Source organism: Actinomycetospora sp. ABD4_176 (assembly GCF_056311855.1).
Genome location: NZ_CM149974.1, coordinates 1,182,963 through 1,411,734, shown reverse-complemented (window position 1 = coordinate 1,411,734; position 228,772 = coordinate 1,182,963). Strand labels below are relative to the sequence as shown.

Genomic DNA, 228,772 nt, shown 5'->3' with positions numbered 1-228,772 from the left:
GGACGCACAGGGCCGTCGAGAACGCCCCGAGGTCCCACCCGCCCAGGAGCCCCCAGGCGAGCGCCGTCCCCGCCGCGAGGACGAGCACGGCGGGCACGAACACCGCGCAGATCCGGTCGGCGACGCGCTGGGCACCCGCGCGCTCGCTGCGCGTGCGCTCGACCAGCGCGACCAGGCGGGCGAGCCGTGTCTCCGGCCCCGCCCGCGCCACCCGGACCACGAGGGTCCCGGCCACCAGCCGGGTGCCCGCGTGCACCCTCCCGCCCGGCGTCACGTCCCGGGGGACGGGCTCGCCGGTGAGCGAGCTGGTGTCGACGGCCCCGGATCCCTCGACCACCTCGCCGTCGGCCGCCACGACGCCCCCGGCCGTGCCCCGCACCACGATCTCGTCGCCCGGCGCCAGCGCCGTGACCGCCACCTCGCGCTCGGCGCCGCCGCGCCGCAGGACCGCACGGCGCGGCCGCAGGCCGGCCAGCGCCGTAACCGTGCGGCCCGCGCGACGTCGGGCAGTGGCCTCGAAGAGCCGTCCCCCCAGCAGGAACACCACGACGACGAGGGCCACGTCGAGGTAGAGGGGACCGTCCACGAACGATCCGGCGACCGCGGCGACGACGCCGAGCGAGACCAGGGTGTCCATCGAGGCGGTGCCGTGGCGCGCCCCGGCGAGCGCCGCGCGGTGGAACGGCCACGCGCACCAGACCACCACGGGTGCGGCGAGCACGAGCAGCACGGCCGTCGAGCCCGGGAACCGCAAGTGGGGGTCGATCGCCAGGCTCATGGCGACGTGGGCCACCGGGACACCGACGAGCAGGGCGACGACGACGCGGCGGCGCAGGTCGCGCACGCCGCGATCGTCGGGGTCGGGAGGCCCGGGGGCGGCAGGGTCTTCGGCGGGGTCGTCGGCGGGGTCGTCGGCCCGCCGGGCCCGGAAGCCGAGGCGCTCGACCTCGGCCACGAGCTCGCCGGCGCGCTCCGGACCGGCCCCCTGGACGCGCGCCCGACCGGCCACGAGGTCGACGCGCGCGACGACCCCGTCGAGACGGTCGAGGCGGCGCTCGAGGCGCGCCGCGCAGGCCGCGCAGGTCATGCCCTCGACGACGAGCTCGATCTCGGCGTCCCGCACCGCGGCGTCGGACGCGGTCGTGCGGGCGACGCTCATCGGTCAGTGGCTCCCCTGGAGGCAGTGCTCGACGAGCTGGATGAGGGCGTCGAGCGAGGAACGGCGGTCGCGGGCGTCGACGCGGAGGAGCGGGCAGCCGGGGCGCAGCACCAGGGCGTCGCGGACCGTCTCGTCGTCGTACTCGTCGGCCGTCGGGAAGCCGTTGACCGCCACGACGAACGGGAGACCCCGGTTCTCGAAGTAGTCGATCGCGGCGAAGCAGTCGTCGACGCGGCGGAGGTCGACGAGGACCACGGCGCCGACGGCGCCCTGGGCGAGCTCGTCCCACATGAACCAGAACCGCGACTGACCGGGTGTCCCGAACAGGTAGAGGATCATGCCGTCGTCGACGGTGAGACGTCCGAAGTCCATGGCGACCGTGGTGGTCTGTTTGTCCGGGACGGCGGCGAGGTCGTCGACGCCGTCGGACAGGCTCGTCATCTCCTGCTCGGTCGACAGCGGGGGGATCTCGGACAGGGCGTGCACCAGCGTCGTCTTGCCGACCCCGAAGCCGCCGGCGATCAGGATCTTCACGGGCATGAGGCCCGTCGTGCTGCGCGTCGGGCCCTCAGCGGGCTCGGAGTCCATCGAGGAGTCTCTCCAGGAGTTCGCGTCGGGGACGGCCGTCCGCGCCGACGAGGGGCAGGTGCACGGCGAGGTGGTCGGCGTTCGCCAGATCGCTCACGAGGACACGCGCGACACCGACGGGGACGCCGAGGAGGCTCCCGATCTCGACCAGGGAGCGCGGCTCGCCGCAGGCCTCGACGATCGAGCGGTACTCGGGCTGGAGGGCGCCGAGCTGGGCCAGGCCGTGATCGGTGGCGGTCACCAGCGCCTCGACGGGCAGCTCCCGGCCCACCGCCCGGGTCCGGCCGCGGGTGACGGCGTAGTTGGGCACGACGCGTCCCGCGTCCGTCGGCGGTGCGGCGCGCTCGTCCACGGTCACCGCGGGGTGCCGGTCCGGTCGGACCGGATCGTCGGGGTCAGGACGTGCCCGAGCCGGGACGCCAGCATGGTCATCTCGTAGCCCACCAGACCCATGTCGGCGGTGCGCTCGGTGTGGACCGCGAGCAGGGACCCCTGGCTGACCGAGGTGAGGAAGAGGTAGCCCCCCGCCATCTCGAGGATCGTCTGGCTCACGGGGAGAGCCCCGAGCAGGGTGGCGGTCCCCCGGGCGAGGCTCACGAGACCGCTGGCCGCGGCGGACAGCTGGTCGCCGAGCACCTGGTCCACCTCCGGGGTCGCCGCGAGGCGCAGCCCGTCGGACGAGACCACGAGCGCGTGGACGACCCCGGGTGTCGACCGGGCGAAGTCGGTGAGCACCCAGTCGAGGCGGCCGTCGTCGTGCGCGGTCACGAGAGCGCCCCCCGGTCACGGCCGTCGCGGTGCTCGTCGCCGGACCCGCGGTTCCCGGTGTGCGGGGCGTCCCACCCGTCGTCGATCTCGAGGTGGGCCATCCGTCGGCTGGCCTGGTAGCGGGAGAGTGCGCTCATCGGGCCCCCGCTTTCGGGATCGGCCTCCGTCGGGGGGCGCTGGTTTGGCGCTGCCGGTCGCGCCGGGGACGCGGGTGGGGACGTGCCGCCCTGGTGGGCGAGCTCGGGCGCGAGGTGGCTCTGCGGGACCCGCTTCTTCAGCGTGCGGCGCGGGGAGCCGGCGTCGGACTGACCGGCTCCGCCCCGGGTGCCTGCCGGGCTGCCTGCTGAGCTGCCGTTCGAGCTGCCGTTCGAGCTGCCGTTCGAGCTGCGCTGCTCAGGGGAGCGACGGGGCGGGGGCGCGCCGAGAGCGCGTGGCGTGTCCGGCCCGACGGACTCCTGCGGGGGAGGGGGCACCTCGACGGGGTGGATCAGCCGGGTCCGACGGACGGCCGAGCCCGCGCCTTCCGGACCGGCCGCGCCGTCGGGACCCGTGAGTCCGGTGCCGTGGTCGCGGCCGTGGTCGAAGCCGTGATCGAAGCCGTGATCGAAGCCGTGATCGAAGCCGTGGTCGAAGCCGTGGCCGACGCCGTGGCCGGGCCCGTGACCGTTGGTGGTCGTCGCCCCGGGCACGACGGCGGGCCAGGAGTGGCGGCCGTTCGCGGCGGCGAGTGACGGCGTCGCGTCGACGGGGATGCGCGCGACGTGTTCCACCGGGGCGACGGTCGGACGGACCAGGGCCGAGGCCTCGGCCGGACCGCCCCGCGACGCGGCCGTGGTGGACGGGAAGAGGGTCGCGGGCAGCACCAGCACGGCGGTGAGCCCGCACCCCGGGGTCGGGGTGAGGGTGGCGGTGATGCCGTGACGCTCGGCGAGGCGCGAGACGACGTGGAAGCCGAGACGGCGGGACGCCGAGACGTCGACCTCCTGCGGTGCGGCCAGCAGCTCGTTGGCCCGCGCGAGCTCGGCGGCCGGCATCCCGACCCCGGTGTCCTCGACGACCAGCAGGTGCGAGCCGGGGGCCGGGTGGTACGGGCGGTTGGTGACCGTGACCGTGCTGGTCGGCGGCGAGTACCGCACGGCGTTCTCGAGGAGCTCGGCCAGCAGGTGGGTCAGGTCGGCCACCGAGCTGCCGACCACCGCGAGGCCTTCGTCGACGGTGAAGGAGATGCGGTCGAGGTCCTCGGTCTCGGCGATGGCGGCGCGCACGACGTCGCGCAGGGCCACCGGGGCCGACCACACGCGGGGCGTCTGCTCCCCGGAGAGGACGAGGAGGCTCTCGGCGTTGCGCCGGACGCGGGTCGCGAGGTGGTCGAGCCGGAAGAGCTCCGCGAGGACGTCGGGGTCCCGTTCCTTCTCCTCCAGGTCGTTGATGATGTCGAGCTGCCGGTGGTACATGCTCTGGTTGCGCCGAGCCAGGTTCAGCAAGAGGTCCGAGGTGAACTCCTTCTTGCTGAGCTCGCTCCTCGCGAGCTCCTGCGCGAGCTCGGCCTTCTGGTCCTGGAGGTCCTCGGTGTACCGCCAGAACAGCAACACGCCGGCGCAGGCGGCGAGGACGCTCAGCCCGTGGACCAGCGACCACAACCAGGGGTTCCCCTGCCCGGAGAGGTGGTTGAAGATCAGGTCGGGCACGAACGCGGAACCGATCCCGTGGCTGAGCACGGTGAAAGCGATGTTCCAGAGGAACGGGATCCAGTCCTGGTAAAGGGCGAGGAAGCCGACGATGACGAAGAAGTGGAAGTGCGCCTCGATCGACCCGTTCGACAGGACGACCAGTTCGATCGAACAGGACGTCAGACCGAGCGTGACCAGGAACGACGCGACGCGCCGCTGCTTCGTGAGGGCCCCGAGCAGGGTGAGGAGCGCCGTCCACCCGACGAAGATCCCCACCCAGCTGATCGGCCACCCGGTCTGCGCCCCGACCGCGATCAGCAGGGGGATCTGGAGGCCGAGCACCACGAGCAGCAGTCGGTGACGGCGCGTCCACTCGGCGTCACCGAGCAAGTTGCCCCGGGGCAGGAAGTCGGTCATCCGGGCCAGAACGGAACGGGGGAGCGCGACGGGAACGGATGTCACGGACAAGCGGGGCACCTCGCGGAGCGGAACGGTCGTACCCGGTTGGAGGCGGACGAGTGCGGACCGTACATTGAAGAGCGCGCTCGAGAAACGGTCGGGTGACAATTCTGTTCTCCCGGGCTCGCGAGGGGTCCGGGTGGAGTAACAGGAACTGCGTCGAACGGTCATCGTCACGGTTCGGATCAATTCTCGGTCGTCCAGGAGACGAGAAAGCAGTTCGTCTGCGGGATACATCACCCGGACGTGGGACGGCAGCCGACACGGTCGTCGGCAGGGGGAACGGATGCAGAGGTCTCGGGTCGGCGTGTACAGCTGGCAGCCGCGGACGGACCGGTGGACGTGGAACACGGCGATGTTCCACCTGCACGGCTACCGGCCCGACGCCGTCACCCCGACCCGCGCGCTGTGGGTCGCGCACAAGCACCCCGCCGGACGTGAGCACGCGGCGGAGATCGTGGAGTCGGCCCGCCGGGCGCACACCACCTACGTGTGCCGGCACCGCATCGTCGCCTTCGACGGCGGCGAGCACGACGTCGTCGCGATCGGCTATCCCACCCCGGACACCCCGCGCTGCTCCGCCGGGCGACGCGGTTACCTCATCGACGTCACCCCCGGTCCGGAGAGCGTCGACCCTGCGCACGCACGCCGGTCGTCGCTGCGGCCGATCCACGACGAGGTCCTCGCGCGCGACGCCCTCGCCGTGCTCGAGGAGCACCTCCACCTGCTGCCGGAGGCCGGCCTGGCCCTGCTCGAGTGGCTGGCCGTCGCCCGTGCGCGCTCGGTCGACGCGGTCGCCCGGGACCTGCTCGGGGCCGTGACCGGGCCCGTGGGACGTGGGTCGCCCCAGCGGGCACTGCTCGCCGCCGTCGATCCGGACGTGCTGCCCCCGGCCGACAGGTCCTGACCGCGCCGGGGCCCGGGTTCAGCGCAGTGCCGACGCAGGCCGGACCTCCCACAGCGTCCACAGCGGCCGGTAGCCGTGGCGGGGCCAGAACACCGAGGAGACCGGGTTCGGCGGGTTGTAGTAGAGGTAGGTCCCGCGGACCCCGGGCGGTTGGAGCGCCGGCAAGGCGGCGGCGACGAGCGCGTGCCCGACGCCCCGGCCGCGCTGGCCCGGCAGCACCGAGGCGCAGTTGACGTAGCCCCAGCGCCCGATGGGCAGCAGGCCCGCGAGCCAGCTGCCCGGCGTCGCGTCGGTGAGCCCGCACTCGAGCAGGCCGACCATCCGCCCGTCGCGCTCGGCGAGGAAGATCGGCTCGCCGCGCGCCCACCGCTCGCGCAGCGCCGTCCGCTTCACCGCCTCGGCGTCGGGGCGCAGCACGCTGCCGCCGACCATGCTCGAGTACGCGATCTCGTGCATCGCCAGCTCGACGCACCCCTCGAGGTCGTCCTCGCCGGCGGGGCGCACCTCGAGCCCAGGGTCGCGGTCGAGCACGCCGTCGAGCGGGCCCGCCCGGCGCACGGCGAGGACCGCGAGCGGCACGAGGCCGTGGTCGAGGAAGGCGCGGGCCGCGGCGACGTCGCGGCTGGGCCAGGTGACGACGGCGGCGGAGTCGGCGGCGGCGCGCACGCGCGCCGGCACGCGGCCCGGCCACTGTCCGAGCAGCCGGTCGGCACCGCGGCGGCCGCTGTGGCCGAGGACGGGGTGCAGCTCGGTGACCTCGGCGGCCGACCACAGCAGGGGAGCGCTGCCCGCCGGCCAGCTGTGCTGGGTGACGACGCCCGCGGCCTCGCCGCCCGGGCCGTCGCCCACGACGACGACGTCGCCGGGCGGGGGCAGGACCGCCGGCGGCAGCCCGGTGTCGAGCTCGGCGAAGCGCGCCTGCTGGTCGCGCAGCAGCTCGGTGAGCACGACCTCGGGGGACCGGCCCGACGGCGTCGCCCGCGACCGGCCCATCACGACGCGGTCCCCGGCCGACGGCAGCAGAAGATCGCCGTCCCGGGGAACAGGCGCCCGCGCAGCGGCGACCACTGGCCCCACACCTCGTCGAGGTCGTCGGGCCATTCGGGTTCGACCAGCCGCTCGAGCACGAGCCCGGCGGCGACGACGTCGGCCACCCGGTCGCCGAGGGTGCGGTGGTGCTCGACGTAGACCACGCGCCCGTCGTCGTCGACCTCGGCGTAGGGCGTGCGGTCGAAGTAGGACTGCGAGACGGTCAGCCCGTCCGGGCCCGGGTCGTCGGGGAACATCCAGCGCATGGGGTGGTTCACCGCGAACACCCAGGGCGCACCGGGCCGCAGCACGCGGGCGACCTCCCGCATCACCGCGCCGGGGTCGGCCACGAACGGCACCGCGCCGAAGGCCGAGAACGCCGCGTCGACCGTGGCGTCGCCCAGCGGGACGGCGCCGGCGTCGGCCTGCACGAGCGGGACGGCGACCCCGGTGCGGGCGTCGGCCGCCCGGGCCTGGGCGAGCATGCCCGCCGACAGGTCGACCCCGACGACCCGCGCGCCGGCCCCGGCGAGCCACCGCGAGCACGACGCCGCCCCGCAGCCCACCTCGAGCACCCGCGCGCCGCGCAGGGCCGCGGGGTCGCCGAGCAGGCGGGCGTCCTCCTCGCGCAGGCGCTCGGGGCACCAGACGAAGTCGTCGTCGCCGAGGAAGGCGCCGTGCTCGGCCTGGTAGTCGTCGGCGTCGGCGTCCCACCAGGCGCGGCTGGCCGCGCTCGACTCCGCCGCCCCGACCGCCCGGCGGGCGATCCCGGCCGCGCCGACGAGCTCCTCGGCCGGCACGCGCCCGCCCTCGCGGGAGGGCGGGGGAGGCGTCGGCACCGGGGCATCCTGACACGCCCGGGCGCGGGGGCGACCTCCCCCGACCGGGCTCGCACCGGCCACGACACGCCGTGCCCGTGCGCTGCGACACGCCGGGGCGGAGCAGGGGGTGCCCCGATTGCCGGTCCGTGTCGGACGCGGTTACGATGAAGGTCCACGTCAGTGGTCTCGCCCTGTCCGCGTGCTCCTCGCCTGCGGGTGGGCGGACACCTCGTCTCCGGTCTCGTTCGCGGGCTCGCCGGTGCACGCAGTCAGGACGACGGCTCACTTCCGTGGTGTCCCTGCACGCTCGATCTGACCATGTTCCCGGAGCCGTCCACCGTATGTCCATCGACACCCACACCGCCCCGACGACGACCAGCCCCCAGGTGGCTGTGAACGACATCGGGTCGGAAGAGGACTTCCTCGCCGCCATCGACCAGACGATCAAGTACTTCAACGATGGCGACATCGTCGAAGGCACCATCGTGAAGGTCGACCGGGACGAGGTCCTCCTCGACATCGGCTACAAGACCGAGGGCGTCATCCCCTCGCGTGAGCTCTCGATCAAGCACGATGTCGATCCCAACGAGGTCGTCGCCGTCGGCGACGAGGTCGAAGCCCTCGTCCTCCAGAAGGAGGACAAGGAGGGTCGGCTGATCCTGTCCAAGAAGCGCGCCCAGTACGAGCGCGCCTGGGGCACGATCGAGCAGCTCAAGGACAACGACGAGCCCGTCAAGGGCACCGTCATCGAGGTCGTCAAGGGCGGCCTCATCCTCGACATCGGCCTGCGCGGCTTCCTCCCGGCCTCGCTGGTCGAGATGCGTCGCGTCCGCGACCTCCAGCCCTACGTGGGCAAGGAGATCGAGGCCAAGATCATCGAGCTGGACAAGAACCGCAACAACGTCGTCCTCTCCCGCCGCGCGTGGCTGGAGCAGACCCAGTCGGCGGTGCGCAGCGAGTTCCTCAACCAGCTCGCCAAGGGCCAGATCCGGTCCGGCCAGGTCTCGTCGATCGTCAACTTCGGTGCGTTCGTCGACCTCGGCGGTGTCGACGGTCTGGTCCACGTCTCCGAGCTGTCCTGGAAGCACATCGACCACCCGTCCGAGGTCGTCGAGGTGGGCCAGGAGGTCAAGGTCGAGGTCCTCGACGTCGACCTCGACCGCGAGCGGGTCTCGCTGTCGCTCAAGGCGACGCAGGAGGACCCCTGGCGCCAGTTCGCCCGCACCCACCAGATCGGCCAGATCGTGCCCGGCAAGGTCACGAAGCTGGTGCCGTTCGGTGCGTTCGTCCGCGTGGACGAGGGCATCGAGGGCCTGGTCCACATCTCGGAGCTGGCCGAGCGCCACGTCGAGGTGCCGGAGCAGGTCGTCCAGGTCGGCAACGACGTCATGGTCAAGGTCATCGACATCGATCTCGACCGTCGCCGCATCTCGCTCTCGCTCAAGCAGGCCAACGAGGGCATGACGCCGGAGACCGAGTTCGACCCGGCGCTCTACGGCATGGCGGCCGAGTACGACGACGCGGGCAACTACATCTACCCCGAGGGCTTCGACCCGGACACCGGCGAGTGGCGCGAGGGGTACGAGTCGCAGCGCGAGGAGTGGGAGCGGCAGTACCAGGCGGCCTACGCCCGGTACGAGCAGCACATCGCCCAGCTCCAGCGCACCCAGGAGCAGGAGGCCGAGGCGGCCGAGGCCGCGCCGGCGAACTACTCCTCGGGCGGCCCGTCGTCCGACGACGAGCGCGGTGACGACGCCGACACCGCGGACCCGGGACAGGGCCCGCCGTCCCAGAGCGGCGGCGGCGCGCTGGCCAGCGACGCCCAGCTCGCGGCCCTGCGCGAGAAGCTGTCGGGCGGCTGATCACCCGGTAGCGAGGCTCGACCGACGGGCCCCTACCCCTCGCGGGGTGGGGGCCCGTCGTCGTGTGCGCAGGCGCGCGTGCGGGGCGCGCGTGGGGCAGCGAGGGACGCCCCGGGTGCGTGGGAGGCAGCGAGGGACGCCCTCGCTGCGCGAACGCCGGCGAGCCTCAGGCCGCGGCGGGCACCGCGGGCGCGGGCTCGAAGGCCGGGCGCAGGTGCCGGGAGCCGGCGAGGAAGCGCTCGACCAGCCCGCGGCGGGCGATGTGCGGCACGGCCAGCGCGGCCTCGACCTGCGGCAGCGTGCGGCACCAGACGAGCCCGGGGGCGCCGAGGCGGTGACGTCCGGCGGTGCGGCGCGAACGGAACACGCGCGTCTCCCTCGAATCGTGTGGTGCGGGTGAGGCAGCACCGGAGCGTTGTGACTCGTGGGACGCGAGTGACTCGCCGTGCGACTCTCGACCCCGGGTCGAGTGAACCCGGCGACCGGTGGGCAGACTGCGGGCGTGCTGAGGCTCGGGCTCACCGGCGGAATCGGGGCGGGGAAGTCGACGGTGGCGGAGACGCTCACCGAACTGGGCGCGGTGGTGATCGACGCCGACCGGATCGCCCGCGAGGTCGTCGAACCCGGTACCGAGGGCCTGGCCGCGGTCGTCGAGGCGTTCGGCGAGGACGTGCTCGACGAGAGCGGCGCCCTCGACCGGCCCGCGCTCGGGCAGGTCGTGTTCGCCGACGACGCGAAGCGCCAGCAGCTCAACGGCATCCTGCACCCGCGCATCGGCGCCCGGACCGCGGAGATGGTCGCCGAGGCCCCCGACGACGCCGTGGTCGTCCACGACGTCCCCCTGCTGGTCGAGAACGGGATGGGCGCGGCGTTCGCGCTGGTCGTGGTGGTGGACGCGCCGATCGACGTCCGGGTCGCGCGCCTGCAGGAGAACCGCGGGATGAGCGTGGAGGACGCCCGCGCCCGCATCTCCGCCCAGGCCGACGACGAGGCCCGGCGCGCGGCCGCCGACGTGTGGCTGGAGAACGCAGGGGCCGCCGGGGCGCTGCGCGAGCAGGTCGAGCGGCTCTGGCACGAGCGCCTCGTGCCGTTCGCCCGCAACATCGAGCGCGGCGAGGCGACACCCGTACCGAGCGAGGTCGTGGCCCCGGCCGACGACCGCGACGTCGTCGCCCGGCGCCTGGCCGCCCGGCTGGCCGTCGTCGGTGGCGAGCAGGTGCGCCGGGTCGAGCACGTCGGGCCGGGCGCGGTCCCGGGCCTGCCCGCCCCGGACGTCGTCGACCTGCTCGTCGAGGCCGTCCGCCCCGGCGACGAGCTCGCCGAGGCCTTCCTCGCGGCCGGGTTCCCGCGCACCGGCCCCGGCCGCCACGGCTGCGCCGACCCCGCCCGCCCGGCGCGCGTCCTGGTGCTCGACGGGAAGAGCCGTCGCGAGGCGAAGCGCGTGAAGGCGATCGTCGAGGCGCGCGACCGGGCCCGTCGGGACCCCGACCGCGTGGCCGCCGACCCCGTCGCCGTGCGCGCCGAGGTCGCGCTGCCCTGATCAGGTCCGGACGACGGGCAGCACCGAGACGCCGACCCCGAGCAGCACCAGCAGCAGCGGCGCCGCGACGCCCACCCGGTCGGCGAGCACCCGGACCGAGGCGACGGCCAGGAGGCCGAGGACGACGACCAGCAGGCTGTCCATGCGCCGTCCCTACACCCGCCGCGGGAGGGACGGGGGGATCAGGCCCGGTCCAGCGAGCCGAGCCCGAGGGAGTCGGTCCACGTGCCGAGGTCGTGGCGGGCGTCGACGAGCTCGCCGAGGACGCGGTGCACGGTGCTCATGGCCTCGTCGGCGTCCACGGGGGCGAGGACGCCCCCCGCGACGGCGGCGGCGAAGTCGGCGTCGTGGACGACGCGGGCGGGGCGCCCGGGGACGACCTCGAGGCCGAGCAGGAGGTCGGTGCAGCGCCACTGCGCGCCGTCGACGGCGATGCGCACCGCGCCGATCTCGGTGGTCGCGCCGGCCGCCCCGTCCTCCCGGCTGCCCTCGCGGGGGAGCCGCCGGCGCAGGCGCAGGCCGTGGTCGGCGACGTACCAGCACGTCTCGGCCAGGACGAACGGGTCCTCGGGACTGAGCACCGTCGTCCGCAGGCCCCACGGTGCGACGCGCCACCGGTCGAGGGCCTGTTCCAGGACCTGGTCGGGCGCGAGGAGGTGGGTGCGGGTCGCCGTCTGTGTGTCGACGACCTCGACCAGCTGGGGGGAGACGACCGGGCTCACGGCGGAGGACCCTAGGACACCCGTCAGGGGGTATCGGCGGCGACCCCTACCCGAATGCCAACCCTGTCATTCACGCCGTGACGCGCGTCACGTCCACGTGAGGGTGACGTCCTGCGGGGCCAGCCATCGCTCCAGGTCGTGGCCGTGCTCGGCGAGGCCCGCGAGGGTGCGGTGGCTCGTCGTGAGCGCCCGCTCGGCGCGCTCGGGGTCGAGCAGCCCGGCGGCGACGGCCTCGGCGAGCTCGTCGAGGTCGAGCACCTCGGTGTGCTGCCCGGTGTGGACGACGAGGTCGACGTAGTGGTCCTCGGTCCGCCACGTCGACCCGTCGCGGGTGACGTCGACGACGTCGATGTAGTGGTCCTGCCTCCGCTCGGACCCGGGCCTCCAGGAGAAGTCGGTGACGCGGATGCCGAGCGCGGGCAGCAGCCACGAGCGCAGGTGCGTCAGCGTGGGGTGGTCGGGCATCGGGCGGCTGAGATAGAGGCCGAACGCCTCCTCGCGGTAGACGTCGACCGCCCGCACGAACCCCTTGGGGTCGGTGTTGGTGCGGGCCGCGACGTCGAAGGTCTCGGTCTTCGGCGGGTGGATGCCCACGGGCCGTGACCCTAGTGCGCCCACCGCGGCACCCGCCCCGTTGTCGGGGGGCGCGGTTAACCTCGATCCCATGGCGTTCGCGACAGAGGTTCCGGGGTCGGCCCGCGAGGGGGAGAACCCCGAAGGGCTGCCCGACGAGGCCCTCGCGCACTCGGAGTTCCGCCCGGTCGGCGAGATCGAGCGCACCGGGGTCCCGTTCGAGGTCGTCAGCCCCTACGAGCCGGCGGGCGACCAGCCGACGGCCATCGAGGAGCTCGAGAAGCGGGTGAAGGCCGGCGAGCACGACATCGTGCTGCTCGGCGCCACCGGCACGGGCAAGTCGGCCACCACGGCCTGGCTCATCGAGCGGGTGCAGCGCCCGACGCTGGTGATGGCGCCCAACAAGACGCTGGCGGCCCAGCTGGCCAACGAGCTGCGGGAGCTGCTGCCCAACAACTCGGTCGAGTACTTCGTCTCGTACTACGACTACTACCAGCCCGAGGCGTACATCGCGCAGACCGACACCTACATCGAGAAGGACTCCTCGATCAACGAGGACGTCGAGCGGCTGCGCCACTCGGCGACGTCCAACCTGCTCTCGCGCCGCGACGTCGTCGTGGTCGCGTCGGTGTCCTGCATCTACGGCCTCGGGACGCCGCAGTCGTACCTCGACCGGTCGGTGGCGCTCGCGGTGGGCGAGGAGCTCGACCGCGACCAGCTGCTCCGGGCCCTGGTCGACGTGCAGTACACCCGCAACGACATGGCCTTCGCCCGTGGCACGTTCCGGGTCCGCGGCGACACGGTGGAGATCATCCCGGCGTACGAGGAGCTCGCGGTCCGCATCGAGTTCTTCGGCGACGAGATCGAGTCGCTCTACTACCTCAACCCGCTGACCGGCGACGTGGTCAAGCAGGTCGACGACGTGCGCATCTTCCCGGCCACCCACTACGTGGCCGGTCCCGAGCGCATGGAGAAGGCGGTCAAGGCCATCGAGGCCGAGCTCGAGGAGCGCCTGGCCGAGCTGGAGCGCCAGGGCAAGCTGCTCGAGGCCCAGCGGCTGCGCATGCGCACCACCTACGACATCGAGATGATCCGCCAGGTCGGCTTCTGCTCGGGCATCGAGAACTACTCGCGCCACATCGACGGCCGCGGGCCGGGCACGGCGCCGGCAACGCTGATCGACTACTTCCCGCAGGACTTCCTGCTGGTCATCGACGAGTCGCACGTGACGGTGCCGCAGATCGGCGGCATGTACGAGGGCGACATGTCGCGCAAGCGCAACCTCGTCGAGTACGGGTTCCGCCTGCCGAGCGCCACCGACAACCGCCCGCTGACGTGGGAGGAGTTCGCCGACCGCATCGGCCAGACGGTCTACCTGTCCGCGACCCCCGGCGACTACGAGATGCGGATGGCGGGCGGCGAGTTCGTCGAGCAGGTCATCCGCCCCACCGGCCTGATCGACCCGGAGGTGGTCGTCAAGCCGACGAAGGGGCAGATCGACGACCTGGTCGGCGAGATCCGCACGCGGGTCGAGAAGGACGAGCGGGTCCTGGTCACGACGCTGACCAAGAAGATGGCCGAGGACCTCACCGACTACCTGCTCGAGCTCGGCATCAAGGTCCGCTACCTGCACTCCGAGGTCGACACGCTGCGCCGGGTCGAGCTGCTGCGCCAGCTGCGGTCGGGGGAGTACGACGTCCTGGTCGGCATCAACCTGCTCCGCGAGGGCCTCGACCTGCCCGAGGTGTCGCTCGTGGCCATCCTCGACGCCGACAAGGAAGGGTTCCTGCGCAGCGAGCGCTCGCTGATCCAGACGATCGGTCGCGCGGCCCGCAACGTGTCCGGTCAGGTGCACATGTACGCGGACACGGTCACCGAGTCGATGCAGTACGCCATCGACGAGACCAACCGGCGCCGCGAGAAGCAGATCGCCTACAACACCGAGCGGGGCGTCGACCCCCAGCCGCTGCGCAAGAACATCGCCGACATCCTCGACCGCGTCTACCGCGAGGCCGAGGACACCGAGGAGTCGGTGGAGATCGGCGGCTCGGCGCGCAACAGCTCGCGCGGGCGCCGCGCGGCGGGGGAGGCCGGCGGCGGCCGCGGTCACTCCGGCGTCGTCGAGCACCGCGACACGTCGGGCATGGCGCGCGCGGAGCTCGCGGACCTCATCCAGCAGCTCACCGACCAGATGATGGCCGCGGCCCGCGACCTGCAGTTCGAGCTCGCCGGGCGGCTGCGCGACGAGATCGCCGACCTCAAGAAGGAGATGAGGGGCATGGACGCGGCCGGCGTGAGCTGAGCCCCGCTCGCGTCGATCTCAGCCCAGCAGGCCGCCGGCCACCTTCAGGTCCGCGACGAAGCCGGCCAGCATCTCGTCGCGGTCCTGCCCGCGGTCGGGGTCCGCGCGCAGGATCGCCGACGGGTGGATGGTCGGGACGAGGGTCATGTCGTTCCACGGGCGGGGCTCGCCGCGCTCGGCCGTGATCCGGAACTTCGGCCCGAGCAGGGCCTTGCCGGCGGTGGCGCCCAGGGTGAGCAGCACCTGCGGCTTCACCAGCGCGAGCTCCGCGTCCAGCCACGGCCGGCAGGCGCGGATGTGGCCGGCCTTCGGCGTCTCGTGGATGCGCCGCTTGCCCTGGTAGCGGAAGTTGAAGTGCTTGACGGCGTTGGTGACGTAGGCGTCGTCGCGGGCGATCCCCGCCTCGTCGAGGGCCTCGTCGAGCAGTCGCCCGGCCGGCCCGACGAACGGCGCGCCCTGCCGGTCCTCCTGGTCGCCGGGCTGCTCGCCGACCATCACCAGGCGCGCCGCCGTCGGGCCGGAGCCGAACACGGTGCCGGTGGTGTCGTGGTGGAGCTCGCAGCGGGTGCAGTCCGCCGCCTGCGCGCGCAGCGTGTCGAGGTCCGGCGGCAGGTTCGTGGTGGCGTCCGTGGTGGCGTCCGTGGTGGCGTCGGCGGTGGTGTCGCCGAACAGGTCGAGCGGCTCGGTCACCGAGCGGGGGTGCCCACTGCCCGCCACCAGGAACACGACCCACGACCGCGGCCCGGCCGCGGCACTGGTGTGTCAGCCCGGCGTCCAGGCCGGCGCTCACCGTGCGGAGAGCCCCCACGATCACCGAGCGCGGCGTCGACGTGCCGGACGCGAACTGTCCGCCACTCCGGCCAGACTGCCCGCCATGGCCCTGGGAGTGCAGATCACGTTCGACGCCCACGACCCGCGCCGGCAGGCCGAGTTCTGGGCGCTCGCGCTCGACTACGTCCGCCAGCCCCCGCCGCCCGGCTTCGACACGTGGGAGGAGTTCGCCGCGAGGATCGGCATGCCGGAGGACCAGTGGGACCGGCTGGACGCGGTGATCGACCCCGCCGGCGCCGGCCCGCGTCTGCTCTTCCAGAAGGTGCCCGAGGACAAGACGGTGAAGAACCGCGTGCACCTCGACGTCGACGTGGGGGAGGGCGCGGACGACCGGAAGGCCGCGGCCCGGACCCACCGCGAGAAGCTCGAGGCCGCCGGGGCGCGGTTCCTGCGCGAGGTCGACGAGCCGGCGGGCTGGTGCCTGGTCATGGCCGACCCGGAGGGCAACGAGTTCTGCCTCCAGTAGGCGGGCCCGCCGCCGCGCACCCTCCAGCCTGGTCTATGGCGCCGGTCACCACCGCTGCCTAGGCTGCGGCCAGGGTCGTCGTCGACGTCGGGAGGGTCGCCGTGCCGCACCCCGACGACGGCGTCTGCGCCGTCACCCGCAGCACCGACCTGCGCCAGCACGCCCGGCTGCTCCACCAGGCCCACGACGCGCGGCTCTCGGGGAGCCGGCCGTCGACGCCGCTGCGCCGGGTCGTCAGCCGCTCCTGGGACCGGGTCCTGTCGTACGGCGTCGCTCCCGACGGGCGGTCGCTGGACGACCCCGCGCCGCCGGAGGTCGTCGAGCGCCGCCGCGCCGAGTCGCCGATCAGCGGGGTGCTGCCGCAGCTGCGGGCGAGCCTCACCGCGGTGGCCGAGGACGCCGAGCACGTCATGGTGATCACCGCCGCCGACGGGTTCGTGCTGTGGCGCGAGGGCGCGGTGCGCGTCGGGCGGCTCGCCGACGATCTCGGCTTCCTGCCCGGCGCCGACTGGACCGAGGCGTCCGTCGGCACCAACGCCATCGGCACCGCGCTCGCCGAGCACGCCTCGGTGCAGCTGTTCTCCGCCGAGCACTTCGTCCGCGCCCAGCACCCCTGGACCTGCACCGCGAGCCCGATCCACGACCCGCGCACCGGCGAGATGCTCGGCGTCGTCGACCTCTCCGGGCCCGCGCCGACGGTGCACCCGACCACCGTGGCGCTCGTGCACACGGCGGTCCGGCTCGCCGAGACCGGCCTGTGGGCCGCGCACGAGACGCGCCTGGAGAGCCTGCGCGCCGTCGCGGCCCCGGTGCTCGCACGCCAGACCGGGCCGGCGCTCGTCGTCGACGACCACGGGTGGGTCGCCGCCGCCACCGGCCTGGCGCCCCGCGACCGTGTCGGCGTCCCCCGGGCCGGCGAGGCGATGCTGGTCCACGGGCTCGGCGCGTGCCTGCCCGACCGCGTCCCGGGCGGCTGGCTGCTGCGGCCGGACGCCGCGGGGCCGAGCCGGACACGGCTGCGCCTCGACCTCGACGCCGACCCGCCGGCGGTGCTCGTCGAGGGCCACGAGGTCTGGCGCCACACCCTCGGGCGGCGCCACCTGCAGATCGTCGCCCTGCTGATGGCGGCCGGGAGCGCGGGGCTCGACGCGGCCGCGATCAGCCGGGCGCTCTACGACGACGCCGACCACCTCGTGACCGTGCGCGCCGAGCTCTCGCGCCTGCGCCGCGTCCTCGGGGGTCTGCTCGCCGCGCGGCCGTACCGGATCGCCCCCGGGGTGGAGGTCGTCCCGCCCTCGGCGGCGGACGTGGCGCGGCTGTTCGGGCCCGGGCGGGGTGCAACACCGCTGCAACCCTGGCCGTGACCCCGGTCACCCCCGTGGGATGTCCTCGAGGCAACCCCGGGAGGACCCATGAAGGCTGCTCGCTTCCACGGTCGTGAGGACGTCCGGGTGGAGGACGTGCCGGAACCGCACCCCGGTCCGGGGCAGGTGCAGGTCGCCGTCGAGTGGTGCGGCATCTGCGGCACCGACCTCCACGAGTTCCTCGACGGCCCGATCTTCACCCCGACCCCGCAGGCGCCGCACCCGCTGACCGGCGGGGCCGTCCCGGTGACGCTCGGGCACGAGTTCGCGGGCGTCGTCGCCGAGGTCGGTGAGGGCGTGACGGGCATGTCGGAGGGCGACCGGGTCGTCGTCGAGCCCTACGACGTGTGCGGGACGTGCGTGGCGTGCCGGTCCGGGCGCTACAACATCTGCCGGCAGCTGGGCTTCATCGGCCTCGACGGCGACCAGGGCGGGTTCGCCGAGAAGATGGTGGTCGACCAGCGCTGGGTGCACCCGATCGGCGGGCTCACCCCCGAGCAGGGCGCGCTCGTCGAGCCGCTCGCCGTCGGCTACCACGCGACGAAGCTCTCGGGGCTGCAGCCGGGGCAGTCGGCGGCGGTGTTCGGGTCCGGGCCCATCGGGCTGGTGACGGCCGCGGCGCTCAAGGCGTGCGGGGCCGGGCAGGTGGTGGTCGTCGAGCCCGCCGACGCCCGCAAGGCCAAGGCGCCCGGGGCCGGCGCCGACCACGTCCTCGACCCCACCGAGGTCGACGTGCCCGAGGCGATCCGCGAGCTCACCGACGGCGCCGGGGCGGACGTGACGTTCGAGTGCGCGGGCCTCGACCCCGTCCTCGCGCAGGCCGTCGCGTCGACCCGGCCCGGCGGGACCTGCGTCAACGTCTCGATCTGGGGCCACCCGGCCACCTTCGACGTCAACTCGCTGGTGTTCTCCGAGATCCGGCTCATCGGCTCGCTGGCCTACGCGGGCCGCCACCGCGAGGTCATCGACCTCATCCGCGACGGCGTCGTCGACGTCGAGCAGTTCATCACCGGCCGGATCGCCCTCGACGACATCGTCGACCGGGGCTTCCGGGAGCTCATCGACCACAAGGAGACCAACGTGAAGATCCTGGTGCACCCGTGACGGCGGCGCAGACGCGCGTCGCGGTGGTGACCGGCGCCGGACGGGGGATCGGGGCCGCCATCGCGCGGCGGCTGGCGTCGGACGGGCTGGCGGTGATGGTGTCCGACATCGACCTGTCGACGGCGCAGGAGGTGGCGCGGGAGATCACCGACGCCGGCGGGCAGGCGGCCTCGACCGCCACCGACGTCGCCGACCGCGACGCCTGCTTCGCCCTGGTCGCCGCGACGCGCGAGCGGTTCGGGTCGATCGACGTCATGGTCGCCAACGCCGGGATCGCGCAGGTCAAGACGCTGCGCGAGGTGACGCCCGAGGACCTCCAGCGGATGCTCGGCGTCAACGTCGGCGGCGTGCTGTGGTGTCTGCAGGCGGCGTCCGAGGCGATGATCGAGCAGGGCCGCGGGGGGAAGGTCATCAACGCGGCGTCGATCGCCGGGCACCAGGGCTTCGACCACCTCGGGCACTACTCGGCCTCGAAGTTCGCGGTGCGGGCCCTGACCCAGGCGGCGGCCAAGGAGCTCGCGGGTCACCAGATCACCGTCAACGCCTACTGCCCCGGGATCGTCGGCACCACGATGTGGGACGAGATCGACCAGGGCCTCGGTGGCTACCTCGGCACCGGCAGGGGCGAGGCGCTGGCGCAGTACTCGCAGCTCATCGCCCTGGGGCGGGTGCAGACGCCGGAGGACGTGGCGTCGTTCGTCTCGTACCTGGCCAGCAGGGACGCCGACTACATGACCGGCCAGGCGGTGATGATCGACGGTGGGATCGTCATGGTGTAGCCGCCGCCGGGGGTGTCGAGTTGACCACCGGAGTGGTGTGGGTAACATCATCGACATGCAGGCAGCGCGACGTCGAGAGGTAGTACTTCGGCGCGCCGGGTGAGCCAGGGCCCCGGCGCGCACCACCGCTCGCCCCGTCAGGGGCTCGCAGCGGACCGCCGAGACCTGGCTCGGATCCATCTCCCTCACGGATCCCCAGGAGCCCTGTCGTGACCACGCTCGAGCCGGCCCCCACCCGCCGTCTGTCCCGCCTGCCCCGCCCGTTCACGATCCTCACCACGGGCGGCATGCCCGGCGTCATGGACCTCGCGTCGGCGCTGTGCTCGTTCGGCTACCGGGTCCCGGACTTCTCGGTCGACGTCCACGAGGGCGTCAGCTGCAGCTGCATCCAGTGCACCGTGGCCCTGACCAGCGCCGAGTGCACGGAGTTCGCCGACCGCGTCCGCACGCTGCCCGGTGTGCTCTCCGTCGAGCCGTCCTGCTGAGGGTCGGTCGGCGCATGATGGTCGGGTGAGCGACGACGCCCGACGTGACCGCGGCCCCGACGACCGCGACGGCCCCGACGACTGGTCGAACCCCCTCGAGCAGCTGATCGGCCGGCTCGTCGAGGGGTTCGGCGACCTCGGCAACGCCGGCGGCGGGGGCTTCGGTGGCGCGGGTGGCTCGGCCGGCTTCGGCGGCCGGACCGACACGCGCACGCCCGTGCTCGACCGCTTCGGGCGCGACCTCACCGCGATGGCGCGGGCGGGCAAGCTCGACCCGGTCGTGGGCCGGGAGCGCGAGGTCGCCGCGGTTCTCGAGATCCTGGGGCGGCGCACCAAGAACAACCCGGTGCTGGTGGGCGACCCCGGCGTCGGGAAGACCGCGATCGTCGAGGGGATTGCGGCGCGGATCGCCGAGGGCTCGGTGCCGGGCGCGTCGGGGCAGCGGGTGGTGGCGCTCGACCTCGCCGGGCTGGTCGCGGGGACGAAGTACCGCGGGGAGTTCGAGGAGCGTCTGCGGCGCCTGGTGGAGGAGGTCACCGCGACCGACCGGGGGGTCGTGCTGTTCCTCGACGAGCTGCACACCGTCGTCGGGGCCGGCGCCGGCGTCGAGGGGACGATGGACGCCGCCGACATCCTCAAGCCGGCGCTGGCGCGCGGGGAGCTGCAGGTCGTCGGGGCCACGACGATGGAGGAGTACCGCCGCCACGTCGAGTCGGACCCGGCGCTCGAGCGGCGCTTCGCTCCGATCACCGTCGACGAGCCGACCGTGGAGCAGACCATCGCGATCCTCGACGGGCTGCGCGAGCGCTACGAGCAGCACCACGGCGTGCGGCTGCCCGAGGACGTCCGCCGCGCCGCCGTCGAGCTGACCGCCCGCCACGTCCGTGACCGCTTCCTGCCCGACAAGGCGATCGACGCCCTCGACACCGCCGCCGCGCGGGTCCGGCTGCGCCGCGGCGAGGACCCGGCGGCGTCGCGGACGGTGGCGGTCGCCGACGTCGCGCAGGTCGTGGCCGACCGCACCGGCCTGCCCGTCGCGCACCTCACCGACTCCGAGCGCACCCGGCTGCTCGAGCTGGCCGACCGGCTGCGGCGCCGCGTCGTCGGCCAGGACCACGCGCTGGAGGCGGTCACCGACGCGGTGCTCGCGGGGCGGGCCGGGATGGGCCAGCCGGGCCGGCCGGTCGCGTCGTTCCTGTTCGCCGGGCCGACCGGGGTGGGCAAGACCGAGCTGGCGCGCGCGCTGGCCGAGGCGCTGCACGGGTCCGACGAGCGGCTCGTGCGCCTGGACCTCGGCGAGTTCCGCGAGGCGCACACCGTCAGCCGCCTCACCGGCGCGCCGCCCGGCTACGTCGGGCACGACCGGCCCGGCGAGCTCACCGAGGCGATCCGCCGGACGCCGTCGTGCGTGGTGCTGCTCGACGAGATCGAGAAGGCGCACCCCGACGTGCTCGCGCTCCTGCTCGGGGTGCTCGACGCCGGGCGGCTGACCGACGGGCGCGGGCGCACGGTGTCGTTCGCCGACGCCGTCGTGATCATGACGAGCAACCTCGGCGCGGCGTCGCTGACCGAGGGCAAGGACCCCGACGACGCGCGCGGGACCGTCCTGACCGCGCTGGCCCGCGCGCTGCGCCCGGAGTTCCTCGGCCGCGTCGACGAGGTCGTGCTGTTCACACCGCTCGACCAGGAGGCCCGGCGCGCGGTGGTGGAGCTGCTGCTCGAGGGCACCCGCGAGCGCCTCGCCGCGCAGGAGGTCGGGCTGACGGTCACGCCGGCGGCGGTCGACGCCATCGTCGTGCGCGGCCACGACCCGGCGCTGGGCGCGCGCCCGATGCGCCGGGTGGTGACGCGCGAGGTCGACCGGGCGCTGTCGCGCCGGATCGTGGCCGGCGCGCTGCGTCCGGGCGGGCACGCGACCGTCGACGCCCCCGACCCGAACGGCCCGCTGACCATCGAGGTGGGCCTCCGGCCCACGTGAGCACTTTCCGCCCCTATCGAGGCGGAAAGTGCTCACAGGGCTACTCCACGGTGACGCTCTTGGCGAGGTTGCGGGGCTTGTCGATGTCGCGGCCCAGCACCGCGGCGCAGTGGTAGGCGAGCAGCTGGAGCGGGACACCGAGGATGATCGGGTCGAGCTCGGGCTCGAGGCGCGGGACGCGCAGGACGGCGTCGGCGAGCCCCTCGGGGAGCTCGGCGTTGGTCACCGCGATCACCGGGCCGCCGCGGGCGCGGATCTGCTCGATGGTGCTGATGTTCTTCGCGAGCAGCTCGTCGTCGGGGACGACCACCACGCACGGCATCTGCGCGTCGACCAGCGCGAGCGGGCCGTGCTTGAGCTCGGCGGCCGCGTACGCCTCGGCGTGCACGTAGGAGATCTCCTTGAGCTTCTGCGCGCCCTCGCGGGCGACCGCCGCCCCGCGCACGCGGCCCAGGTAGAACATCGATCGCGCGTCGGCGTAGCGCCGCGCCACCTCGGCGACCGCGTCGCTCGACTGCAGCGCGGTCTCCACGGCGTCGGGGAGGCGCCGCAGGCCCTCGACGAGCCGCGACCCGTGCGCGGCGGAGAGGTCGCGCACCCGCCCGAGCAGCAGCGCGAGCAGCGTGAACGACGTCGCCATCGAGCTGAACGCCTTGGTCGACGCGACCGACACCTCGGGCCCGGCGTGCAGGAACATGCCGGCACCGCACTGGCGGGCGATGGCCGAGCCGATGACGTTGACGACGCCGACGACCCGCCCGCCCTTGCGCTGGAGCTCCTCGACGGCGGCGAGGGTGTCGATGGTCTCGCCGGACTGGCTGACCGCGACGTAGAGGGTCTCGGGGTCGACGAGCGGGTTGCGGTAGCGGAACTCGCTGGCCTGCTCCGCGTCGGCGGGGATGCGCGCGAGCTCCTCGACCAGCCCCGCGCCGATCTGCCCGGCGTAGAGCGCGGACCCGCAGCCGAGGAAGGTCACCCGGCGGATCCCGCGCAGCTCGCGCGGGTCGAGGCGCAGGCCGTCGAGGCGGGCCGTGGCGAAGCGGGTGTCGAGCCGCCCGGCCAGCACGCGGCGCAGGGCCGCCGGCTGCTCGTGGATCTCCTTGGAGAGGAAGTCGGCGTGGCCGTCGAGCTCGTAGTCGGCGTCGTCGATGTCCACGGTGGTGGGCGGCCCGAGGCGCGAGCCCTCGTAGCCGCCGGCGGTGAGCGTCGCCAGCTCCCCGTCGGCGAGGAAGACGACCTGGCGGGTGTGGCGCACGAGCGCGGCGACGTCGGAGGCCACGAACATCTCGCCGTCGCCGAGGCCCAGGACGATCGGGCTGCCGTTGCGGGCGACGACGAGCTCGTCGGGGTGGCGGGCGTCGAGCACGACGAGCCCGTAGGTGCCCTCGACGACGCGCAGCGCCTCGCGGACCGCGTCCTCCAGCGTGCTCGCGCCGCCGTCGAGGGCGCGGGCGACGAGGTGGGGGAGGACCTCGGTGTCGGTGTCCGACGCCAGCGTCACGCCGTCGGCGACGAGCTTGGCCCGCAGCTCGTCGGCGTTCTCGAGGATGCCGTTGTGCACGACGGCGATGCGTCCGGCCGCGTCGGTGTGCGGGTGGGCGTTGCGCTCGCTGGGCTCGCCGTGGGTGGCCCAGCGGGTGTGGGCGATCCCGGTGCGCCCGGGCGACTCGTCCTCGCCGACCGCGGCGCGCAGGTCGTCGACCCGGCCCGCCGACCGCGTCGTTCGCAGCGCCTTGCGGTGCGCGACGGCCAGGCCCGCCGAGTCGTACCCGCGGTACTCGAGGCGGGCGAGCCCGTCGACTAGGATCTTCGTCGCCGGACGCGGTCCGACGTACCCCACGATGCCGCACATGATCGCTTCCCCCTCTAGCCGTAGACGATGCGTCGCAGGCGCCGCTCGCTGACCGGGCCGGGCGCCACCGGGCGGCGCGCCAGCTCGTCGGCGATCACCGTCCAGATCTCGGCGTTGCGGCGGTCGCGGGCCTGCAGCTCCCGGTGCCGGCGGCGCACGAACTCCTCGGTGGTCTCGGAGTAGTACGCGACGACGTCGGCCACCACGCGCGCGGCGACCTCCCCGGGCAGACCCGTCGACGCGGCCACGTGGCGCACGAGCTCGGGGTCCACATCGATACAGAATGCCCACGGAGGGACGTGAAGGCCAGTTCCCTGCCCGATATCGGGCAGGAAGTGCGCGGATGGTCGGTGGCGCCGCCGGGTGCCCCTCCCATGAACGGGAGTGCCACGGTACGACAGCTCTCCATGTCGATCTCCCGAGAGTGTCGGGAGCGTCGCGGCGGCGAGGGGCGCGGTGGGCAGGTGGACTGCATTCGGTGCCGGAGTCGCGACACGCCCGGACGCGAGCCGTCCGAACGAGGATGTGGCGATCCTGGCGTCAGACGCCAGCGATGCCGCATCGCTCGCACCGGGGATGCGCCGTCCGGGCTAGCTGGTGATGTCCTTGCGGCGGAAGTACCAGACGGCGGTGGCGCCGAAGGCGATGCACCAGACCAGGGCCGACAGGACGCCGCCCGCGAGGTCGGAGCCGTCGACGTCCAGGGTCAGCAGGTCGGCGAAGGCGAAGACCTCGTGGGTCGGCAGGAGATTGCGGATCGAACCCAGCGCGTCGACCGTGTCGAGGATCTGGGACAGGATCGACACCAGCACCGCGCCGCCCACGGCGCCGAGCGGGGCGTCGGTGACCACCGAGAGCAGGGTGGCGACGCCCGCCACCCACAGCAGGTGGATCGCCAGGTAGGCGACGGCGAGCAGGATGCGCACGAGCGCCGTGCCGTAGGGCAACGACTCGCCGGTGGGGGAGAGGTAGTCGCCGGCCCCGTAGACCAGCGTGCCGAGCACGACGGCCACCACCGGCAGCACGACCAGCGTGGCCAGCGAGAGGAGCCCGGCGACGATCGCCTTCTGGCGCAGCAGGCGCACCCGCGGCACGGGGATCGCGAGCAGGTAGCGCAGCGACGACCACGACGCCTCGCTCGCCACCGTGTCGCCGAAGAACAGCGCCACGACCACGACGAACAGGAAGCTCGCCGACGAGAACAGCGCGAACACCGCGAAGTTGACCCCGGACGCCTGCGCGAGGTCGGTGAGGCTGGTGGCCGCGGCGCCCGGGGAGGGGTCGTCGCCGACGGAGAACGCAATCCACAGGATCACCGGGAGCAGCGCGAACAGCCCGAGCGTCACCTGCGTGCGCCGGCGCCGCCACTGGCGCGCGAGCTCCACGCGCACCGGCAGCGTCCGCGCCTCGTCCGTCGCGGTGCTCACGACGAGCCCTCCTCACCGATCAGCGCGAGGAACGCGTCCTCGAGGCGGCGCCGCGGCCCGACGCCGCGCACCGAGAAGCCGGCCTCGACCAGGGTGCGGACGACCTCGGCGCGGTCGACGCCGCCGAGGTCGACGAGCACGACGTCGGTGTCGGCGGGGTCGGGCTCGACGTCGCGGACCCCGTTGCGCCCGCGCAGCACCGAGACCGCCTCGTCGCGGCGCCCGGCCACGGTGACCGCGACCTGCCCGCCGGCGACGAGCTCGGCGACCTCCCCGGTGGCGACGACCCGCCCGCGGTGCATGACGACCACGTGGTCGCAGGTCTGCTCGACCTCGGCGAGCAGGTGGCTCGACACGAGCACCGTCCGGCCGCCGGTCCGGGCGTAGGAGACGAGCACCTCGCGCATCGCGTGGATCTGCGGCGGGTCGAGGCCGTTGGTCGGCTCGTCGAGCACGAGCAGGTCGGGCAGTCCGAGCATCGCCTGGGCGATGGCGAGGCGCTGGCGCATGCCCTGCGAGTAGGTGCGCACGGCCCGGTCGACGGCGGTGCCGAGCCCGGCGATCTCCAGCGCCTCGGGGAGCCGCGCCTCCGCACGGGGGCGGCCGGTCGCGGCCCAGTAGAGCTCGAGGTTGTCGCGGCCGGTGAGGTGCGGCAGGAAGCCCGCGCCCTCGACGAACGCGCCGACCCGGCCCAGCACGGGCGCGCCGGCGACGACCCGCCGCCCGAAGATCCGCAGCTCGCCGGCCGTCGGGGCGATGAGCCCGAGGAGCATGCGCAGCGTCGTCGTCTTCCCGGCGCCGTTCGGGCCGAGCAGGCCGAGGACCTGGCCGCGCTCGACGGTGAAGGAGACGTCGTCGACGGCGCGGAGCCCGCTGGGCCAGGCCTTGGAGAGCCCGCGCACGACGAGCGGTGTGTCGGCGAGTCCCTCCTCGAGCGCGAGCGCGCCGCCCGGCTCGAGGTCACGGCGACGGCGCCGGGCCGCGAGCACCCGCGCCACCAGCCACGCGACGAGCACCCCGAGCAGCAGCACACCCGCGGCCACGAGCGGGGCAAGGGGCACCGAGGTCCCGCTGCGGACGTCGCCGGGCACGGTCGGCACGGCGAGGGTGGCGTCCCCCGCGAGGCCGACCCGGTACACCGCGGGCGGCACCGCTGCGGCGTAGGCCTGGTCGGTGGTGGACAGGACGACCTCGAGCCGGTGGCCGGCGGCGAGCGTCGCGACCACGGCGGGGAGGCTGACCGTCACCTCGGTCGGCGTCGGGCCCGGCGGCGGCAGCCGCAGCGGGGAGACCGCGTTGCCCAGCAGCGTCCGGCCGCCGGGCGCACCCCCACCGGCGTCACCGCCGGCGGCCACGTCGTAGACCTTCGCGAAGAGCACCGGCTCGCCCGACGGCCGTCCCGGAACCGACGCCACCGTCACGCGGACCTGCGGGGACCCGGCGACCACGGTCCGGGCCGGCAGCGGGTCGGTCGAGAAGCGGGCCGCCTGGCCCGGCAGGTCCGTCGCGAGCCGGCCGAGCAGGGCCGCGGCACCACCGCTCGAGCCACCGCCCCCGGAGCCGCCCCCGGGGCCACCGCCCCCCGAGCCGCCGTCCTCGTCGTCGTCCCCGCCGGCCCCGGACGCACCCCCGGTCACACCCGCGAGCCCCGGCACCGACGAGATCGCCGCCGGCGCGCCGCCGGCCGGGGCGACGACGTCCTGGGCGTCACCACGCAGGGGCAGGGCCGTGCGCGGCGCGCCCGCGCCGCCGTCGACGCCCGGGTAGGTGCTCGCGGTGATCGTGCGCTGGGTCGGGGCGCTGCGCGCCTGCACCCCGGAGGGCACCACGTAGGTGAAGGCCGTGCCGGGGTCCGGGGCGGTGCCGGCGAGGTGGTGGTCGAACCACGCCCGCATGCGCTCGGTGGTGCGCCGGTCCGGGCCGCCGCCGTCGTGCCCGCCCGCGAACCAGCTCACGGCGACCGTGCCCCTGCCCGCGGCGATCTGGCGCGCCGTGGCGTCGGCCTGCTCCAGCCCGAAGAGCGTGTCGCGCTCGCCCTGGACCAGCAGCGTCGGCGCGGTGATCCGGCCGGCGACGCTCGCGGGCGAGGCCCGGGTGAAGAAGTCCGCGAGCTCGGCGGGCTCGCGCCCGGAGGTGACCGCCGCGACGTACCCGGCGCACACCTCGGGCAGGAACCGGCCGCAGACCTGCGGCGCCTGCTGCTCCTGGCCCGGGCCGGGCCGCGTGCCGCTGCCGAAGAACAGCGCCGCCCACGACCGCTTGAACACCCCGTCGGGCCCGGCGGCGCTGGCGGCGGGCGTCGCGGCCGGCGGGGCACCGGCGCGGTCGGGGAAGAGCGCCTGGCCGAGGTCGTTCCAGGTGATGACGGGGATGGTGGCGTCGACGCGGCGGTCGTAGCCCGCGAGCAGCAGCGACAGGGCGCCGCCGTACGACGCGCCGGTGGCACCGACGCGCGGGTCGCCGGGCGCGTCCTGGCGCACCTCCGGGCGGCCCGCCAGCCAGTCGACGAGCTGGACCGCGTCGGCGACCTCGTAGTCCGGGGAGTTCAGCGCGATCTGCCCGGTGCTCGCGCCGAACCCGCGCGCCGACCAGGCGAGCGCCACGTAGCCCCGCTCCGCCCAGGTGCGCGCCTCGGCGGCCACCGACTGCTTGCTGCCGCCGAACCCGTGGGCGACCAGCACCGCGGGCGCCGGGCCCGTCGTCGCCGGGAGCCAGAGCGTCGCGTCGAGGCTCTGCGGCTGGTCGCGGGCCGGGCCGTCGCGCACCTCGATCCGGAGGTCCTCGCTGCGCACGGTGCCGGCGCCACCGGCTGTGCCGGCGCTGCCACCGGGCGCGGCGGCGAGCGTCGAGAGCCCGAGCAGTCCGACGGCGAGCACGACCCCGAGGACCCGGAGCGGGCGTTGGATCACCCGCGCACGCTATCCCGCCTCGCCTGAGCCGGTCGTGAGCAACCGGTGTGAGCGGGCCGCCCGGGCGGGTGCGCAACGCCACGGCGGGGTCCCCGGGCTCCGGCCTCACACGGCTGCCACACTGGCCCGCGGAGGGGAGTATCCCCACGCGTCGGCCTCGTCAGCACGGCCGCCGGACCGGTCGACGTGATCGGTGCCGGTGCCCGGGGCCCCCGGTCGCCCGCGAGGGCGGCGGGAGAGACCTCCGGTGTCCACGTCTGCCCTGACGTCGCCGGAGATCGGAGTCCCCGCCGCATGTACGTGCCGTTCTGGGTCTGGGCCCTGACCATCGTGGGCCTGCTCGCGGTGCTCGCCCTCGACCTCGCCATCGTCGGTCGCCGCCCCCACGAGGTGGGCGTCCGGGAGGCCGCACGCTGGGTCGGCGTCTACGTCGGGCTCGCCGCGCTCTTCGCCGTCGGCCTGTTCCTCGTGGCCGGCCGGGACCCGGCGACGGCCTTCGTGGCGGGCTACGTCACCGAGTACTCGCTCTCGGTCGACAACCTGTTCGTCTTCCTGCTGATCATGAGCGCGTTCGCGGTGCCGAAGGTCCACCAGCACCGCGTGCTGCTCTTCGGCATCCTCATCGCGCTCGTGCTGCGCGGCGCGTTCATCCTCGCCGGCGCCGCCGTCGTCGAGCGGTTCAGCTGGGTCTTCTACCTGTTCGGCGCGTTCCTCGTGCTGACCGCGGTCAAGGTCGTGCTCGGCGACGACGAGGAGGAGTTCGAGGAGAACGCCCTGCTGCGCCTCGTGCGCCGCGTCGTGCCGGTGACCGACGACTACGTCGGCACCCGCTCGGTGGTCCGCCGCCGCGACGCGCGGGGCCGGCTGCGGCTCATGGCCACGCCGATGCTCATGGTGATGATCGCGATCGGCATGACCGACCTGCTGTTCGCGCTCGACTCGATCCCGGCGATCTTCGGGCTGACCACCGACCCGTACATCGTCTTCACCGCGAACATGTTCGCGCTCATGGGGCTGCGGCAGCTCTACTTCCTGCTCGGCGGCCTGCTGGACAAGCTCGTGTACCTGTCCTACGGGCTCGGCGTGATCCTCGCGTTCATCGGCGTCAAGCTCGTGCTCGAGGCGCTGCACACGAACACGCTGCCGTTCCTCAACGGCGGCGAGCCCGTGCCGGTCCCGACGATCGGCATCGAGCTCTCCCTCGGCGTCATCGTCGGTGTGCTGCTGCTCACCACCGTCGCGAGCCTGGTCAAGGTCCGGTTCTTCCCGGGTGGGTCCCCCGCGGAGCCCCCCGTCGAGCCGCCTGCCGGGCACGACGGGGACGACCCGGAGACGGCGGCGACGGGCGCCGACCGGGCCCCGGGCACCTGATCGCCTCGCCGTCCTCACCGTGCGGCCACCGCCCGTCCGTTTCGGTGGCACCCTCGATCGTGGACACGGTCGCGTGAGGGGAGTCGGGACGCCGGTGGCGGCACGGTCGGGGTGGGCATCGGGGCGGGTGCCGGGATGGGCACTGTGGCGGTGGGCGGTGGTGGCGACCGTGGCGGCGCTCCTCGTGGGGGTGCCCGCGGCGATCGCGGCCCGGCCGGGCGACGCCCGCGCCGACCCGGAGCAGCTGCGCGACCTCGTCGCCGCGTCGGCCGACCGGCCCTGGAGCGGGTACGCCGAGGCCCGCGCCGCGCTCGGACTGCCGCGGATCGCGCAGCTCTCGGACGTCACCACCCTGCTCTCGGGCGTGACGCGGATGCGCGGCTGGTACGCCGCCCCGGACCGCTCGCGCGTCGACGTGCTGTCGGCCGTGGGGGAGCGTGACCGCTACACGACCCCGCGCGGGCAGGCCGTGTGGGACTACGGCGCGGAGCTGCTGACGATCGTCGCCCGCGACCCGCAGGTGCGCCTGCCCCGCCCCGAGGACCTGCTCCCGCCGGAGCTCGCCCGCCGGCTCCTCGCGGGCACGACGTCGGCCGACCCGGCCACCGAGCTGCCGTCGCGCCGGGTCGCCGGGGTGGACGCCGCGGGGATGCGGGTCACCGTCGCCGACCCGGAGACGACCGTGGGGGCCCTCGACGTCTGGGCCGACCCGGCCACCGGCCTGCCCGTCGCCGTCGAGGTGCGCGCCACGGGGGTGGCCGAGCCCCTCATCACCACCGCGTTCGACGAGCTCACCCAGGGCCCGCCCGACCCGGCAGCCCTCGAGCCGCGGCGCGGTCCGGGCGCCGGGGTCACCCGCAGCCCGACCTCCGACCTGTTCGGCGTCCTGGGCCGCGGGGACGGCTCGTCGCTGCCCGCGAGTCTCGCGGGCCGGGAACGGGTCCGGCCCGAGCGCGGCTTCCCGGCGCTCGGGCGCTACGGCACCACGCTGGGCCAGCTGATCGCCGTGCCGCTGCCCCCCGACCTCGCCGGCACCCTGCTCTCCGGGATCGACCGCGCCGGCGCCGGCCGCACCCTGTCCGTCGAGGGCCAGGGGGCGGCGCTGGAGACCCCGCTGCTCACCCTCGCCGTCGTCCGCAGCGAGGACGGCGCGCGGGCGTGGGTGCTCGCGGGCCTCGTCCCGCCCGCCGCGATCGACAGCGGCGCCACCGACCTGCTCGCGGGGGGCCGCTCGTGAGCGGACCGAACGGGACCACCCAGCGGATCGGCGCCCGCCGCGACCCCGAGCGGCTGGTCATCGAGACCCGGGGGCTGACCAAGCGCTACGGCGCGCACACCGCCGTCGACGGCGTGGACCTGCACGTCGCGCAGGGCGCCCGCTACGGCTTCCTCGGCCCCAACGGCTCGGGCAAGACGACGATGGTGCGGATGCTCCTGGGCCTGGTCTACGCCACGCGCGGCGAGATCACGGTGCTCGGGCGGCCGGTGCCGTCACGGGTGGCCGAGGTGCTGCCCGAGATCGGGGCGATGGTCGAGGGACCCGCGGCCTATCCGCACCTGTCCGGGCGCACCAACCTCGCGCTGCTCGACGCCGCCGGCCCCCGCCGCGACCGGGACGGCCGGCGCCGCCGCGCCCGCGTCGAGGAGGTCCTCGAGCGCGTCGGGCTCGGCGCGATCGACCGGCGCCCGGTGCGGGCGTACTCGCTGGGCATGCGCCAGCGCCTCGGGCTCGCCGGCGCGCTGCTCAACCGCCCGCGCCTGCTCGTGCTCGACGAGCCCACCAACGGCCTCGACCCGCACGGCATCCGCGAGGTCCGCGACCTGCTCCTCGAGCTCAACGCCGCGGGCACCACGGTCTTCCTCTCGAGCCACCTGCTCGCCGAGATCGAGGCGCTCTGCACCACCGTCGGCGTCGTCGACCGGGGCCGGCTGGTGCTCGAGGACGACCTCGACGCGGTGCGGGGCCCGACGGGCCGCCTCGTCGTCCGCACGCCCGACCCGGACGCGGCGGCGCGCGTGCTCGGGGGTGCGGTGGCCGAGCGGCACGACCACACGCTCGTCGTCGAGGCCGCGCCCGGCGGCCCGCCCGCCCTGGCGCGTCACCTCGTCGAGCACGGCGTGCCGCTCGACGGGCTCGCCGAGCAGCGCCGGAGCCTGGAGGACGTGGTGGTGTCGTTGACGGGACCCGGATCGGACACGTCGCGCGCGGCGCGGCGGAACGGGGCGCGCCCGTGATCGGTGTCGAGCTCGTCAAGCTCGTCCGCCGCCCCCGGACCTGGGTGGCCGTGGGCCTGCTGTGCCTGCTGCCCACGGTGGTCGCGGTCTTCCTCGCCACGACGCGCATCTCCCCGCCGCCGGGGCAGGGCGCGGCGTTCCTGTCCGCCGTGCTGCAGTCCGGCTCGCTCTACCCGGCGGCCGCGCTGGCACTGGTGCTGCCGCTCTTCCTGCCGATCGCGGTGGCGGTGGTCGCGGGCGACGCGGTGGCGGGGGAGTCGTCGCAGGGCACGCTGCGCTACCTGCTCGTGCGCCCCGTGCGCCGCACGTCGTTGTTGCTGGCGAAGCTGGCCACGGTCGTGGTGTTCGTCGTCGGTTCCGTCGTGGCGGTCGTCGGGAGCTCCTACGTCGTCGGGGTCTCGCTGTTCGGGGCGGGCGACCCGGTGGCGGTGGTGCGGGCGCTGCCCGAGGTCACGGGCAGCAGCGACGACGCCGTCGCGGGCACCGGTCCCGCCGCGCCGGCGGGCGGCGGGGGCCAGGTCGGCAGCTCGGACGCGGCGTCGGGCGGGCAGGCCGGCGCCACCCGACCGGGCGCCGGGGCGGGCGACGGGACGGTCGCCGCCGACGACCAGGCGGCCCGCGAGCGCGCGCAGGCGTCGGTGTCGTCGCTGTCGGGGGAGGCGCTCTCGCCCGCCGACCTCGCGGCCCGCCTGCTCTGGGCGATGGGCTACGTCACGGTGTCGATGCTCGGGGTGGCGGCCATCGCGCTGTTCCTCTCGACGGTCACCGCGTCCTCGCTCGGCGCGACGCTCGGCGCGCTGGCCGCGCTCGTGACCAGCCAGGTGCTGGTCAGCCTCGACGCCGCCGCGGCCGTCACGCCGTACCTGCCCACCCGCTACTGGCTCGCCTGGGTCGACTTCTTCCGCGACCCGATCTTCCTGACCGACATCACCGCGGGCCTCTGGCTCCAGGCGGGCTACGTGCTGGTGCTCATGCTCGCCGCCTGGGCCAACTTCGCCACGAAGGACGTCACCAGCTAGCGCGGACGACCCTGGGCCGGCGCGGCCGGACACCGTCGCACCAGGGACGTTCGTCGGGGGCGCGGGGGCCGGTCGGCGGATGGAGAAGGGCGGAACGCCTGGCTACGTTGGCCTGCGGACGCACCACCGAGCACACAGCGAGGACCGTCGACGTGTCACACACCGACCCGCACCCCGTGGTCGGCGTGGACGTCCCGGCCGACGCGTTCCCGACCATGGTCGCGCGCTGGGGCGCGGACGAGGTGAACCGCTACGCCAACGACGCCTACGCCCGGTGGTTCGGCAAGGAGCCCGACGACCTGCGCGGGATCACGCTGGCCGACCTCCTCGGTCCGCGCCTCTACGAGATGGAGCGCGCCGCGGTGGCGGAGGCGCTCGTGGGGCGGGCGCGCGTCGTCGTGCGGACGATCGTCGACGAGCGGGGCGAGCCGCGCGACGCCCAGGTGTCGTACCTCCCGGACGTCGAGGGGAAGCGCGTCGTCGGGTTCTTCGTCGTCGCGACCGACCTCACGACCGGCGTCGGGATCGACGGGGTCGAGCACGACCGTCTCGCGCGGCTCGCGCTCGCGGAGGAGCGGCAGCGGATCGCCGCCGACCTCCACGACACGGTCCTCCAGCGTCTCTTCGCGACGGGGCTGGGTCTGACGCTGGCGCTGCACCGCGCCGACGGCGACGCCGGTCCGCTGCTGGCCGCGCTGGAGGGTATCGACGACGCGGTCGTGGAGCTCCGGGCCGCGATCGTGACGATGACGGGCGAGCTGCAGCCCGCCGAGCTCGCGTCGTCGATCTCGCGGATCGTGGGGCACGCCGCCCGCGGGCTCCGCCACGAGCCGGAGGTCACCTACCGCGGGCCGCTCGCCGACGTCCGGCCCGGCATCGCGCGGCAGTTGCTGGCCGTGCTCAGCGAAGCGCTCTCCAACGCGGTGCGGCACGCCGACGCGGAGCACGTCGCGATCACCATCACCACGACCCCGGACGAGGTGCGGCTGGAGGTCAGCGACGACGGGGACGGGACACCGGAACCGGCGAGCACCGGCGGCCTGGGCAACATGGCGCGGCGTGCCGCGGCGCTCGGGGGGACCTTCGGGTGGCGCCCCCGGTCTCCCCGGGGCACCGTTCTCGAGTGGGTGGTGCCGCAGAACGACGGCCCGAAAGACGGGGCGTGACCGGCGGATGGGCGCGCTCGTGCTGCTGGTCGAGGACTCTCCGCAGGACGTCGAGGCGGTCCGCCGGACGCTGGCCCGGGCGCACCCCGAGGCCCGGCTGGAGTGTGTCGGCGACGGCACGTCGGCCCTCGAGCGCCTGGCCGACGAGGAGGGCGAGCGGCCCGCCCTCGTCCTGCTCGACCTCCACGTCCCGGGTCTGGACGGCCACGGGGTGCTGTCGACGGTGCGCCGACGGTCCCGGCTCGAGGAGCTCCCCGTGGTGGTGCTGACGTCGTCGACCCATCCGCGGGACATCGAGGCCTGCTACCGGGCGGGCGCCAACAGCTACGTGTTCAAGCCGGTGGACCTGGCCATGTTCCAGGTCGTGCTGCGGGGGATCTTCTCCTGCTGGCTCGGCAGCTCGACGGACGGCACGGTGAACCAGAACGAGCTGCCCTGACCCGGGGTGCTCTCGACGCCCATCCGCCCGCCGTGACGCTCGACGATCCGGCGGGAGATGGCGAGCCCCATGCCGAGACCGCGGGCCCGTCCGGGATGCAGGCGCTGGAAGGGCGCGAAGACGTCCTCGCGTCGCCCGGGCGGGATCCCGACGCCGTTGTCGCGGACGTACACCGCGCAGTCGGTCGCGGCCGACCCATCGGGCAGGGGCCCGGGGCCGATCGCCACCCACCGGGGCTCGTCGTCCGCGTACTTGATCGCGTTGACGACGAGGTTCGTCAGCACCTCGCCGAGCTGGACGCGGTCGCCCCGCACCACCGGCAGGCGGCCCGTTCGCCGCAGCTCGACCCCCGCCTCGCGGCAGCGTTCGGCGAGCAGCGCGGCGACCTCGTCGAGCACCCCGTCCAGGTCCACCGTCACGGGTTCGAGCTCGCCGCGCCCGACCTGTGAGTAGCGCAGCAGCGAGTCGAGCAGCTCGTCCATGCGGATCGCGAGCAGGCCGATCGACCGCAGGCGATGGGTCGACTCGTCGTCGAGGTCGCCCGCGTCCTCCAGGACGAAGCCCGCGGTCTGGGCGATCGCCCGCAGCGGCTCGCGCAGGTCGTGGGAGGCGGCGTACGCGAACATGTCGAGCTCGGCGTTGCTCCGTTCCAGCTCCGCGTTCCAGGCCGCGAGGTCGGCGCTGCGGCGCGCGGCGACCTCGGCCGCGACCTTCGCGCGGACCTGCTCGTCGACCTGGACGGCGAGGAGCAGCACCGCGAGGAGCAGCACCGCGAGCAGCATCTGCAGGTAGACGTGGCTGACCCCCGGGGGCACGCCGAGCGTCATGGAGAACCCGAGGCCCGCGGCCTCGCCCTGCGCGGCGGTCAGCGCGGTCCCCAGGCCGACCACCGCGACCGCGCCGACGCCGAGCCGCAGCGCGACCCACATCAGCAGCAGCGTCGGCAGGAAGACCAGGACCAGGGTCTGCGACCAGAACAGGACGGCCGTGACGGCGACGGCGGCGACGGCCGCGGCCGCGGTCGCCAGCACGACCCGGCGGCTCCAGGGCAGGGTCAGGACGGCGACGACCGCGGTGCCGACGACGAGCACGGCCAGCCCGTCGCCGAGCCACCACCGCGCCACGAACGCGTGCCACGGCCGGCCCGCGCCGACGAGGCCGTCGACGAGGGCGCCGATCAGCGCGCCGGCCAGCGGTGCCACCACGGCGGCGCCGACCACGAAACCGGCCAGGTCGCGCTGGCGGCTGAGGTCCGGGCGGCCGCCGGCGCGGAGGCGGGTGAGCGTCGCCCCGAGCGCCGGCTCCACGGTGTTGGCCACCGCGAACCCCACCGCGGCGGCCACCGACAGCCCCGCGACCAGGTTGACGGTGACCTCGGCGGCCGCGGCGCCGGCCAGCACCGCGGGCCACCACCGGCGGCCGAACACGCACAGCAGCGCCACGGTCCACCCGGCGGCGGGGAAGAACGAGGGACCGATGCCGTTGGGGTTGAACCACGACAGCGCGAGGAGCGCCCCCGCCGCGTACCCCGCGCCCGCCACCAGGAACACCAGTCCGTGGCGCAGCGCGAGCGGGGCGCGGGGGAGGGCCCGCGCGAGGACGGCCTGGAGCGGCATCCGCCCATCGTCGGTCGGCGTCCGCCGCCCTCCCAGCCGCCGTTCGGAAGCTGACCCACCGGTAACCGGCCCGGATGCTCAGGTGCCGGAACGGCCCTCGGCGCGCAGGTCGTCGCACTGCTCCTCGTCGGCCGTGGGCAGGGGACCGGTGCCCAGCGCGCGCAGGACCAGGCCCACCGACAGCGGATCGGTGGGCAGGCGGGAGTGGGTGACGACGGCGTCGGAGCACACGTCCTGGAGGCGCACGGCGTCGGTGCCGGGCAGCTCGGCCGAGTCGGGCGGCGTGACGGTCTCGTCGTCGGCGCTCCACAGCGAGAGCCAGGGCACGCCGGCCGGCGCGGTGGCGAGGCCCGTGAGCAGGGCGCTGCCCGGGGCGAGCTGCTGGCAGGCACGGGGGCACGCGCCGGGCACGAGCGCCCCGCCGGCCGCCGCGAGCTCGGCGCCCCGCAGCGGCGACCCGAGCGTCACCACCCGGCGGACGGCGGGGGCGGTGCGGCCGCGGTCGAGGTAGACCCGCGTCGCGACCCCGCCCGCCGAGTAGCCGACGACGTCGACGGACGGGGCGCCGTCGTCGAGGAGCTCGCGCACGGTGTCGTCGATCGCGGCGCCCTGGGAGACGAGGTCGCCGGTGCCGCCGGAGGGCAGCTCGACGATCACCGCCCGCCGGCCCTCGGCCCGCAGACGCTCGGTGAGCCCGAGGAACGCCGCCCGGTTGCCGCCGTAGCCGGGCACGAGCACCACGGCGCCGGGCACGTCCGGGTCGGCGGGCGGCGGGACGCGGAACTCGCGCGCCACCCCGACCCCGATCAGCACCGCGACCACGGCCAGGAGCGCGAGCAGGGCGAGCACGAAGGCGCGCCGGCGCGGGGCCAGCCCACCGAGCGGAGCCCGCGCGGGCCAGGACGCCATGGCTCCCAGTGTGCCCGGGACGGGGTGGCCCCCGCCGTGAGACGGTGATCGCGTGGCCGCTCCCAGCACCCCCGACCCGACCACTGCCCCCGCCGACGCCGCCGCGCTCGCGCAGCGCCTCGAACCCCTCCACTCGATGATCTACTTCGTGCCCGAGGTGGGCGAGGAGCTCGCCGAGCTGGGCCTCACCCGCGGCGCGGACCAGTACTTCGCGCAACGCGCGGCGCCGATGGGCCCGGTCGGGCCGGGCGTCGTCACCGCGACGTTCTTCAACTTCAACCCCGCGCGCGTGGCGCGGTCGGTGCCCGGCGTGTGGTCGCTCGCCGCGCCCGCCGACATCGTCAACGCCCGGCTGCGGGCCGCCGACCGCGCCCTGCGCCGGCTGCTCGGCGACGCCGTCTCCTCGCCGGCCGTCACCCGCGCGTCGGAGCTCCTGCGGAAGGCCTGCGAGGGCGCGACCCCGGAGGACCGCCCGCTGCACGCCGCGCACGCCGACCTGCCCTGGCCCGAGGAGCCCCACCTCGCGCTGTGGCACGGGGTGACGCTGCTGCGCGAGCACCGGGGCGACGCCCACCTGCACGCGCTGGTCTCCGCGGGCCTCTCCGGCCTCGAGGCCCTCATCACCCACGTCGCCACGGGGCGCGGCTTCACCGTCGAGTTCGCGCAGCGCAACCGCGGCTGGTCGCCCGAGCAGTGGGCCGACGCGAGCGCCGGCCTCGCCGAGCGCGGCCTGCTCGACGGCGACGGCGCGCTCACCGAGGCCGGGACGGCGCTGCGCGCGGAGGTCGAGGACCACACCACGCGCATGTCCCTCGGCCCCTGGCGCCACCTCGGCCCCGAGGGGACGGCGGAGCTCGCCGAGACCTCCCGGCCGCTGTCGAAGGCCGTGCTGCCGGCCTTCGCCGTCGAGGGCGTCTTCGCCCCGGGCTCGCCCCGCGCCCCGAAGGGCTGACGCCGCGCCGGTTCACATGATCAGCAGGTCGAAAGGCACCGCCGTGAGGGTCCACGAGGTGCGTTTCGGCCTGCTGATCACCACGAAGCCTCCGGACGGCGGCGCCGCGGATCGAGGTGCACCCTGATGCCGGTCTCGGGGTCGGGAGGGGTGCCGGTGCGGGTCACGGTGGTCGGGGCGGGGATCGTCGGGCTGGCGACGGCGTACACCCTCGTCGGGGCGGGCGCCACGGTGCGCTGCCTCGACGTGGGCGCGCCGATGGGGGCGCGCTCCGCCGGCGACACGAGGATCTTCCGGGTGGCGCACGGCGACCCGGACCTCGTCGCGCAGGCCCGGCGCGCCTCCGAGCTGTGGGACGACTGGTCGACGACGGCCGGCCGCACGTTCGTCGGCGGCGACCGCGTGATCGTCAGCGGGCCGCGCGTGCCGGCGTGGTCGGCGGCCATGACCGCGGCGGGGGCGGTCCACCGGGTGGTGGACGGCGTGCTGCACGACCCCGCGGGCGGGGTGCTCGACCTCGCCGCGGCCGGGGCGTTCCTCGTCGCCGCGGTCGGGCCGGAGCGGGCCGGGGTCGACGGGGTCGACGCCGACGCCACGGTGCACACCGCCGACGGCCCGATCGACGCCGACGCCGTCGTCGTGGCCGCCGGGACCGGCACGCCCGCCCTCGTCGGACCGCTCGGGATCGACGTGCCGGCCGGGCTGGAGCACCACACCCGCTTCACCTTCGCCGGGCCCGCAGACCGCCCGTGCCACCTCGACGGCCGGGAGGACGGGCCGCTCGCGAGCACCTACCAGCACCGCACCCGGGCCGGGCACTGGGCGGTCGGCGGGCACCTGCCCGACGCCGACACCGCCTGGGAGCTCGGCGCGCACGAGGTCGCCCGCCGCTCGCGCGCCGCCGTCGTCGACCACGTCCGGCGCCACCTCCCGCAGCTCGACCCGACCCCGGTCGAGGAGCTGCGCTGCACCCCGATGCGGGGCGCCGGCGACGGTGTGCACCGGGCGCGCGAGGGCGCCGTGCACGTCGTGTGGGGCGACAACCTGGCGAAGCTCGCGCCCCGCATCGGCGAGCTCGTCGCGGCCGACGTGGTGGGGGACACCCCGGTACCCGCCGGTGAAGGGGATCACGCCCCGTAACCTGGAGGGGACGTCAACCCCCTCCGGCTGGAGTTCCTGCGTGTCCGTCACCGCCCCCGAGCGTCCCGAGCCCACCACCGGGCGCGTCGACCTGCGCAACGTGGCCATCGTCGCGCACGTCGACCACGGCAAGACGACGCTGGTGGACGCCATGCTGCGCCAGTCCGGCGCCTTCTCCGCGCGCGCCGAGCTGGTCGACCGGGTCATGGACTCCGGCGACCTCGAGCGCGAGAAGGGCATCACGATCCTCGCCAAGAACACGGCGGTCCGCCGCGACGGCGTGACGATCAACGTGATCGACACCCCCGGGCACGCCGACTTCGGCGGCGAGGTCGAGCGCGGGCTGTCGATGGTCGACGGCGTGGTGCTGCTCGTGGACGCCAGCGAGGGCCCGCTGCCCCAGACGCGCTTCGTGCTGCGCAAGGCGCTCGCGGCCCACCTGCCGGTGATCCTGGTCGTCAACAAGACCGACCGGGCCGACGCGCGGTGCGCCGAGGTCGTCGACGAGTCCCTCGAGCTGCTCCTCGAGCTGGCCACCGACCTCGGCCTCGACGACGAGGTCGTCGCGAACCTCCTCGACCTGCCCGTGGTCTACGCCAGTGCCCGCGCGGGCAAGGCGTCGACCGAGCGTCCCGCCGACGGCACCGTGCCGGACTCGCCGGACCTCCAGCCGCTGTTCGACATCCTCATGGACCAGGTCCCGGCCCCCACCGACGACCCGGACGGCCCGCTGCAGGCCCACGTCACCAACCTCGACGCCTCGTCGTACCTCGGCCGCATCGCGCTCTGCCGCGTGCGCTCGGGGCGCATCCGCCGCGGCCAGCAGGTCGGCTGGTGCCGTGCCGACGGGTCGGTCACCCGCGTCAAGGTCACCGAGCTGCTGCGCACCGAGGCCCTCGAGCGGGTGTCCACCGAGTACGCCGACGCGGGCGACATCGTCGCCGTCGCCGGGATCGCCGAGGTCACGATCGGCGACACGCTCGCCGACCCCGAGGACCCGCGCCCGCTGCCGCGCATCACCGTCGACGAGCCGGCGATCGCCATGACCATCGGCATCAACACCTCGCCGCTGGCCGGGCGGGATCCGAAGCCGGGCACGAAGCTCACCGCCCGACTGGTGAAGAACCGCCTCGACGCCGAGCTCGTCGGCAACGTCTCGATGCGCGTCCTGCCCACCGAGCGCCCCGACGCCTGGGAGGTCCAGGGCCGCGGGGAGCTCGCGCTGGCGATCCTCGTCGAGCAGATGCGCCGGGAGGGCTTCGAGCTCACCGTCGGCAAGCCCGAGGTCGTCACCAGGCGGGTCGACGGCAAGATCCACGAGCCGTTCGAGCGCCTGTCGGTGGACGTGCCCGACGAGCACCTCGGCGCGGTCACCCAGCTCCTCGCCGCCCGCAAGGGCGAGATGCTCGAGATGGCGCACTCGGCGTCCGGCCAGGTCCGGATGGAGTTCCGGGTGCCCTCGCGCGGGCTCATCGGCTTCCGCACGGAGTTCCTCACCGAGACCCGCGGCACCGGCATCGCCAACCAGCTCTTCGACGGCTACGGCCCCTGGGTCGGCGAGCTGCGCGCCCGCATCTCCGGCTCGCTCATCGCCGACCGCGCCGGAGCGGTGACCGGCCACGCCGTCGGGCTGCTCGCCGACCGCGGCGACCTCTTCGTCGGTCCCACCACGCCGGTCTACGCCGGCATGGTCGTCGGGGAGAACAACCGCTCGGAGGACATGGAGGTCAACATCGTCCGCGAGAAGAAGCTGACCAACATGCGCCAGTCCTCGCAGGACGTCCTCGAGCGCCTCACCCCGCCGCGCATCCTGTCGCTCGAGCAATCGCTGGAGTTCTGCTCCGAGGACGAGTGCGTCGAGGTCACGCCGGGCGCGGTCCGCATCCGCAAGGTCATCCTCGACGCCCAGGAGCGGCACAAGGCGCGCAACCGCGCCAAGCAGCCGAGCTGATCGGACCCGACGGCGTGACCGCGCGGTGGACGATGATGCAGGGGGTGCCCGCCGCCCCCGGTGGAGGCGGGCTCGCCGGGTGGGCCACCGATCTCCTGTCCACGTTCGGGGCGCCCGGGGCCGGGCTCCTCGTCGCGCTGGAGAACGTCTTCCCGCCGATCCCGAGCGAGGTGATCCTCCCGCTCGCCGGGTTCGCCGCTGGCCGCGGTGAGTTCTCGGTGCTCTCGGCGATCGCGTGGACCACCGGCGGCTCCGTGGTCGGGGCGGTCGCGCTCTACCTCGTCGGCATGCTCGCGCCGGAGCACCGGGTGCGCCAGGCGCTGTCGAGGATCCCGATGGTGCACGTCGAGGACGTCCGGCGGGCCGAGGGCTGGTTCGACCGGCACGGCCGGTGGGCGGTGTTCCTGGGGCGCATGGTGCCCGGCGTCCGCAGCCTGGTGTCGCTGCCCGCCGGCGCCCGGCGGATGCGGTGGTGGGAGTTCGGGCTGCTCACGGCCCTGGGCAGCCTGATCTGGAACAGCGTGTTCGTGTACGGGGGCTACGCCCTGGGCACGCGCTGGTACCTCGTGGAGCGGTACTCGGGCGTGTTCCAGGTGGTCGTGCTGGTGCTGCTCGCCGCGCTCGTCGTGTTCATGCTGGTCAAGCGCTACCGGCGCCACCGCCGGAAGGTGAAGGCGATGAACGCCCCCACCGAGCTGATCGACCGCCCGGACCGCTGAGCCGCGCCCCGGGCGGTCGATCACGCGGTCAGCGCTCCTCCTGCGGGCGGCCCTCCTCGGCCCAGCGGGTGTGGAAGGTGCCCTCGCGGTCGGTGCGCCGGTAGGTGTGCGCGCCGAAGAAGTCGCGCTGCCCCTGGATGAGGGCGGCGGGCAGGCGCGAGGCGCGCAGGGCGTCGTAGTAGGCCAGCGCCGTCGAGAACCCGGGCGCCGGGATCGCGAGCTGTGCGGCGACGGCCACGACCCGCCGCCAGGCGTCCTGCGCGCCCGCGAGGGCCTCGGAGAACGAGGTGTCGGTCAGCAGCGTGGGCAGGGCGGGGTCGCGGCGGTAGGCCGCGGTGATCTCGTCGAGGAACCGCGCGCGGATGATGCAGCCGCCGCGCCAGATGGAGGCCACGGCGCCGAGGTCGATCGTCCAGTCGTACTCCTCGGCACCCGCCTGGATCTGGTTGAACCCCTGGGCGTAGGCGACGATCTTCGAGGCGTAGAGCGCCTGCTCGATGTCCTCGGCGAAGCCCTCGGCGCCGGCGCCCTCGAGGACCCCGCCGGGTCCCGGGAGGTCGCGGGCGGCCTCGCGCAGGTCGCGGTGCCCGGACAGCGAGCGCGCGAACACGGCCTCGCCGATGCCCGTCACCGGCACGCCGAGCTCCAGCGCGCCCTGCACCGTCCAGCGCCCGGTGCCCTTCTGCTCGGCCTCGTCGGCGACGACGTCGACGAACGGCTTGCCGGTGTCGGCGTCGACGTGGTCGAGCACCTCGGAGGAGATCTCCATGAGGTAGGAGTCGAGACGTCCGGAGTTCCACTGCCGGAACACGTCGGCGATCGCCGACGGCTCCATCCCGAGCCCCTTGCGCAGCAGGTCGTAGGCCTCGGCGATGAGCTGCATGTCGGCGTACTCGATGCCGTTGTGCACCATCTTCACGAAGTGGCCCGCGCCGTCGGCCCCGATGTGCGTGCAGCAGGGCTCGCCGTCCACCTTGGCCGAGATGTCCTCGAGCAGCGGCCCGAGCGCGTCGTAGGCCTCCTTCGGCCCGCCCGGCATGATCGAGGGGCCGTTGAGGGCGCCCTCCTCGCCGCCGGACACGCCCATCCCGACGAAGTTCAGGCCCTTCTCCGACAGGGCCTTCTCGCGGCGGCGGGTGTCGAGGAAGTGGGCGTTGCCGGCGTCGATGACGACGTCGCCCTGCTCGAGCAGCGGGACGAACTCGTCGATCACCGCGTCGGTCGCCGCGCCCGCCGGGACCATGAGCACGATCCGGCGCGGGCGCTCCAGGGCGTCGACGAACTCCTGCGCCGACTCCGCGCCGACGAAGGTGCCCTCGTCGGAGAAGTTCTCGACGAGGTCCCGCATGCGCTGCGCGCTGCGGTTGTGCACCGCCACCACGTGCCCGTGCCGGGCGAGGTTGCGGGCGAGGTTGCGCCCCATCGTGGCCAGGCCGCTGACGCCGATCTCGGCTTTCGCACTCACGCGGTGCAGAGTGCCCACCCGACCGTCCGTCACACCAGGGCCTGTCCCGATCGACGACGTGGGCTGTCGCGGGAGTTCACCGGACCGTCATCCGGCCGTCCGCGCAGCCCCGGCGGGTGCTGTGGCCGGGCCGCTCTGATGGCGGGCGTGACGGAGCCCCCGGGCGCGCAGGCGCGCTTCCGCCGGACCTGCGCCGGCCTCGTCGCGGTCCTGCCGGGACCGCTGGGCCGCCTCGTCGCGCCGAGCATGGTCGGGTTCTGCCTGGTCAACGGCTTCACCTTCGCCGTCGACCTCCTGCTGCTGACGCTGCTCGTCGACCTCCTGCGCCTGCCCCTGTGGCTCGCCGTCACGATCGCGTACGGCACGGCCTTCACGCTGAGCTTCCTGCTCAACCGGTGGCTCACCTTCGACCCGGAGCGGCCCGTCGGCGTCCAGGTCGTGTTCTTCGTCGCCGTCGTGGTCGTCAACTACGCGGCGATCGTGCTGGGCGTGACCCAGGTGCTCACCGCCGCCGGCACGCCCTACCAGCTCGCCCGCCTCGCGGCCGGGATGTGCGAGGCGGTGTTCATGTACTCCGCGATGCGGTGGGTGGTGTTCGGGCGGCCGGGCTCCCCGGCCCGCACCTGAACGGGGGCATCGGCGGTCCTGGCTACGCTGGGGTCGTGCTGTCCCGGATCGACCTGCGCGCCGCCGTCCCCGCCCCCGCCGAGCTGCGGTCGATGCTGCCGCGGGCCGCGGTCGACGTGGACGCCGTGGTCGAGCGGGTGCGCCCGGTGATCGACGCCGTGCGCGAGCGCGGGGCCGACGCGGCGCTGGAGTACGCCGAGCGGTTCGATCGGGTGCGCCCGGGGTCGGTGCGCGTGCCGGCGGCGGCGCTGCGCGAGGCCCTCGACGGCGTCGACCCCGAGGTCCGCGCGGCGCTGGAGACGTCGATCGAGCGCGCGCGGACGGTCCACGCCGACCAGCGGCGTACCGACAGCACCACGCAGGTGGTGCCCGGGGGCACGGTCACCGAGCGCTGGGTGCCGGTGGCCCGGGTCGGGCTGTACGCGCCGGGCGGGCTCGCGGTCTACCCCTCGAGCGTCGTCATGAACGTGGTGCCGGCCCAGGAGGCGGGCGTCGAGGGGCTGGTCGTGTGCTCGCCGCCCCAGGCCGAGTTCGGCGGACGCCCGCACCCGCTCGTCCTCGCCGCGGCGGCGCTGCTCGGCGTCGACGAGGTGTGGGCGGTCGGCGGCGCCCAGGCGGTGGCGCTGCTCGCGTACGGCGGGGTCGACACCGACGGTGGCGCGCTCGAACCCGTCGACATGGTGACCGGCCCGGGCAACGTCTACGTCACCGCCGCCAAGCGGGTGCTGCGCGGGCGCATCGGGATCGACTCGGAGGCGGGCACCACCGAGATCGCGGTCCTCGCCGACCACACCGCCGACCCGGTCCACGTCGCCGCCGACCTCGTCAGCCAGGCCGAGCACGACCCGGCGGCCGCGTCGGTGCTGGTCACGACCTCGCCGGAGCTCGCCGAAGCCGTGGACGCCGAGCTCGCCGCCCAGGTGGCCACCACCAAGCACAGCGAGCGGATCACCACGGCGCTGTCGGGCCCGCAGTCGGGGACGATCCTCGTGGCGTCGGTCGAGGACGGGCTGCGGGTGGTCGACGCCTACGCCGCCGAGCACCTCGAGATCCAGACCGACGACGCCCGCGCGGTGGCCGCACGGGTGCGCAACGCCGGCGCGGTGTTCGTCGGCCCGCACAGCCCGGTCTCGCTCGGCGACTACTGCGCGGGCTCCAACCACGTGCTGCCCACCGGCGGCTGCGCCCGGCACTCCAGCGGCCTGTCGGTGCAGACGTTCCTGCGCGGCATCCACGTCGTCGACTACTCCGCGGACGCGCTCGCCGAGGTCGCCGACCGCGTCGTCGCCCTCGCCGACGCCGAGGACCTGCCCGCACACGGCCAGGCCGTCACCGCCCGGTTCGGCCGCCGGAAGGACCGCTGAGGATGTCCGACGTCATCGGCGACGGGGTCGTGCTCGACGACCTCCCGCTGCGCGACGACCTGCGCGGCCGCAGCCCCTACGGCGCTCCGCAGCTGCAGGTCCCGGTCGCGCTCAACACCAACGAGAACCCGTTCCCGCCGCCGCCCGCCCTCGTCGACAGGGTGGCCGCGGCGACCCGCGAGGCGGCCGCGACGCTGCACCGCTACCCCGACCGCGACCACGTCGCCCTGCGCTCGGCGCTCGCCGCCTACCTGACGCGGGCGACGGGCGTGCGCCTCGCCACCGAGAACCTGTGGGCCGCGAACGGGTCGAACGAGGTGCTCCAGCAGCTGCTGCAGGCCTTCGGCGGGCCCGGGCGCCTCGCGCTGGGCTTCGAGCCGTCGTACTCGATGCACCCCGTCCTCGCGGCGGGCACGCGCACGGAGTGGCTGCCGGCCCCGCGCCGCGACGACTTCTCCCTCGACGCGGCCCAGGCCGTCGACGTCGTGCGGGAGAAGCGGCCCGATGTCCTGTTCGTGACCACGCCGAACAACCCCACCGGCCAGTCGACCCCGCTCGACGAGCTGCGCGCGATCGCCGAGGCGGCGCCGGGTCTCGTGGTGGTCGACGAGGCGTACGTCGAGTTCTCGTCGGGGCCCTCGGCGGTCGAGCTGCTCGAGCCGCTGGGGCACAAGCTCGTCGTCAGCCGCACGATGTCCAAGGCATTCGCGTTCGCCGGCGGGCGGCTGGGCTACCTCGCGGCGGCGCCGGCGGTGATCGAGGCGCTGATGCTCGTGCGCCTGCCCTACCACCTCTCGGCGCTCACCCAGGCCGCCGCGCTCGCCGCCCTCGAGCACGCCGACGAGACCCTGGCGCTGGTGGCGACCCTGTCCCGGGAGCGCGACCGCGTCGCCGCGGCCCTGGCCGACCTCGGCGCCCACGTCGTGGAGAGCACCGCGAACTTCCTGCTCTACGGCGGGTTCCCGGCGCGGCACGCGGACGCCCATGCGGCGTGGCAGGCCTACCTCGACGCCGGCGTCCTGGTCCGTGACGTCGGCATCCCCGGGATGCTGCGCGTGACGGTCGGGACGCCGGGGGAGAACGACCGCTTCCTCGAGGTCAGCGCGGACGTCATGCGGGGCTGAGGGGTCCGGCCGATCCCTGCGCCCTTCGGGGTCGGCGACTGTGCTCTCAAGAGCTATGCACAAAATCGCGTCGAGAACACGGCCCGCAGCCCCGATGAGCGTGTCGGCGGCCGTGGTTGGCGCCGCCGCCGTGGTAGCCGGCGGCCCTCGCGGCCCTCGCGGCCCTCGCGGCCCTCGCGGCCCTCGCGGCCCTTCTCGGCCCTCGTCGGCCGTCGCGGCTGGCGTCGGCGTCGGCGTCGGGCGACCCGATCGGTCGCCCCGGTCAGCTCAGTCACCCTCGGCGGAGCTATGCCCAAGATCGCGTTGAGACCGCCGCTGGCTGCTCCGGAGGGTGTGTCGGTCTCGACGCGATCATGGGCATAGCTTCCGCGACGCCGTGGTCGTCGTCCGCCGCGATGGCCGCTGAGGCCGCGTCAGCGTCGGCGTAGGGCGACTCGACCGATCTCCAGGGTCAGCCCGGTCGCCCTCCGCGGAGCTGTGCGCCTGATTGCGTCGAGACCTCGCTCCCCGGGCCTCGTGGTGACCCCGGTCGTGCCGCTGGGCGGCGAGGTCGACGCCGTCGTCCTCGACGCGATCTTGGCCAGAGCTCCCGGGCGGCGTACTCGGGCCGAGCGAGGGTCAGCTCGCCGCCGCGTCCCGGGCCGCCTCGCGCGCGGCCCGGAGGCGCTCGACCACCGGCTCGCGGGGGTGGGGCGGGGCCGGCGCGCCGAGGTGGGTCACGCGCAGCTCGGCCATGAAGTCCTCCCACATCGCGGGCCCGCCGGCCTCGAGCAGCTCGGCGCGCACGGCGAGCTCCTCGGTGGTCTCGCGGTGGCGCAGGCCCCAGGACCCGAGGGCGACGAAGACCGGGATCAGCTGGATGGAGGCCTCGGTGAGGCTGTAGGTCGCGCGGCGGCCGCGGCCCGGGTCGTCGCGGGTGAGCATCCCGTCGTCGACGAGGCGGTGGAGCCGGTCGGCGAGGATGTTCGAGGCGATGCCCTCCTCGGAGCCCGCGAGGATCTCGCGGAAGTGCCGCTTGCCGCCGAAGGTGATGTCGCGCAGCACGAGGAGCGTCCAGTGGTCGCCGAGCGCCTCGACCGCTCGGTTGATCGGGCAGCCCGACCGTCCGTCCTGCCGCATAGCGACCTCCGAAGTGAGAAGTGGTTGCACTTTACCACTGCACTCCATTAGCTTCTCGGCCACCGATTGCAAACTGCAATCACTATCCCGAGGAGAACACCATGGCCCGACTGCGCGTGCACGCGTTCACGATCACCCTCGACGGCTTCGGCACGGGGACCGACCAGCGGCTCGACGCCCCGTTCGGCGACGGCGTCGAGGGGCTGCACGACTGGATGATGCCGAGCTTCCGCGGCGAGGGGACCGGCGTCGACGGCGCCGCGTTCCGGGCGGGGGACGAGAACATCGGGGCGACGATCATGGGGCGGAACATGTTCGGCCCGGTGCGCGGGGAGTGGCCCGACGAGAGCTGGCGCGGCTGGTGGGGCGAGGACCCGCCGTATCACCACGACGTGTTCGTCCTGACCCACCACGTGCGGCCGTCGCTGCCGATGGACGGCGGCACCACGTTCCACTTCCTGGAGGCCACGCCGAGGGAGGTCCTGGACCGCGCGACCGAGGCCGCCGGCGGGAAGGACGTCCGCCTCGGCGGCGGCGTCGCGACCGTGCGGGCGTTCCTCGCCGAGGGCCTCGTCGACGAGCTGAACCTCGTCGTCGCACCGATCCTCGCCGGCGCGGGGGAGCGGCTCTTCGAGGGCCTGCACGAGCTGCCTGCCGGCTACCGGGTCGACGCGCTGGTCCCGGGCGAGAGCGGCGCGGTCCACGCCCGGGTGGTGCGGCGGTAGCACGGCGGGCCGATCCGTACCCTGGAACCCGTGAGTCGCACGGGACGCGTGGAGCGCGTGACCAAGGAGTCGAGCGTGCTCGTCGAGGTCGACCTCGACGGCACGGGCCGCACCGAGGTCGCCACCGGGGTGCCGTTCTTCGACCACATGCTCGACGCGCTGGGCAAGCACGGCGCGCTCGACCTCGTGGTCCGGGCCTCCGGCGACGTCGAGGTCGACGCCCACCACACCGTCGAGGACGTCGCGATCGTGCTGGGCCAGGCGCTCAAGCAGGCCCTCGGCGACAAGTCGGGCATCCGCCGCTTCGGCGACGCCTGGATCCCGATGGACGAGGCGCTCGCGCAGGCCGTCGTCGACGTCTCCGGTCGGCCCTACTGCGTGCACACCGGGGAGCCCGAGTCGATGGCCGGGTTCGTCGTCGGCGGGAACTACCCGACGGTGCTCAACCGGCACGTCTTCGAGTCGATCGCCTTCCACGCCGGCATCGCCCTGCACGTGCGGGTCACCGGCGGGCGCGACCCCCACCACATCACCGAGGCCGAGTACAAGGCCGTCGCCCGTGCGCTGCGCGCGGCCGGCGAGCCCGACGCGCGCCTCGAGGGCCCGGCGTCGACCAAGGGCGTCCTGGAGTCGTGAGCTCGGGCAGCGTGCTCGTCGTCGGGCTGCTCGCCCTGAGCGGGTTCCTCATCGGCGGCGTCGTCAGCTTCTGGCCGCGCAACCGGGTCGCGGCGGTGATCCTCGGGGTGCTCGCGGCCCTGGCCCTCGGCGCGGCGGTCCTGCGCCTGCTCCCGGCCTGACACGATCCCCGAGCCACGCCCCGGATTCCGGGGGGTGGCGACGGCCGGCAACGGGGACAATCCTCGCGCAGTCAGCATCTCAGGAGGCGCCGTGGACGCTCGGGGGCACGGTTCACCCCCGGTCCCGCCCCCGTCGCCCGCCACCGCGGCGCGGATCGCCGAGCTCGCGGCCCTCGACGACGAGGCCGACGCCGCCACCGTCCGCCGGATCTACGACGACTGGGCCCCGACCTACGACGACGAGGACGTCGCGGCCCTCCTCGGCTACCCGTCGCCCGAGCGGGTCGCGGAGCGGGTCGCATCGCTCGTGCGTCCCGAGACCGACGTCCTCGACGCGGCGTGCGGCACCGGGCTCGTCGGGGCGGCGCTCGCGGCGCGCGGCTTCCGGTCGGTCGACGGGCTCGACCTGTCCCCGGCGATGATCCGGCGGGCCCGCCGGCGCCGCGTCTACCACGATCTCGGGCCCGCCGACCTGCGGCGCGAGGTGCCGGGCGCCGCCGCCAAGTTCGGCGTCGTCACCTGCGTCGGTGCGCTCGGACCCGGCCACCTCGGCCCGCCCGCGCTCGGCGGCCTCGTGCGCGTGCTGCGTCCCGGGGGGCTGCTCGTGATCGCGGCCGCCGAGGAGGTCTGGGCCGCGGGGCCGTACGAGGCGGCGGTGCGGCGGCTCGTCGACGGCGGTCACGTCCGGCCCGCCGACGACACCGACCTCGCCGACCTCGCCGACCTCGACACCACCGACGACGCCACCGGTCCCGGGCGGCTCGTGGTGCTCACCGCGCGCGAGGTCCCCGGCCCGGGACGCTCGGTAGCCTGGCGAGCGTGAGCTCGCCCGCCACCACCGTCCCCCGCCCGCCCTCGCGCACCCCGCGCGTTGTCGTCCTCGACTACGGGTCGGGCAACCTGCGCTCCGCCGAGCGGGCGCTCGAGCACGTGGGCGCCGAGGTGGAGGTCACCGCGGACGGGCGCGCGGCCCTGGCGGCCGACGGGCTGGTCGTCCCCGGCGTCGGGGCGTTCGCGGCGTGCGCGGCGGGTCTGCGCTCGGTCCACGGCGAGCGGCTGATCGAGCAGCGCCTGGCCGGGGGACGTCCGGTGCTCGGCATCTGCGTGGGCATGCAGGTGCTCTTCGAGCGCGGCGTCGAGTTCGGCGAGGAGGCCGCCGGCGCCGGCCAGTGGCCCGGCACCGTCGAGAAGATCCGCGCCGACGTGCTGCCCCACATGGGGTGGAACACCGTCAGCGCCCCCGAGGGCAGTGTCCTCTTCGACGGCATGACGCCCGACACCCGCTTCTACTTCGTGCACTCCTTCGGCGTGCGCCGCTGGGAGCAGGAGGCGCCGGAGCACTTCCGCCCGGCGATGGTGACCTGGGCCCACCACGGCGAGGACTTCGTCGCGGCCGTCGAGAACGGGCCGCTGTCGGCCACCCAGTTCCACCCCGAGAAGTCCGGGGAGGCCGGGGCGCAGCTGCTCTCGAACTGGCTGGGCGCGCTGCGGTAGACGCCTGCGGTAGACGTCTGCGGTAGAAATTCCCGCGGCCGGTGTCGAAGGCGGTCCGCCCCGTTCGACGCCCGGGTGAGCGGCGGGGGAGAGCCTCGCCGACGATCCGCGAGGAGAGCCCGATGCGCTACATGCTGATCATGTCGGCCCCGGAGTCCATGGCGTTGGGCGGTCCCGACGCCCCGCCGGCCGAGGAGGCCTTCGAGGCCATGGGCCGGTACAACACCGACCTCGTCGACGCGGGCGTCCTGCTCGCGGCCGAGGGCCTCGCGCCCAGCGCCGACGGGTTCGTCGTCACCCACGACGGCGAGGCCCCGTCCGTCACCGACGGCCCGTTCACCGAGGCCAAGGAGCTCGTCGCGGGATTTTGGATCCTCGAGGTCGCCTCGCGCGAGGAGGCCGTCCAGTGGGCCCGGCGCTGCCCGATCGGGCCGGGCGTGCGTCTCGAGGTCCGGCGGATCGCCGAGCTGGCCGACCTCTCCGACATCGCCCCCGCCGAGGTGCTCGACGCCGAGGCCACACTGCGCCGGCGCCTGTCCGAGCGCGAGCAGGTCTGACCCCCGCCCACCCGAGCTCTCCGACGACACCCAGGAGGACCGAGATGCGCTTCATGCTGCTGCTCAAGTACGACGAGGCCGCGCAGGCGGAGACGCCGCCCGACCCCGCCGTGTTCGAGGAGATGGGCACCTTCAACACCGCGATGGTCGACGCCGGCGTGCTCGTCGCCGGCGAGGGCCTGCTGCCCAGCGCCAGGGGTGCGCTCGTCGCGTTCGACGGCGAGGAGCCCACCGTCACCGACGGCCCGTTCGCCGAGGCCAAGGAGCTGGTCGGCGGCTTCTGGATCCTGCAGGTCGACTCGCTCGAGGACGCCGTGTCGTGGGCGCGCCGGGCGCCGTTCCGCCAGGGCGAGCGCATCGAGGTGCGCAAGGTCGCCGAGGCCGAGGACTTCGAGGGCATCGCCCCGCAGGAGGTCCTCGACGCCGAGGAGGAGCTGCGCGCCCGGCAGGCCCAGCAGCACGGGTGACCACCTCCGCGACCGTGGACCCCGCCCGTCCCGATCCCTTCGGCGTCCTGGAGACGGTGTGGCGGATGGAGTCGGCGCGCATCGTGGCCGGCGTCGCGCGCGTGGTGCGCGACGTCGGCCGCGCGGAGGAGCTCGCCCACGACGCCCTCGTCGCGGCCATGGAGCAGTGGCCCGCCGGGGGCGTGCCCGACAACCCGGGCGCGTGGCTCGCGGCCACGGCCCGGCGGCGGGCGATCGACGCGATCCGCCGGGAGCAGACGCTCGCCCGCAAGACGGGGATCCTCGAGGCGGGGGAGTCGGGCGTGGCGCCGGGGGCGGACGCGGCGGTCGGCGACGGGGCGGCGGCCGTCGGTGACGAGGTCCTCGCGCTGCTGTTCGCCACCTGCCACCCGGCGGTGGCGCGCGAGTCCCGGGTGGCGCTGACCCTGCGGCTGTTCGGCGGCCTGACCACCGACGAGATCGCCCACGCGTTCCTCGTCCCGTCGCCGACGATCGGGCAGCGCATCTCCCGCGCGAAGAAGCGCCTGGCCGGCGTGGGTCCCGAGGCCCTCGAGGTGCCGGTCGGCGACGAGCTGAGCGCCCGCCTCGGCGCCGTGCTCGAGGTGATCTACCTGGTGTTCAACGAGGGCTACGCGGCGACGACCGGCGTCGACTGGACCCGCCCCGCCCTGTGCGTGGAGGCGATGCGGCTGGGCCGGGTGCTGGCGGCGCGCAGCCCCGGCGAGCCCGAGGTGCACGGCCTCGTCGCGCTGATGGAACTGCAGGCCTCGCGGCTGCGGGCGCGCGTCGGCCCGTCGGGGGAGCCGATCCTGCTGGGCGACCAGGACCGCGCGCAGTGGGACCGGATGCTCATCGGGCGGGGGCTCGCGGCGCTCGCCCGGGCCGAGCAGACGGTGCCGCGCGGGCGGTACACGCTGCAGGCCGCGATCGCCGCCTGCCACGCCCGCGCGCGGTCCACCGACGACACCGACTGGGCCGCGATCGCCGCGCTCTACGCCGAGCTCGCCGCGCTGGCCCCCTCGCCGGTGGTCGAGTTGAACCGCGCCGTGGCGGTGGCGCGCGCGGAGGGGCCGGCGGCGGGCCTCGCGGTGCTGGCGCCGCTGGCCGACGACCCGGCCCTCGCGGGCTACCACCTGCTGCCCGCGGTGCGCGCCGACATGCTGGCCACCCTGGGCCGCGTCGACGAGGCCGTCGCCGAGCTGGACCGGGCCCTGGAGCTCGTCCGGACGGTCGCCGAGCGGGAGCTGCTGGAGCGGCGGCGGTCGGCGCTCGCCGGCACCCGAGCCACGTGAGCCACCCCCGGACCGGCCACGGCTACGATCGCGCGCCGTGACCATCGACCTGCTCCCCGCCGTGGACGTCGTGGACGGCCAGGCGGTCCGGCTCGTCCAGGGCGTGGCCGGCACCGAGACCGGCTACGGCGACCCCCTCGACGCGGCGCGCGCCTGGGCCGCCGAGGGCGCGGAGTGGCTGCACCTCGTCGACCTCGACGCCGCGTTCGGCCGCGGCTCGAACGCCGAGCTGCTGGCGTCGGTGGTCGAGCAGGTCGACATCAAGGTGGAGCTCTCCGGCGGCATCCGCGACGACGGCTCGCTGCGCCGGGCGCTCGCCACGGGTTGCGAGCGCGTGAACATCGGCACCGCGGCGCTCGAGGACCCGGCGTGGTGCGCGCAGGCGATCGCCGAGTTCGGAGACCGGGTCGCGGTCGGGCTCGACGTCAAGATCAGCGAGGGGCGGCACCGGCTCGCCGCGCGCGGGTGGGTCTCCGACGGCGGCGACCTGTGGAGCGTGCTCGCCCGCCTCGACGCCGAGGGCTGCGCGCGGTACGTCGTCACCGACGTCGGCCGCGACGGCACCCTGACCGGCCCGAACACCGAGCTGCTCGAGGCCGTGTGCGCGCGCACCGACCGACCCGTGGTGGCCTCGGGCGGCGTGTCGTCGCTCGACGACCTGCGCGCGCTCGACGCCCTGGCCCCGATCGGCGTCGAGGGCGCGATCGTCGGCAAGGCGCTCTACCACGGCAACTTCACCCTCGCCGACGCGCTGGCCCTGACCCGTACGTGAGCACTTTCCTGCCCTATAGGGCAGGAAAGTGCTCACATCGAGCGCGGTTAGGCTGGATGCCATGGGTGTTGCCGTTCGCGTGATCCCCTGCCTGGACGTGGATGCGGGCAGGGTGGTCAAGGGCGTCAACTTCGTGGACCTCCGCGACGCCGGCGACCCCGTCGAGATGGCCCGGCTCTACGACGCCGAGGGCGCCGACGAGCTCACCTTCCTCGACGTCAGCGCGTCGTCCGGCGAGCGCGAGACCACCTACGACGTCGTGCGCCGCACCGCCGAGCAGGTCTTCATCCCGCTCACCGTCGGCGGCGGGGTGCGGACGAACGACGACATCGACAAGCTGCTGCGCGCCGGCGCGGACAAGGTCGGCATCAACACCGCCGCCATCGCCCGCCCCGACTTTCTCGGCGAGGCCAGCCGGCGCTACGGCTCGCAGTGCATCGTCCTGTCCGTCGACGCCCGGCGCGTGCCCGCGGACGGTCAGCCGACGCCGTCGGGCTTCGAGGTCACCACGCACGGCGGGCGTCGCGGCACCGGGATCGACGCCCTCGAGTGGGCCCAGCGCGGCCAGGAGCTCGGCGTCGGGGAGATCCTGCTCAACTCCATGGACGCCGACGGGACGAAGGCCGGGTTCGACCTGGAGATGCTCGCGAAGGTGCGCGCGCTCGTCGACGTCCCCGTGATCGCCAGCGGCGGCGCGGGCGCGGTCGAGCACTTCGCGCCGGCGGTCGCGGCGGGGGCGGACGCGGTGCTCGCGGCGAGCGTGTTCCACTTCGGGATCATGCGGATCGGCGAGGTCAAGGACGCGCTGCGCGGCGACGGGGCGGAGGTCCGGTGACCTCGGCGCTGGACCCGGCTGTCGCCGGCCGTCTCAAGCGCACCGCCGACGGCCTGGTCTGCGCGGTGGTCCAGCAGTACGACACCCGCGAGGTCCTCATGGTCGCGTGGATGTCCGACGAGGCGCTGGCCCGCACGATCGCCACCCGCGAGGGCACCTACTGGTCGCGCTCGCGCGGCGAGCTCTGGATCAAGGGCGCGACGTCGGGGCACGTGCAGAAGGTCGTCGAGGTCCGCCTGGACTGCGACGGCGACACCGTGCTGGTGCTCGTCGACCAGTCCGGCGCGGCCTGCCACACCGGCGACCACACCTGCTTCGACGCCGACGTGCTGCTGCCCGCCGAGGCCTGAGGGCGCTCACCCCGCCGCGGCCACCGCCGCGTCCCGCTCGGCCGCGACGGCCCGGAACGCATCCACCGCGGCGCGCACGGCGGCGGTGTCGCGGTCGGTGCGCCACACCGCGTCGATGCTGCGACGCAGGCACGGGTCGGTGGCGACGACGGCGACGCTCGCCGGCAGCGGCGGTCGCGCGAGGCGGGGGACCAGCGCCGCGACGCCGATGCCCGCGACGAGCTCGATGTGCATCCCGAACCCCCGCACCCGGCACGTCACCCGCGGCTCGAGCCCGGCCGCGCGCAGCGTGTGCACCAGCCAGGCGCCGGCGCGGTTGTCGTCGCCGTCGGCCACCCAGTCGAGGTCGTCGACGTCGCCGAGGTCCACCGGCCCCCGGCCCGCCAGGCGGTGGTCCCCGGGCAGCAGCAGGTCGATGACGTCCTCGCACAGCCGCGCCCGCGAGGTGCCCGGCGGGATCGGCGCGGGCAGGCCGTCCCAGTTCTCGACGACGGCGAGGTCGAGGTCGCCCGCGAGCACCGCCGGCAGCGTCTGCTCGGCCTCCCCGTCGGCGAGGGCCACGCGCAGGTCGGGGTGCGCCGCGCGCAGCCGGGACAGAGTCGGCGGGGCGAGCGCGTGCACCGAGGTCGGGATCGCGCCGATGCGCAGCTCGCCGACCACCTCGTCGCGCAGCCGGTCGAGGTCGAGCCGGGCCGCCGCGACGCGGGCGAGGATGTCCGTGGCGTGCTCCGCGAGCATCCGCCCGGCCGGGGTCAGGCGCAGGCCGCGCCCCGCCGGCTCGGTCAGCGGCGCGCCGGCCTCACGCTCGAGCTTGGCGAGCTGCTGGGACACCGCCGACGGCGTGAGGTGCAGCGCGCCCGCGGCGCCGGCGATCGAGCCGTGGCGCGCGAGCGCGTCGAGGGCGCGGAGACGGTCGAGCGCGAACACATCAGCGAACGTAACGGGTCGGGGCCAGGAAACATCGCTGGTCCTTGACGGTCATGCCGTCGACCATCGAGGACGTGACCCGCTCCCTGGCCCGCCCGGACGCCGACGTGCATCCCGTCCCCGCCCCCCGGGTCGACGCCCGGCTGGTCGCCGTGGCCGGGAGCCTCTGCATCGCGTTCTCGCCGATCTTCATCGCGCTCGCGGGCACGAGCCCGGGCACCGCGACCTTCTTCCGCTGCGCCCTGGCCCTGCCGCTGCTCGTGCCCCTGGCGCTGCTCGAGTGGCGCCGGCGGCGGCGCACCGCGGCGTCGACGGGGAACCGCCCGTTCGTGCTGCTGCTCGGCGGCGTGCTGCTCGGGCTGGACATGACGCTGTGGGCCGAGTCGGTGCGCTCCGTCGGCGCCGGGGTGTCCACGGTCGTCGTCAACGCCCAGGTCGTGATCCTGCCGCTGCTCGCCTTCCTCGTCCTCGGCGAGCGGGTGCGGCGGACGTTCGTGCTCGCGGTCCCGGTCATGCTCGTCGGCGTCGCGCTGGCGGGCGGGCTGGTCGGCGGGAGCGAGGCGGTGGTCGGGTCGGCGCCGGTGCGCGGCACGGTCACCGCGCTCGTCGCCGCCGTCGCCTACGCGGGCTACCTGCTGTTCGTGCGGCTCGGGGCCGGCCCGGGCCAGCGGTTCACCCCGGTCGCGATCGCCACCGTCGGCGCGGGCGCCACGGCCTTCCTCATCGGCTCGTTCTGGCAGGGCGTCGACCTCGCGCCCGGCTGGCCCGCGCTCGGCTGGCTCCTCGCGCTCGCCGTCGTCGGGCAGGTGATCGGCTGGGTGCTCATCGCGTCGGCGCTGCCCCGCCTGCCGTCCTCCACCGGCGCCTCGATCCTGCTGCTCCAGCCCGTCGGCGCGGTGCTGCTCGGGGCCGTGGTCCTCGGCGAGCGTCCCGGCGTGCTGCAGCTCCTGGGCTGCGCGGTGGTGCTCGGCGCGGTGGCCGTTGCCGCCCGCACCCGGGCCGCGCCGCCGCCGGGGCGGCGCGAGCGATCAACGGGGACATTGCGCGCGTAGAAGCAGCGAACAGCGCGTTCGCCGCGTCTCGGCCCCCGACCCGGTTGCCGGGGGCTGTCGGGGGAGGGGGCCACAATGAGGGCCGTGTCCGCGTCCGCCCCCTCCGCCGCCCCTCTCGGCGTGGTCGCGCCCGACCGGGCGGGGTTCCACGCGCTGGCCGCGCACCACCGCGTCATCCCGGTGACGCGGCGGCTGCTGGCCGACGGGGAGACGCCGGTCGGGCTCTACCGCAAGCTCGCCGGGCGGCGCCCCGGCACGTTCCTGCTCGAGTCCGCGGCCCACGGCGAGTCGTGGTCGCGCTGGAGCTTCGTCGGCGCCCGCAGCGCCGCGACGCTCACCGAGACCGGCGGGCGCGCCACCTGGACCGGCCAGGTGCCGGTGGGCCTGCCCGGCGGCCCGGACGACCCGGGTGACGGCGAGCCCTGGGACGACCCGCTGGCCGTCCTGCGCGAGACGCTCCAGCGCCTGCGCACCGACCCGCTGCCCGGGCTGCCGCCGCTCACCGGGGGGCTCGTCGGCTACGTCGGCTACGACGCGGTGCGCCGCCTCGAGCGGGTGCCCGAGCACGCGGCCGACGACCTGCGCATCCCCGAGACGGTCATGCTGCTCGCCACCGACGTCGCCGCGCTCGACCACCACGAGGGCACGGTCACGCTCATCGCCAACGCGGTGAACTGGGACGACAGCCCCGAGCGCGCCGACGCCGCGTACGACGACGCGATCGCCCGGCTCGACCGCATGACCGCCGAGCTCGCCGCGCCCGCCCCGTCGACCGTGGCGACGATGTCGGCGGCCGCCCGCCCGGCCCCGGACGCCGTGCGGCGCCGCCGCTCGCCGGAGGAGCACCACGCGGCCATCGAGGTCGCCAAGGAGCGCATCCGCGCCGGCGACGCGTTCCAGGTGGTGCTCTCCCAGCGCTTCGAGGCCGACACGGCGGCCGACGCGCTGGAGGTCTACCGGGTGCTGCGGATGACCAACCCCAGCCCGTACATGTACCTGCTGCGCCTCTCCGACGCCGAGGGTCGCCCGTTCGAGATCGTCGGGTCGAGCCCCGAGGCGCTCGTGACGGTCCGGGACGGCGTGGCCACCACCCACCCGATCGCCGGGACGCGCTGGCGCGGTGCCGACGCCGAGGAGGACACCCTCCTCGAGAAGGACCTCCTCGCCGACGAGAAGGAGCGCGCCGAGCACCTCATGCTCGTCGACCTCGGGCGCAACGACCTCGGGCGGGTCTGCGTGCCGGGCACGGTGACCGTGCGGCGCTTCTTCGAGATCGAGCGCTACAGCCACGTGATGCACCTGGTCAGCACCGTCACCGGGCGGCTCGCGCCGGGACGCACGGCGTTCGACGCGGTGGCCGCCTGCTTCCCGGCCGGCACGCTGTCCGGCGCGCCCAAGCCCAAGGCGCTCGAGATCATCGACGAGCTCGAGCCCACCCGGCGCGGCCTCTACGGCGGCATCGTCGGCTACCTCGACTTCGCCGGCGACGCCGACACCGCCATCGCGATCCGCACCGGCCTGCTGCGCGACGGTGTGGCCTACGTGCAGTCCGGCGGGGGCATCGTCGCCGACTCCGACCCGGTGGCCGAGGACGCCGAGTGCGTCAACAAGGCCCGCGCGGTGCTCGCGGCCGTCGCCGCCGCCGACACCGTCGCCGCGCCCGACACCGCGGCCGCGGCGACCGCGGGGGACGACGCCGAGCGGGTCGACCGTGCCGCGAGCGCCGATCCCGGTCGCGACCCCGAGCCGGCCGTGCCGTGACCGCCGTCCCGCGCCGCCCCTCCGCCCCGCCCGGGCGCCTGCTCGGGATGCTCGCGGTGCTGCTGGCGGTGGCCGCGGCGGTGCTGTGGGGGGCGTCGCGGCTGACGTGGGTCAGCCAGGTCGTCGAGGGCGTGCCGGGGCCGCGGACCGGCACGGCCGACGGCGCGACGGCCGAGCCGATCCTCGTGCCGTGGGCGCTGCTGTGCCTCGCCGCGGTCGGTGGCCTCGTCGCGACGGCGGGCTGGGGACGCCGGGTCGTCGGCACGCTCGTGGCCGTCGCCGGGCTCTGGGCCGTGCTGCGCGCGGCCACCGGGCTGGTCGCGCCCGCCACCGAGGCCCTGCCGCTGGGGGTGCGTCCGGGCGACCGGCCGCTGCCGGCCGAGGCGGTCGTCGGCGGCCCGCTGCTCGCGCTGGCCGGGGGGCTGCTCATGCTGGCCGCCGGGCTGCTGGCGGTCCGCTGGGCCGCGGTGCTGCCGCGGATGGGCGCGCGGTACGACGCGCCCGGTGCGGCGGCCGAGCGGCCGCGTCCCGCCGACCCGGACCGCGCGCTGTGGGAGGCCCTCGACGAGGGACGCGACCCCACCGGCGAGCCGGCCCGCGGACGGGCACAGGACCTGGCGCACGATCGGGGGCGGGACGCGACCGACGATCCGGTGCCCGGACCCACGGGCCACGCCGTCGGGGAGCTCACCCCCGAGCCCATCCCCGAGCCCACCCCCGAGCCGGGACCACCGCCGCCCGACGGCACGCGATCCGGACCCTCCGACGGGGTGGGCAGGGCCGGAGGAGGGGCGGGTTAACATGGAGCGAACTCGGACGGGGGAAAGGGGCAGACCCGGCGTGAGCGTCCTGGAGCAGATCCTCGAAGGGGTCCGAGCCGACCTCGCCGCCCGGGAAGCCGCCGTCCCCTTCGACGTCATCAAGGACAAGGCGGCCTCGGCGCCGCCCGCGCGTGACGCGCTCGCCGCGCTCCAGGGCCCGGGCATCGGTGTCATCGCGGAGGTCAAGCGCGCGAGCCCGTCCAAGGGCCACATGGCCGACATCCCGGACCCGGCGTGGCTCGCCGGCCGCTACGTCGACGGCGGGGCGCGCGTGATCAGCGTGCTCACCGAGCAGCGCTTCTTCGGCGGCTCGCTCGACGACCTCGACGCGGTGCGGGCGACCGTCAACGTCCCGGTGCTGCGCAAGGACTTCGTGGTCGGCACCTACCAGGTGCACGAGGCGCGCGCCCACGGCGCGGACCTCGTCCTGCTCATGTGCTCGGTGCTCGAGCAGAACGCGCTCGACGCCCTGGTCGACCGGGTGCACTCCCTCGGCATGACCGCCCTGGTCGAGGTGCACAACGAGGAGGAGGCCGACATGGCGCTGCGGGCCGGCGCCAAGCTCGTCGGCATCAACGCGCGCGACCTCCACACCCTCGAGGTCGACCGCTCGGTGTTCAGCCGCATCGCCCCCGGCCTGCCCGGCGAGGTCATCCGCGTGGCCGAGTCCGGCGTCCGCGGCCCGGGCGACCTCATGACCTACGCCGGCCACGGCGCCGACGCGGTCCTGGTCGGCGAGTCGATGGCGACCGCCGAGGACCCCCGCGCCGCCGTGCGCCAGCTCGTCACCGCCGGGTCGCACCCGGCGTGCCCGAAGCCCGCGCGCTGATCCGGCGCCCGCAACCCCCTCGCCGGCCCTCGTAGCATCGCCGGCGTCCCCTCCGCCGCGCAGGAAGAAGCACCACGATGACGTCGGCCAGCTCGGGTCTCGCCGGGACCACGCACGAACCCGACGAGGCGGGGCACTTCGGCCCCTACGGCGGCCGGTACATGCCCGAGGCCCTCATCGCCGCGGTCGACGAGGTCGCCGCCGAGTACGAGAAGGCTCGCCGCGACCCGGAGTTCCTCGCCGAGCTCGACCGCCTGCAGCGCGACTACGCCGGCCGCCCGTCCCCGGTCACCGACGCGCGGCGCCTCGCCGAGCACGCGGGCGGCGCGCGCATCCTGCTCAAGCGCGAGGACCTCAACCACACCGGCTCGCACAAGATCAACAACGTGCTCGGCCAGGCGCTGCTGACGCGGCGCATGGGCAAGACCCGCGTCATCGCCGAGACCGGCGCGGGCCAGCACGGGGTGGCGACGGCGACCGCGGCGGCGCTCATGGGCCTGGACTGCGTGGTCTACATGGGTGAGGTCGACACCGAGCGCCAGGCCCTCAACGTCGCCCGGATGCGGCTGCTGGGCGCCGAGGTGATCCCGGTGACGACGGGGTCGCGCACCCTGAAGGACGCGCTCAACGAGGCGTACCGCGACTGGGTCGCGAGCGTCGGCCACACCCACTACATCCTGGGCACCGCCGCCGGCCCGCACCCGTTCCCGCGGATGGTGCGCGACTTCCACCGCGTCATCGGCCTCGAGGCCCGCGAGCAGGTGCTCGCGGCGTACGGCCGGCTGCCCGACGCCGTCGCCGCGTGCGTGGGCGGGGGCTCCAACGCGATCGGGATCTTCCACCCGTTCCTCGACGACGAGGGCGTCCGCCTCGTCGGCTTCGAGGCCGCGGGCGACGGCGTCGAGACCGGCCGGCACGCCGCGTCGATCACCGGCGGCTCGCCCGGCGCGCTGCACGGGGCGATGTCGTACCTGCTGCAGGACCCCGACGGGCAGACGCGCGAGACGCACTCGATCTCGGCGGGCCTCGACTACCCGGGCGTCGGCCCCGAGCACGCGTTCCTGGCCGACTCCGGCCGCGCGACCTACGAGCCGGTCACCGACGCGGAGGCGATGGACGCCTTCCGCCTGCTGTGCCGCACCGAGGGCATCATCCCGGCGATCGAGTCCGCCCACGCGATCGCGGGCGCGCTGCGGCTCGGGCCCGAGCTGGTCCGGGAGCTGGGCCCGGACGCCACGATCCTGGTCAACCTCTCCGGCCGCGGCGACAAGGACGTCGACACCGCCGCGCGGTGGTTCGGCGTCGTCGACCCGGAGTCGTTGCCGACCGAGCCCCCGCCCGGCGCGGTCGACGCCGACGGCGCCGTGGCGAGCGGGGAGCGCGAGCTGTGACGGCGTCACTGACCGGTATCGACCGCCTCGGCGAGGTCTTCACCACCGCGAAGGCCGAGGACCGCGCGGCCCTCATCGGCTATCTGCCCGCCGGCTACCCGACGGTGAAGGGCTCGCTGGGCCTGCTCACGCAGGTGCTCGACGCGGGCGCGGACCTCGTCGAGGTCGGCCTGCCGTACTCCGACCCGGTGCTCGACGGCCCCGTGGTCCAGCACGCGGTGGAGACCGCGCTGCGCGGCGGCGCCCGGGTGCGCGACACCCTCGGCGTCGTCGAGCAGCTCGCCGCCCGCGGGGGCCGCGCGGTGGTCATGACGTACTGGAACCCGGTCCTGCGCTACGGCGGCGGGCCGGAGGGCGGGGGAGGCCCGGCCGCGTTCGCCCGCGACCTCGCGAACGCCGGCGGCCTCGGCGTCATCACCCCGGACCTGGTGCCCGACGAGGCGACGGGGCCGGCGGGCTGGCTCGCCGCCGCCGACCGCGAGGGCCTCGCGCCGATCTTCCTCGTCGCCCCGTCCTCCACCGACGAGCGCATCGCCGCCACCACCGCGGCCACCCGCGGGTTCCTCTACGCCGCCTCGACGATGGGCGTCACCGGCGCCCGCGACGCGGTCTCGGACACCGCCTCCACCCTCGTCGCGCGCGCCCGCGCCCACACCGACCTCCCCGTCGGCGTCGGCCTCGGTGTGCGCAACGGTGCCCAGGCGGGCGAGGTGGCGGGCTTCGCCGACGGCGTCATCGTCGGCTCGGCGCTCGTCAGCGCGGCCGAGCACGGGCGCGCGGCCGTCGCCCGGCTGACCACCGAGCTCGCCGCCGGGGTGCGGGGCCAGCACACCGGGCGATGACCGACGGGCGATAGCGTGGCGGCCGTGCTCCCAGCGGTGCAGACAGCGGTCACAGCTCTGCCCACCTACCTGCCCACCTACCTGCCCACCTACCTGCCCAGCCCGCCCCAGGGCGTCTGGCAGCTCGGGCCGGTCCCGCTGCGGGCGTACGCGCTGTGCATCATCGCCGGGATCGTCGTGGCGATCCTCTGGACCGAGCGCCGCTTCGTCGCCCGTGGTGGCGAGCCGGGCACCGTCACCGACATCGCCGTCTTCGCGGTGCCGTTCGGGCTGGTCGGCGGGCGGCTCTACCACGTCGCCACCGACTGGCCGACCTACTTCGGCCCGGGCGGCAACCCGATCGCCGCGCTCTACATCTGGCAGGGCGGGCTGGGCATCTGGGGCGCGATCGCGCTCGGCGGCGTGGGCGCGTGGATCGGCTGCCGGCGCCGCGGGGTGCCGCTGACGGCGTTCGCCGACGCCGCCGCGCCCGGCATCGTCACCGCGCAGGCGATCGGGCGGCTGGGCAACTGGTTCAACCAGGAGCTCTACGGCGCCCCGACGACCCTGCCGTGGGGCCTCGAGCTCTACCGCCGCGTGGACCCGGTGACGGGCCTGCCGGACAACCTCACCGGCGTCGCGCTGGACTCCACCCCCGTCGCCGTCGTGCATCCGACGTTCCTCTACGAGCTGCTCTGGAACCTCGCCGTCGCCGCCCTCGTGGTGTGGGCCGACCGGCGCTTCCGGCTCTCCCACGGCCGCGCCTTCGCGGTCTACGTCGCGGGCTACACCGCGGGCCGCTTCGTCATCGAGCTGATGCGCACCGACCCGGCCACCCGCGTGTTCGGCGACGTCCGGATCAACGTCGTCGTCGCCGCGGTGGTGTTCGCCGGAGCGGTGGCCTACCTCGTGTGGATGCGGGGCCGGCCGCGGGAGGTCTTCGGGCGCGCGGCGGAGGAGACGGACGGGACCGCCGCCGGGGCCGTCGGTGACGCCGACGGCGACGCCGACGGTGGCGCCCCGCCGGACGCCGGTTCGGGCCACGACGACCCGGGTACGTCGAATCCCGTGACACGCAACGGAAGCACCGGGGACCCGGACGAGGACCAGCGCTCGGAGAACGAGGCGCAGGTGCGGCACTCCGAGCGCTCGCCGGCCTCCGCGCCGGGCGGCAAGGGCGGCGCGGCAAACCCCAGCGGCGTCGACGCCGAGCCCGACACCCCCGACACCCCGGAGGGGCAGGAGGACGCGCCGGCGGAGCCCCCGTCGGCCGCGAAGAGCTAGCCGCGTCACAGGGGCGCCGGTCGTTCACCGGCGCGCCACACGGTCGTCGACGGACTACGATCGACCGCGTACCGCGCAGGACGTCGGGGTCCCGCGCCGCTGGTCCGTGCCCGTCCCCTCCTCGACCGTCGTCGAATTCTCCGGGACCTCCACGGACCCGCCGCGCACCCGTCCTGGGCCACCGTCGTCCCCGGGTCACCCACCACCCGTCCCGTGACGACGAGGAGGCACCGATGGCTGCACCGATCGCGGCACGGCCTGGCGCATCGACACCGGGCCGGCAGGGGCTCTACGACCCCGCCTTCGAGCACGACGCCTGCGGCGTCGGCGCGGTCGCGCACGCTCGCGGGGTGGCGAGCCACGACATCGTGCGCGACGCCCTGACGGTGCTGCACAACCTCGACCACCGCGGCGCGGCCGGCAGCGAGCCGACCAGCGGCGACGGCGCCGGGATCATGATCCAGGTGCCCGACGCGCTGCTGCGGGCCTCGGTCGACTTCGGCCTGCCCGAGCCCCAGCCCTCGCCCGACGGCGGCGCCCCGGTGCTCGCCTACGCCACCGGGCTCGCGTTCCTGCCCACCGACGCGGACGACCGGGTCAAGGCGGTGTCGCTGCTCGAGCGCATCGCCGCGGAGGAGGGGCTCGACGTCCTCGGCTGGCGCGACCTGCCGGTCGACCCCGAGGGCGCCGACGTCGGGTCCGTGGCCCGCGGGGCGATGCCGCACTTCGCGCAGCTGGTCGTGGCGGCGCCCGACCGGTCGGTCAGCGGGATCGCGCTCGACCGCCTCGCCTGGATCCTGCGCAAGCGCGTCGAGCGCCAGTCGCAGGAAGAGGGCTGCGGGGTCTACATCGCGTCGCTCTCCAGCCGCACCATGACCTACAAGGGCATGCTGACCACCGACCAGCTGCCCCTGTTCTTCCCCGACCTGCGCGACGAGCGGCTGGTCAGCGCCGTCGCCGTCGTGCACAGCCGGTTCTCGACGAACACCTTCCCGAGCTGGCCGCTGGCGCACCCCTACCGCTGCATGGCACACAACGGCGAGATCAACACCATCCGCGGCAACCGCAACCGCATGCGCGCCCGGGAGGCGCTGCTCGCGACCGACCTGTTCCCCGGCGACCTGCAGCGCGCGATGCCGGTGTCGCCGGAGGACGTGTCGGACTCGGCGAGCTTCGACGAGGTGCTCGAGCTGCTCGTGCTCGGCGGCCGCCCGCTGCCGCACGCGGTGATGATGATGATCCCCGAGGCGTGGGAGAACCACGCCGAGATGCCCGCCGACCAGCGCGACTTCTACCGGTTCCACGCGACGCTCATGGAGCCGTGGGACGGCCCGGCCGCGGTGGTGTTCACCGACGGCACGCTGGTGGGCGCCACCCTCGACCGCAACGGGCTGCGCCCGGCGCGCTGGTGGCACCTCGACGACGACCGCGTGGTGCTCGCCAGCGAGTCGGGCGTCCTGGAGGTCTCACCGGAGCACGTGCTGGCCAAGGGCCGGTTGCGGCCAGGGCGGATGTTCCTCGTGGACACCCGGGCCGGGGCGAGCGCCGCGGCGGGGGAGAGCGCCGGCATCGTCGACGACGACGCGTACAAGAGCGCGCTGGCCGCCGAGGCGCCCTACGGCGAGTGGCTGCACGCGGGCCTCATCCGGCTCGACGAGCTGCCCGCGCGCGAGCACGTCGTGCACACCCACGAGTCGGTGATGCGCCGCCAGCAGACGTTCGGCTACACCGAGGAGGAGCAACGGATCCTCCTCGCGCCGATGGCGACGACCGGTGCCGAGCCGCTGGGCTCGATGGGCACCGACACGCCCACGGCGGCGCTGTCGTCGCGGGCGCGAATGCTCTACGACTACTTCGTCCAGCTGTTCGCCCAGGTCACCAACCCTCCGCTGGACGCCATCCGCGAGGAGCTCGTGACCTCGATGGCGCGGGCCATCGGCCCCGAGCAGAACCTCTTCCACCCGGGGCCGGCGTCGTGCCGCCAGGTCGTGCTGCCCGACCCCGTGATCGACAACGACGAGCTCGCGAAGCTCATCCACATCAACGACGACGGCGACATGCCCGGCTTCGCCGCCACCGTGATCAGCGGCCTCTACGAGGTCGACGGCGGCGAGGAGGCCCTGCGCGCGGCGCTGGACCGCGTGCGCCGCGAGTCGTCCGAGGCGATCGCCGCCGGCAAGCGCATCCTCGTGCTCTCCGACCGCGACTCCGACGCGCAGTGGGCGCCGATCCCCGCGTTGCTGCTGGTCTCGGCGGTGCACCACCACCTCGTCGCCACCCGGGAGCGGACCCAGGTGGCGCTGGTCGCCGAGTGCGGTGACGCCCGCGAGGTCCACCACGTCGCGCTGCTGCTCGGCTACGGCGCGGCGGCGGTCAACCCGTACCTGGCCTTCGAGTCGATCGAAGACATGATCAACAACGGGTGGCTGCAGGACGTCGGGTGCGAGGAGGCGATCCGGAACTTCATCGGCGCGCTGGTCAAGGGCGTGCGCAAGGTGATGTCCAAGATGGGCATCTCCACGGTGTCGGGCTACACCGCGGCGCAGGCGTTCGAGGCGCTCGGGCTCTCGCAGGAGTTCGTCGACGAGTTCTTCTGGGGCACGTCGTCGAAGCTCGGCGGCGGCGGGTTGGAGCTCGTCGCCCGCGAGGCCGCCGAGCGCCATCGCCGCGCGTACCCGGACAACCCGGGGGAGCGCAAGCACCGCAAGCTCGAGGTCGGCGGCGAGTACGCCTACCGCCGCGAGGGCGAGCTGCACCTGTTCAGCCCGGAGACCGTGTTTCTGCTGCAGCACTCCACGCGCACCAAGCAGTGGGACGTGTTCAAGAAGTACACGGCGGAGGTCGACCGGCTGATCTCCTCCGGCGGCGCGCTGCGCGGGATGTTCCGGCTGCGGACCGAGGAGCGGACACCGATCCCGCTCGACGAGGTCGAGCCGGCGACCGAGATCGTCAAGCGCTTCGCCACCGGCGCGATGTCCTACGGCTCGATCTCCGCCGAGGCGCACACCGACCTGGCGATCGCCATGAACAACATCGGCGGCAAGTCGAACACCGGCGAGGGCGGCGAGGACCCCGTCCGCCTCTACGACCCGTCGAAACGGTCGTCGATCAAGCAGGTCGCGTCCGGCCGGTTCGGCGTGACCAGCGAGTACCTGGTCAACGCCACCGACATCCAGATCAAGATGGCGCAGGGCGCCAAGCCGGGGGAGGGCGGCCAGCTCGCGGGCCAGAAGGTCTACCCCTGGATCGCCGAGGTGCGGTACTCGACGCCGGGCGTCGGGCTGATCTCACCGCCGCCGCACCACGACATCTACTCCATCGAGGACCTCAAGCAGCTCATCCACGACCTCAAGAACGCCAACGAGCACGCCCGGATCCACGTGAAGCTGGTGGCCTCGGTGGGTGTCGGCACCGTGGCGGCCGGGGTGGCGAAGGCGCACAGCGACGTCGTGCTGATCTCCGGCTACGAGGGTGGGACGGGCGCGGCGCCGCTGACCTCGCTCAAGCACGCCGGGGCGCCGTGGGAGATCGGCCTGGCCGACACCCAGCAGACCTTGATGCTCAACGGCCTGCGCGACCGGATCACCGTGCAGGTCGACGGCCAGATGAAGACGGGCCGCGACGTCATCATCGGCGCGCTGCTCGGGGCCGAGGAGTACGGCTTCTCGACCGCCCCGCTCGTGGTCAACGGCTGCATCATGATGCGCGTCTGCCACCTCGACACCTGCCCGGTCGGCGTCGCGACCCAGAACCCGGAGCTGCGCAAGCGCTACACCGGCAAGCCGGAGTTCGTCGAGAACTTCTTCTGGTTCGTCGCCGAGGAAGTCCGCGAGCACCTCGCCGAGCTGGGCTTCCGGTCGCTCGACGAGGCGATCGGGCACGCCGAGCTGATCGACGGTCGCGAGGCCATCGACAACTGGAAGGCCCGCGGCATCGACCTGACGCCGCTGTTCACGGTCCCCGACGTGCCCGAGGGCGCGCCGACCGACCGCATCCGCACCCGCGAGCAGGACCACGGCCTGGACCGGGCGCTGGACCGCACGCTCATGCAGCTCGCCGAGGGCGCGCTGGCCGACGCGACGCCGCTGCGCCTGGAGATGCCGGTCCGCAACGTCAACCGCACCGTCGGCACGCTGACCGGCGCCGAGGTGACCCGCCGCTGGGGCCGCGAGGGGCTCCCCGACGACACGATTCACGTCGAGCTGCACGGGTCGGCAGGGCAGTCGTTCGGCGCGTTCCTGCCGCCCGGCATGACGCTCGACCTCGTCGGCGACGCCAACGACTACCTCGCCAAGGGCCTCTCGGGCGGGCGGGTGATCGTGCGGCCCGACCACCGGGCCCCGTTCGCCGGGACCGACGAGGAGCACCACGTCATCGCGGGCAACGTCATCGCCTACGGCGCCACCGGCGGCGAGGTGTTCCTGCGCGGGCAGGTCGGCGAGCGGTTCTGCGTGCGCAACTCCGGCGCGCTCGCCGTCGTCGAGGGCACCGGCGACCACGCCTGCGAGTACATGACCGGCGGCCGCGTCGTCGTTCTCGGGGCGACCGGGCGCAACCTCGGGGCCGGCATGTCCGGCGGGATCGCCTACGTGCTCGACCTGCCCGAGGGCCGGGTGAACACCGAGATGGTCTCCCTCGACGCGGTCGACGACTCCGACGCCGACTGGCTGCACGGGGTGGTCGTCCGCCACCAGGAGCTCACCGGCTCGCCGCGCGCGGCGACCCTGCTCGCCGACTGGGACGACACCGTGCGCCGGTTCACGCGGGTCATGCCCGACGACTTCCGCCGCGTCCTCGACGCGACCCAGCGCGCCCAGGCCGAGGGGCGCGACCCCGACGAGGTGATCATGGAGGTGGCGGCCGGTGGCTGACCCGCGCGGGTTCCTCAAGTACGAGCGGCAGGACAACCCCAAGCGACCGGTCGAGCAACGCCGCACCGACTGGCACGAGCTCTACGCGCCGCTGACCGACCCGGAGGTCAAGGAGAGCACGCAGACCCAGGCCGCGCGCTGCATGGACTGCGGCATCCCGTTCTGCCACTCCGGCGGCGCGGGCTGCCCGCTCGGCAACCTCATCCCGGAGTGGAACGACCACGTCCGGCGCGGGGAGTGGGCGCGCGCCACCGAGCGGCTGCACGCCACCAACAACTTCCCGGAGTTCACCGGCGCCCTGTGCCCGGCGCCCTGCGAGGCGGCGTGCGTCCTGTCGATCACGAGCCAGCCCGGCGCCGTGGCGATCAAGCGCGTCGAGTGGTCGATCGCCGAGAACGGCTGGGCCGACGGCCACGTCACGCCGCAGCCGCCGGCGATCAGCACGGGCAAGCGGGTCGCGGTCGTCGGCTCGGGCCCCGCGGGGCTCGCCGCCGCCCAGCAGCTCACGCGCGCCGGGCACGACGTCACCGTCTACGAGCGCGACGACCGCCTCGGTGGGCTCATGCGCTACGGCATCCCCGAGTTCAAGTTCGAGAAGTGGGAGGTCGACCGGCGCCTCGACCAGATGCGCGCCGAGGGCACCCGGTTCGTGACGAACTGCGAGGTCGGGGGCACGGGGCCGACAGCCCTGCCCGTCGAGCGGCTGCGCGCCGAGCACGACGCCGTGGTGCTCGCCGTCGGGGCACTGGCCGGGCGCGACGACCGGTCGATCGAGGGCCGCGACCTCGACGGCATCCACCTCGCGATGGAGTACCTGGTCCCGTCCAACCGCGAGCGCGAGGGCGACGGTCCCTCGCCGATCAACGCTCGTGGCCAGAACGTCGTCATCATCGGCGGCGGCGACACCGGCGCCGACTGCTACGGCACCGCCACCCGGCAGGGCGCGATCGCCGTGCACCAGCTCGACCAGTACCCGCCGCCGCCGCGCACGCGCCAGGACTCCACCTCGCCGTGGCCGACCTGGCCGTACGTCTTCCGCACCCCGCCGGCTCTCGAGGAGGGCGGCGAGCGCCTGTTCGCGACGGCCGTGCGCCGGTTCGTCGGCGACGACCGCGGGCACGTGCGGGCGGTCGAGCTGTCGTCGGTGGAGGTCCGCCGCGACGCCGACGGGCGCCGCGAGGTGGTGCCGACCAGCGAGGAGGTCCACGAGATGCCGTGCGACCTCGTGCTGTTCTCCATCGGCTTCACCGGCCCCGACGACATGCCGCTCATCCCGGGCCTCGGGATCGAGCGCACGCCGAAGGGGTCGATCGGCTGCGGCTCGGACTGGCAGACCGACGCCCCCGGCGTCTTCGTCTGCGGCGACGCCCACCGCGGCGCCTCGCTGATCGTCTGGGCCATCGCCGAGGGCCGGTCGGCCGCCGCCGCGGTCGACCGCTACCTCGACCCCGACGGCGCCACCGACCTCCCCGCCCCCCTGCACCCGAACGCCGTCCCCCTCTCGCCGGCGGGGTGATGTCAGCGGAGTGGCTCCGCAGACGATGAGTGTCCGTGACGTCACTCCGTCGCGACCGGGGTGATGTGGGTCAGGGTGCAGCGCCACCGCCCGTCGGCGCCGCGGACGAAGACGTCCGTCGTCCACTCGTCGGCCGGGATGTCCTGCCCACCGAACTGCGCGGTGGACAGGACCCGCACGGTCAGCGTCGCGGTGTCGCCGTGCACCCGCACCCGGCGCTCGCCGACGCCCTCCAGGCGCGTGTGTCCGAGCGCGCCGGAGCGGACGTAGGACAGGAAGTCGTCGCGGGTCGTGATCCCCGTCCACGAGACGATGACCCAGTCGTCGTCCATGTAGTCGGCGATCCGGTCGGCGTCGTCGGAGACGATCGCCTCGCTCCACGCGTCGGCGAGGGCGATCAGCTCCCGGGCGGTCGTGTCCGTCGTCGTCATGGACCGACGGTAGGGCCGGGCGCGCCGGAGGTCTTGGACGAACCGGACCTACACCCGGACCGCCGCGACCTCGTCCACGAACGCCGCGACGACGTCGTGCACGGCGTCGCGGTCGTGCTCGTTGAGGACGTCGTGGAGGTCGCCGGGAAAGGTCACGACCCGCGCGTCGGGCAGCTGCGCGGCGGTCCGCCGGGAGTGCTCGGCCGGGACGACCGGGTCCGCCTCGCCGTGCACGAGCAGCACCGGGACGGCGGGCCGTCCGTCCTCGAGCCCCGCGGCGACCTCGGGCCAGGTGGCCACGACGGCGGCGAGCGTCTCGCGCCGGAACCCGCCGTGGTGGGTCAGGGGGTCGTGCAGCAGCGCGTCGACGTACTCGGGGTGCGTGCTGAGCCCGTCGCGGGGGTCCTCCGCCGGGGTCTCGGGTTCGCCGGTGGCGAGCCATTCGTGGATCCACTCCTGCGGCCGCAGGGGCGCGCCCGAGAGCACGAGGGCGTCGGCGATCCCGGGCGAGCGCAGCGCGAGCAGGGTGGCGGCCACCCCGCCGGCCGAGTGGCCGATGACGGTGAGCGGGACCCCGGGGTCCTCGTCACGGGCGATGTCGGCGAGTACCCGGGCGTCGCCGACGTAGACGTCCCACGACGGGATCAGCGCGCGTTCGCCCTCGCTGCGGCCGTGGCCGACCGCGTCGAGGGCGTGCACGACCTGTCCCTGCGCCGTGAGCCGGCGCGCCAGGGCGTCGTAGAGACCGAGGTGGTCGCCGTAGCCGTGGAGCAGCACCACCGTCCCGCGGGGCGTGCCGTCCGGCCGCCGGCTGTCGTGGAAGATGCGGCCGGCGGCACCGGTGAACGTGGGCATGACGGTGTCCTCTCGTCGGGACCCGTGCCGCCGCTGCGACGCGGTGTCCCGACGGTGCCGTCCCGCCCTGTCACCGCTCTGCCGGTTGGCTGCTGACCCGTGAGAGTGGCGTTGCGGACACTCAACGTCTGCGGAGCCACTCCGCTGACACGCCGGTCAGGGTGCGGGGGGTGCGGCCACCACGGCGCGCTGGATCTGCACCGGGATGGTGGGGGCGCCGCCGCCGGCCTGGTTGGAGCCGTCGTCCCCGCCCGCGCCGACGCGGTCGAGCACGGCGAGACCCTCGTTGCTGATCCGCCCGATCACCGAGTACTCCGGCGGCAGCGCCGAGTCGCCGTAGACGAGGAAGAACTGGCTGCCGGTCGAGCCGGGCTGGGAGCTCTTGGCCATGGCGACGAGGCCGCGCGCGTACGTCGAGGCCTGGCCTTCGGCGCCCGGGTAGGGCGGCAGGCCCTGCGGCGGTTCCTCGGCGTACTGGTACCCGGGCCCGCCCGCGCCCGTGCCGGTCGGGTCGCCGCACTGCAGCACCTGCAGGCCCTGGCCGGTGACGAGCCGCGGACAGGGCGTGTCGTCGTAGAAGCCCTGGGAGGCGAGGCTGACCACCGCGTTCACCGCGCACGGCGCCGACGCGCGGTCCAACGTCAGCGGGATCGCGCCCTGCGAGGTCTGCAGGTCCAGGCCGACGGTGCCGGTGGCCGGCGGGTTCGGATCCGGCGGGGTGTTGGGCTTCGCCGCGGGCTCCGACGGGTTGTACTGACACGCCGGCGCGGCGACGGGCTCGGGCTCGCTCGGCCCCGTCACCAGGAAGTACACGCCCGCGGCGACGGCGACGACGGCCACCACCGCCACCACGGAGATCAGCGTCGCGCGCTGACGACGGCGCTTGGCCCGCTCGGCCCGCCGTTCGATCTGGCGTTCCAGCTTGCGCTTGGCGGCCTTCCGGCGCTGCTCGTTCGTCGGCACGGCGGACATCGTAGGAACCGCGCCGGCCGGTCCCCGTGAGGGTCTCGACTAGGCTGGTCGGGTCGCCCGACAGCCACCCGAACGAGCCGAGGAGGACGAGGACGTGCTGGTCGAGGCCTTCGCGGCCGGGGTGTTCCAGACCAACTGCTTCGTGGTCGCGCCCGGCCCCGGGGAGTCCGCCGTGGTCGTCGACCCGGGCCAGGACGCCGAGGAGGGGCTGCGCGAGGTGCTCGCGCGCCACCGGCTGACCCCGGTCGCGGTGCTGCTGACCCACGGGCACATGGACCACATGTGGTCGGTGACGCCCGTCTGCGACGGCGACGACATCCCCGCCTGGATCCATCCCTCCGACCGGCACATGCTCGCCGACCCCCTGGGCTCGGTCGGGCCGATGGGGCAGCAGATCGCGGCGATGTACCCGGGGCTGGAGTTCCGCGAGCCGCGCTCGGTGGAGGTCCTCGCCGACGGCGCCGAGCTGGAGCTCGCCGGGCTGCGCCTCACCGTCGACCACACGCCGGGCCACACCCGCGGCTCGGTGGTGTTCCGGTCGGCGACCGAGGAGGGCCAGCCGTTCCTGCTGGCCGGCGACACGCTCTTCCAGGGCAGCATCGGACGCACCGACCTGCCCGGCGGCGACAGCGAGGAGATGATGGCGTCGCTGCGCGACAAGATCCTCTCGCTGCCGGACGAGACCGCGGTGCTGCCCGGCCACGGCCCGATGACCACCGTCGGCCAGGAGCGCACCTCCAACCCGTTCGTGCAGGGCCTGACGAGCGCCCCCGGGCGTCACCTGTGAGCGCGCAGGTCCCGCCCGGCGGCTTCGCCGCGCCCAAGGGCATCCCGGAGTACGTCGGGCCGGAGTTCACGACGGTCCGCGACACGCTGGTCCGCGAGGCCGACCGCGCCGGCTACGCCCACATCGAGCTGCCCGTCTTCGAGGACACCGCGCTCTACGCCCGCGGCGTCGGTGAGTCGACCGATGTCGTGTCCAAGGAGATGTACTCGTTCGACGACCGCGGCGGCCGCTCGGTGACCCTGCGCCCCGAGGGCACCGCGGGCGTCGTCCGGTCGGTGATCGAGCACGGACTGGACAAGGGCGGGCTGCCGGTCAAGCTGCGCTACGCCGGGCCGTTCTTCCGCTACGAGCGCCCGCAGGCCGGGCGGTTCCGTCAGCTGCAGCAGGTGGGCGTCGAGGCGATCGGCGTCGACGACCCGGCCCTCGACGCCGAGGTCCTCGCCGTCGCCGACGCCGGGTTCCGCGCGCTGGGCCTGCGCGGCTACCGCCTGGAGATCACGAGCCTCGGCGACGCGACGACCCGGCCGCAGTACCGCGCCGAGCTGACCCGCTTCCTCGAGAAGCTCGACCTCGACGAGCCGACCCGCGAGCGGGCCCGCGTCAACCCGCTGCGGGTGCTCGACGACAAGCGCCCCGAGGTGCGCGCCCAGCTCGAGGGCGCGCCGCTCATGGTCGACCACCTCTCCGACGCCGCGGCCGCGCACCACGCCGCTGTGAAGCGCCACCTCGACGACCTGGGCGTCGCCTACGTCGAGAACCCGTGGATGGTGCGCGGGCTCGACTACTACACGAAGACGACGTTCGAGTTCGTCCATGACGGCCTGGGCTCGCAGTCGGGCATCGGCGGCGGCGGGCGCTACGACGGGCTCATGGCCGAGCTCGGCGGGCCGGCGCTGTCGGGCGTCGGCTTCGGTCTCGGCGTGGACCGGGCCCTGCTCGCGTGCCGCGTCGAGGAGGCCGGCCACGACGCCGCCGGCCGGGTCGAGGTGTTCGGCGTGCCGTTGGGCGATGCCGCGAAGGAGCGCATGGTCGGCATCGTCGGCGCGCTGCGGCGGGCCGGCATCCGCGCCGACCTGGCCTACGGCAACCGCGGGCTCAAGGGCGCGATGAAGGCCGCCGACCGCTCCGGGGCCCGCTACGCGCTCGTCCTCGGCGACCGCGACCTCGAGGCGGGCGAGATCCAGCTCAAGGACCTCGCCGACGGCAGCCAGACCGCCATCGCGCTGGCCGGCGCCGCGGCCGCCGTCGACCGCGCCCTGCACGACGGCTGATCAGGCCAGGCCCAGCACCCGCGCCGCGTTGTCCTTGAGGATCGCCGGGCGCACGTCGTCCGGGATGTCCAGGCCGGCGAAGTCGCGCAGCCAGCGGTCCGGGGTGATGACCGGGAAGTCGGAGCCGAACAGCACCTTCGAGCGCAGTTGCCGCGACGCCGCGCGCACCAGCTGCGGCGGGAAGTACTTCGGCGACCAGCCCGAGAGGTCGATGTAGACGTTCGCCTTGTGCCCCGCGATCGAGATCGCCGCGTCCTGCCACGGGACCGACGGGTGCGCGAAGATCATGGTCAGCGACGGGAAGTCCGCGGCGACGTCGTCGAGCAGCATCGGGTCGGAGTAGCGCAGCTTGAGCCCCGCGCCGCCGGGCAGGCCCGCGCCGATGCCGGTCTGCCCGGTGTGGAAGAGCGCAGGCACGCCGGCCTCGGCGATCGCCTCGTAGAGCGGGTAGTGGGCGCGGTCGTGGGGCTCGAAGCCCTGCAGGGTGGGGTGGAACTTGAAGCCCCGCGCGCCACGCTCGACCAGGGAACGCACCCGCCGGACGGACGCCCGCCCGCCGTGCGGGTCGACCGAGCCGAACGGGATGAGCACGTCGGGGAACGCCGCCGCCCGCTCGACGATCTCCTCGCTCGACAGCGGCGGGTGCCCGGTCTGTGCGGGGGCCTCGACGGTGAACACGACCGCGGCCATCGACCGCTCGCGGTAGTGCGCGGCGATCGCCTCGACGGTCGGGGTGCGGTCCTGGTCGCTGCGGAAGTAGGCCGCGGACGCGTCGAGCAGCTCGTCGGTCAGGGCGAAGCAGCCGTGGGCGTCCTGCTCGACGTGGGTGTGGACGTCGATGGCGGTGAGGTCCTCGAGGTTCATCGGCTCTCCCTCGCGGTCAGGACGGCCCGGATGACGGCGTCACGCCGCGCGAGCAGGTCGTCGGTGTCCGTGCCGTCGACGGCCTCGGTCACCTGCGTGACGAGGCGGTCGGCGAGCTCGGGGGTCATGGTGGGGCTGCCGAGGTCGCCCCAGAGCGCCTCGGTGCCGGGGTGCAGGTGCTCGAGGACGTGCCCGAGCCCGCCGGGCCCGCCCGAGAGGTGCTGGCCGGTGATCGGCCCGACGGCGGCCCAGCGCAGCCCGGGGCCCTCGGTGATGGCGGTGTCCACGTCGGCCACGGTCGCCACCCCGCGCTCGACCAGCGAGTACGCCTCGCGCCACAGGGCGGCCTGGAGCCGGTTGGCGAGGTGGCCGGGGAGCTCCGCGCGCAGCCGCAACGGCGTGCGCCCCACGCTCGCGTAGAAGGCCATCGCGGCCTCGACGGCCGCCTCGGACGTCGCCTCCCCGGGCACGACCTCGACGAGCGGCACGAGGTGCGGCGGGTTGAAGGGGTGCCCGACGAGCACCCGCTCGGGGTGGCCGGGCACCCCGCGGGCGAGGTCGGTGGGCCGCAGCATCGACGAGCTGCTGGCGATGACGACCTCGGGGCGCGCGGCGGCGTCGAGCGTCGCGAGCAGCTGGTGCTTGAGCTCCAGGCGCTCGGGGCCGTTCTCCTGCACGAAGTCGGCGCCGTCGACGGCCTCGGCGGCGTCGGGGGTGAACGCCACGCCGTCGGGGAGCCGGTCCGCCGCGGCCGGCGCCGGGTCGGTGGCGACGACCTCGTGGCCGTGGGCGAGGAACAGCCGCGCCCAGCTCACGCCGATCACGCCCGTCCCGACGACCGCGACCTTCATCGGGGTCACCGCCCCAGCCCCACGAACGCGTCCAGCGCGGAGGCGTCGGCCAGCGAGTCCCGGGAGGCGACGGCGTCCGGGTCGGCGCCGAGCAGGATCCGCTTCGCGGGCACCTCGAGCTTCTTGCCGGTCCGGGTGCGCGGCACGGCGGCGATCTCGTGGATGCGGTCGGGGACGTGGCGGGGCGAGAGCGCGGACCGCAGCTCGGCGCGGACCCGGGCCTCGTCGATGTGCTGCCCGGGCGCCGCCACCACGAACAGCACCAGCTCGCCCGGCCCGCCCGCCGGGTCCTCGAGGTGCACGACGAGGCTGTCGGCGACCTCGGGCATCTCCTCGACGACGGCGTAGAACTCGGCGGTCCCGAGCCGCACGCCGCCGCGGTTGAGCGTCGCGTCGGAGCGGCCGGAGACGACGACCGAGCCCGACGGCGCGAAGCGCACCCAGTCCCCGTGGCGCCAGACACCGGGGTAGGTGTCGAAGTAGGCGGCGCGCAGCCGCGAGCCGTCGGGGTCGTTCCAGAAGGACAGGGGCATCGAGGGCATCGGCGCGCGGATGACCAGCTCGCCGCGCTGGCCGACGACCTCGTTCCCGTCCGGGTCGAAGGCGGCCGCGTCGACCCCGAGCTCCGGGCCGGAGATCTCGCCCTCGACGACCTCCTGCCACGGCCCGCCCTGCACGATGCCGGTGCAGACGTCGGTGCCGCCGCTGCCGACGAGCAGCAGGACGTCCGGGCCGAACTCCTCGGCGACCCAGCGGTACCCCTCGGGCGGCAGCGGGCTGCCGGCCACGCAGATCTGTCGCAGCGGGCCGAGGTCGTTCTCGCGCGCGGGGTGGACGCCCTGGTCGCGGCAGGCCATGAGGAAGCCGGGGGAGGCGCCGAAGTGGGTCGCGCCGGCCCGGGCGGCCAGCCGCCACTGCCACGACACGTCGGGGTGCAGGGGGTTGCCGTCGACGAGGATCAGCGTCGCGCGGTGCAGCAGGCCGCTGACCAGCGCGTTCCACATCATCCAGGCGGTCGTCGTGAACCAGAGCATCCGGTCGCCGGGCTGCACGTCCCAGGCGAGCCCGTGGTTCTTGAGGTGCTCGACGGTGATGCCGCCGTGCCCGTGCACGATCGCCTTGGGCGGCCCGGTGGTGCCGGAGGAGAAGAGCACCACGAGCGGGTGGTCGAACGGGACCGGGTCGTAGGCGGGCTCGGCGGGGGTGCCCAGGAGCTCGTCCCACGACGTCGCGTCCGGGACCGAGCCCGGGCCGTAGGGGATCTCGACGACGTGGCGGACGCTCGGCAGGGCGGCGCGGACGGCCGCGACCTCGTCGGTGCGGTCGATCGGCTTGTCGCCGTAGACGTAGCCGCCGACGGCGAGCAGCACCGCCGGCTCGATCTGCGCGAACCGGTCGACCACGCTGCGCGCCCCGAACTCCGGCGCGCACGAGGCCCACACCGCGCCGAGGCTCGCGGCGGCGAGGTGGGCGACGACCGTCTCGGGGATGTTCGGGGCGTAGGCGACGACCCGGTCGCCGCGGCGGACCCCGAGCCGCTGCAGGCCGGCGCGGGCCCGGGCGACGGCGTCGCGCAGGCCGCCCCAGGTCCAGGTCTGGTCGTCCCGGGTCTGGGAGTAGGCGAGGAGGGCGGGGGCGCCGTCGTCGAGGCCGTCGTGGGCGAGCGCCTGCTCGGCGTAGTTCAGTGTCGCGCCCGGGAACCACTGCGCGCCCGGCATCGCGCGGCGCCCGAGCACCGCCGCCGGGGCGTCGTGGAAGCGCACGCCGAAGAAGTCGGCGACCGCGGACCAGAAGCCGTCGAGGTCGGTGACCGACCAGCGGTGCAGGGCGGCGTAGTCGTCGAACCGGAGCCCGCGCTCGCGCTCGAGGTGGGCGACGAACCGGGCGGTGACCGTGCCCTCGGGTGCGGGGGTCGGGGTCGGCGGGGTCGGGGGCGCCATCAGCGGACCTTCCCGGCGCGGCCGGCGAGGAAGGCCGTCATGCGGTCCTGGGCCTCGGTGCTGCTCGAGGAGATCGCGGCCATGAGCGCCTCCATGAGGTAGCCCTCCTCGTCGCGCGCGGCGGCGATGCGGGGCAGGGCCTGCAGCACGGCGAACGTGCTGACCGGCGGGTTGGCGGCGACGCGGTGGGCGAGCTCGAGGGCCTTCGCGAAGCCGCCGCCGGGCTCGGTGCGGTAGGTGGCGACGCCGAGGGCGAGCGCCTCCTCGGCGTCGAGGACCCGGCCGGTGAGCATCATGTCGGTCATCCGCGGCACCCCGATGAGCTTCGGGATGCGCACCGACCCGCCGCCGCCGACGAACAGGCCGTGCCGGCCCTCGGGCAGCGCGAAGAACGCGCTGGGCTCGGCGACCCGGATGTGGGTCGCCGCGGCGAGCTCCAGGCCGCCGCCGACGACGGCGCCCTTGAGCACGGTGACGACGGGCAGGCGGCCGTGCTCGATGCGGTCGAAGACGCGGTGCCAGAACCGGGAGTGCTCCACGCCGGTGACGGCGTCGGTGGCACCGAGCTCGGCGAGGTCGAGGCCCGCGCAGAAGTGGTCGCCCTCGGCGTCGAGGACCACGGCCCGCACGTCGGCGGGCGGCGCGGTGAAGAACGTCTCGAGGCCGTGCACGGTGGTGTCGTCGAGCGCGTTGCGCTTGGCGGGCCGGGCGAGCCGCAGGACCGCGACCGGCCCGTCGCGGTGGAGGCTCAGGGAGCGCGGCAGCAGGGACGACACCGCGGTCTCGTCCGGTTCGGGGGCGGTGCTCATCGGACTCCTCCCGCCGCGGGGACGGCGCGCCCCCGCAGCTCCACACGGCGGATCTTGCCGGTCGCGTTGCGGGGCAGCGCGTCGACGGCGACCAGGTACTTCGGGATCTTGTAGCGCGCCAGGTGCGCCTCGAGGTGGGCGCGCAGCGCGTCCTCGTCGAGCTCCTCGCCGGGGCGCAGCTGCACGTAGGCGGCGCCGACCTCGCCCCAGCGCTCGTCGGGCACCCCGACCACGGCCGCGTCGGCGACCTCGTCGCGCCGGACGAGCACGGCCTCGACCTCGGCGGGGTAGACGTTCTCGCCGCCGGAGATGATCACGTCCTTGACGCGGTCGACGACGTCGGCCCAGCCGTCGTCGTCGACGCGCAGGACATCGCCGGTGCGGAACCAGTCGTCGTCGACGAACGCGGCCGCGGACTCGGCGGGGCGCTCCCAGTAGCCGCCGAACACGTGGGGGCCGCGGACGAGCAGCTCGGCGGGCTCGCCGGCCAGGCCCTCGCGGACGCCGTCGCGCAGCATCGCGGTGTCGGTGAAGAAGTGGGGGACGCCGACCGAGACGGGGCGGCCGGGGTCGCCCTCGCGGGGCACCATGCACACGCCCGGCGAGGCCTCGGTCATGCCGTAGCCCTGCTGCAGCCGCACCCCGCGCTCGAGCCAGGCGCGCGCGACGCGCTCCTGCACCGGCGAGCCGCCGTAGAGCACCGTGTGCAGCGTGTCGAGCTGCGCGGCCTCCCAGCCCGGGTCCTCGACCATCATCTGCAGCATCGTCGGCACCGCGGAGAAGCTCGTGACGCCGGCGGCGCCGATGCGGGCGAGCACCGCACCGGGGTCGAAGCGGGGGAGCGGCTCGACCGACCCGCCCTTGAGCAGTGTCGGCAGCGTGATCTGGCCGAGGCCCACGCAGTGGAACAGCGGCGCGATGCACAGCGCGCGGTCGGTGCTCGCGACGTCGGTGTCGGCGAGCTGGTTGACCGTGTTCCAGGTGAGGTTGCCGTGGCTGAGCACCGCGGCCTTCGGGCGCCCGGTGGTGCCCGAGGTGTAGAGGAGGATCGCGGGGCTCTCGGGGCCGACGTCGGGCGCGTCGTCGAGCGCGGGGCCGCGGGTCGCGGCATCCTCGAAGCCGGCGTCGGTCCAGGTCACCGGGCAGGACGGGCCGGCCGCGGCCACGAGCGCCGCGGCGTCCTCGCCGGCGACGAGGAGCGCGGCGCCGGAGTCGGCGAGCATGTAGGCGATCTCGGCTGGGGCGAGACGGTGGTTGAGCGGGACGACGATCGCGCCGAGGCGCCAGACCGCGAAGAAGGTCTCGAGCACGCTGACGGCGTTGACGCCGACCTGGGCGACGCGGTCGCCGGGCCGGACGCCCCGGGCGCGCAGGTCCGCCGCGAGGCGGTCGACGCGCGCCGCGAGCTCGCCGTAGGTCAGTGTCCGGTCGGGGCCGACCAGCGCCGGGCGGTGCGCGGCGGCCCGCGCCCGGCGTGCCGGCCACGTGCCCAATCCGGGCACGAGGGCAGCGCGCGGCGTCGCGCTCATGGCACACTCCTCGAAGTATCAGGAATCTTGATACTAGAGCGCGTGCCGCGGGAGCGGAAGTGGACGAGGGGGACGGCGGATGGGGGCGTCGGGCACCGAGCGGGGCGTGACGGCGTCGGAACCGTCGCTGCTCTACGCGGTCAAGCAGGTCGAGCTGGCGGTGCGGGCGCGTCTCGACGACCTGCTGCGCGCCACCGGCGTCACCGTGCCGCAGTGGACCGCGCTGACCGTCCTCGCCCGGCGTGAGGGCCAGACCGGCGCGGAGCTCGCCCGCAACGCGTTCGTGAGCCCGCAGGCGATGGGCGACCTGCTCGCCGCCCTCGAGCGCGGGCACTGGATCACCCGCACCCCCGACCCCACCCACGGGCGGCGCGTGCTCATCGGGCTCTCCGACGAGGGCCGCGCGCTGCTCGCCCGCGTCGAACCGGGGGCCACGGACGTCGAGGAGCGCATGCTCGCCGGCCTCGCCCCCGACGAGCGCGCCGCCCTGCGCACCCTGCTCAACCGCTGCCGGACCAACCTCATGTGAGTACTTTCCCGGGCTATAGCCCGGGAAAGTACTCACATAGGACGGTCGGTCGCCTCCTCGTCGGGGATGACGTCGAGGGCGGCGGCGCCGGCGCGGGCACCGGGCTCGAAGGTCGTGTACAGGTCGCGGAACAGGGCGTGCGCGGGCTCGGCGGGCCAGTCGGGCGGGAGGTGGCGCCGGGGCAGCCGGGGGTCGCGGCGGATCGCCTGCAGCCAGTCGGTCTGCAGGACCAGCTGCGCCGCGAGCGGGTCGGGCAGGTGCGGGCGCGTCGCCGGGTCGCCCCAGCGCGCCCGGAACGCCCGGTAGCGCGCGGCGAGGGCCGGCAGGTCCCAGGCGTCGCGGACCAGCGCGTCGACGTCGGTCCCGTCCAGCGCCCGGGCCCCGAACGCCCGCAGCCGCCCGTCCAGCCCGAGGCCCTCGGCCAGCGCCCGCACGTCGACGTCGCCCGGCGCGATCCACAGCCCGCCCTGCAGCGGCCCGAAGCCGGCCCACGACAGGCGCGCCCGCAGCAGGTGCCGCTCGCGGGCCCAGGCGTCGGGCAGCGAGAACGACAGCAGCGTCCACGACCCGTCCCAGTGGGTGTTGACGACGTCGGTGCGCCAGATGCGCGCGTCGCCGTCCCGCAGGACCTCGCGGGTCGCGGGCGTCGGGCCGACGTAGACCTGCCGGCCGCGGCGCACGCGGTGGATCTGGTCGCGGCGCGCCATGCGGCTGACCGTCGAGCGGGTCGCGTGCTCGGAGACCCCGGCGCGGCCGAGGACGTCGACGAGGCTGCTGGTGGCCACGTGCACGCCGCGGCCGAGCAGGTAGCCGCCGAGGAAGGTCAGCAGGATCGCCTGGGGGCGGGGCGCGTCGAGGTCCGGCTCGGCGTCCTGCGCGACGCCGGGTTCGAGCGGCACCTCGTGCTGGGCCTCGGACACGCGCCGGAGCCTAGCGCTCATGATGTTGGGCAGATTGTTGACGGTCGTCGACGAGCTGCCTACATTGTCGGCGACATCCCGTGACCCCGACCACACACGACGAGGAGGTCCGGCGTGGCCGAGGCCGACGCCCGCTCGCGGACCCAGCTCCGGCGGGCGGTGCTGTCCAGCTACCTGGGCAGCGTCATCGAGTACTACGACTTCCTGCTCTACGCCACGGCGTCGGCGGTCGTGTTCGCCAAGGTGTTCTTCTCGACCCTCGACCCGCTGGTCGGCACCGTCGCCAGCTTCGGGACGCTCGCCACCGGCTACCTGGCGCGGCCGCTCGGCGGCATCCTCTTCGGGCACTTCGGCGACCGGGTCGGGCGCAAGAAGATGCTGGTCGTGACGATGTCCCTGATGGGCGTCGTCAGCGTCCTCATCGGCGTCCTGCCGACCTACGCGCAGATCGGCGTCTGGGCGCCCGTGCTGCTCGTGCTGCTGCGCGTGCTGCAGGGCGTCGCCGTCGGCGGCGAGTGGGGCGGGGCGGTCCTCATGTCCGCCGAGCACGCCACGTCGCGGCGCGGGCTGTGGGCGAGCTTCACCAACGCCGGCGCGCCGAGCGGCATGGTGCTCTCCACCGCGGCGCTCGCCGGGGCCGCGGCGGTCGCCGGGGAGCAGGGCTTCCTGGCCTGGGGCTGGCGCGTGCCGTTCCTGCTCTCCGCCGTGCTGCTCGCGGTCGGCCTGTTCGTGCGGGCGCGGGTCGAGGAGACGCCGGTCTTCGCCCGGGCACAGACCGGAGCGCCCTCGAGGCCCCCGCTGGTCGAGGTGCTGCGCCGCCCGCGCAACCTCGTGCTCTCGATCGGCATCGGGTTCGGCGCCTTCGTCGCGCAGGGCGTGCTGACGACGTTCGTCATCGCCTACGCCGTGCAGGCCGGCTTCGCCCGCCAGACCGTGCTCAACGCGCTGACCGTGTCCTCGATCGCCGCGATCCTCGGGATCATCGGCTTCGCCGCGCTCTCCGACCGCGTGGGCCGGCGCCCCGTGGTGCTCGTCGGCGCGCTCGCGATGACGGTGTGGGCGTTCCTGCTGTTCCCGCTCGTGGACTCGGGGTCGACCGCGCTGCTCGTGCTCGCCGTGGTCGTCGGGCAGGGCGTGGTGCACGCCGCGATGTACGGGCCGCTCGCCGCGCTCTACACCGAGCTGTTCTCCACCCGCGCCCGCTACACCGGGGCCTCGCTGGGCTACCAGATCGCGGGCATCGGGGCGGGCCTCGGCCCGGTGGTGTTCGCGACCGTCCTGCAGGGCACCGGCAGCCCGTTCCTCGTGTCCGTGGTGATCGGGGCCTGCTGCCTGCTGACGGTCGGCTGCATCCTGGCCACTGGCGAGACCAGCCACCGCGACCTCGACGGCGCCGACGACGACCGGCGGGACGCCGACCGCCTCCGGGCCGACTCGACGAGCGCCTGAGCGGAGCCGGGTCGCAGCTCGTCGAGGACGCCGTCGAGCCGCTCGGTGGGCGATCGTCACCCGATCGTCACCCACGGACTTCACACCTGCCTCACGCTGTGCGCTCCGGGTGCGAGCGGAAGGGGACGCGGATGGCGGAGCAGGTCGAGTCGGCCTCCGGACTGGGCACCGGGAGCAGCGACTACCTCGCCGCCCGCCAGTTGCGGGCCGGCTCGGCGAGCTGGGTGCTGCTGGCGGGGCTCGGCGTCGCGTACGTGATCTCCGGCGACTACGCCGGCTGGCACTTCGGCCTCGCCCAGGGCGGCTGGGGCGGTCTCGCGGTCGCCGCGGTGCTCATGGCCGTGATGTACACGTGCATGGTGCTGGGCCTGGCCGAGATGTCCTCGGCGCTCCCGGCGGCCGGCGGCGGCTACACCTTCGCCCGTGTCGCCATGGGCCCCTGGGGCGGCTTCGCCACGGGCGCGGCGATCCTCCTCGAGTACGCCGTCGCCCCCGCGGCCATCGCGACCTTCATCGGCGGCTACGTCGAGTCGCTCGGCCTGTTCGGGATCACCGACGGCTGGTGGGTCTACCTGGTCTGCTACGTCGTGTTCGTCGGCATCCACCTGCTCGGCGTCGGCGAGGCCCTCAAGGCCACGTTCGTCATCGCCGCGATCGCGCTGGTCGGGCTGATCCTCTTCGCGATCGGCGGCATCCTGTCCTTCGACGCCGCGAACCTCACCGACATCCCCGTCACCGACGCCGCCGGCGCCTCGCCGCTGCTGCCGTTCGGCCTGGTCGGGGTGTGGGCGAGCTTCCCGTTCGCGATCTGGTTCTTCCTCGCCGTCGAGGGCGTGCCGCTCGCCGCCGAGGAGGCACGCGACCCGGTGCGTGCGGTGCCGCGCGGGATCATCGTCGCGATGGCGGTGCTGGTCGTCTCCGCGGCGGCGGTGCTGCTGCTCGCGCCCGGCGCGCAGGGCGCGCAGGCGCTCTCCGAGAGCGACAACCCGCTGGTCAGCGCGCTGGAGGCCGGGCTCGGCGCGGGATGGCTCTCGACCACGGTCAACTACATCGGCCTGCTCGGGCTCATCGCGAGCTTCTTCTCGATCATCTACGCCTACTCGCGCCAGACCTTCGCCCTCTCGCGCGCGGGCTACCTCCCGCGCGCGCTGTCGAGGACCAACAGCCGCAAGGCCCCGACGCTGGCGCTGGTGATCCCGGCCGCGATCGGCTTCGTCCTCGCCGCGTTCGGCAACGGCGACATCCTCATCAACCTCGCCGTGTTCGGGGCGACCCTGTCCTACGTGCTGATGATGGTGGCCCACCAGGTGCTGCGCGTCCGGAACCCCGAGCTGCCGCGGCCCTACCGGACGCCGGGCGGACGGGTCACCACCGGCGTCGCGCTCGTCCTCGCCCTCGCCGCGGTGGTGGCGACGTTCCTCGTCGACGTCGTCGCCGCGCTCTGCGCCCTCGGGGCGTTCGCCCTGCTCATGGCCTGGTTCGGCTTCTACTCTCGGCACCACCTCGTCGCGGCCGCGCCCGACGAGGAGTTCGCGGCGCTGGCGAAGGCGGAGGAGGAGCTCGAGTGAGCTGGACCACCACCCTGGGCGGGCACTCGTACGCGTTCGCCGACCTGCGCGACCTGCTCGCCAAGGCCACCCCGCTGCGCTCGGGCGACGTGCTCGCCGGGGTCGCCGCGGAGTCCGCCGCCGAGCGCGTCGCGGCCCAGACCGTGCTCGCCGACGTGCCGCTCGCGCACTTCCTCGACGAGGCCGTCGTGCCCTACGAGGACGACGACGTCACGCGGCTGATCCTGGACTCCCACGACGCCGAGGCCTTCGCCCCGGTGCGCTCGCTGACCGTCGGCGGGTTCCGGGACTGGCTGCTGAGCTGGGAGGCCGACACCGCCGCGCTCACCGCGCTCGCGCCCGGTCTCACGCCGGAGATGGTGGCGGCGACCAGCAAGCTCATGCGCGTCGGCGACCTCGTCGCCGTCGCCCGCAAGACCCGGGTCGTCACCGCGCTGCGCACCACGATCGGGCTGGAGGGACGGCTCGCGACGCGGCTGCAGCCCAACCACCCGACCGACGACGCCGTCGGCATCACCGCCTCGCTCGTCGACGGGCTGCTGCACGGCGCCGGGGACGCGGTGGTCGGCATCAACCCGGCCACCGACCGGCCCTCGACGGTCCTGGCGCTGCTCGAGCTGATCGACGACGCCCGCCGGCGCCTCGACGCCCCGATCCAGTCGTGCGTGCTCACCCACGTGACGACGACGCTCGAGCTGCTCGAGCAGGGGGCGCCGGTGGACCTGGTGTTCCAGTCGGTGGCCGGTACCCAGGCGGCCAACCGGGGCTTCGGGGTGACGCTCGACCAGCTGCGCGAGGCGCACGCCGCGGCCTCCGAGCTGCACCGCGGCACGGTCGGCGACAACGTGACCTACTTCGAGACCGGCCAGGGCTCGGCGCTCTCCGCCGACGCGCACCACGACGTCGACGAGCAGACCCTCGAGGCCCGGGCGTACGCGGTGTGCCGGGCGTTCGACCCGCTGCTGGTCAACACCGTCGTCGGGTTCATCGGGCCGGAGTACCTCTACGACGGCAAGCAGATCCTGCGCGCCGGGCTCGAGGACCACCTCTGCGGCAAGCTCCTCGGCGTCCCCATGGGCGTCGACGTCTGCTACACCAACCACGCCGAGGCCGACGCCGACGACACCGACACGCTGCTGCTGACGCTCGGGGCGGCGGGGTGCGGGTTCGTCATCACCGTGCCGGGCGGCGACGACATCATGCTCAACTACCAGTCGCTGTCGTTCCAGGACGTGCTGCAGGTCCGCCAGACGCTCGGCCTGCGCCCGGCGCCGGAGTTCGAGGCGTGGCTCGGCTCGGTGGGCCTGCTCGACGACCGCGGCCGCGTGCCCCAGCTCGTGCCCGAGCCGATCCGGGCGCTGATGGCATGAGCGTGTCGAGCGATCCCTGGGAGACCCTCCGGGCCGCCACCCGCGCACGCGTCGGGCTCGGCCGGGCGGGCGACGGGCTGTCGACCGCCGAGAACCTCCGCCTCGCCGCCGCCCACGCCCAGGCCCGCGACGCCGTGCACACGGCGCTCGACGTCGACGCCGTCCTCGCGGCGCTGGGGGAGCGGGCCGGACCGGTGGTGCGCTCGCGGGTCGCCGACCGCACGGAGTACCTGCAGCGTCCCGATCTGGGGCGGCGGTTGGCCGACGACCACGGGCTCCCGAAGGGTGACCACGACCTCGCCGTGGTGGTCGCCGACGGGCTCTCCGCGCGCGCGGTGGCCGACCACGCCGTCCCCGTCGTCGACGCCCTGCTGCCTCGGCTCGAGGGGTGGTCGGTGGCGCCGGTCGTCGTGGCGCTGCAGTCCCGCGTGGCGCTCGGGGACGAGATCGCCGCGGCGCTCGGGGCGCGGATGGCGCTGGTGCTCATCGGCGAGCGGCCCGGCATGTCGTCGCCCGACTCGCTGGGCGCGTACCTGACCTGGGAGCCCCGCGCCGGGCGCGTCGACTCCGAGCGCAACTGCGTCTCCAACATCCGCCCGCCCGACGGGCTGGGCTACGACGCCGCGGCCGAGGTGCTCGCGGCCCTGATGCAGGAGGCGTCCCGCCGGCAGCTGACGGGCGTGGAGCTCAAGGACACCGGCGCCGCCCTGCCGCCGGCGGCGGGCTGAGCGTCCCGGGCGCCGCTCCGGGGCCTCGATCTCGCTCCGGTCCGTCCTACGGCCGGTGCGCGACGTGCCATCGGCTGATCTTGATACGCCAGGCGGATGAATGATTCCGTCACTCTTCCGTGTCCTCTTCGTTACTCGGTGCGTGGTGGCCGACGGCGACCACGTCATCCAAGGGGCGGAAGGACACCACACGCATGGGTCTGCACAGGGCGAAACTCGGACGTCGGGGGATGGTCGCGCTCGCGGCCACCGGGGCTCTGGTCGTGGGCGGCGGGGCGGCCGCGATGGTCGGGACGGGCACCGCGGAGCCGCTGCTCCCGCTGGCCGTCCCGGCAGTCGGCACCACCTACGTCCTGCCGGACCTGGCCCCGTTCGCACCCGCCGACATCCGCGGGGACGGGTCGGCCGCGGTCGACGACGAGTTCGGCGCACCGGAGGACGGGGGCGAGGCCTCGCTGCGGCTGCGGACGCCCGCGAGCAGCGACAAGGCCTCGATCGGGGTGCGCGAGGAGCCGCCGTCGGCGCTCGGGCTCTGGATCCCGACGGCCGCCTACTCGGCCTACCAGGGTGCGGCGGACAACCCGGCCCAGTTCCCGAGCATGCAGCTGCAGATCGACTTCGACCCGGCCGACCCGGCGGTGGGCTTCTCGACGCTCACCTACGAGCCCGTCTACAACCCGGGCGACGACCAGACCCCGGACGCGTGGCACCGCTACCAGGCCGGCGAGGGCAACTGGTGCTCGACGCGGGCCATCCCGGGCGTCATCAGCGAGGACCAGCGGTCCTGCTCCAACGACGGCGCGAAGCCGCTCGCGGACTACGTGACCGCCCAGCCCGCTGTCGTCGTCACCGCGCTGATCATCAACCAGGGCTCCGGCAACCCGGGTCTCGACGCGGCGGTCGACCTCGTCTCGACGCCGACCACGACCTATGACTTCGAGCTGACCGAGCCGGAGGTCCCCGGCCTGCCGGGCGAGGAGCCGTGCGAGGAGCCCGGCACCCCGATGCACCCGGGTGAGGGCGACGAGGGCCACGAGGGCCACGAGGGCCACGAGGGCCACGAGGGCCACGAGGGCCACGAGGGCCACGAGGACAACGGCGGCCACGAGGACGGCGGCGGCCAGGGCCACGACGAGGGCGGCAACCAGGGCCACGACAACGAGGGCCACGACAACGAGGGCCACGAGGGCCACGAGCCGGACGGCGACGAGGGCCACGAGCCGGGCGGCGACGGCGGCCACGAGCCCCCGCAGTGCTCGGGGTCGTGATCACGGACCCTGAACCCGGCTCGTCGTCGCGGCCGCACCCGTGACGCGGAGGACGCCCTCGCTGCTCCCGGAGCGCGAGGGCGTCCTTCGTTCGCCGGACGCCCGGCCCCTCCGGAGATCAGGAGGACGCGCCCGGTGCGCGGTGCTCCCTACTCGCCCGACCGCTTGCGGCCCGGCAGCCGGTCGACGACCCGCCCGAGGCGCTCGGTCGTGCCCTGCAGCGGGGCGAGGGCGTCGGCGAGGACCCCGATCTGCTGGTCGAGGTTGTCGATGCGCCCGGCGAGGGTGCGCAGGTCCGGGCTGACCTTCTGCAGCTCGCCGGCCGCGGTGGTCAGCGAGGTGTCGAGGTGCTCGAGGCGGGGCGGCACGTCGGGGAACGTGGTGTCGGCGTGCCGGGCGAGGGCCTCGACGGACCCGATCGCCCCGGTGAGCTTGCGGATCTCGTCCACCGCGCCCGCCATCTGCTCCAGCGCGGGGGCGGCCTCGGCGAGGGCGTGGAGGTCGTCGACGGCGGCGGTGAGCGCGTGCAGGTCGTCGACCGCCCCCGCCAGCGAGGACAGCGTCGGCACCGCCTCGGCCAGGCGCGCGATCGTGGGGACGGCGTCCGCCAGGGCCGCGACGGTGGGGACCGCGTCGGCGAGCCGCCCGACCGACGGCACCCCGTGCGCGATCCGGGCGACCGAGCCGGTGGCGCCGGCGATCGTGCGTAGGTCGCCCGTGGCGCCGGCCAGCGTCCCGAGGTCGTCGACGGCACCCGCGATGTTCTGCAGCGTCGGGACGGCGCCCGCGAGGTCGGCGAGGTGCGGCACGGCGGCGCCCAGCTCCTGCAGGGCCGGCGCCACCTCCGCGAGGCGGTCGAGCACCGGCGCGGCCTCGCCCAGCTGCTGCAGCGCCGGCACGGCCCCGGCGAGCGCCGCGATGTCCCCGCGCGCCTCGCCGATCTGCTGCAGCGCCGGGACCGCGGACGCGAGGGTGGCGATGTCGGCGCGCGCCTCGCCGATCTGCTGCAGCGCCGGGACCGCGGACGCGAGGGTGGCGATGTCCCCGCGCGCGTCCCCGATCTGCTGCAGCGCCGGGACCGCGGAGGCGAGGGTGGCGATGTCGGCGCGCGCCTCGCCGATCTCCTGCAGCGCCGGCACGGCGGACGCGAGGGCGGCGATGTCCCCGCGCGCGTCCCCGATCTGCTGGAGCGCCGGCACGGCCTCGGTGAGCGCGTGGATGTCGGGGGCGGCGCCGGCGATCGCCTGGAGGGCCGGGGCGGCCTCGGCGAGGGCGTGCAGGTCGTCGGTGGCCTGGCCGAGGCGCGTGAGCGCGGGTGCGGCGTCGGCGAGCCGGTCGAGCGACGGGACCGCGCTCGCGATCCGCTCGAGGGTGGGGACGGCGCGGGCGATGGCGTGCAGGTCGTCGACGGCGCCGGCGAGCCGGTCGAGGGCGTCGGTGGCGTAGGACAGGCGGGTGAGGTCGGGGGCGAGCTCGTCGAGGGTGGTGCGCAGACCGGACGCGACGGGCAGCAGCTGCTCGAGCATCGATACGAGCCGCGGCACGGCGCGCAGGGCGTCGGCGACCAGCGGGCTGAGGTCGGCGGTGGTGCGGGCGCCGGAGGTGGCGATGTCGGCGATGCCGCGCACGATCGCCGGCCCGTGCAGCGTCAGCTCGACCGCCGTGCGGGTGGAGGCCACGACGAGGGCGCGGGCGGTGTCGAGGATGCCGCTCGGGGCGGACTCGACGGCGCGCGGCAGCGCCCGGGGCGCGGGACGGGTCATGCGGGCTCACTCCGGGGGCTGGTGCCGACGCCCGTGCTGGAACTGACGGCACGGACGACGACGGCGGCGAGGACCGTGGTGAGCGGGACCGAGGCCACCAGCCCGATGCTGCCGACCAGGGTCCGCACGACCTCCTGCGCGACGTCCTCCGCCGTGAGCAGGTCACCGAGACCCCGCCCCGCCAGCGCGAACAGCAGCAGCAGGGGCAGCGCCGCCCCGGCGTAGGCGAGCACCAGCGTGTTCACCGCGGAGGCGACGTGGTCCCGACCGACACGCATGGCGGAACCATAGAGGTCGTTCAGCCGAGCGGCCGGGTCTGCGCGGTGCAACTCCCAGACGGCGCTGGTCTGGGTGACGGTGACGTCGTCGAGCACGCCCAGCGCGCCGATGATCACGCCGGCGAGCAGCAGGCCCCGCAGGTCGAGGCCCGGTCCGAGCACCCCGGCGAGCTCCGAGGCCTCCTCGCCGAGACCGGTCAGGCGGGACAGGGCGGCGTAGAGCACGGCGAGGACGCCGATCAGTCCGAGGCTCGCCAGCGTCCCGAGGGCGGCCGTCGCCGTGCGCGCCGAGACACCGTGGGTCAGCGGGAGCACGACGCCGACGATGAGCCCCGACGCCGTGAGCGCGACCGGGACCGGCGACGACCCCGTGGCCAGCGCCGGGAGCACGAAGAGCCCGATCACCCCGAGGGTCACGCCGAGCGCCACGAGCGCCGCGAGCCCCTGCCAACGCCCCAGGAGGAGGACCGCCAGCGCGAAGGCGGCACCGAGTAGGAGCAGCGGGGTGCCGCGCTGGAAGTCGACGATCGTGTAGGTCAGCGGGTCGGCGGGGTCGCCGCCCGCCCAGCCGAGGACGACCGGGTCGCCGACCGCGAACCGCGGCGAGCCGGGAGCGGCGGGGACGAGGGTGACGATCGTGGAGCCGGGCGCCGGGCCGTCGGCGAGGCGCACCGTGACGGCCACGCAGCCCTCGCCCGGCGCGGGGGAGGGCAGGTTGGGATCGGTGCAGTCGGACTCGCCGGCGGCGCGCAGGACCTCGCCGTCGACGGGCGTCTGCGAACCGAGGCCCGGCGCGCCCTGCCCCGTCGCGGCGCGCTGCGCGACCGCGGCGTACTCACCCGGCGAGGGCGAGAGCGTCACCAGCCCGACGAGGACCGCCAGCGCGCAGGGGACGAGCAGCGCGGCGAGCAGGACGCGGACCCGCCGTGCCGAGGCCCCCTCGAGCCCCCCGCCCTCGTGCCCGTGCCCGTGCCCGTGCCCGTGCCCGTGGCCCGCGCTCTCGACAGGGCGCCGCCGCCCCGACCGGCCTGATGGGGACGTCCCCCGGGGTGTGTCAGCCTGGCGTCCACGCCGGCGCCGGACGCCGGTGTCTCCCCCATCTCGCGCGCTGTCCGCCCGTCGTCGACGGGGAACGGCGTCGGCCCTGCCGTCGGTGCCCTCGACCCGGATCGGGCCGGTGGGGGCGTCGTCGTCCCCGTCGGCGGTCGCCGAGGACGCCCGCGAGCGGCGCGCCGGTGGCCGGGGGGAGGTCACCGCGCCATCATCGCCGGGGCCGCGGCGCTGTCCGAGATGGGGGCTTTCCTCGCCCTCTCGGCGTGCAGCACGCAACGCCGGCAGGTGGACGCCGGGCCGGCAACCCTCAGGCGCCCGGGGAGGCGAGCTTGCCCCCGAGGCGCAGGACGGGCTCGGGGGCTTTGTTGGCGAGCTTCATGAACACCTCACCGGCGCGGGCGCGGGCCAGCGAGCCGTGGCCGAACTTCCGCGAGAGGCCGCCCTTGTCGCCGGGTAGGCGGTGGTGGACGGGCTCCGCGGTCGCGTCGGGGTCGGACAGCGTCCGCCCGATGACCATGCGCTGGATCTCGCTCGTGCCCTCGAAGATCGTGTAGAGCTTGGCGTCCCGGTACCACTTCTCGACCGGCAGGTCGTCGACGTAGCCCCAGCCGCCGCAGGTCTGCACGGCCTGCTCGGCCGCGCGCACGGCCACCTCGGAGGCCCTGAGCTTCGACATCGAGCCCTCGCCGACCTGGAACGGCACGCCGTTCGCAGCCATCCACGACGCCCGCCACGTGAGCAGGCGCGCGGCGTCGATGTCGGCGGCCAGGTCCGCCAGCGGGAACGACACCCCTTGGTTGGCGATGATCGGCCCGCCGAACGCCTCCCGGTCGCGGGCGTAGGCGCAGGCGTACTCGAACGCCGCGCGGGCCACGCCCAGCGCCATCGCCGCGACCATCGGCCGGGTCTGCTCGAACGTGCCCAGCGCCGCCGGCTTGCCCTCGCCTCGCCGCGCCTTCTCCAGCTTGTGCTCGAGCTTGTCCTCGCCGCCGAGGAGCTGGTCGGCGGGGATGCGGCAGTTCTCGAACTTCAGCTCGGCGGTGTGCGAGGCCCGGTGCCCGAGCTTGCGCAGCCGCCGCACCTGCTCCATGCCCGGCGTGTCCTTTCCGACGACGAACATCGCCTGCCCCTTGGTGCCCAGGTCCGGGTCCACGACGGCGTTGACGATCGTGACGTCGGCGATCCCGCCGTTGCCGATCCAGATCTTGTCGCCGTCGAGCACCCAGGAGTCCCCGTCCTTGCGGGCCCGGGTCTGGAGGTTCGCGACGTCGCTGCCGCCCTGGGGCTCGGACACGGCGAGCGCCGCGAGCTTGATGTCGCCGGGCTCGCCGAACATCTCGGGCGCCCAGCGGGCGAGCTGCTCGGGCGTGCCCGCCTGGTTGAGCGCCGAGAGGGCGAGCGCGGGCAGGACGACGGTGAGCCCGATGCCCGCGCAGCCCCAGAAGATCTCCTCGAGGAAGAGCGGCAGCGACAGGCCGGTCGGGTCGGCGATGAGGTCGGCGTAGAAGAGCGGGCTGTAGAAGCCCTCCTGCGCCGCCTTGTCGACGATCTCCCAGGGGCATTCCTCGGCGGCGTCGTACTTCGGTGCCGCCGGACGGATGACGTCCTCGGCGAAAGCGTGGGCGCGGCGCACCAGCTCGTGGTGGGCCGGCGTGAGCTCGAGGGTGAAGGCACTCATCGCCGGGCCTCCTGCTGCTTGGTGTGCACCGTCTCCACCACCGGACGCCACCTCCTGGTCCTGGAGCCGCTGCTCCACCTGTTGTTACCACCCAGTACCGCGTACCGACGGTACCGAAACGTGGCGCATCAGGGCAGGACGAGGCCCACGGGGTTGCCGGGCGGGAAGGCGTGACCGGCGACGACGGCGTCGACCAGCGGCGCGAGGAGCCCGGCGAGCCGGTCGGTGCCCTCACGGCCGAGGGCGGCCCAGGGGCGGGCGGCCAGGCGGTCGGTGGCCGCCTCGATCTCGGCGTGGCCCGCCCGGCCCGCGTCGGTGAGCCGCCCCGCGTCGTCCAGCCACCCGCGCTCACGGAGCTCCGCCGCGCCCGCGGCCCACGCGTCCTCGTCGAAGCGGCGGGCCTGCCGGGTGGTCGAGCCGTTCAGCTCCCCGGCGGCCTCCTTGAGCCGGTGCGCCGCGACCGGTCCGAGGCCGGCCGAGACGAGCACCGCGACGTGGCCGTCCCCCCGGTGCTCCCGCAGCGTCGTCGCCGCCTGCCACAGCGCGCGTACCGGCTCGACCGGGCGGGGGAGCGCCTGGTTCGCCGCGCCCAGCACGCGGCCCTCGACGTCGGCGGCGTCGGCGGCCGCACCGGCCAGCCGGGCCGCCTCGGCGATCTCCGGCCGGTGCGCCGCCTCCTCGCCGAGCAGCCGGTGCAGCGCGGCGCCCGCCCCGGCCGAGCGGGCGGTCAGGCAGCGCTCCGGGTCGGCGAGCTCCCACGCGTCCGGCAGCGCCCGCTCGAGGCGCAGGCGGTGGAAGCCGTGGAAGGCGGCGTGAGCGACCTCCGGACCGACCGCGCCCAGCGGCGCCGAGCGCTGGGCGACGTAGGCCATCCAGAACCCGCGCAGCCCCGCCGCGTCGGCGGCCGTGCGGGCCTCCACGGTGAAGTAGGTGACCGCGTGCAGCGGCTCGAGCAGGGTCCAGAGGCGTCGGGCGTCGTCCACGCGCATGATGGTCCCCGCTGTCGGTGGCTTGCCGCACCATCGAACACGTGTTCGAATGGGTCGGTGCGGTGGGACGAGCAGAAGGTCGCGGGCGGGCCCGAGGAGCTCCCGGGCATGCCCGCGCTCAAGGGGCTGGTGCGCAGCGTTCGGACGCCGGAGTTCGCCGGCATCACCTTCCACGAGGTGCGGGCGCGTTCGGTGCTCAACCGCGTGCCCGGTGCGTCGCCCATGCCCTTCTCCTGGACGGTGAACCCCTACCGAGGGTGCAGTCATGCGTGCACCTACTGCCTCGGGCCGGACACACCGGTGCTCATGGTCGACGGCACGAGCGTGCGGCTGGCCGACGTCCGCGTCGGCGACCTCGTGGTGGGCACCGCCATGCGCGGCGGGGTCCGCAGCCTCGTCCCGACGCCGGTCCACGACGCGTGGACGACGACGAAGCCGGCGTGGCGCGTGCGCCTCGTCGACGGCACCACCCTCGTGGCCAGCGCGGACCATCGCTTCCTCACGCCGCGCGGCTGGGTGCACGTGCGCCCGGAGGGATGCGCGGGCACGGAGCGGCCGCACCTGCGGGTCGGCGACGTCCTCGTCGGCGCCGAGACCCTCGCCGACGAGGCGTTCCGCCGGCCCGGCTCGCCGCCGGTCGCGCCGCCCCCGCCGAACGACGCGCCGGGCGGACGGGTCGTGGTCGCCGTGGAGGACCTCGGCGGCGAGCGCCCGCTGGCCGACCTCACCACCGGCACCGGCGACTTCGTGGCCGACGGCGTCATCAGCCACAACTGCTTCGCCCGCAACACCCACACCTACCTCGACCTCGACGCGGGCGAGGACTTCGACCGCCAGGTGGTCGTCAAGCTCAACGCCCCCGAGGTGCTGGCCCGCGAGCTCCGCTCGCCCCGCTGGGCCCGCGAGCACGTCGCGATGGGCACCAACACCGATCCCTACCAGCGCGCCGAGGGCCGCTACGCCCTCATGCCCGGCATCATCCGGGCGCTCGGCGGCAGCGGGACGCCGTTCTCGATCCTCACCAAGGGCACGCTGCTGGCCCGCGACCTGCCCGAGCTCGCCGCGGCCGCGCGCGACGTGCCCGTCGGCGTCGGCGTCTCCCTCGCGCTGCTCGACCCCGAGCTGCACCGCCGCGTCGAACCGGGCACGCCGACGCCGCGCGCGCGGCTCGACCTCGTCCGCCGCATCCGCGACGCCGGGCTGCCGTGCGGGGTGTTCGTCGCCCCGGTGCTGCCCGGGCTCACCGACGGCGACGAGCACCTCGAGGCGCTGCTCGGCGAGATCGCCGCCGCCGGCGCGAACGGGGCCAGCGTGCTCGCGCTGCACCTGCGCCCGGGCACGCGCGAGTGGTTCCATGACTGGCTGGCCCGCGAGCACCCCGAGCTGGTCGAGCGCTACGCCGCGCTCTACCGGCGCGGCGCCTACGTCGACGCCGCCTATCGCCAGGACCTCGCCGCCCGCGTCCGCCCGCTGCTCGAGCGCCACGGACTCACCGGCGGCGGGCACGCGATGGGCGGGCGGCAGGGCGGTCGTGAGGGGTACGGCGAGGGCATCGACGGCCGCGAGGGCAAGGGCGGCTGGCCCGACGGGTCGATGCCCCCGCCCGCGGTGCCGGAGGCGGTGGTGACGGCGCCCGCGGAGCAGCTCTCGTTGCTGTGAGTAGCCCTGTGTCAAGCCGCCGGTTGTTGATGTTGGGTGAGCAGGGTTTGCAGGCCACTGTGGCGGGCGGGGTCGTAGGGGGTGTTGGTCTGCCAGCAGCGCCAGATCACGTGCAGCCAGGCGCGGGCGAGGATGCGCACGGCATGGGGGTGGTCGTGGCCGCGGGCGCGGGCTCCGCGGTAGAGGTCGGCGGCCCAGAGATTGGCGTGTCGGGAGTCGCCGGCGAAGTCGCAGATCGCGTCGCGGAGCTGCTTGTCGGCGGCCCAGCGGAAGGCGACGACGGTGACCTTTGCCCGACTGGCGGGTGGTGGGCGCGACCCCGGCCAGGGCGGTGAGGGCCTCGGGGGTGGCGTAGCGGCCCCGGGCGTCGCCGATCTCGGCGAGCAGTCGGGCGGCGCGGATCTTGCCGGCGCGGGGCAGGCTGGTGAAGATCGCGGCGTCGGGGTGCAGGGCGAGCTGTTCTTCGATCCGGTCGGCCAGGGCGTGGATTTGGGTGTTAATGGCTTCGATGGCGGTGAGCAGTCCGAGGGTGATCGCGGCGCGGGCGTCGCCGTCGGGGCCGGTCAGGCCGCGGGGGGCCTCGGTCAGGCGGCGGTGCCGCACGGCGGGGTCGGTGCGCCCGCTGTAGCCGTTGGCGCCCAGCCAGGCCGCGAGGCGCTTCGGGGAGAGCCAGTCGGCGCGGGTCTGGTCGGTGCGCAGCACGTCGGCGAGCATGTAGGCGTCGAAGCGGCCGTCCTTGCGCCCGGCCGAACCGTAGCGCCCGCGCAGGTTCTTCAGCTGGGTCGGAGGATCACGAACACCGTGAACCCGCCGTCGAGCAGCGCGTCGACCACCGCGCCGTCGCCACGCTCGATGGCGACCTCCTGCACCCCGACCTTGCCCAGCTGCCGGCACAGGGTTCTCAGTCCGGCCTTGCTGTGGGTGACCCCGAACCGGTGGAGCTCGGCGCCATCAGCGCCGACGACAGCGACCACGTGGTCGGTGCTGGCCCAGTCCAGGCCCGCAGTCGGTCGCGGAGCTGCGGGCACATCGTTGACACTCATCGTTGCCTTTCCGCTGTTGCAGCAGGGGGAAGGCACCCGGTGGCTCCCGGACACGGCAGCCGGTCGCTCACTGATCGGCGCTCTGATTCGACGCTCAGCCCTGTTGCCAGTCGGCGTGTCTGGCACCACCGGGCCCCGCAGAACTCACAGCAGACCTCGAAGGTCTCGCGAGCAGGGCGACCACCCGGTGGCCACCAGTGGTGCACCCGGATCCTTTCACCGAGCCCGAGCGCAAGGAGGGTCGCCCAGTGAGCGCCGGTCGGGTGGCGCGATGGCCACACGGCTGTCGGGGGCGGGCGCTATCATCGAACACGTGTTCGACGGCGGCTTCCAGGTGGTGCCGGCGGAGCTCGAGGAGACTCGCGCCGGGGCCGCGCTGGGCGCCGTCCTCGAGCGGATCGACGCGCAGCGGGTCTCGCCGTACGACACGATGCGGCTGGTCGCCGCCCAGCGCCGCCAGCTCGCGCACCAGCAGGCGTGCTTCCACGCGTGCGCTCGTGAGGCCGCGCTGGCGGATCCCGATGCGCCGGGTGGGCGGGCCGAGCGCGACGTCGACGAGTCCGGCGACGAGCTGCGGGCGGTCCTCTCGGCGTCCCGGACGGCGGTGGCGCGGCTGCTCGACCTCGCGGATGCCGCGCAGCGCCACCCCCGCCTCGGTGCGGCGTGGCTGACCGGCGACGTCGACGAGCAGCGGGTGGCGATTCTGGTGCGGTGGACCGCGGCGCTGTCGGCGGAGCACGCGGCCGCGGTGATCGACGAGCTGGTCGACCAGGCGGGCGGGATGACCCCGTCGCGGTTGATCGACCGGATCCAGGCGCTGGCCAAGGCGCTCGACCCGGCGTGGGCGCAGAAGCTCTACCGGCAGGCCCGCCGTCAGCGTCGGGTCCGGGCGCGGTGCACCGAGGCGGGCACGGTCAACCTCTCCGCTCTGGACCTCCCGCTGCCCGGTGGGGTGCGGTCGGTGCGGCGGATTCACGCCCTCGCCGCCCGGGCACAGGCGGCCGGACGTCCGGGACTGATCGACACCATCCGCGCCGACGTCGTGCTCGCGCTGTTCCACCCCGACAACGCCGGCGCCGACGACGCCGGGATCGTGGCCGCGGTGCTCGCGATGGGCCAGGACGACGACCCGCGTTCGCGTCGTGTCCCCGATCCCGCCCTGGCCCCGCCCGACGACCCCACGCCGCCGGACGACCTCACTCCGCCGGAGGACCTCACTCCGCCGGAGGACCTCACTCCGCCGGACGACCTCACTCCGCCGGACGACCTCACTCCGCCGGATGACCTCACTCCGCCGGACGACCTCACGCGGCCGGCTGACCTCACGCGGCCGGCCGACCCGACCCCGACCGCGAGCCCGACCTCCGCTGAAGGGCAGATCGCCACCGGTGATTCGACTCCGACCGGCGACCCGACCCCGACCGGTGAGCCGGTCCCGACCGGCGACGCGGCGGCCCACCCGGCCGCCGGCACCGGCGACGCGGGCGCCTCGACGGGTGGGCGCCGACCGACCCGGCAGTCGCGGTTCGAGCTGCGGGTGGGGCTCGGCACGCTGCTCGAGCTCGACGACCGGCCGGCGCGGTTGCCCGGGTGGGGCGTGATCGCGGCGGGCGTGGCCCGGGAGCTCGCGGCCGCCCACGCCGACGCGGAGTGGCGCGTGGCGGTCACTGACGACTCCGGAGCGCTCATCGCGGCGCTGCTCGCCGCTCGCCGCCCGGCACACACGACGACCACCCCGCAGGAGCCGCCGATCGGCGGGGCTCCGCGCCCCGTGGTCGAGCTGCACGTCTCCGAGACGGACCTCGCGCGCCTGCGCCCCCACGAGCACGACGGCTGGGCGTCCGTCCTCACCGACCTGCAGCGGCAACTGAGCCGTTGGCGTGCGGCGCTCGACGAGGACCTCGCCGCCCAGGACGCCGAACGTCGGGCCGCCGAGCCCGAGCGACCGTGGGACGACGCCCTCGACGACGAGGCCCGGGCCCGCGTCGCCGCGCGGCGCCGAGCACGGGCGCGCGAGGCCGTCGCGCGCTTCCCGTCCGCGGCACTGCGTCGCTGGATCACCATGCGAGACCGATCGTGCGTGTTCCCGCCCTGTGGGACCTCCGCCCTCGCGGCCGAGGTCGACCACACGCGCGCCGTCGTCGACCACGGGCTGACGCTGCCCGGCAACCTCGGGCCGGTCTGCGGGCACGACCACGACCTCAAGGACCAGGGCTGGACCCTCACCCAAGCCCGGCCCGGCTGGTTCCGCTGGACCAGCCCCACCGGCCACACCTACGAGCGCAGGCCGCGGCCCGTGGCCGACGACCTCCCCGCCCCGCGACCACCGGCCACGCCGTCGAGCACCGAGCCACCCGTGTACGCCGACGACGGACCGGTCTGGGACAGACCGCCCCCGTCGACGCCTGCCCCACCGCTCCCACCGCCCGCCCGAGCTCCCGAGGAGGACCCGGACCCGCCGCCCTTCTGAGAGCGACCGGTGGGTGCGGGCTCGGCCCGGCGGGGAGGTCTGCCTGCCGGCACGACCGGCCCGGTGCGCTCCGCTTCCCCGACACGGCGACGGGAGGACCCACCCCCGCTGCCTCACTAGCCTGTCGCCATGGACCTGGACGAGGCGCGGCAGGTGCTCCGCGAGCAGCACCACGCGGTACTGGCCACCCGGCGGGGCGACGGCGCGCCGCAGATGTCGCCGGTGGCGGTCGGCGTCGACGACGAGGGCGCCGCGGTCGTCAGCACGCGAGAGACGGCGATCAAGACGAAGAACCTTCGCCGCGAACCCCGGGCGTGGCTCTGCGTCCTGCCCGACGGCTTCTTCGGCCGCTGGATCCAGGTGGAGGGCACCGTCGAGATCGTCGAGCAGCCCGAGGCCCTCGAGGGCCTGCGGGCGTACTACCGGCAGGTCGCGGGCGAGCACCCCGACTGGGAGGAGTACGACGAGGCCATGCGCCGGGAGCGCCGGGTGCTCCTGCGCGTGCACCTCGACCGGGCGGGCCCGACCGTGAGCGGTTGAGATCGGGGTGGAGCCGGGTCGATAGCCTCGACGGGTGCCGTGCGCCGTGCGCGACACCCGACGACGACCCGAACCAGGAGCACTCCGCAGCATGATGCGCTCGCACCCCGCCGGCACGCTGCGCGCTGAGCACGTCGGCGCCACCGTCACCCTCGCCGGCTGGGTGGCCCGCCGGCGTGACCACGGCGGCGTCGTGTTCATCGATCTGCGCGACGCCTCGGGCATCGTGCAGGTGGTGTTCCGGCTCGGCGACGTGGCCGAGGAGGCCCACCGGCTGCGCGCCGAGTTCTGCGTGCAGATCACCGGCGTCGTCGAGCAGCGACCCGCGGGCAGCGAGAACCGCGAGCTCGCCACCGGCGCGGTCGAGGTCAGCGCCACCGCGCTGACGGTGCTGAGCGAGTCGGCCCCGCTGCCCTTCCAGCTCGACGAGCACGGCTCCGAGTCGGGGAGCGTCGGCGAGGACACCCGCCTGCGCCACCGCTACCTCGACCTGCGCCGCGAGGGACCGGCGTCCGCCCTGCGGCTGCGCAGCCGGGCCAACAAGATCGCCCGCGACGTGCTGTCCGACCGCGAGTTCGTCGAGGTCGAGACCCCGACGCTGACACGCTCGACGCCCGAGGGCGCGCGCGACTTCCTCGTCCCGGCCCGCCTGCGACCGGGCAGCTGGTACGCGCTGCCGCAGTCGCCGCAGCTGTTCAAGCAGCTGCTCATGGTCGGCGGGCTCGAGCGCTACTTCCAGATCGCGCGCTGCTACCGCGACGAGGACTTCCGCGCCGACCGCCAGCCCGAGTTCACGCAGCTCGACATCGAGGCGAGCTTCGTCGACCAGGACGACGTCATCGCCCTCGGCGAGGCCGTGGTCACCGCGCTGTGGTCGGAGCTCGCCGGGTACGAGATCCCGACGCCGATCCCGCGGATGCCCTACCTCGAGGCGATGGCCCGCTTCGGCTCCGACAAGCCCGACCTGCGCTTCGACATCGAGCTCGTCGAGCTCACCGACTACTTCGCCGACACCCCGTTCCGCGTGTTCCAGAACCCGTACGTCGGCGCGGTCGTCATGCCCGGTGGTGCCTCGCAGCCCCGCCGCACGTTCGACGCCTGGCAGGACTGGGCCAAGCAGCGCGGCGCCAAGGGTCTCGCCTACGTGGTCATCGGCGACGACGGCCAGGTCGGCATGGGCGGTCCCGTCGCCAAGAACCTCACCGAGGCCGAGCGCGAGGGCCTCGCCAAGGCCACCGGCGCGAACCCCGGCGACTGCATCTTCTTCGGGGCGGGCACGCCGGCCGAGGGACGCGCCCTGCTCGGCGCCACCCGCAACGAGATCGCCCGGCGCCTCGACCTCATTCCCGAGGGCTCCTGGTCGTTCGTGTGGATCGTCGACGCGCCGCTGTTCGAGGCGGCCGGCTCGACCGACGACGTCGCGGTCGGTGAGGGGCAGTGGACGGCGGTGCACCACGCGTTCACCTCGCCCACCCCGGAGTGGATCGACCGGTTCGAGGACGACCCCGAGCACGCGCTGGCCTACGCCTACGACCTCGTCTGCAACGGCAACGAGATCGGCGGGGGGTCCATCCGTATCCACCGCCGTGACGTCCAGGAGCGGGTGTTCGCGCTCATGGGCCTGCGCCCCGAGCAGCAGCAGGAGAAGTTCGGCTTCCTGCTCGACGCCTTCGCCTACGGGCCACCGCCGCACGGCGGCATCGCGTTCGGCTGGGACCGGATCTGCGCCCTGCTCGCCGGCGTCGACTCGATCCGCGAGGTCATCGCCTTCCCGAAGACCGGCGGCGGCTACGACCCGCTGACCGCCGCGCCCGCGCCCATCACCGCGCTGCAGCGCAAGGAGGCAGGGGTGGACGCGAAGCCGGCCGCGCCGGTCAAGCCGCCGGAGCGGCCGGTCCAGTAGCCCCGTGAACCGGCTGCGGGTCCGCTGGATCCCTCCCGACGGGCCCGCGGTCCGGGTAGAGTCCCTCGGCTGATGGCTCCCCTGACGACGGACGACGCGGACACCTCCGACGGTCACGCGGCCGGCGCTCCCGGCTCGCCCGACCGGACGGCGGAGGCCGTCGCGATGGCCGAGGAGCTGCTCACCCGGCGCCACGGCGCGACGGTGCGGCTCGCCGACCCGGTCGACCTGGGCGGCAGCTCCCGCTCGCTGGTGGTCCGGGTGCGGGTGGCCGAGAACCCGTTCTCGCTGCCGCGCACGCTCGTGCTCAAGCACTACCTCGACGAGGAGGGTGCGGGCGAGCAGAGCACCGTGCGCTTCCGCTACGAGGCCGCGTCCTGCCAGCTGCTCACGGCGATGCCCAGCGAGGAGCGGGCGAGCCCGATGCTCGTCGCGAACGACCCGGTGCACCGCCTGCTCGTGCTCGAGGACCTCGGGCGCTGCTCGACGCTGGCCGACCGGCTCGAGGAGCGCGACGCGAAGGCCGCCGAGCGGGCGCTGCTCGGCTGGGCGCGGGCGCTCGGGCGCATGCAGGCGGCGACGGCGGGCCGCGAGGACGACTTCGGAGCCCTGCTGCGCCGCTTCGGTGAGCGCACGTGGCGTGACCCGCTCGCCGACGACGCCCGGGCGGCGCTCGCCGAGGTGCCCGACCAGCTCGCCCAGCTCCTGCGCGTCGAGGCCGCCCCGGCGGCGGTGGCCGAGGCCCGCGCGGCGGCCAAGCTGCTCGGCGGGTCGGGCTACCGCGCGTTCAGCCCCGCCGAGGTCCGCCCGGACAACTGCCTGCTCACCGGCAGCGGGTCGCGGTTCCTCGACTTCGAGTGGGCCTGCTTCCGCGACGTCGCCCTCACCGCGGCCTCGCTGCGCCTCCCGTTGCCCAGCGGCGGCCCGGCGCGGGCGCAGCCGCCGGGCATGGCGGAGGCGATGGTCGCGGCGTGGCAGGCGGAGATCAGCCCGGTGTGGCCCGACCTCGCCGACGCCGACCTCCTGCGCGAGCGCCTGGTGCAGGCCGAGGTGCTGTGGGTCTGGCTCTCCACCCGCGCCCTGCTGCCCGCCGTCCTCGGCACCGCCGACACCGGGCGGGCGGCGCGCGTGGTCGTCGCCGACCCGGGGGAGGACACGCCCGCGGTGCTCAGCGCGCTGTGGCGCCGCGTCGGCACCGACGCCGAGCACGCCGGCCGGGTGGCGACGGCCGAGCTGGCGGCCGCGGTCGTCGCGGCCCTCGGGCGGCACGGCGGCGAGGCGGGGCTCCCGCCGTACCCGGCGTTCGCGGGGCGCTGAGACGGCCGCCGGCCGTCAGCCGACGAGCCGGGCCCGGTGGACGAAGGCGTCGGCCGCCGTCCCGGACCACGACGCGGCGCCCGCCGCGGCGAGCGACTCGGCCCGGCGTCGCCCGGCCAGGAGGAGCAGCAGGGCGTCCGCGTCGACCTCGACCACGTCCGCGGCGTCGTCCGGTCCCGGCCCCGTGCGCCGGCCGCCGACGACGTGGAGGGTGCGCGCGAGCGCCGTCGCGTGGTCGCCCTCGGCGCCGCCGGGACGGCGCACGACCAGGCGCACGGTCGCGTCGCGCGGCCCCAGGGCGTCCACCAGGAGCCGCGGGGCGACGTCCACGATCAGCCGGCAGGCCTCGAGGGTCGCGGCCGGGTGCTCGCCGAGGTCGACGGGGTCCCCGAGCGCGGTGGTGAGGTCGTGGGCGTGCAGGCAGAGGTCGAGGCAGTGGGCGCCGAGCACGCGGTCGCCGGGGTGGCGGCCGGACAGCGCCAGCGCCGCACGGCGCCGGGCGTCGGCGAGGGAGGCCCGCTGCCGGTCGGGCCCGGCGTAGTGGGTGTCCGCGTGGACGCCGGCGAGGTGCGCCACGAGGTCGCCGACCGTCGGCTCGGCGCCGGGTGCGGGACGGGCCCAGTCGCCCGGACGGAGCCCCTCGACGGCCTCCTCGGCCACGTCCCACAGGTCGAGCACCGCTCGCGTCGCGTCGTCCATCGGCCTCGCCGCCCACCGCTCGCCATACCGCATCGCTTGTCGGACCGCTCGCTGGAGAGGACACTATGTGATCGTCACCACAGGAGCAACGGTCCCTCCACCACCGCGGGGGCCGGGGCGGGAGCCCCGATGGGCGAGTACGAACCGCGGAACTTCCTCCGCCCGTGCCTCCTCCTGCTGCTCCAGGAGAAGCCGGCCCACGGTTACGACCTCGTGGAGCGTCTGCACGACTCCTTGATCGACGACACCGACGCCGGCGGGGTGTACCGCACGTTGCGCTCCTTCGAGCGGGAGGGGCTCGTCTCCTCGTCGTGGTGCCTGTCCACGTCCGGCCCGGCCCGGCGCACCTACGCGCTCACCGCGGACGGCAAGGACGCACTGCGCCGGCAGGTGGAGACCCTGGAGGCCACGCACCACCTCGTGCGCGCCTTCCTCCAGCGCGCGGGCTCGCTGACCGCGGGGCCCTCGTGAGCGGGCCGGACCCCTGCGACGGGCCGGTGTGCGTCACCTGCTCCGACGAGGCGCTGCCGTGGACCGTGGTGGCGCTGGCCGACGGCGACCTGGCCTGGGTCGACACCGGCCACGGACGCGAGCAGATCAGTGTGGCGCTGGTGGAGGCGGCCGTGGGGGACGTCGTCCTCGTGCACGCCAGGGAGGCCATCGCCCGTCTCGGGGGTGAGCCCGGGTGACGCTCACGGCCGGCACGCGGGGCACGGCTGGCACGGCGGTGCGCGCCCGGTTCGCGGTCACCGGGATCGTGCAGGGCGTCGGGTTCCGGCCCTTCGTGCACGGGCTGTCCACGGGACTCGGGCTCGCGGGCTCCGTGGGCAACGACGCGGCCGGGGTGGTCCTCGAGGTCGAGGGCGCCCCCGCCGACGTCGACGCGTTGGAGGTCGCGCTGCGGGAACGCGCGCCGGCCCTCGCGGTGGTCGAGACGGTGACCCGTACGAACCTGCCGGCCACGGGCGGGGCCGGCTTCACCATCGCGCCGAGCAACCCCTCCGCGCCGGGGCCGCGCACGCTCGTGTCCGCCGACACCGCGCCCTGCGCCGACTGCCTCGCCGAGCTCACCGACCCCGCCGACCGCCGCTTCCGGCACCCGTTCGTCAACTGCACGAACTGCGGGCCGCGCCTGTCGATCGTCTGCGACGTCCCCTACGACCGTGCGACCACGACGATGGCCGGGTTCGCGATGTGCGCCGCGTGCGCCACCGAGTACCACGACCCGCGCGACCGCCGCTTCCACGCCCAGCCCGTGTGCTGCCCCGACTGCGGGCCCACGGTGCGCCTCGACGGCGTCGTCGAGGACGCCCTCGGCCGGGCGGTGGCACGCCTCGCGGCCGGGGAGATCCTGGCGGTGAAGGGGCTGGGCGGATACCACCTGGCGGTGCGCGCCGACCACGAGGCCGGCGTCGCCCGCCTGCGGGCGGCCAAGCACCGCGAGGACAAGCCCTTCGCGCTGCTGGCCGCGGACGTCGCCGTCGCCGACGGCCTCGTCCGGCTCGACCCGGTCGCGCGTGAGGTCCTCGCGGGACGCCGCCGTCCGGTCGTGCTGCGCCCGCGGCGGGCGGGAGCGGCCGTCGCCGCTGCGGTCGCGCCACGCACCCGCGAGCTCGGGGTGATGCTCCCGCCGACCCCGCTGCACCACCTGCTCGCCGCCGACCTCGGTCGGCCCCTCGTCCTGACCAGCGGGAACGTCTCCGACGAGCCGATCGCCCACCGCGACGACGACGCCGCCGAGCGCCTCGCGCCGCTGGCCGACGGGTTCCTCACCCACGACCGCCCGATCCGCACGCGGGTCGACGACTCGGTGGTGCGCGTCGCGCGCGGCCGGACCGTGCCGGTGCGCCGCGCCCGCGGGTACGCGCCCGAACCGGTGCCGCTGGGGTTCGCGGTGCCCCGGCCGGTGCTGGCCTGCGGGGCCGAGCAGAAGGTGACGATCACCCTCGCTGCCGGCCGGCGGGCGTTCCCGTCCTCCCACATCGGCGACCTGGAGAACCTCGCGACCCTGCGCGCCTTCACCGACGCGATCGAGCACCTCGGCCGCCTGTTCGCGATCACCCCCGAGGTCGTCGCGCACGACCTGCACCCGCAGTACCGCTCCACGTCCTACGCGCTCGGGCGCGACGACCTCGAGCCCGTCGCCGTCGCGCACCACCACGCCCACGTCGCCTCCTGCCTGGCCGAGCACGGCTGGGGCCCCGACGACGGCCCGGTGCTCGGCGTCGCCTACGACGGCACCGGCTGGGGCCCCGACGGCACGGTCTGGGGCGGCGAGCTCCTGCTCGCCTCGCTGCGCGGCGCGCACCGCGTGGGCCACCTGCAGACCGTGGGCCTGCCCGGCGGTGCCGCCGCGGTGCGCGCACCCTGGCGCATGGCCGCCGCGTGGCTCGGCGCGGAGGGCCGCGACCTCGCCGTCGCCGGGCGCCACTGCGACCGGTGGGACGCGGTGGTGTCCCTCGCCGGGGCGCCCGTCACCCTGGCCACGTCCAGCGCGGGGCGGCTGTTCGACGCCGTCGCCGCGCTCGTCGGCGTGCGCGACACCACGACCTACGAGGGCCAGGCGGCCGTCGAGCTCGAGCAGCGCGTCGACCCGGACGAGCACACCGCCTACCCCGTCGGGCCCGCCCGCGACGGCGTCCTGCCCGTGGGCGACCTGGTCGCCGCCGTGGCCGACGACGTCCGCGCCGGCGTCGACGCGGGGCGCATCGCCGCGCGCTTCCACCACGGGCTCGGCGACGCCACCGTCCGCGCGGTCGTGGCCGCCGCGGGCGCGCACGGCGTGGGCACGGCCGTGCTGTCCGGCGGGGTGTTCGTCAACCAGGTGCTCACCGAGCGGGTGCGCGGCGGGCTCGAGCACGCCGGCCTGCGCGTGCTGACCCACGAGCGGGTGCCCTGCACCGACGCGGGGATCAGCCTCGGCCAGGCGGCCGTGGCCGCCTGCACCGGTGGCCCGCCGGCACCGACGGAGGGGGAGAGGCGATGACCGGAGTGCACACACCGACGGCGCAGGACGCGCTCGACGCCGTCGCGCGGCGCCGGGCGGCGACCACGGCGCTGGCCGCGGACGCCGAGCTGATCGCGGCGACGTGCCGGGACGTCGCCGCGCGGTTCGCCCGCGGGGGGCGGTTGCTCACCTTCGGCAACGGGCCGGCCGCGGCCGACGCGGCGCACCTCGCGGTGGAGTTCGTCCACCCGGTGATCGTGGGGAAGAGCGCGCTGCCGGCGCTGTCGCTGGTGGCCGACCCCGCGGTGGTCACCGGTCTCGCGCGGCGTGCGGGCACGGCCGACACGGTGGCCGCGCAGCTGCGTGCCCACGCGCGCCCGGACGACGTCGCGATCGGGCTCTCGGCCGACGGTGACTGCGCCGACGTCGCGCAGGGCCTCGCCGAGGCCCGCGACCGCGGCCTGCTGACGGTCGCGCTGGTCGGCGGCGACGGGGGAGCGGTCGCTGCGCTGCGGGGCCTTCACCACGTGCTGCGGGTGGCCTCGCCCGACCCGGCCGTGGTCCGCGAGCTGCACGTGACGATCTACCACGTGCTCTGGGAGCTCGTGCACGTCTTCCTCGAGCGGCCGGGCGCCCTGACCCCGGCGGGTGCGCGGTGAGCGGCGTCGAGTCGCTCTACCCGTTCCTCTATCCCGGGGAGGACGACGGGGCGGGCAACGGGGCCGGTGAGGGGGCGGATGACGGGGCGCCGGCGCGCGTGCTGGCGGAGGTGGTCGCCTCGACCCGCGAGAAGGTGCACGAGATCGCGGCCCTGCGCGAGCAGGCGGTCGCCGTCCACGCCGAGGCGCTCGCGGCGTGCGCGGCCGCGATGGCACAGTCCTTCGCCGGCGGCGGGCGCCTCTTCGCGTTCGGCAACGGGGGGAGCAGCACCGACGCCCAGGCGGTGGCTGCCCTGTTCGCCCTGCCGACGGCCGACGATCCCCGCTCGTGGCCCGCGACCGCCCTGGCCGCGGACGTCGCGACCCTCACCGCCCTCGCCAACGACGTCGCGTTCGCGGTCGTGTTCGCGCGCCCCATCGCCGCCGCCGGCCGCCCGGGTGACGTCGCCGTCGCCTTGTCGACCAGCGGTGGCTCGGCGAACGTCCTGCGCGGGCTGGCCGAGGCCCGCCGGCGCGGGCTGGTCACCGTCGGGCTGGCCGGCTACGACGGCGGGGCGATGGCCGAACCGGACGTCGTCGACCACCTCTTCGTCATGCCGTCCTCGTCGGTCCACCGCATCCAGGAGGCGCAGACCACCGTCTACCAGGTGCTGGCCGAGCTCACCCGGCGGGCGCTGGGCTGACCGGAGCCGGTCCTCAGCCGCCCTGGTCCCCGGTCGGGAGGTCGGGGCTCTCCTCGGTCACGGGCGGGTTCGGGTGCACCCCGCGGGGCTCGTTGCCGCTGCCATGCCCGTAGGGACGGCCCGAGGCGCCCTGCCGGCCGGCCTCGTCCTCGGCGTGCGCGGCGACCTCCTCGCCCCGGGTGGACAGGCTCTCCCCGACCCCGAGCGGCGGCTGCGGGTCGGTCTCGGTGTCACGCATCCCGGCCTCCTCCTCCCGGGACGGCTCGCGCCCCGGACCCGGCTCGGGTGCGTGCTCCCGGGGACGGAACGCCTTCTCCGCGCCCCGCTCGGCGTCCTTCATCGTCGGTCCTCCTCGTCCCTGTCGGTGTCCTCGAGTGCGTCGACCGGTCAGCAGATGCGCGGCAGCGGGTCGCCGACGAGGAGGTCGACGATCCGGGTGCCGCCGAAGGCGGTCCGCAGGAGCACCAGCCCCGGCGGGTCGTCCGCGACGTGCCCGATCACCGCGGCGTCTGCGCCCAGCGGGTGGGCGTGCAGCGACGCGAGGGCCGCCTCGGCGCGCGCGGCGTCGACGACGGCCACCAGGCGGCCCTCGCAGGCGACGTAGAGGGGGTCGATCCCGAGCAGCTCGGAGGCGCCGAGGACCTCCTCGCGCACGGGCACCGCCGCCTCGTCGACGACGACGCCCACGCCGGCGGCGCCGGCGATCTCGTTGAGGATCGTGGCGACCCCGCCGCGGGTGGCGTCGCGGAGCACCCGTGCCCCCTCGCCGGCGGCGTCGAGCAGGTCGGCGGCGAGGCCGTGCAGCGGTGCGGTGTCGGAGACGACGTCCGCCTCGATGTCGAGCTCCCCGCGGGCGAGCATCACGGTGACCCCGTGGTCGCCGATCGGCCCGGACACGAGCACCGCGTCACCCGGCCGGACCGTCGCCGCGCCGAGCGTGACGTCCCGCTCGCGCACCCCGATCCCGGCGGTGGTCAGGAAGCAGCCGTCGGCCTGCCCGCGGCGCACGACCTTCGTGTCACCGGTGACGATCTCCACCCCGGCCGCCGCGGCGGCGCGCGCCATGGAGGCGGCGATGCGCTGCAGGTCGGCGACCGGGAAGCCCTCCTCGAGGATGACCCCGACCGAGAGGTGCCGCGGGACCGCCCCGCACATCGCCAGGTCGTTCACGGTGCCGTTGACCGCGAGGTCGCCGATGTCGCCGCCGGGGAAGAACAGCGGCGAGACGACGAAGGAGTCGGTGGTGAACGCGAGGCGGGCGCCGCCCACGGTCACCGCGGCGCCGTCCTCGAGCTGCTCGAGCACGGGGTTGCGGAAGGCGTCGACGAACACGGCCTCGACGAGCGTGCGGGTGGCCTTGCCGCCGGCGCCGTGGGCCAGGGTGATCCGCTCCTCGCGCACGCGCGGACGGCGGCGGCGCGCCCGCTCGATCCGTTCGAGGACCTGCTCCTCGGTGCGCAGGTGCTCGGCGCCGGCGTGGGTGGCGACGGCGTCCTCGGCCCAGCCCGCCCTCGTGACGTCCCCGGTCACCGCAGCACCACCGGGTCGGCGAGCGGGGTCGGTCCGGCCGTGCCGGCGCGGACGCGGGACCGGCTGAAGCGACCGAAGTTGTAGTACGCCGCGCAGGCGCCCTCGGAGGACACCATGCACGTGCCGATGGGGGTCTCGGGCGTGCAGGCGGTGCCGAACACCTTGCACTCCCAGGGTTCGAGCACGCCCTTGAGCACCTCGCCGCACTGGCAGGCCTTCGGGTCGGCGACCCGCACGCCCGGCACGGCGAAGCGGCGCTCGGCGTCGAAGGCCGCGTACGCCTCCCGCACCTGCATCGCGGACTGCGAGATGAAGCCCAGGCCGCGCCACTCGAACCAGGGGCGCAGCTCCATGACCTCCCCGATCACCTCGAGGGCCCGGCGGTTGCCCGGCCACGGCACGACCCGGCTGTACTGGTTCTCGACCTCGCACCGGCCCTCGTCGAGCTGGCGCATCAGCTGGTACACGCCCTGGAGGATGTCGAGCGGTTCGAAGCCGGCGACCACGAGCGGCTTGCCGTGCCGGCGGGCGATGAACTCGTAGGGCCGGCACCCGATCACCGTCGAGACGTGGCCGGGGCCGAGGAACCCGTCGAGACGCAGGTCGGGGGAGTCCAGGATGGCCTTGATCGCCGGGATGATCGTGACGTGGTTGCAGAAGACCGAGAAGTTCTCGAGGCCCTCCCGCGCGGCGCGCAGGACGGTCATCGCGGTCGACGGCGCCGTGGTCTCGAACCCGATCGCCATGAAGACCACGTGCTCGTCCGGGGTGTTGCGGGCGATCTTGAGGGCGTCGAGCGGGCTGTAGACCATCCGGATGTCCGCCCCGGCGGCCTTCGCGTCGAAGAAGGAGCCCCGGCCACCGGGCACCCGCATCATGTCGCCGAACGCCGTCATGATGACGCCGGGCTGCGCCGCGATGGCGATGGCGTCGTCGACGCGGCCCATCGGCAGCACGCACACCGGGCAGCCGGGCCCGTGCACGAGCCGGATCGACTCGGGCAGGTGGTCCTCGAGGCCGTGCTTGTAGATCGTGTGGGTGTGCCCGCCGCAGACCTCCATGAACGCGTAGCGCCGGCCCGGCTCGCAGAGCTCGGCGATGCGGGCGGCCAGCGCCCGGGCGGTGTCCGGGTCGCGGAACTCGTCGACGTACTTCACAGCCCCTCCCTCCCGACCGCGGAGCCGGTGAAGTCGGCCAGCTCCTGGTCGTAGGCCGGGCCCAGGCCGTGCAGCATCTCGAGAGCGGCCTGCGCCTCCGCCTCGTCGATCTTGGCCAGCGCGAAGCCCACGTGGATGAGCACCCAGTCGCCCACCGCGAGATCCTCGTCCTCGGTGATCAGGCCGACGTTGACGCGCCGGCGGACCCCGGCCACCGAGACCAGGGCGAGGTCGGTGTCGTCGGTGGCCGTCTCGATGAGCTCACCCGGGATACCGAGGCACATCAGCCCACCTCCTCCTCGGTCGGCGTCCCGGCCCGAGGGGTCCGGTCCGCGAGGGTGATCGATTCCAGGACGAGCTCGTCACCGCTGCCGAGCTCGAGGTCGTGCCCGCCGCAGCTGCCGCAGGTGGTGACCAGCTCGTCGGCGGTGGTCGTGGCGGCGCACCCGCGGCACCGCACGCCCACCGGCACCTCCACGATCTCGACCACGGCTCCGTCGGCGACGCCGCCGTCGCCGATCAGGGCGAACGCCTGGTCGAACACGGGCCGGTCGAGGCGCTGGAGCGCGCCGACGTGGACCCGCACAGCGCTGACCCGCCGACCGGCGGCGCGCGCCTCCACGGCGTCGAGCACCGCCGCGGCCACCCCGAACTCGTGCACGGCTCTCACATGTTCCGGATGCGCAGGTAGCGGCGGATGTCGTCACGGGAGTCCCAGAGGACGTACCCGGCGCCGCCGAGCAGGGCCAGGACCAGGATCTTCTTCATCATGCGGCTCCCGTGTCGGTGCGGAGCCCGCTCGTGGCGGGCGTGAAGGGGCGGTCGTCGAGGAGGTGGGCGACGATGCGCGGCACGGCCTCGACCGCGGCGTCGACCGCCGCCGCCACGGCCGGCGTCAGGCCCATGCCGGCGCCGAGCTCGGCGGGCTCGCAGCCGAGCACCAGCACCCGGCGCAGCTCGGGGGCGCCGACCGCGCGGGCCAGCGCCCCGACGAGGTCGAGCACCGCGTCGGGCTCCATCCCGTGCGGGTCGAACGCCGCGCCGTCACCGGCGCCGGCGAGGTCGTGCTCGAGCAGGTACAGCGAGCCGGGCGGTCCACCGCCCCGGGTGGTGTCGACCACGAGCAGCACCTCGTAGCCCTCCAGAACCTGGTAGGCGAGGTGCATGCCGCGCACGCCGACGTCGACGACGTCGACCGACGCGGGCAGGCCCCCGGCGCCCAGCAGGCGGCGGGCCACCGCCGACCCGAAGCCGTCGTCGGAGAGGAACACGTTGCCGGCGCCGCCGACGAGGATCCTCATGGGGCCTCCCCCATCCCGGAACCGGTCCCGAGCTCGTCGGGGCGGAAGTACCGGAAGCGGCCGTGCGTGGCCTGGAGGTCGGCGCCGGGGTCGTCGTCGAGCGTGACCGCGACGTGGACCCGGCCGTCGACGTCGTGCACCACCGCCTGCACGGTCGCGGACGCCCCGTCGAGGAACACGTCCTGCGCGTCACCGCCGGGACCGGGCCGCAGCACGACCGCGCTGCCCCGCGACACCGGTCGCCCCTGGACGAGGGTCGTGTCGGTCGCCGGGTCGACCGAGGCGTCGGCGGCGGGGTCCCACCAGGGTGTGGCAGGCGGGGGTGTGCCCGGCGTGACGAGGACGGGGACCTCGTCGGGGGCCCGGCCGTCGGGGCGGATCGTGCCGTGCAGGCGCTCGAACATCGCCGGGCCCATGGCGTCGAGCGCGTCGAGCAGCTCGGCGGCCCGGGGGTCGGTGGCCCGGGCCTCCCGCTTCTCCTCAACGGTGAGGGCGAGGGTCCGCAGGCTGAGGATCTCGTCGTTCTCGGTGCCGTCGAACAGGTCGGTCGGGCTCTCGGGGGCAAGCTGGGGGTGGTCGGCGAGGATGATCGGCGAGGCCAGCACCAGCCGGGCGGTGCCGGGCGCCCCGGCCAGCACCGGCCAGCTGTGCGCGTTGACGCATGCGGCCACCGCCGCGGCGGCCCACTCCGGCGGGTCGGTGCTGGAGAGGAACGCGCCGGCGTCCAGCCCGAGCACGCTGTGCACGGCGACCAGCGAGCGGCGCAGGGCCGCGTCCCGCGGGAGGTCCGCGGCGCACGCCGTGGTGTTGACGACGTCGAGCCGCAGGCGCCACGCCCCGTACGGGCCGGGCACGGGCGTCGCCGACAGCTCGGCGTGGCCCGCGAGCTGGTCGGTCCGCCGGAGGTAGGCGCCGTGGACGGCGCCGGCCGCGTCGACGATCGGGTCGCGGGACTCGGTGCCGGGGAGCGCGATGGGGACCGTCACCGGTCCCTCGCGCAGCTCGTCGAGCGGCACCGCGGCGTCGATCTCGCGGGGCAGGCCCTCGTCCCAGCCGAAGTACGGGGTCCCATCGACCGTCATCTCGGCCCGGACCCGGCCCTCGCGGTCGAGGAGGACCCGTTCCTGGACCTGGAGGAGCCGCACGCGCAGGCGCAGCGTGGCCCCGGCCCGCGGCTCGAGCAGCAGCTCGGTGCGGCTGCGGGACGGCTCGGCGAGGCGCGGCGCGACGGCCGGAGGCACCAGGACGCCGAATTGCCAGCGCAGCGCGTTCTTCCGTGCCGACGCCCGATAGGGGTAGAGGAGGTAGCCCTCGAACAGCACCGCGTCGGCGACGGCGGTGACCTCGGCGACCTCGGTGGCTTCGGCGACCCCGGCGACCGGGTCGGTCGTGCTCACGGCGCCCTCCCCTCGCCGTGACCCTCGCCGTGAACCTCGCCGTCCCCGTCGGCGGCGGCCAGCAGGGCGGCGACGGTCTGCTCCCAGGACGGCAGGGCACGCGCCGCGCGCCAGGCGGCCAGGTCGGCGGCGGTGCGCTCGGGCAGCCGGATCCAGACGGTGCCGCCGTGGTGCGCGGCCATCATCGTCCGCCACACCGCGACCGGGAGGCGGAACGTCGCCTCGCTGCTCCACGGCACGAGGCCGACCTGCACCCCGGCGCCGCCCTCGTAGAACACGGTGCCGCTGAACAGCAGCAGGAGGGGCACCTCGCCCTCCCGGTCCGCGGTACCGGGACGGTGGGTTCCCGGCTCGTCGGGTCCCTCGCCGGTGCCCGCGAGGCCGCGAAAGTAGCGGGTCGCGGCGAGGTCGGTGTCGGCGCTCAGGGGCACGTCGAGGGTCAGCGAGTGCTCGCGGGAGAAGCCCGGCGTCACCGACGCCACGGTGGCCAGCTGCACCGGGGTCAGCGTCCGGCCCCAGCGCTCCGGTTCGCCGAACAGCTCGACGAGCCGGCGCTGTTCCTCCGCGGTGTACCGGCGGCGGGCGGGCTCGATCCGGATCTGGGTGCGCAGCGCGAGCGCGTGGACGCGGGTGCCAGTCGTCTCGGAGACCGCGACCGCGAGGCGCAGGGTGGGCGCGAGCGCCGCGGGGTCGTGGTCGGCCCCGGTGACGGAGAACCGCAGCGCCGGGCCGGGCGCGGTGCGGGGGAACGGCAGGGTCACGGGGCCACCTCCCGCGCGCGGGAGACCGCGTCGGCGAAGAACGCGTCGACGTGCTGCCAGGTCTCGGCGCCCCCGTCGAACCCGCGCCAGTGCCGGCGGACCAGGCCGACGAGGCGGTAGCAGGCGTCGACCGGGACGAGGAGGCAGGCGGGCGGGTCCCGGCGCACCAGCAGCGCCTCGACGTCGGCCTCGAGGAGGGCCGCGAGGCGGCACGCGCCGACGCCGTCGGCCCAGGACTCGAGGTCCAGCTCGCTCTCCGTGGCCCCCGCCGGTCCCGGGTAGCAGGCGACCACGCCGGCCGACACCGTGCTGTGCAGGAAGAACACCAGCCCGACGGGGATCTGCAGGGCGTCCCACTGCGCCTCGGTGAGCACCGACGCCGGGTCCGTCAGCCAGCGGTCGGGCACCCGGCGCAGGCCGTCGGTCCTCTCGCCGAACAGCAGCGCACACGCCCGGCACGCGCAGCGCAGCGACCGCTCGCCGGTGTGCACGAGGTGCGGGTGCTCGGCGGGGAGCTCGTCTGCGCACAGGTCACAGCGCTCCACGCGCGCGGGCGGGCGCCGGTCCCGCGGGACGAGGAAGCGGCGCAGCCCGCCGACCTCGCCGAGGGCGTTCATGACCCGACCGCGGGAACGCCCGGGGGACCCAGCCCGATCTGGAGGAGCGTGGGCCCCGGTGCCTCGGCGGTGAACTCGACGCCCGCGATCTCCGGGGCGAGCTCGGCGACCGCGCTGCGCACCACGTCGCGCACGGTCTCCGACGAGCCGGAGCACCCGGCCGCGAGGCTGACGTGCACCGTGCCGGTGTGGGTGTCGACGCGGTCGAGCGTGATGCCCCCGCCGTGGGAGCCGAGGCGCCGGCGGGCGGCGTCCAGGGCGTGCCCGACACGGATCGGGAGCTCCACGGGGTGCAGGTCGTGCAGCGCCAGCAGGGCGGCGACGAGGGGGTCGGCGGCCAGCCGGTGCACGAGCGCGTCACCGCCGCCGAGCCGGGCGATGGACACCACCCGGTCGAGGCCGGCGCCGTAGAACTGCATGAGCACCCGCACGAGGTCCTCGCCCACCTCGCACGCGGCCGGCTGGTCCGCGAGCTCGTCGAGCAGCTGCGTGATCGTGGCGGCGACGGCGCCCGGGTCGGGGCCCTCCCCGCCGGCGGTCGGGGTCACCATGGCTCAGGGCAGGTTGAGCTGGGTCGGCGAGGTCTCCCGGTGCAGCTGCCGGCCGTTGCCCAGGTACATGTGCACCCCGCAGGGCAGGCACGGGTCGAAGCTGCGGACCGCGCGCATGATGTCGATGCCCTTGAAGTTCTCCGGAGGGTTCTCCTCGAAGATCGGGGTGTTCTGCACCGCGTCCTCGTAGGGACCGGGCGTGCCGAACTTGTCGCGCACGCTGCCGTTCCACGGCGTGGGCGGGTAGGGGTGGTAGTTCGCGATCTTCCCGTCCCGCACGACCATGTGGTGGGACAGCACCCCGCGGACCGCCTCGGTGAACCCGCAGCTCACGGACTCGTCGGGCACCGTGAACGACTCCCAGGTCTTCGAGTGCCCGCCGCGGACCTCGGCCAGCGCCTTCTCCAGGAAGTGCATCGCGGCCGCGGCGGCGTAGGCCTGGAAGTAGGTGCGGGCCCGGTCCCGCTCGATCGCGTTGGAGAGGGGGCGTCCCTGATCGTCCGTGGGCGGGGTCCAGGTGAAGGTGCGTTCGGGCCGGTTGACCGTGCGCGGGAGGTTGATGTCGACGCTGTGGCCGGTGGCCGTGATGTAGCCGATGTCGACCAGCCCGGCGAGCGCCGTCGCCCAGAGCCGGGCGATCGGCCCGCCGCCGGTGTCGAGCGGCAGGTGCTCGGTGCCGTCGAACCAGCGCGGCGACATCGTCCAGGAGTACTTGTCGTCGAAGTCGCGCTTCTGCGGGGCCGGGATCGTGTGCTGGTTCCACGGGTGGTCCTGCGACACGGGGTTGCCGAGGGGATCCCGTTCCACGAACAGCGGCTGGTCCTCCCAGCCGCGGTAGAAGGAACTGCCCAGCAGGATCCGGATCCCGAGGTTGATCTCGACGAGATCGGTGGTCACCAGCTTCCCGTCGACCACGACGCCCGGGGTGACGAACATCTTCCGTCCCCAGTCCGTCATGGTCCGGTAGTCGAAGTCGCAGTGCTCCGGGTCGTTGAGCGACCCCCAGCAACCGAGGAGCACGCGCCGCCGCCCGACCTCCTCGTATCCGGGAAGGGCCTCGTACATGAAGTCGAAGAGGTCGTCGTGCATGGGCACGACCCGCTTCATGAACTCGACGTACCACATGAGCCGGGTCATGTAGTCGGTGAAGAGCTGGATGGTCGCGACCGTCCCGACGCCGCCCGGGTAGAGCGTGGAGGGGTGGACGTGCCGGCCCTCCATCAGGCAGAACATCTCGCGCGTGTAGCGGCTGACCTTCAGCGTCTCGCGGTAGAACTCGCCGGTGAACGGGTTGAGCGCCCGCATGATGTCGCCGATGGTGCGGTAGCCGTGCTCGGCGGCGCCGCGGGCCTCGGTGCGGTTGGCGAGCTCGAGGACGCCCGGATTGGTCTCCGCGATCATCTTCTCGCAGAAGTCCACGCCGACGAGATTGTCCTGGTAGAGGTTGTGGTCGAACATGTACTCGGCGGCCTCGCCGAGGTTGATGATCCATTCCCCGAGGTGCGGCGGGCGCACGCCGTAGGCCATGTTCTGGTTGTAGACCGAGCAGGTCGCGTGGTTGTCCCCGCAGATGCCGCAGATGCGGCTGGTGATGAAGTGCGCGTCCCGCGGGTCCTTGCCCTTCATGAAGATCGAGTAGCCGCGGAAGATCGACGACGTGGAGTGGCACTCGGCAACCCGCTTGGCGGAGAAATCGATCTTCGTGTAGATCCCGAGGCTGCCGACGATCCGGGTGATGGGGTCCCAGGCCATCTCGACGAGGTCGGTCTTCTGACCCGTGCTCTGCTTCGGCGCGGTGGCGGTCATGGCGCGGACCTCTCTCAGCTCTCTCGGCTCAGAACGCGGTGGGCTGGTAGCCGGTGCGCAGCTGCCGGCCCGTCGCCCGCCAGCGCGGTTCCCGGTCGACCGTCTTCGCGGTGATGTCACGCAGCTTGCGCACGACCGTCCCGTAGGCCCCGCTCGCCGCCCCGGACAACTTGCTGCCGGGCGGGGCGTCCATGAACGGCATGAACTTGTCCGGGAAGCCGGGCATGGTGCAGCCGATGCAGATGCCACCGACATTGGGGCAGCCGCCGACACCGTTGATCCAGCCGCGCTTCGGGACGTTGCACTTCACGACCGGGCCCCAGCAGCCCAGCTTGACGATGCACTCCGGCGAGCCGTACTCGGTGGCGAACTGCCCCTGCTCGTAGTAGCCCGCCCGGTCACAGCCCTCGTGCACGGTCTTGCCGAACAGCCAGGTCGGGCGGCCCGCCTCGTCGAGCGGGATCATCGGGGCCGAGCCGACCGCCTGGTAGAGCAGGTAGAGGATCGTCTCGGAGAGGTTGTCGGGGTGCACCGGGCAGCCCGGGACGTTGACGATCGGCAGCCCCGCGGACGACCTCCAGTCCCAGCCGAGGTAATCGGCGACGCCCATCGCGCCGGTCGGGTTGCCCGCCATGGCGTGGATGCCGCCGTAGGTGGCGCAGGTGCCGACGGCGAGGATGCCCAGCGCCTTCGGGGCGAGCCGGTCGATCCACTCGCTCGTGGTCATCGGCTGCCCGGTCTCGGGGTTGTTGCCGAATCCGCACCAGTAACCCTCGGACTTGATCGCCTCGTTGGGGATCGAGCCCTCCACGACCAGGACGAACGGGCCGTCGAGCTCGCCGCGCTCGGCGCGGAAGAAGTTCTCGATGAACGTGTCGGCGCCCTTGTCCGGCCCCGACTCGAAGTCGATGAGCGGCCAGTGCACCGCCACCTTCGGCAGTCCCGGCAGCGCCCCGAGCGCGATCTCCTCGATGCTCGGCTGCGTCGCCGCCGTGAGCGCGACCGAGTCGCCGTCGCAGCTCAGGCCGGCGTTGATCCAGAGGATGTGGACCGTGGTGTCGTCGTGCGAGGCGAAAGTGGTCACCGCGTCCCCCGGCCGCTCCACGGCGGCGTGGCAGGTGGTGGTCCGCCGAGTCCGATCAGGCTGCCAGCGGGTCCGCCGGGGCGGTAAGTGGCCGCGGCACGTAAGGGCCGGACGCACTGTGGTTGCCCTCAGCGGCCGGTGGAGCACGCCCTCGCGGGGTACGAGGACGACCATGAGCACCGCCGAGAAGGCCCGGGAACTCCGCCGCCTGCACAGCGACCCCGAGATCCTCGTCGTCGTCAACGTCTGGGACGCGATCACGGCCACGACCGTCGCGAACACCCCCGGCACCCGGGCTCTCGCCACGGCGAGCCACGGCATCGCGGCCGCCCGCGGCTACCCCGACGGCGAGGTCATCCCGCGCGACGAGATGATCGCGGAGGTCGGGCTCATCGCCCGGCAGACCGAGCTGCCCGTCACCGCCGACCTGGAGGCCGGCTACGGCGACCCGGGCGGCACCGTCGCCCGCGCCATCGACGTCGGGATCGCCGGCGCGAACCTCGAGGACCAGCTCAGGCCGCTCGCGGAGTCGGTGCGCGCCGTCGAGGCGGCCGTCGCCGCCGCCGAGTCCGCCGGCGTGCCGTTCGCGCTCAACGCCCGCACCGACGCCTGGGTGCGCGGCGGCGACCGCGACCCGGAGGTGGTCCTCGCCGACGCGGTCGAGCGCGGGCGCGCCTACCTCGAGGCGGGCGCGACGAGCTTCTTCGTGCCCGGCCGGCTGGACGAGGAGACGATCCGGGCGCTGGTGGCCGAGCTCGGCGAGCGCACGGTCAACGTCATCGGCGTGCCCGGGATGCCCTCCACCTCCCGGCTGGCCGAGCTGGGCGTGGCCCGCTGCTCGTTCGGGCCGTGGAGCCAGAACGTGGCCCTCACCGCCCTCGCGCGGCTCGCCGAGGACGCCTACGCCGGCGGCGGCCTGCCCGAGGGCACCCGCCGGCTCAACTGACGCGCCACGCTCACGGACGGGTCGAGAGGAAGCGGCCGATGCGCTCGAGGGCCTGCTCGAGCAGGGGGAGCGCGGTGGCGTAGGAGCAGCGGACGTGACCCTCGCCCGAGGGTCCGAAGACGTCGCCGGGCACCACGGCCACCTTCTGCTCGGCGAGCAGCTGCTCGGCGAAGTCCTGCGAGCTCAGCCCGCTGCTGCGGACCGACGGGAACGCGTAGAACGCCCCGCCCGGCTCGGGGCAGGTGAGCCCGAGCTCGTCGAGGCCCTTGACGAACAGCCGCCGGCGTCGGTCGTAGTCGGCGACCATCTCGGTGACGTCCGGGTCCGCGCTCCTCAGCGCCTCGATCGCCGCGACCTGGCTGACGTGCGGCGCGCAGAGCATCGTGTACTGGTGGATGCGGTGCATGAGCGCCGCCACCGGCTCGGGCGCGCACACGTAGCCGACCCGCCAGCCGGTCATCGCGTACGACTTCGAGAACCCGTTGAGCAGCACCGTCCGCTCCCACGCGCCCTCGACGGCGGCGGTGCTGGTGTGGGCTCCGGTGTAGGTCAGGCGGTCGTAGATCTCGTCGCTGACCAGCCAGAGGTCCTCGCGCGCGGCCAGCGCGGCCAGCGCGGTGAGGTCCTCGGCGGACTGCGCGGCGCCGGTCGGGTTCGACGGCGAGCCGAACAGCACGGCCTTCGTCCGCGGGGTCACCGCCGCCGCGATCGCGTCGGCGTCGAGCCGGTAGCCCTGCGCCGGGTCGGCCGGCACGGGCACCGGCACGCCGCCCGCGAACGCCACGCACGGCTGGTAGGCCACGTACGACGGCTCGGGGACGATCACCTCGTCGCCGGGGTTGAGCAGCGCCCGCAGCGCGAGATCGAGCCCCTCGGACACCCCGGACGTCACCAGGCACTCGTCGGCCGGGCGGTAGGTCAGCCCGTGGCGGGCCTCGAGGTCCGCGCAGATCAGCTCGCGCAGCTCGAGCAGCCCGGAGTTGCCGGTGTAGGTCGTGGCGCCGCGGGTCAGCGCGTGGATCGCCGACTCGCGCACGCCCCACGGCGTCGGGAAGTCGGGCTCGCCGACGCCGAGGGTGATGACGCCGGTCATCGTCTGCGCGAGGTCGAAGAACTTCCGGATGCCCGAGGGCGGCATCGCCTCGACGACCCGCGAGAGCGGCTTCCGCGGGGCCATCAGGGCATCACCGAGAGCCGCTGGTCCGGCTCGGGGTCGGTGAGCAGCTGCCCGTCGTCCTTGTAGCGGCGCAGCAGGAAGTGGGTGCTCGTCGCCGTCACGCGGTCGACGCCCGAGAGCTTCTGGGCGACGAAGTCCGCGACCTCCTTCATCGAGGACCCCTCCACCTCGACCCGCAGGTCCTGGGCGCCGGAGACCAGGTGCACCGCCCGGATCTCCCGGAAGCGGGCGATGCGCTCGGCGACGTCGTCGAACCCGCGGCCCCGCTCGGGGGCGACGGTGACGTCGACGAACGCCGTCACCCGGGTGTCGCCCAGCCGGTCGCGGTCGACGACGGTCTTGTAGCGGCGGATGACGCCGTCGGCCTCCCAGCCGGCGATGGCCGCGCGCACCTCGTCCTCGGCGATGCCGGTGAGCGCCGCGATCCGTTCGGGCGTCGCGCGGGCGTCGGACTCGAGCACGGTGAGGATCTCGTGCATGGGGAACGACCCTAGTCGTCGTCCACCGGGGAGGCCTCTCATGCCCGTCCACCTCGTCGCCACCGGCGGCACCATCGCTAGCACCGGCTTCCCGGCGCCGCGCCGGGCCACCCGGGACGGCCGCGCGCTGCTGGCCGACGCCGGGGTCGCCGGCGACGGCCCCGCGGACATCGGTGCGGACATCACCGTCACCGACGTCGAGACCGCCGGCAGCTACGCGATGGGGTGGGACGACCTGCGCCGCCTGCACGCCGCGGTGACGGCGGCCCTCGACGCGGGCGCGGCCGGGGTCGTCGTCACCCACGGCACCGACACGATGGAGGAGAGCGCCTACGGCCTGGACCTCCTGCTCGACGACCGCCGCCCCGTCGTGCTCACCGGCGCGCAGCGGGCCGCCGACGAGCCCGGTGCCGACGGGCCCGCCAACCTGCGCGCGGCGCTGGACGTGGCCGCCGACCCCGAGGTGCGCGGCGACGGGGTGCTCCTGTGCTTCGACGGCGAGGTGTTCGCCGCCCGGGGCGTCGCCAAGCGCCACACCCTCGCGGCGGGCGCCTTCGGCGGGTCGGTGGTGCACCGCGTCGTCGACGGGCGGGTCCGGCGTGTGTCGCACCCGGTGCGGCGCCCGGCGCTGCCGCTGGTGGCCGCCGACCCGCCGCGGGTCGACGTCGTCGCCGCCCACCACGGCGCCGACGGCACCCTGCTGCGCGCGGCCGTCGCCGCCGGGGCGCGGGGTGTCGTGCTCGCCGGCGTGGGGATCGGCAACGCGGCCCCGGACGTCGTCGCGGCGGTGGGCGAGGCCGTGGCGGACGGCGTGACCGTGCTGCTCGCGAGCCGGGTGGCCGAGGGCCCGGTGTCCCCGCGCTACGCGACGGGCGGCACCGCGCTGGTCGAGGCCGGCGCGCGCCCGGTGGGGGAGATGAGCCCGTGGCAGGCGCGGATGCTGCTCGGCCTCGCCCTCGCGGCTGAGCCGGGCGACCCGCGGGCACTCCTCGACGAGCACCTGACCTGAGGGAGGACCCCGTGTCCAAGGAGATCCTCGTCGCCTTCGGCGTCGACGTGGACGCCGTCGCCGGCTGGCTCGGCTCGTACGGCGGGCAGGACTCGCCCGACGACATCTCGCGCGGGCTGTTCGCCGGGGAGGTCGGCGTCCCGCGGCTGATCGAGCTGTTCCGCCGGCGCGGGATCACCCAGACGTTCTTCTGGCCCGGGCACTCGGTCGAGACCTTCCCCGGCGAGTTCGACGCCTGCGTCGCGGCCGGCCACGAGATCGGCGTGCACGGCTACAGCCACGAGAACCCGCTGGCCATGAGCCGCGAGCAGGAGGAGACGATCCTCGACTACTGCACCGAGCTCATCGAGCGCCGCAGCGGGCGCCGACCCACCGGCTACGTCGCGCCCTGGTGGGAGTTCAGCCGCGTCACCAACGAGATCCTGCTCGACCGCGGCTTCCGGTACGACCACTCGCTCATGCACCGCGACGTCACCCCGTACTACGTGCGGGTCGGCGACCGGTGGACACCGATCGACTACGACCGGCCCGCCGAGTCGTGGATGAAACCGCTCGAGCGCGGTCAGGAGACCGACCTCGTCGAGATCCCGGCGAACTGGTACCTCGACGACCTCCCGCCGATGATGTTCATCAAGGGCAGCCCGAACAGCCACGGGTTCGTCAACCCGCGCGACATCGAGCAGATGTGGCGCGACCAGTTCGACTGGACCCACCGCGAGTGCGAGTACGCGGCCTTCACCATGACGATCCACCCCGACGTCTCCGGCCGCCCGCAGGTGCTGCTGGCCCTGGAGCGGCTGATCGACCACATCGACGGCCACGACGGGGTGCGCTGGGCGACGTTCGACGAGATCGCGCAGGACTTCGTCGCCCGGAACCCACGCTCCTGATCATGTGCGGTGCGTGCGGGTCGGGGCGGGTGCGGGCGCCGTGGGAGGACACGGTCGGCCCGCCCGACCCCGGCGCCTCCCGCCGGCTCGCCGCCGCCCTGACCCGCGCGCTCGGGCCCTGGCGCTGGCGGGTGGCGCCCTGGGCCGGGGGATACACGCTCTCCGGGTCGCAGGGCGCCCTCCCGCCGGCGCACTCCGTCGACGAGATCGTCGCCCGGGCCCGCGCCGTGCGACCGGGGACGCCGCTCGTCGACACCGCGCCTGCCGACGGCCTCGCCCTCGCCGACGCGGTCGTGCGGGTGGCCGTCACCGCCGCGCAGCGGGGCGGGCCGGTCATGCTGTCGGGGCCGGACCCCGGGCCGACGCGGCGGCTCACGACCCGCGACGGGGTCGCCGTCGACGTCGTCCCGCGCGCCGGGACCGCCTGGGCCGTCGGCTGACCTCGCTACCGTGCGGGGCATGAGCGACGACGGGCTGTTCGAGGTCGAGGCCCCGGAGCCGGCGGCGCCCGCGGGCCCGGACCCCGACCGGCCCGTCACCCGGGGCGTCGTGGAGGACCGGCCGGCGCCGACCGGTGGCGTCGCGGCGCCCCTGGCGGTGCGGATGCGGCCGGCGAGCCTCGACGAGGTCGTCGGCCAGCAGCACCTGCTGGCGCCCGGCGCGCCGCTGCGGCGCCTGGTCGAGGGGGCGGCGCCGGCGTCGGTGCTGCTCCACGGCCCGCCGGGCACGGGCAAGACGACGCTCGCGCGCCTCATCTCGCAGGCCACCGGGCGCGCGTTCGAGGCCCTGAGCGCGCTCAACGCCGGGGTGAAGGAGGTGCGCGGGGTCATCGAGGTCGCCCGCCGGCGCCTCGCCGCCACGGAGCCGCGCCGCACGGTGCTGTTCATCGACGAGATCCACCGCTTCTCGCGCACCCAGCAGGACGCGCTGCTCGCGGCCGTCGAGGACCGGGTCGTGCTGCTCGTCGGCGCCACCACCGAGAACCCGAGCTTCTCGGTCGTCGCGCCGCTGCTGTCGCGGTCGCTCGTCCTGGGCCTGCACGCCCTCGACGACGAGGCCGTCGGCACCCTGCTCGACCGCGCCGTCGCCGACCCGCGCGGCCTCGGCGGCGCGGTCACCCTGCACCCCGGGGCCCGCGCGCACCTCGTGCGCCTGGCCGCGGGCGACGGGCGGCGCTCGCTGACCGCCCTCGAGGCCGCCGCCGACGCCGTCGGGGGGACGGGCGAGATCACGCTGGCCGACGTCGAGCGGGTCGTCGACGAGGTCGCGGTGCGCTACGACCGGGCGGGCGACCAGCACTACGACGTCATCTCGGCGTTCATCAAGTCGATCCGCGGCTCCGACCCCGACGCCGCGCTGCACTACCTCGCCCGCATGATCGTGGCGGGGGAGGACCCGCGGTTCATCGCCCGGCGCCTCGTCGTGCACGCCAGCGAGGACATCGGGCTCGCCGACCCCACCGCCCTGCCCGCCGCGGTCGCCGCCGCGCAGGCCGTGGCGCTGATCGGCCTGCCCGAGGCCCGCATCAACCTCGCCCAGGTGACGATCCACCTCGCGACCGCGCCGAAGTCGAACGCCGTGATCACGGCGATCGACGAGGCCATGGCCGACGTGCGCCAGGGCGCGGCCGGCCCCGTGCCCCCGCACCTGCGCGACGGGCACTACGCGGGGGCCCAGGCGCAGGGGAACGCCGTCGGCTACGTCTACCCGCACGGCGACCGGGCCGGAGTCGTCACGCAGCAGTACCCGCCGGACGAGCTGGTCGGGCGCGACTACTACCGGCCGGGTGGGCGCGGCGACGAGCGGGACCGGGCGACGCGGCTGGCGCGGCTGCGCGAGGTCGTGCGCGGCACGCCGACCTGAGCGGAGCTGAGGGTGTCGCGGGCGCGCCCCCCGGCCGCCCGCGACACCACCCAGTCTTCGTGACCAACGGCACGAAGGTTTCGGAGGACGCGTCCTCGCCCGTCCGGTCGCGTCCCGGACAGCGTCCGGACAGCGGCTGTGCAGGGCATGCGCCCATGACGGATGATCTCGGCGGGTCCGGGGGGACACGGGGACCGGGGGGACATGACGGACGGGGAGACGGCGGCCGGGCCGACGGCCGGCCGGGCCGTGAACAGTGGCGGCAGCGGCACGGGTGGCGGGAGCGGCGACTCGCCCGCGCGGTTCTGCACGGACTTCCGCGACGTCCTGCGGGCGCGCGACGTGTCGTTGCGGCGGGCCGAGGAGCTCTCGGGCTGGGGCAAGTCGACCATCGCGACCGCGACGCGCGGGCCGGGGCTGCCGAACGCCGACCTCGTCACCGACGTGCTCGCCGCCGTCGGTCTCGACGCCGACGAGGTGGCGGCCTGGCGGGCGCGGCACGCCCGGCTGCGCGAGTCGTCGCCCGACGCCCCGACCCCGACCCCGCACCCGACCCCGCCGGCCCCGGCGACACCACCGCAGCCCGCCCGCCGGTCGACCCGGCGCCGGGTGGAGATCGCGGTCTTCGTCCTGCTCGTCGCGCTCGTGGCGGGCCTCGCCACGGCCCTCGTGCTCGTCCTCGCCGCGCCTCCCGCGCCCGAGCCGCGCACCGTCCTCGTCCAGAACCGGGTCGCGATCGGCGCCGGCGAGCTCGTCGAGGACCGCACGCCGTCGTACCTGTCGGCCCGCCCCGTCGCCTACTGCGCGCGCATGCCCGGCTGCAAGATCCCCGGCACCGACGTGTGGAGCGGCGCCACGTTCGAGGCCGTCTGCCAGCTCACCGGCGAGGTCATCACCAACGCCGACCTCACGTCCACCAGCATCGGCCAGAACCCCAACGCCGCGGTCTCCGAGCTCTGGCTCGGCGCGCTGGCCCCGGACGGGCGCATCGGCTACATCTCCGAGGTCTACCTCGCGCCGGCCTACCGCGGTGGCCTGGGCCTGCCGCACTGTTGATCTGCGCGACCCGCCGGGCAGCGAACGCGCCGCGCCCGCACGGTAGCCTGCCGCCACCTGCGCCAGGTGGCGTCCGCGGTACCCCTCACGGGGGGTGTGGCCGGACGCCGGACCGGGGACCTGCCACGCACCCAGCACCGAGGAGGAGACCGTGTCGGTCGGCCAGATCGCGGCGATCATCGCGGCGGTGGCGTTCGTGATCCTGGTGGTGCTGCTCGCCATCCCGCTGCTCAAGCTGGGGCGGACGCTGGACGAGGCGACGATCGCGATCCGCAAGGCCCACGAGGGCACCGAGCCGCTGCTCTCGGACGCGAACGTCACGCTCACCTCGGTGAACACCCAGCTCGAGCGCGTCGACGGCGTCACCGCCAGCGCCCAGGCCGTCGCGGCCAACACGAAGGCGCTCACCACGCTGTTCACCGCCACGCTCGGCGGCCCGCTGGTGAAGGTGGCGGCGCTGTCCTACGGGCTGCGCAAGGCCCAGCAGGCCCGCAAGCTCAAGAACGGGCCGCCGGCGAAGAGCAAGTCGAAGCGGAGCGTGCGCGCATGAGGCGTCTGTTCTGGGTCGGCGTCGGCGTCGCGGTCGGCGTCACGGCCACCCGCAAGGTCAACGAGATGACCCAGAAGGCCACGCCGGCGGGCATCGGCACGAGCCTCGGCGAGGGCCTGCGCGAGCTCGGCGCGGGGCTCGGTGCGTTCGGGGCGGAGGTGCGGGCCGGAATGAACGAGCGTGCCGAGGAGCTGTACGCGATGGTGGAGGACACGACCGAGATCCCCGTGCGGCCCGAGCCGCCGACGTCGGCCCGTCACGCGCGAGCGCCCCGGCGGGGAGCCTCGCACGCCCGCTGAGGGCCAGCCGCAGAGCAGACCCCGCACCTCTCGCGTCCCCTTCCGTACGAGCTCCCGAGCAGGACAGACGTGCAGACCCACGAGATCCGCCGACGTTTCCTCGCCCACTTCGAGAACGCCGGTCACACCCCCGTCCCCAGCGCCTCGCTGATCCTCGACGACCCCACGCTGCTGTTCGTCAACGCGGGGATGGTCCAGTTCAAGCCGTACTTCCTCGGCGACGCCCCGGCCCCGTACGACACGGCCACGTCGATCCAGAAGTGCGTGCGCACCGGCGACATCGAGAACGTCGGCCACACCACCCGCCACAACACGTTCTTCCAGATGGCGGGCAACTTCTCCTTCGGCGACTACTTCAAGGAAGGCGCGATCCGCCACGCCTGGTCGCTGGTCACCGGGAGCCTCGACGACGGCGGTTTCGGCTTCGACCCCGAGCGCATCTGGGTCACCGTCTACGAGAACGACGACGAGGCCGAGCGCCTGTGGCAGGAGGTCGCCGGCCTGCCGATCGAGCGCATCCAGCGCCGCGACGGCCGCGACAACTACTGGGACATGGGGGTCCCGGGCCCCGGCGGGCCGTGCTCGGAGATCTACTACGACCGCGGGCCCGAGTACGGGGTCGAGGGCGGTCCGGTCGCCGACGAGGACCGCTACCTGGAGATCTGGAACCTCGTCTTCATGCAGGACGTCCGCGGCACCGAGAGCCCCAAGTACGGGGCCTCGCCGGTGGGCGAGCTGCCGCAGAAGAACATCGACACCGGCCTCGGCGTCGAGCGCGTCGCGTTCCTGCTCCAGGGCGTCGACAACGTGTACGAGACCGACCTGCTGCGCCCGGTCATCGACCGCACCCAGGAGCGCACCGGCCGCCGCTACGGCGAGTCCGAGGCCGACGACGTGCGCTTCCGCGTCATCGCCGACCACGTGCGGACCGCCGCCATGGTCATCGGCGACGGCGTCACGCCGGGCAACGAGGGCCGCGGCTACGTGCTGCGGCGCCTGCTGCGCCGGGTGGTCCGCAACGCCCGCATCCTCGGGTGCACCGAGCCGGTGCTCGTCGACCTCGTCGGCGTCGTGCGCGACGCGATGGGCCCGTCCTACCCGGAGCTGCTCACCGCCTACGAGCGCATCGCCGCCGTCGTGCGTGCCGAGGAGGAGACCTTCCTCGCCACCCTGGCCACCGGCTCGAAGCTCTTCGACAGTGCCGTGGCCGAGACCCGCTCCGGCGGCGGCACCACCATCGCCGGCGCCAGCGCCTTCGCCCTGCACGACACCTACGGCTTCCCCATCGACCTCACCCTCGAGATGGCCGCCGAGCAGGGGCTTCAGGTCGACGAGGGTGCCTTCCGCACGCTGATGGACGAGCAGCGGGCCCGGGCCAAGGCCGACGCCGCCGCGCGCAAGCAGGGCGGGGCCGACGCCCACGCCTACCGCGAGATCCTCGAGCGCGCCGGGCTCACGCAGTTCCTCGGCTACGAGCTGCTCCACGCCGACGCCACGATCGTCGGGCTGATCGTCGACGGCGAGTCCGTGTACACCGCCGGGGAGGGCAGCCGTGTCGAGGTGCTGCTCGACCGCACCCCGTTCTACGCCGAGGGCGGCGGGCAGCAGGCCGACACCGGGCGCATCGTCGGCGACGGCTTCGTCGTCGAGGTCGACGACGTCCAGACGCCGGTGCCGGGCCTGGAGGTCCACCGGGGCCGGGTGACGCAGGGCGAGGCCGTCCGCGACGCCGCCGTGCACCCCGAGGTGGACATCGAGCGCCGGCACGCCATCTCGCGCTCGCACACCGCCACCCACCTCGTGCACGCCGGCATGCGCCGCGCGCTCGGGGACGCCGCCGCCCAGGCCGGGTCGCTCAACGCCCCGGGCCGGCTGCGGTTCGACTTCACCTCGCCCGGCGGGGCTGTCCCGGCGTCGGTGCTCACCGACGTCGAGGACGAGGTCAACTCGGTGCTGCTCGGCGACGACGAGGTGCGCCCGTACGTCACGTCGATGGACGAGGCCCGCCGGCTCGGCGCGATCGCCCTGTTCGGCGAGCGCTACGGCGACGAGGTGCGGATCGTCGACATCGGCGACTACTCCCGCGAGCTCTGCGGCGGCACCCACGTCGGGCGCACCGGGCAGCTCGGCCTGGTCAAGCTCCTCGGCGAGGGGTCGGTCGGCTCGGGCGTGCGGCGCGTCGAGGCCCTCGTCGGCATCGACGCCTTCCGGTTCCTCGCCCGCGAGCACGTGCTGGTCAACCAGCTCGCCGAGCAGTTCCGGGCCCAGCCCGACGAGCTGCCCGACCGCATCGCCGGGGTGGTCGACCGGTTGCGCGCCGCCGAGAAGGAGCTCGAGACGATCCGCGCCCGCGAGGTGCTGTCCTCGGCCGGCTCGCTCGTCGACGGGGCCGAGGACGTCGGCGGGATCGCGCTCGTCGCCGCCCGCACGCCCGAGGGCGTCGGGGGCGGGGACCTGCGCTCGCTCGCCGGCGACGTCCGCGGGCGGATGCAGGGCCGGCCGGCCGTCGTGGCCCTCTTCGCCCCCGACGGGGACAAGGTGTCGTTCGTCGTCGCCACCACCGAGGGCGCCCGCGAGCGCGGCCTCGCCGCCGGAGACCTGGTCAAGGCCTTCGCCCCCGCGGTCAACGGCCGGGGCGGCGGCAAGCCGGACCTGGCCCAGGGCGGCGGCAGCGGGGTCGCCGGGGTGGACGAGGCCATCGCGGCCCTGCGCGCCGAGGTGGCCCGCGCTGGCGGCTGACGGATCGGTGAGCGGTCGGCGTCTCGGGGTGGACGTCGGCAGCGTGCGCGTGGGCGTCGCGCTGTCCGATCCCGGCGGAGTCCTCGCGACACCGCTCGTTACCCTCGATCACGACGGAGCCGGCACCGACCTGGACCGGCTCGTGGCGCTCGTCGACGAGCACGAGGTGGTCGAGGTGGTCGTGGGGCTTCCCCGGACGCTCGCCGGTCGCGACGGTCCGGCCGCGCAGACCGCACGGGAGTACGCCGAGGCCCTCACGCGCCGTCTCGGCGACCGCGCGGTGCCCGTCGTGCTCTCCGACGAGCGGCTGACCACCGTGAGCGCCACCCGGACGCTCTCCGACCGCGGCGTCAAGGGCCGCAAGCAGCGTCGGGTCATCGACCAGGCCGCCGCCGTCGGGATCCTGCAGGGTCACCTCGACGCCCGCCGGGCGCACGGTGCGCCCGGCCGCGCGGAGGACTCGTGACCGGACGTCACGGCGGGCCCGGCCGACCCGGCCGGCCCGACGGCCGCGCGCCCCACCCCGAGCGCCGGCTGGTGCGGATGTCACCCGCGCCCGCCCGGCCCCGGGTCCGCCGGGTCGCCGGCCACCAGCAGCACCCGCCGCCGCAGCACCCCTCGACGCGGTCGGGCGTGCACCCCGACGCCGAGACCGACCGGTACGACGCGGCGCAGTGGCGGCGGTCGTTCCCCGGCGACGACGCGGACACCGAGACGACGGCGACGGCGGGGAGCGCCGGCGTCGCCGACCCCGGCGAGGGCGCCGGGGGCGGCGCGGCGGACACGGCCGACGCGGCCGACGCGGCCGACCCCGGGTGGCTCCTGGGCGACGCTCCGGAGGACGACGCCCCGGACCCGGAGCGCCGGGACACCGGGACCGTGCCGGAGGACCGCCGTCGATCGCGGCGGCGGTGGCTGTGGCCGGCGGTGGCCGGGATCCTCGTGTTCGCGCTGGTCGGCGGGGTGTTCTTCGCCCGCGACCTGCTGCCGCTGCTCTTCCCGCCCGACTACGAGGGGCCGGGGTCGGGCCGGGTCGTCGTCGAGGTCGCCGACGGGTCGTCCACCCGCGCGATCGGCGAGGAGCTGGTCGCTGCCGGCGTCGTCGCGTCCGCGCGGGCCTTCGGCGACGCCGCCGAGGAGGACCCGAACGGACGCGGCATCCAGCCCGGCTTCTACGAGCTGCGCCGCCAGATGTCCGCGGCCGGCGCCGTCGAGGCCCTGCTCGACCCCGCCAGTCGGGTCGGGCGCCTGGAGATCCGCAGCGGCACCCAGCTCGACGACACCGCCGGCGCGGGCACGTCGACCGTGCCCGGCGTGCTGTCGGCGATCTCGCGCGCCACGTGCACCGTCGACGAGACGGGCGCGCAGCGGTGCGCGAGCGTCGACGACCTGCGCGCGGCGATGGCCGAGACCGATCCGGCCGAGCTCGGGGTGCCGACCTGGGCGCTCGAGGGCGTGCGCCGTGCCGAGCCGAACCGGCGCCTCGAGGGCCTGCTCGCCCCGGGCACCTACGACATCGCCCCGGGCACCGGGGCGCGCGAGGCGCTCACCGCCGTCGTGACGGCCTCCGTCCCGCGGCTGGAGGCCGGCGGGCTGGTGGCGGACGCCGAGGCCGCGGGGGTGGCGCCGTACGACGCGCTGATCGTCGCGTCGCTGGCCGAGCGCGAGGGCGTGCCCGCCGACTTCGCGAAGGTCACGCGGGTCATCGCCAACCGGCTCGCGGTGCCGATGCGCCTCCAGTTCGACTCGACGGTGAACTATCCGCTGGACCGTCAGACCCTCCTGACCAGCCCGTACGACCGCGCCCGCCCCGGCCCGTACAACACGTACCTCAACTTCGGGTTGACCCCGACCCCCATCGGCGCGGTCAGCCCCGAGGCCCTCCGCGCGGCCCTGGAGCCGACGCCGGGGCCGTGGGTGTACTTCGTGAAGTGCCAGACCGACGGCATCTCGTGCTTCGCCGTGACGCCCGAGGAGCACGACGCCAACCGGCGCCTGGCCCAGGCCCGCGGGGTCTACTAGGTGCGCGCGGCGGTCCTCGGCTCGCCGGTGTCCCACTCGCGCTCGCCGGTGCTGCACCGCGCGGCGTACGAGGCGCTCGGGCTCGGCGGCTGGACCTACGAGGCGATCGAGTGCACCGCCGAGGAGCTGCCGGCCTTCGTGCGCGGGCTCGACGCGTCCTGGGCGGGGCTGTCGGTGACGATGCCGGGCAAGCGGGCGGCGCTGGAGACGGCGACCGTCGTGTCCGCGCGCGCCTCGCGCGTCGGGGCCGCGAACACCCTCGTGCCCCGCGACGGCGGCTGGGCGGCGGACTGCACGGACGTCGACGGCGTCGCCGGCGCCCTGCGCGCCGCCGGCGTGCGCGCCCCGACGGCCGCCGCGGGCACGGCCGACGTCGTGGTGCTGGGCAGCGGGGCGACGGCGTCGGCGGCCCTGGGCGGGATCGACGAGGTGGGCTCGGCGGCGGTGACGCTCGTCGTGCGCGACGAGGCCCGGGCCGCTGAGACGCTGGCGGTGGCCCGCGCGCACGGCCTGGTGCACCGCGCGGTGACGTGGCCCGACCTCGAGCCCGCCGACCTCGCGCGGGCCACGGCCCTGATCAACACCACGCCCGCCGGCAGCATCGATGCCGACCGCGCGACCTGGATCGTGGCGGGGCTGCCGGAGTGGGCGGTGGTCCTCGACGCGGTCTACCACCCCTGGCCCACGCCCCTGGCCGCCGCGGCCGCGGGGCGCGGGCTGTCCGTGGCCACGGGCCTGGACATGCTGCTGCACCAGGCCTTCGGGCAGGTCGAGCAGTTCACGGGCCTCCCGGCGCCCCGCGCGGCGATGCACGGGGCCCTCGCCGCCACGGCCGACCTGCCGCTGCTGCCGCTGCTGCCGCTGCCGACCTGAGCGGCGACGTCGGCGCTCCGGCGCGATGGCGGGGTCGGCGACCTATGCCCATGATCGCGCCGAGACCGACCGCCGAGCGCGACGGCCGCCGAGCCCGTCACCCCGGACGTCTCGTCCCTGGCGAAATCGAGCATCGGATCGATCCACGTGCCGAGCTCGAGCAACGGATTCGCTGCCGATCTCGAGTCGCGGACGGCCATCGAGAGTCGCCGCGGGCCCCAACCCTCCGATCGCCGCGCCGCCCGGCCGGCCGGCCGCTCGCCCGGCCGCGGCAGACCGCCGCGCGCCGCGCCAGACCGCCGCGCCGATCGCCGCCCCGGCTGCCGGCGCCGACGTGCTCTCGTCGTGAGGGCGGTCCTGCACCCCGGCCGCGCGCTCTCCGCCGCCCCCGCTGTCGGCGTCGCTCCCGCTCGGATCACGCTCGTCGGTCTCGATGCGATCTCGGGCATAGGTCGTACGGGTCGGGTATCGGTCCACACGCGGATCGGGCGATCGACAGCGCAGGCCGTCGGAACGTTCTCGTGACGGGCTCCGACGACCACGGGTGCCGGTGCCGAGCGTCGGACGGTCGCCGAGAGCCGCGGCGACCGCCATGCCACCTCGCTGTCGGTCTCGACGCGATCTTGGGCATAGGTCGTCCGGGCCCTGTCCCGACCCCGCACGGATCGGGACGCCGGTGTCGGCTGTCGCCGCCCCAGCGCCCCGGCACCCCACGGATGTCGTGCCCTGTCCCCATCGTCCGGGTTCGTCCACAGGCGGACGGCCCAGTGCGTGACCGGGCGGACGGGTCGGGCGCAGGCTCGGGTTCGTGACGACGGTGCTGGTGGCCGCGGGCGGCGGCGGTGGGGCGGGCGCGCTGGTCGGCGCCGGGCTGCGGGCGGCGCTGGCCCGCATGCGGCGCGGAGCGCTGGTCTCTCGAGCAGGGAGCAGCGGCGCGCTCGCCGTGCTGTGGGCGGTGGCGGCGGGCCTCGTCGGGGCCGGCACGGTGCCGGCCGCGTGGCTCCCGCCCTGGCTCGTGCTCGGCGCGCTGGTGGTGGCCGGCAGCGCGGTCGACCTCGCCGCGCACCGCCTGCCCGACGCCCTCACCCTGCCCGCGGTCGGCGTCTCACTCCTCGCCCTGCTCCCGCTCGGCACCGCGACGACGGCGACGGGGGCGGGCGGCGCGCTCCTGCTCGGCGGGGCCTTCGCGGCCGTGCACCTCGCGGTGCCGGGAGCCCTCGGCGCGGGCGACGTCAAGCTCGCCCCGTCGCTCGGCGCGCCCCTCGCGGCGGCGTCACCGGCAGCCCCGGTGCTCGCCGTCGTGCTGGGCGCGGTCGGGGTCCTGGTCCTGGCGTCGGCAGGTCGCTCGCGCCGCGTCCCGTTCGGCCCTCCACTGCTGCTCGCGGCCTGGGTCGTGCTCTCCGTGAGCCTCGCCGCCGGGTGGACACCGTGATCGCCGCGGCGTGGAACGATGGGCCCGTGTTGCGGTGGTTGACGGCAGGCGAGTCGCACGGGGCGGCGCTCACGGCGGTGCTCGAGGGCATGGTCGCGGGCGTGTCGGTGAGCTCGAAGGAGGTGTCGGCGGAGCTGGCGCGGCGGCGCCTGGGCTACGGGCGCGGCGCGCGGATGAGCTTCGAGGCCGACGAGATCGAGATCTCCGGGGGCCTGCGCCACGGCGTGACGCTCGGCAGCCCGGTGGCCATCCGGATCGCGAACTCCGAGTGGCCCAAGTGGGAGACGGTCATGTCGGCCGACCCCGTCGACCCCGCCCTCATCGAGGGGCGCGCCCGCAACGCGCCGCTGACCCGGCCCCGCCCGGGGCACGCCGACCTCGCCGGCATGACCAAGTACGCCTTCGACGAGGCCCGCCCGGTGCTCGAACGCGCCAGCGCCCGCGAGACGGCGGCCAAGGTCGCGCTCGGTGCGGTGGCCAAGGCATTCCTCGCCCAGGCGCTCGGGGTCGAGGTGCTCTCGCACGTGGTCAGCCTGGGCACCGCCGACGCGACGCCCGGCGCGATCCCGCTGCCCGGCGACGGCGAGCGCATCGACGCCTCCCCGGTCCGCGCGGTCGACGAGGCCTCGACCGCGGCGATGGTGGCCGAGGTCGACGCCGCCAAGGAGGACGGCGACACCCTGGGCGGCGTGGTCGAGGTCGTCGCCCACGGCCTGCCGGTGGGGCTCGGCTCCTACGTCCAGGCCGACCGGCGTCTCGACGCCCGCCTGGCCGCCGCCCTCATGGGCATCCAGGCGATGAAGGGCGTCGAGATCGGCGACGGCTTCACCACCGCCCGCCGCCGCGGCTCGCAGGCCCACGACGAGATGCACCTCGCCGCCCCCGGCATCAGCCGCGCCTCCAACCGCGCCGGCGGCATCGAGGGCGGCATGACCAACGGCGAGCCGCTGCGCGCCCGCGTGGCCATGAAGCCGATCTCGACGGTGCCCCGCGCGCTGGCCACGGTCGACACCGCCACCGGCGAGGCCGCCACCGCCCACCACCAGCGCTCCGACGTCTGCGCGGTGCCCGCGGCCGGGGTGGTGGCCGAGGCCCTGGTCGCGCTCGTGCTCGCCGACGCGGCCCTGGAGAAGTTCGGCGGCGACTCGCTGCGCGAGACCACCCGCAACCTCGAGGCTTACCGGGCGGGCATCGACCCGCACCTGCTGCGGAGCGAGCCGTGAGCCCCGTCGTGGTCCTCGTGGGCCCGCCCGGTGCCGGCAAGTCGACGGTGGGGGAGCGGCTCGCGGCCCGCCTCGGGGTGCCCTTCACCGACAGCGACACGATCGTCGAGGCCCGCGAGGGCCGGGCGATCAGCGACATCTTCCTCACCGACGGCGAGCCCGCGTTCCGGGCGATGGAGCGCGAGGCGGTCGCGACCGCGCTCGCCGAGCACGACGGCGTCCTCGCCCTCGGCGGCGGCGCCCCGATGACCGAGGGCGTGCGCGCCGACCTCGAGGGCCACCCCGTGGTCTTCCTCGCGGTCGGGCTCGCCGCCGGCGTGCGCCGGGTCGGCCTCTCGACGGCGCGCCCGCTGCTCGCCGGCGTCAACCCGCGCGCCACGTTCTCGGCGCTGCTCTCCGAGCGCCTGCCGGTCTACCGCGCCGTCGCCCGCCACGAGATCGCCACCGACGACCTCGAGCCCGACGCCGTCGTCGACGCCGTGCTCGCCGCCCTCACCCCGGAGGGCGACCGTGCCCGCGGGTAGCGCCACCGAGCAGCGCGTCCACGTCGCCACGGCCGCCCCGTACGACGTGGTCGTCGGCCGCGGGATCACCGGCGCGGTCGCCGCGACCCTCGCCGGCACCGCGACGGTCGTCGTGTGCCACCAGCCCGCGGTCGCGGGGATCGCGGGCGCGGTCCGGGAGGCCCTCGAGGCGCAGGGCGCCCGCGTGCACCTGCTCGCCCTGCCCGCGAGCGAGGACGGCAAGGACCTCGCCACCGCCGGCCGGTGCTGGGAGGAGCTCGGGCGCCTCGGCGTGACCCGCTCCGACGCGCTCGTGGCCGTCGGCGGGGGAGCGGCCACCGACCTCGTCGGCTTCGTCGCCGCGTGCTGGATGCGCGGCGTCCGCGTGGTGCACGTGCCGACGACGCTGCTGGCGATGGTCGACGCCGCGGTCGGCGGCAAGACCGGCATCAACACCGGCGCCGGCAAGAACCTGGTCGGTGCGTTCCACGAGCCCGCCGCCGTGGTCGCCGACCTCGACAGCCTCACCACCGTCAGCCGCGCCGAGCTGGCCGCCGGGATGGCCGAGGTGATCAAGACGGGGTTCATCGCCGACCCCGCGATCCTCGACCTCGTCGAGGCCGACCCGGCCGCCGCCCTCGACCCGGCCGGCGACGCACTCGGCGAGCTCGTCGTGCGCTCGATCCGGGTCAAGGCCGACGTCGTGGCCGCCGACCTCCGCGAATCGCACCTGCGCGAGATCCTCAACTACGGGCACACGCTCGGCCACGCGGTCGAGCGCCGCGAGCGCTACCGGTGGCGTCACGGCGAGGCGGTGTCGGTGGGCCTGGTGTTCGCGGCCGAGCTGGCCCGGCGCGCCGGGCGCCTCGACGACGCCACCGCCGACCGGCACGCCGCCACCCTGCGGGCCGTCGGGCTCCCGACGACCTACCCCGCCGACGCGTTCGACGAGCTCGTCGGGACCATGCGCCTGGACAAGAAGTCGCGGGGCGCGCTGCTGCGCTTCGTCGTGCTCGACGGGCTCGCGAACCCCGGGCGGCTCGAGGGCCCCGACCCGGCGGACCTCGCCGCCGCCTACGCCGCGCTGGCCGGCTGACGAGGGGCGGGAAGGCAGCGAGGGGAAGGCGGCGAGGGGCGGGAAGGCGCGAGGGGCGAAGGCTCAGCCCTTCGGCCGCCGCAGCCCGAACCTCCGGCGCGGGCCCCGCTCCGGCTCGGAGGACTCGGAGGACTCGGCGGGCTCGCCACCGCCCGGACCGCCCCGACCGTCGAGGTCCGAGGCGTCCACGGCCGGCTGGCTGCCGGTCGGGTCGAGCGGGCCGCCCGGGCGCGGGAAGGCGGGCAGAACCGCGACCACCGGCGGCTCCATCGACTCGGGCACGTCCGCGATCGAGCCCGGCGAGCCCGCCGAGCCCGCGCCGGTCGCGTCGGCCCCGAACGGCGAGGACACGTCCCCGCCGGCGGGGCGCACCGTCGACACCCGCCGCCGGCCGGCCAGGCGCGGCGCCTCGGGCATCCGCTCCCGCTCGGCGACCTCGGGACCCGCGACCTCGGGACCCTCGGGCACCCGCTCCGGCGCGCGCCGTCGCGGCCTGCGCACGCCCGCCACCGCCGGCTCGGCCGGGCGGACCGTGGTCGGGACGACGCCGACGCGGGCCGCGGCGCGCGCGGCCGAGGGGGCGCGGGGGTCGGGCGTGACGTCGGCGCGGTCGAGCGCGGCCTGGGCCGCGACGGCGTCGTCGTCGGCGTCGAGCATCGGGTCGTCGGCGCCCTCGCCGTGGCGGCGCATCGACAGCCAGCCCAGGCGGGACCCGACGAACACCGCGGCGAGGATCAGCAGCGCGGTGAAGGAGGCCCGTCCGACGAGCGCGGACTGGAGGTCGGCGACCCCGGTGTCGTCGACGAACAGGGCGAGCAGGATCCAGCTCAGCAGCCCGGCACCCGGCGCCGCGGCCAGCGCGGCGAAGAACCAGGTCCACTCCGGCGGCCGCCGGTCGAGCACGATCTCCGCGCCCACCCAGCCGATCACGACCGCCGCGACGACGAGGAGCAACAGGACGCTCCAGAGCCGCAGCATGTCGGGCGACCACGACCGCAGCGCCACGAACGCCGCCTGCGCGACGCCGAACACGGGAGCCAGCACGAGCGCGCGCAGAGCCCAGGGACGCAACCGGACCGAGGCGGGGAGCACACCGACACCGTACGACGCGCCCTCTTCTACGCTGACGGGTGTGGAGCCCACCCGTCCGGAGCGCGCGCCCGGCGGGCACGCGCGGCGCCGCGACGCGCTGCGCCGGCTCCTGCGCGAGGCCGGTCTGGAGGCGCTGCTCGTCACCGATCTGGTCAACGTCCGCTACCTGACCGGCTTCACCGGGTCGAACGCCGCGCTGCTGGTCCACGCCGACGACGAGGCCGACCGCGGCGAGGACCGCACGGTGCTCGCCACCGACGGCCGCTACACCACGCAGGCCGCCGCCCAGACCCCCGACCTCGCGGTCCTCGTCGAGCGGGCCTGCGCCCCCGCCCTGCTCAGCAGCGGCACCAGCGGCAGCAGCGGCACCGTCGGGTTCGACAGCGCCCACGTGACGGTCGACGGGCACGCCGACCTGCTCGCGGCCCTGGAGCACGGCGAGCTGCGCCGCGCGCCGGGCCTCGTCGAGACCCTGCGGGCGGTCAAGGACGCCGGCGAGGTGGACGCGCTGCGCCAGGCGTGCGCGGCCGCGGACGTCGCGCTGGCCGGGATGATCGCGGCCGGCGGCCTGGCCCCGGGGCGCACCGAGCGCGAGGTGGCCCGCGACCTCGAGGAGCGGATGCGCGAGGCCGGCGCGGAGGGGCCGTCGTTCGACTCGATCGTCGCGGCCGGCGCCCACGCGGCGATCCCGCACCACCGCCCGACCGACGCGCCGCTGGTCGACGGCGACCTGCTGACCATGGACTTCGGTGCGCTCGTCGACGGCTACCACTCCGACATGACCCGCACGATCCTCATCGGCACCCCCGCCGACTGGCAGCGCGACCTCCACGCCCTCGTCGCCGAGGCCGCGGCGGCCGGGCGCGCGGCGCTCGCCCCGGGCGTCGCCACGCGCGACGTCGACGCGGCGGCACGCGGGGTCATCGCCGCGGCGGGGTTCGGCGAGCAGTTCGTGCACGGTCTCGGCCACGGCGTCGGGCTCGTCATCCACGAGGCTCCGGCGGTGTCCGCGACCGCGACCGCTACCCTGGACGCGGGCATGACGGTCACCGTCGAGCCGGGGGTGTACCTGGCCGGGCGGGGCGGGGTCCGTATCGAGGACACGCTCGTCGTCACCGACGACGGTGCCGTGTCCCTCACGCAGAGCCCCCGGGATCTCGAGTTCCGGGACGACCCGTAGGAGAGAGCGCTCCCGTGGCGACGACGAACGACCTGAAGAACGGCCTCGTGCTGCGGATCGACGGCAACCTCTGGACCGTCACCGAGTTCCAGCACGTCAAGCCCGGCAAGGGCGGGGCCTTCGTCCGCACGACGCTGAAGAACGTCATGACCGGCAAGGTCGTCGACAAGACCTTCAACGCGGGCACCAAGGTCGAGACCGCCAACGTCGACCGGCGCGACATGACCTACCTCTACCGCGACGGCGACGACTTCATCTTCATGGACGCCGCCGACTACGAGCAGGTGCCGGTGAACGCCGCGACGGTGGGCGACCAGTCGCGGTTCCTCCTGGAGAACCAGGAGGTGCAGGTGTCGTTCAACGACGGCGTGCCGCTCTACATCGAGCTCCCGGCCTCGGTCGAGCTCGAGATCACGCACACCGACCCGGGCGTGCAGGGCGACAGGTCCACCGGCGGCACGAAGCCGGCCACGGTGTCGTCGGGCGCGGAGATCCAGGTCCCGCTGTTCCTCGAGACGGGCACGAAGGTCAAGGTCGACACCCGCGACGGGCGCTACCTGGGTCGCGTGAGCAGCTAGGTGACACGCAGCGGAGCCGAGCCCCGGAAGGGCTCCCGCTCGAAGGCCCGCAAGCGGGCCCTCGACATCCTCTTCGAGTCCGAGGCCCGGGGCGAGGACCCCCAGGAGGTCCTCGCCCGGCGCATCGCGGGCGCCGACGCGCCGCCGGTCTCGGAGTTCGCGGCCTCGCTGGTCGAGGGCGTCGTGGCCCACCGCGACGAGATCGACGAGGTCATCTCGTCGTACTCGCGGGGCTGGACGATGGCGCGCATGCCGGCCGTCGACCGGATGATCCTGCGGATCGGGGTGTTCGAGATCCGCTGGTCGCAGGACGTGCCCGACCCGGTCGCCATCGACGAGGCCATCGACCTCGCCCGCGAGCTGTCGACCGACGACTCGCCGCGCTTCGTCAACGGGGTGCTGGCGGGGGTGTCGTCGGGCCGCCCGGGCACGGTGGCGCCGCCGAGCCCCGACCGCGTCGAGGTCCCGGCGGGTGTCGAGCTGGCGCCGGCGGACGAGCAGGCGCCCGCCGACGGCGAGCCGCGCGAGGGCTAGGAGCCCCTGCTCGTGCCTACTCGTCCCTACTCGTCCAAGGCCCGGGCGACGCGCGCCTCGGGCGGCAGGACGCCCCAGTCGACGAGCTGGTCGGACAGCTCGCCCGGGCTCATGTCGTAGATGATCGCGAGCGAGCGCAGGTCCTCGTTGCGGATGGAGAGGACCTTGCCGTTGTAGTCGCCGCGCTGGCTCTGGATCGCCGCCGCGTAGCGGGCGAGCGGCCCGGCCTTCTCGGCGGGCAGCTGCTGCAGCCGCTCGAGGTTGATGACGATCTTGGCGGCGGGCTCCGACCCGGAGGGCACGCGGCCCTCGGGCAGCAGCTCGGCCACGGGGACGCCGTAGAAGTCGGCGAGCTCGGCGAGCTTCTGGACGGTCACCGCGCGGTCGCCGCGCTCGTAGGACCCGACCACGACGGCCTTCCACCGGCCGCCCGACTTCTGCTCGACGCCGTGCAGGGACAGACCCTGCTGCTGGCGGATGCCCCGGAGCTTCGACCCCAGCGCCTTCGCGTAGTCACCCATCTGGCGGACACCCCGTCCTCTCGCGTCGCCCGGCTCGCCCCGCCCGTGCACCCAGCGAAGTCGATACGGAGAGTGATGATGCGCCCCGGGTCGTCACATGGTCAAGCCGAGGATCGGGCGGATCGTCGCCGGTGTGGCTCGCAGCACTCCGTCCGGGCACGGACCACGGCGCGTAGCGCTTGGGTCGGAGCAGAGCGACGACGAGGGTCACACGGGCGGCCGGAGATCGGCGCGTCGTCGCTGATAGTGTCGGAGCCAGTCCTGACCGACATCCTTTAAGAGCCGTCCGGCGAGGCGGAGAAGGAGGGTCGTCCGCGTGCCGTCACGGCGCCGCGGCGCACCCGGGTCGGGTGGCGCGAGTGCCGAGGGTGAGCGCGAGCTCCTCTCGGCGGCCGATCTCGCGCGCACCGTGGCCCGCGTCGCCCACGAGATCATCGAGCGCACCGCCCCCGACGGCGGAACGGCTCCGGTCGTCCTGCTGGGTCTGCCGACCCGCGGCACCTACCTCGCGCGCCGGCTCGCCGAGCGCATCGGCGAGATCACCGGGGCCGTCGTGCCGACCGGCACCCTCGACCCCACCCTCTACCGCGACGACCTGCGGCTGCGCCCCACCCGCGCGCTCGCGGAGACCGAGCTGCCGCCGGGCGGCATCGACGACGCGGTGGTCGTGCTCGTCGACGACGTCCTGTTCTCCGGGCGCACGGTGCGCGCGGCGCTCGACGCCCTGCGCGACCACGGCCGCCCGCGCGCGGTCCAGCTCGCGGTCCTCGTCGACCGCGGGCACCGCGAGCTGCCGATCCGCGCGGACTACGTCGGGAAGAACGTGCCGACCAGCCGCTCCGAGGACGTGGCCGTGCGCCTCGTCGAGGTCGACGGCGAGGACGGGGTGAGCCTGCGATGAGCACAGACACGAGCACGAGCACCGGTATCGGCCTGCGCCACCTGCTCTCCACCGAGGGGCTGCACCGCGAGCAGGCCGAGGCCCTCCTCGACACCGCCGCGGGCATGGAGCAGGCGCTGACCGGCCGCGCGGTGCGCAAGCTGCCGACGCTGCGCGGGCGCACGGTCGTGACCCTCTTCTACGAGAACTCCACCCGCACCCGCGTGTCGTTCGAGGTCGCGGGCAAGTGGATGAGCGCCGACACGATCAACGTCAGCGCCTCGGCCAGCTCGGTCAGCAAGGGCGAGTCCCTGCGCGACACCGCGGCGACGCTCGGGGCCGCGGGCGCCGACTGCCTGGTCGTGCGCCACCCGGCCTCGGGCGCCCCGCACCGCATCGCCGCCTGGCTCGACCGCGTCGGGCACTCCCACCTCGGACGGGACGGGCACGTCGCGGTCGTCAACGCCGGCGACGGCACCCACGAGCACCCGACCCAGGCGCTGCTCGACGCCGCGACCCTGCGCCGGCGGCTGGGGCGGGTCGAGGGCGCGCACGTCGCGATCGTCGGCGACGTCCTGCACAGCCGCGTCGCGCGCTCCAACGCCCACCTGCTCGCCACTCTCGGCGCGCGGGTGACGCTCGTGTCGCCGCCGACGCTGCTGCCGGTCGGGGTCGGCGACTGGCCGGTCGCGATCTCGCACGACCTCGACGCGACGCTCGCGAGCGGCCCGGACGCGGTGATGATGCTGCGCGTGCAGGCCGAGCGCATGCACGGCGCCTTCTTCCCCTCGGCGCGTGAGTACGCGGTGCGCTTCGGCCTCTCGCAGCAGCGCGCCGACCGCCTGGGAGACCACGCGGTCGTCCTGCACCCGGGGCCGGCCGTGCGGGGCATGGAGATCGCGAGCTCGGTGGCCGACTCGGGACGGGCCGCCATCGCCGAGCAGGTCACCGCCGGGGTCCACGTGCGGATGGCCGTGCTCTACCACCTGCTGGCCGGAGAGGACGTGGCGTGAGCACCACGAGGATCGCGGGCGTCCGCCCCTACGGCGAGGACGCCGCAGACCTGTACGTCCGCGACGGGGTCCTCGTCGACCCGGCGGACCTCACCGGCGACCCCGACGAGACCGTCGACGCCGGCGGGCTGATCGCCCTGCCCGGGCTGGTCGACCTGCACACCCACCTGCGCGAGCCCGGCGGGGAGGAGGCCGAGACCGTCGCCACCGGCTCGGCGGCCGCGGCGCTCGGCGGCTACACCGCGGTGTTCGCGATGCCCAACACCGACCCGGTGGCCGACTCCCCGGTCGTCGTCGAGCACGTGTGGCGCCGCGGGCGCGAGGTCGGGCTGGTGGACGTCCACCCGGTCGGTGCGGTCACCGTCGGCCTCGAGGGCGCGAAGCTCGCCGAGATGGGGATGATGGCCGCCTCGCCGGCGCGGGTGCGGATGTTCTCCGACGACGGGCGCTGCGTGAACGACCCGCTGGTGATGCGCCGGGCGCTCGAGTACGCCCGCGCGCTCGGCGCCGTCGTCGCCCAGCACGCCGAGGACCACCGGCTCACGGTCGGCGCCCAGGCCCACGAGGGCCCGGTCGCGGCGCGCCTCGGGCTCGCCGGGTGGGACCCGGCGGCCGAGGAGTCGATCGTCGCGCGCGACGTCATGCTGGCCGCGACGGCGGGCGCGCGCCTGCACGTCTGCCACCTGTCGACGGCCCGCTCGGCGGAGGTGCTGCGCTGGGCCCGCGAGCAGTACGACGTGCGCGTGTCCGCCGAGGTCACGCCCCACCACCTGCTGCTCACCGACACCGCCGCCGAGGACTACGACCCGGTGCACAAGGTCAACCCGCCGCTGCGCCCCGCGGGGGACACCGCGGCGCTGCGCCGGGCGCTCGCCGACGGCACGGTCGACTGCGTCGCCACCGACCACGCGCCGCACGCCGTGGAGGCCAAGGACTGCGAGTGGTCGGCGGCGCGGCCCGGCATGCTGGGGCTGCAGACCGCGCTGCCGGTGGTGGTGACGACGATGGTCGCCACGGGCCTGCTCGACTGGCGCGGCGTCGCGCGCGTGTGCAGCGAGGCACCGGCGCGGATCGCGGGGCTGACCGACCAGGGGCGTCCGCTGGCGTCCGGGGAGCCCGCGAACCTCGTGCTCGTCGACCCCGACGCCGCGTGGACGGTGCGCGGCGCGGAGCTCGCGAGCCGGGCGGACAACACCCCGTACGAGGGGATGGAGATGCCGGTGTCCGTGGTGCACACCATGCTGCGGGGCCGGTGGACGGTGCGGGACGGGAAGGTAGACGTCAATGACTGATGAGGCGGTGCTGGTCCTCGAGGACGGCAGCCTCCACCGCGGCGAGGCCTTCGGCGCCCGTGGGCGGACGCTGGGCGAGGCGGTGTTCGCCACCGGCATGACCGGCTACCAGGAGACGCTGACCGACCCCAGCTACCACCGACAGATCGTGGTGGCCACGGCCCCGCACATCGGCAACACCGGGTGGAACGACGAGGACGACGAGTCCGCGCGCATCCAGGTCGCCGGCTACGTCGTGCGCGACCCGGCCCGGCGCCCGTCGAGCTGGAGGTCGAGCCGCGAGCTCCACACCGAGCTCGCCCGCCAGGGCGTGGTGGGGCTCGCCGGCGTCGACACCCGTGCGATCACGCGCCGTCTGCGCGAGGCCGGCTCGATGCGCGCGGGCATCTTCTCGGGGGACGCGCTGGCCGACGGGACGACGATGCGCGCCGCGGTGCTCGACAGCCCGGCGATGACGGGCGCGGACCTCGCGGGCGCGGTGACGACGGGCGAGGCCTACACGGTCCCGGCGGTCGGCGGGACCCGCTTCCGCGTGGCGGCGCTGGACCTCGGCATCAAGGCGAACACGCCGCGGATGCTCGCCGAGCGGGGCATCGAGACCCGCGTGCTGCCCGCGACCGCGACGATCGACGAGCTGCTCGAGGGCGGGCCGGACGGGGTGTTCCTCTCCAACGGCCCGGGCGACCCGGCGACCGCGGTGCACGCGGTCGACCTCACCGCGGAGGTCCTGCGCCGCGAGGTGCCGCTGTTCGGCATCTGCTTCGGCAACCAGATCCTCTCCCGCGCCCTCGGGCTCGGGACGTACAAGATGCGCTACGGCCACCGCGGGATCAACATCCCGGTCGTCGACCACACCACCGGCACGGTCGCGATCACGAGCCAGAACCACGGCTTCGCGGTCGCGGGGGAGCCGGGCGCGCGGGTGAGCTCGCCCGCCGGCACGGTGCACCTGAGCCACTCGTGCCCGAACGACGGCACCGTCGAGGGCGTGACCTGCGAGGACGTGCCCGCGTTCAGCGTGCAGTACCACCCGGAGGCGGCGGCCGGTCCGCACGACGCCGCGGGCCTCTTCGACCGGTTCGCGGACCTGATGGGGAAGAACTGATGCCGCGCCGCGACGACATCCACCACGTCCTGGTCATCGGCTCCGGGCCGATCGTCATCGGGCAGGCCGCCGAGTTCGACTACTCGGGCACCCAGGCGTGCCGCGTGCTGCGGGAGGAGGGCCTGCGCGTCTCGCTGGTCAACTCCAACCCCGCGACGATCATGACCGACCCGGAGATCGCCGACGCCACGTACGTCGAGCCGATCACCGTCGAGCACGTCACCAAGGTCATCGAGGCCGAGGCGGCAGCGGGGGCCCCGGTCACTGCGCTGCTCGCCACCCTCGGCGGCCAGACCGCGCTGAACACGGCGATCGCCCTGCACGACGCCGGGGTCCTCGAGCGCTACGGCGTCGAGCTGATCGGTGCCGACATCGACGCGATCCAGCGCGGCGAGGACCGGCTGAAGTTCAAGGAGATCGTCCGCTCGATCGGCGGTGACGTCCCGCGCAGCGAGGTCTGCCACTCGATGGACGAGGTGCGCGCGACCGTCGCCGAGGTCGGGCTGCCCGTCGTCATCCGGCCCAGCTTCACCATGGGCGGGCTCGGCTCCGGCCTGGCCTACACCCACGACGAGCTCGAGCGCCTGGCCGGCACGGGCCTCGCCGCGAGCCCGGTGCACGAGGTGCTCATCGAGGAGTCGGTGCTCGGCTGGAAGGAGTTCGAGCTCGAGCTCATGCGCGACGGCAAGGACAACGTCGTCGTCGTGTGCTCGATCGAGAACATCGATCCGATGGGCGTGCACACCGGCGACTCGGTGACCGTCGCGCCGGCGATGACGCTGACCGACCGCGAGTACCAGGTCATGCGCGACACCGGCATCGCCGTGCTGCGCGAGGTGGGCGTCGAGACCGGCGGCTGCAACATCCAGTTCGCGATCCACCCGACCACCGGGCGTCTCGTCGTCATCGAGATGAACCCGCGGGTCTCGCGCTCGTCGGCGCTGGCGTCGAAGGCCACCGGCTTCCCGATCGCGAAGATCGCGGCGCGACTGGCCGTCGGCTACACGCTCGACGAGATCACCAACGACATCACCGGCGAGACCCCGGCGAGCTTCGAGCCGACGCTGGACTACGTCGTGGTCAAGGTGCCGCGGTTCGCCTTCGAGAAGTTCCCCGGCGCCGACCCGACGCTGACGACGACGATGAAGTCGGTCGGCGAGGCGATGGCGCTGGGCCGCAGCTTCCCCGAGGCGCTGAACAAGGCGCTGCGCTCGGCCGAGACGAAGTCGCTGGGGTTCTGGACGCAGCCGGACCCGGTCGACGAGACCGTGGACGAGGCGCTGCACCGGGCGTCGCTGCCGCGGGACGGTCGGCTCTACGCCGTCGAGCGCGCGCTGCGCCTCGGGGCGAGCGTCGCGCAGGTCAGCGAGGCCTCCGGCATCGACGCGTGGTTCGTCGAGCAGATCGAGGGCCTGGTCGCCCTGCGCGCGGAGCTCGCCGACGCCCCGGTGCTCGACGAGGGCCTGCTGCGGCGGGCCAAGCGCTCCGGGCTCTCCGACGCCCAGGTCGCCGCCGTGCGCCCCGAGCTCGCCGGCGAGCAGGGCGTGCGGGCGCTGCGCCGGCGCCTGGGCGTGCGGCCGGTCTACAAGACGGTGGACACCTGCGCCGCCGAGTTCGCCGCGCGCACGCCGTACCACTACTCGGCCTACGAGTCCGACCCCGCGGCCGAGACCGAGGTCGAGCCGCAGACCGACCGCCCCAAGGTGATCATCCTGGGCTCGGGGCCGAACCGGATCGGGCAGGGCATCGAGTTCGACTACTCCTGCGTGCACGCGGCGTTCAGCCTGCGCGCCGCCGGGTTCGAGACCGTGATGCTCAACTGCAACCCCGAGACGGTGTCCACCGACTACGACACCTCCGACCGCCTGTACTTCGAGCCGCTCACCGAGGAGGACGTGCTCGAGGTCGTGCACGCCGAGCAGGAGAGCGGTCGCAGCCAGGATCCGGACAAGCCCGGCCCGGGGCTGGTCGGGGTCGTCGTGCAGCTGGGCGGGCAGACGCCGCTGAAGCTCGCCGCCGGGCTCGAGGCGGCCGGGGTGCCGGTCGTGGGGACGCCGCCGGCCGCGATCGACCTCGCCGAGGAGCGCGGCGCGTTCGGGCGCGTGCTCGCCGACGCCGGCCTGCCGGCCCCGCCCTACGGCACGGCGACCAGCTTCGACGGCGCCCGCGAGATCGCCGCGACGATCGGCTACCCGGTGCTGGTGCGCCCGTCGTACGTGCTGGGCGGGCGCGGCATGGAGATCGTCTACGACGACGAGACCCTGCGCGACTACATCGCCCGCGCCACCGAGGTCACCCCGGACCACCCGGTGCTCGTCGACCGCTTCCTCGACGACGCCATCGAGATCGACGTCGACGCGCTGTGCGACGACGAGGGCGAGGTCTACCTCGGCGGCGTCATGGAGCACATCGAGGAGGCCGGGGTGCACTCCGGCGACTCGTCGTGCGCGCTCCCGCCGATCACGCTCGGCGGCGCGGACCTGGCCACCGTGCGCGAGTCGACGGTCGCCCTGGCCCGCCGGCTCGGGGTGCGGGGCCTGATGAACGTCCAGTACGCGCTCAAGGACGACGTGCTGTTCGTGCTCGAGGCCAACCCGCGGGCCTCGCGGACCGTCCCGTTCGTCTCGAAGGCCACCGGCGTGCCGCTGGCCGGCGCCGCGTCGCGGGTGATGCTCGGCGCGACGATCGCGGAGCTGCGCGCCGAGGGCGTGCTGCCCGCGGCCGGCGACGGCGCGGACCTGCCGCGCGAGCACCCCGTCGCGGTCAAGGAGGCGGTGCTGCCGTTCCACCGGTTCCGCCGCCCCGACGGCCGGGGCGTCGACTCGCTGCTCGGCCCGGAGATGAAGTCGACGGGCGAGGTCATGGGCATCGACCGCGCCTTCTCCACCGCGTTCGCGAAGTCGCAGGCCGCCGCCTCGGGTCCGCTGCCCGCGCGCGGCAAGGTGTTCGTCTCGGTGGCCAACCGCGACAAGCGCTCGCTGATCTTCCCGGTCAAGCGCCTCGCCGACCTGGGCTTCGCGATCCTCGCGACGGCCGGCACCGCCAGCGTGCTCGAGCGCAACGGCATCGCCTGCGAGGTGGTCCGCAAGCACTTCGAGGGGTCCGACAACATCGTCGACCGCATCGCGGCCGGCGAGGTCGACCTCGTCGTCAACACCCCGGTCGGGCACGCCGGCCCGCGCGTCGACGGCTACGAGATCCGTGCGGCGTGCCTGGACGTCGGCGTCCCGTGCGTCACCACCGTCCAGGGCGCCGCGGCGGCCGTGCAGGCCGTCGAGGCGGCGATGCGCGGCGAGGTCGGGGTGACGCCGCTGCAGACCTTCCACGCGCGCCTGGCGGCGGCGCGGCAGGGGGCGGGGCAGGGGACGGGGCAGGGGACGGGGCAGGGGACGGGGCAGGGGACGCCCGTGCCCGAGGCGGCCGCCCCGGTGGTGGTGGTCGGCTCGTGACCGGCTTCCGCACGCGGCTGCGCGAGGCGGTCGGCGCCCACGGGCCACTGTGCGTCGGGATCGACCCGCACCCGGGCCTGCTCGCGGCATGGGGCCTCGACGCCGACGCGGCCGGGGCGGAGCGCTTCGCGCGCGGCGCGGTCGAGGCGCTCGCCGGGCACGTCGCGCTGCTCAAGCCGCAGGTGGCGCTGTTCGAGGTGTACGGCGGCGCCGGGATGCTCGCCCTCGAGCGGGTGCTCGCCGACGCCCGCGACGCCGGCGTCCTCACCGTCGCCGACGCCAAGCGCGGCGACATCGGCTCGACGATGGCGGGCTACGCCCGGGCCTGGCTCGCCGACGACGCCCCGCTCGCGGCCGACGCGGTGACGCTCTCGCCGTACCTGGGCGTGGGCGCGCTGGCGCCGGCGCTGGACCTCGCCGTCGCCACCGGCCGCGGCGTTTTCGTGCTCGCCCGCACGTCGAACCCGGAGGCGTCCGGGGTGCAGTCGGCGCAGGCGTGGGTCGGCGGGTCGGGAGGGTCGCCGCGGGGGATGCGCGAGGTGGCGCAGTCCGTCGTCGACGCGCTGGCCGACCACAACGCCGCGCACCGGGACGGCCCGGGCGACGGCGCGGCGGGCGTCGTCGTGGGGCTCACCCGCGGCACCACCGGGCGCGACCACGGGCTGGACCTCTCCGCGCTGGGCGGGCCGGTGCTCGTGCCCGGGCTCGGCGCGCAGGGCGGCACCCCGGCCGACGTGGCGGCGGTGTTCGGCGGCGCGGACGCGCCGGACGGACCGGGCGGGGCGTGGGGACCGGTTGTCCCGGTCAGCGCCCGGGAGGTGCTCACCGCGGGCCCCGACCACGGAGCGCTGAGAGCCGCGGTCGGCGCGCTGAACGGGACGCTCACGGGGTAGCCCGGTCGCGTGGGTGCCGATGGTCGGAGATCACGCTCCGGTGGGCGCGACCGGCGTCCGACCTGCGGACACTCCCGCCCCACGGACTGTCGGTGTCGGCCTCGCGCGGTACGTTCGCCACCACCCGTCAAGCCCATCGCCACCACGGGTCCGCCCCCTGCGGGGAGCGGGACCCGTCGTCACGACCCCCGGAGGAGAACGTGGCATTACCCGAGCTGACCGAGGAGCAGCGGGCCGCGGCGCTCGAGAAGGCCGCCGCCGCTCGCCGTGCCCGGGCCGAGCTCAAGGAGCGGCTCAAGCGGGGAGGCACCAGCCTCTCGGAGGTGCTCGAGCAGGCCGACTCGGACGAGGTGCTCGGCAAGATGAAGGTCTCGGCGCTGCTCGAGGCCATGCCGGGTGTGGGCAAGGTGCGCGCCCAGCAGATCATGGAGCGCCTCGAGATCGCCCCGAGCCGCCGCCTGCGCGGTCTGGGCGAGCGGCAGCGCAAGGCACTGCTCGACGAGTTCTCCGGCGAGTGAGCCGGTGACCGGTCGATGAGCGGGGACCCCGCCCACGGGCCCGGCCGGCTGATGGTGCTGGCCGGGCCGTCGGGGGTCGGGAAGAGCACGGTCGTCGCCGAGCTGCGGCGCATCCGCGCACCCCTGTGGTTCAGCGTCTCGGCGACCACCCGGGCCGCCCGGCCCGGGGAGGTGGACGGGCGCGACTACCACTTCGTCTCGGCGGCCGAGTTCAACCGGATGATCGCCGAGGGCGAGCTGCTCGAGTGGGCGGAGATCCACGGCGGCATGCACCGCTCGGGGACGCCGCGCGCCCCCGTCGACGAGCACCTGGCCGCTGGGGAGCCGGTGCTGCTCGAGCTCGACCTCGCGGGGGCGCGGGCGGTGCGCGCGCAGCGGCCGGACGCGCTGTTCGTGTTCTTGGAGCCGCCGTCGTGGGAGGTCCTGGTCGACCGGCTGATCGGTCGGGGCACCGAGGCCACCGAGGTCGTCGACCGGCGCCTGGCCACCGCGCGGGAGGAACTGGCCGCACGCAGTGAGTTCGACGTCGCCGTGGTGAACCACGACGTCGGGGAGACCGCGCGCCGGTTGGTAGAGTTGAGCGTCGGTCCTCCCGTCGACGGCGCAGAACGCGCAGGCCCGAGGGCCGTCCCGACAGACTCATCACCTGCGCCGGACCGTTCCGCGTCCGGCGCGACCTCTGCAGGAGCGAGCGAGTGAGCATTCCCACCGGACGGGCCGGCAGCATCCTCGAGGGGCCGGAGGGCATCACCAACCCCCCGATCGACGAGCTGCTGGAGACGGTGAGCTCCAAGTACGCGTTGGTCATCTACGCGGCCAAGCGCGCCCGCCAGATCAACGACTACTACGCCCAGCTGGGCGAGGGGCTGCTCGAGTACGTCGGCCCGCTCGTCGAGCCCGGCCCGCGCGAGAAGCCGCTGTCGGTGGCCATGCGCGAGATCCACTCCGGCCTGCTCGAGCACACCGAGGGCGAGTGACGTCACCGACGTGACCGCGACGGACCGGCCCTGGGAGATCGTCCTCGGGGTCTCGGGCGGCATCGCCGCCTACAAGGCCTGCGAGGTGCTGCGGCGCCTGCGCGAGGCCGGCCACCACGTGCAGGTGGTGGCCACCCGGGCCGCGCTGGAGTTCGTCGGCGCGGCCACCTTCGAGGCGCTGTCGGGGCGCCCGGTCCTCTCCGGGGTCTTCGAGAACGTGTACGACGTCGAGCACGTGGCCCTCGGGCGGCGCGCCGAGCTGGTGGTCCTCGTCCCCGCGACGGCCGACCTGCTCGCCCGCATGGCGCAGGGCCGCGCCGACGACCTGCTCACCTCGACGCTGCTGACGGCCCGCTGCCCGGTGCTGGCGGCGCCCGCCATGCACACCGAGATGTGGGAGCACCCCGCGACGGTCGACAACGTCGCGGCGCTGCGTCGCCGCGGCACCACGGTCCTCGAGCCCGCGTCCGGGCGCCTGACGGGTGCGGACACCGGGCCGGGCCGCCTGCCCGAGCCGGCCGAGATCGCGGAGTTCGCGCGGCTGCTGCTGGAGTGGGGCGGCGTGTCCGACGTCGAGCCGTTCCCGCTGCCCCGCGACCTCGAGGGCCGCCGCGTCGTCGTGTCCGCGGGCGGGACGGCCGAGCCGCTCGACCCCGTGCGCACCCTGGGCAACCGGTCGTCGGGCCGCCAGGGCTACGCGCTCGCCCGCGTCGCGGCCCAGCGGGGCGCCGAGGTCACCCTCGTCGCCGGCACCACCGCCGACCTCGACCCGCCCGCCGCGGTCGACCTGCGCCGCGTGCAGACCACCGTCGAGATGCGCGACGCGGTGCTCGACGCGGCGAAGGCGGCCGACGTCGTCGTCATGGCCGCCGCCGTCTCGGACTTCCGGCCCGCGGCGCTGTCCGTCGGGAAGATCAAGAAGGGCGACGAGCCGCCCTCGATCCCGCTCGAGTTCAACCCCGACATCCTGCGCGAGCTCGTCACCGAGGACGTCCCGCGCCGCCTGGTCGTCGGGTTCGCCGCGGAGACCGGCGACGAGCACGGCAGCGTGCTCGACTACGCGCGCGCCAAGCTGGAGCGCAAGGGCTGCGACCTGCTGGTCGTCAACGCCGTGGGCGTCGGCAAGGCGTTCGAGGTCGAGGACAACGAGGGCTGGCTGCTGGGCGCCGACGGCACCTCGCAGCCCCTGCCGATGGGCTCGAAGGCCTCTCTCGCGGCGCGGGTCTGGGACGCGGTGGCCGAGCGGCTGCGCTGAACGGGGCAATCCCACGTTCTGCTCATGAACACAACCGTTCTGTGACAGGCATGGCATTCAGGCAGGTCAGCGCCCTCGCACTCGGAGGGGAAGCCGTTAGTGTGGACGGGTCCCATTGTCGAGGCAGGGAGAGATTGTGCCCGCTAGGCGTTTGTTCACCAGCGAATCCGTCACCGAGGGCCACCCAGACAAGATCTGTGACGCAGTCAGCGACGGCATCCTGGACGCCCTGCTGGCGCAGGACCCGAAGTCGCGCGTCGCGGTCGAGACGATGGTCACGACGGGCCAGGTGCACGTCGCCGGCGAGGTGACCACCAACGCTCAGGTCAACTACGTGGACGTCGTCCGCAAGACCATCCTGGACATCGGCTACGACTCGTCGGCCAAGGGCTTCGACGGCGAGAGCTGCGGCGTGTCGATCTCGATCGGCGCGCAGTCCAAGGACATCGCGCAGGGCGTCGACGAGGGCTACGAGTCCCGCGTCGAGGGCTCCGAGGACGAGATCGCGAAGCAGGGCGCGGGCGATCAGGGCCTGATGTTCGGCTACGCCGACGCCGACACCCCGGAGCTCATGCCGCTGCCGATCGGGCTGGCCCACCGTCTGGCCCGCAAGCTCACGGCCGTGCGGCGCGACGGCACGCTGCCGTACCTGCGTCCGGACGGGAAGACCCAGGTCACCATCGCCTACGACGACGACAAGCCCGTCGGCGTGGACACCGTGGTCCTGTCGACGCAGCACGCCGCCGACATCGACCTGGACAACCTGCTGGCGCCCGACATCCGGTCGAAGGTCATCGACCCGGTGCTCGAGGGCATCGACCTCGACTCGTCGAACACCCGCGTCCTGGTCAACCCGACCGGCCGCTTCGTCACCGGTGGCCCCATGGGCGACGCCGGCCTGACCGGCCGCAAGATCATCGTCGACACCTACGGCGGCTACGCCCGCCACGGCGGCGGCGCCTTCTCGGGCAAGGACCCGTCGAAGGTCGACCGCTCCGCGGCGTACGCCATGCGCTGGGTGGCCAAGAACATCGTGGCCGCCGGCCTGGCCAAGCGCGTCGAGGTGCAGATCGCCTACGCGATCGGCAAGGCCGAGCCCGTCGGCGTGTTCGTCGAGACCTTCGGCACCGCCCAGACCGATCCCGCCAAGATCGAGAAGGCGATCCACGAGGTCTTCGACCTGCGCCCCGGCGCGATCGTGCGCGACCTGCAGCTGCTGCGCCCGATCTACCAGCCGACCGCGGCGTACGGCCACTTCGGCCGCGACGACCTCGACCTCCCCTGGGAGCGCACCGACCGCGCCGACGCCCTGAAGTCGATCGCGAGCTGAGGCACTCCCCGGTACGAGCGATGCGGCATTGCTTGCGTTGAACGCCAGGATCGCCACATCCTCGCCCGCACGACACGCCGGCCCGGCACCCCCGCACGCTCGGGGTGCCGGGCCGGCGTCGTCGGTCGGAGATCACCAGGACGCCACGCACGCGCCGGCGGGGCCGGAGGTGCCTGACGTCCTGCTGATCACCGGGGTCGGCGGAGGGGCACGGGGCGGTCGGGTCGTTCTGGTACACCGGGACGCGTGAGCGAGACGGGGGAGGCGCTGTTCGCGGCGCCGGCACCCGTCGACAAGCCCGCCGCGAAGCCCGCCACGAAGCCCGCCGCGAAGCCCGCCGACGAGCCCGGCCCGCCCGCGAAGCCCAGGACGCCACCGAAGAAGCAGCCCCACCGCAACGAGCGCCTGCCCGCCGCTGAGCGCCCGGTGGCGACGGTCGCCGTCGACGTGAACCTCGCGCACCTCGACCGCACCTTCGACTACCAGGTCCCGGAGCAGCTGGCCGCCGACGCCGTGCCCGGCGCGCGGGTGCGGGTGCGCTTCGCGGGGCGGCTGGTCGACGGCTTCGTGCTCGCGCGCGAGGACCGCAGCGAGCACGAGGGCCGCCTGGGCTGGCTGGAGAAGGTCGTCTCGCCCGAGCCGGTGCTCGCTCCCGAGCTGGCCGGGCTGTGCCGGGCGGTCGCCGACCGCTACGCCGGCACACTCGCCGACGTCCTGCGCCTCGCTGTCCCGCCCCGCCACGCCCGCGTCGAGGCCGAGACGCCCCCCGAGCGTCCGGCCCCCCACGCGCCCGCGCAGCACGGCTGGGGCGCCTACCCCCGGGGCCCCGCGCTGCTCGAGGCGCTGGAGAAGGGCCGCCCCGCCCACGCCGTCTGGCAGGCGCTGCCCGGCGAGGACTGGCCCACCCGCCTCGCCGAGGCCGCCGCCACGACGGCCGCCGGCGGGCGCAGCGCGGTGCTCGTGGTGCCCGACCGGCGCGACCTCGACCGCGTCCAGGCCGCCTGCGAGGCCGTGGCCGGAGCCGGCGCGGTCGTCGCCCTCGCCGCCGACCTGGGGCCCGCCGAGCGCTACCGGCGCTGGCTCGCGGTGGCCCGCGGGGACGTGCGCATCGTCGTCGGCACCCGCGCGAGCGCGTTCGCCCCCGTCCGTGACCCCGGGCTGATCGCGGTGTGGGACGACGGCGACGACTCGCACGCCGAGCCCCGCGCGCCCTACCCGCACGCCCGCGACGTCGCCATGACCCGGGCGCACCGCGACGGCGCCGCCCTGCTCGTCGCCGGGTTCGCGCGCACGGCCGAGGCGGCGCTGCTCGTCGCGAGCGGCTGGGCGCACGACGTCGTCGCCGACCGCGCCACGGTCCGCGCCCGGGGTCCGCGGGTCACGGCGATCGGCGAGGACGACCGCCAGCTGATGCGCGATCCCGCCGCCCGGGCCGCGCGGGTGCCGTCGGTGGCGTTCGAGGCCGCACGGGCGGCGCTGGGCGCCGGCGCCCCGGTCCTCGTCCAGGTCCCGCGCCGCGGCTACCTGCCCGCGGTGGCGTGCGGGAACTGCCGCGAGCCCGCCCGCTGCCGCCGCTGCGCCGGGCCGCTCGCCCTGCCGAGCCACGGGGACGCGGCCGCCCCGACCTGCCGCTGGTGCGGGCACCCCGACCCCGCCTACCGCTGCGGCGCCTGCGGGTCCCCGCGGCTGCGGGCCCTGGCCGTCGGGTCGGAGCGGACGGCCGAGGAGCTGGGACGCTCGTTCCCGCAGACGGTCGTGCGCACGTCGGAGGGCGGGTCGGCGGTGCTCGACCACGTACCGGCGGGCCCCGCGCTGGTCGTCGCGACCCCCGGTGCCGAGCCGGTGGCCGAGGGCGGCTACGGCGCGGCGCTGCTGCTCGACGGGTCGGTGCTGCTCGCCCGGGCCGAGCTGCGGGCGGGGGAGGAGACGCTGCGCCGCTGGTTCGGGGCGGCCGCGCTGGTCCGTCCGGCGCCGGCGGGGGGCCGCGTCGTTGTCGTGGCCGACTCCGCGAACACCGCGGTGCAGGCGCTGGTGCGCTGGGACCCGGTCGGTCACGCCGCCACCGAGCTCGCCGCCCGCACCGACCTCGCGCTGCCCCCGGCGATGCGCATGGCCGCGGTCGACGGCCCGCCGCCCGCCGTCGCCGACCTGCTCGCGGCCCTTCCCGACACGGTCGAGGTGCTCGGCCCCGTCGAGCTGCCGCCCGGCACCCGGCTCCCGGGCGCCGAGGAGCGCACCGAGGGCGCCGAGCGCTGCCTCGTCCGCGTCCCGCGCACCGAGGGCCGGACCCTCGCGCGGGAGCTGCACGCCGCGCAGGCGGTCCGGTCGGCGCGCAAGGAGCGCGAGCCGGTGCGGGTGCTGCTCGACCCCCTCGACCCGCTCTAGCGAGAACAACCGGACGGTTGACCACGCCGCCGTCGGGTGCCACAGTCCGTTCAACCGCGAGGTTGAGGAGAACCGATGACCGCCGAGACCCCGGCCGACCGCCACCGGCGCGTCGCCGCCGCCTTCACCGACCGCGTGCACGGCACCGCCGACTGGGCCGTCCCGACGCCGGTGCCGGAGTGGACGGCGCGTGACGTGGTCGGGCACCTGACGACGTGGTTCCCCGGCTTCCTCGCCGGTGCGGGCGTGCCGTTCCCCGCGGGTCCGAGCGCCGACGACGACCCCGTGGCCGCCTGGGACCACCAGGTCGCCGCGGTCCAGGCGCTGCTCGACGACCCGGCGAGCGCGGGCCGGGAGATCGTGAACCCCCACCTCGGGTCGATGACCGTCGCCGGCGCGACGGACAGGATCTACACCACCGACGTCCTCATGCACACGTGGGACCTCGCCCGCGCCACGGGCCAGGACGACCGCCTCGACCCGGACGAGTGCGCCGCCCTCGCCGACGGCCTGGAACGGATGGAGGAGGTCATCCGGGGCTCGGGGCAGTTCGGCCCGCGCGTGCCGGTGCCCGCCGACGCCGACGCGCAGACCCGCCTGCTCGGCGTCATCGGCCGCGACCCCGCGTGGACGCCCTGACGCGAGGACTACCCTGGACGGTCGAGCCCCCGAGAGAGGATCCATGACCGTCCAGCCGTTGCGCCTGTTCGGCGACCCCGTGCTGCGGACGAAGGCCGACCCCGTGGTCGACTTCGACCGCGAGCTCGCCACCCTCGTCGCGGATCTCCACGAGACGATGCGCGACCAGGGCGGTGCCGGTCTCGCCGCGCCGCAGATCGGCGTCGGCCTGCGCGTGTTCGTGTTCCGCGCGGACGGCGTCGAGGGGCACATGGTCAACCCGACGTGGAACGCGGCGGACGACACCGAGCAGTTCGGGCCCGAGGGCTGCCTGTCGATCCCGGGGCTGCGGTTCGACTGCCGGCGCTTCGAGCACGTCGTCGCGAGCGGGTGGGACCTGCACGGTGAGCCGCAGACCGTCGAGGGCACCGCTCTCGTGGCCCGCGCGATCCAGCACGAGACCGACCACCTCGACGGCGTCCTCTTCCTCGACAAGCTCGACCCCGCGACCCGCCGCGAGGCGATGAAGGCGATCCGCGAGGCGCCGTGGTTCGACCCGGCCGCGCCCCCGACCGTCAAGGCGAGCCCGCACCCGCTCTTCGGGCGAGCCCTGTAGCCCGTGCGCGTCGTCTTCGCGGGCACGCCCGAGCCCGCCCTGCCGTCCCTGCGCCGCCTGCTCGCGAGCGGGCGCCACGAGGTCGTCGCCGTCGTCACCCGCCCCGACGCCCCGGTCGGGCGGTCGAGACGCCCGCAGCGCAGCCCCGTCGGGGCGCTGGCCGACGAGGCCGGCGTGCCGGTGCTGACGCCGGCGACGGCCTCGGAGCCGGAGTTCCTGGCGCAGCTCGCCGACCTCGCGCCCGACTGCTGCCCCGTCGTCGCCTACGGCAACCTGCTGCGCCTCGCGGCCCTCGACATCCCCCCGCACGGCTGGGTCAACCTGCACTTCTCGCTGCTCCCCGCCTGGCGGGGCGCCGCGCCGGTGCCGGCGGCGATCCGCGCCGGCGACGAGATCACGGGCGCGAGCACCTTCCTGCTGGAGGAGGGCATGGACACCGGCCCGGTCTTCGGCACGGTCACCGAGGAGATCGGCCGCCACGACACCGCCGGCGCCCTGCTCGAGCGGCTCGCCGCGTCGGGCGCGGGGCTGCTCGAGCACACCCTCGACGGCATCTCCGACGGCGAGCTCGTCGGCGTTCCCCAGCCCGCGGACGGCGTCTCGTACGCGCCGAAGATCACCGTCGAGGACGCCCGCGTGCCGTGGACACACCCCGCCCCGGCCGTCGACCGGCTGGTCCGCGCCGTGACGCCGGCCCCGGGCGCCTGGACGACGTTCCGCGACGCCCGCCTCAAGCTCGGGCCCGTGCTGACCACCGGCGAGGCCGGGCTCGAGCCGGGCTCGATCCGCGTCGAGCGCCAGCGGGTCCTGGTCGGCACGGCCACCGCCACCGTCGCGCTCGGCGACGTCCAGCCGGGCGGCAAGAAGCCCATGCCCGCCGTCGACTGGGCCCGGGGCGTGCGTCCCGAGCCGGGGGAGCGGTTCCGGTGACCGGGGCGAGCGCAGCGACGGGGTGGCGATGACCGACAGTTCCGTCCCGCCCGGCGGGCACCGGTCCGGCCGCGGCCCCCGCCGCAAGCCGGACGCCAAGCGCCGCAGCGGGCCGCCCCGCGGACGCCAGGGCCCGTCGCGTCCGCCGAGCGGCGACCCGGCCCGCGAGGCCGCGCTCGACACGCTGCGGGCGGTCCGCGAGGACGCCGCCTACGCCAACCTGACGCTGCCGAACCTGCTGCGCGAGCGGCGCATCACCGGCCGCGACGCCGCCCTCGCCACCGACCTCGCCTACGGCGCCTGCCGCGCGCAGGGCCTGCTCGACACGGTCCTCACGGCCTGCTGCGACCGGCCGCTCGCCGACCTCGACGGGGTCGTGCTCGACGCCCTGCGCCTCGGCGCCCAGCAGCTGCTGCGCACGCGCATCCCCCCGCACGCGGCGGTGAGCGCGGTCGTCGAGCTGGTCCGCGCGCGGGCGGGCTCGCGTCCGACCGGGTTCGTCAACGCCGTGCTGCGCCGGGTCGCCGAGCGCGACGAGGCCGCGTGGGTCGACCGCCTCGCCCCGCCGGACGCCCTGGGCCGGCTCGCGCTGGCCCACGCCCACCCGCGATGGATCGCCGAGGTGTTCGCGCAGGCCCTGGGCGGCGAGGGAGAACTGGCGGCGGCCCTCGCCGCCGACGACGCCCGCCCCGCCGTGCACCTCGCGGCCCGGCCCGGCGAGATCAGCGCCGAGGAGCTCGCCGCCATCACGGGCGGCGAGGAGTCGCCCTACTCCCCGTACGGCGTGCTGCTCACCGAGGGCGGCGACCCGGGCGATCTCGCCCCGGTCCGCGAGGGCCTCGCGGTGGTCCAGGACGAGGGCAGCCAGCTCGTCGCGCTCGTCGCCGCCCGCGCGCCGGTGGAGGGGAGCGACACCCGCTGGCTGGACCTGTGCGCCGGGCCGGGCGGCAAGGCCGTGATGCTCGGGGCGCTGGCCGCGATCGAGGGCGCGACGCTCGACGCCGTGGACCGCGCGCCGCACCGCGCGCGGCTCGTCGAGCAGGCCACCGAGGGGCTCGGGGTGCGGGTGCACACCGGCGACGCCCGGGAGATCACGCTCCCCGAGGACGCCTACGACCGCGTGCTCGTCGACGCACCCTGCACCGGGCTCGGGGCGCTGCGCCGCCGCCCGGAGGCCCGCTGGCGCCGGCAGCCCGAGGACGTCGCGGAGCTGACCGAGCTCCAGCGCAGCCTGCTGCGCGCCGCCCTCGAGCGCACCCGGCCCGGCGGCGTCGTCACGTACGCGACCTGCTCGCCGCACCCCGAGGAGACCACGGCCGTCGTCGCCGCCGTCGCGGAGGAGACCGGCGCGGAGCTGCTCGACACCGTCGCGCTGCTGCCGGAGGTGCCCGACACCGCCGCCGTGTCAGGGGTCGACCTCCGCTCCGCTGCGTCTCCCGTCGACGGCCCGGGCGTCCAGCTCTGGCCCCACCGCCACGGCACCGACGCGATGTTCGCCGCCGCGTTGCGCCGGCGCTGACCCCGCCCGGACCAGCGACGGCGACGAGGCCACTACCATGCGTCACGTGGCGCGTGCCCCGATGATCGCTCCGAGCATCCTGTCCGCGGACTTCGCGCGCCTGGCGGAGGAGGCGGCCGCGGTCCCGGGCGCGGACTGGCTGCACGTCGACGTCATGGACGGGCACTTCGTGCCGAACCTGACGCTCGGCCTGCCCGTCGTCGAGGCCCTGGAGCGGGCGACCGCGATCCCGCTCGACTGCCACCTCATGATCAACGATCCGGACCGCTGGGCCCCCGGGTACGCCGAGGTCGGCTCGCGCAACGTCACGGTGCACGCGGAGGCGGCGCACGACCCGCGCAAGCTCTCGCGCGACATCCGGGCGGCCGGGGCGCTCGCGGGCCTGTCGATCAAGCCCGGCACCCCGCTCGAGGACTGGGTCGAGGTGCTGCGCGACTACGACACCCTGCTCGTCATGAGCGTCGAGCCGGGGTTCGGCGGGCAGAAGTTCATGCCCGAGGTGCTCGACAAGGTGCGCACCGCGCGACGGCTCGTCGACACCGGCCACCTCAACGTCCTGGTCGAGATCGACGGCGGGATCAGCCGCGACACCGTCGAGCAGGCCGCGGAGGCCGGCGTCGACTGCTTCGTCGCGGGCTCCGCGGTGTACGGCGCCGACGACCCCGAGCGGGCGCTGGAGGCGCTGCGCGGGCAGGCCGCCCGGGCGTCGGCGCACCTGGTGGAGCGATGAGAGCGGCATCACCACCACGGTGATGCCGGGGCCGCGCGTCGTGAGGATGATGGCGGGCGGGCGAGGGAGCCCGACCGGTGAGGACGAGGAGACCGCAGTGTTCACGGGGATCGTCGAGGAGGTCGGCGCGATCGTCGACGTCGTGGCGGGGGAGGACTCCGCGCGGCTGCGCGTGCGCGGTCCCCTCGTCACGTCCGACGCCCGCCCCGGCGACTCGATCTCCGTCAACGGCGTCTGCCTCACCGTCGTCGAGCCCACCGCGGAGGAGTTCGGCGTCGACGTCATGGGCGAGACCCTGCGCCGCTCGAGCCTCGCCGGCGCGACCGCGGGCACCCGGGTCAACCTCGAGCGCGCCGTCGCCGCCGGTGACCGCCTGGGCGGGCACATCGTCCAGGGCCACGTCGACGGCGTCGGCACCGTCGTCGAGCGCACCGAGCGCGAGCAGTGGACGACGGTGCGGTTCCGGGTCAGCAGCCCGGAGAAGGGCGGGGCGAGCCTGACCCGCTACGTCGTGGAGAAGGGCTCGATCGCGGTCGACGGCGTGAGCCTCACCGTCACCGAGGTCGACGACGAGACGTTCACGGTCGGGCTCATCCCGACCACGCTGCGCGAGACGACCCTGGGGGAGCGGGCCGTGGGGTCCACGGTCAACCTCGAGGTCGACGTGGTCGCCAAGTACGTCGAGCGGCTCGTCAGCGCACAGCTCGGCACGCAGGACACCGGTCCGGGGCAGGGGAAGTAGGAGTACGTGGACGGCTTCGAGCACATCGAAACGGCGATCGCGGCGATCGCCGAGGGCAAGGCCGTGGTCGTCGTCGACGACGAGGACCGCGAGAACGAGGGCGACCTCGTGTTCGCGGCGGAGAAGGCCACGCCCGAGCTCGTGTCGTTCATGGTGCGCTACACCTCGGGCTACATCTGCGTGCCGCTGACCGGAGAGGCGTGCGACCGGCTCGACCTGCCGCCCGCGCACTCGATCAACCAGGACCGCCACGGCACCGCGTACACGGTGTCGGTGGACGCGCGCGAGGGCATCGGTACCGGCATCTCGGGCACCGACCGCGCGCACACCATCCGCGTGCTGGCCGACCCGGGCTCGGGGCCCACCGACCTCGCGCGCCCCGGGCACGTCGTGCCGCTGCGGGCCCGCGAGGGCGGCGTGCTGCGCCGTCCCGGGCACACCGAGGCGGCCGTGGACCTGGCGCGGCTGGCCGGCCTGGCCCCGGCCGGCGCGATCTGCGAGATCGTGTCGCAGAAGGACGACGGCGACATGGCCCGCTTCGAGGAGCTGCAGGTCTTCGCCGACGAGCACGAGCTGCCGATCATCACGATCAAGGACCTGATCGCGTACCGGCGCCGTTCGGAGAAGCAGGTCGTCCAGGTCGCGCACGCCAACATCCCCACCGACCACGGCACCTTCGTCGCCTACGGGTACGACTCGCTGCTCGACGGGATCGAGCACGTCGCGCTCGTGCACGGCGAGATCGGCGACGGCGAGGACGTGCTGGTCCGCGTGCACTCCGAGTGCCTCACCGGCGACGTGCTCCGCTCGCGACGCTGCGACTGCGGGCCCCAGCTCGACGCGGCGATGGCCGCGGTCGTCGCCGAGGGCCGGGGTGTGGTGCTCTACGTGCGCGGCCACGAGGGCCGGGGGATCGGTCTGATCCACAAACTGCAGGCCTACCAGCTGCAGGACGCCGGCGCGGACACCGTCGACGCCAACCTCGCGCTCGGCATGCCCGCCGACGCCCGGGACTACGGCACCGGCGCGCAGATCCTCGCCGACCTCGGCATCCGGTCCATGCGCCTGCTGACCAACAACCCGGAGAAGCGCGCGGGCCTCGAGGGCTACGGCCTGGAGATCCTCGGCCGCGTGGCGCTCCCGTCCCGCGCGACGCCGGAGAACCTGCGCTACCTGCGCACCAAGCGCGACCGCATGGGCCACGACCTCGAGGGCCTCGACTCGGAGCAGGACACGGTCGTCGCGCAGACGACCGACGGTTCCGACGCCGCCGACGCGGCCGACGCCGCCGTGGGCGGGACCCGGGGATGAGCGGCGAGGGCCGTCCGCAGGCCGAGGTCCCCGACGCGGCGGGGCTGACGCTCGGCATCGCCGTCACGCGGTGGAACGCCGCGATCACCGACGTCCTGCTCGAGCGCGCCCGCGACGCGGCGGCCAAGGCCGGCACGGCCGAGCCCACGGTGGTGCGCGTCGCCGGCGCCATGGAACTGCCGGTCGTGTGCCAGGGCCTCGCCGAGGGCCACGACGCGGTCGTCGGGCTGGGCGTCGTCGTCCGCGGCGAGACCCCGCACTTCGACTACGTCTGCGACGCCGTCACCGCCGGCCTGCTGCGCGTGGGCCTCGACGCCCGCACGCCGGTGGGCAACGGCGTGCTGACGGTCAACGAGGAGGCCCAGGCGTGGGCGCGCGCCGGGACACCGACCTCGAGCGAGGACAAGGGCTTCGAGGCGACGGTGGCGGCGCTGGACGCGGCGCTGACGTTGCGGGGGCTGCGGGGGTCGAGCTCGTGACGGGGCCCGTGGTGCCCCCCGAGGCCCTCGACATCGGCGAGGTCGAGCTCGAGGTCCGGCCCCGGCGCATCCGCTGGGTGGCCTGGGCGGTCGCCACCTTTCTCTTCGTGTTCTTCGGCGCCGGGGCGCTGCTGGTGTTCGCCGCGCCGTCGGGCTTCATCTTCCGCGCCGCCGACCAGGTGGCGATGGTCGTGCTCGGCGCGATCCTGGCCGGCTGCGCGCTGCTGTTCACCCGGCCGCGGCTGCGGGCCGGGCCCGGCGGGGTGGAGGTGCGCGCGACGATCCTGACCCGGCGGGTGCCGTGGTCGGAGGTCGTCGCGGTGAGCTTCCCCGACGGGGCCCAGTTCGCCCGCCTCGACCTGCCCGACGACGAGTACCTCCCGGTCTCGGCGCTGCAGGCCGTCGACCGCGGGCACGCCGCGCGCGGGGTGTCGGCGCTGCGCCGGCTGCACGCGCGGTACCACCGCGCCGACTCCCAGGCCTGATGGACCCCTACGCACTGCTCTTCCGGCACGTCGCGACGCGGGTGCCCGCGGAGCTGACCCACCGCGTCGGCGTCACTGCCCTGCGCGCCGCGACCCCGGTGCTGCCGGCCGGGCCCGTCGAGGCCGTCCGGGCCGTCGAGACCATGGGCCTGCGGTTCGCCAACCCGCTGGGCGTCGCGGCCGGCTACGACAAGGACGCCGAGGGCGTGCGCGGCCTCGCGCGGCTGGGCTTCGGGGCGGTCGAGGTCGGCACGGTGACCGCGCGCCCGCAGCCGGGCAACCCCCGCCCGCGGCTGTTCCGCCTGCCCGCCGACCGGGCGCTGGTCAACCGGATGGGGTTCAACAACGCCGGCGCCGACGTCGTCGCGGCCCGGCTCGCGGCGCTGCGGCGGCGGGGCGCGGGCACGGTGGTCGGGGTCAACATCGGGCGCTCCAAGACCGCGTCCGACGCCGTCGCGGACTACCGGTACTCGGCGCGGGTGCTGGGCCCTCACGCCGACTACGTGGTGGTCAACGTCAGCTCGCCGAACACGCCGGGGCTGCGCGACCTGCAGGGCGTCGACGCGCTCGAGCCGCTGCTCGCGGCCGTGCGCGACGAGGTGGGCGCGACCCCGCTGCTCGTGAAGATCACCGCGGACCTCGACGACGCGGGCGTCGACGCCGTCGCCGACCTGGCCCTGGCCCAGGGGCTCGACGGGATCGTCGCCACCAACACGACGGTCGCGCGCGCGGACCTGCGCTCCCGGCCCGCCGACGTCGAGGCCGCCGGCGCGGGCGGGCTCTCCGGCGCGCCGCTCGTGGGCCCCGCGCGGGCGGTGCTGGCGCGGCTGCGGGAGCGCGTGGGGGAGCGGCTGACGCTGGTGTCGGTCGGCGGGATCGACTCGGGCGAGGAGGCCCGCGCCCGCCTCGATGCCGGCGCGAGGCTCGTGCAGGCCTACACCGGCTTCGTCTACGGCGGCCCCGCCTGGCCCCGCCGGGTGCTCCGGGAGCTCGCCGCCACGTGAGCGATTCTCCCGGCCCTGGCCGGGAACTCCGCTCCCATGACTGCACCCGCCCGGAGGCCCCAGGTCGTCCTGTTCGACCTGTTCGAGACGTGCCTGCAGCTCGAGGGCCTGCGGCCCCGGATCGAGGCGCTGGGGCGCCCCGGCCACGAGCTGGAGCTCTTCTTCGCGCGGCTGCTGCACCAGGGCATGGCGATGACCCTGGCCGGCGAGGCCCCGCCGTTCGCCGCCGTCGCCGCCGACATGTTGCGGCGCACCTGCGGGCGCGACCTGGACGACGACCAGGTCGCCTCGGTGCTCGACGGCTTCCGCGAGCTGCCCGTGCACCACGACGTCGCGCCGGCGCTGCAGCGGCTCGCCGACGCCGGGGTGCCGGCGTACGGGTTCACGCACGGCTCGGCCGAGGTCGCGGGCGCCGCGCTGGAGGCCGGCGGTGTTCGCGGCCGGTTCACCGACGTCGTGTCCTGCGCGGAGCTGAAGATGTTCAAGCCGCCGGCACGGGTCTACCAGTGGGCGTGCGACCGCATCGCCACCCCGCCCGCGCGCACGGCGCTCGTGGCGGTGCACTCGTGGGACGTACACGGCGCGGTGTCGGCGGGCCTGGTCGGCGGGTTCTGCGAGCGCCTCGAGGGCCGGATCCCCGACGCCGTCGCCCGCCCGCACGTCGCCGCCCCGGCGCTCGACGACGTGGTCGAGGGCCTGCTCGCCCTGCCCGAGGAACCGACCCCCTGACCCCCACGCACGACCCTCACCGGGCGGTGACGGGGGGCGAGGGCAGACTGGTCACCGCAGGATCACGATCACCCAGCTCCACCACCAGCTCCACCACCAGCTCCACCACGAAGACGGAGGCCTCGGTGCCCACCACCACCGGACCCGACCGCCGCACGGTCCTCTGCGGGATCGCGGCCGCCCTCGCGGCACCCGGCGCGCTGGCCGCGTGCTCGTCCTCGCCGGGCGAGTTCCAGCCTGGCGCGACCACCACCGCGCCCGCGCCGAGCGGCGACGCCGCCGGCACCCCGCTCGCGGACATCCCCGTCGGCGGCGGGCGGATCGTCACGCGCGGGGAGCAGCCGATCCTGCTCGTGCAGCCGAGCCCCGGGCAGGTCACGGCGTTCGACGCCGCCTGCCCGCACCAGGGGACCACGGTCGACCCGCCCGAGAACGGCGTCATCACCTGCCCGAACCACTTCAGCCAGTTCGACGCGGCCACCGGTGCCGTCCGCAAGGGCCCGGCCGACACCGGCCTGCCGGAGGTCCCGGTCCGCGTCGTCGACGGCACGGTGCAGGTGATCTGAGCCTGCTCGCGCTCCACGCCCTCTGGTCACCCGGGCGCGGCGTCTGCCTGTGGGCCGAGGACACCGACCTCCCGGCCCGCAGCACCAGCCGCGCCCGGCGCGGAGCGCGCCCGCACCCGTTCGCCGTGCCGGCCGAGCGGCTCGCGGCGGTGTGGGACACGACCACCGCGACGGCCGGTGTCGCGGTGCTCGCCCTGCCGTCTGACGCCGACGCCCCGCGGGACTCCGACGACCTCGACCGCGAGGAGACCGGCCCCGACCCCGGCGCTGCCGTGCTCGCGGACTGGAGCGTCCCGGTCCTCGAGCTCCCGCCCGGGGCGGGGCCGCCGGTACCCCCGGAGGGGACGCGGGCGAGCCCCTCGGTCGCGGCGCTGCGCGCGGTCGACGCGCTCGCCGCGGACCTCGTCACCCGGGGCCGCCTGCTGCCCGCGCCCGGCGACGACGGGGAGGAGCGCCACCTGGTGTGGCGCCCCGTCCTCCAGGGCCCCGACCTCGTCGCCGCCGACACGCTCGCCGCCGCCCTGCCCCCGGTGTGCCGCTGCGAGCGGGTGCCGGGGGAGGACCCGGTGGGCGCCGCGGCGGTGGTCGAGGCGGCGCTGGCGGCGGCCGTCGACGCCCACGCCCGCGCCCGCCTCACCGGCACCGAGGAGCTCGCGACCGCCCCGGACTGGGCGCACGCCCTCGGCGACGAGCCCGTGCTCGGCGACCCCGCCCCGCCCGACGGGCTCGTCGCCGGCCTGCGGCGCTGGGCCGTCGTCGGCGCCCCCCACGCCGGGCCGGCGCGGGGCTCCTTCCGGCTCGACGAGGTGGTGGCCGACGAGTTCGACCACGCCCTCGACGACCCCGAGCCCCTGTTCCGGCTGACCTTCGCCCTCCAGTCCGCCCAGGATCCGAGCCTGACCGTCGACGCAGACACCGTCTGGCGCGACCCCACGGCCCTGCGCCGCTGGCTCGACGACCCCGCCGAGGTGCTGCTCGGCGAGCTCGGTCGCGCCGCCCGGGTCTACCCCGAGCTCGGCGACGCGCTGCGCGTCCCGCGCCCCGGCGGCATGGACCTCGACCTCGCGGGCGCGCACCACTTCCTCGCCCACGTCGCCGCCGACCTCGACCGCGCCGGCTTCGGTGTCCTGCTGCCCGCGGGCTGGCGCGCCGGGCCCGCGCGCCTCGGGCTCGCCGGGGCCGGCGGGCACACGGCACCGGCGGCGCGCCCGGACGGCGTCGTCGACACCGGCACGAAGATCGGCAAGGACGACCTCGTCGACTTCTCCTGGCGGCTCGCCGTGGACGGCGAGGAGCTCTCGAACGCCGAGATGGACGCGCTCGTGCGCGCCAAGGCCCCGCTCGTGCGCCTGCGGGGGCGCTGGGTGGCCCTCGACCCCGACCGGCTCCGCGACGGCCTCGCCTTCCTCGCCGAACGGCGCGACCGCCCGACCGTCGGCGACGTGCTCCACCTCGCGGTCACCCACCCCGACGACGTCCCGGCGCCGCTGCCCGTGGAGTCCCTGCGCCTCGACGGCGAGGTCGGCGACCTCCTCGCCGGCGGCACCACCCTCGAGCCTCTCGACACCCCGCCCGGCGTCCGCGCGACGCTGCGGCCCTACCAGCGCCGCGGGCTGTCGTGGCTCGCGTTCCTCGCGCGGCTGCGGCTCGGCGGGGTGCTCGCCGACGACATGGGCCTGGGCAAGACGCTGCAGGTCCTGGCGCTGGAGGCCCACGAGCGGGCCGGCGCGGAGTCCGACACCGACCTCGCCGACGGCCCTGCCGACGACCCTGCCGACGACCCTGGCCCGACCCTGCTCGTCTGCCCCACCTCGGTGGTCTCGACCTGGCGGCGGGAGGCCGAGCGGTTCGTCCCGGAGCTGCGCGTCGCGGTCCACCACGGCGCCGGGCGCACCCACCCGCGCGAGGCGGCCGCCGGCGCCGACCTCGTCGTCACCTCCTACGGCACGCTCGTGCGCGACACCGACGCCTTCGCCGACCTCGCCTGGCACCGGGTGGTGCTCGACGAGGCGCAGATGGTCAAGAACAACCGCTCGCGCGGCGCCAAGGCCGTCCGGCGCCTCGACGCCCGGCACCGCCTCGCGCTCACCGGGACGCCGGTGGAGAACCGCCTCGCCGAGCTGTGGTCGATCATGGACGCGGTCAACCCGGGCATGCTCGGCAGCGCGAGCGCCTTCCGCGAGCGCTACGCGGTCCCCGTCGAGCGCCACGGCCGCGTCGACGTCGCCGAGGACCTGCGCCGGCGCACCCGCCCGTTCCTGCTGAGGCGGCTCAAGACCGACCCGACGGTCGTCGACGACCTGCCCGAGAAGATCGAGACCGTCGAGCGGTGCGGGCTGACCGCCGAGCAGGCGTCGCTCTACCGCGTCGTCGTCGACGACATGCTCGAGAAGCTCGACGACCCGTCGATCGACCGGGATCCGGCCATCGAGCGGCGCGGGCGGGTGCTGGCGGCGATGACGAAGCTCAAGCAGGTCTGCGACCACCCGGCGCTGCTGCTGCACGACGGGTCCCCGATCGGCCGGCGCTCGGGCAAGATCGCGCGCCTCGAGGAGATCCTCGGCGAGGTGCTCGCCGCCGGGGACCGCGCGCTGCTGTTCACCCAGTTCGCGGCGTTCGGCGACATGCTGGCCCCGCACCTCGCCGCCCGGTTCGACACCGAGGTCGCGTGGCTGCACGGCGGCGTGTCGCGACGCGCCCGGGACACGATGGTCGAGCGGTTCCAGCGCGGGGACGGCCCCCCGCTGTTCCTGCTCTCGCTGCGCGCCGGCGGCACGGGGATCACGCTGACCGCGGCCCAGCACGTCGTGCACCTCGACCGCTGGTGGAACCCGGCCGTCGAGGACCAGGCCACCGACCGCGCCTTCCGCATCGGCCAGAAGCGCACGGTCGGGGTCCGCAAGCTCGTCTGCGCGGGCACGCTGGAGGAGCGGATCGACGACCTCGTCGCCGGCAAGCGCGAGCTCGCCGACCTCGCGGTCCGCGACGGCGAGGACTGGCTCACCGACCTGTCGACCGACGAGCTCGCGAAGGTCCTGACCCTCGACGCAGAGGCGGACGACGACCTGGGGGAGGTGGACGACGACGATGGTGCGTGAGACACGGTCGGGCCCGCGTTTCCACGAACGCTTCGAGGAGTTCGGCAGGCGCAAGCCCGTCGACGACGGCATCGTCGCCCGCAGCCGCCGGGGCGCGATCGGGGAGTCGTGGTGGTCGGGGCGCTTCCTCGCGGTCCTCACCCGGCTGGGCGTCGGCGGCCGGCTCGACCGCGGCAGGACCTACGCCCGGGCCGGGCAGGTGATCGACCTCGCCATCGGGCCCGGCGCGATCACCGCGACCGTGCAGGGCAGCCGCGACGAGCCCTACCGCGCGCGGATCGGCCTGCGCCCCTTCGCCGACGAGGCCTGGGACGCCGTGCTCGACGCGCTGGCCGCCGACTCCTGGTACGCCGCGGCCCTGCTCGCCGGGGAGGTCCCCGACGACCTCGAGGACGTCCTGCACCGCGTGGGGCTCTCGCTGTTCCCGCAGGGGTCGGGCGAGCTGCCGATGGACTGCTCCTGCCCGGACTGGTCGGTGCCGTGCAAGCACCTCGCCGCCGTCGCCTACCTCGCCGCCGAGGAGTTCGACGTGGACCCGTTCGCGCTGCTGCGCTGGCGGGGCCGGGACCGGGCGACGCTGCTCGCGGCCCTGCGCGACCGCCGCGACGCCGGTGCCGGCAGCCCCGCCGCACTCGCGGACCTCCTCGACCGCTTCCACCGTCCCGGCGTCCCGATCCCCGCCGCGCCCGGGCACGCGCGTGCCCCGGCGCCCGACGCCCTGCTCGACGAGCTGCCGCCGCTGGAGGTCGGGGGCCCCACGTCGAGCAGCGACGTCCGCGAGGTCCTGCGCCCGCTCTACCGGCGGATGGCGGAACCTCCGGCACCACCGGCGTAGGTTCGTCCCGTGGAGCCTGATCAGCCCGAGAGCCCGATCACCGTCCTGCTGGTGGTCGCCCACCCCGACGACATCGACTTCGGCAGCGGCGGCTCCGTCGCCACCTGGACCGGCCAGGGTCACCGGGTCGTCTACTGCCTGCTCACCGACGGGGACGCGGGCGGGTTCGACGAGGAGGTCACCCGCACCGACATGGCGAGCCTGCGCCGCGAGGAGCAGACGGCCGCGGCGGCCATCCTCGGCGTCGACGAGCTGCACTTCCTCGGCTGGCCCGACGGCCGCCTGTCCGTCACCCACGAGCTGCGCCGGGACATCACCCGCGTCATCCGGCAGGTCCGCCCCGACCGGGTCGTCACCCAGTCCCCGACGCGCAACCTGCGCTCGATGTACGGCAGCCACCCCGACCACACGGCGGCCGGCGAAGCCACGATGTGCGCGGTCTACCCCGACGCCCGCAACCCGTTCGCCCACCCCGAGCTGCTCGCCGAGGAGGGCCTCGCCGCCCACACCGTCACCGAGGTGTGGATCTCCCACATGGGCGAGGGCGCCGATCACTACGTCGACACCACCGACGCCTTCGAGCGCAAGGTCGAGGCCCTGCGCGCTCACAAGAGCCAGACCGCGCACATGGACGACCTGCGCGGCCGCATGTGGGGCTGGGGCCGCTCGCAGGCCAAGGCCGCCGAGTTCGGCCCGGACCGCACCGCCGAGGGCTACCTGGTGCTCGACACCCGCTGAGCCCGGTGGCCGACGCCACGGGGTGAGCGACGCGACGTCGGCGAGGGTTTACCCCTCGTGGCGGGGAGGTCAGCCTGGAGATGGACGCGGGGCCGACGCCGCCCCCGAGGGCCGGAGATCAGCTCCCCGCGTGAAGGAGGTCCCCATGAGCGACGTGTCGTGGCTCGGCAATCGGGTGCAGCTGCAGGAGATCGAGGACACCGACCTCACCTACCTGCAGTGGCGCCGTCCGTGGCAGGGGTCCCTCCGGGGCTACCTCGTCGTCGGCTCCGAGGAGCGGGCCCTCGTCGAGAGCGCCGTGGAGGAGGCCGCCGACGGTCGCCGTGAGCACCCGCGCCTCGACGCGGCCGGGGAGCCCACGAACCTGGAGGCCTTCCTCGCCGAGGTCCTCGGCCGCCGCCCCGGCGAGCCCGCGCCCGCGGACGCCACCCCCTCGGTCTGAGGTCGGGGGAGACGCCCCGGGATCGCCGGGGCGTCTCCCGTCGACCCCCCGCGTGAAGCTCGCGGGACTCGCTCCCGGCACCGCCGGTCCCCGCCGGGTGCTTCGATTCCCGAAGCATTGCGCGGGGGTCTCCCCGTCGTCGGCCCGCGTCCGACTTCTGTCGCGCGGACGCTTCGATTTTCGAAGCTTCACCCGCGAACGCCACCCTGGCCCCCTCCTCGCCCGTCGGCTCGCACGGAGAGCCGCAGCCGGGCGCCCGAACGGCTTCTGCGAACCACCACCGCCCGCGAGCCTCGCTCCGTACGGTCCGTCCCGAGCGCGGGGAGGGTCCGGTGGACGAGGCGGAGCAGCAGGCGCAGCAGGCGCGGCGGGAGCGGTTCCGCCTGGCTGAGCGGCGGTGGGCGGCCGAGACGCTGGTCGGCGAGCTCGCGATGGCCCTGCGGCGCCACCACCGCGAGCACGTGCGCCGGTTCGGGCTCCGCGAGGTCGAGATGGCGGCGGTGCAACTCGTCGACCGGCGGGAGGGCCTGTCGATGACGGCGCTGGCCGAGCGCCTGGGGCTCAGCCGCGCGGCGACGACCGCGATCGTCGACCGGCTCGTGGCCCTCGAGCGGGTGGTGCGGTGGCGCGACGAGGGTGATCGCCGGCGGATGGTCGTCGTGGCGATCACGCGGCCGGAGAGCACCCCGCCGTGGCGTCGCCTCGTCGCCGACCTCGAGAGACGCCAGGAGTACTTCAGCGACGACGAGCTGCACACCGTGGCGCGGTGGGTCGCGGTGATGCGGGACGAGCTGCACCGGCGGGCGGGCGACCTGGGCGTCGAGCGGGCCGGCCGCGAGGCCTGGGAGCGGCGCCGGCGCGCGTACCGGTGACGGGGTGGTCCGGGGACGACACGCCAGGGACACGCCGCGACACGCCGCCCGACACGCCGATTCCACCCATCCGGGTGCACGCCGGAAGGCCGGACGGACGCGCCTACGCTGGGGGTCACCATGGCCGACCCGCAGACGTATCGACCCGCTCCGGGGAGCATCCCGGAGGCGCCCGGCGTGTACCGGTTCTCGGACGAGAACGGGCGCGTCATCTACGTCGGGAAGGCCAAGAGCCTGCGCAGCCGGCTCAACTCGTACTTCGCCGACGTCGCGGGGCTGCACCCGCGCACGCGGCGCATGGTCACCTCCGCGGCGGCGGTGCAGTGGACGGTGGTCCACACCGAGGTCGAGGCCCTCCAGCTCGAGTACAACTGGATCAAGGAGTTCGACCCGCGGTTCAACGTCCGTTACCGCGACGACAAGACCTATCCGGTCCTCGCGGTCACGCTGAACGAGGAGTACCCGCAGCTGCGGGTCTACCGCGGGCCCCGCAAGAAGGGCGTGCGCTACTTCGGTCCCTACGCCCACGCCTGGGCGATCCGCGAGACGGTCAAGCTGCTGACGCGGGTGTTCCCGGCGCGGGTCTGCTCGGGCGGGGTGTTCAAGCGCCACGGGCAGATCGGGCGCCCCTGCATGCTCGGCTACATCGACAAGTGCTCGGCGCCGTGCGTCGGGCGGGTCAGCGCCGAGGAGCACCGGCAGATCGTCCTCGACTTCTGCGACTTCCTGGCCGGCCACACCGACCAGCTCATCGGCCGCATCGAGAAGGACATGCAGGTCGCCGCGGCCGACATGGACTTCGAGAAGGCCGCCCGGCTGCGCGACGACGCGGGCGCGCTCAAGCGGGTCGTCGAGAAGCAGGCGGTCGTGCTCGGCGACGGCACCGACGCCGACGTCGTCGCGTTCGCGACCGACGAGCTCGAGGCCGCCGTCCAGGTCTTCCACGTCCGCGGCGGGCGGGTCCGGGGCCAGCGCGGCTGGGTCGTCGAGACCGAGGCGGACAGCGACGCCGCCGACCTCGTCGGCCAGTTCCTCGCGCAGTTCTACGGCGAGCAGGCCGCGCTCGCGGGCTCCGCCGACGACGCCGTGCAGCCGGTGCCGCGCGAGGTGCTCGTCCCCGCGCTGCCCGACGACGCGCCGGCGCTCTCCCAGTGGCTCTCGGAGCTGCGGGGCTCGCGGGTCTCGCTGCGCGTGGCCCAGCGCGGCGACAAGCGCACGCTGGCCGAGACCGTGGAGCGCAACGCCAAGGAGGAGCTGACCCGGCACAAGCTGCGGCGCGCCGGCGACCTCACCGCGCGCAGCGCCGCGCTCGAGGAGCTCCAGGAGCAACTGGCCCTCGACACCGCCCCGCTGCGCATCGAGTGCACCGACGTCAGCCACGTGCAGGGCTCGGACGTCGTGGCGAGCCTCGTCGTGTTCGAGGACGGGCTGCCGAAGAAGGCCGACTACCGGCGCTACTCGATCCGCGGCGGCGCGGAGGGCGGCGACGTCGCGGCGATCGCGGAGGTGGTGCGCCGGCGGTTCGCGCGCTACCTGCGGGAGACCGCCGAGGACGGCCCGGACCACACCGACACCGCGTGCGCGGGGGAGACCAGCGACGGTGGCCCGGCCACCGGCGAGGTCGGGCCCGACGACGGCCCGCTGCCCGGCATCGACCCCACGACCGGCCGCCCGCGGAGGTTCGCCTACCCGCCGAACCTGCTGGTGGTCGACGGCGGCGCGCCCCAGGTGGCGGCCGCGGCCGAGGTGCTCGGCGAGCTCGGAATCTCCGACGTCGCGGTGGTCGGGCTGGCCAAGCGCCTCGAGGAGGTCTGGCTGCCCGGCGAGGAGGACCCGGCGATCCTGCCGCGCCAGAGCGAGGCGCTCTACCTGCTCCAGCGCGTGCGCGACGAGGCGCACCGCTTCGCGATCACCTACCACCGCCAGAAGCGTTCGACACGGATGACGGCGTCCGCGCTCGACGGCGTGCCCGGGCTGGGCGAGGCCCGGCGCACGGCGCTGCTCAAGCACTTCGGGTCGGTGCGCAAGCTGCGGGCCGCGACGGTCGAGCAGATCACCGAGGTGCCCGGCGTCGGCCGGCGCACCGCGGAGGCGGTGCTCGACGCACTGAACGACGGGGGGACGGCATGACGGACCGGGCGGGGGCACCCCCGCACCCGGGCGGGATCGAGGTCGCGATCGTCTCGGGGCTCTCGGGCGCCGGGCGCAGCACGGCCGCCAAGGTGCTCGAGGACCTCGGCTGGTTCGTCGTCGACAACCTGCCGCCCGAGCTGATCGAGACGATGGTCGACCTCGGGGCGCGCTCGTCGGGGCAGGTCACGCGGATCGCGGTGGTGATGGACGTGCGCAGCCGCGCGTTCACCGCCGACCTGGGCGCGGTGATCAAGGAGCTCGACGCGCGCGGCCACCGGCCGCGGGTGCTGTTCCTCGACGCGTCGGACGCCGTGCTCATCCGCCGCTTCGAGTCGAACCGCCGCTCGCACCCGCTGCAGGGCGACGGGCGGATCTCCGACGGCATCCGTGCCGAGCGGGAGCTGCTCGCCCCGCTGCACGACCAGGCCGACCTCGTCGTCGACACCTCGAACCGCTCGGTGCACCAGCTGCGCACCGCGATCGAGAGCGCGTTCGGCGACGCCGCCGCGGACGTGGGGCACAGCGTCACCGTCGTTTCGTTCGGCTACAAGCACGGGCTGCCGCCGGACGCCGACCTCGTCGTGGACATGCGCTTCCTGCCCAACCCGCACTGGATCCCCGAGCTGCGCGAGCACGACGGGCGCGAGGCCGTGGTCTCGGACTACGTGCTCTCGCAGGAGGGCGCCGAGGAGTTCCTCGAGCGCTACCTCGACCTGCTGCGCCTGGTCGGGGCGGGCTACCGCCGCGAGGGCAAGCGCTACCTGACCGTCGCGGTGGGCTGCACGGGCGGCAAGCACCGCAGCGTCGCGATCGCCGAGGAGCTCGCCCGGCGCATGACCGGCGAGGACGGCGTGCGCGTGACGGTGTCGCACCGCGACGTGGGCCGCGAGTGAGCGCCGGCGACGGGCCGGCGAGGCCGCTGCGGGCGGTCGCGCTCGGCGGCGGCCACGGCCTGCACGCGACGCTGACGGCCCTGCGGCGGCTGACCGACGACATCACCGCGGTCGTCGTGGTCGCCGACGACGGGGGCTCGTCGGGGCGCATCCGCCGCGAGCTGGACATCCTGCCCCTCGGCGACCTGCGGATGGCGCTCGGCGCGCTGGCGGGCCAGGAGAACGCGGGCGCGGAGAACACGCTGTGGCAGCGGGTCTTCGAGCACCGCTACGGCGGCCACGGGGCGCTCGCCGGCCACGCCGTCGGGAACCTCCTGCTGGCCGGGCTGGTGGAGGTCCTCGACGACCCGGTGGCCGCACTCGACCAGGCCTGCCGCCTGCTCGGGGTCACCGGGCGGGTGCTGCCGATGAGCACGCAGCCCGTCGACATCGAGGCCGACGTCACCGGCATCCAGCCCGGCCGAGCCGGGTCCGGGGGCGCCGACCAGGGCCGCGACATCGCCCACCGCATCCGCGGCCAGGTGGCCGTCGCGACGACGCCCGGGCGCGTGCAGCAGGTGCGCCTCGACCCGCGCCGGCCGAAGGCGTGCCCGGAGGCGGCCGAGGCGCTGCGGTCCGCGGACCTCATCACCCTCGGCCCGGGCTCGTGGTTCTCGAGCGTCCTGCCCCACCTGCTCGTCCCCGAGCTGTTCACGGCGCTCGTGGAGAGCGAGGCCCGCAAGGTCCTCGTGCTCAACCTCGCCCCGCAGCCCGGCGAGACCGCCGGGTTCTCGCCGGAGCAGCACCTCGAGGTGCTCGCCGCGCACGCCCCGCGCCTGCGGCTCGACGTCGTCGTCGCGGACACGGACGCCGTCCCGGAGCCGGACCTGCTGCGTCGCGGCGCCGAGGCGTTCGGCGCGGACACCCTGCTCACCACCGTCGGCACGTCCGACGGCACCCCCCGGCACGACCCCGAGGCCCTCGCCGAGGCCCTCGCCGACGCCGCCCGCCACCGTGTCGAGCCCGCGCCCGGGCCGGCGACGAACGGCGCGCACGGTGTCGTGACCAGTGGCGTCACCGTGTCCGGGGTCGACCCCCGCCCGCACCAGGAGGAGGACCGAAGGTGGCCATGACCGCAGCGGTCAAGGACGAGCTGAGCCGGCTCGCGGTGACGAAGACGTGCTGCCGGCGCGCCGAGGTGGCGGCCCTGCTGCGCTTCGGCGGGGGCCTGCACATCGTCGGTGGGCGGGTCGTCGTCGAGGCCGAGCTCGACACCGGCGCCGGCGCCCGCCGCCTGCGCGGCGAGATCCACGACCTGTACGGGCACAACCCCGAGGTGCACGTCCTGTCCCAGGGCGGGCTGCGCAAGGGGACCCGCTACGTCGTGCGCGTCGCGACCGACGGCGACTCGCTCGCCCGCCAGACCGGCCTGCTCGACCCGCGCGGGCGTCCCGTCCGGGGCCTGCCGCCGCAGGTCGTCTCCGGCGGGGTGTGCGACGCCGAGGCGGCGTGGCGCGGGGCGTTCCTCGCGCACGGCTCGCTGACCGAGCCCGGCCGCAGCTCCGCGCTGGAGATCACCTGCCCGGGCATGGAGGCGGCGATGGCGCTGGTCGGCGCTGCGCGGCGGCTCGGCGTGGTGGCCAAGGCCCGCGAGGTCCGCGGCGCCGACCGCGTCGTGGTCCGCGACGGCGACGCCATCGGCGCGCTGCTCACCCGCCTGGGCGCCCACACCTCGGTGCTCGCCTGGGAGGAGCGCCGTATGCGCCGCGAGGTGCGCGCGACCGCCAACCGGCTCGCGAACTTCGACGACGCCAACCTGCGCCGCTCGGTGAAGGCGGCCGTCACGGCGTCGGCGCGCGTGAGCCGGGCGCTGGAGCTGCTCGGCGACGAGGTGCCCGACCACCTGGTGCAGGCCGGGCGCCTGCGCGTCGAGCACGAGCAGGCCTCGCTGGAGGAGCTGGGCCAGCTCGCCGAGCCGCCGATGACCAAGGACGCGGTGGCCGGGCGCATCCGCCGCCTGCTCGCGATGGCCGACAAGAAGGCCAAGGACATGCGCGTCCCGGACACGTCCTCGGTCGTGACCGAGGAGATGTCGGAGATGGCCGACCGCTGAGCCCGTCCCGCGCACGACGTGACGTCGTCCGCGGGACCCGGACGGCGGCCCCGGAGCCGTTAGGGTGGCGGCCCCACGGGGAACGCCGTTCTCCGAGCGCAGAGCGGCGTGCACACCCTGGTCAGACGACCGAGGCACGAGAGGCAGGGCGAGGCGCAGTGACGGTCCGCATCGGGATCAACGGGTTCGGTCGCATCGGACGCAACGTGTTCCGCGCGCTCGAGAAGCAGCGCGCGGCGGGCACCGCGGACATCGAGGTGCTCGCGGTCAACGACATCACCGACAACAAGACGCTCGCGCACCTGCTGCGCTACGACTCGGTGCACGGCCGCTTCGACGGCACCGTCGAGCACACCGACGACGCGCTGATCGTGAACGGCACCACGGTGAAGGCGTTCGCCGAGAAGGACCCGGCGGCGCTGCCCTGGGGGGACCTCGGCGTCGACGTCGTCATCGAGTCCTCGGGGATCTTCACCGACGCGGACTCGGCCGGGAAGCACCTCAAGGCCGGGGCGAAGAAGGTCGTCATCTCCGCGCCCGCCAAGGGCGAGGACCTCACCGTCGTGCTGGGCATCAACGACTCCGCCTACGACGGCAGCCAGAACATCCTGTCCAACGCCTCGTGCACGACCAACTGTGTCGCGCCGATGCTCAAGGTGCTGAACGACGAGTTCGGCGTCGAGACCGGCTTCATGTCGACGATCCACGCCTACACGGGCGACCAGCGGGTCCACGACGCCCCGCACAAGGACCTCCGCCGGGCCCGCGCCGCGGCCGTCAACATCATCCCGACCACCAGCGGCGCCGCCGAGGCCACCGCCCTGGCGCTGCCGGCGCTGGAGGGCAAGGTCACCGGCATGGCCTACCGCGTGCCGGTCAGCGACGGCTCGGTCACCGACCTGACCGCGACGCTGAACAGCGACGTGACCGTCGAGTCGGTCAACGCCGCCTTCAAGAAGGCGGCCGACGGCGAGCTGCGGAACGTGCTGGTCTACACCGAGGACCCGATCGTTTCCACCGACATCGTCGGCGAGGCCGCGTCGTGCACCTTCGACGCCGGCATGACCAAGGTGCTCGGCAACCGGACCGTCAAGATCGTGGGCTGGTACGACAACGAGTGGGGCTACTCCAACCGCGTCGTCGACCTCACCACGCTCGTCGGCTCCAAGCTCTGATGAAGACGCTCGACGACCTGCTCGCCGAGGGCGTACAGGACCGCTTCGTCCTGCTCCGGGCCGACCTCAACGTGCCCGTCGACGGCTACACGATCACCGACGACGGCCGCATCAGGGCGGCGCTGCCGACGATCCAGCGGCTCGGCGAGGCGGGGGCCAAGATCGTCGTCACCGCGCACCTCGGCCGGCCGCAGGGCGGGCCGCCGCCCGGGCGCGACCAGGTGGAGAGCCTCTCGGCCGTGGCCGGGCGGCTCGGCCAGCTGCTCGACGAGCGGGTCCTGCTCGCGAAGGACGTGGTCGGCGAGTCGGCCGAGGAGACGGTCGGGCGCCTCGAGGCCGGCGACGTCGCCATGCTGGCCAACGTGCGCTGCGACGCGCGGGAGACCGGGTCGGCGTCGGAGCGCGAGGACCTCGCGACGGCACTCGCCGCGCTCGTCCCGGGCGGCGCGTTCGTCTCCGACGGCTTCGGCGTGGTGCACCGCGAGCAGGCCTCGGTGGTCGAGGTGGCCCGTCAGCTCCCGGCCTACGGCGGCGACCTCGTCGCCCGCGAGACCGAGGTGCTGCGCAGGCTCGTCGGCGACCCCGAGCGTCCCTACGTCGTGATCCTCGGCGGGTCCAAGGTGTCCGACAAGCTCGGCGTCCTGTCCAACCTGCTGCCGAAGGTCGACAAGCTGCTCGTCGGTGGGGCCATGTGCTTCACGTTCCTCGCCGCGCAGGGCCACGACGTGGGCGGCTCGAAGCTCGAGTCCGACCAGATCGACACCTGCAAGGACCTCCTCGGGCGCTACGCCGACACGCTGGTGCTGCCCACCGACGTCGTCGTCGCCTCGGAGTTCGCGGAGGACGCGCAGACCCGCACGGTCGCGGTGTCGGAGATGGCTGCGGCCGGGACGGAGGGCTGGCTGGGCCTCGACGTGGGCCCGGAGACGGTCGCGGCGTTCGGCGACGCGCTGGCCGGCGCGGCCACCGTGTTCTGGAACGGGCCGATGGGCGTGTTCGAGATGGCTCCGTTCGCGGCCGGCACGACGGGCGTGGCCGAGAAGGTCGCGGCGTCGGGTGCCTTCAGCGTGATCGGCGGCGGCGACTCGGCGTCGGCGATCCGCGCGGCGGGGCTGGACGAGAGCAGCTTCGGCCACATCTCCACCGGTGGCGGGGCCTCGCTCGAGTTCCTCGAGGGGCACGTGCTTCCGGGCATCGCCGTGTTGGAGGAGAGCTGATGGCGCGCAAGCCGCTGATCGCCGGCAACTGGAAGATGAACCTCAACCACCTCGAGGCCATCGGGGTGACCCAGAAGCTCGCGTTCGCCCTGCCCGGCAAGTACTTCGACGTCGTCGACGTCGCGGTGCTCCCGCCGTTCACCGACCTGCGCAGCGTGCAGACGCTGGTCGACGCCGACTCGATGCCGATCACCTACGGCGGCCAGGACCTCTCGCCGGAGGACTCCGGCGCGTTCACCGGGGACGTGTCGGGCGCGATGCTCGCGAAGCTCGGGTGCACGTGGGTCATCGTGGGGCACTCGGAGCGCCGCACGATCCACGGCGAGGACGACGAGCTGGTCAACCGCAAGGTGGCGGCCGCCCTGCGCCACGGCCTCACGCCCATCCTGTGCCTGGGGGAGGGCGAGGAGGTCCGCGACGCCGGCGGCCACGTGCCGCACTGCACGGCACAGCTCGACGGCGCGCTCAAGGGGCTGTCGGCCGACGACGTCGCCAAGGTCGTCGTGGCCTACGAACCGGTCTGGGCGATCGGCACCGGCAAGACCGCCGGGGTCGCCGACGCCCAGGAGGTCTGCCACGCGCTGCGCGAGCGCCTGCGCGAGGTGCACGGCGCGGGCGTCGCCGACCGCGTGCGCATCCTCTACGGCGGCTCGGTGAAGTCGAACAACGTCGCCGACCTCGTGACGAGCGACGACGTGGACGGCGCGCTGGTCGGGGGCGCGAGCCTCGACCCCGAGGGCTTCGCCGAGCTCTGCGCCCTCGCCGCGGGTGGCCCCCTGCCCTGAGGCCGGGTGCACGATGCCCCGTTCGGTCGACGGGTCCTGACAGGACCGTGACCGCGGCGGGGTATCGTGCACCACCAGCGCCGATCCCGCACGTCGGGACGGCCAGAGCCCCGCCCGGCCGGGTGGGGTCGGCTCCCGGAGGTCACGGACACCGACATGCGACTGTTCCTCGACATCCTGCTCATCGCGTCCAGCGTGCTGCTGGTGCTGCTGGTGCTCCTGCACCGCGGGCGCGGCGGCGGGCTGTCGTCGCTGTTCGGCGGCGGGGTGCAGTCGAGCCTCGCCGGGTCGAGCGTCGTCGAGAAGAACCTCGACCGCCTCACCCTGTTCGTCGGAGCCATCTGGCTGATCTCGATCGTCGGCACGGGGCTGCTCGTCAAGATCGAAGGTTGACGGGTGGCCCGGGTGCCGAGCGCCCGGCCGCCCCTGGACGCGGAGGTACTCCGGCGATGGCGACTGGCAACGCGATCCGAGGCACCCGGGTGGGTTCGGGCCCCATGGGGGAGTCCGAGCGCGGGGAGAGCGCGGCGCGCACCGTGGTCTCGTTCTGGTGCTCCAACGGGCACGAGACGCGTCCGTCGTTCGCGATGGACGCCGAGATCCCCACGAGCTGGGACTGCCCGCGCTGCGGCCTGCCGGCCAACACCGACGAGAAGAACCCGCCGCCGGCCAAGCGCACCGAGCCGTACAAGACGCACCTCGCCTACGTGAAGGAGCGCCGGTCGGACGCGGACGGCGAGGCCCTGCTCGACGAGGCCCTGGCGAAGCTGCGCGCGAAGCGCGGGGAGAGCTGACCCGCCCGCCCGCGGGCTGACATGATCCGGGCCATGGCGGCCCCAGCTGACACCACCGACACCCGCTTCTCGCTCCCGCAGTCCGCGCTGCCCACGGCGTGGTTCAACGTCGCGCCGCACCTGTCGTCCCCGTTGGACCCGCCGCTGCACCCGGCGACGCGGGAGCCGGTCGGCCCGGACGACCTCGCGCCGCTCTTCGCGCAGGAGCTCATCGGCCAGGAGATGGCGACCGACCCGTGGATCGACATCCCGGGCGAGGTGCTCGACGTCCTGCGGCTGTGGCGGCCGACGCCGCTGGTGCGCGCCCGGCGGCTGGAGGCCGCGCTGGGCACGCCCGCGCGCATCTACTTCAAGGACGAGTCGGTGTCGCCCGCGGGCTCGCACAAGCCGAACTCGGCGGTGCCGCAGGCGTACTACAACAAGCGCGAGGGCATCACGCGCCTGTCCACCGAGACCGGCGCGGGACAGTGGGGCACGGCGCTGTCGTTCGCGTGCGCGCAGTACGACCTCGAGTGCGCGGTCTACATGGTGCGCCGGAGCTTCGAGCAGAAGCCCTACCGCAAGGTGATCATGGAGACGTGGGGCGGCACGGTCGTCCCGTCACCGATCGACGACCCGTCGCACCCGGGCTCGCTGGGGGCCGCCATCTCCGACGCCGTCCGCGACGCCGTCGGGCGCGACGACACCCACTACGCGCTGGGCTCGGTGCTCAACCACGTGCTGCTGCACCAGACGGTCATCGGGCTCGAGGCCCAGCAGCAGCTGGCGAACGCGGGGGAGACCCGCCCGGACGTGGTCATCGCGCCGTGCGGCGGCGGGTCGAACCTGGGCGGCGTCGCGCTGCCGTTCCTGCCCGACCCGTCGGTGCGCCTGCTCGCCGCCGAGCCGGCCTCGTGCCCGACGCTGACGCAGGGCCGGTACACCTACGACTTCGGCGACACCGCCGGCTTCACGCCGCTGATGAACATGTACACGCTGGGCCACGACTTCGTGCCGCCCGGCATCCACGCCGGCGGCCTGCGCTACCACGGCGACTCGCCGATCATCTCGAAGCTCGTCCACGAGGGTCGGATGGAGGCGGTGGCCCACCGCCAGCGGGCCGTCTTCGAGGCGAACGTGCTGTTCGCGCGCGTCGAGGGCAAGGTCCCGGCGCCGGAGGCGGGCCACGGCATCGCGTCGGTGATCCAGGAGGCGAACGACGCGACGGCCACGGGCGAGGAGCGGGTGATCCTGTTCAACTACTGCGGCCACGGCCTGCTCGACCTCGCCGCCTACGAGGAGTACCTGGCGGGCAACCTGGTCGACGAGCCGTGAGCCGGCATCGGTTGTGAGCGAAGGGCACCTTCGCTCGCATAGATGGGCGAGGGGCGCCCTTCGCCGGAACACCGGCTGGCGGGTGGCTCTGAGCGAAGGGCACCTTCGCTCGCATAGATGGGCGAGGGGCGCCCTCCGCCGGAACACGCGACGGGGTCTGGCGGACCAGGAGCGCGCGCTCACTTCGTGCCGGGCAGCGGCGCCTGCCCGTCGTCGTAGACGAGGTGCTCGGAGACACGACGCACCCCGTCGGTGGGCCGGTGCTCGGGCGTCCGGCCGTCGTGCATGAGGTGGCGGACGGCGGTCCGGCGGACCAGCACGACGTGGTCGGCGACGAGACGGCGGTGGCAGCGCCACCACACCGACTCCGAGCACAGGATCGCGGTCGGCTCCGCGCCGGCGAGCAGTGCGGTGACGGCGTCGCCGAACACCGCTGTGCGCATGTGGGCGGCGTAGCCGGCGAACGAGCGGTCGCGCAGCGCGGTGTCGGGTGAGTCGGCCGGTCGGCTCCGTCGGCCGCCGAGGCGCTCGTCCCAGCGGTAGGCGACGCCGTGGTCGGCGAGCACCGGCGCCAGGGCCTCGCGGGCGACCGACGGGTCGCGGCGGCTGCCGGGATACCGGCGGACGTCCACCACCGCGACGACCCCCGCGTCGACGACGAGCCGCGCGAGCGCAGGCCCGTCGAGCGTGCCGTGGCCGACGGTCCAGAGGCTGCCCACGCGTGGGGAGTACCCAGTGTTCCGGGCACCGGGAGGACCCTCGCGCCCCGCCGCCGCCCGTGATGGGCTCTCGGGCATGGTGACGGTGCGCGAGGCGTCCCTGGCCGTGCTGCGCGGCCACGGCATCACGACGATCTTCGGCAACCCGGGCTCGACCGAGCTGCCGATGTTCCGCGACTTCCCCGACGACTTCCGCTACGTGCTGGGCCTGCAGGAATCGGTCGCGGTGGGCGCGGCGGACGGTTACGCGCAGGGCACGGGGCGCGCGGCGCTGGTGAACCTCCACTCCGCGGCGGGCGTGGGGCACGCGCTGGGCAACGTGTTCACCGCCTTCCGCAACCGCACGCCGCTCGTGCTGGTCGCGGGGCAGCAGGCGCGCTCGCTGCTGGTGGGCGAGCCGTTCCTGTTCGCCGAGCGCCCGGCCGAGTTCCCCGAGCCCTACGTCAAGTACAGCCGGGAGCCGGCGCGGGCCGCCGACGTGCCGGCGACGCTGGCGCGCGCGATCCACGTCGCCACCACCCCACCCTGCGGGCCGGTGCTCGTCTCGGTGCCGGTCGACGACTGGGACCGGCCCGCCCCGCCGGTCCCCCCGCACACCGTGGTGGGGACGGTCGCGGGCGACCCGCAGGCGCTCGCGGACCTCGCCGACCGGCTGGCCGGCGCCGGCGCGCCGGCGCTCGTCGTCGGCGGGGAGGTCGACCGCGACGGGGCGTTCGACGACGTCGTCGCCCTCGCCGAGCGCCACGCCGCGCGCGTGTACGTCGCGCCGATGTCCCCGCGCTGCGGCTTCCCCGAGCGCCACCGGCTCTTCGGCGGCTTCCTGCCCGCCGCGCACGACGGCATCCGGGCCGCGCTCGACGCCCACGACCTCGTCGTCGTGCTGGGCTCGCCGGTGTTCCCGTTCCACACCGAGGGCGCGGTCCCTGGCGATACCGCGGTGCCCGACGGCACGACGCTGGTGCAGCTGACCGAGGACCCGGCGCACGCCGCGTGGACGCCGGTGGGCACGTCGATCGTCTCCGGGGTTCGCCACGGGGTGCGCGCGCTGCTCGCCGGTCCGACGCCGCCCCGGCGCCCGCTGCCCGCGCCCGGCGCGTCGGTCGCCCGGGTCGCCGCCGACGGGGACGTGATCACCGAGGCACTGCTGCTGCAGACGCTCGCCGACCTGCGGCCCGCCGACTCGGTGGTCGTCGAGGAGGCACCCGCGACCCGCGGGCCGATGCACGCCCACCTCCCGTTCGACCGCGCCGCGAGCTTCTACACGTGCGCCAGCGGCGGCCTGGGCCACGGGCTGCCCGCAGCGGTGGGGATGGCGCTGGCGCGCTCCGAGCGGGTGGTGGCCCTGGTCGGCGACGGGTCGGCGATGTACGGGATCCAGGCGCTGTGGTCGGCCGCGCAGCTCGGTGTGCCGCTGACCGTCGTCGTCGTGCACAACGCCCGCTACCGCGCGCTCGACCAGTTCGCCGAGCACTTCGGCATCACCAAGCCCGTCGGCACCGCCCTGCCGGGTCTCGACTTCGTCGCGCTCGCCGCCGGCCAGGGCGTCGCCGGCGTGCGCGTCGAGCGTCCCGCCGAGCTCGAGCCCGCCCTCGCCGGGGCGCTGCGCTCGGCGGGGCCGGTGGTGCTGGACGTGGTCGTGGCCTGACAGTTCAACTGTCGGTCGGCATGTTCCGCAGCTCGACCGGGCTGGACTTCACCACCGCCGTCACCGTGGCGGCGTGGTCCTGCCAGATCTCGAGCACGCGGTCGAGGTCGGCGACGTCGCGGACCTGCACGCGCATGAGCAGGCAGTCCTCGCCGGTGATCTTGTGGCACTCGACCACCTCGGGCTGCCGGGCCGCGAGCTGCTCGGAGATCTTCCCCTGGCCGAGGGCCGGCCGTACCCGCACCCACGCGGCGATCGGGTAGCCGAGCGCGGCCGGGTCGATGTCGAGGCGGTAGCCCCGGATGACGCCCGCCCGCTCGAGGCGCTGGACCCGTTCGGTGACCGCCGGCGCCGACATCCCGATGCGCCGGCCCAGCGCCGACATGCTCTGGCGGGGGTCCGCCTCGAGCTCCGCGAGGATGCGCCGGTTGGTCTCGTCGAGGAGCTTGTCGTTCTCCAGGCGCTGGGCGCCACGGGCTTCGGATACTGCAGTCATGTCGTCACTATCCCCGTGAGTTCCCCATGGAGTCCAGCGCTGCGGCCTTCGAGAATTGTCCCCGTCGGTGAGGCGAGGGGACGGGAGGGCGAGCAGCGTGAGCTCACACCACGGTCGTGAGCGTGGAGGCCCCGGCGCCGAGGGAGTCCCAGGCCTCGGCCAGCCGGGCGACGGCGTCGTCGAGGGCGTCGGGGGAGAGGGTGTAGGGCAGGCGCAGGTACTGCTCGAACGCGCCGCCGGTGGCGAACCGCGGACCGGCGGCGAGGTGGACGCCGAAGCGGCCGGCCGCCTCGACCAGGGCGCTCGAGCGGGGAGCGCCGAGGTCGACCCAGAGGCTGAAGCCGCCCGAGGGGTGGGGCACGCGCCACTCCGGCACGGCCTCGGCGAGGGCGGCGCGCAGGTGGTCGCGGCGGTGCGCCAGCACCCGGCGGCTCTGCTCCACGAGCTCGTCGAGGCGCTCGACGAGGCCGACGGCGACGAGCTGCTCGAGCACCGGGGTGGAGATGTCGTCCGACGACCGGGCGGCCGCGATGCGGCGCAGCAGGGTCCGCGGGGCCCGCAGCCAGCCGATGCGCAGGCCGCCCCAGACCGTCTTCGAGAGGCCGCCGGTGGTGATCACGGGCGTCCCGCCGGAGCCGGCCCAGGCGCCCAGCGGCGGCGGCACCGGGGTGTCGAGCCACATGTCCCGCAGGCAGTCGTCGACGACGAGGGTGACCCCGTGCCGCCCGGCCGCGGCCACGACGGCCGCCCGCGTCTCGGGGGCCATCACCGCGCCGGTCGGGTTCTGGTGGTCGGGGACGAGGTAGCCGAGCGTCGGCGAGGACGCCCGCATGGCGGCGGCGAGGGCGTCGAGGTCCCAGCCGGGACGGCCGGTCGCCGCGTCCTCGACCATCGCGACCGGCACGGGGCGCGCCGAGACGTGGCGACAGAGGTCGATGGCGCCCGGGTAGGTGGGCTGCTCGATGAGCACGCGGTCGCCGGGGCGGACGAGCGTGCGCGCCACGAGGGAGTGGGCGTGCTGGGCGCCAGCGGTGATCATCACCTCGTCCGCCGAGGTCCGCAGGCCCTGCGCGGTGAGCCGGGCGGCGACCGCCTCGCGCAGCGCGGGGAGCCCGAGGACGTCGTAGCCGGTGCTCGCGAGGTGGGTCGGCAGTTCGGCGAGCGCGCCGGCGGCGGCCGCGGTGACGGCCTCCATGGGCGCCCAGGGTGCGGCGTGCGCGAGGTCGACGACCGCGCGTCCGGGGGCCTGCGCGGCCGGCGTGCCCATGGGCGCGAAGGGGGCGAAGCCGGTGGCGCCGACGTGCAGCGCGCCGTCGAGCGGTGCCGGGGGCGCGCCCGGGCCGGACGGGCGTGCCGCGGGGACCGCCGTCCACGTGCCCGAGCCGCGCCGGCGCACGAGGTGGCCCGCCTCGCGCAGCTCCTCGTAGGCGGCCGCGACCGTGCCGCGCCCGACCCCGAGCGCCGCGGCGAGCTCGCGCTCGCTCGGCACGCGCGTGCCCACCGCCAGGCGGCCGTCGGCGAGCAGCGAGGTGACGCGCGCGGCCAGGGCGGCCTGCGCGCTGGCCCCGGGGCCACCGCCCTCGCGCCAGCCGGCCAGGAGGCGCGCGAGGCTCCCGGCGCCGAGGTGGTCGTCCATGCCGCCGAATTCTGCCACTTCTGCCACTAGCTCTGCCACATCTCGCGAAGTGGCTCTGGCAGGAACTGCCACTACGAGCCACTGTCGAGGACAACCCAGCCACTCCGGAGGAGGAGACCCATGGCCACCATCCTGTTCATCGTCCTCGCGATCGCGGCCTTCCTGGCCGCCACGCGCTACACCACCGACTCCCGGGCCACCGGGGACCCGACCGGGCGCGACCCCGCCTGGTCGTCGGCCCCGAGGCGTGAGCACACCCCCGCGCGGGACATCGACCTGGGCCGCGCCCTGGCGGCCCGGTGGGCCGCCTACCTGCGGCTCTGCGACGTCTACGAGCGCGAGCTGCGTCCGTGGGAGACCCAGCAGGCCCCGGCCGCGCCGGAGCGAACGCGTCGTTCGCTCGCCTAGAAGCAGCGAACAGCGCGTTCGCTGCGCACCACGAGAGTCAGAGCCGGGCGGCCGCGGCCTCGTCGAGCAGCCACAGCGTCCGCTCGGCGCCGCGCAGCCCCGCGATCGGGATGTCGACCTCGGACGCGCCGCCGTGCGCCCGCGCGAGCGCCTCGGCCTTGCCGTCGCCGGTCGCCACCAGCCAGATCTCGCGGGCGTGGCGGGCGGCCGGAAGGGTGAGGCTCACGCGGGTGGGCGGCGGCTTCGGGCAGTCGCGGACCCCGACGACGCCGGCCGCGGCCGCGTGGACGGCGGGGGAGTCGGGGAAGACCGACAGCACGTGGCCCTCGGGCCCGCAGCCCGCGAGCAGCACGTCGAACGCGGGGATCGCCCCGCCGCCGCCCCCCAGCCGCGACGCGGCCGCCGACAACGTCTTGGCGTAGGCGTCGGCGGCGAGGTCCGGGTCGCCCCCGCCGGCGTCCTCCGGGGCGTCGGCCGCCGCCATCGGGTGGACGCGCGCGGGGTCGAGGGGCAACTTGTCGAGCAGCGCCTCGCGGGCCTGGGCGTCGTTCCGCTCGGCGTCGCCGGCGGGGACGAAGCGCTCGTCGCCCCAGAACACCTCGACCGCGCCCCAGTCGACGTCGTCGCGCCGGGAGGACGCCGCGACCTCGCGCAGCATCGCGATCCCGATCCCGCCGCCGGTGAGCACCACCGACGCCGACCCGCGCGCGGCCTGGGCCCCGGCGAGCGCCGTGAGCAGACGGTCGGCGGCCTCGCGGGCGGTCGTCTCCTCGTCGGCGTGGACGACCACCTCGGGCGTACCCATCAGGCGCTCACCTTCTTCGACGGCCGCGAGCGTCCGGCCGGCACGGCCTCGAGCGCCTCGGCGAAGATGTCGTCGGGGTCCAGGCGGCGCAGCTCCTCGGCGAGGCACTCGCGGGTGGTGCGCCGCGACAGGGCCACGCGACGGTCGGGCTGCCCGGGCTGGGAGAGGACCGCGCTCTTCGCGTCGAGGCGCCGCAGCTCCACCGGCCCGCTCGGGCGCTCGAGGCGCACCGTGGCGATCTGCCCGCCCTGCCCGCCGGGGACGTCCTCGGTCTTCCGGCTCACCGGGCAGCCCAACCGCGAGGCCAGCCAGCCGGCGAGCAGGTCGGTCGACGCCGAGTCCGCCGCCCCGGTCACCGACGCCGCGGTGATCCGCTCGTGCGGCGGCTGGTCGAGCGCCGCGGTGACCAGCGCCCGCCAGCTCGTGATCCGGCTCCACGCGAGGTCGGTGTCGCCGGGGTGGTAGCGCTGACGCAGCTTGCCCAGCGCCTTCGACGGCGACTTGGCCTGCGCGACGTCGGTGATGCGGCGCCCGGCCACCGACCCGACCGGGTCCTCGGCGGGCACCGCCGGCGCCTCGCCCGGCCACCACGCCACGATCGGCGCGTCGGGCAGGAGCAGCGGCACCACGATCGCACCGCCCTGGTCGGCCAGCGGCCCGTACATGCGCAGGACGATGACCTCGCTCGCGCCCGCGTCGCCGCCGATGCGGATCTGCGCGTCGAGCCGGGAGGCGGCGCGGCGCACGCCGCGCGCGAGGACGAGCACGCGGCAGGGGTGCTCGCGGCTGGCGTCGTTCGCGGCCTGGATCGCCGCCTCGGCCTCCGGGCCGTCCTCGGTGATGATGATCAGCGTCAGCACGCGCCCCAGCGCCACCGCGCCGGCGCTCTCGCGCAGGTCGACCATCGTGCGGTTGACCGCCGACGTGTCCGTCGACGGCAGGTCGACGATCATGTGTCCCTCTCCCTCATGGACGCCGCCAGACGCGCCCGGTTCGCTCGAGCAGGACGTCGGCGGACCGCGGGCCCCAGGTGCCGGCCGCGTAGCTGTCGGGCGTGCCCTCGCGGTGCCACTTCGCGATCACCGGGTCGAGGATCCGCCAGGACAGCTCGACCTCGGTGTTGGTCGGGAACAGCGAGGGCTCGCCGAGCAGGACGTCGAGCAGCAGACGCTCGTAGGCCTCGGGGGAGGCCTCGGTGAACGCCGTGCCGTACCCGAAGTCCATGGTGACGTCGCGGACCTCCATGCCCGAGCCCGGCACCTTGGACCCGAACCGCAGGGTCACGCCCTCGTCCGGCTGCACGCGCACGACCAGCGCGTTCTGGCCGAGCTCCTCGGTCATCGTCTGGTCGAACGGCAGGTGCGGGGCCCGCTTGAACACCACGGCGATCTCGGTGACGCGACGGCCGAGGCGCTTGCCGGTGCGCAGGTAGAACGGCACGCCGGCCCAGCGGCGGGTGTTCACCTCGCAGGTGATCGCCGCGTAGGTCTCGGTGACCGAGTCGGGCGGGAAGCCCTCCTCCTGCTGCAGGCCCTTGACCTCGGTCGAGCCCTGCCAGCCGCCGGCGTACTGCCCGCGGGCGGTGGTCTCGTCGATCGGCTCGGCCAGCGTCGTCGCCGACAGGACCTTGATCTTCTCCTCGCGCAGGTCGTCGGGCGAGAAGGAGACCGGCTCCTCCATCGCCGTCAGCGCGAGCAGCTGCAGCAGGTGGTTCTGGATGACGTCGCGGGCCGCGCCGATGCCGTCGTAGTAGCCGGCGCGCCCGCCCACCCCGATGTCCTCGGCCATCGTGATCTGCACGTGGTCGACGTGGTGGGCGTTCCAGATCGGCTCGAACAGCTCGTTGGCGAACCGCAGTGCGAGCAGGTTCTGGACGGTCTCCTTGCCGAGGTAGTGGTCGATCCGGAAGACCGAGTCCTCGGGGAAGACGTCGTTGACGATGCCGTTGAGCTCCTGCGCCGAGCGCAGGTCGTGCCCGAAGGGCTTCTCGATGACGACGCGGCGCCACACGTCGCCGTCGTCGTCGGCGAGGCCCGAGCGCGAGAGCTGCTTGCACACGGTCGGGAACGCCGACGGCGGGATCGACAGGTAGAACGCGTGGTTGCCGTTGGTGCCGCGCTCGGCGTCGAGCTCGGCGACGCAGCCGGCGAGGCGGTCGAAGGACTCGTCGTCGTCGAACGTGCCCTGCACGAACCGCAGCCCCTCCGACAGGCGGTCCCAGACCTCCTGGCGGAAGGGCGTGCGGGAGTGCTCGCGCACCGCGTCGTGCACGACCTCCGCGAAGTCCTGGTCGGCCCAGTCGCGGCGGGCGAACCCCACGAGCGCGAAGCCCGGGGGGAGCAGGCCGCGGTTCGCGAGGTCGTAGATGGCCGGCATCAGCTTCTTGCGGGCCAGGTCACCGGTCACGCCGAACAGCACGAGGCCCGAGGGCCCCGCGATCCGCGGGAGGCGCTTGTCTCGCGCGTCCCGCAGCGGGTTGATCCACGCGTCGTGCCCGTGGACCCCCGTGTGCCCCGACCCGAAGGTCACCGACTCACCGCCCTCACCGCGTTCGCGAGCGCCACCAGCCCGGCGGCGCGGTCCGCCAGGTGCAGCCGCAGGACCGGGCGCGGCGTGCCGCCGTTCTTGGCCGCCGCGAGCACCCCGGCGTCGCCGCGGGCCTGCGCGTGCTCGAGCGTGCCGAACGAGAACGGCTGCCCGGGGATGGCCAGGTCGTCGGCCACCGAGCCCGTGATCTGCAGGAACACGCCGTTCTGGTGCCCGCCCTTGTGGTACTGACCGGTCGAGTGCAGGAACCGCGGCCCCCACCCGAACGTCGTCTGCAGCCCCGTGGCCTTGGCCAGCTCCGGGCGCAACGTCGCGAACGAGGCGTCGTCGAGCCGGTCGAGGTAGGCCTGGATCGCGATGTAGCCGTGCTCCGGCGCCGCGTCCACCAGCGCATGGATCGCGTCGATCACGGTCTCCGGCGTCCCGAGCCAGCTCGCGTCGCCCGCCGCCCGGATCTCGATCGGGCCGTCGGTGACGATCGGGGCGTCGTCGCCCGCGGCGTCCCCGGACCCCTGGGTCGCGGACGTGAGCAGGTCTCGGGTGGCCTGCTTGGCCGACTCGACGTCGGGCTGGTCGAACGGGTTGATGCCGAGGAGTCGCCCGGCGAGCGCGACCGCGTGCTCCCAGAGCAGGAACTGACCGCCGAGCGTGCCGGTGACCGACACCTGCGCGCCCGAGCCCGCCGGCCCGATCGCCACGGCGGTCGCGTCGCTGCCGTGGTCGCCGAAGCCGGGCGCGTCCGCGTCCTCGACGACCACCGGGAGCAGGCCGGTGCCCTGCTTGCCGGTGGACTCGGCGATGAGCTGCTCGGCCCAGTTGCCGAAGCCGACCAGGCCGGAGCCGGTGTCGGCCAGCACCACCTTCTCCGCGCCGGCGCCGTGCGCCGCCGCCATGGCCGCGGCGAGCCGGATCGCGGGGTTGTCGGCGCTGTCGCGCGCGAGCTCCGGGGCGACCGCGGCCGCCTCGTCGAGCAGCTCACCGACGTCGACCCCGGCCAGCGCCGAGGGCACGAGACCGAACGCGGTGAGCGCCGAGTAGCGCCCGCCGACGCCCGGGTCGGCCTCGACGAGCTGGCGGTAGCCCTGGTCGAGGGCGAGGTCGGCGAGCTGCGTGCCCGGGTCGGTGACGACGACCATGCGCGACGCCGCGTCGATGCCGTTGGCCTCGAAGATCTCGGCGAACACCCGGCGCTGGCTGTCGGTCTCCACGGTGCCGCCGGACTTCGACGACACGACGAGCACCGTGCGCGACAGGTCGCCCGCGAGCGCGTCCGAGACCTGCATCGGGTCGGTGGTGTCCAGCACGACCAGCGGGAACTCCCCGCCGATCGACCCGCCCGAGCGGGTCGCGCAGATGACCTCGGGCGCCAGCGACGAGCCACCCATGCCCGCGAGCACGACGCGGTCGACGCCGTCGTCGTGGAGCCGGCGGCGCAGCTCGGTCAGCTCGTGGACCAGCGGCCGGGAGGTGTTGTGCAGCAGCGTCCAGGCGAGCCGCTTCGACGCCTCCGCCTCGGCGTCCGGGCCCCACAGCGTGGGGTCCTGCCCGGCGAGCTTGGATGCCGCGGCGTCGCCGACGAGCTTCTCCACGAGCGCGTCGGCGGCGTCCGCGAGCCCGGGGTCGACGATGTCGACCCCGACACCGCCGCTCACTGCGCCTGCTCCGGGCTCCGGCGGGTCAGCTGGTCGGACACGGTGGCGGTGAGCTCCTGCCAGGAGTCGTCGAACTTCTGCACGCCCTCGTTCTCGAGCGTCAGGTAGACGTCGTCGACGTCGACGCCGACGTGCGCGAGCCCGGCGAACACCTCGCGCGCCGCCTCCTCGGTGCCGCTGACGGCGTCGCCGTGCAGCTCGCCGTGGTCGGCGAAGGCCTGGAGCGTCGCCTCCGGCATCGTGTTGACGGTGTTCGGCGCGGCCAGCTCCGTGACGTAGAGCGTGTCCGGGTAGGCCTTGTTCTTCACGCCGGTCGAGGCCCACAGCGGCCGCTGGGCCTTGGCGCCGGCGCCCTTGAGCGCCGCCCACCGCTCGGTGCCGAACACCTCGAGGAAGGCCGCGTAGGCCAGGCGGGCGTTGGCGATCGCCGCGGTGCCGCGCAGGTTCAGCGCGGCGTCGGTGCCGATGGCCTCGAGGCGCTTGTCGACCTCGGAGTCCACGCGCGAGACGAAGAACGACGCGACCGATGCCATCGACGACAGGTCGTGGCCGTTGGCGCGGGCCTGCTCCATGCCGGCGAGGAACGCGTCCATGACCTGGCGGTAGCGCTCGACCGAGAAGATCAGCGTGACGTTGACGCTGATGCCCTGGGCGAGGGTCCGGGTGATCGCCGGGATGCCCTCGACGGTGGCCGGGATCTTGATCATGAGGTTGGGCCGGTCGACCGTCTTCCACAGGTCGGCGGCCTCGGCGACGGTGCCCTCGGTGTCGTGGGCCTTGCCCGGGTCGACCTCGAGCGAGACGCGGCCGTCGACGCCGCCGGTGCGCTGCCACACGCCGCGGAAGACGTCGCAGGCGCGACGGACGTCCTCGGTGGTGAGCTCGCGGATCGCGTCCTCCACCGAGGCCCCGCGGGCGGCGAGCCCGTCGAGGTCCTCGGCGTAGTGGTCGGCGTCCGCGAAGGCGCTCGCGAAGATCGTCGGGTTGCTGGTGACGCCGACGACCTCGTACTCCTCGATCAGCGAGGCGAGGTTGCCGGACTCGATGCGCTGGCGGGACAGGTCGTCCAGCCAGACCGAGACGCCGGCCGCGGAGAGGTCGGCGAGGGGGGTGTTGCTGGCCATGGGGTCCTCCTCGGACTGCGGACCGGGATCAGGAGCGCTCGGCGCGCTCGGCGGCGCGGGCGAGCGAGCGGCGTCCGGCCTCGACCACGTGCTCGGTGGTGAAGCCGAACTGCTGGAACAGCGTCTTGTAGTCGGCGCTGGCCCCGAAGTGCTCGATGGAGACGCACTCGCCGTCGTCGCCGACGAACTTGTGCCAGGACTGGGCGACGGCCGCCTCGACCGAGACGCGCGCCGTGACCTCCGGCGGGATGACGTGGCGGGTGTACGAGCGGTCCTGCTCCTCGAACCACTCGACGCAGGGCATGCTCACCACACGGGTGGGAACGCCCTCGGCCTCGAACACCTTCCGGGCCTCGACGGCGAGCTGGACCTCGGACCCGGTCGCGATGAGCACCAGCTGCGGCTGCCCGCCGCTCGCGTCGGCGAGGACGTAGCCGCCGCGGCCGACGCCGTCGGCGTCGGTGCCCTCGAGGATCGGCAGGTTCTGCCGGGTGAGCGCCAGCCCGGCGGGGCCGGTCGGGTTGTCGAGGATGTGGCGGACGCACGCGGCGGTCTCGTTGGCGTCCGCCGGGCGCACGACCGACAGACCCGGCACCGCGCGGAGCGACGCGAGCTGCTCGATCGGCTGGTGCGTCGGCCCGTCCTCGCCCAGGCCGATCGAGTCGTGGGTCCAGATGTAGGTCGTCGGCAGCTTCATCAGCGCGGCGAGCCGGACCGGCGGGCGCATGTAGTCCGAGAAGATCAGGAACGTGCCGCCGTAGACGCGGGTGCCGCCGTGGAGCGCGATGCCGTTGAGGATCGAACCCATGGCGTGCTCGCGGACACCGAAGTGCAGGGTGCGGCCGTAGGGGCTCATCTGGCCCCACATGTTCGTCGAGACCGTCGACGGCCCGAACGAGTCGGCGCCCTTGATGGTCGTGTTGTTCGACTCCGCGAGGTCGGCCGACCCGCCCCAGAGCTCGGGCAGCACCGGGCCGATCTCGCCGAGGATCTTCTGCAGCGCCTTGCGGGTGGCGACGGGGTCACCGCCGGCCTCCCAGGTCGGGAGCTTCTCGTGCCAGCCGTCGGGCAGCTGGCGCCGCGCCATGCGCTCGAGCAGCGCGCGGCGCTCGGGGTTGGCGTCCGCCCAGTCGGTGAACTGCTTGTCCCACTGCTCGTGGGCGGCCTTGCCGCGCTCGCCGACGGCCCGGGTGTGCTCGAGGACGTCCTGGTCGATGTGGAAGTGGACGTCCGGGTCGAAGCCGAGGATCTCCTTGACCGCGCGGACCTCGTCCTCGCCCAGCGCCGCGCCGTGCGCCGCCCCGGTGTTCATCTTCTCCGGCGCGGGATAGCCGATGATCGTGCGCAGCGCGATGAAGCTCGGGCGGCCGGTCTCGGCCTTCGCGTTGGCGAGCGCCTCGCGGATGCCGACGACGTTCTCGCCGCCGCGCACCACCTGGGTGTGCCAGCCGTAGGCCTCGTACCGCTTCACCACGTCCTCGGACAGGGCGACGGTGGTGTCGTCCTCGATCGAGATGTGGTTGTCGTCGTAGATCACGACGAGGTTGCCGAGCTGCTGGCGACCGGCGATCGACGACGCCTCGGCCGTCACGCCCTCCTCGATGTCGCCGTCGGAGGCGATGACGTAGATGACGTGGTCGAACGGGCTCTCGCCCTGCGGCGCGTCCGGGTCGAACAGCCCGCGCTCGCGGCGCGCGGCCATCGCCATGCCGACCGACGACGCGAGGCCCTGGCCCAGCGGGCCGGTCGTGATCTCGACGCCGGGCGTGTGGCTGTACTCCGGGTGGCCCGGGGTGGCCGAGTCCCAGGTGCGCAGCTCCTGCAGGTCCTGCATCTCCAGGCCGTAGCCGGCGAGGAAGAGCTGCAGGTAGAGCGTCAGGCTCGAGTGCCCGGCGGACAGGACGAAGCGGTCACGGCCCTGCCAGCCCGGCGCCGACGGGTCGTGGCGCATCGTGTGCTGGAAGAGCTCGTAGGCCAGGGGCGCGAGGGCCATCGCGGTCCCCGGGTGACCGTTGCCGACCTTCTGGACGGCGTCGGCGGCGAGCACGCGAATGGTGTCCACGGCCTTCTGGTCGAGGTCGGACCAGTCGTCCGGGCGATGCGGCGTCAGGAGCGCCTGGATCTCGTCGGGGTCCTCGCTCGCGGGCTGCGTGCTGCTCACATCGGTGGCGGTCACGAACCGTGCCTTCCTGCGCGTGTCGTGCGCCGTGGGCGAGGCCACGGCACGTCGGTCCTTGCCCGGGCTCCGGCGTCGGACGGCGGCGTCGCGCGACCGTGTCGCCCCGGTCCGGGCGATGCTCCCACGGGATCGATTCGGGTCCGCACCACGGCGGCCCGGACCTGCGTCGATCCTCCGTCATGACATCGCTCTGCGTATACCCTCCGCGCCCCGCACGGACACCGGACACCTATGATCGCGGCGTCGTGGGACGGGCGGTCCCGACCGCGTCACGAGCCCGTGACGTGGCGGACACCGCACCGCCCGGGGGAGGCCCCCGCGAGCGCCCGGCGCCGCGGGGGTGCAGACTTCCCCGACGACAACGTGTAGGAGACGCGGGGTCGTGCCAGGAGCAGTTCCGTCCACCACAGCGAGGTGCCACGCAGTGAGCACGGCGGTCGGCCCGGTCCCCGCGACGCGGCGGGGCGGCCTGCTCACCACCGTGCGGGCCTACCTGGCGCTGACCAAGGCCCGGATCATCGAGCAGCTGCTCGTGGTCACGGTGCCGGCGATGATGCTCGCCGAGCGGTCGGTGCCGTCCCTCTGGCTCGTGCTGGCGGTGCTCGTCGGCGGTGCCGGTGCGGCGGCCAGCGCCCACGCGCTGAACTGCGTCGTCGACGCGGACATCGACGCGAAGATGGCCCGCACCCGCAAGCGTCCCCTGGCCCGCGACGCCGTGCCGCGCTCGCACGCCCTGGTGTTCGGGCTGCTGCTCGGGGCCGCGTCCGCGGTGTGGCTCGGGCTGACCGCGAACTGGGTCGCGGCGGGCCTGTCGGTCGCCGCGATCGCGTTCTACATCCTCGTCTACACGCTCCTGCTCAAGCGCCGGACCTCGCAGAACATCGTCTGGGGCGGCGCGGCGGGCTGCATGCCCGTGGTGATCGGCTGGGCCGCCGTCACGGGCACCGTGCAGTGGCCCGCGCTGGTGCTCTTCGCGATCATCTTCTTCTGGACGCCGCCGCACTTCTGGGCGCTCGCGATGCGCTACCGCGACGACTACGCCGCGGCCGGCATCCCGATGCTGCCCGTCGTCGCCTCGCCCCGGCGCGTCAGCCGCCAGATCGTCGCCTACTCCTGGGCGATGGTGGCGTGGTCGGCGCTGCTGGTGCCGGCGACCTCCTGGATCTACCTCGGCGCCGCCGCCCTCGGCGGGACCTGGTTCCTCGTCGCGGCCCACCGCCTCGACCGCGCGGTGCGGCGCGACGAGGTGGTGCAGTCGATGCGCCTGTTCCACCTCTCGAACACCTACCTCACCGGTCTGTTCGTGGCCGTGGCGGTGGACTCCGCCATCGGCTGGCCGGTCCTCGGCTGGCCGTTCCAGGGCTAGTCCCACAGGCGAGGCGCCGTCGGGCGCCGCGGGTAGCGGCCACGGATGTCCGGGACGTCGCGCCACCGCAGGCGGTCGAGGCGCGCCGAGAACGCGACGATGCGCTCGACCACGTGCGGCACGGGGTGCTCGCCGCCGGCTCCGAGCGACACCACCTCCCACCCGTGGTCGAGCAACGTCCCGGCGCGGGCCCACGCGTCGTCCGGGGCCCGGTCCACGAGCACGCCCCCGCGCCGGTCCGGCCAGGCCAGGTCGAGCTCCCCGACGACCTCCTCGGTCGCCGCCACCGTCACCACCGCGCCGACCATCGGCGCGGGCAGGCGCGCGGACAGCACGCCGAGTCGTACCCGCGTCCGACGCGGCGTGTCGCTCCGGGCGTCGATCAGCGCCGCGGCCGCGCGCACGCGGGCCATCCCGCGCTCGCCGGTGTGCCGGTCGGCGAGCGCCACGACGTCGGCGGTGCGCAGCCCGCATCGTCGGGCGAGGGCGTCGGCGATCACCACCGCCTCCACCGTGGGCAGGCGCCGGGCGACCTCGAGCAGCGTCCGGCCGGGCGACGTGAGGCGCAGGACGGCGCCGCCGTTCCCGTCCGGCCACGTGACGACCTCGTCCTCCGGGAGGTCGGCGCGCCGGACGTCCAGGGCGCCCCGTGACCGGACGCCCGCGCCCGGGACGAGCACCTCGGTCCGCTCCGGGAGGTCGGTCGTCGTCCCGGCGTCGGCGACCGCTCCGCCCGCGCCCCAGAGCACGGCCGCCGTCGTCCCCGTGACGGTGCCGTCCGGGTGGCGCAGCATCGCAGTGCGGGCGAGCGTGACCCGGTCGACGGCCGTCCCGGCGGCCACGTACACGTCGTGCCCGAGGGGGACGAACCCGGATCCGCGGAGCCGTCCCGGCGTGAGGACTCCACGCCCCACGGCCTCGGACCCGCGGAACGGTCGCTCGAGGTCCATGCCGGGTTCGACGCAACCCGCGCGCCGACGGTTCCGTCCGCCGCCGGCTCTCCATCTCGATCTCTCGGGAGTGTCGGGGCTGCTGAACAGTGGTGACACTCCCGGGAGATCGATCTGGAGAGGTGCGCGCCGACCTCCTGCCGGGCCGCAGGAGCCGCAGGCGGAGCGCCGACGCCTCGTCGCGCTCCGAGGAGATCGAGGAACGCCGGCGCCGGCACGACGCCCCCGACGGGCTCTCCCGTTCGATCTCTCGAGAGTGTCAGCGCTGCGGTGCGCCCGCGGCACCCTCGAGAGATCGACGTGGAGAGCTCACGGCACCAGGAGCAGCTTCCCCGTCGTGCGGCGGGACTGGAGGTCGCGGTGGGCGGTGGCGGCGTCGTCGAGGGCGTAGCGGCCGCCGATGCGCACCGAGAGCTCGCCGGCCGCGACCGACGAGAACACGGCGGACGCCCGGGCCGCGAGGGCCTCGGGGGTGCGGACGTGCCAGTGCAGGGACGGGCGGGTGAGGTAGAGCGAGCCGCCGCTGTTGAGGCGCTGCGGGTCGACGGGCGGGACGGGGCCGCTCGCGGCGCCGTAGAGGGCCAGCACGCCGCGCACGCGCAGGCTCGCGAGGGAGGCGTCGAAGGTGGCCGCGCCGACACCGTCGTAGACCGCCGCGACGCCCTCGCCGTCGGTGAGGGCGCGGACCCGGTCGGCGAGGTCGTCGGAGTAGCGGAGGGTCTCGTGCGCGCCGGCCCCGCGGGCCAGGGCGTCCTTCTCCTCCGACGAGGTCGTCGCGAGCACCCGGGCGCCCAGCGCGCTGGCCATCTGGCACAGGAGCAGGCCCATGCCGCCCGCGGCGGCGTGCACGAGGACGACGTCGCCCGGGGCCACGGGGTAGGTGTCGTGGAGCAGGTAGTGCGCGGTCATCCCCTGGAGGACCACGGCGGTGGCGGTCTCGAGGTCCACGGCGTCGGGCACGGTGACGAGCTCTGCGGCGGGGACGGTCGCGAGCGTCGCGTAGGAGCCGAGGGTGTTGGTCCAGACCACGCGGTCCCCGGGCGCGACGGTGGTGACGCCGGGGCCGACCGCGCGCACGGTGCCGCCGCCCTCGAGGCCGGGCACGCAGGGCAGCGTCGTGGGGTAGGTGCCGGTGCGGAAGTAGGTGTCGATGTAGTTGACGCCGATCACCGCCAGCTCGACGAGCGCCTCGCCGTCGCCGGGCTCGGGGTCGGGCAGGTCGGCGGGTTCGAGCACCTCGGGGCCGCCGAGCGTCGTCATGCGGATGGCGTGCACGTCAGGACCTCCCGGCCAGTGCCGGAGCGGGTGCGCCGGAGGCCGCGAGGGTCACGGCGTCCGGTTCGGCGGTCGCCGACCACAGCCACGCCGTCGCCGCGACGGTCACGACGGCACCGAGGACGTGCAGCGCCACGAGGAGCTCGGGGACGCCGAGGGCGTACTGGACGCCGCCGAGGACCCCCTGGGCGAGCGTCAGGACGACGAGCACCCGCAGCCGCACGATCACCGCCCGGGGCGCGCCGACCGCGTGCACCATGAAGCCGACGCCCACGAGCAGGCCGAGGAACGCGAACAGCAGGTGGGCGTGCGCGGTCGCGAGCGCGGGGAGCGGGATCGCGGCCAGGCGGGGGGTGGCGGCGTCGCCGCCGTGCGGACCGGCCGCGGTGACCAGCGTGCCCGCCACGAGCAGGGCGACGAGCACCACGGACGTCACGACCAGCAGCCCGCGCAGCGCCGGCGCGACGGCGGCCCGCCAGGGCGTGCCCGGCGGCGCGGCCATGGCGGCGGGGGAGCACTCCCGCACGAGGAGCACCGCGAGCCAGATCAGCGGGATCGTGACGAGGAAGTGCGCCGCCACCGTGTACCAGGCCAGCCCCGTGAGCACCGTGATCCCGCCGATGACGGCCTGGGCGACGACGCCGAGGGGCATCGTCGCGGCGAGGAGGATCAGGCGGCGCCGGCGGGGGCGGACGTTGACGGCGGCGAGCAGGCAGGCGCCGGCGACGAGCACGAGCGCGATGCCGAGCAGGCGGTTGCCGAACTCGACCCACTGGTGCAGCACCGCGACCTCGGGGTGCGGCACGGGGACCAGGCTGCCCGGGAAGCACTGCGGCCAGGTCGGGCAGCCGAGCCCGGACCCGGTCACGCGGACGACGGCACCGGTGACCGCGATGCCCGCCTGGCCGACGACCGCGGCCATCGCGAGCCCGCGCATCAGCCGGGGCGGGGTGGCGGGGAGGCGCTCCAGCACGAGGCCGATCCTAGGCTGCGGAGCGCCGCGGAGCCGGACCAGTCCTACGTCCGGTCGTAGGTGCCCTCAGGACCAGCGCACCGTGCGGACCGCGATGCCGCCGGCGACGACGGTCCAGGCGAGCAGGACGACGACGTGGGCCGTCGACGGGGTGCCGCCCACCAGCGCGGTGCGCAGCCCCTCGGCGAGCGCCCCGGACGGCAGCAGCTGCACGACGGTCGCGAGCGGGCCGGGCAGCGCGGCGGCCGGGACGAGGACCCCGCCGGCGAAGAGCAGCACGAACCACACGATGTTGGCCACGGCGAGCACCAGCTCCGCGCGCAGGCTCCCGCCCAGCAGCACGCCGACCGCGCCGAAGGCCGCCGTGCCCAGCACGACGAGCAGCACGACCCAGCCCGGCGAGCCCGCCCCCGGCCGCCAGCCCAGCGCGACGGCGACGGCGCCGAGCACGACGACCTGCACGAGCACCACGGCCGCCATCCCGCCGAGGCGCCCGACCACGATGAGCCAGCGCGGCACCGCCGTCGCGGCCAGGCGGCGCAGCACCCCGTAGCGGCGGTCGAAGCCCAGCGAGATCGCCTGGCTCGTGAACGCCGTGGACATGATGGCCAGCGCGAGGACCGTGCCCAGCGCCGACGTCGGCCGCGGCTCGGGCAGCGGGACGACGCGCAGCAGCGTCAGCCCGACGAGCAGGGCGAGCGGGATGACGAGGGTGAGCAGCACCTGCTCGCCCTGGCGCAGCGCCAGCTTCGTCTCGAGCAGCACCTGCGCGCCGAGCATCCGGCCCAGCGGCCCCCGACCCGGGGCGGGGGTGAACGTGCCCGCCTCGAAGCTCACGAGCGCAGCTCCCGCCCCGTGAGCTCCAGGAACACGTCCTCGAGGCTGCGGCGGGCGACCCTCAGGTCGTCGGCGAGCACCCCCTGGCGCGCGCACCAGGACGTCACCGTCGAGAGGACCTGCGGGTCGATGGAGCCCTCCACGAGGTAGCTGCCCGGCGTCGGCTCGGAGACCGTGCACTCCTCGGGCAGCGCGTCCGCCAGCAGGCGCAGGTCCATGCCGGCGGCGGCGCGGAAGCGCAGCTCGCGGTCGGCGCCCGCCGCGGTGAGGTCGTCGGGCGAGCCCTCGGCGACGGTGCGCCCGTGGTCGATGATCACGATGTGGTCGGCGAGGGTCTCGGCCTCCTGCATGAGGTGCGTGGTCAGCAGGACCGCCACGCCGTCGGCGCGCAGCGCGCGCACGAGGTCCCACACGAGCCGGCGGCCCTGCGGGTCGAGGCTCGCGGTGGGCTCGTCGAGGAACACCAGCTCGGGGCGCCCGACCACGGCGCAGGCCAGGGCGAGGCGCTGCTGCTGGCCGACCGAGAGGCGCTTGTAGGGCGTGCGGGCGCAGGAGGCGAGGCCGAGGGTCTCGACGAGCCAGTCGGGGTCGAGCGGGTGCGCCGAGCAGGTCGCGACGAGCCCGACCATCTCGCGCACGCGCACCCCGGGGTACGCGCCGCCGCCCTGGGGCATGACGCCCGTCCGGGCGCGCAGGGCGTCGGGTGCGCCGGCGGGGTCGGTGCCGAGCACCCGGACCTCGCCCCCGTCGCGGCCGCGCAGGCCCTCGCACACCTCGACCGTCGTGGTCTTGCCCGCGCCGTTGGGCCCGAGCAGGGCGAGGACCCGGCCGGGCGCGAGGTCGAGGTCGAGCCCGTCGACCGCCGCGCGCCCCTGGTAGCGCACGACGAGGTCGCGCACCTCCAGCGCGCGCACGGCTCCCGACACGGACGACAGCCTAGGTCGCCGGGGTCCGCGGCACGCGCCCGCGCACCGCGGCCAGCGGCACGAGCGCGAGCAGGGCGGCCGCGGTGATGGCCATGGGCAGCTGGTAGGTGCGGAACGAGAAGTCGGCGCCGGTGGGCGGCACGAGCAGGGCGATGACCGCGCAGATCGCGACGGCGAACCCGCGGATCCTCGGGTTCCGCACCGACGCGGCGAGCGGGACGATCGCCCACAGCAGGTACCAGGGGTGGAGGACGGGGCCGGCGAGGAAGACCGCCCCGAAGCCGTAGCCCATGCCCGCGACGGCGTGCAGGCGCCCGTTCAGCACCATGAAGACCAGCAGCACGCACACCAGGGCGGCGACGCCGAGGCCCGCGGCGCGCGTGAGGTCGAGGACGGCCTCGGTGTGGTCGCCGAGGCCGAGCAGCCCGCCGAGCCAGCCGCCGAGCACCCCGAGGTCGGTGGTGACCGAGAGCCAGCTGCGCAGGAGGTTCGGCACGGCGAGGGCCTGGATCCACCCGAAGCCCAGCCCGCTGCCCACCGACACCGCGGCGACCGTGCCGAGCCCGAGCACCGAGACGCCGGCGCCGTAGCGCAGCAGGCGCGGGAAGCCCCCGCCGCGCTCGTGCGCCACGTGGGCCGCCAGGAACCCCAGGGCCACGACCGCCGGGATCTTCCCGGAGGCGCCGAGCCCGATGAGCAGCGCGCCGAGCACCCACGAGTGCCGCATGCCGATCTCCATGCCGGCGAGGACGACGCCGAGCATGATCGCGTCGTTGTGGATGCCGCTGACCAGGTGGAAGAGCACCAGCGGGCTGATCGCGAGCCACAGCGCCGCGATCGGCTCCACGCCCGCCCGCCGCGCCAGGTGCGGCACCGCCCAGATGACGAGCCCGAGCGCGGCGAGCGCCAGCACCCGGTGCAGGTAGACGCCGAGCACGATGTCGTCGCCGGCGATGCCGGTGATGAGGCGCCCGAACGTCAGGAAGCCCGGGCCGTACGGCGACGGCGTGGTGCGCCAGATCGTCGGGATGCTCGCGACCAGCGGGTCGGAGAGCCCGAGCGCCTGCGCGGCGCCGTAGATGTAGGGGTCGAAGCCGCGGGAGACGACCTCGGCCTGGGACAGGTAGCCGTACACGTCGGTGGAGAACAGCGGCGGCGCGACGGCCAGCGGCGCCATCCACATGACGAGGATGCGGGTCAGCTGGCGCACCGAGAGCCGCACGCGGCCCGGCCACGCGAGCCGCCCGAGCCACAGCCAGGCGAGCACCAGCATGCCCATGCCCAGGTAGGCGAGCGTGAGCGACACCGTCGGCATGCGGCCCCACAGACCGAGCACCCGCGTGCCGAGCAGCGGGTTGTACGCCGGCGCGGGTGTCGCCCCGCAGCCCAGCGCGCCGATGGCCATGAGCAGCGAGCCGGTGGTCCCGAAGCGCCGCACGGTCCGCAGGCGCCGCCGCTCGTCGGGCGTCGGCGGGGGCGGCGTGGCGCCCGGCGGCGTGACGGCGGGGGCGTCGGCGGACACGTCGGCAGGCGCCTGCAGGGCCTGCGCAGCGCCGGTCACGGATCGGGACGATACCGAGCGCGGTGACGAGCCCCGCCCGCCCTACCCGACGGTGGGCACAGGTGAGGTGACCCTGGGTGAGCGCGATCACCGCCCCGATCCGGGGGGTCCGCTTTGCCGGGCGCCGACAAATACGCAAGACTGGTGTTGTCAAAAGGAAAGGCGACCCTTGGTGAGCGTGGAGGAGGTGGTCACGATGAGCGGTGTCGACGGGCACGACGGCCGGACGCGGGACCTCATCGTCCGCCGGCTGCTCGAGCACGGCCCCACCACGGCGATGGACCTCGCCGGGGAGTTCGGCCTCTCGGGTGCGGCGGTGCGCCGCCACCTCGACGCGCTGGTCGCCGACGGCACCGTGGTCACCCGGGACGCCCCCCGCGCCTCGGGCCGTGGCCGCGGCCGCCCGGCCCGCCAGCACCTGCTCACCGAGCAGGGCCGCCGGCGCGCGGGGCGCGGCGAGGCCGACGTCGCCGAGCTCGCCGTCGCGGCGCTGCGCGAGCTCGCGGGCGTCGCGGGGGAGGACGCGGTCCGCGCGTTCGCCCGCCGTCGCATCCTCGGGCTCCTCGCCGAGCACCGTGAGGGTCCCGGCGGTATCGAGGCGCAGGACGACCGTGCCGCCCGGGTCGAGGCCCTGGCCGGCGCGCTGTCCCGCGAGGGCTACGCGGCGTCGTCGCGGCCCAGCAAGGGCACGGGCGCACAGCTCTGCCAGCACCACTGTCCGGTGGCCGGCGTGGCCGCCGAGTTCCCGCAGCTGTGCGAGGCGGAGACCGAGGTCTTCGCCGAGCTCCTGGGCACCCACGTCCAGCGGCTGTCGACCATCGCGCGGGGCGACGCCGCGTGCACCACCCACGTTCCCCAGCCGACCACCACCGACGTCAAGGGAAGGCAGGTCGTATGACCACCTCCGCGGAGCGGACCACCGCCTCGCTCGCCGACAGGGCCCCCGAGCTCACCCAGGAGGAGACCCTCGCGGCGCTCGGGACCTATCAGTTCGGGTGGCACGACAGCGACGTCGCCGGGGCGAGCGCGCAGCGCGGCCTGAACGAGGCGGTCGTGCGTGACATCTCGCAGAAGAAGGACGAGCCGGACTGGATGCTCCAGCTGCGGCTCAAGGCGCTGAACACGTTCGACAAGAAGCCGATGCCGCAGTGGGGCTCTGACCTCTCGGGCATCGACTTCGACAACATCAAGTACTTCGTCCGGTCGACGGAGAAGCAGGCCGCCAGCTGGGAGGACCTGCCCGACGACATCAAGGCGACGTACGACAAGCTCGGCATCCCCGAGGCCGAGAAGGCGCGCCTGGTCGCGGGCGTCGCGGCGCAGTACGAGTCCGAGGTCGTCTACCACCAGATCCGCGAGGACCTGGAGGCGCAGGGCGTCATCTTCATGGACACCGACACCGGGCTGCGCGAGCACCCGGAGCTGTTCGAGGAGTACTTCGGCTCGGTCATTCCGGCCGGCGACAACAAGTTCTCCGCGCTGAACTCGGCGGTGTGGTCCGGCGGCTCGTTCATCTACGTGCCCAAGGGCGTCCACGTGGACATCCCGCTGCAGGCCTACTTCCGGATCAACACCGAGAACATGGGCCAGTTCGAGCGGACGCTGATCATCGTCGACGAGGACGCCTACGTCCACTACGTCGAGGGCTGCACGGCGCCGATCTACTCGTCCGACTCGCTGCACTCCGCGGTCGTCGAGATCGTCGTGAAGAAGGGCGGCCGCTGCCGCTACACGACCATCCAGAACTGGTCGAACAACGTCTACAACCTGGTCACCAAGCGCGCCAAGGCCGAAGAGGGCGCGACCATGGAGTGGGTCGACGGCAACATCGGCTCCAAGGTGACCATGAAGTACCCGGCCGTCTGGCTGACCGGGCCGCACGCCAAGGGCGAGGTGCTCTCGGTGGCGTTCTCCGGCGAGGGCCAGCACCAGGACGCGGGCGCCAAGATGGTGCACCTCGCGCCGCACACGTCGTCGACGATCATCTCGAAGTCGGTGGCACGCGGCGGCGGGCGCACCAGCTACCGCGGCCTCGTGCGCGTCAACAAGGGCGCGCACCACTCGCGGTCGACGGTGAAGTGCGACGCGCTGCTGGTCGACACGATCAGCCGCAGCGACACCTACCCGTACGTCGACGTCCGCGAGGACGACGTGACGATGGGCCACGAGGCGACGGTCTCGAAGGTCAGCGAGGACCAGCTCTTCTACCTGATGTCCCGCGGCCTCACCGAGGACGAGGCCATGGCGATGATCGTGCGCGGGTTCGTCGAGCCCATCGCTCGCGAGCTGCCCATGGAGTACGCGCTCGAGCTCAACCGCCTGATCGAGCTGCAGATGGAGGGTGCGGTCGGATGACCGAGCCGGTTGTCGAGACCGGGGGCGGCACCACGACCGCCCCCGGCGCCCCGGTCCTCGACAAGGACCCGGGCATCAAGACCGCGTCGTCGCCGAAGATCGCGCCGTGGGAAGAGCGCCACACGTCCTACGACGTGGAGGCGTTCGAGGTGCCGCGCGGGCGCGAGGAGCAGTGGCGGTTCACGCCGCTGCGCCGCCTGCGCGGGCTGCACGACGGCTCGGCGAGCGCCGAGGGCGCGATCGAGGTGTCGGTGCGCACCGGTTTCGGTGAGGCCGCCGGCGACCTCGCCGGCACCGGCACCCGCCACGAGCGTGTCGGCCGCGACGACGCCCGTCTCGGCGACGGCGGCATCCCGGCCGACCGCGTGGCGGCGCAGGCGTGGTCGTCGTTCACCGAGGCCCACGTGGTCACGGTGAACGAGGTCCGGTCCGACGACGAGCCGCTGACGATCACCGTCGGCGGCCCGGGCGCGGGCTCGACCGCGTACGCGCACCTGCAGCTGCGCCTCGAGCACCACGCCGAGGCCGTGGTCGTGCTCGACCACCGCGGCTCGGGCACGGTCGCCGCCAACACCGAGTTCGTCGTCGCCGACGGCGCGAAGCTCGAGGTCGTCGAGGTGCACGACTGGGCCGACGACGCCGTGTACGTCGGGGCCCAGCACCTCTCGGTCGGCCGCGACGCGACGATCCGGCACACGTCGGTGACGCTCGGCGGCGACCTCGTGCGGCTGTCCCCGGTGATCAACTACCGGGCGCCCGGCGGCGACGTCGAGCTCGACGGCCTGTACTTCGCCGACGGCGGCCAGCACTTCGAGCAGCGCCTGCTCGTCGACCACTCGGTGGCCCACTGCCGCTCGCGGGTGATGTACAAGGGCGCGCTGCAGGGGGCCGACGGGGGCACGGCCGCCCACACGGTCTGGATCGGCGACGTGCTGATCCGCAAGGCCGCGGAGGGCACCGACACCTACGAGCTCAACCGCAACCTGCTGCTCACCGACAACGCCCGCGCCGACTCGGTGCCGAACCTCGAGATCGAGACGGGCGAGATCGTCGGCGCCGGCCACGCCAGCGCGACGGGACGATTCGACGACGAGCAGTTGTTCTACCTGATGTCGCGCGGCATCCCCGAGGCGCAGGCGCGCCGGCTCGTGGTCCGCGGCTTCTTCGGCGAGGTCATCGCCAAGGTCCGCGTCCCCGCGCTGCGCGACCGTCTCGAGGCGGCCATCGAGGCCGAGCTCGAAGCGATCAACTCCTGAGCACCCCACCACACGCACGAGTAGTGAAAGAGGCCTGATGTCCACCCTCGAGATCCGCGACCTGCACGTCGAGGTCGAGACCGAGTCCGGTCCCAAGGAGATCCTGCGCGGCGTCGACCTGACGGTGAGCTCGAACGAGACCCACGCGATCATGGGTCCGAACGGCTCCGGCAAGTCCACGCTCGCCTACTCCATCGCGGGCCACCCGAAGTACCAGGTCACGAAGGGCCAGGTGCTCCTGGACGGCGAGGACGTGCTGGCCATGGAGGTCGACGAGCGCGCCCGCGCCGGGCTGTTCCTCGCCATGCAGTACCCCGTCGAGGTGCCCGGCGTCTCGATGTCGAACTTCCTGCGCTCCGCGGCCACCGCGACCCGCGGCGAGGCGCCGAAGGTGCGGCACTGGGTCAAGGAGGTCAAGGGCGCGATGTCCGACCTCGAGATCGACCCGGCGTTCGCCGAGCGCAGCGTCAACGAGGGCTTCTCCGGCGGCGAGAAGAAGCGCCACGAGGTGCTGCAGATGGCGCTGCTCAAGCCGAAGTTCGCCGTCCTCGACGAGACCGACTCCGGTCTCGACGTCGACGCGCTGCGCGTCGTGAGCAAGGGCGTCAACGATTACAAGGCCGCCTCCGACGTCGGCATCCTGCTGATCACGCACTACACGCGGATCCTGCGCTACATCGCGCCGGACAAGGTCCACGTGTTCGTGAACGGCCGGGTCGCCGAGTCCGGTGGCCCCGAGCTCGCCGACGAGCTCGAGGAGAACGGCTACGTACGGTTCACGGGCTCCGCGGCGGAGAAGGAGGAGCAGCCGGCATGACCGCCCTCGCACCCTCCACCGGCACGTCCGCCGGGGGTGCGACCCTGGATGTCGCGAAGATCCGCGAGGACTTCCCCATCCTGAGCCGCACCGTTCGGGACGGGAAGCCGCTGGTCTACCTCGACTCCGGCGCGACGTCCCAGCGGCCCCGCCAGGTGCTCGACGCGGAGCGGACGTTCCTCGAGACGTCCAACGCCGCCGTGCACCGCGGGGCCCACGCGCTGGCCGAGGAGGCCACGGACGCCTACGAGTCCGCGCGCGAGCGGATCGCGGCGTTCGTGGGCGCCGACATCGGAGAGGTGGTGTTCACGAAGAACGCCACCGAGGCGATCAACCTCGTCGCCTACGGCATGAGCAACGCCTCCGTGGGCGACGGCGTCGACCCGGCCGCCGAGCGCTTCCGCCTCGGGCCGGGCGACGAGGTCGTCACCACCGAGATGGAGCACCACGCGAACCTCGTGCCCTGGCAGGAGCTCTGCCGGCGCACCGGGGCGACGCTGCGCTGGTTCTCGGTGACGCCCGACGGGCGCCTCGACCTCAACTCGGACGAGGCGCGCTCGGTGATCAACGAGCGGACCCGGGTCGTCGCGTTCACCCACCAGTCCAACGTGCTGGGCACCGTCCCGCCGGTGGAGGAGCTGGTGCGGCGCGCCCGTGCGGTCGGCGCCTACACGGTGCTCGACGCCTGCCAGTCGGTGCCGCACGCCCCGGTCGACCTCCACGCCCTCGGCGTCGACTTCGCCGCGTTCTCCGGGCACAAGATGCTCGGGCCGTCGGGCATCGGTGTGCTCTACGGGCGGGCCGAGCTGCTCGAGGCGCTGCCCCCGTTCCTCACGGGCGGCTCGATGATCGAGCTCGTGCGGATGGAGAGCTCGACCTACGCCCCGCCGCCGGCGCGGTTCGAGGCCGGCGTGCCCATGACGTCGCAGGCCATCGGCCTCGGGGCGGCCGTCGACTACCTGTCGGCGATCGGGATGGACGCGGTGAAGACCCACGAGGCCGAGCTGACCGGCGCGGCACTGCTCAAGCTGCAGGACCTGCCCGGCGTCGCGATCGTCGGCCCGCGCACCACCGAGGCCCGCGGCGGCGCCGTCGCGTTCACCATCGAGGGCCTGCACCCGCACGACGCGTCCCAGGTGCTCGACGACTCGGGCATCGCGGTCCGCGTCGGCCACCACTGCGCCTGGCCGCTGCACCGGGCGTTCGGCGTGCAGTCGTCGATCCGCGCGAGCTTCCACGTGTACAACACGATGGAGGAGGTCGACGCGCTCGTGGCCGGCATCCGTCGGGCCCAGGAGTTCTTCGGGGTGGTGCCGTCGTGAAGCTCGACTCGATGTACCAGGAGATCATCCTGGACCACTACCGCAACCCGCACGGCCGCGGGCTGCGCGACCCGTTCGAGGCCGAGGTCCACCACGTCAACCCGACCTGCGGGGACGAGGTGACCGTGCGCGTGCACCTCACCGGCGGCGAGGGCCGCGACGCCAAGGTCGAGGACCTGTCCTACGACGCCCTGGGCTGCTCGATCAGCCAGGCCGCGACCTCGGTGGCGCACGACCTGCTCGTCGGCCACACCGTCGGCGAGGCCTTCGAGACGCTCGAGGCCTACCAGACGATGGTGCAGGGTCGCGGCAAGGTGGAGCCCGACGAGGACGTGCTCGACGACGCCGTCGCCTTCGCCGGCGTGGCCGCCTACCCGGCGCGCGTGAAGTGCGCGCTGCTCGGCTGGCTGGCGTTCAAGGACGCGGTGGCCCAGGCTCAAGCTGGAGGTACCTCATGACCGAAGAGACCGTGCAGCAGTCTGTCCAGCGAGGCGCCGCCGGCATGCCCGAGGCGCCCGCGACCAGCACCGACCTGCCGTCGGTCGACGACCTCGAGGAGGCCATGCGCGACGTCGTCGACCCCGAGCTGGGGATCAACGTCGTCGACCTGGGGCTGCTCTACGGCATCGACGTCCACGACGGCTCCGAGGACGGGGCCGGCCCCGTCGTCACCCTCGACATGACCCTGACCTCGGCGGCCTGCCCGCTGACCGACGTCATCGAGGACCAGGCCCGCGCCGCCCTCACCCAGGGCCCGGGCGGGGGACTGGCCAAGGACGTGCGGATCAACTGGGTCTGGATGCCGCCGTGGGGCCCGGACAAGATCACCGACGACGGTCGCGAGCAGCTCCGCGCGCTCGGCTTCACCGTCTGAGCTCCGCCGCACCCGCACCGGACGACGCCCTCGCTGCACCTGATGCAGCGAGGGCGTCGCTCGCTCGTGCCGGGGTGGGCGCACTGAGGTGATCAACGGGGACTTCGCGCGCCTAGAAGCAGCGAACAGGCCGTTCGCTGCTAACCCCGCTCGCGCACCACGTGCGGGCGCAGGTGGCGGTAGCCGCGCACCGCGAGCTGGGGCACCGCGCGGATGTCGAGGTCCAGGTCGGTGGCGCGCAGGGCCTCGGTGAGGTTCTCGTCGATCAGCACCGTGCCCGGGTGGGCCTCGGACGTCAGCCGGCTGGCGATGTTGACGACCGGCCCGTAGACGTCGCCGTAGCGGGGGAGCACCTCGCCGAGCGCGAGCCCGACGCGCAGGGCCGGGCGGCCCTCGTCGTCGGGCACCTCCTCGTGGAGCCGGAACGCGATGTCGACGGCGTCCTCGACGCGCTCGGCCACGAACAGGATCTCGTCCCCGAGGGTCTTGACGATCCGCCCGTGCCGGCGCGCCACGACCTCGGTGCACACGGTCTCGAAGCGCTCGAGCAGCGCGCGCAGCTCGACCTCGTCGATCTTCCGGCTCAGGCTCGTGAACCCGACGATGTCGGCGAAGCCCACGACGACGCGGTTCTCCGACGACCCGTCCTCGGGCGGGTGGGCGAGGGTCGCGAGCATCCGGCCGGCGGTGACGGCGAGGTGGCGGCGCCAGACGTAGGACTGGAGCTTCTCCAGCGTCGGCACCAGCGCCTCGACGGCCTCGACGATCGCGTCCGGGTCGTGGGCGCGGCCCGTGTCGGCGATGGTGCGCCGCACCAGCGTCGCCTGCCACTCCGCGAGGCGTCCCAGACCCTGGCCGAGGGCCCGCGCGACGGCGAGCTCCTCGGCCTCGTCGAAGGTGTCCTCCTCGAGGAGGCGCCCCGACAGCTCGAGCGCGTCCACGTCCGCCTCGGCGAACCCGCGGACGTCGTCGGCGGTGGCCGGGAAGCCGAGCGCGCTCCACAACCGCGAGGTGTGCTCCGGGGTGAACCCGGTGCGCTGCTGCACCTCGCCGCGCGTCATGGTCCGGGGCCCACCCAGGAGCAGGTCCTCGATCCGCTCCTGCGCCCGCGCCCACCGCTCGGGATCGGGGGAGGCGGGGTCCGGACCGGGCGTCACGTGGTGTGGACGATGAGGACGTCGCTGCCGGCCCGGCGGGAGATGCCCTGCGGGACCGAGCCGAGCAGCCGGCCCGCGAGGCTGTTGAGGCCCCGGTTGCCGACGACGACCAGGTCGGCCTTGCGGTCGGCGACGACCTCGACCACGCGGTCGATCGGGTCGCCCTCCACCGCGACGGTGTCGATCTCCACCGAGCCCTTGGCGGCGGCACGCTCGCGGGCGTCGCGCAGCGTCTCCTCGGCGGGGGTCGAGCCCACGACGTGGAACGCGGCGTCCTCGCCGAGCGCCTGCTCGGCCTCACCGGTCGACTTCGCCGGCTTGTAGGCGCAGATGATCAGCAGCAGCGCCTTCGCGTCGGCCGCGATCGTCGCCGCCCGGTCGACCGCGCGGTACGACGACTCCGAGCCGTCCGTCCCGACGGCCACGGTCTGGTAGGCACCCATGGCGGCAGTCCCCTTCTCGTCGGTGACGGGTCACGAACCCGTCACGATGCCGGTTCACGAGCGTACCGCTACTGCTCCGTTCGGACGCTGCGGGCTCCGAGGAGCGTTCCCCTGATCAGGTGGGCGCGCAGCCGCGGTGTCAGCCGCCCGAACAACGAGGACATGGCGGCCACCGATGCGGTGACGTCCTCGCGGGCGTCGAGATAGGCCCGGCGATGCGCCGGCGGGAGCGTGAAGAAGCGCTCGAAGAACGCCGGGACCTCGGCCGGCGGCATCGCCAGCAGCGTCTCCAGCCCGCGGCGGCGCAGGGCGTGGACGGTGATCGCGCCGGGGGAGCGGATGACGCGCCGGGCGGCGCGGGCGACCCCGATCGGCTCGGTGCCCCCGCGCAGCGCGTCGGCGAGCACGGTGGCCAGGCGCGGCGCCAGGCGCAGGGACGTCGCGAGGCTGAACCCCGACGCCGGGTGCACCAGCGGGTCGGCGGCACCGATCGCGACCACGCCCGACGGCGAGCGGTGCCGCGGCGAGTCGACGGGGAAGCGCACCTTCTCGACGTCGGCGGGCTCGTCGGGGATCTCCGTCTCGGCGAGGCCCGCGGCGCGCAGCCGGGCCCGCAGCCGCGCGCGCAGCTCGGGCATCGGCAGCCCGGGGCGGCGGGCGAGGGAGGTCTCCTCGAGCAGCACGCGCTCGTCGTCGAGGGGGACGGCGTAGAGGAAGGTCGGCCATCCCGGGCGGCCGTGGGCGGGGCGCCAGTCCATGAACAGCAGCCGGTCGCCGCTGACGCGGGCGGCCACCTCGCGCGGCACGACGACGCCGAACGCGGTCTGCTCCGCGCGCGGCGGCCCGGCGTCGAGCTCGCGAGCGGTGCCGCGGCGGCCCAGGGCCTGGCGGGCGCCGGTGGCGTCGACGACGACGCGGGCGGTGACGCTCGTGCCGTCGTCGAGCAGGACCGCGGGGTGCCGCCCCGGCCCGGCGGGCACCGCGCCGACGCCCCGCCCGCGGCGCACGGCGACGGCCGGGTCGGTGAGGTGCGCCTGGAGCGCGGCGGTGTCGAGCACGACGTACTCGTCGTCGAGCTCGTGGGTGCGCTGGGCGATCGCCACCCCCCGCCCGCGCGCGGCGACGACCTCACCGGGCAGGTCGTCGGGCAGCTCGTGGGACCAGGCGCCGTAGGTGTGGGTCCACGGGCGGTGCGGCCTGGGGTCGACGACAAGGGTGCGCAGGTCGCGCGCGGCGCAGGCGCGGGCCAGCGACCGGCCGGCGGGACCGGCCCCGGCCACGACCACGTCGGCGACCGGCACGGCCGCGCCGGGGCTCACCGGTCGCGGTCCCGCTCCGGCGCCTGGTCCGACGCCTGGCCCGACGCCTGGCCCGACGGCTGGTCCGTTTCGGCCCGGGTCATCTCCTCGAGCGCCGCGCGATCGGCCTTCGCCTGCGCGTTCCACCGCCGCATCTCCGGCGGGTAGCCGGTGACCGTGACGTCGTGGCACGCGACCTTCACCGAGCGCGCCAGCTTCTCGGCGGCCTTGGGCGTGCCGACGCGCCGGCGGGTCCACTCGCCGTCGAAGGCCACGGCGACGACGGTCGTGTCGGTGGCCGTGGTCTCGGGCTCGACGTAGAACGCGACGCCCTCGCGGCTGCGGGCGAAGGCCCGGAGGTGCTCCAGATCGGCGCCCGTCGCCTCGCGGTCGAGCACCTGGCGCTGCCCTCCCGCCCCGACACCGCTCCCGCCGCCGCCGCGGCGCCACCTGCTGAACAGCCCCATGTGACCTCCCTCCCGATCACCACCCATTGTGCCCGTCCGGGTCTGTGGTGGCCGTTTACGTGCTCCCGGTCGCGAGCAGGCCGCCGTCGACGCGCACAGTCTCACCGGTGATCCACGCGGCGGCGTCGGAGGCGAGGAAGCCGACGAGGGCGGCGACGTCGCCGGTCGTGCCGAGGCGTCGCATCGGGTAGCGGGCGGCGATCTCCTCCTCCTGGCCGGACCACAGCGCCTCGGCCATCCGCGTCCTGACCAGCGCGGGCGCCACGGCGTTGACGCGGATCGACGGCCCGAGCTCCCACGCCAGCTCCTCGGTGAGGCGGATCAGCGCCGCCTTGGACGCCCCGTACGCGCCGATCACCCCGCTGGACCGGAAGCCGCCGACCGACGCCATGTTGACCACCACGCCCCCGTGCTCGCCCATCCACGCCCGGTGGGCCTCCTGCACGAAGCCGAGGGCGGCGACGACGTTGACGTCGAAGATCTTCGAGACCGCGCCCAGGTCGGCCTCCACGAGCGGGCCGTACTGCGGGTTGGTGGCGGCGTTGTTGACCAGCACGTCGAGGGACCCGAACCGCTCGACGGCGGCGTCGACCGCCCGCGCCCGGGCCGCCGGGTCGCCGGAGTTGCCCGCGACCGCGAGGACCCGGTCCGGTGCGTCGAGGTCGGCGACCGCCTCGTCGAGCTGCCCCTGCTTGCGGGCGGTGAGGGTGACGCTCGCGCCGCGTTCGAGCAGGTGGCGCGCGACGCCGAGGCCGATGCCCCGGCTGGCGCCCGTGACCAGCGCGGAGCGCCCGGCGAGATCCTGCGGGGGGACAGTGGCGTCGGTCATGGGCGCACCCTAGAGCCGGATCCGGGTGCGGGCGCCGCCTACACTGGGAGGGTCAGCGGCGCCGTGCTCCCCGTCGGCGCCCGCACCGATCCCCGTCGTCCGAGGACCTCTCCGTGATCACCGCGACCGATCTCGAGCTGCGCGCCGGCTCCCGCGTCCTGCTCGCGGGGGCGACGCTGCGCGTCCAGCCGGGCGACCGGATCGGGCTGGTCGGGCGCAACGGGGCGGGCAAGACGACGACGTTGCGGTCCCTGGCCGGGGTCGGCGAGCCCTACGGCGGCGTCATCCGGTCGACGGGCCCGGTCGGCTACCTGCCCCAGGACCCGCGGGAGGGCGACCTCACCGTCCTCGCGCGCGACCGGGTGCTCTCGGCGCGCGGTCTCGACGAGTTGCTGCGCGAGATGGAGAAGACCCAGACCGCGATGGCCGAGCTCGCCGACGACGCGGCGCGGGACAGGGCCGTCGCGCGCTACGGGCGTCTCGAGGAGCGCTTCGCCGACCTCGGCGGCTACGCCGCGGAGAGCGAGGCCGGCCGCATCTGCTCGAACCTCGGCCTGCCCGACCGGGTGCTGGGCCAGCCGCTGCAGACGCTCTCGGGCGGCCAGCGCCGGCGCGTCGAGCTCGCGCGGATCCTGTTCGCGGCCAGCGGCGACGCCGGGGGCAACGCGGGGACCACGCTGCTGCTCGACGAGCCGACCAACCACCTCGACGCGGACTCCGTCGGCTGGCTGCGCTCGTTCCTGCAGGCCCACGAGGGCGGGCTGGTGGTGATCAGCCACGACACCGAGCTCATCGACGACGTGGTGAACAAGGTGTGGTTCCTCGACGCCACCCGCGGCGAGCTCGACGTCTACAACATGGGCTGGAAGAAGTACCAGCAGGCGCGCGCCGACGACGAGGCCCGCCGGCGCCGCGAGCGCGCCAACGCCGAGAAGAAGGCGGGCGCCCTGCAGGCCCAGGCCGCGAAGATGGGCGCCAAGGCGACGAAGGCGGTCGCGGCCAAGCAGATGGCGCGCCGCGCGCAGGCCATGCTCGACGGGCTCGACGAGGAGCGGACCGACGACAAGGTCGCCCACATCCGGTTCCCGTCGCCGGCCGCGTGCGGGCGAGTGCCGATGACCGCCGAGGGGCTGTCGAAGACCTACGGCTCGCTCGAGGTGTTCACCGGCGTGGACCTCGCGGTCGACCGCGGGTCGCGGGTGGTGATCCTCGGGCTCAACGGCGCGGGCAAGACGACGCTGCTGCGCATCCTCGCCGGCGCGGAGACCCCGGACACCGGGGAGGTGCTGGCGGGCCACGGCCTGCGCACCGGCTACTTCGCCCAGGAGCACGACACGCTCGACATGGACCGCTCGGTCTGGGAGAACGCGCGCAGTGCGGCGCCGGACACCGGCGAGCAGCAGCTGCGCACGCTGCTCGGTGCGTTCATGTTCAGCGGCGAGCAGCTCTCCCAGCCGGCCGGGACGCTCTCCGGGGGCGAGCGCACCCGCCTCGCACTGGCCGGGCTGGTCTCGAGCGCGGCCAACGTGCTGCTGCTCGACGAGCCGACCAACAACCTCGACCCGGCCAGCCGGGAGAAGGTGCTCGACGCGCTGCGGCGCTTCGAGGGCGCGGTCGTGCTCGTCACCCACGACCCGGGGGCGGTCGAGGCCCTCGAGCCGGAGCGCGTGATCCTGCTGCCCGACGGCACCGAGGACCACTTCTCCGCCGAGCACCTGGAACTCGTCGAGCTCGCCTGACCAGCCCGCTGTGCAGGGAGTTCGTGCAGGTCCCGAAGGTTCAGACGAACGGACGTCGATCACTCCGATCGGCCGAACCGCTTACCGATCACGACAATTGTGCCGTGGCGCACACCTCGCTCGCCGATCATCATGGTTCGACCGGACCTGCGGTCGGACGAGGGGTGAGATCGAGATGGCCGATCTGAAGAAGGGTGCTCGGATCACCGGCACCCAGCGCGACAAGCTCGCCACGGATCTGAAGAAGAAGTACGAGAAGGGCGCGAGCATCCGCTCGCTGGCCGAGTCCACCGGCCGCTCCTACGGATTCGTGCACCGCGTGCTCTCCGAGTCGGGGGTCACCCTGCGCGGGCGCGGCGGCGCCACGCGGACGAAGAAGAAGTAGCGCGTCCGGGCCGTCCCCCGGGGTACCCGCTCGCCGGGAGGACCCGGCGGACCACCACCCGCCGGCCCGCGCCGCGTCCGTCCGCTTGACCTCGACGATGGTCGAGGTCGCACGCTCGCGTGGTACTCGGTCCTCACGAGCGACGGGAGCCCGCGGTGGACGGTTGGTCGTTGATGATGTCCGCCGCCCGGGCGGACGCCGTGCCCCGGTCGGTGCCGAAGGGGACGCTGCCGCGGATCTGGCGGTTCGCCGCGCGCCACCACCGGATGCTCGCGGTCTTCCTGCTGCTGGCCACCGCCTCGGCGGTGATCGGCGTGGCCACGCCCGTGCTCGCGGGGCGGGTCGTCACGGCCATCACCGGCCGCTCGGAGGCGTCGGTCGTCATCACGCTGGCGCTCGTCATCGCCGGCCTCGCCGTGGTCGACGCCGGGCTGACGCTGGTGGAGCGGTGGCTGTCGTCGCGGATCGGTGAGGGCCTGATCTACGACCTGCGCCTCGCGGTGTTCGGCCACGTCCAGCGCATGCCGCTGGCGTTCTTCACGCGCACGCGCACCGGGTCGCTGGTCAGTCGGCTCAACAACGACGTCATCGGGGCCCAGCGCGCGTTCACCTCGACGCTGTCGGGCCTCGTCACCAACGTCATCCAGCTCGTGCTCGCCGTCGTCGTCATGCTGGCGCTGGCGTGGCAGGTGACGCTGCTGGCGCTGGTCCTGCTGCCGGTCTTCCTGCTGCCCGCCCGCCGGATGGGGCGGCGCATCGCCGCGCTGCAGCGCGAGTCGGCCGACCTCAACGCGGCGATGACCGGCCAGATGACCGAGCGCTTCTCCGCCGGCGGCGCGACCCTGGTGAAGCTCTTCGGGCGCCCCGAGGCGGAGGCGGCCGAGTTCGGCGACCGCGCCGACCGGGTCCGCGACGTCGGGGTCCGCACCGCCATGGTCAGCCGCGTCTTCCTGACCTGCCTCACCCTCGTCGCTGCGCTGGCCCAGGCGCTCGTCTACGGCCTCGGTGGCTGGCTCGCGGTCACCGGGCAGCTCGACGCCGGCACCGTCGTCAGCCTCGCCCTGCTGCTCACCCGCCTCTACTCCCCGTTGACGGCGCTCTCGACCGCCCGCGTCGACGTCATGAGCGCGCTGGTGAGCTTCGAGCGCGTCTTCGAGGTGCTCGACCTGCAGCCGGCCCTCACCGAGCCCGAGCACCCCACGGCCCTGCCCGCCGGCCCGCTCGGGGTCGCCGCGCGCGGGGTGCGGTTCACCTACCCGTCGGCGTCGTCGGTGTCCCTGGCCTCGCTCGAGGAGGTCACCCGGCTCGACGACCGGCGCGGCCAGGAGGTCCTGCACGGCGTCGACCTGGAGGTGGCGCCCGGGGGGATGCTGGCGCTCGTCGGGCCGTCGGGGGCCGGGAAGTCGACGATCGCGTCGCTGCTGCCGCGGCTCTACGACGTCGACGAGGGACAGATCACGATCGGCGGGGTCGACGTGCGCGACCTCTCCTTCGCCGACCTGCGCGGTGCCGTGGGGGTCGTCACCCAGGACGGACACCTCTTCCACGACACGGTGCGTGCCAACCTGCGCTACGCCGCGCCGGACGCCACCGACGAGGAGCTGCGCGCGGCGATGGTCCGGGCCCGTCTCGGGGACCTGCTCGACGAGCTGCCCGCCGGGCTCGACACGGTGGTGGGGGAGCGGGGCCACCGCCTGTCCGGCGGCGAGCGCCAGCGCCTCACGATCGCGCGCCTGCTGCTGGCCTCCCCGCGGGTGGTGATCCTCGACGAGGCCACCGCCCACCTGGACTCGGAGTCGGAACAGGCGGTCCAGGAGGCGCTCACCGAGGCCCTCGTCGGGCGCACCTCGGTGGTCATCGCGCACCGCCTCTCGACCGTCCGCGCCGCGGACACGATCGCCGTGGTGGAGCACGGGCGCGTCGTCGAGCAGGGCACCCACACCACGCTGCTCGAGCGCGGCGGGCGATACGCGGACCTCTACCACACGCAGTTCGCCCCGCCCCGCGCCGTGGCCTGACCGATCACGCTGCGTGGTGCTGCGCATCCCGGACAACCCGGCCGCGGACCCCTGCGAGGGGCCCGGGCCGCGTGTAGCGTCGCCCGGTGTCCGTGTGCGTCCACCAGGCGGCGCCGGTGGGGATCGCCGGCGCCGGTCGATGAGGGAGGCCCCGTGCCGGCACCTTCCGTGCGCTCCAGCAGCGCCGACGGCGCGGCCACCCGCCACCGTGTCGCGATCGACCCGAACGGGCCCGTCCCCGACCGGGCGGCGGCCGAGGCGTACGTGGCGTCGGTGTGCTTCAAGCACGGGCCGCCGCGCCTGGTCGGCACCGAGCTCGAATGGCTCGTCCGCCACCACGACGACCCCACCCGCCCCGTCGACCCCGACCGGCTGGCCCGGGCCCTCGGACCCCACGCCCCGGCCACGCTCTCGCCCCACCCGCCGTCGAACGGCTCCGGCCCCGCCCCGCTGCCCGCGGGCGGTGTGATCACCGTCGAGCCCGGTGGCCAGGTGGAGATCGCCAGCCCGCCGCTGCCCGGCCTCGGCGCCCTCGTCCGCGCCGTGCGCGCCGACCACGCCACGCTGCGCGACCTGCTCGCCACCGAGGGCCTCGTCACCGCCCCCCGCGCCGGGGACGCCCTGCGCCCGCCCCGCCGCGTGCTGCAGGTCCCGCGCTACGCGGCGATGGAGGCCACCTTCGACCGCATCGGCCCGCACGGGCGCACGATGATGTGCTCGACCACCGCGGTGCAGGTGTGCGTCGACGCCGGCGACGGCGAGGACGTCGCGCGTCGCTGGGCCGCGCTGCACGAGATCGGGCCCGTGCTGCTCGCGGCGTTCGCGAACTCCCCGGCGGTGCACGGACGTCGCACCGGCTGGAAGTCGTCGCGCTGGGCGGCCTGGATGGCCCTCGACCCGGAGCGGACCGGTCCGCCTCGCGTCCTCGGCCCCGACCCGGCGGCCGAGTACGCGCACCGGGCCCTCGACACCCGCCTGCTGTGCGTGCGCCGCGCGGGCACGAACGGCGACTCGTGGGCGGCACCCGACGCGACGTTCGCGCAGTGGGTCGAGGGCGAGCTCACCCCGCCGCCGACCAGCGCCGACCTCGACTACCACCTGACGACGCTCTTCCCGCCCGTGCGGCCGCAGGGCCACCTCGAGGTGCGCTACCTCGACCAGCAGGCCGGTGACGAGTGGGTCGTGCCGCTCGCGATCGTGGCCGCCCTGATGCACGACCCCGCCACGGTCGACCGGGCCCGCGCCGCCGCCGAGCCCGCGGTGGGCCGGTGGGCCGCCGCCGCCCGGCACGGCCTCGCCGACCGGGTGCTGCGCCGCGCCGCCGGCGACCTGTTCGAGCAGGCCCACCGCACCCTCGCCGGCCCCGCGTTCGCCGACCTGCCCCCCGACGTGCTCCAGCTCGTCGACCGCGTCATCGCCGACCGCGTCCTGCGCGGACGGTGCCCGGCCGACGAGCCGCTCGACACGGCCGAGACCTTCCTCCCGCCCGACCCCGTGCCGGTGATCCCGGAGGAGGTCGACGAACCGATCGTCCCGGACAGTCCGGACAACCCGGACGGCCCGGACAGCACCCGCACCCCCGACGGCACCCGACCCGGAGGTGAGCGCCCGTGACCGCCACGGATCCCGCACCCGACCGCACCGACCGCACCGACCGCACCGGGGCCCTGCGCCGCCGGCTGGCCGCCGAGCTGGGCGCGGCCCGGGCCCGCACCCGCGCGCTGACCCACGACGTCTTCGGCCCCGACGACCCCGACATGACGCGCCAGCACTCGCCGCTGATGTCGCCGTTCCACTGGGACGTGGCGCACATCGCGAACATGGAGGACTTCTGGCTGGTGCGGCGCGGGTCGCCCACGAGCGAGATCACCGAGGGCGTGCGCGAGGACGTCGACGGTCTCTACGACGCCTTCACCAACCCGCGGGCCGGCCGCCCGCAGCTCCCGCTGCTCGACCCGGCCGAGGCGCGGGTCTACGGCGACCGGGTGCGCGAGCGGGCGCTGGAGCACCTCGAGGCCGGCGCGTTCGACGAGCGCCGCACCCTCGCCGGCGGGTTCCTGTTCTCCATGATCGTGCAGCACGAGCAGCAGCACGTGGAGACGATGCTCGCCACCCACCAGCTGCGCGCCGGCGCACCGGTGCTGCACGCCGACCCGCCGCCACCCGCGGTGGTGCCCGGTCTCGCGGGCACCGAGGTGTTCCACCCGGGCGCGACGTTCCTCATGGGCACCTCCGACGAGCCGGCGGCGCTGGACAACGAGAAGCCGGCGCACCCCGTGACCGTCGGGGACTTCTGGCTCGACGCGGCGCCGGTGACCAACGCCGAGTACGCGCGCTTCGTCGACGACGGCGGCTACTCCCGACGCGAGCTGTGGTCCGAGGCCGGCTGGGAGCACATCCGGGCCGAGGGCTGGACCGCGCCGATGACGTGGGAGCACGAGGACGGGCGCTGGTACCGGACGTCGTTCGGGGTGCGCGAGGAGATCCCGGCCGACCAGCCCGTCCTGCACGTCAGCTTCCACGAGGCCGTGGCGTACGCGGCGTGGGCGGGCAGGCGCCTGCCCACCGAGGCCGAGTGGGAGCTCGCCGCGCGCTACGACCACGAGTCCGGCACCACCCGCCGCTTCCCCTGGGGCGACGAGGACCCGACGCCCGAGCGCGCGAACCTCGACCAGCGCCACCTGCAGCCCGCACCCGTCGGCGCCTACCCGGCCGGCGCGTCACCGCTCGGCGTGCACCAGCTCGTCGGCGACGTGTGGGAGTGGTGCGACTCGGGGTTCTCCGGTTACCCGGGCTTCGAGCCGTTCCCGTACAAGGAGTACTCCGAGGTGTTCTTCGGCGGCGACTTCCGCATGCTGCGCGGGTCGTCGTTCGGCGTCGGGACCCCGAACGCGCGCACGACCTTCCGCAACTGGGACCTGCCGATCCGGCGGCAGATCTTCTCGGGCTTCCGCTGCGCGCGGGACGCCTGACCCACCGTGTGCCGCCACCTGGCCCACGTGGGCCCGACGCCGGTGACGCTCGCGTCGCTGCTGACCGAGCCGCCCCACGCCCTGCTGGTCCAGAGCTACGCCCCCGCCGACATGCGCGGCGGCGGCACCGTCAACGCCGACGGGTTCGGCGTGGGCTGGTACGTGCGTGAGGAGCCGGCGCTGTACCGGCGCGACGACCCGATGTGGACCGACGCGTCGTTCCTCGACCTCGCCGGCGCGGTGGAGACCACCGCGCTCGTCGCGGCGGTGCGCTCGGCGACGGTCGGCATGCCCGTGTCGACCGCGGCGTGCGCCCCCTTCCGGGCGGACGGTCGGCTCTTCAGCCACAACGGCGTCGTGCGCGGCTGGCCGCACAGCATGGCCGACCTCGCCGCCACGCTGGCGCCGGTCGACCTGCTGACCCTCGACGCCGCCACCGACTCCGCCCTGCTCTGGGCCCTGGTCCGCGCCCGCCTCGCCGCCGGCAAGGACCCCGCCGACGCGCTGGCCGGCGTCGTCGCCGACACCCTCGCCGCCGCGCCCGGCTCGCGGCTGAACCTGCTGCTCGGCGACGGCGAGCAGATCGTCGCCACCGCCGTCGACCACGCGCTCTCGTACCGCACGCACCCCGACGGCGCGGTCACGGTCGCCTCCGAGCCCCTGGACCTCGACGACGCGTGGGTCCCGGTGCCCGACGGCTCCCTGGTCGTCGCCCGGCCGGGCGCGTCGCACGCTCCGCCCGCCGTGACCGTCTCGGCCCTGTAGCCCGATCGCCCGTTCCCGACGCCGTGAACGGCAGGCCCCGACCCGTGGGCGTGCCCCGACCCCAGGACGTGACCCGACACCGATGAGCCTGCCCGCGCTCGACGTACACCTCACCGAAGCCGACGCCGAGGCCGCCCTGCGGGCCGACGCGCGGCGGGGACTGACCTCGACCCCGAAGGTGCTCACCCCCCAGTGGCTCTACGACGCCCGGGGGAGCGAGCTGTTCGAGCAGATCACCGCGCTGCCGGAGTACTACCCCTTCACCGCCGAGCACGAGGCCCTCACCGCGCACGCCGACACCATCGCCCGCGCCGCGGACGCGGACACCCTCGTCGAGCTGGGGTCGGGGTCGTCGTCGAAGACGCCGGTGCTGCTCGACGCCCTCCAGCGCGCGGGCACCCTGCGGCGCTACGTGCCGGTCGACGTGTCGCCGGCGGCGCTCGAGGAGGCGGTGCCGGGGCTGATCGCGGCCTACCCGGGCCTCGACGTGCACGGCGTCGTCGCCGACTTCACCAGCGACCTGCGCAGCATCCCCCGTGACGGGCGGCGGCTCGTGGCCCTGCTCGGCGGCACGCTCGGCAACTTCGAGCCCCGGGACCGCCAGGCCTTCCTCGCCGCCCTCGCCGACGAGCTCGACCCGGGGGAGGCGTTCCTCGTCGGCACCGACCTCGCCAAGGACGAGGCGACGCTCGTGGCCGCCTACGACGACGCCGAGGGCGTGACGGCGGCGTTCGACCTCAACGTGCTCGCGGTGCTCAACCGCGTGCTGGGCGCGGACTTCGACCCGGACGGCTTCGAGCACCTCGCCGTCTGGGTGCCGCAGGCGAGCCGCATCGAGATGCGCCTGCGGGCCCGGCGGGCGATGCACGTCCGGGTGCCCGAGCTCGACCTCGAGGTCGACTTCGCCGCGGGCGAGGAGATGCGCACCGAGATCTCGACGAAGTTCACGCGCGCCGGCGTCCGCGGCGAGCTGGAGGCCGCCGGGTTCTCCCACGACGGGTGGTTCACCGACCCGCAGGGCCGCTTCGCCCTGTCGCTGGCCTGCCGTCGCTGACGCCGCGTCATTCCCGGTGCAGCCGGGCCAGCAGCCGCCACACCGGACGCTGCACGACCTCGGGGACGCCGGCCAGGGCGAACGGGAGGCCGTGGCGGACGTTGATCGCCGCGAGCTCGCGCAGCGGCGGCATCCGGCCGGCCCGGGCGAGCGCCCGGAACTGCTCCTCGAGCGGTCCGGCGGGCTCCTCGGTCGCGCGGATGCGGGCGGGCTCGTCGAAGGGGTTGGCGAAGCCGTGCGCCACCGTCGGGGGGACGACGGCGGTCTCGCCGGGGTGCAGCACGCGGCTCTCCCGTCCGACCACCACGCGGAGGCGGCCCTCGAGCACCGTGAACGTCTCGGTCTGGATCCGGTGGCGGTGCCGCGGTGGCCCCGCGAGGCCGGGCGGGAGCACCCCCTCGATCTCGAAGGTGCCGCCACCGTCGCGGCCCGACCGCAGGATCGTCACGGTCTCGCCGGTGGGCAGGTGGAGCACGGGGTGATCGCTCATCGTGGGTCCTCTCATCGTGGGTCCTCCGAGACCGTCAGCCGGCGCCAGAGGGCGACGAACACCAGCCCCGCGGTGACGGCGCTCCCGACGAGGCGCACCCCGTGCCCGGCGACGAACTCGGCAGCGACCTCCCGCAGGTACGCGGGTGGGTGCGCCCCGAGCGGGTCGACGAACAGGATCTCGTTGCGGGGCCAGAAGAAGGCGGCCGAGAAGAGGAACTCGCCGACGACGAAGACCGTGGCCGCGGCGGCGGTCCACCGACGCAGGCGCGGCTCCCGCCAGGTGAGCACGGTCGCCGCGAGCAGCGTCAGGACCGTCGCGGCGCCCAGCGCGGGGTAGTAGTCGCTCGGCCCGGAGACGACGAGGAAGGCGCGGGCCCGCTCCAGCGACGCCGGGGCGTCGGCGAAGATGTTCGGGTAGAGGATCACGGTCTCGGCGGCGATGCCGCCGAACGAGATCATGGTCGTCCACACGGTCGCGGCGAGCACGGCCGTGGTGAGTGTGGCGCGGGACATCGCGGGGCCTCCTGGCGGTGCGGTTCGGTCGGCCCCGGACGCTAGGAGCGGGCCGTGCTCCGGTCTGCCGCGTCAGGGCGCGGGCCGGTGTCGCCTCTCGACGTAGGCCGTCGCCCGCGGCGTACGCCTCTCGACGGCGGTGCGCGGGCCGCCGCGGGCCTACGCTCCGGCAGGGTGCCGATCGCCCGCCCCACCCGCGTCGAGGCGCTGCTCGCCGTCGCGGTCGCCGCCCTCGTGGCGATCGCGGTGCTCACCGATCCCGGCCCGGCGAGCCGGATGGGGCTCGCCGCCGCGTTCGCCGCCGTGCTCGCGGGGTCGCTGCTGCTCGCCCGGCAGTGGCCGCTGCCGGTCCTCCTGGCGACGGCGGTGGCCCTCGCGGTGTACTACGTGCTCGACCTGCCCGCGATGGGGCTGGCGGCACCGGTGGCGCCCGCGCTCTACGTCGCCGCCGAGCGCGGGCGGGCCCTCGCGGCGGCGGCGATCGGAGCGGTGCTGCTCGCCGTCTCGGTCACGGCCCGCCTCGTCGAGGGCGACGACCTGGCCGTGGTGCTCGGCGCCGGCCTCGGTTCGGAGGCGGCGCTCGTGGCCGCGGCGGTCGCGCTCGGGGACGCGGTGCGCCACCGCCGCTCGCTGCGGGCGGAGTACGACCGGCGCGCCGCTGCCGCCGACGAGGAGCGCCGGCGTGTGGCCGCCGCGCAGGTCGAGGCCGAGCGGGTGCGCATCGCGCGGGAGCTGCACGACACGCTGGGCCACGCGATGGCGGTCGTCGCGGTGCAGTCCGCGGCGGCGCAGGAGGCGCTCGACGACGGCGACGGGCCCGCCGCCCGCACCGCCCTCGCCGCGATCCGGATCGCCGGCGCCGGGGGGATGACCGAGCTGCGCGCCACCGTCGGCACCCTGCGCCGGCAGGCGGAGCGCGGACCCGCGCCGGGACTCGACGGGCTCGCCGCGCTCGCCGAACGGGTCTCCGCCGGCGGCCTGCCGGTCGACCTGCACGTCGAGGGCGAGGTGGACGGCCTGCCCGTGGTCACCGGCGCCACCGCGTACCGCATCGTGCAGGAGGCGCTGACCAACACCCTGCGGCACGCCGACGCCGGCCGGGCCACCGTCACGGTGTGCGCCCACGCCGCCGGGCTCACCCTGGACGTCGTCGACGACGGGCGCGGGCCCGCGCCGGGGCCGGCGGGCGCCCGGCACGGGCTGCGGGGCATGACCGAGCGCGTAGAGCTGCTCGGGGGCACCCTCGACGCCGGCACGACGCGGGACGGCGGCTACCGCGTCCACGCCCACCTCCCGGTGCACCGGAGCCGGCCGTGAGCGAGGTGCGGGTGGTGCTCGTGGACGACCAGCACCTCGTGCGCACCGGCCTGCGGGCCCTGCTCGAGCGCGCGCCCGACCTCGCGGTCGTCGGGGAGGCCGGGGACGGCGCGGCGGGGCTGGCCGTCGTGCGGACCGAGCGGCCGGACGTGGTGCTCATGGACGTCCGCATGCCCGGCACCGACGGTCTGCGGGCCACCCGCGCGATCGTGGCCGATCCGGCCCTCGCCGGCGTGCACGTGGTCGTGCTGACCACTTTCGACGACGACGAGTACCTCTTCGACGCGATCCGCGCGGGCGCGGCAGGCTTCCTGCTCAAGGACACCGGGCCCGAGGCCCTGCGGGAGGCCGTGCGCACGGTCGCGCGTGGCGACGCGCTGCTCTCCCCGTCCGTGACCCGCCGGGTGCTCGCCGCCGCGGCCCGGACGTCGGACACGGACACGGGCCGGGTCGCCGGGCTCACCCCTCGGGAGCGGGACGTGCTGGCGCAGGTCGGTACCGGACGGTCGAACGCCGAGATCGGTGCCGTGCTGCACCTGAGCCCCGACACGGCGCGGACGTACGTCAGCCGGCTGCTGGCCAAGCTCGGGGCCCGGGACCGGGCCCAACTGGTGGTCGCGGCCTACGAGAGCGGGCTGGTCCGGCCCGGGGACCGCTGAGCCGGCCCGTCGCCGAGCGCGGCCACCGAGGACACGGTCCACGACGGCGGGGAACCGTGGGACGCGGTGGGGCCGGCCGGGCTCCGCGGCGACATGGCCGAGAGCGGTGCGAGCGACGCCGGCCGCGCTGGCGGCGCATCGGGGCTCTCGGGGGCCTCGTGGTGCTCGCCGGGGTCGGGCGCGGTGGGGTCGGGCGCGGTGGGGTCGGGCGCGGTGGGGTCGGACGCGGTGGGGTCGGCGGGGTCGGGGGAGGCGGGCGCGGTCGGCTCGACCTCCCAGCGGCCGTTCACCGGGCGACGCTGGAGGGTCGGACCCGCGGTGAGGGCCTCGGCCTCGACCTGGCGCAGGCGGCGGTGGGCCCGCTCGACGTGGCGGGCGGTGCCTCGGACGACGACCGCCACCACCAGCCGGTCGCCGTGCGGGTCGGGCACGGCGTGCAGGAGGTGGTGGCGACCGTCGCCGGTGTCGACGGTGAGCTCGGCGCGGGGCCCGGTGGGGTCGGCCGTGCCGAGGGCGTCCGCCGCGCGGACGAGGTCGGCGTGGCCCGCCCCGAGGAGCTCGAGGTCGGCGAGGGAGGGGTCGTCGGCGTAGCCGTCGAGGATGAGGCCGCTCCCGACGTCGACGAGGGTGGCGGCGACGATGCGGCGGTCGTCGAGCAGCGGGCGGAGCACCGCCGACAGCCCGTCCGACCGCACGCACGTCAGGTGGCGGTGCCGGCCCACCCTCGCCGCTCCTCTCGACCGCCCGGCGTCAGCGCCGGCCGACCTGCTGGTAGTAGCCCTGGTCCTGCTGCGGCACGGCCGGCGCCTGCGACGGGTCGTCGAGGTAGAAGCGCTGACCGATGATCTTCAGGTCGCGGCGCGCCATGGCGAGGTTCGCCTGCTGGCGGTTGAGCACCAGGTAGAAGAACATCTTGTCGTCCGGGTTGCCGTAGATCGGCCGGATGAGGTGGTACTGGGTGTCGAGGGTGATGAGGATGTCCTCGATCGTCTCGCGCAGGCCCAGCTTCTGCATGACGTCGAACTTCGCGCGGACGACCTCGCTGTTGCCGGGCGCGGCGACGTCGAGGTCGAACTCGGCGCTGCCGCCCCGCGAGCCGAGGGTCATGCCGCTGTCGTAGTCGACGATGGCCACGGCGAATGCGCCCTTGATGTTGGCGGCCGCGTTGAGGGCGTACTCGATGTCACTCATGGATTCCTCCGTGTCGGGGTCGCTCCGGGGGAGCGGGTCGTGGTCGTCTCGGGGGTGGAGCCGGCGAGCGCCGCCTGGGGGCGGCCCAGGCGGAGCAGGCCGGCGAGGACCCGGCGCAGGGTCTCGGGGTCGGTGCGCCAGCGTTGGCCGAGCACGCCGGCCGAGTCCCGCGGCGGGGACGGGCCCGCGTCGGCGTCGGTGGCGACGGGGGCCGGGTTGTGGACCGCGGCGGGCAGCGACGCCCCCGGCGGTCGGCGGGGTGCCGGCAGGGCCACGGCGGCCGGTGGTGTCGGTGCTGTGGCGGGTGCTGCGGCGGGTGCTGTGGCGGTTGCTGTGGTGGGTGTTGTGGTGGGTGTTGTGGTGGGTGTTGTGGTGGGTGCTGTGGCGGGTGCTGTGGTGGGTGCTGCCGCCGGGCTGGCCGGAGTCGCCGGGGCGAACAGCGCCGCGGACGCGGTGGGGCGTGCCGGCGGCGCGGCCGTGGGTGCGGACGGTGCGGACGGTGCGGACGGCCTCGCCGGCGACGGTGCCGCCGTCGCGCACGGGGCCGAGCGCGGGGCCGAGGCCGGGGGCAGGGCGGCCGGGGCCGTGGACGACGCCGGCACGGGCGCGGTCCGCGACCGGTCCGCGGGGATCCCGACCGGCCGGGCCGGGGCGGACCTCGTCGCGGGAGCGGGAGACGCGGGAACAGTGGGCACGGTGGGCACGGTGGGCACCGTGCGAGCCGTGGACGCCGTGGAAGCACTGGGCACGGCGGACGTCGTCACGGCCGCGAGGCGCCGGCGGGCGACGGCGAGGTTGCCCTCGTCGCGCCGGACCCGCAGGTAGATCCAGGTGCCGCCGACGGCGCGCAGCAGGTGGTAGGCCGCGTCGGTGGTGACGATGAGGTCGTCGACGGCGAGATCCCGCTCCGTCGCGACGGCCGCGGCGCGCCGGCCCCACGCGAGGACCGCGGGGGCGGTCCCCTCGTCGGTGCCGATCTCGGCGACGACGCGTCGCTCGGAGGACTCCGCGTCGAGGGCGAGTGCCTGGGCCAGGCCCGGCAGGTCACCGAGGGACTCGAGCAGGGCGGGCTGCGGTGTGGCGGCGGCCGGGGTCGGTGGGGTCCCGGGTGCAGCCCCTGCCGGGGCCGAGCGCGTTGCCGCCGTGATCACGAAATCCTCTCGCTGCCAGCTCGATGACATCACGAGCCTAGGCGCGGTGGTCACGCTGAGCAATTGGCCGTTCGGGTAGAGATGACTGTCCGGGTGACGCAGCGAATCGTCCGGTGGCTGATTGATTACTCTACGCCGAACGGCCCTGCGCTCTCCGCTCGTGCTCTGTTCGTGGTGCGGACCTGCTCCGAACGGGGCGAGTCGCGCGTCACGCCGACGCGCGCGGCACGAGGCGCGACCACAGCCCGCCGCGGCGATCGCCGGGTGCGGGCACGGCCTCGCCCGCGGCGGACGCGCACGACGGGCAGCGCGAGGCCGGGGGAGAGGAGAGCGAGGAGGCCCAGACGGTGGCCTCGCAGAGCGCCTCGAACCGCCCGTCGCCGCCCTGGGCGGCGAGGAACGCGGCATCCGAGACGGCGTGGTCGGCGCCGTCGACCGCGCAGGTCAGCCACATGAGACGGCCCCCGGACGGGCGCCTCACGACGCGAGACCGGCGACGTCGTCGGGACCCAGCAGGTCGTCGTAGGCACCGTGCTTGATGTCGGCGAGGAACGCGCTCATCTCCGCGACGGAGAAGACGAGGGCCGGACCCTCGGGGTGGCGGGAGTTGCGCACCGCCACCCGGTGCGCGGGCACCGGCGCGAGCTCGACGCAGTTGCCCTGCTTGCCCGAGCGGGCGCTCTTGCGCCACGTCACGTCGGGCAGGCCGTCCTGTGCGTTCGGCACCTGGCCCATGCGACCGCCTCAGTCATGTGCACGTGCATCCGACAGTGCACCGACCCTAGCAACCGCGGGGATCCTCTGCACGGCACGCAGCAGGCCGGACGCCCGCACGGGCCAGCGGCGGCTCAGCGCTCGGCGGCGAGCTTCGTGAGGTACTGCCGCGTCTCGTCGGGCGTCAGCGCGTCGACGGCCACCCGGTCCATGACCCGGCTGTAGGCCTCCACCTCGGGCCGCTTGTCCAGGTACACCGCCGCGGTGAGGTGCTCCTGGTAGACGAGGTCGGGCAGCTCGGGCTCGGCGAAGCGCAGGATCGAGAACGTGCTCTCGGCGGCGTAGCCGCTCAGCGTGAAGGGCAGCACCTGGATGACGACGTTCGGCAGCGTCGAGAGCTCGAGCAGGCGCTCGACCTGGGCGACCAGCGTGTCGTGGCCGCCGATCGGCCGGTGCAGCACCGACTCGTCGACGATCGCCCACACCGTCGGGGCGTCGCGGCGCCCGAGCATCTGCTGACGGCGCATGCGCACGGTGAGCCGGCGCTCGTCGTCGGAACCGGCCCGGTCCGGGTGGCCCGAGGTGATGACCGCCCGCGCGTAGTCCTCGGTCTGGAGCAGGCCGGGGACGAACAGCAGCTCGTAGGTCTGGATGCGCGAGGCGCTCATCTCCAGGCCGACGTAGTCCTCGAACCAGTCGGGCAGGACGTCGCCGTAGGGCTGCCACCAGCCCGGCTCGTTGCTGCGCCGGGTCATGTCGAGGAGCAGCTCGCGCTCGTCGGCGTCGGTGACGCCGTACATCGTCAACAGATCGGCGACGTCGCGCTCCTTGAAGCCGACCTTGCCGGCCTCGAGGCGACTCATCTTGGAGTCCGACCCGCGGATCGACCACGCGGCGTCGGACCGGACCACGCCGGCGCGCTCGCGCAGGCGTCGCAGCTGGGCGCCCAGGATGATGCGGCGTGCGGTGGGGCCGGCGCCCCCGGGTCCGCCGTCAGCCCCGGTCTGCTCCCGCTCGGCCACCCGCGCGCTCCCCGCTCGTCCCTCGCGGCGACCGCTCCTCGCCCCCCGGCCCGCCGCGCCGAGCCCGAGACGTTACACGTCGCCGCACGCGGTTGTCCGCTGATCGACCCGCGACCGGCCGCGCGGCATTACCCTCCTAGGGTGAGCGACCGTCCGTGACGTACCTCCCCGATGGGACCCCGATGACC

At 75.0% G+C, this 228,772-nt stretch carries 220 protein-coding genes and 3 pseudogenes (2 of these 223 only partly in view); 140 read left to right on the top strand and 83 right to left on the bottom strand.

Annotated elements, in window-relative coordinates; genetic code table 11:
* The 5 genes in view from ACYX4T_RS06875 to ACYX4T_RS06855 are tightly spaced (at most 3 nt apart) and all read right to left on the bottom strand, a layout consistent with a single transcriptional unit that may run on beyond the window.
* A protein-coding gene (locus tag ACYX4T_RS06875; protein WP_476013810.1) for a heavy metal translocating P-type ATPase crosses the window boundary here: on the bottom strand, positions 1-1,159 show its 5' portion. Its footprint begins 1,067 nt before the window's first position; 1,159 of the gene's 2,226 nt are visible here — the first part of the coding sequence; it begins with the start codon at positions 1,157-1,159; the stop codon falls past the left edge of the window.
* 3 nt (positions 1,160-1,162) lie between these two features.
* Positions 1,163-1,747, bottom strand: coding sequence for a GTP-binding protein (locus ACYX4T_RS06870; RefSeq protein WP_476013809.1), 585 nt, complete (start codon positions 1,745-1,747; stop codon positions 1,163-1,165).
* Positions 1,728-2,105 (bottom strand): DUF742 domain-containing protein, encoded by a 378-nt coding sequence (locus ACYX4T_RS06865; protein WP_476013808.1) that lies wholly within the window; start codon positions 2,103-2,105, stop codon positions 1,728-1,730. The genes ACYX4T_RS06870 and ACYX4T_RS06865 overlap by 20 nt, the downstream gene beginning before the upstream one ends.
* Positions 2,102-2,515 (bottom strand): roadblock/LC7 domain-containing protein, encoded by a 414-nt coding sequence (locus ACYX4T_RS06860; RefSeq protein ID WP_476013807.1) that lies wholly within the window; start codon positions 2,513-2,515, stop codon positions 2,102-2,104. The genes ACYX4T_RS06865 and ACYX4T_RS06860 overlap by 4 nt, the downstream gene beginning before the upstream one ends.
* Positions 2,512-4,602, bottom strand: a complete 2,091-nt coding sequence (locus tag ACYX4T_RS06855; protein WP_476013806.1) for a sensor histidine kinase — start codon at positions 4,600-4,602, stop codon at positions 2,512-2,514. The genes ACYX4T_RS06860 and ACYX4T_RS06855 overlap by 4 nt, the downstream gene beginning before the upstream one ends.
* A 349-nt stretch (positions 4,603-4,951) precedes the next feature.
* Between ACYX4T_RS06855 and ACYX4T_RS06850 the strand changes: the two genes are divergently transcribed.
* Positions 4,952-5,551 (top strand): PAS domain-containing protein, encoded by a 600-nt coding sequence (locus ACYX4T_RS06850; RefSeq protein WP_476013805.1) that lies wholly within the window; start codon positions 4,952-4,954, stop codon positions 5,549-5,551.
* Between the two features lie 18 nt (positions 5,552-5,569).
* Here ACYX4T_RS06850 and ACYX4T_RS06845 read toward each other — a convergent pair whose 3' ends face one another.
* Positions 5,570-6,544: an N-acetyltransferase family protein gene (locus ACYX4T_RS06845; protein ID WP_476015205.1), complete on the bottom strand. Its 975-nt coding sequence runs from the start codon at positions 6,542-6,544 to the stop codon at positions 5,570-5,572.
* Positions 6,544-7,419, bottom strand: coding sequence for a class I SAM-dependent methyltransferase (locus ACYX4T_RS06840; protein ID WP_476013804.1), 876 nt, complete (start codon positions 7,417-7,419; stop codon positions 6,544-6,546). The genes ACYX4T_RS06845 and ACYX4T_RS06840 overlap by 1 nt, the downstream gene beginning before the upstream one ends.
* Before the next feature lie 323 nt (positions 7,420-7,742).
* Here ACYX4T_RS06840 and rpsA point away from each other — a divergent pair, with 323 nt between their 5' ends.
* Positions 7,743-9,263 carry a 30S ribosomal protein S1 gene (gene rpsA, locus ACYX4T_RS06835; RefSeq protein ID WP_476013803.1) on the top strand — a complete coding sequence of 507 codons (1,521 nt, stop codon included), beginning with the start codon at positions 7,743-7,745 and terminating at the stop codon, positions 9,261-9,263.
* Positions 9,264-9,429: 166 nt separating this feature from the next.
* Here the strand turns inward: rpsA and ACYX4T_RS06830 are convergent, their stop codons facing one another.
* Positions 9,430-9,630 (bottom strand): hypothetical protein, encoded by a 201-nt coding sequence (locus tag ACYX4T_RS06830; protein WP_476013802.1) that lies wholly within the window; start codon positions 9,628-9,630, stop codon positions 9,430-9,432.
* Positions 9,631-9,765: 135 nt separating this feature from the next.
* Here ACYX4T_RS06830 and coaE point away from each other — a divergent pair, with 135 nt between their 5' ends.
* On the top strand, positions 9,766-10,803 hold the full coding sequence (gene coaE / locus ACYX4T_RS06825) for a dephospho-CoA kinase (protein ID WP_476013801.1): 1,038 nt from the start codon (positions 9,766-9,768) through the stop codon (positions 10,801-10,803).
* Here the strand turns inward: coaE and ACYX4T_RS06820 are convergent, their stop codons facing one another.
* The 3 genes from ACYX4T_RS06820 to ACYX4T_RS06810 all read right to left on the bottom strand — a co-directional run bounded on the left by ACYX4T_RS06820 (position 10,804) and on the right by ACYX4T_RS06810 (position 12,119).
* The gene (locus ACYX4T_RS06820) at positions 10,804-10,947 is read right to left on the bottom strand and encodes a hypothetical protein (RefSeq protein WP_476013800.1); all 144 of its coding nucleotides are present in this window, start codon (positions 10,945-10,947) and stop codon (positions 10,804-10,806) included.
* A gap of 38 nt (positions 10,948-10,985) precedes the next feature.
* On the bottom strand, positions 10,986-11,525 hold the full coding sequence (locus ACYX4T_RS06815) for a DUF402 domain-containing protein (protein ID WP_476013799.1): 540 nt from the start codon (positions 11,523-11,525) through the stop codon (positions 10,986-10,988).
* A gap of 87 nt (positions 11,526-11,612) precedes the next feature.
* Positions 11,613-12,119 carry a ribonuclease FAU-1 family protein gene (locus ACYX4T_RS06810; protein WP_476013798.1) on the bottom strand — a complete coding sequence of 169 codons (507 nt, stop codon included), beginning with the start codon at positions 12,117-12,119 and terminating at the stop codon, positions 11,613-11,615.
* A 70-nt stretch (positions 12,120-12,189) separates the two neighbouring features.
* On the opposite strand from ACYX4T_RS06810, the gene uvrB reads away from it, so the two are divergent.
* A complete protein-coding gene (gene uvrB, locus ACYX4T_RS06805; protein WP_476013797.1) occupies positions 12,190-14,400 on the top strand; it encodes an excinuclease ABC subunit UvrB in 2,211 nt (736 codons plus the stop codon).
* 18 nt (positions 14,401-14,418) lie between these two features.
* On the opposite strand, the gene ACYX4T_RS06800 is transcribed toward uvrB, so the two are convergent.
* Entirely contained in the window at positions 14,419-15,090 is a 672-nt protein-coding gene (locus tag ACYX4T_RS06800; protein WP_476013796.1) for a UdgX family uracil-DNA binding protein, read from the bottom strand.
* A gap of 184 nt (positions 15,091-15,274) precedes the next feature.
* Here ACYX4T_RS06800 and ACYX4T_RS06795 point away from each other — a divergent pair, with 184 nt between their 5' ends.
* From ACYX4T_RS06795 to ACYX4T_RS06770, 6 genes are all read left to right on the top strand, one after another.
* Positions 15,275-15,697 carry a VOC family protein gene (locus ACYX4T_RS06795; RefSeq protein ID WP_476013795.1) on the top strand — a complete coding sequence of 141 codons (423 nt, stop codon included), beginning with the start codon at positions 15,275-15,277 and terminating at the stop codon, positions 15,695-15,697.
* Between the two features lie 101 nt (positions 15,698-15,798).
* On the top strand, positions 15,799-17,061 hold the full coding sequence (locus tag ACYX4T_RS06790; protein ID WP_476013794.1) for a GAF domain-containing protein: 1,263 nt from the start codon (positions 15,799-15,801) through the stop codon (positions 17,059-17,061).
* A gap of 87 nt (positions 17,062-17,148) precedes the next feature.
* Positions 17,149-18,165 (top strand): 2,3-butanediol dehydrogenase, encoded by a 1,017-nt coding sequence (locus ACYX4T_RS06785; RefSeq protein ID WP_476013793.1) that lies wholly within the window; start codon positions 17,149-17,151, stop codon positions 18,163-18,165.
* A complete protein-coding gene (locus tag ACYX4T_RS06780) occupies positions 18,162-18,944 on the top strand; it encodes an acetoin reductase (protein WP_476013792.1) in 783 nt (260 codons plus the stop codon). Before ACYX4T_RS06785 ends, ACYX4T_RS06780 begins: the two co-directional genes overlap by 4 nt.
* 209 nt (positions 18,945-19,153) lie before the next feature.
* Complete coding sequence (locus ACYX4T_RS06775) at positions 19,154-19,429, top strand: hypothetical protein (RefSeq protein WP_476013791.1); 276 nt, start codon at positions 19,154-19,156, stop codon at positions 19,427-19,429.
* Between the two features lie 25 nt (positions 19,430-19,454).
* Positions 19,455-21,407, top strand: a complete 1,953-nt coding sequence (locus tag ACYX4T_RS06770; RefSeq protein ID WP_476013790.1) for an ATP-dependent Clp protease ATP-binding subunit — start codon at positions 19,455-19,457, stop codon at positions 21,405-21,407.
* 40 nt (positions 21,408-21,447) lie between these two features.
* On the opposite strand, the gene glmS is transcribed toward ACYX4T_RS06770, so the two are convergent.
* From glmS to ACYX4T_RS06750, 4 genes are all read right to left on the bottom strand, one after another.
* Positions 21,448-23,259: a glutamine--fructose-6-phosphate transaminase (isomerizing) gene (gene glmS, locus ACYX4T_RS06765; RefSeq protein WP_476013789.1), complete on the bottom strand. Its 1,812-nt coding sequence runs from the start codon at positions 23,257-23,259 to the stop codon at positions 21,448-21,450.
* A gap of 14 nt (positions 23,260-23,273) precedes the next feature.
* On the bottom strand, positions 23,274-23,531 hold the full coding sequence (locus tag ACYX4T_RS06760; protein ID WP_476013788.1) for a hypothetical protein: 258 nt from the start codon (positions 23,529-23,531) through the stop codon (positions 23,274-23,276).
* A 318-nt stretch (positions 23,532-23,849) separates the two neighbouring features.
* Entirely contained in the window at positions 23,850-24,686 is an 837-nt protein-coding gene (locus ACYX4T_RS06755; RefSeq protein WP_476013787.1) for an ABC transporter permease, read from the bottom strand.
* Entirely contained in the window at positions 24,683-27,595 is a 2,913-nt protein-coding gene (locus ACYX4T_RS06750) for an alpha/beta fold hydrolase (RefSeq protein WP_476013786.1), read from the bottom strand. Before ACYX4T_RS06750 ends, ACYX4T_RS06755 begins: the two co-directional genes overlap by 4 nt.
* Positions 27,596-27,889: 294 nt before the next feature.
* On the opposite strand from ACYX4T_RS06750, the gene ACYX4T_RS06745 reads away from it, so the two are divergent.
* The 6 genes from ACYX4T_RS06745 (at position 27,890) to ACYX4T_RS06720 (ending at position 33,825) form a co-directional block, all read left to right on the top strand.
* Positions 27,890-28,966 (top strand): TerC family protein, encoded by a 1,077-nt coding sequence (locus ACYX4T_RS06745; RefSeq protein WP_476013785.1) that lies wholly within the window; start codon positions 27,890-27,892, stop codon positions 28,964-28,966.
* Positions 28,967-29,135: 169 nt separating this feature from the next.
* Positions 29,136-30,203 carry a hypothetical protein gene (locus ACYX4T_RS06740; RefSeq protein WP_476013784.1) on the top strand — a complete coding sequence of 356 codons (1,068 nt, stop codon included), beginning with the start codon at positions 29,136-29,138 and terminating at the stop codon, positions 30,201-30,203.
* Positions 30,200-31,201 carry an ABC transporter ATP-binding protein gene (locus ACYX4T_RS06735; RefSeq protein ID WP_476013783.1) on the top strand — a complete coding sequence of 334 codons (1,002 nt, stop codon included), beginning with the start codon at positions 30,200-30,202 and terminating at the stop codon, positions 31,199-31,201. The genes ACYX4T_RS06740 and ACYX4T_RS06735 overlap by 4 nt, the downstream gene beginning before the upstream one ends.
* Positions 31,198-32,220 carry an ABC transporter permease gene (locus tag ACYX4T_RS06730; RefSeq protein WP_476013782.1) on the top strand — a complete coding sequence of 341 codons (1,023 nt, stop codon included), beginning with the start codon at positions 31,198-31,200 and terminating at the stop codon, positions 32,218-32,220. The genes ACYX4T_RS06735 and ACYX4T_RS06730 overlap by 4 nt, the downstream gene beginning before the upstream one ends.
* Before the next feature lie 152 nt (positions 32,221-32,372).
* A complete protein-coding gene (locus ACYX4T_RS06725; RefSeq protein ID WP_476013781.1) occupies positions 32,373-33,386 on the top strand; it encodes a sensor histidine kinase in 1,014 nt (337 codons plus the stop codon).
* Positions 33,387-33,393: 7 nt separating this feature from the next.
* Complete coding sequence (locus tag ACYX4T_RS06720; protein ID WP_476013780.1) at positions 33,394-33,825, top strand: response regulator; 432 nt, start codon at positions 33,394-33,396, stop codon at positions 33,823-33,825.
* Here ACYX4T_RS06720 and ACYX4T_RS06715 read toward each other — a convergent pair.
* Entirely contained in the window at positions 33,711-35,441 is a 1,731-nt protein-coding gene (locus ACYX4T_RS06715) for a sensor histidine kinase (RefSeq protein WP_476013779.1), read from the bottom strand. The genes ACYX4T_RS06720 and ACYX4T_RS06715 overlap by 115 nt on opposite strands.
* 78 nt (positions 35,442-35,519) lie before the next feature.
* On the bottom strand, positions 35,520-36,350 hold the full coding sequence (locus ACYX4T_RS06710) for an esterase/lipase family protein (protein ID WP_476013778.1): 831 nt from the start codon (positions 36,348-36,350) through the stop codon (positions 35,520-35,522).
* 52 nt (positions 36,351-36,402) lie between these two features.
* Between ACYX4T_RS06710 and ACYX4T_RS06705 the strand changes: the two genes are divergently transcribed.
* The 4 genes from ACYX4T_RS06705 to ACYX4T_RS06690 all read left to right on the top strand — a co-directional run bounded on the left by ACYX4T_RS06705 (position 36,403) and on the right by ACYX4T_RS06690 (position 41,112).
* On the top strand, positions 36,403-37,302 hold the full coding sequence (locus ACYX4T_RS06705) for an SCO6745 family protein (RefSeq protein WP_476013777.1): 900 nt from the start codon (positions 36,403-36,405) through the stop codon (positions 37,300-37,302).
* 126 nt (positions 37,303-37,428) lie between these two features.
* A complete protein-coding gene (locus ACYX4T_RS06700) occupies positions 37,429-38,442 on the top strand; it encodes an NAD(P)/FAD-dependent oxidoreductase (protein ID WP_476013776.1) in 1,014 nt (337 codons plus the stop codon).
* 40 nt (positions 38,443-38,482) lie between these two features.
* On the top strand, positions 38,483-40,393 hold the full coding sequence (gene typA / locus ACYX4T_RS06695; protein WP_476013775.1) for a translational GTPase TypA: 1,911 nt from the start codon (positions 38,483-38,485) through the stop codon (positions 40,391-40,393).
* A 44-nt stretch (positions 40,394-40,437) separates the two neighbouring features.
* Complete coding sequence (locus ACYX4T_RS06690) at positions 40,438-41,112, top strand: DedA family protein (RefSeq protein ID WP_476013774.1); 675 nt, start codon at positions 40,438-40,440, stop codon at positions 41,110-41,112.
* 28 nt (positions 41,113-41,140) lie between these two features.
* Here the strand turns inward: ACYX4T_RS06690 and gndA are convergent, their stop codons facing one another.
* Positions 41,141-42,577 carry an NADP-dependent phosphogluconate dehydrogenase gene (gene gndA, locus ACYX4T_RS06685; RefSeq protein ID WP_476013773.1) on the bottom strand — a complete coding sequence of 479 codons (1,437 nt, stop codon included), beginning with the start codon at positions 42,575-42,577 and terminating at the stop codon, positions 41,141-41,143.
* A 147-nt stretch (positions 42,578-42,724) separates the two neighbouring features.
* Between gndA and ACYX4T_RS06680 the strand changes: the two genes are divergently transcribed.
* From ACYX4T_RS06680 to ACYX4T_RS06670, 3 genes are read left to right on the top strand one after another with little or no spacing between them, the layout of a single operon-like run.
* Positions 42,725-43,204: a GtrA family protein gene (locus ACYX4T_RS06680; RefSeq protein WP_476013772.1), complete on the top strand. Its 480-nt coding sequence runs from the start codon at positions 42,725-42,727 to the stop codon at positions 43,202-43,204.
* Positions 43,205-43,239: 35 nt separating this feature from the next.
* Positions 43,240-44,568, top strand: coding sequence for a histidinol dehydrogenase (gene hisD, locus ACYX4T_RS06675; RefSeq protein WP_476013771.1), 1,329 nt, complete (start codon positions 43,240-43,242; stop codon positions 44,566-44,568).
* Positions 44,569-44,570: 2 nt separating this feature from the next.
* Positions 44,571-45,692, top strand: a complete 1,122-nt coding sequence (locus ACYX4T_RS06670; RefSeq protein WP_476013770.1) for a histidinol-phosphate transaminase — start codon at positions 44,571-44,573, stop codon at positions 45,690-45,692.
* Between the two features lie 618 nt (positions 45,693-46,310).
* Here the strand turns inward: ACYX4T_RS06670 and ACYX4T_RS06665 are convergent.
* Positions 46,311-46,811, bottom strand: a complete 501-nt coding sequence (locus ACYX4T_RS06665; RefSeq protein WP_476013769.1) for a winged helix-turn-helix transcriptional regulator — start codon at positions 46,809-46,811, stop codon at positions 46,311-46,313.
* Between the two features lie 101 nt (positions 46,812-46,912).
* Between ACYX4T_RS06665 and ACYX4T_RS06660 the strand changes: the two genes are divergently transcribed.
* The 11 genes from ACYX4T_RS06660 (at position 46,913) to hisI (ending at position 54,100) form a co-directional block, all read left to right on the top strand.
* Positions 46,913-47,536 (top strand): dihydrofolate reductase family protein, encoded by a 624-nt coding sequence (locus ACYX4T_RS06660; protein ID WP_476013768.1) that lies wholly within the window; start codon positions 46,913-46,915, stop codon positions 47,534-47,536.
* Between the two features lie 30 nt (positions 47,537-47,566).
* Positions 47,567-48,172, top strand: a complete 606-nt coding sequence (gene hisB / locus ACYX4T_RS06655) for an imidazoleglycerol-phosphate dehydratase HisB (protein ID WP_476013767.1) — start codon at positions 47,567-47,569, stop codon at positions 48,170-48,172.
* On the top strand, positions 48,169-48,333 hold the full coding sequence (locus ACYX4T_RS06650; RefSeq protein WP_476013766.1) for a hypothetical protein: 165 nt from the start codon (positions 48,169-48,171) through the stop codon (positions 48,331-48,333). The genes hisB and ACYX4T_RS06650 overlap by 4 nt, the downstream gene beginning before the upstream one ends.
* 91 nt (positions 48,334-48,424) lie before the next feature.
* A complete protein-coding gene (locus ACYX4T_RS06645; RefSeq protein ID WP_476013765.1) occupies positions 48,425-49,156 on the top strand; it encodes a class I SAM-dependent DNA methyltransferase in 732 nt (243 codons plus the stop codon).
* The gene (gene hisH / locus ACYX4T_RS06640) at positions 49,153-49,827 is read left to right on the top strand and encodes an imidazole glycerol phosphate synthase subunit HisH (protein ID WP_476013764.1); all 675 of its coding nucleotides are present in this window, start codon (positions 49,153-49,155) and stop codon (positions 49,825-49,827) included. Before ACYX4T_RS06645 ends, hisH begins: the two co-directional genes overlap by 4 nt.
* Positions 49,828-49,949: 122 nt before the next feature.
* Entirely contained in the window at positions 49,950-50,384 is a 435-nt protein-coding gene (locus ACYX4T_RS06635) for a YciI family protein (RefSeq protein WP_476013763.1), read from the top strand.
* Positions 50,385-50,428: 44 nt separating this feature from the next.
* Positions 50,429-50,851 (top strand): YciI family protein, encoded by a 423-nt coding sequence (locus ACYX4T_RS06630; RefSeq protein ID WP_476013762.1) that lies wholly within the window; start codon positions 50,429-50,431, stop codon positions 50,849-50,851.
* Between the two features lie 65 nt (positions 50,852-50,916).
* Positions 50,917-52,143 (top strand): RNA polymerase sigma factor, encoded by a 1,227-nt coding sequence (locus ACYX4T_RS06625; RefSeq protein WP_476015204.1) that lies wholly within the window; start codon positions 50,917-50,919, stop codon positions 52,141-52,143.
* Positions 52,144-52,180: 37 nt separating this feature from the next.
* Complete coding sequence (gene priA, locus ACYX4T_RS06620; RefSeq protein ID WP_476013761.1) at positions 52,181-52,915, top strand: bifunctional 1-(5-phosphoribosyl)-5-((5-phosphoribosylamino)methylideneamino)imidazole-4-carboxamide isomerase/phosphoribosylanthranilate isomerase PriA; 735 nt, start codon at positions 52,181-52,183, stop codon at positions 52,913-52,915.
* Between the two features lie 61 nt (positions 52,916-52,976).
* Positions 52,977-53,750 (top strand): imidazole glycerol phosphate synthase subunit HisF, encoded by a 774-nt coding sequence (gene hisF / locus ACYX4T_RS06615; protein ID WP_476013760.1) that lies wholly within the window; start codon positions 52,977-52,979, stop codon positions 53,748-53,750.
* Entirely contained in the window at positions 53,747-54,100 is a 354-nt protein-coding gene (hisI, locus tag ACYX4T_RS06610) for a phosphoribosyl-AMP cyclohydrolase (RefSeq protein ID WP_476013759.1), read from the top strand. Before hisF ends, hisI begins: the two co-directional genes overlap by 4 nt.
* Positions 54,101-54,106: 6 nt before the next feature.
* On the opposite strand, the gene ACYX4T_RS06605 is transcribed toward hisI, so the two are convergent.
* On the bottom strand, positions 54,107-55,027 hold the full coding sequence (locus ACYX4T_RS06605; RefSeq protein ID WP_476013758.1) for a LysR family transcriptional regulator: 921 nt from the start codon (positions 55,025-55,027) through the stop codon (positions 54,107-54,109).
* 74 nt (positions 55,028-55,101) lie between these two features.
* On the opposite strand from ACYX4T_RS06605, the gene ACYX4T_RS06600 reads away from it, so the two are divergent.
* The 9 genes from ACYX4T_RS06600 to ACYX4T_RS06560 all read left to right on the top strand — a co-directional run bounded on the left by ACYX4T_RS06600 (position 55,102) and on the right by ACYX4T_RS06560 (position 69,373).
* Complete coding sequence (locus tag ACYX4T_RS06600; RefSeq protein ID WP_476013757.1) at positions 55,102-56,079, top strand: DMT family transporter; 978 nt, start codon at positions 55,102-55,104, stop codon at positions 56,077-56,079.
* 75 nt (positions 56,080-56,154) lie between these two features.
* Positions 56,155-57,840 carry an anthranilate synthase component I gene (locus ACYX4T_RS06595; RefSeq protein WP_476013756.1) on the top strand — a complete coding sequence of 562 codons (1,686 nt, stop codon included), beginning with the start codon at positions 56,155-56,157 and terminating at the stop codon, positions 57,838-57,840.
* The gene (locus tag ACYX4T_RS06590; protein ID WP_476013755.1) at positions 57,837-58,640 is read left to right on the top strand and encodes a TIGR02234 family membrane protein; all 804 of its coding nucleotides are present in this window, start codon (positions 57,837-57,839) and stop codon (positions 58,638-58,640) included. Before ACYX4T_RS06595 ends, ACYX4T_RS06590 begins: the two co-directional genes overlap by 4 nt.
* A 40-nt stretch (positions 58,641-58,680) precedes the next feature.
* Positions 58,681-59,490, top strand: coding sequence for an indole-3-glycerol phosphate synthase TrpC (gene trpC / locus ACYX4T_RS06585; RefSeq protein WP_476013754.1), 810 nt, complete (start codon positions 58,681-58,683; stop codon positions 59,488-59,490).
* Positions 59,491-59,567: 77 nt separating this feature from the next.
* The gene (gene trpB / locus ACYX4T_RS06580) at positions 59,568-60,881 is read left to right on the top strand and encodes a tryptophan synthase subunit beta (RefSeq protein WP_476013753.1); all 1,314 of its coding nucleotides are present in this window, start codon (positions 59,568-59,570) and stop codon (positions 60,879-60,881) included.
* Between the two features lie 17 nt (positions 60,882-60,898).
* Positions 60,899-61,723, top strand: coding sequence for a tryptophan synthase subunit alpha (gene trpA / locus ACYX4T_RS06575; protein ID WP_476015203.1), 825 nt, complete (start codon positions 60,899-60,901; stop codon positions 61,721-61,723).
* A 69-nt stretch (positions 61,724-61,792) separates the two neighbouring features.
* Positions 61,793-62,986, top strand: a complete 1,194-nt coding sequence (lgt, locus tag ACYX4T_RS06570) for a prolipoprotein diacylglyceryl transferase (RefSeq protein ID WP_476015202.1) — start codon at positions 61,793-61,795, stop codon at positions 62,984-62,986.
* Positions 62,987-63,219: 233 nt separating this feature from the next.
* The gene (gene gltB / locus ACYX4T_RS06565; protein ID WP_476013752.1) at positions 63,220-67,857 is read left to right on the top strand and encodes a glutamate synthase large subunit; all 4,638 of its coding nucleotides are present in this window, start codon (positions 63,220-63,222) and stop codon (positions 67,855-67,857) included.
* Positions 67,850-69,373, top strand: a complete 1,524-nt coding sequence (locus tag ACYX4T_RS06560; RefSeq protein ID WP_476013751.1) for a glutamate synthase subunit beta — start codon at positions 67,850-67,852, stop codon at positions 69,371-69,373. Before gltB ends, ACYX4T_RS06560 begins: the two co-directional genes overlap by 8 nt.
* 41 nt (positions 69,374-69,414) lie before the next feature.
* Here ACYX4T_RS06560 and ACYX4T_RS06555 read toward each other — a convergent pair whose 3' ends face one another.
* The 3 genes from ACYX4T_RS06555 to ACYX4T_RS06545 form a co-directional block, all read right to left on the bottom strand.
* Positions 69,415-69,804, bottom strand: coding sequence for a YybH family protein (locus ACYX4T_RS06555; protein WP_476013750.1), 390 nt, complete (start codon positions 69,802-69,804; stop codon positions 69,415-69,417).
* 48 nt (positions 69,805-69,852) lie between these two features.
* The gene (locus ACYX4T_RS06550; protein ID WP_476013749.1) at positions 69,853-70,659 is read right to left on the bottom strand and encodes an alpha/beta fold hydrolase; all 807 of its coding nucleotides are present in this window, start codon (positions 70,657-70,659) and stop codon (positions 69,853-69,855) included.
* Between the two features lie 156 nt (positions 70,660-70,815).
* A complete protein-coding gene (locus tag ACYX4T_RS06545) occupies positions 70,816-71,622 on the bottom strand; it encodes a peptidylprolyl isomerase (protein WP_476013748.1) in 807 nt (268 codons plus the stop codon).
* 103 nt (positions 71,623-71,725) lie between these two features.
* Here ACYX4T_RS06545 and ACYX4T_RS06540 point away from each other — a divergent pair, with 103 nt between their 5' ends.
* Positions 71,726-72,418, top strand: coding sequence for an MBL fold metallo-hydrolase (locus tag ACYX4T_RS06540; RefSeq protein ID WP_476013747.1), 693 nt, complete (start codon positions 71,726-71,728; stop codon positions 72,416-72,418).
* Positions 72,415-73,689: a histidine--tRNA ligase gene (hisS, locus tag ACYX4T_RS06535; protein WP_476013746.1), complete on the top strand. Its 1,275-nt coding sequence runs from the start codon at positions 72,415-72,417 to the stop codon at positions 73,687-73,689. Before ACYX4T_RS06540 ends, hisS begins: the two co-directional genes overlap by 4 nt.
* On the opposite strand, the gene ACYX4T_RS06530 is transcribed toward hisS, so the two are convergent.
* Genes ACYX4T_RS06530 through ACYX4T_RS06510 form a run of 5 tightly spaced genes read right to left on the bottom strand, consistent with a single transcriptional unit; the run spans position 73,690 to position 79,682 of the window.
* Positions 73,690-74,553, bottom strand: a complete 864-nt coding sequence (locus ACYX4T_RS06530) for an amidohydrolase family protein (RefSeq protein WP_476013745.1) — start codon at positions 74,551-74,553, stop codon at positions 73,690-73,692.
* Complete coding sequence (locus ACYX4T_RS06525; RefSeq protein ID WP_476013744.1) at positions 74,550-75,404, bottom strand: 3-hydroxyacyl-CoA dehydrogenase NAD-binding domain-containing protein; 855 nt, start codon at positions 75,402-75,404, stop codon at positions 74,550-74,552. Before ACYX4T_RS06525 ends, ACYX4T_RS06530 begins: the two co-directional genes overlap by 4 nt.
* Before the next feature lie 5 nt (positions 75,405-75,409).
* On the bottom strand, positions 75,410-77,344 hold the full coding sequence (locus ACYX4T_RS06520; protein WP_476013743.1) for an acetoacetate--CoA ligase: 1,935 nt from the start codon (positions 77,342-77,344) through the stop codon (positions 75,410-75,412).
* Positions 77,344-78,153 (bottom strand): crotonase/enoyl-CoA hydratase family protein, encoded by an 810-nt coding sequence (locus ACYX4T_RS06515; protein WP_476013742.1) that lies wholly within the window; start codon positions 78,151-78,153, stop codon positions 77,344-77,346. The genes ACYX4T_RS06520 and ACYX4T_RS06515 overlap by 1 nt, the downstream gene beginning before the upstream one ends.
* Complete coding sequence (locus tag ACYX4T_RS06510) at positions 78,150-79,682, bottom strand: acyl-CoA synthetase (RefSeq protein ID WP_476013741.1); 1,533 nt, start codon at positions 79,680-79,682, stop codon at positions 78,150-78,152. The genes ACYX4T_RS06515 and ACYX4T_RS06510 overlap by 4 nt, the downstream gene beginning before the upstream one ends.
* A 79-nt stretch (positions 79,683-79,761) precedes the next feature.
* On the opposite strand from ACYX4T_RS06510, the gene ACYX4T_RS06505 reads away from it, so the two are divergent.
* The gene (locus ACYX4T_RS06505; RefSeq protein ID WP_476013740.1) at positions 79,762-80,211 is read left to right on the top strand and encodes a MarR family winged helix-turn-helix transcriptional regulator; all 450 of its coding nucleotides are present in this window, start codon (positions 79,762-79,764) and stop codon (positions 80,209-80,211) included.
* Between the two features lie 32 nt (positions 80,212-80,243).
* Here the strand turns inward: ACYX4T_RS06505 and ACYX4T_RS06500 are convergent, their stop codons facing one another.
* Complete coding sequence (locus ACYX4T_RS06500) at positions 80,244-81,131, bottom strand: PaaX family transcriptional regulator (protein ID WP_476013739.1); 888 nt, start codon at positions 81,129-81,131, stop codon at positions 80,244-80,246.
* Between the two features lie 114 nt (positions 81,132-81,245).
* On the opposite strand from ACYX4T_RS06500, the gene ACYX4T_RS06495 reads away from it, so the two are divergent.
* The 5 genes from ACYX4T_RS06495 (at position 81,246) to ACYX4T_RS06475 (ending at position 87,514) form a co-directional block, all read left to right on the top strand.
* Complete coding sequence (locus tag ACYX4T_RS06495; RefSeq protein WP_476013738.1) at positions 81,246-82,580, top strand: MFS transporter; 1,335 nt, start codon at positions 81,246-81,248, stop codon at positions 82,578-82,580.
* A 131-nt stretch (positions 82,581-82,711) separates the two neighbouring features.
* On the top strand, positions 82,712-84,148 hold the full coding sequence (gene eat, locus ACYX4T_RS06490; protein ID WP_476013737.1) for an ethanolamine permease: 1,437 nt from the start codon (positions 82,712-82,714) through the stop codon (positions 84,146-84,148).
* On the top strand, positions 84,145-85,518 hold the full coding sequence (locus tag ACYX4T_RS06485) for an ethanolamine ammonia-lyase subunit EutB (RefSeq protein WP_476013736.1): 1,374 nt from the start codon (positions 84,145-84,147) through the stop codon (positions 85,516-85,518). Before eat ends, ACYX4T_RS06485 begins: the two co-directional genes overlap by 4 nt.
* Positions 85,515-86,246 carry an ethanolamine ammonia-lyase subunit EutC gene (gene eutC / locus ACYX4T_RS06480; RefSeq protein WP_476013735.1) on the top strand — a complete coding sequence of 244 codons (732 nt, stop codon included), beginning with the start codon at positions 85,515-85,517 and terminating at the stop codon, positions 86,244-86,246. Before ACYX4T_RS06485 ends, eutC begins: the two co-directional genes overlap by 4 nt.
* A gap of 194 nt (positions 86,247-86,440) precedes the next feature.
* Complete coding sequence (locus ACYX4T_RS06475; RefSeq protein WP_476013734.1) at positions 86,441-87,514, top strand: hypothetical protein; 1,074 nt, start codon at positions 86,441-86,443, stop codon at positions 87,512-87,514.
* A gap of 149 nt (positions 87,515-87,663) precedes the next feature.
* Here the strand turns inward: ACYX4T_RS06475 and ACYX4T_RS06470 are convergent, their stop codons facing one another.
* The 4 genes from ACYX4T_RS06470 to ACYX4T_RS06455 form a co-directional block, all read right to left on the bottom strand.
* Complete coding sequence (locus ACYX4T_RS06470; RefSeq protein ID WP_476013733.1) at positions 87,664-89,277, bottom strand: hypothetical protein; 1,614 nt, start codon at positions 89,275-89,277, stop codon at positions 87,664-87,666.
* Positions 89,274-90,809 (bottom strand): YibE/F family protein, encoded by a 1,536-nt coding sequence (locus tag ACYX4T_RS06465; protein ID WP_476013732.1) that lies wholly within the window; start codon positions 90,807-90,809, stop codon positions 89,274-89,276. The genes ACYX4T_RS06470 and ACYX4T_RS06465 overlap by 4 nt, the downstream gene beginning before the upstream one ends.
* Before the next feature lie 106 nt (positions 90,810-90,915).
* Positions 90,916-92,286, bottom strand: coding sequence for an acyl-CoA dehydrogenase family protein (locus ACYX4T_RS06460; protein ID WP_476013731.1), 1,371 nt, complete (start codon positions 92,284-92,286; stop codon positions 90,916-90,918).
* A 128-nt stretch (positions 92,287-92,414) separates the two neighbouring features.
* Entirely contained in the window at positions 92,415-93,269 is an 855-nt protein-coding gene (locus ACYX4T_RS06455) for an SCO6745 family protein (RefSeq protein ID WP_476015201.1), read from the bottom strand.
* Between the two features lie 63 nt (positions 93,270-93,332).
* Between ACYX4T_RS06455 and ACYX4T_RS06450 the strand changes: the two genes are divergently transcribed.
* Positions 93,333-94,934 (top strand): Rv2578c family radical SAM protein, encoded by a 1,602-nt coding sequence (locus tag ACYX4T_RS06450; protein WP_476013730.1) that lies wholly within the window; start codon positions 93,333-93,335, stop codon positions 94,932-94,934.
* A gap of 11 nt (positions 94,935-94,945) precedes the next feature.
* Here the strand turns inward: ACYX4T_RS06450 and ACYX4T_RS06445 are convergent, their stop codons facing one another.
* The 3 genes and pseudogenes from ACYX4T_RS06445 to ACYX4T_RS06435 all read right to left on the bottom strand — a co-directional run bounded on the left by ACYX4T_RS06445 (position 94,946) and on the right by ACYX4T_RS06435 (position 95,977).
* Positions 94,946-95,074, bottom strand: coding sequence for a hypothetical protein (locus ACYX4T_RS06445; protein ID WP_476013729.1), 129 nt, complete (start codon positions 95,072-95,074; stop codon positions 94,946-94,948).
* A gap of 190 nt (positions 95,075-95,264) precedes the next feature.
* Positions 95,265-95,648, bottom strand: a pseudogene (locus tag ACYX4T_RS06440) (IS110 family RNA-guided transposase); the annotation flags it as partial.
* 59 nt (positions 95,649-95,707) lie between these two features.
* Positions 95,708-95,977 (bottom strand): IS110 family transposase, encoded by a 270-nt coding sequence (locus tag ACYX4T_RS06435; RefSeq protein ID WP_476013728.1) that lies wholly within the window; start codon positions 95,975-95,977, stop codon positions 95,708-95,710.
* 313 nt (positions 95,978-96,290) lie between these two features.
* Between ACYX4T_RS06435 and ACYX4T_RS06430 the strand changes: the two genes are divergently transcribed.
* From ACYX4T_RS06430 to ACYX4T_RS06415, 4 genes are all read left to right on the top strand, one after another.
* On the top strand, positions 96,291-98,447 hold the full coding sequence (locus ACYX4T_RS06430; protein ID WP_476013727.1) for an HNH endonuclease signature motif containing protein: 2,157 nt from the start codon (positions 96,291-96,293) through the stop codon (positions 98,445-98,447).
* A gap of 129 nt (positions 98,448-98,576) precedes the next feature.
* Positions 98,577-98,987, top strand: coding sequence for a PPOX class F420-dependent oxidoreductase (locus ACYX4T_RS06425; protein ID WP_476013726.1), 411 nt, complete (start codon positions 98,577-98,579; stop codon positions 98,985-98,987).
* Between the two features lie 91 nt (positions 98,988-99,078).
* Entirely contained in the window at positions 99,079-100,890 is a 1,812-nt protein-coding gene (aspS, locus tag ACYX4T_RS06420) for an aspartate--tRNA ligase (RefSeq protein WP_476013725.1), read from the top strand.
* A gap of 72 nt (positions 100,891-100,962) precedes the next feature.
* Positions 100,963-102,207 carry a hypothetical protein gene (locus ACYX4T_RS06415; protein WP_476013724.1) on the top strand — a complete coding sequence of 415 codons (1,245 nt, stop codon included), beginning with the start codon at positions 100,963-100,965 and terminating at the stop codon, positions 102,205-102,207.
* A gap of 15 nt (positions 102,208-102,222) precedes the next feature.
* Here ACYX4T_RS06415 and ACYX4T_RS06410 read toward each other — a convergent pair whose 3' ends face one another.
* On the bottom strand, positions 102,223-102,906 hold the full coding sequence (locus tag ACYX4T_RS06410) for a hypothetical protein (RefSeq protein ID WP_476013723.1): 684 nt from the start codon (positions 102,904-102,906) through the stop codon (positions 102,223-102,225).
* A gap of 129 nt (positions 102,907-103,035) precedes the next feature.
* Here ACYX4T_RS06410 and ACYX4T_RS06405 point away from each other — a divergent pair, with 129 nt between their 5' ends.
* The 5 genes from ACYX4T_RS06405 to ACYX4T_RS06385 are packed head-to-tail and all read left to right on the top strand — an operon-like array spanning position 103,036 to position 107,195.
* Positions 103,036-103,377 carry a helix-turn-helix transcriptional regulator gene (locus ACYX4T_RS06405; RefSeq protein ID WP_476013722.1) on the top strand — a complete coding sequence of 114 codons (342 nt, stop codon included), beginning with the start codon at positions 103,036-103,038 and terminating at the stop codon, positions 103,375-103,377.
* On the top strand, positions 103,374-103,595 hold the full coding sequence (locus ACYX4T_RS06400; protein ID WP_476013721.1) for a HypC/HybG/HupF family hydrogenase formation chaperone: 222 nt from the start codon (positions 103,374-103,376) through the stop codon (positions 103,593-103,595). Before ACYX4T_RS06405 ends, ACYX4T_RS06400 begins: the two co-directional genes overlap by 4 nt.
* Positions 103,592-105,892 (top strand): carbamoyltransferase HypF, encoded by a 2,301-nt coding sequence (gene hypF, locus ACYX4T_RS06395; RefSeq protein WP_476013720.1) that lies wholly within the window; start codon positions 103,592-103,594, stop codon positions 105,890-105,892. The genes ACYX4T_RS06400 and hypF overlap by 4 nt, the downstream gene beginning before the upstream one ends.
* Positions 105,889-106,512, top strand: coding sequence for a D-sedoheptulose-7-phosphate isomerase (locus ACYX4T_RS06390; RefSeq protein WP_476013719.1), 624 nt, complete (start codon positions 105,889-105,891; stop codon positions 106,510-106,512). Before hypF ends, ACYX4T_RS06390 begins: the two co-directional genes overlap by 4 nt.
* Positions 106,509-107,195 carry a D-sedoheptulose-7-phosphate isomerase gene (locus ACYX4T_RS06385; RefSeq protein WP_476013718.1) on the top strand — a complete coding sequence of 229 codons (687 nt, stop codon included), beginning with the start codon at positions 106,509-106,511 and terminating at the stop codon, positions 107,193-107,195. The genes ACYX4T_RS06390 and ACYX4T_RS06385 overlap by 4 nt, the downstream gene beginning before the upstream one ends.
* A 13-nt stretch (positions 107,196-107,208) precedes the next feature.
* Here ACYX4T_RS06385 and ACYX4T_RS06380 read toward each other — a convergent pair whose 3' ends face one another.
* From ACYX4T_RS06380 to ACYX4T_RS06320, 13 genes are all read right to left on the bottom strand, one after another.
* The gene (locus tag ACYX4T_RS06380) at positions 107,209-107,535 is read right to left on the bottom strand and encodes a hypothetical protein (RefSeq protein ID WP_476013717.1); all 327 of its coding nucleotides are present in this window, start codon (positions 107,533-107,535) and stop codon (positions 107,209-107,211) included.
* A gap of 47 nt (positions 107,536-107,582) precedes the next feature.
* Positions 107,583-108,656, bottom strand: a complete 1,074-nt coding sequence (gene hypE / locus ACYX4T_RS06375; protein ID WP_476015200.1) for a hydrogenase expression/formation protein HypE — start codon at positions 108,654-108,656, stop codon at positions 107,583-107,585.
* A 65-nt stretch (positions 108,657-108,721) separates the two neighbouring features.
* Positions 108,722-109,882 carry a hydrogenase formation protein HypD gene (gene hypD / locus ACYX4T_RS06370; RefSeq protein WP_476013716.1) on the bottom strand — a complete coding sequence of 387 codons (1,161 nt, stop codon included), beginning with the start codon at positions 109,880-109,882 and terminating at the stop codon, positions 108,722-108,724.
* Positions 109,879-110,166, bottom strand: coding sequence for a HypC/HybG/HupF family hydrogenase formation chaperone (locus tag ACYX4T_RS06365; protein WP_476013715.1), 288 nt, complete (start codon positions 110,164-110,166; stop codon positions 109,879-109,881). Before ACYX4T_RS06365 ends, hypD begins: the two co-directional genes overlap by 4 nt.
* Positions 110,166-110,543: a hydrogenase maturation nickel metallochaperone HypA/HybF gene (locus ACYX4T_RS06360; RefSeq protein ID WP_476013714.1), complete on the bottom strand. Its 378-nt coding sequence runs from the start codon at positions 110,541-110,543 to the stop codon at positions 110,166-110,168. Before ACYX4T_RS06360 ends, ACYX4T_RS06365 begins: the two co-directional genes overlap by 1 nt.
* A gap of 5 nt (positions 110,544-110,548) precedes the next feature.
* Complete coding sequence (locus tag ACYX4T_RS06355; protein ID WP_476013713.1) at positions 110,549-110,653, bottom strand: DUF6893 family small protein; 105 nt, start codon at positions 110,651-110,653, stop codon at positions 110,549-110,551.
* Positions 110,650-111,183, bottom strand: coding sequence for a hydrogenase maturation protease (locus ACYX4T_RS06350; protein WP_476013712.1), 534 nt, complete (start codon positions 111,181-111,183; stop codon positions 110,650-110,652). The genes ACYX4T_RS06355 and ACYX4T_RS06350 overlap by 4 nt, the downstream gene beginning before the upstream one ends.
* Positions 111,180-112,580, bottom strand: coding sequence for a hypothetical protein (locus ACYX4T_RS06345; RefSeq protein ID WP_476013711.1), 1,401 nt, complete (start codon positions 112,578-112,580; stop codon positions 111,180-111,182). Before ACYX4T_RS06345 ends, ACYX4T_RS06350 begins: the two co-directional genes overlap by 4 nt.
* Complete coding sequence (locus tag ACYX4T_RS06340; RefSeq protein WP_476013710.1) at positions 112,577-113,341, bottom strand: DUF6084 family protein; 765 nt, start codon at positions 113,339-113,341, stop codon at positions 112,577-112,579. Before ACYX4T_RS06340 ends, ACYX4T_RS06345 begins: the two co-directional genes overlap by 4 nt.
* Positions 113,338-113,958 carry a DUF5947 family protein gene (locus ACYX4T_RS06335; RefSeq protein WP_476013709.1) on the bottom strand — a complete coding sequence of 207 codons (621 nt, stop codon included), beginning with the start codon at positions 113,956-113,958 and terminating at the stop codon, positions 113,338-113,340. Before ACYX4T_RS06335 ends, ACYX4T_RS06340 begins: the two co-directional genes overlap by 4 nt.
* Positions 113,955-114,509 carry a NifU family protein gene (locus tag ACYX4T_RS06330; protein ID WP_476013708.1) on the bottom strand — a complete coding sequence of 185 codons (555 nt, stop codon included), beginning with the start codon at positions 114,507-114,509 and terminating at the stop codon, positions 113,955-113,957. The genes ACYX4T_RS06335 and ACYX4T_RS06330 overlap by 4 nt, the downstream gene beginning before the upstream one ends.
* A gap of 3 nt (positions 114,510-114,512) precedes the next feature.
* Positions 114,513-116,315 (bottom strand): nickel-dependent hydrogenase large subunit, encoded by a 1,803-nt coding sequence (locus ACYX4T_RS06325; protein WP_476013707.1) that lies wholly within the window; start codon positions 116,313-116,315, stop codon positions 114,513-114,515.
* Positions 116,316-116,343: 28 nt separating this feature from the next.
* Positions 116,344-117,399 (bottom strand): NADH-quinone oxidoreductase subunit B family protein, encoded by a 1,056-nt coding sequence (locus ACYX4T_RS06320; RefSeq protein WP_476013706.1) that lies wholly within the window; start codon positions 117,397-117,399, stop codon positions 116,344-116,346.
* Between the two features lie 172 nt (positions 117,400-117,571).
* Between ACYX4T_RS06320 and ACYX4T_RS06315 the strand changes: the two genes are divergently transcribed.
* The gene (locus tag ACYX4T_RS06315; protein ID WP_476013705.1) at positions 117,572-118,345 is read left to right on the top strand and encodes an isocitrate lyase/PEP mutase family protein; all 774 of its coding nucleotides are present in this window, start codon (positions 117,572-117,574) and stop codon (positions 118,343-118,345) included.
* Between the two features lie 10 nt (positions 118,346-118,355).
* On the opposite strand, the gene ACYX4T_RS06310 is transcribed toward ACYX4T_RS06315, so the two are convergent.
* Both ACYX4T_RS06310 and ACYX4T_RS06305 read right to left on the bottom strand, forming a co-directional pair.
* Positions 118,356-119,522: an aminotransferase class I/II-fold pyridoxal phosphate-dependent enzyme gene (locus ACYX4T_RS06310; RefSeq protein ID WP_476013704.1), complete on the bottom strand. Its 1,167-nt coding sequence runs from the start codon at positions 119,520-119,522 to the stop codon at positions 118,356-118,358.
* Positions 119,522-120,001 (bottom strand): Lrp/AsnC family transcriptional regulator, encoded by a 480-nt coding sequence (locus tag ACYX4T_RS06305; RefSeq protein ID WP_476013703.1) that lies wholly within the window; start codon positions 119,999-120,001, stop codon positions 119,522-119,524. The genes ACYX4T_RS06310 and ACYX4T_RS06305 overlap by 1 nt, the downstream gene beginning before the upstream one ends.
* Positions 120,002-120,041: 40 nt before the next feature.
* On the opposite strand from ACYX4T_RS06305, the gene ACYX4T_RS06300 reads away from it, so the two are divergent.
* The 15 genes from ACYX4T_RS06300 to aroB all read left to right on the top strand — a co-directional run bounded on the left by ACYX4T_RS06300 (position 120,042) and on the right by aroB (position 135,556).
* Positions 120,042-121,010, top strand: a complete 969-nt coding sequence (locus ACYX4T_RS06300) for an asparaginase (protein ID WP_476013702.1) — start codon at positions 120,042-120,044, stop codon at positions 121,008-121,010.
* 11 nt (positions 121,011-121,021) lie between these two features.
* Positions 121,022-121,900 (top strand): polysaccharide deacetylase family protein, encoded by an 879-nt coding sequence (locus tag ACYX4T_RS06295; protein WP_476013701.1) that lies wholly within the window; start codon positions 121,022-121,024, stop codon positions 121,898-121,900.
* Between the two features lie 2 nt (positions 121,901-121,902).
* Positions 121,903-122,340, top strand: a complete 438-nt coding sequence (locus tag ACYX4T_RS06290) for a hypothetical protein (RefSeq protein WP_476013700.1) — start codon at positions 121,903-121,905, stop codon at positions 122,338-122,340.
* Between the two features lie 19 nt (positions 122,341-122,359).
* Positions 122,360-123,763, top strand: coding sequence for a replication-associated recombination protein A (locus ACYX4T_RS06285; protein ID WP_476013699.1), 1,404 nt, complete (start codon positions 122,360-122,362; stop codon positions 123,761-123,763).
* A gap of 204 nt (positions 123,764-123,967) precedes the next feature.
* Positions 123,968-124,819, top strand: a complete 852-nt coding sequence (locus tag ACYX4T_RS06280; RefSeq protein ID WP_476013698.1) for a hypothetical protein — start codon at positions 123,968-123,970, stop codon at positions 124,817-124,819.
* Positions 124,820-124,970: 151 nt separating this feature from the next.
* Entirely contained in the window at positions 124,971-125,369 is a 399-nt protein-coding gene (locus tag ACYX4T_RS06275; RefSeq protein ID WP_274231116.1) for a DUF948 domain-containing protein, read from the top strand.
* Positions 125,366-125,668, top strand: coding sequence for a hypothetical protein (locus ACYX4T_RS06270; protein WP_476013697.1), 303 nt, complete (start codon positions 125,366-125,368; stop codon positions 125,666-125,668). Before ACYX4T_RS06275 ends, ACYX4T_RS06270 begins: the two co-directional genes overlap by 4 nt.
* 69 nt (positions 125,669-125,737) lie before the next feature.
* Positions 125,738-128,407: an alanine--tRNA ligase gene (gene alaS / locus ACYX4T_RS06265; protein ID WP_476013696.1), complete on the top strand. Its 2,670-nt coding sequence runs from the start codon at positions 125,738-125,740 to the stop codon at positions 128,405-128,407.
* Between the two features lie 7 nt (positions 128,408-128,414).
* On the top strand, positions 128,415-128,873 hold the full coding sequence (gene ruvX, locus ACYX4T_RS06260; RefSeq protein ID WP_476013695.1) for a Holliday junction resolvase RuvX: 459 nt from the start codon (positions 128,415-128,417) through the stop codon (positions 128,871-128,873).
* Positions 128,870-130,429 carry an endolytic transglycosylase MltG gene (locus ACYX4T_RS06255; protein WP_476013694.1) on the top strand — a complete coding sequence of 520 codons (1,560 nt, stop codon included), beginning with the start codon at positions 128,870-128,872 and terminating at the stop codon, positions 130,427-130,429. The genes ruvX and ACYX4T_RS06255 overlap by 4 nt, the downstream gene beginning before the upstream one ends.
* A complete protein-coding gene (locus ACYX4T_RS06250) occupies positions 130,430-131,302 on the top strand; it encodes a shikimate dehydrogenase (RefSeq protein ID WP_476013693.1) in 873 nt (290 codons plus the stop codon).
* 808 nt (positions 131,303-132,110) lie between these two features.
* Positions 132,111-132,734 carry a prepilin peptidase gene (locus tag ACYX4T_RS06245; RefSeq protein WP_476013692.1) on the top strand — a complete coding sequence of 208 codons (624 nt, stop codon included), beginning with the start codon at positions 132,111-132,113 and terminating at the stop codon, positions 132,732-132,734.
* A 26-nt stretch (positions 132,735-132,760) separates the two neighbouring features.
* Positions 132,761-133,957, top strand: a complete 1,197-nt coding sequence (aroC, locus tag ACYX4T_RS06240; RefSeq protein ID WP_476015199.1) for a chorismate synthase — start codon at positions 132,761-132,763, stop codon at positions 133,955-133,957.
* On the top strand, positions 133,954-134,481 hold the full coding sequence (locus ACYX4T_RS06235) for a shikimate kinase (protein ID WP_476013691.1): 528 nt from the start codon (positions 133,954-133,956) through the stop codon (positions 134,479-134,481). Before aroC ends, ACYX4T_RS06235 begins: the two co-directional genes overlap by 4 nt.
* Positions 134,468-135,556 carry a 3-dehydroquinate synthase gene (gene aroB / locus ACYX4T_RS06230; RefSeq protein ID WP_476013690.1) on the top strand — a complete coding sequence of 363 codons (1,089 nt, stop codon included), beginning with the start codon at positions 134,468-134,470 and terminating at the stop codon, positions 135,554-135,556. Before ACYX4T_RS06235 ends, aroB begins: the two co-directional genes overlap by 14 nt.
* Before the next feature lie 63 nt (positions 135,557-135,619).
* On the opposite strand, the gene ACYX4T_RS06225 is transcribed toward aroB, so the two are convergent.
* Complete coding sequence (locus ACYX4T_RS06225; RefSeq protein WP_476013689.1) at positions 135,620-136,648, bottom strand: hypothetical protein; 1,029 nt, start codon at positions 136,646-136,648, stop codon at positions 135,620-135,622.
* A gap of 40 nt (positions 136,649-136,688) precedes the next feature.
* On the opposite strand from ACYX4T_RS06225, the gene ACYX4T_RS06220 reads away from it, so the two are divergent.
* From ACYX4T_RS06220 to nusB, 3 genes and pseudogenes are all read left to right on the top strand, one after another.
* The gene (locus tag ACYX4T_RS06220) at positions 136,689-137,828 is read left to right on the top strand and encodes a M24 family metallopeptidase (protein ID WP_476013688.1); all 1,140 of its coding nucleotides are present in this window, start codon (positions 136,689-136,691) and stop codon (positions 137,826-137,828) included.
* 14 nt (positions 137,829-137,842) lie between these two features.
* The gene (gene efp / locus ACYX4T_RS06215; protein ID WP_476013687.1) at positions 137,843-138,406 is read left to right on the top strand and encodes an elongation factor P; all 564 of its coding nucleotides are present in this window, start codon (positions 137,843-137,845) and stop codon (positions 138,404-138,406) included.
* Positions 138,407-138,856: pseudogene (gene nusB, locus ACYX4T_RS06210) on the top strand (transcription antitermination factor NusB); the annotation flags it as partial.
* Between the two features lie 110 nt (positions 138,857-138,966).
* On the opposite strand, the gene bldD reads toward nusB, so the two are convergent.
* Positions 138,967-139,461, bottom strand: a complete 495-nt coding sequence (bldD, locus tag ACYX4T_RS06205) for a transcriptional regulator BldD (RefSeq protein ID WP_337698787.1) — start codon at positions 139,459-139,461, stop codon at positions 138,967-138,969.
* Between the two features lie 316 nt (positions 139,462-139,777).
* Here bldD and pyrR point away from each other — a divergent pair, with 316 nt between their 5' ends.
* From pyrR to ACYX4T_RS06010, 39 genes are all read left to right on the top strand, one after another.
* Complete coding sequence (gene pyrR / locus ACYX4T_RS06200; RefSeq protein ID WP_476013686.1) at positions 139,778-140,362, top strand: bifunctional pyr operon transcriptional regulator/uracil phosphoribosyltransferase PyrR; 585 nt, start codon at positions 139,778-139,780, stop codon at positions 140,360-140,362.
* A 32-nt stretch (positions 140,363-140,394) separates the two neighbouring features.
* Positions 140,395-141,354: an aspartate carbamoyltransferase catalytic subunit gene (locus ACYX4T_RS06195; protein WP_476015198.1), complete on the top strand. Its 960-nt coding sequence runs from the start codon at positions 140,395-140,397 to the stop codon at positions 141,352-141,354.
* Positions 141,351-142,646, top strand: coding sequence for a dihydroorotase (locus tag ACYX4T_RS06190; protein ID WP_476013685.1), 1,296 nt, complete (start codon positions 141,351-141,353; stop codon positions 142,644-142,646). Before ACYX4T_RS06195 ends, ACYX4T_RS06190 begins: the two co-directional genes overlap by 4 nt.
* Positions 142,639-143,751: a glutamine-hydrolyzing carbamoyl-phosphate synthase small subunit gene (gene carA / locus ACYX4T_RS06185; RefSeq protein ID WP_476013684.1), complete on the top strand. Its 1,113-nt coding sequence runs from the start codon at positions 142,639-142,641 to the stop codon at positions 143,749-143,751. Before ACYX4T_RS06190 ends, carA begins: the two co-directional genes overlap by 8 nt.
* Positions 143,751-147,200 carry a carbamoyl-phosphate synthase large subunit gene (carB, locus tag ACYX4T_RS06180; protein ID WP_476013683.1) on the top strand — a complete coding sequence of 1,150 codons (3,450 nt, stop codon included), beginning with the start codon at positions 143,751-143,753 and terminating at the stop codon, positions 147,198-147,200. The genes carA and carB overlap by 1 nt, the downstream gene beginning before the upstream one ends.
* Entirely contained in the window at positions 147,197-148,093 is an 897-nt protein-coding gene (pyrF, locus tag ACYX4T_RS06175) for an orotidine-5'-phosphate decarboxylase (protein ID WP_476013682.1), read from the top strand. The genes carB and pyrF overlap by 4 nt, the downstream gene beginning before the upstream one ends.
* A 200-nt stretch (positions 148,094-148,293) precedes the next feature.
* Complete coding sequence (gene mihF / locus ACYX4T_RS06170) at positions 148,294-148,611, top strand: integration host factor, actinobacterial type (protein WP_133830239.1); 318 nt, start codon at positions 148,294-148,296, stop codon at positions 148,609-148,611.
* A gap of 15 nt (positions 148,612-148,626) precedes the next feature.
* On the top strand, positions 148,627-149,310 hold the full coding sequence (gene gmk, locus ACYX4T_RS06165; protein ID WP_476013681.1) for a guanylate kinase: 684 nt from the start codon (positions 148,627-148,629) through the stop codon (positions 149,308-149,310).
* Positions 149,307-149,588, top strand: coding sequence for a DNA-directed RNA polymerase subunit omega (gene rpoZ / locus ACYX4T_RS06160; RefSeq protein WP_274199273.1), 282 nt, complete (start codon positions 149,307-149,309; stop codon positions 149,586-149,588). The genes gmk and rpoZ overlap by 4 nt, the downstream gene beginning before the upstream one ends.
* A 10-nt stretch (positions 149,589-149,598) precedes the next feature.
* Positions 149,599-150,843, top strand: coding sequence for a bifunctional phosphopantothenoylcysteine decarboxylase/phosphopantothenate--cysteine ligase CoaBC (coaBC, locus tag ACYX4T_RS06155; protein WP_476013680.1), 1,245 nt, complete (start codon positions 149,599-149,601; stop codon positions 150,841-150,843).
* 133 nt (positions 150,844-150,976) lie between these two features.
* On the top strand, positions 150,977-152,173 hold the full coding sequence (gene metK / locus ACYX4T_RS06150; RefSeq protein ID WP_476015197.1) for a methionine adenosyltransferase: 1,197 nt from the start codon (positions 150,977-150,979) through the stop codon (positions 152,171-152,173).
* A gap of 246 nt (positions 152,174-152,419) precedes the next feature.
* Positions 152,420-154,558 (top strand): primosomal protein N', encoded by a 2,139-nt coding sequence (locus ACYX4T_RS06145; protein WP_476013679.1) that lies wholly within the window; start codon positions 152,420-152,422, stop codon positions 154,556-154,558.
* Between the two features lie 75 nt (positions 154,559-154,633).
* A complete protein-coding gene (locus tag ACYX4T_RS06140) occupies positions 154,634-155,197 on the top strand; it encodes a TIGR03086 family metal-binding protein (RefSeq protein ID WP_476013678.1) in 564 nt (187 codons plus the stop codon).
* A gap of 43 nt (positions 155,198-155,240) precedes the next feature.
* Complete coding sequence (gene def / locus ACYX4T_RS06135) at positions 155,241-155,792, top strand: peptide deformylase (protein ID WP_476013677.1); 552 nt, start codon at positions 155,241-155,243, stop codon at positions 155,790-155,792.
* A gap of 3 nt (positions 155,793-155,795) precedes the next feature.
* Positions 155,796-156,722, top strand: a complete 927-nt coding sequence (gene fmt / locus ACYX4T_RS06130) for a methionyl-tRNA formyltransferase (RefSeq protein ID WP_476013676.1) — start codon at positions 155,796-155,798, stop codon at positions 156,720-156,722.
* A 28-nt stretch (positions 156,723-156,750) separates the two neighbouring features.
* On the top strand, positions 156,751-158,241 hold the full coding sequence (locus ACYX4T_RS06125; RefSeq protein WP_476013675.1) for an RsmB/NOP family class I SAM-dependent RNA methyltransferase: 1,491 nt from the start codon (positions 156,751-156,753) through the stop codon (positions 158,239-158,241).
* A gap of 61 nt (positions 158,242-158,302) precedes the next feature.
* Positions 158,303-158,971 carry a ribulose-phosphate 3-epimerase gene (gene rpe, locus ACYX4T_RS06120; protein WP_476015196.1) on the top strand — a complete coding sequence of 223 codons (669 nt, stop codon included), beginning with the start codon at positions 158,303-158,305 and terminating at the stop codon, positions 158,969-158,971.
* Positions 158,972-159,068: 97 nt separating this feature from the next.
* Entirely contained in the window at positions 159,069-159,713 is a 645-nt protein-coding gene (locus ACYX4T_RS06115; protein ID WP_476013674.1) for a riboflavin synthase, read from the top strand.
* 6 nt (positions 159,714-159,719) lie between these two features.
* Entirely contained in the window at positions 159,720-161,024 is a 1,305-nt protein-coding gene (locus tag ACYX4T_RS06110) for a bifunctional 3,4-dihydroxy-2-butanone-4-phosphate synthase/GTP cyclohydrolase II (protein ID WP_476013673.1), read from the top strand.
* Positions 161,021-161,503, top strand: a complete 483-nt coding sequence (ribH, locus tag ACYX4T_RS06105; RefSeq protein ID WP_476013672.1) for a 6,7-dimethyl-8-ribityllumazine synthase — start codon at positions 161,021-161,023, stop codon at positions 161,501-161,503. The genes ACYX4T_RS06110 and ribH overlap by 4 nt, the downstream gene beginning before the upstream one ends.
* Positions 161,500-161,988: a PH domain-containing protein gene (locus ACYX4T_RS06100; protein ID WP_476013671.1), complete on the top strand. Its 489-nt coding sequence runs from the start codon at positions 161,500-161,502 to the stop codon at positions 161,986-161,988. Before ribH ends, ACYX4T_RS06100 begins: the two co-directional genes overlap by 4 nt.
* Positions 161,988-162,992 (top strand): quinone-dependent dihydroorotate dehydrogenase, encoded by a 1,005-nt coding sequence (locus tag ACYX4T_RS06095; RefSeq protein WP_476013670.1) that lies wholly within the window; start codon positions 161,988-161,990, stop codon positions 162,990-162,992. Before ACYX4T_RS06100 ends, ACYX4T_RS06095 begins: the two co-directional genes overlap by 1 nt.
* Positions 162,993-163,028: 36 nt before the next feature.
* The gene (locus tag ACYX4T_RS06090) at positions 163,029-163,721 is read left to right on the top strand and encodes an HAD family hydrolase (RefSeq protein WP_476013669.1); all 693 of its coding nucleotides are present in this window, start codon (positions 163,029-163,031) and stop codon (positions 163,719-163,721) included.
* A 125-nt stretch (positions 163,722-163,846) separates the two neighbouring features.
* Positions 163,847-164,287: a Rieske (2Fe-2S) protein gene (locus tag ACYX4T_RS06085; protein ID WP_476013668.1), complete on the top strand. Its 441-nt coding sequence runs from the start codon at positions 163,847-163,849 to the stop codon at positions 164,285-164,287.
* 125 nt (positions 164,288-164,412) lie between these two features.
* The gene (locus ACYX4T_RS06080) at positions 164,413-167,385 is read left to right on the top strand and encodes a DEAD/DEAH box helicase (protein WP_476013667.1); all 2,973 of its coding nucleotides are present in this window, start codon (positions 164,413-164,415) and stop codon (positions 167,383-167,385) included.
* Positions 167,375-168,220, top strand: a complete 846-nt coding sequence (locus tag ACYX4T_RS06075; protein WP_476013666.1) for an SWIM zinc finger family protein — start codon at positions 167,375-167,377, stop codon at positions 168,218-168,220. The genes ACYX4T_RS06080 and ACYX4T_RS06075 overlap by 11 nt, the downstream gene beginning before the upstream one ends.
* 9 nt (positions 168,221-168,229) lie before the next feature.
* Positions 168,230-168,958, top strand: coding sequence for a PIG-L deacetylase family protein (locus ACYX4T_RS06070; protein WP_476013665.1), 729 nt, complete (start codon positions 168,230-168,232; stop codon positions 168,956-168,958).
* 145 nt (positions 168,959-169,103) lie between these two features.
* Positions 169,104-169,400: a hypothetical protein gene (locus ACYX4T_RS06065; RefSeq protein WP_476013664.1), complete on the top strand. Its 297-nt coding sequence runs from the start codon at positions 169,104-169,106 to the stop codon at positions 169,398-169,400.
* 332 nt (positions 169,401-169,732) lie between these two features.
* Positions 169,733-170,272: a MarR family winged helix-turn-helix transcriptional regulator gene (locus ACYX4T_RS06060; RefSeq protein WP_476013663.1), complete on the top strand. Its 540-nt coding sequence runs from the start codon at positions 169,733-169,735 to the stop codon at positions 170,270-170,272.
* Positions 170,273-170,392: 120 nt separating this feature from the next.
* Positions 170,393-172,402, top strand: a complete 2,010-nt coding sequence (uvrC, locus tag ACYX4T_RS06055) for an excinuclease ABC subunit UvrC (RefSeq protein WP_476013662.1) — start codon at positions 170,393-170,395, stop codon at positions 172,400-172,402.
* Positions 172,399-173,298 carry an RNase adapter RapZ gene (rapZ, locus tag ACYX4T_RS06050; RefSeq protein WP_476013661.1) on the top strand — a complete coding sequence of 300 codons (900 nt, stop codon included), beginning with the start codon at positions 172,399-172,401 and terminating at the stop codon, positions 173,296-173,298. Before uvrC ends, rapZ begins: the two co-directional genes overlap by 4 nt.
* A gap of 26 nt (positions 173,299-173,324) precedes the next feature.
* A complete protein-coding gene (locus tag ACYX4T_RS06045) occupies positions 173,325-174,410 on the top strand; it encodes a gluconeogenesis factor YvcK family protein (RefSeq protein WP_476015195.1) in 1,086 nt (361 codons plus the stop codon).
* The gene (gene whiA / locus ACYX4T_RS06040; RefSeq protein ID WP_476013660.1) at positions 174,401-175,390 is read left to right on the top strand and encodes a DNA-binding protein WhiA; all 990 of its coding nucleotides are present in this window, start codon (positions 174,401-174,403) and stop codon (positions 175,388-175,390) included. Before ACYX4T_RS06045 ends, whiA begins: the two co-directional genes overlap by 10 nt.
* 158 nt (positions 175,391-175,548) lie before the next feature.
* Positions 175,549-176,565 (top strand): type I glyceraldehyde-3-phosphate dehydrogenase, encoded by a 1,017-nt coding sequence (gap, locus tag ACYX4T_RS06035; protein ID WP_476013659.1) that lies wholly within the window; start codon positions 175,549-175,551, stop codon positions 176,563-176,565.
* On the top strand, positions 176,565-177,782 hold the full coding sequence (locus tag ACYX4T_RS06030) for a phosphoglycerate kinase (RefSeq protein ID WP_476013658.1): 1,218 nt from the start codon (positions 176,565-176,567) through the stop codon (positions 177,780-177,782). Before gap ends, ACYX4T_RS06030 begins: the two co-directional genes overlap by 1 nt.
* Complete coding sequence (gene tpiA / locus ACYX4T_RS06025; RefSeq protein WP_476013657.1) at positions 177,782-178,567, top strand: triose-phosphate isomerase; 786 nt, start codon at positions 177,782-177,784, stop codon at positions 178,565-178,567. The genes ACYX4T_RS06030 and tpiA overlap by 1 nt, the downstream gene beginning before the upstream one ends.
* 156 nt (positions 178,568-178,723) lie before the next feature.
* Entirely contained in the window at positions 178,724-178,960 is a 237-nt protein-coding gene (secG, locus tag ACYX4T_RS06020) for a preprotein translocase subunit SecG (protein WP_116707491.1), read from the top strand.
* A 56-nt stretch (positions 178,961-179,016) separates the two neighbouring features.
* Positions 179,017-179,361 (top strand): RNA polymerase-binding protein RbpA, encoded by a 345-nt coding sequence (locus ACYX4T_RS06015; RefSeq protein WP_476013656.1) that lies wholly within the window; start codon positions 179,017-179,019, stop codon positions 179,359-179,361.
* A 33-nt stretch (positions 179,362-179,394) separates the two neighbouring features.
* Complete coding sequence (locus ACYX4T_RS06010) at positions 179,395-180,675, top strand: TrpB-like pyridoxal phosphate-dependent enzyme (RefSeq protein WP_476013655.1); 1,281 nt, start codon at positions 179,395-179,397, stop codon at positions 180,673-180,675.
* A 179-nt stretch (positions 180,676-180,854) separates the two neighbouring features.
* On the opposite strand, the gene ACYX4T_RS06005 is transcribed toward ACYX4T_RS06010, so the two are convergent.
* Positions 180,855-181,394 carry a DUF488 domain-containing protein gene (locus ACYX4T_RS06005; protein ID WP_476013654.1) on the bottom strand — a complete coding sequence of 180 codons (540 nt, stop codon included), beginning with the start codon at positions 181,392-181,394 and terminating at the stop codon, positions 180,855-180,857.
* 76 nt (positions 181,395-181,470) lie between these two features.
* Here ACYX4T_RS06005 and mdlC point away from each other — a divergent pair, with 76 nt between their 5' ends.
* Entirely contained in the window at positions 181,471-183,039 is a 1,569-nt protein-coding gene (gene mdlC, locus ACYX4T_RS06000; RefSeq protein WP_476013653.1) for a benzoylformate decarboxylase, read from the top strand.
* 4 nt (positions 183,040-183,043) lie between these two features.
* Here mdlC and ACYX4T_RS05995 read toward each other — a convergent pair whose 3' ends face one another.
* Both ACYX4T_RS05995 and yczR read right to left on the bottom strand, forming a co-directional pair.
* Positions 183,044-183,535, bottom strand: coding sequence for an Lrp/AsnC family transcriptional regulator (locus ACYX4T_RS05995; RefSeq protein ID WP_476013652.1), 492 nt, complete (start codon positions 183,533-183,535; stop codon positions 183,044-183,046).
* A 103-nt stretch (positions 183,536-183,638) separates the two neighbouring features.
* Positions 183,639-185,171: a MocR-like transcription factor YczR gene (gene yczR / locus ACYX4T_RS05990; RefSeq protein ID WP_476013651.1), complete on the bottom strand. Its 1,533-nt coding sequence runs from the start codon at positions 185,169-185,171 to the stop codon at positions 183,639-183,641.
* 120 nt (positions 185,172-185,291) lie between these two features.
* Between yczR and ACYX4T_RS05985 the strand changes: the two genes are divergently transcribed.
* On the top strand, positions 185,292-185,579 hold the full coding sequence (locus ACYX4T_RS05985) for a hypothetical protein (RefSeq protein ID WP_476013650.1): 288 nt from the start codon (positions 185,292-185,294) through the stop codon (positions 185,577-185,579).
* A 37-nt stretch (positions 185,580-185,616) separates the two neighbouring features.
* Here ACYX4T_RS05985 and pgl read toward each other — a convergent pair whose 3' ends face one another.
* From pgl to tkt, 6 genes are read right to left on the bottom strand one after another with little or no spacing between them, the layout of a single operon-like run.
* Positions 185,617-186,384, bottom strand: a complete 768-nt coding sequence (gene pgl, locus ACYX4T_RS05980) for a 6-phosphogluconolactonase (RefSeq protein WP_476013649.1) — start codon at positions 186,382-186,384, stop codon at positions 185,617-185,619.
* Complete coding sequence (locus ACYX4T_RS05975; protein ID WP_476013648.1) at positions 186,384-187,337, bottom strand: glucose-6-phosphate dehydrogenase assembly protein OpcA; 954 nt, start codon at positions 187,335-187,337, stop codon at positions 186,384-186,386. The genes pgl and ACYX4T_RS05975 overlap by 1 nt, the downstream gene beginning before the upstream one ends.
* A 13-nt stretch (positions 187,338-187,350) precedes the next feature.
* Positions 187,351-188,913 (bottom strand): glucose-6-phosphate dehydrogenase, encoded by a 1,563-nt coding sequence (gene zwf, locus ACYX4T_RS05970; protein ID WP_476013647.1) that lies wholly within the window; start codon positions 188,911-188,913, stop codon positions 187,351-187,353.
* Entirely contained in the window at positions 188,910-190,583 is a 1,674-nt protein-coding gene (locus tag ACYX4T_RS05965; RefSeq protein WP_476013646.1) for a glucose-6-phosphate isomerase, read from the bottom strand. The genes zwf and ACYX4T_RS05965 overlap by 4 nt, the downstream gene beginning before the upstream one ends.
* A complete protein-coding gene (tal, locus tag ACYX4T_RS05960) occupies positions 190,580-191,707 on the bottom strand; it encodes a transaldolase (RefSeq protein WP_476013645.1) in 1,128 nt (375 codons plus the stop codon). The genes ACYX4T_RS05965 and tal overlap by 4 nt, the downstream gene beginning before the upstream one ends.
* Before the next feature lie 28 nt (positions 191,708-191,735).
* Positions 191,736-193,829, bottom strand: coding sequence for a transketolase (tkt, locus tag ACYX4T_RS05955; protein ID WP_476015194.1), 2,094 nt, complete (start codon positions 193,827-193,829; stop codon positions 191,736-191,738).
* A gap of 481 nt (positions 193,830-194,310) precedes the next feature.
* Between tkt and ACYX4T_RS05950 the strand changes: the two genes are divergently transcribed.
* Positions 194,311-195,252, top strand: coding sequence for a heme o synthase (locus ACYX4T_RS05950; RefSeq protein ID WP_476013644.1), 942 nt, complete (start codon positions 194,311-194,313; stop codon positions 195,250-195,252).
* On the opposite strand, the gene ACYX4T_RS05945 is transcribed toward ACYX4T_RS05950, so the two are convergent.
* From ACYX4T_RS05945 to mptB, 6 genes are all read right to left on the bottom strand, one after another.
* On the bottom strand, positions 195,249-196,094 hold the full coding sequence (locus tag ACYX4T_RS05945) for a hypothetical protein (RefSeq protein WP_476013643.1): 846 nt from the start codon (positions 196,092-196,094) through the stop codon (positions 195,249-195,251). The genes ACYX4T_RS05950 and ACYX4T_RS05945 overlap by 4 nt on opposite strands.
* 417 nt (positions 196,095-196,511) lie before the next feature.
* On the bottom strand, positions 196,512-197,462 hold the full coding sequence (locus ACYX4T_RS05940) for a quinone oxidoreductase family protein (RefSeq protein ID WP_476015193.1): 951 nt from the start codon (positions 197,460-197,462) through the stop codon (positions 196,512-196,514).
* 16 nt (positions 197,463-197,478) lie between these two features.
* A complete protein-coding gene (locus tag ACYX4T_RS05935; RefSeq protein ID WP_476013642.1) occupies positions 197,479-198,450 on the bottom strand; it encodes a COX15/CtaA family protein in 972 nt (323 codons plus the stop codon).
* 66 nt (positions 198,451-198,516) lie between these two features.
* The gene (locus ACYX4T_RS05930) at positions 198,517-199,230 is read right to left on the bottom strand and encodes an ABC transporter permease (RefSeq protein WP_476015192.1); all 714 of its coding nucleotides are present in this window, start codon (positions 199,228-199,230) and stop codon (positions 198,517-198,519) included.
* Between the two features lie 53 nt (positions 199,231-199,283).
* Positions 199,284-200,213 (bottom strand): ABC transporter ATP-binding protein, encoded by a 930-nt coding sequence (locus tag ACYX4T_RS05925; RefSeq protein WP_476013641.1) that lies wholly within the window; start codon positions 200,211-200,213, stop codon positions 199,284-199,286.
* Positions 200,214-200,223: 10 nt separating this feature from the next.
* Positions 200,224-201,774 carry a polyprenol phosphomannose-dependent alpha 1,6 mannosyltransferase MptB gene (gene mptB, locus ACYX4T_RS05920; RefSeq protein WP_476013640.1) on the bottom strand — a complete coding sequence of 517 codons (1,551 nt, stop codon included), beginning with the start codon at positions 201,772-201,774 and terminating at the stop codon, positions 200,224-200,226.
* A 166-nt stretch (positions 201,775-201,940) separates the two neighbouring features.
* Here mptB and ACYX4T_RS05915 point away from each other — a divergent pair.
* The 7 genes and pseudogenes from ACYX4T_RS05915 to ACYX4T_RS05885 all read left to right on the top strand — a co-directional run.
* Positions 201,941-202,672, top strand: a pseudogene (locus ACYX4T_RS05915) (helix-turn-helix transcriptional regulator); the annotation flags it as partial.
* Positions 202,669-204,129, top strand: coding sequence for a Fe-S cluster assembly protein SufB (sufB, locus tag ACYX4T_RS05910; protein ID WP_476013639.1), 1,461 nt, complete (start codon positions 202,669-202,671; stop codon positions 204,127-204,129). The pseudogene ACYX4T_RS05915 and the gene sufB, both read left to right, overlap by 4 nt.
* Positions 204,126-205,385, top strand: coding sequence for a Fe-S cluster assembly protein SufD (gene sufD, locus ACYX4T_RS05905; RefSeq protein WP_476013638.1), 1,260 nt, complete (start codon positions 204,126-204,128; stop codon positions 205,383-205,385). The genes sufB and sufD overlap by 4 nt, the downstream gene beginning before the upstream one ends.
* Positions 205,386-205,422: 37 nt before the next feature.
* Positions 205,423-206,202 (top strand): Fe-S cluster assembly ATPase SufC, encoded by a 780-nt coding sequence (sufC, locus tag ACYX4T_RS05900; protein ID WP_476013637.1) that lies wholly within the window; start codon positions 205,423-205,425, stop codon positions 206,200-206,202.
* Entirely contained in the window at positions 206,199-207,524 is a 1,326-nt protein-coding gene (locus tag ACYX4T_RS05895; protein WP_476013636.1) for a cysteine desulfurase, read from the top strand. The genes sufC and ACYX4T_RS05895 overlap by 4 nt, the downstream gene beginning before the upstream one ends.
* Positions 207,521-207,982, top strand: coding sequence for a Fe-S cluster assembly sulfur transfer protein SufU (sufU, locus tag ACYX4T_RS05890; protein ID WP_476013635.1), 462 nt, complete (start codon positions 207,521-207,523; stop codon positions 207,980-207,982). The genes ACYX4T_RS05895 and sufU overlap by 4 nt, the downstream gene beginning before the upstream one ends.
* Positions 207,979-208,398 carry a metal-sulfur cluster assembly factor gene (locus ACYX4T_RS05885; protein ID WP_476013634.1) on the top strand — a complete coding sequence of 140 codons (420 nt, stop codon included), beginning with the start codon at positions 207,979-207,981 and terminating at the stop codon, positions 208,396-208,398. Before sufU ends, ACYX4T_RS05885 begins: the two co-directional genes overlap by 4 nt.
* A gap of 140 nt (positions 208,399-208,538) precedes the next feature.
* Here ACYX4T_RS05885 and ACYX4T_RS05880 read toward each other — a convergent pair whose 3' ends face one another.
* From ACYX4T_RS05880 to ACYX4T_RS05860, 5 genes are all read right to left on the bottom strand, one after another.
* Positions 208,539-209,555, bottom strand: coding sequence for an adenylate/guanylate cyclase domain-containing protein (locus tag ACYX4T_RS05880; RefSeq protein ID WP_476013633.1), 1,017 nt, complete (start codon positions 209,553-209,555; stop codon positions 208,539-208,541).
* Positions 209,552-209,998 (bottom strand): universal stress protein, encoded by a 447-nt coding sequence (locus ACYX4T_RS05875; protein ID WP_274233717.1) that lies wholly within the window; start codon positions 209,996-209,998, stop codon positions 209,552-209,554. Before ACYX4T_RS05875 ends, ACYX4T_RS05880 begins: the two co-directional genes overlap by 4 nt.
* Positions 209,999-210,066: 68 nt before the next feature.
* A complete protein-coding gene (locus tag ACYX4T_RS05870; RefSeq protein WP_476013632.1) occupies positions 210,067-211,317 on the bottom strand; it encodes a lycopene cyclase family protein in 1,251 nt (416 codons plus the stop codon).
* Complete coding sequence (locus tag ACYX4T_RS05865) at positions 211,314-211,763, bottom strand: hypothetical protein (protein WP_476013631.1); 450 nt, start codon at positions 211,761-211,763, stop codon at positions 211,314-211,316. The genes ACYX4T_RS05870 and ACYX4T_RS05865 overlap by 4 nt, the downstream gene beginning before the upstream one ends.
* Positions 211,764-211,818: 55 nt before the next feature.
* Complete coding sequence (locus tag ACYX4T_RS05860) at positions 211,819-212,592, bottom strand: SDR family oxidoreductase (protein ID WP_476013630.1); 774 nt, start codon at positions 212,590-212,592, stop codon at positions 211,819-211,821.
* Between the two features lie 113 nt (positions 212,593-212,705).
* Between ACYX4T_RS05860 and ACYX4T_RS05855 the strand changes: the two genes are divergently transcribed.
* The 7 genes from ACYX4T_RS05855 to egtD all read left to right on the top strand — a co-directional run bounded on the left by ACYX4T_RS05855 (position 212,706) and on the right by egtD (position 221,525).
* Positions 212,706-214,331, top strand: coding sequence for an ABC-F family ATP-binding cassette domain-containing protein (locus tag ACYX4T_RS05855; protein WP_476013629.1), 1,626 nt, complete (start codon positions 212,706-212,708; stop codon positions 214,329-214,331).
* Positions 214,332-214,506: 175 nt separating this feature from the next.
* A complete protein-coding gene (locus ACYX4T_RS05850; protein WP_116707459.1) occupies positions 214,507-214,716 on the top strand; it encodes a helix-turn-helix domain-containing protein in 210 nt (69 codons plus the stop codon).
* Between the two features lie 173 nt (positions 214,717-214,889).
* Positions 214,890-216,734, top strand: coding sequence for an ABC transporter ATP-binding protein (locus tag ACYX4T_RS05845; protein ID WP_476015191.1), 1,845 nt, complete (start codon positions 214,890-214,892; stop codon positions 216,732-216,734).
* A gap of 153 nt (positions 216,735-216,887) precedes the next feature.
* A complete protein-coding gene (egtA, locus tag ACYX4T_RS05840) occupies positions 216,888-218,348 on the top strand; it encodes an ergothioneine biosynthesis glutamate--cysteine ligase EgtA (protein WP_476013628.1) in 1,461 nt (486 codons plus the stop codon).
* Positions 218,345-219,706: an ergothioneine biosynthesis protein EgtB gene (egtB, locus tag ACYX4T_RS05835; protein WP_476013627.1), complete on the top strand. Its 1,362-nt coding sequence runs from the start codon at positions 218,345-218,347 to the stop codon at positions 219,704-219,706. Before egtA ends, egtB begins: the two co-directional genes overlap by 4 nt.
* A 6-nt stretch (positions 219,707-219,712) precedes the next feature.
* Positions 219,713-220,471: an ergothioneine biosynthesis protein EgtC gene (egtC, locus tag ACYX4T_RS05830; RefSeq protein WP_476013626.1), complete on the top strand. Its 759-nt coding sequence runs from the start codon at positions 219,713-219,715 to the stop codon at positions 220,469-220,471.
* An 82-nt stretch (positions 220,472-220,553) separates the two neighbouring features.
* Positions 220,554-221,525, top strand: a complete 972-nt coding sequence (gene egtD / locus ACYX4T_RS05825) for an L-histidine N(alpha)-methyltransferase (RefSeq protein ID WP_476013625.1) — start codon at positions 220,554-220,556, stop codon at positions 221,523-221,525.
* A 7-nt stretch (positions 221,526-221,532) separates the two neighbouring features.
* Here egtD and ACYX4T_RS05820 read toward each other — a convergent pair whose 3' ends face one another.
* Together ACYX4T_RS05820 and ACYX4T_RS05815 are read right to left on the bottom strand one after the other, a co-directional pair.
* Positions 221,533-222,015: a cupin domain-containing protein gene (locus ACYX4T_RS05820; RefSeq protein WP_476013624.1), complete on the bottom strand. Its 483-nt coding sequence runs from the start codon at positions 222,013-222,015 to the stop codon at positions 221,533-221,535.
* Between the two features lie 11 nt (positions 222,016-222,026).
* Positions 222,027-222,530, bottom strand: coding sequence for a DUF1772 domain-containing protein (locus tag ACYX4T_RS05815; protein ID WP_476013623.1), 504 nt, complete (start codon positions 222,528-222,530; stop codon positions 222,027-222,029).
* A gap of 174 nt (positions 222,531-222,704) precedes the next feature.
* Between ACYX4T_RS05815 and ACYX4T_RS05810 the strand changes: the two genes are divergently transcribed.
* The gene (locus tag ACYX4T_RS05810; RefSeq protein WP_476013622.1) at positions 222,705-223,847 is read left to right on the top strand and encodes a sensor histidine kinase; all 1,143 of its coding nucleotides are present in this window, start codon (positions 222,705-222,707) and stop codon (positions 223,845-223,847) included.
* Positions 223,844-224,506: a response regulator transcription factor gene (locus tag ACYX4T_RS05805; RefSeq protein WP_476013621.1), complete on the top strand. Its 663-nt coding sequence runs from the start codon at positions 223,844-223,846 to the stop codon at positions 224,504-224,506. The genes ACYX4T_RS05810 and ACYX4T_RS05805 overlap by 4 nt, the downstream gene beginning before the upstream one ends.
* On the opposite strand, the gene ACYX4T_RS05800 is transcribed toward ACYX4T_RS05805, so the two are convergent.
* From ACYX4T_RS05800 to ACYX4T_RS05790, 3 genes are read right to left on the bottom strand one after another with little or no spacing between them, the layout of a single operon-like run.
* A complete protein-coding gene (locus ACYX4T_RS05800; protein WP_476013620.1) occupies positions 224,470-225,228 on the bottom strand; it encodes a hypothetical protein in 759 nt (252 codons plus the stop codon). The two genes, ACYX4T_RS05805 and ACYX4T_RS05800, sit on opposite strands and share 37 nt — an antisense overlap.
* A 28-nt stretch (positions 225,229-225,256) precedes the next feature.
* Positions 225,257-225,697: a hypothetical protein gene (locus tag ACYX4T_RS05795; RefSeq protein WP_274233727.1), complete on the bottom strand. Its 441-nt coding sequence runs from the start codon at positions 225,695-225,697 to the stop codon at positions 225,257-225,259.
* Entirely contained in the window at positions 225,694-225,972 is a 279-nt protein-coding gene (locus ACYX4T_RS05790) for a hypothetical protein (protein WP_476013619.1), read from the bottom strand. The genes ACYX4T_RS05795 and ACYX4T_RS05790 overlap by 4 nt, the downstream gene beginning before the upstream one ends.
* A gap of 121 nt (positions 225,973-226,093) precedes the next feature.
* Between ACYX4T_RS05790 and ACYX4T_RS05785 the strand changes: the two genes are divergently transcribed.
* Positions 226,094-226,522: a hypothetical protein gene (locus tag ACYX4T_RS05785; protein ID WP_476013618.1), complete on the top strand. Its 429-nt coding sequence runs from the start codon at positions 226,094-226,096 to the stop codon at positions 226,520-226,522.
* Positions 226,523-227,056: 534 nt separating this feature from the next.
* On the opposite strand, the gene ACYX4T_RS05780 is transcribed toward ACYX4T_RS05785, so the two are convergent.
* The 3 genes from ACYX4T_RS05780 to ACYX4T_RS05770 all read right to left on the bottom strand — a co-directional run bounded on the left by ACYX4T_RS05780 (position 227,057) and on the right by ACYX4T_RS05770 (position 228,584).
* Positions 227,057-227,329, bottom strand: coding sequence for a hypothetical protein (locus tag ACYX4T_RS05780; RefSeq protein WP_476013617.1), 273 nt, complete (start codon positions 227,327-227,329; stop codon positions 227,057-227,059).
* Entirely contained in the window at positions 227,326-227,574 is a 249-nt protein-coding gene (locus tag ACYX4T_RS05775) for a DUF397 domain-containing protein (RefSeq protein WP_476013616.1), read from the bottom strand. Before ACYX4T_RS05775 ends, ACYX4T_RS05780 begins: the two co-directional genes overlap by 4 nt.
* A gap of 122 nt (positions 227,575-227,696) precedes the next feature.
* The gene (locus tag ACYX4T_RS05770) at positions 227,697-228,584 is read right to left on the bottom strand and encodes a helix-turn-helix domain-containing protein (protein WP_476013615.1); all 888 of its coding nucleotides are present in this window, start codon (positions 228,582-228,584) and stop codon (positions 227,697-227,699) included.
* Between the two features lie 182 nt (positions 228,585-228,766).
* Here ACYX4T_RS05770 and ACYX4T_RS05765 point away from each other — a divergent pair, with 182 nt between their 5' ends.
* A protein-coding gene (locus tag ACYX4T_RS05765; RefSeq protein WP_476013614.1) for an SAM-dependent methyltransferase crosses the window boundary here: on the top strand, positions 228,767-228,772 show its beginning. 834 nt of this gene lie beyond the right edge of the window; only the first 6 of its 840 coding nucleotides appear in the window; it begins with the start codon at positions 228,767-228,769; its stop codon lies off the right edge, out of view.

Bases quoted from the DNA above. Each gene is read 5' to 3' on its own strand.
- ACYX4T_RS05930 (WP_476015192.1), bottom strand. From the start codon at position 199,230: ATGCTCGGCGCGCAGGTGCTGCTCGAGACGAAGCTGGCGCTGCGCCAG.
- ACYX4T_RS06290 (WP_476013700.1), top strand. From the start codon at position 121,903: ATGTGCGGTGCGTGCGGGTCGGGGCGGGTGCGGGCGCCGTGGGAGGAC.
- ACYX4T_RS06710 (WP_476013778.1), bottom strand. From the start codon at position 36,350: ATGGCGTCCTGGCCCGCGCGGGCTCCGCTCGGTGGGCTGGCCCCGCGC.
- sufD (WP_476013638.1), top strand. From the start codon at position 204,126: ATGACCGAGCCGGTTGTCGAGACCGGGGGCGGCACCACGACCGCCCCC.
- ACYX4T_RS06355 (WP_476013713.1), bottom strand. From the start codon at position 110,653: ATGATGAAGAAGATCCTGGTCCTGGCCCTGCTCGGCGGCGCCGGGTAC.
- ACYX4T_RS06065 (WP_476013664.1), top strand. From the start codon at position 169,104: ATGAGCGACGTGTCGTGGCTCGGCAATCGGGTGCAGCTGCAGGAGATC.
- ACYX4T_RS06335 (WP_476013709.1), bottom strand. From the start codon at position 113,958: ATGAACGCCCTCGGCGAGGTCGGCGGGCTGCGCCGCTTCCTCGTCCCG.
- ACYX4T_RS06125 (WP_476013675.1), top strand. From the start codon at position 156,751: ATGACCGACAGTTCCGTCCCGCCCGGCGGGCACCGGTCCGGCCGCGGC.
- ACYX4T_RS06625 (WP_476015204.1), top strand. From the start codon at position 50,917: ATGGAGTCGGCGCGCATCGTGGCCGGCGTCGCGCGCGTGGTGCGCGAC.
- pgl (WP_476013649.1), bottom strand. From the start codon at position 186,384: ATGGGTACGCCCGAGGTGGTCGTCCACGCCGACGAGGAGACGACCGCC.
- ACYX4T_RS06330 (WP_476013708.1), bottom strand. From the start codon at position 114,509: ATGGTGACCCCGACCGCCGGCGGGGAGGGCCCCGACCCGGGCGCCGTC.
- bldD (WP_337698787.1), bottom strand. From the start codon at position 139,461: ATGGGTGACTACGCGAAGGCGCTGGGGTCGAAGCTCCGGGGCATCCGC.
- ACYX4T_RS06030 (WP_476013658.1), top strand. From the start codon at position 176,565: ATGAAGACGCTCGACGACCTGCTCGCCGAGGGCGTACAGGACCGCTTC.
- ACYX4T_RS06715 (WP_476013779.1), bottom strand. From the start codon at position 35,441: ATGCCGCTCCAGGCCGTCCTCGCGCGGGCCCTCCCCCGCGCCCCGCTC.
- ACYX4T_RS06820 (WP_476013800.1), bottom strand. From the start codon at position 10,947: ATGGACAGCCTGCTGGTCGTCGTCCTCGGCCTCCTGGCCGTCGCCTCG.
- ACYX4T_RS06665 (WP_476013769.1), bottom strand. From the start codon at position 46,811: ATGCGGCAGGACGGACGGTCGGGCTGCCCGATCAACCGAGCGGTCGAG.
- ACYX4T_RS06365 (WP_476013715.1), bottom strand. From the start codon at position 110,166: ATGTGCCTCGGTATCCCGGGTGAGCTCATCGAGACGGCCACCGACGAC.
- rpsA (WP_476013803.1), top strand. From the start codon at position 7,743: ATGTCCATCGACACCCACACCGCCCCGACGACGACCAGCCCCCAGGTG.
- ACYX4T_RS06315 (WP_476013705.1), top strand. From the start codon at position 117,572: ATGAGCACCGCCGAGAAGGCCCGGGAACTCCGCCGCCTGCACAGCGAC.
- uvrB (WP_476013797.1), top strand. From the start codon at position 12,190: ATGGCGTTCGCGACAGAGGTTCCGGGGTCGGCCCGCGAGGGGGAGAAC.
- ACYX4T_RS06380 (WP_476013717.1), bottom strand. From the start codon at position 107,535: ATGAAGGACGCCGAGCGGGGCGCGGAGAAGGCGTTCCGTCCCCGGGAG.
- ACYX4T_RS06525 (WP_476013744.1), bottom strand. From the start codon at position 75,404: ATGAAGGTCGCGGTCGTCGGGACGGGCGTGATCGGCGTGAGCTGGGCG.
- ACYX4T_RS05995 (WP_476013652.1), bottom strand. From the start codon at position 183,535: ATGACTGCAGTATCCGAAGCCCGTGGCGCCCAGCGCCTGGAGAACGAC.
- ACYX4T_RS05985 (WP_476013650.1), top strand. From the start codon at position 185,292: ATGGCCACCATCCTGTTCATCGTCCTCGCGATCGCGGCCTTCCTGGCC.
- ACYX4T_RS06660 (WP_476013768.1), top strand. From the start codon at position 46,913: ATGGCCCGACTGCGCGTGCACGCGTTCACGATCACCCTCGACGGCTTC.
- ACYX4T_RS06405 (WP_476013722.1), top strand. From the start codon at position 103,036: ATGGGCGAGTACGAACCGCGGAACTTCCTCCGCCCGTGCCTCCTCCTG.
- yczR (WP_476013651.1), bottom strand. From the start codon at position 185,171: ATGGACGACCACCTCGGCGCCGGGAGCCTCGCGCGCCTCCTGGCCGGC.
- ACYX4T_RS06410 (WP_476013723.1), bottom strand. From the start codon at position 102,906: ATGGACGACGCGACGCGAGCGGTGCTCGACCTGTGGGACGTGGCCGAG.
- rapZ (WP_476013661.1), top strand. From the start codon at position 172,399: ATGACGGACCGGGCGGGGGCACCCCCGCACCCGGGCGGGATCGAGGTC.
- ACYX4T_RS06530 (WP_476013745.1), bottom strand. From the start codon at position 74,553: ATGAACCTCGAGGACCTCACCGCCATCGACGTCCACACCCACGTCGAG.
- tal (WP_476013645.1), bottom strand. From the start codon at position 191,707: ATGGCCAGCAACACCCCCCTCGCCGACCTCTCCGCGGCCGGCGTCTCG.
- ACYX4T_RS05860 (WP_476013630.1), bottom strand. From the start codon at position 212,592: ATGACCGACGCCACTGTCCCCCCGCAGGATCTCGCCGGGCGCTCCGCG.
- eat (WP_476013737.1), top strand. From the start codon at position 82,712: ATGGCGGAGCAGGTCGAGTCGGCCTCCGGACTGGGCACCGGGAGCAGC.
- tpiA (WP_476013657.1), top strand. From the start codon at position 177,782: ATGGCGCGCAAGCCGCTGATCGCCGGCAACTGGAAGATGAACCTCAAC.
- secG (WP_116707491.1), top strand. From the start codon at position 178,724: ATGCGACTGTTCCTCGACATCCTGCTCATCGCGTCCAGCGTGCTGCTG.
- ACYX4T_RS06425 (WP_476013726.1), top strand. From the start codon at position 98,577: ATGGACCTGGACGAGGCGCGGCAGGTGCTCCGCGAGCAGCACCACGCG.
- ACYX4T_RS06550 (WP_476013749.1), bottom strand. From the start codon at position 70,659: ATGCCCACGTTCACCGGTGCCGCCGGCCGCATCTTCCACGACAGCCGG.
- hisF (WP_476013760.1), top strand. From the start codon at position 52,977: ATGGGTGTTGCCGTTCGCGTGATCCCCTGCCTGGACGTGGATGCGGGC.
- ACYX4T_RS06595 (WP_476013756.1), top strand. From the start codon at position 56,155: ATGAGGGCCGTGTCCGCGTCCGCCCCCTCCGCCGCCCCTCTCGGCGTG.
- gmk (WP_476013681.1), top strand. From the start codon at position 148,627: ATGAGCGGGGACCCCGCCCACGGGCCCGGCCGGCTGATGGTGCTGGCC.
- ACYX4T_RS05850 (WP_116707459.1), top strand. From the start codon at position 214,507: ATGGCCGATCTGAAGAAGGGTGCTCGGATCACCGGCACCCAGCGCGAC.
- trpB (WP_476013753.1), top strand. From the start codon at position 59,568: ATGACGTCGGCCAGCTCGGGTCTCGCCGGGACCACGCACGAACCCGAC.
- ACYX4T_RS06510 (WP_476013741.1), bottom strand. From the start codon at position 79,682: ATGAGCGCGACGCCGCGCGCTGCCCTCGTGCCCGGATTGGGCACGTGG.
- ACYX4T_RS06010 (WP_476013655.1), top strand. From the start codon at position 179,395: ATGGCGGCCCCAGCTGACACCACCGACACCCGCTTCTCGCTCCCGCAG.
- ACYX4T_RS05885 (WP_476013634.1), top strand. From the start codon at position 207,979: ATGACCGAAGAGACCGTGCAGCAGTCTGTCCAGCGAGGCGCCGCCGGC.
- sufC (WP_476013637.1), top strand. From the start codon at position 205,423: ATGTCCACCCTCGAGATCCGCGACCTGCACGTCGAGGTCGAGACCGAG.
- ACYX4T_RS05795 (WP_274233727.1), bottom strand. From the start codon at position 225,697: ATGAGTGACATCGAGTACGCCCTCAACGCGGCCGCCAACATCAAGGGC.
- sufB (WP_476013639.1), top strand. From the start codon at position 202,669: ATGACCACCTCCGCGGAGCGGACCACCGCCTCGCTCGCCGACAGGGCC.
- ACYX4T_RS05940 (WP_476015193.1), bottom strand. From the start codon at position 197,462: ATGACGACGCTCGGCGGCCCCGAGGTGCTCGAACCCGCCGACCTGCCC.
- ACYX4T_RS06635 (WP_476013763.1), top strand. From the start codon at position 49,950: ATGCGCTACATGCTGATCATGTCGGCCCCGGAGTCCATGGCGTTGGGC.
- carB (WP_476013683.1), top strand. From the start codon at position 143,751: ATGCCGCGCCGCGACGACATCCACCACGTCCTGGTCATCGGCTCCGGG.
- ACYX4T_RS06300 (WP_476013702.1), top strand. From the start codon at position 120,042: ATGCCCGTCCACCTCGTCGCCACCGGCGGCACCATCGCTAGCACCGGC.
- ACYX4T_RS06095 (WP_476013670.1), top strand. From the start codon at position 161,988: ATGGACCCCTACGCACTGCTCTTCCGGCACGTCGCGACGCGGGTGCCC.
- aspS (WP_476013725.1), top strand. From the start codon at position 99,079: ATGATGCGCTCGCACCCCGCCGGCACGCTGCGCGCTGAGCACGTCGGC.
- ACYX4T_RS06285 (WP_476013699.1), top strand. From the start codon at position 122,360: ATGAGCGACGACGGGCTGTTCGAGGTCGAGGCCCCGGAGCCGGCGGCG.
- ACYX4T_RS06390 (WP_476013719.1), top strand. From the start codon at position 105,889: ATGACCGGAGTGCACACACCGACGGCGCAGGACGCGCTCGACGCCGTC.
- ACYX4T_RS06745 (WP_476013785.1), top strand. From the start codon at position 27,890: ATGTACGTGCCGTTCTGGGTCTGGGCCCTGACCATCGTGGGCCTGCTC.
- def (WP_476013677.1), top strand. From the start codon at position 155,241: ATGACCGTCCAGCCGTTGCGCCTGTTCGGCGACCCCGTGCTGCGGACG.
- ACYX4T_RS06630 (WP_476013762.1), top strand. From the start codon at position 50,429: ATGCGCTTCATGCTGCTGCTCAAGTACGACGAGGCCGCGCAGGCGGAG.
- ACYX4T_RS06270 (WP_476013697.1), top strand. From the start codon at position 125,366: ATGAGGCGTCTGTTCTGGGTCGGCGTCGGCGTCGCGGTCGGCGTCACG.
- ACYX4T_RS06460 (WP_476013731.1), bottom strand. From the start codon at position 92,286: ATGAGTGCCTTCACCCTCGAGCTCACGCCGGCCCACCACGAGCTGGTG.
- ACYX4T_RS06280 (WP_476013698.1), top strand. From the start codon at position 123,968: ATGACGGACGGGGAGACGGCGGCCGGGCCGACGGCCGGCCGGGCCGTG.
- ACYX4T_RS06475 (WP_476013734.1), top strand. From the start codon at position 86,441: ATGGGTCTGCACAGGGCGAAACTCGGACGTCGGGGGATGGTCGCGCTC.
- ACYX4T_RS05895 (WP_476013636.1), top strand. From the start codon at position 206,199: ATGACCGCCCTCGCACCCTCCACCGGCACGTCCGCCGGGGGTGCGACC.
- ACYX4T_RS06305 (WP_476013703.1), bottom strand. From the start codon at position 120,001: ATGCACGAGATCCTCACCGTGCTCGAGTCCGACGCCCGCGCGACGCCC.
- ACYX4T_RS06140 (WP_476013678.1), top strand. From the start codon at position 154,634: ATGACCGCCGAGACCCCGGCCGACCGCCACCGGCGCGTCGCCGCCGCC.
- ACYX4T_RS06845 (WP_476015205.1), bottom strand. From the start codon at position 6,544: ATGGGCCGGTCGCGGGCGACGCCGTCGGGCCGGTCCCCCGAGGTCGTG.
- ACYX4T_RS06855 (WP_476013806.1), bottom strand. From the start codon at position 4,602: ATGACCGACTTCCTGCCCCGGGGCAACTTGCTCGGTGACGCCGAGTGG.
- eutC (WP_476013735.1), top strand. From the start codon at position 85,515: ATGAGCGTGTCGAGCGATCCCTGGGAGACCCTCCGGGCCGCCACCCGC.
- ACYX4T_RS06325 (WP_476013707.1), bottom strand. From the start codon at position 116,315: ATGACCGCCACCGCGCCGAAGCAGAGCACGGGTCAGAAGACCGACCTC.
- ACYX4T_RS06555 (WP_476013750.1), bottom strand. From the start codon at position 69,804: ATGACGACGACGGACACGACCGCCCGGGAGCTGATCGCCCTCGCCGAC.
- ACYX4T_RS06700 (WP_476013776.1), top strand. From the start codon at position 37,429: ATGCCGGTCTCGGGGTCGGGAGGGGTGCCGGTGCGGGTCACGGTGGTC.
- egtD (WP_476013625.1), top strand. From the start codon at position 220,554: ATGAGCCTGCCCGCGCTCGACGTACACCTCACCGAAGCCGACGCCGAG.
- ACYX4T_RS05975 (WP_476013648.1), bottom strand. From the start codon at position 187,337: ATGATCGTCGACCTGCCGTCGACGGACACGTCGGCGGTCAACCGCACG.
- ACYX4T_RS05875 (WP_274233717.1), bottom strand. From the start codon at position 209,998: ATGGGTGCCTACCAGACCGTGGCCGTCGGGACGGACGGCTCGGAGTCG.
- ribH (WP_476013672.1), top strand. From the start codon at position 161,021: ATGAGCGGCGAGGGCCGTCCGCAGGCCGAGGTCCCCGACGCGGCGGGG.
- mdlC (WP_476013653.1), top strand. From the start codon at position 181,471: ATGGTGACGGTGCGCGAGGCGTCCCTGGCCGTGCTGCGCGGCCACGGC.
- ACYX4T_RS05815 (WP_476013623.1), bottom strand. From the start codon at position 222,530: ATGTCCCGCGCCACACTCACCACGGCCGTGCTCGCCGCGACCGTGTGG.
- ACYX4T_RS05865 (WP_476013631.1), bottom strand. From the start codon at position 211,763: ATGGGGCTGTTCAGCAGGTGGCGCCGCGGCGGCGGCGGGAGCGGTGTC.
- ACYX4T_RS05820 (WP_476013624.1), bottom strand. From the start codon at position 222,015: ATGAGCGATCACCCCGTGCTCCACCTGCCCACCGGCGAGACCGTGACG.
- glmS (WP_476013789.1), bottom strand. From the start codon at position 23,259: ATGTGCGGCATCGTGGGGTACGTCGGACCGCGTCCGGCGACGAAGATC.
- ACYX4T_RS06505 (WP_476013740.1), top strand. From the start codon at position 79,762: ATGGGGGCGTCGGGCACCGAGCGGGGCGTGACGGCGTCGGAACCGTCG.
- ACYX4T_RS06075 (WP_476013666.1), top strand. From the start codon at position 167,375: ATGGTGCGTGAGACACGGTCGGGCCCGCGTTTCCACGAACGCTTCGAG.
- ACYX4T_RS06670 (WP_476013770.1), top strand. From the start codon at position 44,571: ATGTCCGACGTCATCGGCGACGGGGTCGTGCTCGACGACCTCCCGCTG.
- carA (WP_476013684.1), top strand. From the start codon at position 142,639: ATGACTGATGAGGCGGTGCTGGTCCTCGAGGACGGCAGCCTCCACCGC.
- ACYX4T_RS06795 (WP_476013795.1), top strand. From the start codon at position 15,275: ATGGCCCTGGGAGTGCAGATCACGTTCGACGCCCACGACCCGCGCCGG.
- ACYX4T_RS06520 (WP_476013743.1), bottom strand. From the start codon at position 77,344: ATGGCGCCCCCGACCCCGCCGACCCCGACCCCCGCACCCGAGGGCACG.
- ACYX4T_RS06415 (WP_476013724.1), top strand. From the start codon at position 100,963: ATGGCTCCCCTGACGACGGACGACGCGGACACCTCCGACGGTCACGCG.
- ACYX4T_RS06090 (WP_476013669.1), top strand. From the start codon at position 163,029: ATGACTGCACCCGCCCGGAGGCCCCAGGTCGTCCTGTTCGACCTGTTC.
- ACYX4T_RS06310 (WP_476013704.1), bottom strand. From the start codon at position 119,522: ATGGCCCCGCGGAAGCCGCTCTCGCGGGTCGTCGAGGCGATGCCGCCC.
- ACYX4T_RS06720 (WP_476013780.1), top strand. From the start codon at position 33,394: ATGGGCGCGCTCGTGCTGCTGGTCGAGGACTCTCCGCAGGACGTCGAG.
- uvrC (WP_476013662.1), top strand. From the start codon at position 170,393: ATGGCCGACCCGCAGACGTATCGACCCGCTCCGGGGAGCATCCCGGAG.
- ACYX4T_RS06350 (WP_476013712.1), bottom strand. From the start codon at position 111,183: ATGAGGATCCTCGTCGGCGGCGCCGGCAACGTGTTCCTCTCCGACGAC.
- ACYX4T_RS05845 (WP_476015191.1), top strand. From the start codon at position 214,890: ATGATGTCCGCCGCCCGGGCGGACGCCGTGCCCCGGTCGGTGCCGAAG.
- ACYX4T_RS06470 (WP_476013733.1), bottom strand. From the start codon at position 89,277: ATGACCCGTCCCGCGCCCCGGGCGCTGCCGCGCGCCGTCGAGTCCGCC.
- ACYX4T_RS06870 (WP_476013809.1), bottom strand. From the start codon at position 1,747: ATGGACTCCGAGCCCGCTGAGGGCCCGACGCGCAGCACGACGGGCCTC.
- rpe (WP_476015196.1), top strand. From the start codon at position 158,303: ATGATCGCTCCGAGCATCCTGTCCGCGGACTTCGCGCGCCTGGCGGAG.
- ACYX4T_RS06435 (WP_476013728.1), bottom strand. From the start codon at position 95,977: ATGAGTGTCAACGATGTGCCCGCAGCTCCGCGACCGACTGCGGGCCTG.
- ACYX4T_RS06515 (WP_476013742.1), bottom strand. From the start codon at position 78,153: ATGAGCACCGCCCCCGAACCGGACGAGACCGCGGTGTCGTCCCTGCTG.
- ACYX4T_RS06015 (WP_476013656.1), top strand. From the start codon at position 179,017: ATGGCGACTGGCAACGCGATCCGAGGCACCCGGGTGGGTTCGGGCCCC.
- gltB (WP_476013752.1), top strand. From the start codon at position 63,220: ATGGCTGCACCGATCGCGGCACGGCCTGGCGCATCGACACCGGGCCGG.